This window comes from Prochlorococcus marinus str. SB (assembly GCF_000760115.1).
Classification (GTDB): Bacteria; Cyanobacteriota; Cyanobacteriia; order PCC-6307; family Cyanobiaceae; genus Prochlorococcus_A; species Prochlorococcus_A marinus_D.
This window is the reverse complement of the sequence record NZ_JNAS01000002.1, coordinates 286,129-516,814: the sequence shown is the minus strand read 5'-3', so window position 1 is coordinate 516,814 and position 230,686 is coordinate 286,129. Positions and strand designations below refer to the sequence as shown.

The window sequence follows — 230,686 nt, the reverse complement described above, 5'->3', positions numbered from 1 at the left end:
TTGATTTTTCAAGGAATTTTTTTAGAAAGTTCTTTTGCTCTAGTAGATTCTAACGTACGAGAGTTTTTGGAAAATCGTGTAAATCAATGGCCAGAATTATATTTGCCAAATTTTAAATTATCGGATACTTCTAAGGATTTAATTTATCCTGAATGGTTCGAGGGGAATTGGCTTGTTACTTCTCAAGATATAGTTAATGATTCAGAAGAGCCAATTATTTATAAAGTAAATTTCTTTAAGAATGATTCAGATTTGATTGTTGGTAATCGTGCAAAAAATTCTGAATCTATTGGAAAAGCAATATTTGGTGAAACCTTAATCAAGGTTGTAAATGATCCTCAATCTATTAATAATCAAATTACTTATTTAAAAGATGATTTTTATATTGATTCAAGAATTACAGGGAGAAATCAGATCCAAGACAATGATATTTTTTTCGCAGATGAGCTAGTTATACAAACAGGACATAAACCAGGTGCTTCAAGGATTAATCAGGTAGAGACCATTAGTAAATTTCAAAAATGTTCCGAAGAAATATTGGAAGTTGATAATTCAATCAAACCATCAATTTGTGGAGTGCAATATGTTGCTTCTTATGGTTCAAAAGTTGGTGATCCTTCTATTCATGCTATCAAAACAAATAAATATAAATTGAAGTTTGAATTTATTGAGAGTTAGCACTAAAAAGATATTCTTCTAAGTTGTTCCTCCAAATGAAAAGATTCTCTAAATAAGGGTTGTTTATGTATTCTTGGCTACCCTCTCCTGAAAGAATTGGTCCTGCAGACTTTGGAAATTTAATAAGGGATAATTGAGCAGCAATTGAAATATCTGCAATTGATAAACTATCTCCAACTAAATATTTCTTGTTGATCAAGGATTTTGATAAAGCTTCCAGTAATTTTTGGAGTTCTAAATTTTCTTTAGAAGAAAAAACTACATTAGAAATTTTACTAAGATTTTTAAAAGGTAATTTATCAACAATACTTTTAACTGAAGAAGGTATTTCATCTGGAAGTAATGCAGTTCTTAGCTGTGGATTTTCTATTGCAGATTTTATTAAAGCTCTTCTACAAGTTGTAGCCATTGTAGTATCTGCCCAGTCTTCAATTAGTTTGCATTGTGCAAATAATATTGGATCCTCAGGAAAAAGTGGATTGTTTTCATTTTTTTTATCTATATATTCGCAAATAGTTGAAGAGTCATTAATAACTTGATCATTACTATCGACTATTACAGGTACTTGTTTTTGACCTGATAATTTAAAGATTTCAAATTGGCCTATGCCAGGTGTTACTTCTTCAACTCGATATTGTAGTTTTTTTGCGTGAAGAGCCATTCTTGTTTTTAAACAAAAAGCACTATGCCTAAATTGATATAATGTAATCATGCTGTTTAATGTTTGTTAAAACTTAGCTAAAAAAGTAATCTATTTGTGGAGCTGATGGGCGAATTTTTCTCTAATGTTGCGAGATATCCAAAGTATTTGATATCTATCATTGTTGGGGGACTTGTTGCTTTGCTTGAACCTTTATTCAAAAATAGATCAAATCCACTCACAATAGTAGGTTTGATATCTTCTGTATTAAGTGCTTTCATAACTGTTTATTTTGTCTTGCAAGCGATGACAAACCCAATAAATTTACAACCATAATGCCAAATAATTACCGTCTTGCAAAAGTTTCTTCTCTTTTGAAGAAAGAAATAACTCTTATTTTGCAGAATGATTTAGAAAATGATCTTATTAGAGATAATTTCGTCAATATTTCTAAGATTGATTTATCAGGTGATTTGCAACACTGTAAAATTTATATAACTTCAACTGCTCAAGAGAAAGTGAGGAAAGAAATTGTATTAAACTTGAATACTGCTAAAAGCTCTATAAGGCATAGTTTAGGAAAAAGAATTGAGATGAGAAGAGTTCCAGAGATAATTTTTAAAGACGATGTTGTTCTTGATAAAGGATTATCAGTCTTGAAACTTCTCGATGAATTAAAAAATAAAAATAAAAATCATAATGTTGAGGACAAGGATGCCAAAAGTTGATCTACCCCTTGATCAAAGAAATATAATTATTACTCGATCAAAAGAAGGGATATTGGATATAAAAAAGATATTTATAAGCAAGGGCGCTAATGTATTTGATTTACCTGCAATAAGTATTGCTGATCCTGATGATTTGAATCCTCTTGATGAAGCATTAAATCAAATAAATGATTTTCATTGGATTATTTTTTCCAGTAGTAATGGGATCAAATTTGTAGATAAGCGACTTAGATATTTTAATAGTTCATTAAAAGAATGTTCTAAAAAAACAAAAATCGCCGTAGTCGGAGAAAAAACCTCAAAAACTCTTGATGATTTTGGGATTAAGGCTGATTTCATACCTCCAGAATTTGTTGCTGAAAGTTTAATTGATAATTTCCCAGTATCTGGTTATGGACTTCGAGTTTTTGTACCAAGAGTTCAAACTGGGGGTAGGGATTTAATTGCAGATCAATTTAGAAAGGCTGGTTCTCGTGTATTTGAGGTTGCTGCATATGAAACTAGATGTCCTGAATCAATTCCGGAAGAAACAATTGATATTATTTCTAATCGAAAAGTCGATGCGATTATTTTCTCAAGCGGTAAAACCGTAGTAAATGCTGCTTTTTTACTAGAAAAAAAACTTGGTAAACAATGGTTAGAATATTTTGATCAAATTAAGTTATTAACTATTGGACCTCAGACAACAAAAATATGTAACAAGATTTTTGGAAGAGTTGATAGTCAGGCACAAAAATATACTTTTGAAGGACTACTAGATGTAGCAATTAATATTTTTAATTAGAAAAATTTTTTGTATAGTTCTTTTCAACTAAATCTTTGAACCTATCAATATTGGTCTGTAATTCGTTTGTAACCATTTTGCCTAAAATATTTTCTTCCATAAAACGAGCAATCATTTTTGGTAGTTCATAAGTTATTGCTAAATTTACCGTTGTGATTTGATCAGTTTTACTTTCGAAAACTACTGATCCCTCAGTTGGCAAACCTCCTATTGATTTCCATTTAAGTTTGCTTTTTTCAACCCTTTCTGTAATTTGAGCTTTCCATTTAAACTTAAAGCCATTTGCAGCTAAAGTCCATTCTGTTAAGTCTGGTAACGTATTAGTTTCTTCGTCAACTGTTTTTACAGATTCAATCCAGCTCATCCAAAGTGACATTGATTCTAAATCGCTCCATGTGTCCCATACATTTTCAAGAGGCGCATTAACGACTGTTATTACGTTATGTTTTAGCCAAGTACCCATTAATTAACTTACTGCAAGATTTTTTGCTAATTCGGCTTTCTTCTCTAAAATTGCGGCGGCAGCTAAATGACCACTCATTGTAGCTCCCTCCATAGAGTCTATATAATCTTGTTTTGTGTAACTACCAGCCATGAAGAAATTAGATATAGATGTTTTTTGATCTGGTCTGAAAGGTTCCATACCGGGAGCTTCTCTATAGAGTGATTGTGGAATTTGTACCACATTACTCCAAAGCAATTTAAGGTTTTTTGAGGATGGGAATAGACGGCGAACCTCTTTATCAATTTCTTTTGTAATTCTTTCTGTGGATCTTCCCATCCATCTATCGCCAGGAGTTAAAACACATTGGAGAAGCGATCCCATATCTTTTTTTCTATAGTCTGCTGGACTTGCTAGTGCTAAATCAGCAAAACAACTGAAAGAGGCATCAGCAGAATAAAGAAGGTTATCTAGTCCAATTGGTTCGTTTCCAGTATTATCTTTTTGTAATTCAGTAACCCAACCGTCATATCTTAATTGGATTGTGGCAACAGCTACAGCTCTAAGTTTTTTTAAACCTTCAAATTCTTTAAATTGATACCATTCTTTTGGAATTATTTTTTTTATTCCAGGAACATCACAGGCAGCTAGGAATTTATCTGCAAATACTGCCTTAATTCCTTCAGGAGAAGATATTTTTAATTGATTTACTGAATAAGAGGAAGATTCCTTTTCATAAATGATTTCTTCTACCTTATGGTTCAGATGTATTTTTGCTCCTTTGTTTGTGATGTAGTCGACGATCGGTTGAGTTAACCACTTATGAGGGGAACCTTTTAAAAGATTAAGTTTTGAGGCTTCTGTTTTTGAAGCAAACATCATGAATATAGTTAGCATGCATCTTGCTGAAATATCTTTGCAATTAATAAAACCTAATGCATATGCGATGGGATCCCACATTCTTTCTAAACTTTTTTCACTTCCACCATGGTTTAAAAACCATTCTTTAAAACTAATTCTATCCAGATCTCTAATTATTTTCATTGCGCCTTCATAGTCTATCAATCCTCTAACGATTGGACTTGTCCCTAAAGCTAAGGCATTTCTGAACTTATCTATCCAAGTAAGTTGTTCGGTGGTAAAAAAAGCTTTAAGTCCGTTAAATGGAGCACCTAAAGGGAATCTGAAGTCTAAAGATTTTAAATTACCACCATTATTGATAAATAGATGAGTATGATCTTTCGGGAGTAAATTGTCTAGAGCTCCCACTTTTTTCATTAATTTAAAAAGATTTGCATAATTATAAAAAAATACATGTAAACCCATTTCTATGTGGTTGCCATCCTTATCTTCCCAACTCCCTACTTTACCTCCCCAAAATGACCTGCTCTCGTAAATTTCTACTTCGTGACCTTCATCAACTAAATTGACTGCAGCTGTAAGACCAGCTAATCCAGAACCAACTATTGCAATTTTCACTTTTTCTTAGAATTATAACAAATCAAGTTTGGATAACGTTTGTTCTATGCATCCTATCGATTAAGTTTTTATATTATATATAGTAGAAATCCCTTGTTTATGGAAAATGTAGAAGTTAAACAGGAAATTAAAAATTCTGATGATGGCAAAGGTATCTTAATTACGAACGATGCTATAGAACAAATATCAAATTTATTGAAGGGCCAAAGTGATAAAAAAGCACTAAGGGTAGGAGTGAGATCAGGCGGTTGTAGTGGGATGAGTTATACGATGGATTTTATAGGAACTGATGCAATAAATCCCGACGATAAAGTTTATGATTATTCGTTAAAAGCTGATCAAAGCATTCAAGTAGTTTGTGATCCTAAAAGTCTTTTATATATTTATGGAATGCAGTTAGATTTTAGTAAGGAATTAATTGGCGGTGGCTTTAATTTTGTAAATCCCAATGCCTCTCAAACTTGCGGTTGTGGAAGCTCCTTTGCAGTTTAATAAATAATGAATAACGAAATTAATCCCATTGAAGAGGATTTTAATGAAGCTTTATCAAGATATAAAGCAGGGCAAGATTTAATTCCAATCGTTCAAGATTTTCAAAAAATTATACAGCAAATTCCAAATCATTTTGCTGCTTGGACTTGTTTATCATGGCTTCAATTACTTTTGAAAAATAATGAAGAAGCTTTGTCAGCTGCCAGACAAGCTGTTCGATTAAATCAGCAAGATCCACAAGCAAGAATGAATTTGTCTTTAGCTCTTTTGGCTACCAATAATAAAGGTGTTAGGGATCATATTGAGTTAATAAAAAAAATGTCTATGATGATGCCAGATGTGAAAAGTGAGTTGAAAGAATCTGTTGAAGACGGATTAAATAGATATCCAGATTGGCCTGAATTAACCAAAGTAAAAAAATGGTTGGAATTTTAGATTGTTTAAAATTTTAATATTAAGTAATGGGCATGGAGAAGATCTATCTGGCAGTCTATTAGCTAAACAATTCGTAAAAAGTGGTTATTCTGTTCATGCTTTGCCAATTGTTGGTATGGGAAACCATTACGAAAAAGAAAAAATTAAAATTATTGGTAAAACTAAAGAATTTAGAACTGGAGGAATTGGCTATAATACTTTCAAGGGAAGACTTACTGAGATATTAGGAGGAGAGATATTTTATCTTCTAAAGAGATTATATTTAACTTTTAAATTAAGAAAAAAATATGATTATTTTTTTGTAGTTGGAGATATTGTGCCAGTTTTTTTTGCATGGGTTTGTAAGAAAGATTTTTTTACATATCTAGTTGCTTATTCCAGCCATTATGAAGGGAAGTTGAAATTACCATGGCCCTCTAAATTTTTCTTTCTCTCACAAAAAGCAAAAAAAATATATGTCAGAGATTCCCTTACAGCTAATGATTTAACATTGCAATTAAAAAAGAAAGTGTCTTTTTTAGGCAATCCATTTATGGATAAGTTTTTTCCTAGAAACAAAGAATTAAATAAAGCTGAATTTAGTATTGGATTATTTCCAGGAAGTAGATTCCCTGAGATTTTAGATAATTTTGTTTTTATTTTAGAGGTATTAGAGGCATTGTCAGATTTAAGATATTTTCAAAAAATTCAGTTTAATTTTGCAATAGTTAATGCTCTATCTTCATCAAAAATAAAGGAGATATTTCAAAAAAGAGGATGGTTAAATATAGAAAATATAAAAGATGATAATCTCTTGAAATTCCAATATAAATTTTTAGAAGTAAATATATATTGGAATAATTTTGACAAAATATTATTGAAAAGTAGATGCTGTATTAGCATGGCAGGAACAGCAGCAGAGCAAGCGATTGGATTAGGAAAACCGGTTATTCAGATTGAAGGAAAAGGTCCACAATTTACAAAAACTTTTGCAGAAGCGCAAAGACGTTTGCTTGGAAAATATGTTTTTTGTGCCAGTAATTATAAAGATAAAAATGATCAAATCAATCAGACAATTAAATTGATCATAAAAATAATATACCTTATACAGCTAAATAAGAAGTTTATGATTTCATGTAATGAAAATGCTAAAAAAAGACTGGGTGAAAACAAAGCTTGTCCTAAAATCGTTGATGATATGAATATTGTTATAAAAAATGACTAAGGAGAATAATCAAAATAAGTTAAAACAAATTATCGATAATTTGTTATTAATAAATTTATTTACAGTCATTTTTTTTGCAATATTTTTTATTTTTGCAATTATCATGCAATTTAATGGGATATTTATTTTTATTAATTTTATTCAGATAGTTTGGAATCCTCTTGTGGTTCCATTGATAACAATTCTAATTATTGGTGCTTTAGTAAACGGTATTAATTCTTGGTGGAGGCGTAAATTGCTTTCTCAAGAAGAGGATATTTAAAAATATAATTTTTGAGTTTACTGCTAATTACTTTTTGTCCCTCTAAAACAACTTTCGCTCCATCTCCTAACAATATTTTTAAAACCGTTCCAGGCACTGGAAGTAAATTAGGTCTATTCAGACATTTGCCTAAAGTCTGAGAAAATTCTCTCATTAATACTGGATTTGGTGCAACAGCATTAAATACTCCCGAATACTTTTTATCAACTAATGCTTGAGTAATTAATGCACATAAATCCGTTCTATGAATCCAACTCATCCATTGCTTACCATCTCCAATTGGTCCACCTAATCCAACTTTAAATATAGGGAGCATTTTTCCTAATGCTCCTCCGTCTTTCTCAAGAACAATTCCAATTCTAAAAATAACTAACCTTGAGAAAAACGGCTTTTCAGCGGCGACCGCTTCCCATTTTTTGCAAAGATTAGATAAAAAGTCTTGTCCTCCAGGACTATTTTCTGTGAATTCACTAGACAAACTTGTACCGTAATAACCTATAGCTGATCCATTTATAATGACTTTTGGGTTGATTTTTAAATTTTTAAGGGTCTTCATCATAAATTTAGTGGTGTTAATACGACTATTTTCGATCTCCTGTTTTTGTTCAGAAGTCCATTTTTTTTCTGCTATGGGTTCTCCCATCAAGTTAATAATTCCATCTGTCTCTCTTAAAATATTTAGAAGATTTTCGTTATTCCAGTTTTTTTCTTTTGATAAATCTATTTGAAAAAATTTAAATTTATTGAAATCTAAATCAAGATTTAATTTACTAATGGGTTTTCTACTTACAATGTATATTTCGTGATTTTTATTAAGTAGTGTTGGTACTAATTCTTTACCAACAAATCCAGTGCAGCCAAGTAGTAAAAGACGCATATCTCATAGATGTTTATCATTTAAGGCTATTAAATTTTTTAGAAGTTTGTAATTATTATTCCGGTATAAATTTTTTTCAATAGTTTTCAAACAAGTTTTTGTATAATAAATTTCAAATAACTTTCTTGAATTTATTATGACAGATTCTATTCCAAAGAAGCCTCTCAAGAAAGGAAGCTTAGTTTTTGTAGATAGAGAAAATTATATAAAAAGTATCGAAGCGCTAGCCAGTGATGATGATCTACCTAATTATGTCTTTAAAGGTCCTGGAGAGATACTTTCAGTCAAAGAGGAATATGCTCAGGTTCGATGGCGCAGACCTGTTCCAGATGTTTGGTTGAAATTAGATCAACTTAAAGAATATACTCAATAAAATTTTTATATCTAAAAGTTTTTATTTTTTTTCTCTATAGACATCTTTGATTGTATTCTTTTTGCTTCTTTGATCATTTCTTTGCCATCAAATAAGTAATTATCTACGTATCCTTGTGTATATCTATCAAATTCTGATAGCGCATCTTTAACTTGTGAAAAACAATGATAAAGATCGAGGCCTAAAGCGGAAATAGACTTTGGAACTATTTTTTTGTTATAAATTTTTTCAACTTTTTCTATTTTCTTTTGTGAAAGAATAATATAACTGCAAAAATTATCCATTAGTTCGTCATCATATGGATCCGCAGATAGTTCTTTTATTTGGTTATTCAAAGGTTTAATGATTTGACTAATTAATCTATTTATCGGACTATAAATTTCTTTAATCCATGTTTCAACTTCTTTGTCCTTAATTGAGGAATTATGTTTTTTTGAATTAAATTTCTCTTCCCAATTTTCATTATAATGAATCAAATGATGAGCTGGAAAAGGAAAAACTGCTATCGTATTGTTTCTTTTTAATAGGGTCATTTAGAGTTTCCCAGGCATTTTGTATCGCAAGAAATCGTTCTTTCTTGCCGCCTGCATCTGGATGATGTTGCTTAACTAAAGAGCGATATGAAGATTTAATTTCACTTATGGTTGCATTTTGTTTGAGACCTAATTCTTCATATAAATTTTTTTCCATCTTTATAAATTATGCATTAAAGATAACCATCTTTTCTGGCTTGAATTGAAGTATTAGATTCAAACATTGCTGTTGATAAATATCTTTCTCCAAAACTTGGAAGAATAACTATCAATCTTTTATTCATTAGTTCTTTTCTTTTGCCGATTTTTATAGTTGCTGCTAAAGCTGCACCGCTGCTGATGCCAGATAAAAGTCCTTCCAATCTAGCTAATAAACGCCCATAATAAAATGCTTCATCGTCATCTATTTTTATAATTTCATCAATTAATTTTGTATCAAGAACTTTTGGTACAAAACCCGCGCCAATTCCTTGAATCGAATGAGACCCTGCTTTTTCTCCGGAAATCACAGCACTTTTTTTGGGCTCTACGGCATAAATTTTGCAATTTGGATTAACTTTTTTCAAAAAACGTGCACAACCAGTAATTGTTCCTCCTGTGCCTACTCCTGTAACTAGTCCATCTAAATTGTTATTTGATTGGGACCATATTTCTTGAGCCGTCGTTCTTTCATGAATATCTGGATTAGCAAAGTTTTCAAACTGATTAAATTGATAGCTATTTGCAATGGTTGCAGACAACTCATTAGCTAAATCTAAAGCTCCTTTCATTCCGTCTTTCCCAGGTGTTAGCTGTAATTCAGCTCCATATGCTCTCAACATTGCCCTTCTCTCAATACTCATCGTATCTGGCATAGTTAATATCAATTGATAGCCTTTTGCTGCGGCAACCATTGCTAATGCGATGCCAGTATTTCCACTAGTTGCTTCAATTAACGTTGTTTTATCTGGAGTTATCAATCCTTCTTCTTCAGCTTTACATAACATTGAATAAGCGATCCGATCCTTAACAGATGCTGATGGATTGAAACTTTCTAGTTTGGCTATTATTTCTGGATAACAATCAAAATACTTTCTGATTCGATTTAATTTAACTAATGGGGTATTTCCAACTAGAGAAGTTATATCATTCGCTATTTCCATGAAATTATTTTTAAAATTCAAAATAAAATCTCCTTCATCCATAATAATTGTATTTAAAGATCTTTTATATAATTTTCTCAAAAGAATTTAATTTAAATAACTTCTTGCTGAAAAATATTTAGTAATATAAGAGGTAGTTTTTATTATGATTATGTATTCGTTGGAACTAAGTCTGAGATATTCACCTTTTCCACTTTCAATTCAGAAGAAAGAATTTGATGATGTTAAAGGAATTTATGACGAAATAAAAAGTTCTATGAATGAAACTTTAGAATCATCACACTTGATCGAATTAAGGTGTGACAAAGTGCAAGATAAATTAATTGCTGTAAGAGCTAAAGAAATAATTTCTGTTCAGATATATGAAAAATCTTCAGTAGCAGGAGGAGCTAAAAGACCAGGATTTTCTCTCAACATAGATTAATAGAATTAATGCTAGATTCCTTTGAAAATGAAATACCTCATATTAACTTCAAAGATGTTTCTTTTTCATATCCTGGAGAAAAAGAAAATTTAATTTTTAAATGTAATTTATCAATAAAAAAACATGGATTTTGGATGGTCGTGGGTAAAAACGGGAGCGGAAAAAGTACTCTTTTAAAATTAATTAATGGAATAATCAAACCCAAAAATGGTGTTATCTACTCTAATGCAAATATTGGCATGGTGTTTCAAAACCCTGATCATCAAATATTGATGCCAAATTGTAGGAGTGAACTTCTGATTAATATTAATCAGAATATAAGTCAAAATGAAATTAATAAAAAGATTGAATATGTACTTGATCAGGTAGGAATGACTGGTTTTGAAAAAAGGCCAGTTCATACTTTGAGCGGTGGACAAAAACAACGCTTAACTATTGCAAGCGCTCTGATAAGTGATAGAAATTTTATTCTTTTAGATGAGCCTACAGCGTTACTTGATCAAACTAGTCAATTAAAAGTTTTACAAACTATTAAAAATCTTACAAGTGACCATCAAAAACCTTTATCGGCTTTGTGGATTACTCATCGTTATGAAGAATTAACTTATGCTGATGCAGTAGCAGAGTTGAAAAATGGTTTTTTATCTAGTTGGCAAGAACCATCAAAATTTCAATATAATTGACCGTTGTACTTGTCATAAGGGACTTTAAAGAGCTAAATTCATTCTATATTCCTCGGTAGCTCAGCGGTAGAGCGATCGACTGTTAATCGATTGGTCGCAGGTTCGAATCCCGCCCGGGGAGTTCAATTTTAAGATTTAACTTTCAGGAGACTTCAATAATGGTCTTTTTTTATTGTTTTGAATCTGAGCGAAGTGGGAATGGTGGGGAAATGGTGGGGAAGATATATTCTCGTGGTGGGGAAGATTTGTATGACTACAAAATGTAAGAGTAGAGATATTAGATGCTTTAAGGTTCTTGGTATAAATTCTGACTATTCATAAAATCAGAAATTATTAAAATCGCAAGCACAATCATTTTGATGTAAGATGTTGAACAATTTATGAAAAATACCTAAAAATTCATAAAAAATTTTTGTTATGACTACGGAATATTTTTATGAATGGGTAAGACTTTTAGGCACATCCTCCAGAGAGGATGTAGGAGCATTAACAACTGGAAGTGATGGATCTATTTATATTGCTGGATCTACAGCGGGTAATCTCGATGATCAAATAAGTTATGGTTCAGATCAAGATGCTTTTATTAGCAAGTTCAATCCTGATGGAACAAGAGAATGGACAAGACTTTTGGGTTCACAAGTACATGATTATGGACAAGCATTAACAACAGGAAGTGATGGATCAATTTATATCGCTGGTACTACAAGTGGTGATTTGGATGGTCAAATAAATAGTGGGGATCAAGATACCTTTATTTGCAAATTCTCTCCAGATGGGACCAAGGAGTGGACCAAACTTTTAGGCACATCCTACAGAGAGGATTTAGGAGCATTAACAACAGGAAGTGATGGATCCATTTATGTTGCCGGCATGACGAATGGCGATCTTGATGGTCAAACAAATTATGGTGGGAATGCTTATGGAGGGAATGTTGCATCTGCTGGATTTATTAGTAAATATCATCCTGACGGCACAAAAGAATGGACCAGACTTTTCGGTTCTGTCGGTTGGAGTATAAATGACGTTGCTTCCGCATTAACAACAGGAAGTGATGGATCCATTTATGTTGCTGGTTATACCGCAGGAAGAGATGCCTTTATTAGCAAATTCTCTCCAGATGGCGAAAAGCAATGGAATAGATTGTTAGGTAGTTATGCCACAATTGATTATGGAAATGCATTAACAACAGGAAGTGATGGATCCATTTATGTTGCTGGCATGACGAGTGGCGATCTTGATGGTCAAATAAATTATTTAATTAATGATGCATTTATTAGTAAATTCTCTCCAGATGGGACAAAGGAGTGGACCAGACTTGTAGGTACATACTCCTTTAATACAGCAAATGCATTAACAACAGGATTGGATGGATCAATTTATATCGCTGGACGTACAGAAACAAATAATCAAGATGCATTTATTAGCAAGTTCAATCCTGATGGCAAAAGAGAATGGACAACGCTTATAGGAAGTTCTCTTTACGAAGATGGGAGTGCATTAACAACTGGAAGTGATGGATCAATTTATATCGCTGGTACTACAAATGGTGATTTGGATGGTCAAACAAATAATGGTGGTTTAGATGCTTTTATAAGTAGGATGAGTTTTGCTGCCGCTAGATTAACTTTTTCATATGCTCCCACTGATATTTTTTTATCTGAGACAAGTTTTAACGAGCATATAAACTCTGGCGTTGTTGTTGCCACACTCTCAACAACTGATCCAGAATTTATCGATTCGCATAATTATCAATTTATAAGTGGAACTGGTGATACAGATAATGCTTTTTTTACCATTGAAGGAAGTAATTTAAAGATAAATTCATCACCGGATTACGAAAATAAATCCTCTTATAGTGTTCGTTTAAAAACAACAGATCTTGGAGGATTATCTTATGAAGAACAAGTTACTCTTAATGTAAATGATATAAATGAAGTTCCAACAGATATATATACAGATTTCGATTCAGGGGGATATATAATTAGTGAGAATATAAGTTCTGAGTCAGTTTTCACAACTTTAAGAACTAGTGATATAGATGATTCTGACTTCCATACTTATTCATTAGTTAGTGGAGAAGGTGATGAAGATAATGAACTTTTTACGATTCAAGGTGATCAATTAAAGATTAATATATCTCCAGATTATGAAACGCAATCTTCTTATAATGTCCGTCTAAAAACAATCGATAGTGGTGAATTGTCTTATGAAGAAGCATTCACTTTTTATTTGAGGAATTTAAATGAAATAGCGACAGATATATCATTATCATCAACAAGTTTTAATGAAAATATAAGTTCTGGGTCAGTTGTTGCAACATTATCAACAACAGATGACGATTCTTCTGATTCCCATACTTACTCTTTAGTAAGTGGTGCGGGAGATACTAATAATTCCTTATTTACTATTGAAGGAAGTAGTTTAAAGATAAATTCTTCACCGGATTATGAAAATAACTCTTCTTATAGTATTCGCTTAAAAACAACTGATAGGGGAGGGTTATTTTATGAAGAAGCAGTCACCTTAAGAGTCAATGATTTAATTGATCAGACTCCCACAGATATATCTACATCATCAACAAGTTTTAATGAAAATATAAGTTCTGGGTCAGTTGTTGCAACATTATCAACAACAGATGAGGATGCTTCTGATAGTCATACTTATGAATTAGCGAGCGGAACAGGGGATACAGATAATGCCTTATTTACTATTGAAGGAAGTGAATTAAAGATAAATTCTTCTCCGGATTATGAGACAAAATCAAGTTATTCTGTCCGTCTAAAAACAACAGATAGTGGTGGATTGTCTTATGAAGAAGCATTTACTTTCAGTGTTAATGACGTTAATGAAGTAGCAACAGATATATCTTTATCATCAGGAAGTTTTAATGAAAATATAGATGCAGGAAGTACAGTTGCAACATTATCAACTACCGATGAGGATGCTTCTGATACTCATACTTATTCGTTAGTAAGTGGAATTGGTGATACCGATAATAATTCTTTTACCATTGAAGGAAGTGAATTAAAGATAAATTCGTCACCAGATTATGAAACCCAGTCTTCTTACATTATTCGTTTAAAAACAACAGATAGTGGAGGATTGTCTTATGAAGAAGCAGTCACATTAACTGTTAATGATTTAATTGATGAAACGCCAAAAGATATCTTTTTAAATGTACCTGAATTCGAATGGACAAAACTTTTAGAAACTTATAGTCCAAAAGATCTTATCGAAGCAGGAATAATAGGATCAGATGGTTCTGTTTACATTGCAGGAGAAACTGAAGGAAATCTTGATGGTCAACCTAATAATGGTGATGATGATGTTTTCATAAGTAAATTCTCTGCTGATGGAGAAAAGCAGTGGACACAACTAATTGGTTCAAGCAAAAATGAAGAGGTATGGTCGATAACAACAGGACCAGATGGTTCTGTTTACATTGCAGGAGGAACTCAAGGAAATCTAGATGGTCAAAATAATAGTAGTGGTGATGATGCCTTTATTAGTAAATTCTCTGCTGATGGAGAAAAGCAGTGGACAAAACTTTTTGGTACTTATGGAGAAGACAATGCCTGGGGAATAACAACTGGACCAGATGGTTCTGTCTACATAACAGGAGAAACAAGAAATGGTTATGACGATGCCTTTATTAATAAATTCTCTGCTGATGGAGAAAAGCAGTGGACACAACTAATTGGTTCTAACCAAGAGGATGAGGGGCGAGGGATAACAATAGGATCAGATGGTTACATTTATATAGTTGGTGCTACTAAGGGAGATATAGATGGAGAAACCAATCCTAGTAATAATGCTCAATATGACTGGGATCTATCCCAAAGTAGATTCTCTGCATTTATAAGTAAACTATCCGTTAATGGAGAAAAAATATGGACACAAATCTTTGGATCTCTCGGAGAAGATGATGCCTTTGAGATAACAACAGGATTAGATGGTTCTGTTTATATCGCAGGAGAAACAACAGGTGATCTTGATGGTCAAACCAATAGTGGTGATAATGATCCATTTATAACTAAATTCTCTGCTGATGGAGAAAAGCAGTGGACAAAACTTTTAGGTACATCTTACGAGGATGTGGGATATGCCTTAACAAAAGGATTAGATGGATCAATATACATTACTGGTTATACGTATGGTGATCTTGATGGTCAAACCAATAGTGGAATTACTGATGCCTTCATTAGTAAATTCTCTGCTGATGGAGAAAAGCAGTGGACAAAACTTTTTGGTTCTAGTGAAGGTGATAGTGCTGCAGTTTTAGCAACAGGATTAGACGGATCTATTAAGATTCTGCATGGGACTGGGAATTTTGATAATACTAAATTATATGTGAGTAAATTTATCGATAATGGTAATACCATAAATGAAAATATTGAAGCAGGATCTATTGTTGCAAACTTATCAACAAATGATGCCAATCTTGAAGATACACATAGTTATACATTAGTAAGCGGAGATGGTGATACTGATAATGCTTTATTTACTATTGATGGAAGCAATTTAAAGATTAACTCTTCTCCAGATTATGAAACCAAAGACTCTTATAACATCAGATTAAAAACAACAGATAGTGCTGGTTTTTCTTACGAAGAAGCATTCACTTTTAATGTGAATGAACTTGATGATCTTAATGAATCACCTATTCTTTCATCTTCCAACTGGATATTAAATATAAATGACCTACACTTAACTCTTACTGGTTCTTCCGATATTAATGGAACTGGCAATATTCACGCTAATACAATAAAAGGTAATAGTGGTAAAAATACCCTAGATGGAGGTATTGGTGATGATATTCTTTATGGTAATGGTGGTAAAGATATTTTATTTGGTGGTTTAGGTGAAGATACTTTGTATGGAGGAACAAGTTCTGACATACTTTATGGAGGAGATGATAATGACAAATTATATGGAGGTTCTAGTTCTGATACCCTTTACGGAGATAAGGGAGATGATTATCTAAAAGGACATTCCAGTTCTGATATTCTTTACGGCGGTGAAGGTAATGATCATTTAAGGGGCGGAACAAGTTCTGACAAACTTTATGGCGGTATAGGTAATGATTTATTAAAAGGAGAGTCTAGCAGTGATGAACTTTATGGAGAAGATGGCGATGATGAATTATATGGAGGAACAAGCGCCGATAAACTTTATGGCGGTATAGGTAATGACAAACTATATGGAGATTCCAGTGCCGATAAATTATACGGAAACGATGGTGATGATTATTTAGAAGGTGGCAGTAGTAAAGATAGACTTTCTGGAGGTAATGGCGATGATGAATTACATGGAGGAACAAGTGCCGATAAACTTTATGGTGGTGCTGGTGCAGATCAATTATATGGCGATACCGGAGATGATTATCTAAAGGGACATTCTGGTGATGATATTTTATATGGTGGAGAAGATGATGATTACCTTAGAGGAGGTGATGATGGAGATTATTTATATGGAGAAAGTGGTGATGACAAATTAAAAGGAGAAAATGGAAATGATATTTTAACTGGAGGTTTAGGTAAAGATGATTTATATGGTGGTAGTGGAAATGATGTATTTAAATTAACTGCCGGAAGTGGGTATGACAGAATTAGAGATTTTAAAAAAGGAGAAGATAAAGTTGATATTGATGGTTTTGATTTTAATTCAATAAGAATTGTAGATACTGGCAAACATTCTAAAATTTACAATGGCAGCAAAGATTTATTAGCAATTGTCTATAATGAAGACGACATTTCGTTATCTGAAAATTCTTATTTGATTTAATTTTTTAAAAAATAATTTTAAGAGTTTTTACTGCTTTTATTTAAGTTTTAAGATTTTTACCAATCACTTCTTCTGTTATCTATCCATTCTTGAATTTGATATTTCATAAAAACCATTCTTACTGGCGATATTTTTCTTTTAGGAGGAAATTCTCTTCTTTTAACAAGTCTATTAATTGTTGAAACCGAAATCCCAAGAAGTTCTGATACTTCTTTGATGGTCATAAAAGGACGATTTTCTGAGTTCATATGGTGGGGAAATATATCAAAATCGCAAATTTCTTATGTCATATTTATTCATAAACCTTCAGGAAACATCACCTCGACTACCGCCCCCGTGGAGTTTAAAAATTAAAAAGTTATCCAAATTCACCCTAAAATGGTGACTTTTTTTTATTTCTTTGGGACCTTTTTGTTAAATAATGGTTTGCCGAAGGTATAATCAAATATATTTGATACAATAATAAGAACAGTATATAGAACATTAAAAATAATCAAAACTATAATATAAAGGGAAAATAGAAAATTTAAAAATTGTTGTTTAAGAACAGTAATTAGAACATTTTTCAAATTCTTCACAAAAATGAACAAAATAAGCTCTTTGATTGATGTTCATTTTTTAAAATTTAAATAAATTTTTTATTTATATCCTTTGAATTACAAGATCATTCAGAAAATTCTAGTCATCCCACATATCCTTTTTCTCTTGATCTAAATTATTCCTTTCAAGTAATTCTATTCTTTGCTTCTGAGAATCTATTTCGGTTTCAATTACGTTTTTATCGTCAATATATTTTGTTTGTATTTCTAAGATATTTATTTCAAATTGTTCTCCAAAAAAATCTGACATTTCTCTCCATGCTTCCATTTCCTCTTCTTTGCCAATAGTATCGTTTATCTGATGAGAAATAATTTCTGATACATATTGTTTAAGTTCTTGATGACTCATCGATTCAACTTTTTTTTGAATATAAAGTTCTTTAAGAGTTTCTAGTTGTTTTTTTGATAAATCAGAATAAATAATAGATTTCTTTTTCATTGATACTTAAATTTTTTTCAATATAGACAAAATCATGAGTTTCAACATTTTGGAGAAATTAAAAATTTAAACTTAGTTTAATAACTATTTGAGGACTGAAAATCTCCATTTAATCCAATTTTTCTAAACTTTATAATCGCAATGTAAATTAGATATTCTCTAAATTCGAACCATTATTTGTTTCTAAAAATCCTTTGATTATTAAGAAAAAGTGAATAGAATCGAAAGAAATTCTAAAATTTCAACTTTTTTAAAACTTGCAATTTCTATCTAATCTATTGCTATCACTAAGTTATTTCATTAATCTAATTGATAAAATTGTTTACAGTAATTCAGCAATCTTTATAAATTCTTGAGAGAATCATAATAATAAAAATTAATTTTAATTTAATAGTTCATAAATATGAAAATTTCAATCCTTTTAATTGAAGACGATCGTGATATGCGTGATTTGGTGGCTAAGCATTTAGAACATTCTGGCTTCGATGTCCAAAAAGCTGAAGATGGAATTAAAGGACAAGCATTAGCTCTTCAATATTCACCAGATTTAATACTTTTAGATCTAATGTTACCAAGTGTTGATGGTTTAACTTTATGCCAGCGACTAAGAAGAGATGAAAGAACATCAAATATACCAATTTTGATGATAACTGCGTTAGGCGGCCTTAAAGATAAAGTTACTGGGTTTAATTCTGGAGCAGATGATTACATTACTAAACCATTCGATTTAGAAGAATTATATGTACGCATTAAAGCTTTATTAAGAAGAACAAGTAGAGCACAATTAAATTCAAGTAACCAGCAAGAAATATTAAATTATGGCCCTTTAACTCTTGTTCCGGAAAGATTTGAAGCTATATGGTTTGAATCTCCTGTTAGGTTAACGCATCTTGAATTTGAACTTCTTCATTGTCTTTTGCAGAGACATGGTCAAACTGTATCGCCATCGCTAATTCTTAAAGAAGTATGGGGATACGAACCTGATGATGATATTGAGACCATAAGAGTTCATATTAGACACTTACGTACTAAACTGGAACCCGATCCACGCAAACCTATTTATATAAAAACTGTATACGGTGCTGGATATTGTCTTGAGTTACCTATTGGTTCTCAAGTAGAAGCTGCTAGGCAAGAGTTCATTCAAGCAAGAAATCCTGACTTGATAAAGTCTGCACTAGATTAACCTTAAATATCTTCCATCGAAATTTTTAAAAAAGCTATTTCCCATGCCAACCTAGGTTGAATTTTTTTTCTTAAGAGGTATTTTAAATTTTCAAGTTTTTTAACTAAACCGATATTTTTTGTTTTTCTCCACCAAATTGTTTGCATCAGATTTACTAAACAAATCTGTTGAAAAATTTCTAATTTTTCAGATATTGATTTTGATATTTCTAATATTTCCAGACTATTATTAATTGGAGAATCCAATTTACTTATAATTTCATCTGAAAAATCATTCAACATTTCAATATTTTTCAATAATTGATATGGAGAACCATTTGCAGAGTTTATTAAGTCTTTAAATTTTAATTTTGTATTTATCTTTAATTTATAAGTATCTAAATGTTCTTTTAAAATTGACTTTATTTGTTTATTAGAAAAAGATCGAAATCTGACGATTTGACATCTTGAGATGATCGTATCTAAGAGAAGGGTTAATTTAGATGTTAGTAAAATAAAAATGCCGTTACTAGGTTCTTCTAAGGTTTTTAAAAGGCAATTTGAGGCTGCTTCGTTTAAGAGGTGTGCATTAATAATTAAAACGATTTTTTTTTCTGAGTTTATTGATTTTTGACTAAGAAAAGTTTTAATATTGCGTATTTGAGCGATTCTAATAATCTCAGATCCACTTTTACTTGTTTTTTCAAGATCGAAACTTCCTGAACTTTTTGTTGCTAAAAGAGAATCAGGTTCAATAATTAAAAAATCAGGATGGTTATTGTTGGTAACTCTTTCTTCAACATTATCGCTTGGTGAAGAATGTTTGAAAATCTCTTTTATAAATTGAAGAGCAGTTTGCTTTTTGCCTACTCCTTCAGGACCATAAAATATATAACCATTTGCCAATGATTTGTTTTTAATTATGTTCTTAAGAAAGATATTGACTTCTTCATTCAAGAAAAAATTAGTTTTTTTAACCTCAATCATTTGTTATTAGAAAAATTATTTAGCAAAGTCTCTTTAATTTGATTAGAAATATTTTTAATATTTTGTGAAGCAGATATTACTTTCCAGTTTTTTTGTTTGGCAATTACTTTGAACCCTTCATTTACTTTTTCTAAAAATCTAATACCTTCTGATTCTATTCTGTCTGGAATTTCATTTTTTCTTCGGAATATGCTTTCTTCTGGAGAAATTTCTAAGAAGAAAGTGAGATCTGGAGTTGTTCCTTGACACACAATAGATTCAATATTTTTAATTATTTCTAAATTTATATTTCTTCCATAACCTTGATAAGCCAGTGTGGAATCGGAAAATCTATCACTTATTACCCAATCATTGTTATTTAAAGCAGGTGAAATAATTTTGGAAACGTGTTCAGCTCTATCTGCTGAATAAAGCAATAATTCTGCAAGAGATGAAGGTTTGTTATTTTCATTATTATCAAGAATCAGTCCTCTAAGTTTTTTTCCTAAAAGACTGCCTCCAGGCTCTCTAGTTGTGATTAATTTTGAACCTTTCTTTATTAGACCACTATTAGGAAGCCATTTAGATATTTCATCTATTTGGGTAGTTTTACCACATCCATCAATACCCTCAATAACGATAAATTTTCCTTTCATTTAATCCAATGATAAAGCATTAATTACAACTGTAATAGAGCTAATAGCCATCAATAATGCTGCTATTGAGGGAGTAAGAAGAATACCGTATTTAGGGAATAAAATTCCTGCGGCTAAAGGTATAGCTAATAAGTTGTAACCAAAAGCCCATGTTAGATTTTGCTTTATTTTTCTTATGGTTTTTTTTGAAAGATTTAAGGCGTAGGGTAATCCATTTAGTTGATCTCCCATTAATACTACATCTGCATTTGCCTTCGCTATTTGAGTCCCTGATCCTACCGCAATTCCTAAGTCTGAGGAAGCTAAGGCTGGTACATCATTAATACCATCACCAATCATTGCCACTTTATTATTGATTTTTAAATTTTCTATAGTCTTTAGCTTCATTTCAGGAAGAAGATCCCATTTTACTTCTGTTTCTTTACAACCAATTTTTTTTGCTAAAGCTAGGACTGTTTGTTTCCTATCGCCACTCAAAATGTTAATTTTAAATTTGTTTTCTCTCAAATTTTGAACTGTTTTAATTGAATCCTCTCTGAGTAAATCTCCTAACAAAATAAAGCCTAATAACTTATCTTTTATACTTACTCCAATGATAGTGTTCGTTTTTGTTTCTTCATTTTCAATGACTTTTTTTGCATCATGATCAATAATTATTCCTTTGCTTAGTAGCCATTCAATATTTCCAATATTAATAACTCCATCAATTGACTCAAGTTCTCCAGAAATACCTCGTCCTGAATGAGTGAAAATTTTTTTTATTGGAAATAAACTTAAATTTTCTTTTTTTGCCTCTTGAATTAAGGCATCTGCTATTGGATGTCTGCTTTCCTTTTCTAAACTGGCAGCTATTTTTAATAAAAATGAATGATCAGCATTATTTTTGTAATCAACAATGAAAGGCTTACCTTTTGTTAAGGTACCTGTCTTGTCAAAAATTATGTTATTAATTTTTGAAGCTATCTCTATTTTGTCCCCGCCTTTAAATAAAACCCCCTTTTTTGCTGCTTTACCTGATGCGACAGTTATTACAGTTGGGGTGGCTAAACCTAATGCACAAGGACAAGCTATCACTAAAACAGCAATTGACAATTGAATTGCTAAACTCAGGAAATTCTCAGCATTACTACCAAGTGAACTATGAAGTGTATGGCTTGAGTGAGTGATTAATTCATGATTGTGACTTAATAAATCAGGCCATATAGTTTTTGCCCCCTTCCACCAAAAGAAGAAGGTTAAAGTAGCAAAAATAAGCACAAAGTAAGTAAACTTACCTGCAATTTCATCAGCAATGCTTTGAATGCGAGGTTTTCTAGCGTTTACAGACTCAATAAGATTTACAAGTTTTGCAAGAGAAGAATCTCCTCCGACCTTTTTTACTTTTAGTCTAAGAGTTGAATTAAGATTTAAAGAACCACTAGATAGATTTTCGCCTTCTTTTACTTCTATAGGTTTGGATTCTCCAGTAATATGTGAAACATCAACATATGAATTACCTCGGGTAACAATGCAGTCAGCAGGTACTCTGTCACCTGCTAAAACTTGAATCTCTTGATCAGGCCTTAAAGTGTTTACTCTTATTGACTTTATTTGATTTTCTTCTGTGTAGATATTTGCCATTTCGGGTTGAAGATCTAACAATTCTCCAATGGATGAACCAGTTTGATATCTCGCTCTTTCTTCTAAGTAACGCCCAATCAGTATAAAGCCTAATAGCATAACTGGCTCATTAAAAAAACAAGGAAAACCAGTGGCCGGAAATATTAGGGATAGAAGACTTGTTGTATATGCGCTAATTACTCCAAGAGCTACTAAAGAATCCATATCGGGATGGTTCTTAATGAATGATTTTAATCCATTAATAATTATTCCTCTACCAGGAAATAATAGAGCTAATGTTGCTAATGAAGCGTGAAAAAATATATTACCTAATATTGGAAAATTTAAATATCTTCCTTCTGCTAGATGACCTAATCCTGAAAATAATAAAAGTAATAGCGCGAAAGTTAGTTTTTTCCATTGATTATTCCATTTCTTTTTTTTTTCTAATTCTGCTTTATTTATTTTTTTTGAAAAATCATTTATGTAAATCTTTGATGGGAAACCATTCTCTTTTAGATTTTCGAGAACTGATTCTATTTCTATATGTTTCTGGGTAATTTCAAAATATGCACTTTCAGTAAGCAAATTAACAGAAACATTTTCAATACCATCAGAATTATTCAATATTTTTTCAACAGTACTAACGCAACCTCCGCACTTCATTCCTGTCACTCTTAATTGAATGCTCTCCATACTTTTCACGATAGAAGCAAATTAATGTTTTGCTTTATAATTAACTATAATAATAAATGTAATAGACTTTTTAAATAGTTATTTTTTAAATTACTATATTAAATTTATTAGATTTAGAGCAGTGCCTAGTAATCAAAACAGAGACAATTTTATTGATAAAGCATTTACTGTAATTGCTGAATCTATTGTAAAAATAATGCCTATCGCAGAGAAAGAAAAAAAGGCATATATTTATTATAGAGATGGTTTAGCTGCACAAAATAATGGGGATTATTCAGAAGCATTAGAGTATTACAAAGAGAGCTTACTGCTTGAAGAAAATAAAATTGATAGGGGTGAGACTTTAAAAAATATGGCAATTATATATATGAGTAACGGTGAAGAGGATTTGTCTATTGAAACTTATGAAAAAGCATTAGTAGAAAATCCCAAACAGCCATCATGTCTTAAAAATATAGGTTTAATTTATGAAAAAAGGGGAAGATATGCTGAGCAAAATGGTGATTTAGATCAGAGAGATATTTGGTTTGATAAAGCTGCTGAGGTCTGGTCTAAAGCAGTGAGGCTTTATCCAGGTGGGTATCTAGATATTGAGAATTGGTTAAAAAACTCAGGGAGAAGCTCAATTGATATGTATCTTTGATTTTTTTATTTTGATAAAGAATAATCAACTGCTTCTTTAATATTAGATACCTCTTTGATATTTATTAAATTTTGAAAATTATTATTTAGTTCCTCTTCTAGTTTTGGCACTACGATATTTTTGATCCCTAGTCTTGCAGCTTCTTCTATCTTTGTTCGAAGGTTATTAGATTTTCTAACTTGACCGCTCAAACCCAATTCTCCAATAAATGAGCTACTTGCCAAAGGAGGAATATTTTTCAAACTTGATAAAATTGATATTGCGATACTTAAGTCAGATGATGGATCATTAATCTCAAAACCACCACCAGTAGCTATATAACAATCAAATTCAGATAATTTTATCCCTACGTGTTTTTCAATAACAGCTAGAATTTGATGCAATCTATTTATGCTTATTCCAGTTGTAGTTCGTCTTGGGTTGCTGTAGAAAGTTTTATTTACCAGTGCTTGTATATCAACTGCTAATGGTCGAGTGCCCTCATTTGTAATTGTAGTTGTTACACCCGAAATGTTTTCTTTATTTGTAAAAATTGAACTTGGATTTTTTATCTCTCTTAAACCCTCCTCAAGCATTTCAAAAATTCCAATCTCGAAGGTCGATCCAAATCGATTTTTTATACTTCTTAGTAATCTATGTGAGGAAATATTATCTCCTTCAAAGTTTATTACTGTATCAACTAAATGCTCTAGAGTTTTAGGGCCAGCTAATGCACCATCTTTTGTTACATGACCAATAATAAGAAGAGCAATATTATTGTCTTTGGCAAGATTTTGCAATTCAGATGAACATTCTCTAACTTGAGAAACCGATCCTGGAGAACTTTGCATTTCATGATTATGGATGGCTTGAATACTATCAATAATTGCGAAACTTGGATTTACACGTTTGATTTCTTCAATAATTAGGGATAAATTGGTTTCTGCAAAAATTTGTAAATCAATACTATTTTGATTTAATCTTTCCCATCTAATTTTTACTTGTTCTAAAGATTCTTCTGCAGTTATATATAAAACTTTCTCATTAAGAGATATTTTTCCTGCTGATTGAAGAACTATTGTGCTTTTACCTATTCCTGGTTCTCCTCCTAGCAAAACAACTGATCCAGGTACTATTCCACCTCCAAGCACTCGATCAAATTCTCTAAAACCACTTGTAAATCTTGATATTTTTCTTGATGAAATCTCGCTAAAAGGTATAGATTTTTTATTATTTTTTAAAGTTTTTATTTCTTGATATTTAGATCTCTTACTTTTTATTTCTTCAACTATGGAATTCCATGAGTTGCAATTCAGGCATCTACCAAAGTATTGAGAAGTTTCAGATCCGCAATTCTGACAAATAAAAGTAGATAATTTGCTAGACATTGAGTCTCTGAATGAAGTAAGGGAACTAGAATGTTTGGGATATTGCCCCTCTACAAGTTAGATTAGGTTAATAATAAATTCTCTTACTGATTAGCTAATAGAAACAAATGGCTCTATCTAGTCAAACTAAAGAAACTATACTTGTAGCTGATGACGAGGCAAGTATTAGAAGAATTCTGGAGACACGTCTCTCCATGATTGGCTACAAAGTTGTAACTGCAAGTGATGGCAAAGAAGCACTAAAGTTGTTTAAAGATTATGAACCTGATTTAGTAGTGCTCGACGTCATGATGCCAAAGTTAGATGGTTATGGAGTTTGTCAAGAGTTAAGGAAAGATTCTGATGTTCCAATTGTGATGTTAACTGCATTAGGAGATGTTGCAGATAGGATAACAGGTTTAGAATTAGGTGCTGATGATTACGTAGTAAAACCATTTAGCCCAAAGGAATTAGAAGCTAGAATTAGATGCGTTCTTAGGAGAATCGACAAAGAGCAAATTCCTGGAATGCCTAATTCAGGATTAATTTTGGTTACGGATATAAAAATTGATACAAATCGAAGACAAGTTTTTAAAAGTGATGAGAGAATTAGATTAACTGGTATGGAATTTAGTCTTTTAGAGCTTTTGGTGAGTAGGTCAGGAGAGCCATTTAGTAGAGGAGAAATTTTGAAAGAAGTTTGGGGATATACTCCTGAGAGGCATGTAGATACAAGAGTTGTCGATGTTCATATATCAAGATTAAGATCCAAACTGGAGGCTGATCCAGCAAATCCAGAATTGATATTGACAGCAAGGGGTACAGGATATCTTTTCCAGCGGATTGTCGATATTGCTCCTTTTGATGGTAAATAAATGGGGAAAGAAACAGCGCAAAAAATTAATAAGTCCAGAGCTATTAGAAGATTAGTAATTTGGTACAAAAGAAATTCGGCTGTGACTTCTATAGTCGATACTGCTGCTAGTTCTGCAGCAACCGCTAGTAATGTTGCGGGTAATATGGTTTCTGGTGCAGGATCAGTAGTAACAACAGCTAGCAATGTTGCAGGTAATGTTGCAGGTAATGTAGTTTCAAGTGCTGAATCTGTTGTTAATACTGCTACTAGTGTGGTTTCCAATGCTAGTTCAATAGCTAAAAATACATTACAGCCATTAGTTTTTGATCCATTAAAAAGATTACAAAATAACGATAATATATTAGATAGGGTGGAGGAATCTCAATCTAAAAGAATTTGGATCGCAGTTGATGGGATGGGTGGAGATTATGCTCCTGGCCCAATTCTTGAGGGTTGCCTAGAAGCAATAAGTAGATTTCCAATAAACATAAAGTTTGTCGGCAAAATTGAAAAAGTTAAAAATGCAGCAGAAAAAACTGGTTTAGCAGAATTATTAGAAAATGAAATAAATAATAATCGTCTTGAATTAATTGATAGTGGAGAGCCTATTGGCATGAATGAAGAAGCTACCGCGGTAAGAAAAAGGAAAAATGCAAGCATAAACGTTGCAATGGATTTAGTGAGAAATAATAAAGCTGAAGCTGTCTACTCAGCGGGTAATTCAGGCGCCATGATGGCTTCTGCCATATTTAGAATTGGAAGATTGAAAGGGATTGAGAGACCTGCTATAGGAGCATTGTTTCCAACAAGGGATCAAACTCGCCCAGTATTAGTTTTAGATGTCGGTGCAAATACTGACTGTAAGCCATCTTATCTGCATCAATTTGCTCTTCTAGGTAATATTTATGCAAAAGATGTCCTACAAGTACAAAAACCAAGAATTGGTCTTTTAAATATTGGAGAAGAAGAATGTAAAGGTAATGATTTAACCCTAAAAACATTTGAATTATTATCTTCTGAAAAAAGTTTTGATTTTGGAGGTAATTGTGAAGGACGAGATGTTTTATCAGGTAGTTTCGACGTGGTAGTCTGTGATGGATTTACTGGAAATATATTATTGAAATTTCTTGAATCTGTGGGAGGAGTTTTATTAGATATTTTGCGATCTGAGCTGCCTCGTGGAAGGCGGGGGAAAGTTGGTTCAGCTTTTTTAAAAAGTAATCTACTCAGAATTAAGAAAAGGTTAGATCATGCCGAACATGGAGGAGCTTTATTACTTGGGGTGAATGGTATTTGCGTTATTGGTCATGGAAGTAGCAAATCTTTATCAGTAGTTAGTGCTCTTCGCTTGGCTCACTCTGCAGTGAATCATGGTGTAATGGACAATTTAAATCAACTGCAAAAGCTTCAAGTTTTAAATTCATAAAACATATTGAGTCAAATTTATGTTTGACTAATATAAGTAACTAAAAAAATTCTTTTGGAAGGAATAAATTTTAATCAGATTGGAGTGTCATTCAAGGGAAGCGGAAGTTATGTACCTGATCAAATTTTAACCAATCAAAAAATTAGTCAAAAGGTTGATACAAGCAATGAATGGATACAATCAAGAACTGGTATTTCTGAGAGAAGAATCTCTGGTGTAAAAGATAATGTTACTGAGATGGGTTATAAGGCTGCTCTAACTGCTGTAGAAATGGCTAATTGGGATATTAAAACGATTGATTTAATTGTTTTAGCTACTTCTACTCCGCATGATTTATTTGGATCAGCCCCATCAATTCAAGCTAAATTAGGGGCAGTTAATGCTGTAGCTTTCGATTTAACTGCAGCTTGTAGTGGTTTTTTATTTGCCCTAATAACAGCCTCACAATTTTTAAAAGGGGGTAGTTTTAAAAGGGCTATTGTTATTGGAGCAGATCAATTATCAAGTTTTGTTGATTGGAACGATAGAAGAAGTTGTATTCTCTTTGGAGATGGTGCCGGTGCATTAGCAATAGAAGCCACAAATGAATTTGATAATTTTATAGGTTTTGATATGAGAACTGATGGTGGAAGGGGTTCTTTTCTTAATCTTCCATCAAAAAAGAATAAGGATTCAATAGTTGATGAAATTGACTTTTTAAGTGGAGGTTTTTCTCCAATTCAGATGAATGGTCAGGAAGTTTATAAATTCGCAGTTAAAGAAGTTCCCCTAATTCTTGAAAAGTTGTTGAAAAAAATGAAATATAATTCTGATCAAGTTGATTGGCTCTTGCTGCATCAAGCTAATCAAAGAATATTAGATTCTGTAGGAGAAAGGTTAAAAATTCCCAGAGAAAAGATTCTTAGTAATTTACAAAAATATGGCAATACGTCAGCAGCAACAATTCCACTAATGATGGATGAGGCTATTAGGGATTATAGAATTAAACAAAATGATATTATTGCTACAAGTGGTTTCGGTGCTGGGTTAAGTTGGGGTGCAGCCCTAATTAAATGGGGTTAAAAACAAAATAGTAAAATTATGACAGTTGCATGGGTATTCCCTGGACAGGGTTCGCAAAAAATTGGAATGGCAAAACAAATTGAAAATTTGCCGAGCACAAAAAAGAGGTTTAGTTATGCTTCTGAGATATTTGAGAGAAATTTATTTGAAATTTGCGAGTTGAATTCTGATCCAACAAATCCTCTTAATGATTTAAACAATACAAGAAATACACAAATCTGTCTTTTTTTGGTTGAATCAATTTTATTAGATGCCTTAAAAGAAAATGGTTTTAAACCAAATTATGTTGCTGGGCATAGTCTGGGAGAAATAACAGCATTATATTCTGCCGATGTTTTTTCATTCGAAGATTGTGTATCACTAATTAAAGTAAGATCTCAATTAATGGTAAATGCCGGGAAAGGATCTATGGCAGCAGTAATTGGTTTTGATAGAAATGAACTTGATTTGTTAGTCAAAAAAAGTGAAAATGTTGTAATTGCTAATGATAATAGCTCTTCCCAAGTTGTCTTATCAGGATCTAATGAAGAGTTAGACAATTTATCGAAAGAAATTTCTTGTAAAAGATTCCTAAAATTAAATGTTTCAGGTGCATTCCATTCACCATTCATGGATGAGCCTGCAGTTAAATTTTCTGAGTATTTAAAACAGATTAAGTTTAAAAATCCTTCTTTCCCAGTAATTAGTAATTATGAACCTTCATTATGTGATGATCCTAATGAGCTTAAAACTAGATTGGAAAATCAAATGTGTAATGGCGTAAGGTGGCGAGAAACTATGGATTTAATGGCAAAAGATAATGATCTACATTTTGTTGAAATTGGCCCATCAAATGTGCTTAGCGGTTTAGCAAAAAGACACATTAAAGATTTAAAAATTTCTCAAGTTTCATCTTCCAGTCAAATAAATTATTAATAAAGCATGAAAAATGATGTTTTTCAAAAATTAATCTATCAATTAGTTAGCAAACTTTTTGTATTGCCAATTTATAAATTTGTATTTAGAGGTTATTTAATAGGTAGAGAAAATATTCCACAAAAAAATTCTTTTATAATGGTTTCTAATCATGGTTCTTTGCTTGACCCTCCTTTGTTAGGACATGCTCTTGGACGTAATATATCTTTCATGGCCAAGGCCGAGCTATTTAAAGTACCTTTACTTGGTTTTATTATCAAGGCTTGTGGAGCTTATCCTGTAAAAAGAGGAATTGTTGATAAGAATACCATTAAAACAGCATGTAAAAAATTATCAAATGATAATTGTATTGGAATATTTATTGATGGTACGCGTCAAAAAAATGGTCTAGTGAACAGGCCCAAACAAGGTGCAGCATTATTAGCTTATAAAAATCAAAAATTATTATTGCCTGTTGCAATAGTTAATTCTCATAGACTAATAAGATTTAAATTCTTTATTCCTTTGTTTTCAAAAATAGTGATTAAAGTAGGAAAACCTGTTCAACCTCCACATAGTTCATCAAGAGATGATCTAAATTCTGTAACAATATCCCTTCAAGATAAAATTAATAATTTGCTTGGATAAATATTTAGTTAATTGGAGAAATGGGGTAAAGAGGCAAAACTTTTCTCCAAGAATCTAAATTTGAATTTAAGAAATTTTTATTTGCTAAGTTTAATAGCTCTTTTAAATCTTCTTTATCATCATAACTAGCCTCAAAAGTAAGTTCTTTGCAATCAAGTTCTTTAATAACTTTTGGTAAAACTATTTCTCGAATAACAAGATCCGAGGAGTTTTTTTCTTTATGATAAATTTCATATTTACCTGCAATAAAACCCTTTCGTTTTAATTTTTTATAAATCCAAAATGATTTTTTGTTTGTAAAGATATTATTTTTTGATGCAATTCTTTTTGCCATTATTTCAAATGAACTAAAACTGTCTAGAGGACAATTTATTTGTTGTGAGATAGTTCTTGCTAAAACCACAATAAGTCGTGAAGCATTAAAATTTGCAGGCCCGATGCTGACAGACAACTTATTTATTTTTTGTAAATTTTCTTTTGAAATGAATTTGTTAAGATCATTAATTAAATTGTTGCAAAGGTCATTATCAAATTTTTTGATAAATAATTCATCAGATTCTAGGGTATTGTTTTTTCTATACCCAAAGCCAAATGAATTGTCTGTGCTATGGATTACTAATGTAGGGTAATTTTCTCTTTGTTTAAGTTTAATTGTCATTTATTACCTTTAAACAGGTAATTCCATACCTGGATTACACTTAGACCATTTACCAAATTCATTTTCAAAACTTTCACAAGATTGAACATCCCAATCAGTTTTATAATCACCATTATTATCTTTAACTATATTGACATGAATGAATGGTTTTTTTGCTTTAAAATCAGGTAGATCACAAATATGATCAACACCATGATTATTCTCAACATCATGATAAGTGATACATCTATCAACCCATTTACAGTTGATGCAAATGCACATAATAAATAAATAATATGAAAAATAGCTTTCACACAGATCATACACTAATAATTGATGAATTAGAAAAAAGTATAAAATTTCATAATTTAGATTTTATGTTAGGTTTTTTACCTAAAGGATCATATTTGGTTGGTGGATACATAAGAGATATTATTTTGGGAAGAAAAACTGAAAAGTTAGATGTTGATATTGTGGTACCTTTAAATGCAATTGAAATTGGTAAAAAGATTGCAGATAATATTGGATCAAAATTTATTATTTTAGATAAAAAAAGAGAAGTAGTAAGAATTATTCTTAACAATATTTATATTGATATTGCTAATCAAGTTTCATCTTCCATAGAAGGAGATTTATGTTCTAGAGACTTTTCGATCAATTCAATTGCTTTTTTATTTGATAAGAAGAGTTTGTTTGATCCATTAAATGGTCTTAAAGATCTTGAGATTTCTTTGCTTAGAACTCATTCTGAAAACAATTTATTAAATGATCCTTTACGAATTTTGAGATGTTTTCGATTTGTTTCAGAATTGAATTTTAAAATTGATTTGAGATTAGTTGATTTTATAAAAAAAAATAAAAGGAACTTATATCTTGTCGCAAAAGAGAGAATTACTTATGAAATACAGAAAATAGTAAATGGAGCAAATGCTCTTGATGCAGTATTGTTGATAAAAAAACTAAATATATTTGATACTGAAAATTTATTTGAAGATTCTTTTTTTTTGGATTTACAGAAAATTAATTATGGAGAACTTGATCAAGAAGAAAAAGATAAATATTTACCATCATTTTTTATTTCTCAAATCTTAAATGTTGTAACTTTAGAGAAACTGAAATTTAGTAAAGCTGATATTGCAAAAACTAAGTTATTGCGAAAATGGCATCTTTTCTTGAAAAACAAAAATATCGCTCAGTTAGATGAATTTGACAGATTTAAATTACATCAAGAATTAGAAATGTTTCTTCCATCTTTTATTTTTTATTTACCTCAAAACTTACAATTAGAATGGCTTAATAGATGGCGTGACAAAGATGATAAATTATTTCATCCCTCAAACTTAGTTAATGGTGATGTAATTAAAAAAAATTTGGAAATCAAGGATGGACCTATCTTGGGAGAGCTTTTACAGTATCTTTCTAAAGAACTTGCGTATAAGAGATTGAATAATTTTGATGAAGCTATTTATAAAGCAAAGCGATGGATTGAACAAAATGCGCCAAAATGTGATTAAATACACATAGCTTAGTTTTGTTTAGAAGTTCAGACTTCAAAATCATTTTTAAAAATTTATGAGTATTCGCATTTACATTGGCAATTTACCACAAGGATTTAATCCAAAAGAATTTGATACACTTTTAAAGTCAGTTTCTGACTCGATTAGATTTAAGGCAGTTTTAGATAAGGAAACTAAGGAATGCAGGGGATTTGGTTTTGCAACTTCAAATAATGAAGATAATGCTAATTTATTAATTCAAAAATTAAATGGTTTTGAATTTAATGGTTCTAAATTAAGAGTAGAGCTATCAGAAAAGAAAGATTCTGCTTCAAATAAAAGAAATAGTGGAAAATCAAATAAGAATAAGAAGAGGAAAGACTTTAAGAAAATTGTTCACAGTGATGCTCCTAATTTAGAAGCTCCTGATCCAAGATGGGCAGGAGAACTATCTAAATTAAAAGATTTGTTGGCTAACCAGAAGACTCCTGCTTAGTCATTTAATTCGAGAAATTAAAAAAGATATAGGAATTTCAAAAGCTTTTACTGAATTTTTTACAAAAGCTCTATTATTAAACACATCATAGTCTAGCCTTTCTATAGAATCTAATATTCCTCTGTAAAGACGTAAGGATGTCCAAACAGGCCATCTTGCGTCAGAAGATAACCATTTGATTCCATCTTCAGATTTCTGGAACCAATCGCGAGCCCTGGTTAATTGAAATTTCATTAGTGCTTTCCATTGTTTGTTTATTTCACCTTTTAAAAGTTTGTCTTCAGAATAATTAAATTTTTCAATATCTTCTTGAGGAAGATAAATTCTACCTCTTTGCCTATCTTCGCCGACATCTCTTAAAATATTTGTTAATTGATTAGCTATACCTAAAGCTATAGCGGCTTCTGAGGGGTCAGGTTTGGCACTCCATGGAGCGGATGTGTAAGCACTATCAATGCCCATGACGTTCTGAGTCATCAAACCAACTGTCCCTGCTACTCTATAACAATAGAGTTTTAATTCATCAAAATCTTTGTATCTAAATTTATTAAGATCCATTCTCTGGCCATCTATCATGTCTAGATATGGTTGAATACTTTGTGGATATTTTTCGATGGTGTCTAGTAGAACGGCATCTAATTCCGATTTAATGTTGCCTTTAAAAACATTCTTTGTATTTTCTTCCCATACATTTAAATTTTCTGCAAGTTCATCTTGCGATTTTGTTGAAGCTTCTAAGCTATCCATTATTTCATCTGTTCTTCTACACCAAACATAAATAGCCCAAATAGCTTTTCTTTTCTCTACAGGTAGCAGAAGGGTTCCCAAGTAAAAGGTTTTAGCCCATTTTTGGGTTTCTTTTCGGCATATCTCATATGCTTGATCTAGTTGAGAAATTGAATTTTTCAAAAAGTTTTAGATTAATTTTTAAATTACTGGAATGTAAATCTTATGAAGAAACATTTTGAGGAGTTTTGGAATATTCCTTATTGATTGATTCCGCGCATAATTTACCACTTAAAACAGCTCCTTCCATAGATGCTAAGTATTTTTGCATAGTATAATCACCTGCTAAAAAGAAGTTTTTTATAGGAGATTTTTGACTAGGTCTGAACTCTTGGCATCCAGGAACTGCTTTGTAAACAGATCTTGGAGTTTTGACTACTTTATATTTTCGTAAGTTTGTTTTATCGTCTCCCATGAAATGCGTTGGGAATAATTTTTTGAGTTCCTCCATAGTTGCATCAACAATATCCTGATCACTCCTATTTATCCAATCTTTTGCTGGTGCAAAAACTAATTCAAGCATTGATCTATTTGGATCTTCATATTCTTTGCAGGTGATACTCATATCTGCATAAACACTGAGGAGAGGTGATCTGCTGAATAATAAATGATCAATATCTGTTAATTTTTTGTCAAACCATAAATGGATATTAATGACTGGCACACCATTTAAACCATCTAATTTAGAAAATGCATCTAACCCTTTCCATTGTTTTGGGATCATTAATTTAAAGAGATCTACGGGCATTGCACTTACATAAGCATCAGCCGTTAGCTCTTTCTTTTCGTTTTCATCTAAAGAGGCGACAGTAAAACTTTTAACAGTGCTGTCCTCATTAAGATTGATTTCCCTTAATGGACTATTCATGTGAACTTCACCACCACGAGCAGTAATATAATCAACCATTGGCTGGCAAAGCCTTTCTGGAGGAGCTCCGTCGAGGAATGCCATTTTAGAACCATTTTTTTCTTGTAAAAATCTGTTTAATGCTGTTAATAAAACTGTAGATGATATTTCATCCGGTCCAATAAAATTAAGGGCTTTACTCATCGCTATAAATACTTCATCATTAACTCTTTCCGGTATATTGTGCTCTTTTAGCCAATCTGTCCATGATTTTGTATCACATTTATCTAAGTACTTTTGGCCTCTCAGCATTGCAGGCACTAAACCTAATCCAAATAGAATCTTTTCATTCCATGAAAGCATATCATTATTGCTTAGTATTGCTGATACGCCATTAACTGGAGCAGGTATATCGGGAAAGTCGAATCTACTGTAAGTTCCAGGCTCTGATGGCTGATTAAAAATCATTGAATGACTTTTCCATTGAAGTCTGTCTTCAATATCTAATTCCTTAAAAAGTTGCAACATATTTGGGTAGGCTCCAAAAAATATATGTAACCCAGTTTCATACCAATCTCCATCTTCGTCTTTCCATGCAGCAACTTTCCCTCCTAAAACGTCTCTGGCTTCAAGAACAATCGGAATGTGTCCATTATCGACTAAATATTTGGCGCAAGATAAACCTGCTAAACCAGCACCAGCAATTACAACACGCATTATTAAATCAAGAAATAAATTAACACTTACTAATAAGCTACATTAAAGTTAGAACATAATAGTTTTTTTCGTTGATTATTTCGTAAAATTATGGAAAAAATGCTTTTAAAATCGACTACTAGGCATGTAAGAATTTTTACTGCCGAAGTGGTAGATGAGGAATTAAAGTTTCATCCCAAAAAACTAACTCTTGATTTAGATCCTGATAACGAATTTATTTGGAATGAAGATTCTCTAAACAAAATAAATGAAAAATTCAAAGAATTAATAAAAGAGAGGGCAGGAAAGGATTTAGATGATTATGAACTTCGAAAAATAGGATCAGAAATTGAAGGTTTGATTAAGTTTTTGCTTCAAAACGGTCAGCTTAGCTATAACCCTGATTGTAGAGTAATGAATTATTCAATGGGTTTACCAAAGACAAATGAAGTGCTGTGAATAGATCATCCTCAAATAGAAGGCCAAGAAGAGGCACAAATAGAAGTTATTATCCACCAAATCCAAAGGACATTGATTCGTATGGTCAAAGAAGCAATAGATTGCCTGCTTCTTCTGAGCAAAAGATCAACTTTAGTACAGGAACCATTGCCGTACTTGCTGGAGTATTAATTTTAGGAGTTGGTATCGGGAGCGCTATCACCAGTACAACTGATGGCGGGCAGGGGAATATAGCAAGTCAACAACAATTAGATATGGCTGTCCCAGATCCTGAATTTTGCAGACAATGGGGAGCTAGTGCTTTTGTAATTGATGTTGAAATGTATACGACTCTGAATCCATCTACGAGTTTTGTAACGCAACCAGCTCTTCAGCCAGGGTGTGTTATTAGAAGAGAGAATTGGACAGTGCTACAAAAAGAGGGTGCAATTAGTAATGAAGATGTAAGAGAATGTAAGCAAAGGATGAATACTTTTGCTTATATTGGTTCTATAAGAGATAAGCCAATAGTTAAGTGTGTTTATCAGACTGATGTAAATGAAAATAAATTTATAATAAAAGGTGATGGACAAGCTGAAGACGGCGGGGTAGGTATTAACAGAGAAGCAATTCAGTTTTGATCGAAATTATATATGCCTCAAAGGGCTTTCTAAACTAGCAAATTGTGGAAGAATGTTTTTCTTAAATACTTCTGATGCTCTCGATGTATATCTTGACGGATTAGTAATTAATTTAAGTTCTCTTTTTACCTCTAAATCAGCAACGAATGCTTTGTGGATTGTTCCAGCAGATAATTCTCTTTCAATAGAAACAACAGGCAAAAAGGAAGCTCCTAAACCTGATTGAACTGCATTCTTGATTGCTTCAAGAGAGTTAAGTTCCATCTCAATTTTTAATCTTTGAATATCAAGCCCAGAATCCTGGAGAAGTTTGTCAACAACTTTTCTTGTTGTTGATTGTGAGTCTAATGTTACAAAATTTAATTTGTATAAGTCTTCTTTTAGAAGCTCTTTTTTGATCGAAAGTGGATGTTTAGATGGTAAAACTAATGCCAATTCATCAGTTGCATATGGAATTACTTGTAGCAAATTTTCCAAATCTCCAGGTAATTGTCCGCCAATAATGGCTAAGTCAATTTGCCCATTGGCCACACTCCAACCAGTTCTTCTCGTACTATGAACTTGAAGTTGAACGGATACGTCAGGGTATTTTTGTCTAAATAGTCCTATCATTCTCGGCATTAAATAGGTACCCGTTGTTTGGCTCGCTCCAATGACAAGAGTTCCACCTTTTAAGCTATTTAAATCTTCAATAGCTTTGCAAGCTTCGTCGCATTGATTCAAAATTCGTTCACAATATTCAAGTAATAATCTTCCTGCTTCAGTCAATAGAGCCTTCCTACCACCTCTGTCGAAAATTGTGATTTCAAGTTGTTTTTCTAAATTTTGTATTTGTAAACTTACGGCAGGTTGGGTTACATATAAGAGATCTGCAGCCTTTTTAAAACTTCCTTGAGCTGCTATAGCTTTTAATATTCTTAATTGGTCGAGTGTAAATGGTAATTCTGGCATCTATTATGCCTACAGTTTCTTATAATTCTAATGCTTAAGAGCATTCTTGTTAAGAACAAAATTATTTGAATAATTAAAATATATGGAGATTCATAAAACTTCGCTAATCATCTTAATTTTGATTTTGATTTTTGCGGTCATTCATAGTGGGGGAGCTGCTTTAAGAATCAAAGCAGAATCTATTATGGGTCCAAGATTATGGCGTTTGTGTTTTGTTTTTTTAAGTTTGCCATCTGCAATTATCTTGATTAGTTATTTTTTAGCTCATAGATATGACGGAATCAGATTATGGAATTTACAGGGTAATAATTTTGTTTTTATAGTCGTTTGGTTCTTAACTGCAATAAGTTTTTTATTTTTATATCCCGCTACTTACAATTTGCTAGAAATTCCTTCAGTTTTAAAACCTAAAGTACGAATCTATGGAACTGGGATAATGCGAATCACAAGACATCCACAAGCATTTGGTCAGATAATTTGGTGTTTTGCTCATACTTTATGGATTGGTACATCATTCACATTAGTAACTTCTATTGGCTTAGTTTTGCATCACCTTTTTGCAATCTGGCATGGCGATAAGAGATTAGCAAATAGATTTGGAGAAGAATTTGAAAATTTTAAAAAAAATACTTCAATAATCCCTTTCTTGGCGATACTTGAGGGGAGGCAAGAATTTAAGATTAAAGAATTTTTTAGGTTATCTCAAGTTGGCATATTAATTGCAATAGGCGTACTTTGGTGGTCTCATCAATATATAAATATTGCTGTTAAAACATTTAATTCATCATTTTTGTCTGAATTTTTCAATTGACAGTTTAAAATCAAAATATAAGTTTTTTAAAAAATGCCACAAGCTTCAGAAATTGCCTGGTTAATTCCCGTTTTCCCTCTTATTGGAGCAGTGCTTTCTGGCTTAGGACTAATAAGCATTAACAAGAAAATTAATAATTCAAGAGAAATTGTTTCTGTAGGTCTGATTTCTTTCGTTGGGATTTCTGCGGTAATTAGTTATAAAGCTTTAATTGAACAAGTTAATGGTTATCAATCAGTAGAAAAATTATTTGTATGGGCCAATGCAGGGGATTTCACAATTCCAATGGGATTTGTCCTTGATCCTTTGGGGAGTGTAATGCTTGCGTTAGTAACAACAATAACTTTGCTGGTAATGATTTACTCTCATGGTTACATGGCACATGACAAAGGTTATGTCAGATTTTTTACATATTTAGCATTATTTAGTAGTTCAATGATGGGATTAATAGTTAGTCCGAATTTATTAGAAATTTATGTTTTTTGGGAATTAGTTGGGATGTGTTCTTATTTATTAGTTGGTTTTTGGTATGACAGGGATGGCGCTGCACACGCTGCTCAAAAAGCATTTGTTGTTAATAGAGTGGGAGATTTTGGATTATTACTAGGAATTCTTGGCCTATTTTGGGCAACAAATAGTTTTGATTTTAATGAAATAGCTATTGGAATTTCTCAATCGATATCTGACCATTCGATACCCATTTGGGCTGCTTTATTACTTTGTTTTTTAGTTTTTCTAGGACCAATGGCTAAATCCGCTCAGTTTCCTCTTCATGTTTGGTTACCTGACGCAATGGAAGGTCCTACACCGATTTCTGCACTTATCCATGCTGCAACAATGGTTGCAGCAGGAATCTTTCTAGTAGCAAGACTACAACCTTTGTATTCAATATTCCCCTCTATTCAGTTCATTATTGCTTTAGTTGGTACCATTACTTGTTTTTTAGGAGCTTCTATAGCTTTGACACAAATGGATTTAAAAAAAGGTTTAGCATATAGCACAGTTTCTCAGCTTGGGTATATGATGCTCGCAATGGGTTGTGGAGCACCAGTTGCAGGAATTTTTCATTTAGTAACTCATGCTTGCTTTAAAGCAATGCTATTTTTGGGATCTGGTTCAGTTATACATGCTATGGAAGAAGTAGTTGGCCATCAGCCTGTATTAGCTCAAGATATGAGATTGATGGGCGGTTTAAGAAAAAAAATGCCATATACATCAACAACATTTTTAATAGGTTGTGTAGCAATTAGTGGAATTCCCCCATTGGCAGGATTTTGGAGTAAAGACGAGATACTAGGAAATGCTTTTATATCATTTCCAGCTTTTTGGTTTGTAGGACTTCTAACAGCAGGTATGACTGCTTTTTATATGTTTAGGCTTTATTTCTTGACATTTGAAGGAGATTTCAGAGGGGAGAATAAAGAATTGCAAAAACAGCTTCTAATAGCCTCCAAAACAAACCTAGATGATGAAAATGAAGAAGAGCATGAAGAACATGGCTCTATTCATGAGTCACCCTGGTCTATGACATTTCCCTTGGTATTTCTAGCTGTACCGTCTGTAATAATTGGTTTTATGGGATTTCCATGGGATAGCAAAATTGCAAATTTACTAGATCCTGAAGAAGCAGAGACTGCTGCAAAAGCCTTCGAATTAAAAGAATTTTTACCTTTAGCACTTGCTTCAATACTTATTGCATCAGCCGGAATCATTATTGCTTATCAGGCATATTTTGTGAAAAAAATTAATTTATCAGTTTTATTTGCCGAAAAGTTTCCTAGCATCAACCTATTTTTATCCAATAAATGGTACCTAGATGATATTAATGAGAAACTTTTTGTTAAGGGTAGTAGAAAACTTGCTAAAGAAGTTTTAGAGGTTGATTCAAAGGTTGTTGATGGCGTTGTAAATCTTACTGGACTTGTAACTTTAGGAAGTGGAGAAGGTTTAAAATATTTTGAGACTGGTAGGGCTCAATTTTATGCACTTATTGTTTTTGGAGGTGTAATTTTACTAGTTGCTATATTTGGTTTTCAATCTCCTCAGGTATCTTAATTACAATTGTGTGTCTTCACTGTCCATTGGGGTGAAAAAATGCAGAAAATTTCTAGACTTTATTTAAGATAAATTTCTTATTAAATTGAGTACTTATTTTTATACACATTTTGCGACACAAATGTTGGGAACTTTGGGAGCTGGATTGTCTCATTTCCCTTGGTTATCTGCTTCAATATTATTCCCAATTGGTAGTGCATTTGTGATACCTTTTTTCCCAGATAAAGGGGATGGCAAAGAGGTGAGATGGTTTGCATTGTCTATTGCATTAATAACTTTTTTAATAACTGTAGGTTCATATATAAATGGCTTTGATATTAGTAATGAAAATGTTCAACTTAAAGAAAATATTAGTTGGCTCCCTGATTTAGGTCTTACTTGGTCTGTTGGCGCTGATGGCATGTCTATGCCGTTAATATTATTGACTAGTTTTATAACTGCTTTAGCAGTTCTTGCTGCATGGCCAGTCAAGTTCAAACCAAAGTTATTTTTCTTTTTGATATTGGTTATGGATGGCGGGCAAATCGCTGTGTTTGCGGTACAAGATATGCTTTTATTTTTTCTAACTTGGGAACTTGAGTTAATTCCCGTTTATTTATTGCTGGCTATATGGGGTGGCAAAAATCGACAATATGCAGCAACAAAATTCATTATTTATACAGCTGGAAGTTCTATCTTCATTCTTCTAGCAGCGTTAGCAATGGGATTCTATGGTACAGAAATTCCTAACTTTGAGTTTTCTCACTTGGCGGCTCAAAATTTTAGTCAAAAATTCCAAATATTATGTTATGTAGGGCTTTTAATTGCATTTGGTGTGAAACTTCCAATAGTACCTCTTCACACTTGGCTTCCAGATGCTCATGGAGAGGCTACAGCTCCTGTTCATATGCTATTGGCAGGAATTTTATTAAAGATGGGAGGATATGCTCTTTTAAGATTTAATGCACAATTATTACCCGTTGCTCATGCTCAATTTGCCCCATTATTAATAGTTCTAGGGGTAGTCAACATTATTTATGCTGCATTAACTTCTTTTGCTCAAAGAAATCTTAAAAGAAAAATTGCATACAGTTCGATAAGTCATATGGGTTTTGTTCTTATTGGTATAGGTAGTTTTAGTAGCCTTGGAACGAGCGGAGCTATGCTGCAAATGGTTAGTCATGGATTAATAGGTGCAAGTTTATTTTTTCTTGTTGGTGCCACATATGACAGAACAAAGACTCTTAAACTTGATGAAATGAGTGGTGTAGGACAAAAAATGAGAATTATGTTTGCCCTATGGACTGCTTGCTCCCTTGCTTCCTTGGCTTTGCCTGGAATGAGTGGATTTGTTTCCGAATTGATGGTATTTACAGGATTTGTTACTGATGAAGTGTATACACTTCCTTTTAGGGTAGTAATGGCCTCTTTAGCTGCTATAGGTGTAATACTTACTCCTATTTATCTACTTTCAATGTTACGAGAAATTTTCTTTGGTAAAGAAAATCCTCAATTAATCCAAGAACGAAAACTTATAGATGCAGAGCCAAGGGAAGTTTATATTATTGCCTGTTTACTTTTACCGATTATTGGAATAGGTTTATACCCAAGATTAATTACTGAAAGTTACATTGCATCTATCAATAATTTGGTTGATCGAGATTTAACTGCAGTTAAAAGTGCTGTGAAAACAAATATTTTTTCAGGAACTAAAACAAATGATATTCTAAAAGCTCCAACAATATAATTTTTTAAATTAACGCAATATTGTTTGGCATTAAATAAATTAAAAGATATCTTGTGAGTAGATTTTATCTATTTCAAAATATCTTATTTCAATCCTATTGATAAGCAGCAATTAGGCCCTAGATTGTTGATCAAGTTTCTTCAAGACGCTGCAGGTAAAGGTGAGCTTGATCCATGGGATATTGATGTAATAAGTGTAATTGATAGTTTTTTAGAGCAATACACACATACTTTTAATCAATCTTCAAATAGTCAAATCTCATATCAGAAGGATTTAGCTGAGACTAGTGAAGCATTTTTTGCGGCTTCCGTATTAGTTAATCTTAAGGCTCAGGTTTTGGAATCTGATGTTTTCAAAGACAATTCTTCCGATTTTGAAGATGAATTTGATTTGGATGATCAAGATTGGATTGATAAAGAATTTGATATTCCAAAATATCCTGAAAAATATCTAAGGAGAAGATCAATCGCGCAACCGATTCTTAAACGTACAACAACTTTGGGAGAACTTGTAAGTCAGTTAGAGTCAATAGCAGAACTTATAGAAACCCAAGATCTTCTGCTCATGAAGAGAAAAAGAAATAAAAAATATTCTGATAAGGCTTTAGTTTCTCATGTAAAGTCATTAGCGCATCGCGAGAAACTTCCAGAAACCACTAAAGCATTAGGGAAATTTATTGAAGGATGGGAAAAAGCACTACAATGGACAGATTTTGAATATTTAGTCACGAAATGGCAAACAGTAGTAAAAAATGATTTAGATAAAGACCGTTTGGGAGTTTTTTGGGCTTTGTTATTTTTATCATCAGAAAATAAAATTGAAATTAAACAAATTAATTACTTATATGGCCCAATTCAAATTAAGAGAATTATACCTGATGGTGGTTTAGCTCAATTGCCTATAGAAAATCTTGAGGTAAGTAATGCCTCTTCCTCGGTTGCTTAGAAGCTTCATAGTAATAACGTATAATTTAAAAAATGGTTTTGAATTTATGAAGGCAATGATACTTGCGGCAGGTAAAGGCACACGTGTTCAGCCTATTACGCATGTTATTCCAAAACCGATGATTCCGATTTTGCAAAAACCTGTTATGGAGTTTCTCTTGGAACTTTTAAGAGAACATAATTTTAAGGAAATAATGGTAAACGTTTCTCATCTGGCTGAAGAAATTGAAAATTATTTTAGGGATGGGCAAAGATTTGGAGTAGAAATTGCTTATAGTTTTGAGGGAAGAATTGAAGATGGAGAATTAATAGGTGATGCTTTGGGATCCGCAGGTGGATTAAAAAAAATTCAGGATTTTCAAAATTTCTTTGATGAAACTTTTGTTGTTTTATGTGGTGATGCATTAGTTGATTTAGATTTAACTCAAGCTGTTAAAAAACATAAGCAGAAAGGAGCTATTGCAAGCTTAATAACAAAGAAGGTAACTAAAGATCAAGTATCAAGTTATGGTGTCGTAGTTTCTGATGAAAATGGGAGAATAAAGGCTTTTCAGGAAAAGCCAAAAGTTGATCAAGCATTAAGTGACTCTATAAATACAGGAATTTATCTTTTCGAACCCGAAATTTTTAATTACATACCTTCAGCAGAGAAATTTGATATTGGAGCTGATCTTTTCCCTAAACTTGTTGAACTGGATTTACCATTTTTTGCATTACCAATGGATTTTGAATGGGTAGATATTGGAAAAGTTCCTGATTATTGGAGTGCTATTAGAAATGTATTACAAGGTAAGGTAAGACAAGTGCAAATACCAGGTAAGGAAATAAAACCTGGAGTTTTTACCGGCTTGAATGTAGCGGCTAACTGGGAAAAGGTTAATATTACTGGGCCTGTCTATATAGGAGGTATGACTAGGATCGAGGATGGAGCAACTATTATTGGCCCTTCCATGATTGGACCAAGTTGTTGCATTTGCGAGGGCGCAACTATAGATAACTCAATTATCTTTGATTATTCTAAAATTGGTAAAGGTGTAAGACTTATGGATAAGTTAGTGTTTGGTAAATATTGTGTTGGGAAAAATGGAGATCATTTTGATTTGCAAGATGCATCTTTAGATTGGTTAATAGCAGATTCAAGAAGATCTGATTTGACTGAGCCATCACCTCAGCAGAAAGCTATGGCGGAATTATTAGGTACTGATTTGATTAATATTCCAGACTAAGATTAGCTTTTTCAATAATCTCAGGAATTAAATGCTCTGCTTTTACGGCCATTAGATGAACACCATTTGCGATATTCATAAAATCATGAGCTTGTTCAGCTGCAATTTTAATGCCTTCTTGTAATGGCTCTTTAGCATCTTTAAGACGATTTAAGATATTTTCAGGGATGTATGCACCTGGAACGTATTTGTTTATAAAGAGAGCGTTTTTGTAAGACTTTAATAGGAATACACCTGCAATTACAGGAATTTCAAGAGGCTTGCTAATCTTTTCACAAAACTCGATCAAATTTTCTTTTTCCATAACCATTTGAGTTTGTATAAATCCAGCTCCAGCCTCTTTTTTCTTTTTCATTCTATTTTCTAGACTTCTTTTATTTCTGCAATTTGGATCAGCTGCAGAACCTGCAAAAATAAATGTTTTTTTATCTGAAAGTTCTCCTAGAGTAGGGTCAATTCCTTTATTGAAAGCCTGAATTTGTTGAAGCAATCTAACTGACTCAAACTCATGTACGGCCTTGGCATCTTGTTGATCCCCAGCTTTTATTGAATCACCGGTAATACATAAGATGTTTCTAATTCCTAAAGCATTTGCTCCCAGAATGTCTGATTGTAAAGCAATTTTATTACGATCTCTGCAAGAAATTTGCATTACTGGTTCTATCCCATTTTCCAGTAGTAGTTTGGACATTGCCAAGCTGCACATTCTCATTACAGCTCTACTTCCATCGGTAATGTTAACAGCATGTACCTTATCTTTCAAAAGTTGTGCTATCTTAAGAGATCTTACGGGGCTTCCACCTCTTGGCGGCATTAACTCTGCCGTTATTACCTTAGATCTTTTTTCTAAAGTCTGCTGAAGTTTTGATTTCAATTGCTTTTGTTTCCTAATTGGTTAACAAGTGTACTGAGATTGCTAAACTTAATTAATATAAAAAAGGAACTGTTTAAATGCAAATGGTTGAAGAAGAAGTAAACAACATTGATATGATGGGTCTCTCAGCAAGGGAGATGGAAATCATTGATCTCGTAGCTGATGGGCTTACAAATCAAGAAATTGCGGTAAAACTAACTATTAGTAAAAGAACTGTTGATAATCATGTAAGTAATATGTTTACAAAAACTGGTTCTAAAAACAGAGTAGCGCTTTTGAATTGGGCAATGGACAATGGCAAGATTTGTAGAGATGGATTTAATTGTTGTACACTCCCAGACTCTGATCAAGATTAGTACTACCCTTTACTTTTTTTATCATTAGCCAAGTCAATTAGACAATAATTTGTAGATTCTAATTCGAAGAGTTCAGCGTATGCGATACAAGCATCCTTGTCTGAATCAACAAATCTCAATATACCTTCTTTGTCGTAAAGACCATACATCTGAAGAAAATAAAAAAATACTTTGTTTAAATATAAAGAAAATATAAAGGATGAGTGGTTCCTTTGACTAGATACTTTGAAAGTTGTTAATTAGTCCTCTTTCCACTTTGAAAAAGGATTGTTAGCGAGACTGAAATTGGAGTAATGGGTCAACCCAGTAATTTCTTTTGAAATGAAAGATGGAAGAAATAAATCTTCCTCTTCATTAGAAAGTTCAATTTCTGCAATTTCAAGTGGATAATTAGGTTCTTTAAAACAATCTATAATCCAAGATTTTTTTTCAATTTCTAAAAAGAATCTATCTTTTTTAATTATATTTGAAAGATTTGACATTATTGTTTCAGCATCGCTTCGTGGAATGGAGTATTCAAATTCAAAGTTGGTAAAACCCTTGATATGTTTTTTAAGTGTAATTTTAGAGTTTTTGCCTATAAGCCTTACCCTAATAATCCAACCATCTAAACTTTTGGAAAAATATCCTTGTTCAATATAAACTTTTTTATTTATGAATTCTTTCCAATTTTCATTTTTTATAAGAAATCTTCTTTCTATCTCAAAGGCCATTTAATTTTTGAAATTATTTGGAGACAAATCGCCTTTCCAATCTAGTTTTTTTATTAAGGTATTATAGTAACTTGTGCTTTTTTTAAACTTTATTATTTTGCAGGGTGATTTCCCTTTATTGATCTCACAATAATAATTTTCCTTAATGGTCATACATTTTGAACCGTCAGTCCATAATTTAATTTCCCCTTTACTTTTTTTTACTGGCTTAATGATTACCGTACTTGTATTAGGTATGACGATTGGTCTACTAGCCAAACTCATTGGGCATATAGGGTTAATAATCATTCCATCTATACTTGGATGGACTATTGGACCTCCTGCAGCCATTGAGTAGGCTGTTGAACCCGTAGTTGTAGCTACAATCAATCCATCACCTTTATACTCATTTACCTTCTCATTATCTATTTCAATTTGTATTTGGTTGGTCGGAGAAATATCTTCTTCAACTGATTTAAAATAAAAATCATTTAAGGCGTTATAGCTTTTTATGATTTTTTTCTCAGAACTTCTCCCCTCAATATAAACATTGCAATTTAATCTATTACGAAAGTCAATTAAATATTCTTCGTTTTCAAGGATTTCAATAAAAGATTTGTCAAATATAAATTCTTTCTCTTGAGTAAGAAACCCCAAATTACCTCCAATATTAATACTCAATAAAGGAATATCATAATCAGCTAATGCATTTGCACATTTCAGGAAGGTTCCATCTCCACCAAGAACTATGCCAATATTTGGTTGGAATTCTGAATTAGAAAAATATTTTTTAATTTCATCTTTATGAAAATCACTTTCAATCCTGTTTGATTTAATATTTTTTGCTTTGAGAACTTCTTCACAGAATTTTGAAGCCTCTTGAGCTATAGAACTATCTGAACGATATACAATAAGCACTAATGAAAGTTTCATTTAATGCTTTTACCATTTTAATAAATTAAAACTTTCCATATCGACAGTCACTCTATTCCTATAAAGAGATAACAATATAGCTAATCCAACGGCTGCTTCTGCGGCAGCAACAGTAATCACAAAAATTGTAAAAACTTGTCCCTGAATTAAATTATTATCAATATAGGAAGAAAACGCCATCAAGTTTATATTTACCGCATTGAGCATTAATTCAATGCTCATAAGAACTCTGACTGCATTTCTGCTATTTAATAATCCCCAAATACCAATGCAAAATAGTGCTGAAGAAACTATTAAAAAAGCTTGAAGAGGAATTGATTCTAAATTCATAATAAGAAATACAAAAGGTTAATTTTTATTTGTAAGTAATGGTTCTGATGATTTTTCAATTAACTCTTGATCAACAGGTAGTCCAGTCGAAATATCTTTACTCATTACATCTCTTCTAGCTAAAACAATAGCCCCAATCATTGCCATTAAAAGTAAGACTGAAGCTACTTCAAATGGGAGTAAATAATCACTAAAAAGATGTTCTCCAATCCTAATAGTTGATTCTTCTCCAATAGAGTTTTGAGGACTTGATAAGCTCCATACATTGGTCAAATCAACTCTTATTAAGAGGCTTAGAAGGGTTAAACATATCGATGTTGATATAACTCTTCTCGATTTAATGTCATTAATAGGCTTTAAATCTTCTTTTTTATTGACTAGCATTATTGCAAAAATTATTAATACATTCACTGCACCCACATAAACTAAAACTTGAGCTGCAGCAACAAAACTTGCATTTAATAGAAGATATAATCCTGCAACACTCATGAAAACTCCACCAAGCAGAAATGCTGAATAAACAATACTTTCGAGCAACACAACACCAAGTGCTCCAATAATGACAACTAAAGATAAAACTGTAAAACAAATAAATTGTGTTGTTATGGCAATGGACATAAATTAATCTGAATTAATTGTTTGGATTAGAAACTTTATCTTTATTTTCATTGGATTCAGGCCTCATCCAATCATAAACTTCTTCCGGTAATTTACCAACTCTTGCATCTGAAGCTGGGATTTCATGAGGGTCCATGACACCTTTAGGAAGATAGGCAAGTTCTCTTAGAGGTTTAACTGAAGGATCTGTTGTAACATTTGTGGGTAGTCTGCCAAGTGCGACATTATCGAAATTTAAATTGTGTCTGTCAAAAGTAGCTAGTTCATATTCTTCGGTCATTGACAGACAATTAGTTGGGCAATATTCAACACAATTTCCGCAAAAAATACAAACTCCAAAATCTATTGAATAATTTCTAAGTTCCTTTTTTTTGGTTTCTTTATTCATTACCCAATCAACTACTGGGAGATTTATGGGACATACTCTCACACAAACTTCACAAGCAATACATTTATCAAATTCATAATGTATCCTTCCTCTATATCTTTCAGAGGGTATTAATTTTTCATATGGATATTGAACAGTAACTGGTCTTCTTCGAAGATGATCAAAAGTTACTGATATACCATTGTATAAATATTTGCCAGCATTAAATGCTTCTTTGATATAGCTATTTATTTGTTGAAGGAAATTGTTCATTTCGAAGAATTTACTTAGTTATTTTATTTTAGTGGAATAATTTTGAATTTAAGTATTTTTACTTAAATTTAACCACCAAAGAATTGCGGAAAAGCAAGTTTTAATACTGCTGTTATCAAAAGATTAGCAAGAGAAATTGGCAGAAGAAACTTCCATCCTAGATCTAAGAGTTGATCAATTCTTACTCTAGGAGTTGTCCAACGTAATAATATTGCAATAAAAACTAAAAGATATGCTTTCAGTACAGTCATTACAATTCCTATTGATGCAGTGAAAACCTGAATAAAGGGTGCGTTAATAGGTAAATTAAGGAACTTAGCTATTAATTCAACTGGTATAGGAAAACCCCAACCTCCCAAATAAAGTATTGATACTAATAAAGCGGAAAGAATTAAATTAATGTAACTACCCAGGTAGAACAATGCGAATTTCATCCCTGCATATTCAGTTTGATATCCCGCAACTAATTCTTCTTCAGCTTCGGGTAAGTCAAACGGAAGTCTCTCACATTCTGCAAGAGCACAAATCCAAAAGACTATAAAACCAACTGGTTGTCTCCATATATTCCAACTTAGGATTCCAGCACCACTTTGTTGGTTGACAATGTCAACAGTACTTAGAGAATTTGTCATTAGTACGATAGCGAGTACAGATAAAGCTAAAGGTATTTCATAACTTATTGATTGAGCCGCTGCTCTTAAACCTCCTAATAAAGAATACTTATTATTTGATGCGTATCCGCTCATAAGAAGGCCAATTGGCTGAATACTGCTTAAAGCGATCCATAGGAAAATTCCAATGCCAACGTTACTTATTAAAAGGTTTTGTCCAAAAGGAACAATTAGCCAGGACAGAATCACTGGGACAAGAACTAATATAGGTCCTGCAGTGAAGAGTATCCCATCGGCTTTGGCAGGAATAATATCTTCTTTGACAAGTAACTTAAGACCATCTGCAATTGGTTGGAGGACGCCGAGCGCTCCAGCATATTCTGGACCTATTCTTTGTTGAGCAGCAGCAGATATTTTTCTTTCAAGCCAAACTGTTACTAAAACGCCAACAACTGCCGCTACCAAAACCAAAAGCATAGGAAGAGGGAGCCATATTATATGAGCGATTTCGCTGGAAAGGCCAAAACCTTTTAAGAATTCATTAAAACTATATTCGAGATCTAATCCGTATTCCAAAATTTTTATGTTATTTACTTAATAGATTAACTCTTCACAAACAATATGTGTGTTTTTTATGAAAAGCTGCAAATATTATTCTCTGTTTTCTAGGCTAATCCAATCTCTTGGTGCTGAACCTGTATAGATTTGTGATGGTCTGAAAATTCTATTTGCTCCAAGTTGCTCTCTCCAATGAGCTAACCAACCAGCCACTCTAGATATGGCAAAAATTGGAGTAAATAAATCACGAGGAATACCAAGTTTTCTATAAACAAGGCCAGAATAAAAATCTACGTTAGGGAATATACCCTTAGGTCCAAGTCTTGGTATTGCCTCTGCCTCAAGTGATTTAGCAACTTCATACATTTCATCTGCTCCAAATCTAATAAAAAGTTCTTCTGCAAGTTTTTGAAGAATTATTGCTCTGGGATCTTTGACTTTATATTCTCTGTGGCCAAAGCCCATTATCTTACTTTTATTTTTTATTGCATTATCTAAAAAAGACCCAGCATTTTCTGGGGTTTTAATCTCTTCTAACATCGCAATCACATCCTCGTTTGCTCCTCCATGTAATGGGCCAGCTAAGGTTCCTACTGCAGAGGCGATGACAGCATATGGATCTGTAAGAGTACTTGCAGTCACTCTAGCGCTAAATGTACTGGCGTTTAAACTATGTTCGGCATGTAGAATTAAGCATCTATCAAAAACTTTTGCGGCTATAGGATCTTGTTCTTTTTCAGTCAACATGTAAAGAAAATTTGATGAGTAAGTTAGATCATCTCTAGGTTGAATTGGGTCTTGTCCTTTTCTAATAAGTTGGAACGCTGCAATCATTGTGGGAATTTTTGCTATTAGTCTTATGACTGCGTTGTAGATGTAATTAGGATCATCTATTGCTCTACGCGAATAGAAGAGCCCCAAAGAAGCTGCACTAGATTGAAGAGCATCCATAGGATGACCAGTTGCAGGGAAACATTTCATCATATCTCTGACTCTAAAACTTAACCTTCGATGCATCTGAACTTCTTGTTCGAAATCTCTTAGTTGAATAGCTGTGGGCAATTCACCCCAAATCAATAGGTAAGCGGTTTCTAAAAAACTGCTTTTTTTGGATAGTTCCTCAATGGAATATCCTCTGTACAATAATTTACCTTTGTTGCCGTCAATATCACATATAGATGAATTAGTAACTGGGACACCCTCTAATCCTGGTTTTAAAATTAGTTTGTTACTATCCAATTGCTTAATTCAATATCAAATACTTATAGATTAAAGATAGTCAAATAATTTTTAATTAACCACAAGATATTAACTTCGCAAAAAATTAAAATGATTATTTTTGAAGCTTGTTTGAATAAATTTAATTTAAAGAATGTTTAATATTGTTTCTCTGTAAATAATTGGATTTTTTTCAGGAATAGATTGACTTATGATTTCTAGCGATTCTTCATTTGATATTTTTAAAATATTTTTAATGAGAAAATTAAGGTCCTGCAAATTAGAAAAATATTCAATTTTATTAGAATTACCATCTTTGATATTAACTTTTGAATAAAGAAAAGCAGATTGATCTTTATTACTTTTTAGGTTAAAAAATTTTTTTGATATTTTCTCAAATTCTTTACCATCAATTAAATTATTACTTATGATTTGTAAACCTTCTGATTCTATCGAATAGATATTTTCAAAAGATAATTGTTTTATAACATCGTCTTTTTCTTCAAGAATATCTTTGGAATATATCGAATAAATATCTTCATTTTGTTTCAAAGTATATTTGTTGAAATCTTTTAGCTTTTTCAAAGCACTTAAATCAAATTGATCTTCATTATTTTTTTCAAACGTAATAAGCCAATCTTTATTTGAATTGAGAATTAAAATGTTTTGATTATTATTTTGATTAAACTCTTCAAAAAAACTTAGTTGAAAATCATTTAGTAAGGGATAAAGGTGTTTGTCAAAATTTTTCATATCACAAAAAATTAAATTTTCAGGATTATCTTCATTACTATTCTCTTTATTCATTAACTTTTCGTAAGTAAGAATATCAATGTTTTTTTTATTATTTAGTAAATATGATTTTAAAATTAGTTGCTTATTTTTAAAGTCAAAAATTGTAGCAATTTTATCCCCATTATTCTCAGGAAAAATTTCTTTATTAAAAAATTTACTTTTCAAAAATTTATTTGTGAATAATATATTTTTTTCATTGTTCAGTCCAACAAGTTCTCCCTCATATTGAAATTTTTTTTTCTTAAAATTTTCACTAGAGATAATACTATTTTTGATTAATTTTTTATCTGATGAAGCAATTATATAATGATCGTCGGTTCGGTATATATAGTTAAGAAAATTTATTTTGTTTTCTCTATTAATTGAAATTATCTCATCAATCTGATCTATTTTATTAGGCAAATTTAATAAATCATCTATTGTTTTTTCTGGCTTAATTTTAAAAACAATCAAAATATCATCTTCAAGCTTTTTATTATTTTCAAAAGTTGAGATTATAAGTTCATTATTATAGATATCTTCTAATTTATTGTTGCCTAGATCTATTCCTAAGTAATCTAATATAGAGTCTTTTATTAAAAAAAAGTTATCTTTATTTGTTAGATTATTATCCTTTTCATTATTATTAACGATATTAAAACTATCTAAATTTGAAATAAATAATAATTTATTGTTTTCAGGTGCATATTTTAAGATATTTAGTTGCTCAATATTTGTACTTTGTTCCTTATTTTTATTAGTAGAAACTTTTTTAAAACCCAAAAAAAGTAATAAAGATAATAATAGGATTATTGCTACTACTCTAAGTTTCATTATCAATGTTTATTTTTATTTTTAACAATAAACTTCCTACTGCAACTTAATTTATTAAATTGTAAATAACACATAATTTATCCTATAAATTGGGAAGTTATCCAAAATCTATAAATGCTTCTAGTCTAAATGATTGGTTTAATTCTGAGAAAGAAGATCCAGTCTTAATTGATGTAAGAGAGCAGTCAGAGCTTGAACTGGCTCGTTTCTCAAAAGAATTTTTACATATACCAATTAGTAAGGTTACATTTGAATATGTTGAAGAAATATTTTCTGGTTTATTAGATAGAGAAATTGTAGTTACCTGTCATGCAGGAATAAGAAGTTATAATTTTTCTCAATGGTGCTTGGATAATAATATTGTGAGCGAAATATGGAATTTGGAGGAGGGTATTGATGGATGGAGTAGATATATTGACCCATCAATACCAAGGTATTGATTAAATATCTAATGAAGATGCAACAGTATTAACATCTTTGTCGCCTCTCCCAGAGCAATTGATAACTATATGAGTATCTTTTTCAAGAGTAGGGCATAATTTATCTAACCAAGCAAAGGCATGGGAAGTTTCAAGTGCAGGAATAATTCCTTCTAGTTCACTAACAAGTTTTAAAGCGTCTAAAGCTTCTTGATCTGTGACGGATCCATATTCTGCTCTACCTATATCTTTTAAATGGCTATGTTCAGGTCCTACTCCAGGGTAATCTAAACCTGCACTTATTGAGTGAGCTTCTTGTACTTGACCATTATCATCTTGCAAGAGAAGACTCATTGATCCATGCAAAATTCCAACTGAACCTTTAGTGATAGTGGCAGCATGTTTGTCAGTATCAACTCCGCTTCCGGCGGCTTCAACTCCAATAAGCCGCACAGAAGTTTCCTTAACAAATGGATGGAAAAGCCCCATTGCATTTGATCCCCCACCTACACAAGCAAGCAAAATATCGGGCAAAGATCCAAATGATTCCAAACATTGTTTTTTAGTTTCTTCACCTATAACTGCATGAAAATCCCGCACAATCTTTGGGAAAGGGTGTGGGCCTGCAACAGATCCTAAAATATAGTGTGTTGTTTCGACATTAGAAACCCAATCTCTAATGGCTTCACTAGTGGCATCCTTAAGTGTTGCAGTTCCAGAATTTACAACTTTAACTTCAGCTCCTAGAAGTTTCATTCTGAAAACGTTAAGGGATTGCCTTTTTATATCTTCAGCACCCATGTAGATAATACATTTCAAGCCAAATCTCGCACAAACAGTAGCAGTAGCAACTCCATGTTGACCTGCTCCAGTTTCTGCAATTATTCTTTTTTTTCCCATTCTTATTGCCAATAAAGCTTGTCCAAGAGCATTATTGATTTTGTGAGCCCCAGTATGATTTAAATCTTCTCTTTTAAGCCATATTCTGGGAGTTGCTTGATTATTTTTGTAATGTTCAGTAAGTCTTTTGGCTTCATAAAGTGGTGTTTCTCTTCCTACATAAGTCTTAAGTAGATGATTTAATTCTTCTACAAAAAGTTTATCTTTCCATGCATTAGATGCAGCGTCTTCAAGCTCAAAAAGAGCGGGCATTAGTGTTTCAGGAACATATTGACCACCATATTTTCCAAATCTTCCCTCTTTGGAGGGTTGATTTAAATCGTCATTTTTATAGTTTTGATCTTTGCGAGAAAATGTACTTACCACTTTTTCTATAGAATAAGTATTAACTAACTATAGATTATATTGAAAATAATGGGAAAAAAGAATTGGATCGAATTTGATAATCAAGAAAAGAAATCTGAAGAAACAGCTAAGGTAGATACTTTTAATAAAAGATCAAAAATAAATATTTCAAAGCAAAAAAAAGGTAAAAAGGGCAAGACAATAACTTTAATTAGAGGTTTAGGCACTGAGGATGAAATCTTATTAAAAGAATTACTAAAAAAAATTAAAGTTTTTTGTGGGACTGGAGGAACATTAATTGACAGAAATATCCAGTTACAGGGTGATATGGTATCGAAATCAATTGAGTTTCTTCGTAAAGAGGGATTTCATAATTTATGAAGCAAGAGTTAGGATAGGTTTTTAATTTTGATGAAGTAAAAAATGAAAGAACAAAATCAAACAAAGTCAACCAATATAAAGTGGCACAACCTAACTATAGATAGAGAAAAGTTAGAGAAAATGAGAGGTCATAAAGGTATGGTTATCTGGTTTACAGGTTTATCCGGTTCTGGCAAAAGTACTTTGGCCAACGCTTTAAATGAAGTTTTACATTTAGATGGTTTTTCGACTTATGTCTTGGATGGAGATAATATTAGACACGGTTTATGTAAAGATCTTGGTTTTTCGGATGAAGATAGAGAAGAAAATATAAGAAGAATTGGCGAAGTTGCGAATTTATTTATGAATGCTGGGATAATAACTATTACAGCATTCGTTTCGCCATTTATTAGCGATAGAGATAAGGTGAGAAAAATTATTGGATCTAAGGATTTTATTGAAGTTTATTGTTCTGCTGATATCACAGTTTGCGAAAATAGGGATACTAAAGGTCTTTATAAGAAAGCTCGTTTGGGTGAAATTAAGGAGTTTACAGGGATTTCTAGTCCATATGAAGCTCCTCATAAACCCGAAATTGTTGTTGATACAGGTTCGTTAGATTTAAATGAATCCGTTGAAAAAGTTATTAAATACCTTAAAAAAGAAAACTTTCTTAACAAGGCCTAATAGAAAATATTACTCTATTCATTTTGCAGATATTTGTCTGGTCCAATAGTTGATAACTTATTATTTTTTGTTCTTACCTGTGTATGTAGATTTTCTCTGAATTCTTTTAAATTTTTCTTTATGGATTCATCAAATAAACTGATCATCTCTATTGCCAATAATCCAGCATTCTGTCCTCCATTAATTGCAACTGTTGCAACTGGAATTCCAGCGGGCATTTGAACGATTGATAAAAGAGAGTCAATTCCCTTCAGTGTCTTACTCTCTACTGGTACTCCAATTACAGGAATGCAAGTTATGGATGCCAGCATTCCAGGAAGATGAGCAGCACCCCCAGCACCGGCAATTATTACTTTTATGTTTTCTGATTCTGCATTTTTTGCATATTCCATCATTTCAATAGGTGTTCGATGAGCAGAAAGTATACAAACTTCAGTTTTTATTTCAAATTCTCTTAAAATATCAATTGCTGGTTTCAATGTATTTAGATCTGAATCACTACCCATTACGACAGCAATTTTATAAATATCTTTAGAATTCAATTCTGACAAAATAACAAATCAATTCTTTCCTATAATGGCGTGCAATTAATTTGGCGCCAGTTAGTTAATATGAAAAGAATAAATTTTCATAGAATATTATGAATTCAAATAAGATTATCGAAAAAAGTGAAGTAAGGGAGTATTTTAATGGTACTGGATTTGAAAGATGGAATAAAATTTATAGCAAATCTGATGAAATTAATACAGTTCAGAAAAATATTAGGAAAGGACATCAAAAAACTGTAGATGATGTAGTCTCATACATCAAAAATTATCCTGAACTAACAAAAAAAAGTTATTGTGATGCAGGCTGTGGAGTAGGAAGTCTTTCCATACCTTTATTAAGACTCGGTATAAAAGAACTACAGGTGAGCGATATCTCATCTGAAATGATTAAAGAAACAAAAAAACGCATTAATGAGTTAGGTTTGAATCAAGGCAAAATCAAATATGAAGTCTGTGATCTGGAAAAATTAAAAGGATTATTTGATGTTGTAGTTTGTTTGGATGTATTTATTCATTATCCTCAACCGGTCGCAGAAGAAATGGTTCAACATCTATGCGATTTAAGTAAAGAAAAACTAATCGTTAGCTTTGCGCCTTATACTCCAGTGCTTGCTGTTCTAAAAAATATTGGAAAATTATTTCCTGGGCCAAGTAAAACTACAAGGGCTTATACATTGAAAGAAAAGGGTATTATTAATGCTGCTAAAGAAAGAGGATTTAAAGTTGTTAAAAAGAAATTAAATCAAGCTCCTTTTTATTTTTCAAAACTAATTGAATTCGAAAAAAATTAAATAATTTATTTTACTAAATGATTTTCAAGTGCATAACGAACTAATTCTGTTCGGCTAGATGTACCTGTCTTGATAAAAAGTCTACTTACATATTTCTCAACATTTCTAATAGATGTTTCAAGCTTTCTAGCAATCTCCTTGTTCATCAGTCCCTCTGCTACTAGTTGAAGCACACTTGCTTCTCTAGGAGTAAAACTTGGAAGATTTATTTTATTTTCTGGATTAGTCTGGTTTTGGTCTGTAAGCATAGATTTTATTTCAGTAATTTGTTTTGCCATTTTGCTTACGTCAATATCTGCGAATCGTGCCGCTTCTTTTAATAGTCGCTCTTGTCTGTTGATTACATTTTTAACTCTTGCAGCTAATTCATCGGGATCGAAAGGTTTGGAAATATAATCATCAACTCCTGCAAGATAACCTTCTGTTCTGTCTAGGGTCATTCCTTTTGCAGTTAGAAAAATAACTGGAGTTCCCCCTAATTTTTCATCCTCTCTAACTTTTTCTAATAAATCATAACCGTTGGCTCGTGGCATCATAACATCGCTAATTATCAAATCGGGGAAAATTGTTTGAGCTTTTTCCCAACCATCCTCGCCATCAACTGCAATAAATATTTCAAAGCCTTCATCTTCTAGAAATGTTTTAACAGCTGTTCTTAAACCAGGCTCATCATCAACTAATAAAATTCTTGATTTTCTTACCGGTTCATTATTTATTTGATTAATTTCATTCATTTTTTAAATTCTTAAATTTGATTTTCTAGTAATAAACAGAATTTTATATACTAAACATAATGCTATCAACTCCCATACTACTAGACTATCAATCTTCGACTCCTTGCTCTAAAGATGTTGTTGATTCTATGAAACCTTTTTGGAGTGAGATATTTTCTAACCCTGCAAGCAAATCCAATTTGGCGGGGATTAACGCAAGCGCTATATTGGAAGCCTCAAGAGAAAAAATAGAACAAAATTTATTTCTTAAGAATAAAAAAGTTATTTTTACAAGCGGAGCAACTGAATCTAATAACTTAGCCTTATTAGGATTTGCTAGAAGTTACTATAAAAAAACAGGAAATTATGGACATATTATTACCTTAAAAACAGAGCATAAAGCTGTTTTGGAGCCCTTAAACCAACTAAAAAAAGAGGGATTTATGGTTACAGAAATTCCTCCTGAGAAAGATGGCTTAATTTCAGAAGAAAAATTCAAAAAAAATATAAGAGAAGATACATTTCTGGTGAGTGTTATGTTGGCAAATAATGAAATAGGAGTTATTCAGCCCATAGAAAATATTTCAAAAATATGTAAATCGAGAGGAATAACATTCCACTCTGATTTTGCACAATGTTTAGGTTATATGGCTTTAGAAAATCTTTTAACAGATGTAAACATGATAACGATGAGTTCTCACAAAATATATGGTCCTAAAGGGATAGGACTTCTTTTGATTGATGAAGAAATGAATCTTGAGCCTTTAATTGTTGGAGGAGGTCAGGAATATGGTCTCAGGTCTGGAACATTACCTCTTCCTTTAGTAGTTGGCTTTGCTAAAGCAATAGAGATAGCAGTTTTTAATCAAACAAATAATGCTGAGAAATTACTTTTTCATAGAAATACCCTTTTAGAGGGTTTGTTAGAAAATAATTCTGGTTTATTAATTAATGGCTCCATAGAAAAAAGATTACCTCACAATTTAAATTTGACTGTATTGGATTTAAACGGAGCAAAGTTTCATAAACTTTTAAAATCTAAAATAATTTGTTCTAGTGGATCTGCATGTAGTAATGGTGAACCATCTCATGTTTTACTAGCCTTAGGTAGATCTTTTAAAGAAGCAGAATCTTCAATAAGGTTAAGTATTGGATTAAGCACTAATTCACAAGATATAAAAAAAGCAATTCATATTCTTACAAATACGATCAGATCATTACGCTAGAAATTATTGGCTTTTATTTTAATTGAGCAATTCTTAATTTTCCACTTCTAGCTCTTTTATTGAGTTCGACTTCTTGTTCGGAAGGAGTTATGGGCTTTTTTGTCAGGTTTTTAAGTCTTTGATCATTCTTAAAAGAATTTTTAACTAACCTATCCTCCAGGGAATGAAAACTAATAATAGAAATAATACCTCCTGGCAAAATCCATTCAGGGACAACTTGCAAAAATTTTTCTAATACTTCAATTTCTTTATTGACAGCAATTCTTAGTGCCTGAAATGTTCTTGTTGCTGGGTGTATTTTTTTATATCTTTGTTTTGGTGGAAAGCAGCCTGCAATAGAATAGGCTAATTCTTTTGTTCCAGAATATTTCCCATTTTCCTTCAAATCCATTTTTATTTTCCTAGCAATCTTTCTTGATAATCTCTCTTCTCCATATTTATAAATTAGATTAGCTAGATCTTTTTCATTTAAAGCCTCAATTAATTTCTCTGCATCAACCTCAAGAAAAGGATTCATGCGCATATCAAGCGGACCATCTTTTTGGAAACTAAATCCTCTGTTAGGGTCATCAATTTGGTTGCTATTTACTCCAAGATCTGCAATCACGAAAGAAACCTTTTCTTTTGGCATAAAATCCGCAAAATTTGTAGCTCTAATATCAAGCCTATTTTTAAATTCATCAAGTTTTTTTGATGCTGATTTTCTTGCGAATGGATCTTGATCAAGTCCAATTATATTTAAATTAGAATATTTTCTCAATAAATGATAAGAGTGCCCGCCTCCGCCTAAAGTTGCGTCTATTCCTTTAAGTTGTTTGTTATGGATTAATGGGTAATGCTCTAATGAAGCCATAATCTCATCTGTCATAACTGATTTATGATTGAAAAAAGATGAATCAGATAGGTCAGTTTGCATAACTTTCGACTAAGATTTATTTAGAAGTTAAATTTCGAATGGCTCAGCTAGAGACTAGAACAGAACCAATGGTGGTCAATTTTGGCCCTCACCATCCCTCAATGCATGGGGTTTTAAGGTTAGTTGTAACTCTTGATGGTGAGAATGTCATTGATTGTGAGCCAGTAATTGGATATTTACATAGAGGAATGGAAAAGATAGCTGAAAATAGGACAAATGTAATGTATGTCCCTTATGTAAGCAGAATGGATTATGCAGCAGGAATGTTTTATGAAGCTATTGTAGTAAATGCTCCTGAAAGATTAGCTAATATTCCAGTTCCTAAAAGAGCTAGTTACATCAGAGTTCTAATGCTAGAACTCAATCGTATTGCTAATCATCTTTTGTGGCTCGGCCCCTTTTTAGCAGACGTAGGAGCTCAAACTCCATTTTTCTATATTTTTAGAGAAAGAGAAATGATATATGATCTTTGGGAAGCTGCTACTGGACAGAGGTTGATAAATAATAATTTCTTTAGGATAGGTGGTGTCGCATGTGATCTTCCATACGGATGGTTAGAAAAATGTATAGACTTTTGTGACTGGTTTGGACCTAAGATTGATGAATACGAAAAATTAATCACTAATAACCCAATTTTTAGAAAAAGAATTGAAGGTCTGGGAACAATACAAAGAGACCAGGCAATTAATTGGTCTTTGTCTGGGCCAATGCTTAGAGCTTCTGGAGTTTCCTGGGATTTAAGGAAAGTCGATAGTTATGAATGTTATGACGATTTTGATTGGCAGATTGCTTCAGAAAAAGAAGGTGATTGTTATGCGAGATATCGAGTGAGAGTCGAAGAGATGAGACAATCGCTAAGTATCATTCGCCAAGCCTGTAAAATGATTCCAGGAGGTCCAACAGAAAATTTGGAAGCTCAAAGAATGGCGACTGAAGATAAGAAAAGTGAAATATTTGGTATGGACTATCAATATGTAGCTAAGAAGGTTGCTCCAACTTTTAAAATTCCTAACGGAGAATTGTATACAAGATTAGAGTCCGGTAAAGGAGAAATAGGTGTATTCATTCAAGGAAATAATGAAGTTACCCCATGGAGATTTAAAATCAGAGCAGCTGATTTAAATAATCTGCAAATATTGCCTCATATTCTTAAAGGTGCCAAAATCGCCGATATTATGGCAATTCTTGGCTCAATAGATGTCATTATGGGATCTGTTGATAGATAAGTTCTTTAAATGAAACCCGCTGACTGGTTGATATTGCAGAAGAAGGTAAGATTCGGTGATTGTGATTCTGCAGGTGTAATTCATTTTCATAACTTATTAAAATGGTCGCACGAAGCTTGGGAAGAGAGTATAGAAATTTATGGAATTCCATATCAAGATATTTTTCCAGATTTTTCTATTCGTAAAAGTCAAATTATTTTTCCCATAGTAAATTGCGAAGCCAACTTTTTTGCGCCTATAAAAATTGGAGATTTCTTAAAAGTAAAAATTGCTCCTTATAAAATTAATACACATTTGTTCCAGGTAAATAGCTTATTTATAAAAAATGGAAATAAAGCAGCAGAAGGGAAAATAATACATTGTTCTTTAGACGTTGATTCAAGAAATAAAATAGAACTTCCCGATCAGTTAGAAAGATGGATAGAGGCTTCAAATGTAAGCACAAATTTAAAAGAATGCTAATTATTATTTTTTAAATTTATAGTTTATTTTTTCTGGAGTGGTATTTTTTTTAACAATCCACTTTTCAGGTTTTTCATGTTTAGGCCAACTTTGAGAAAATTCTTTTAATAAATTTAATGAATTTTCAATATTTTTATGATTTGTATGTTCTTTATATTCCAAAATTATTTTAATTTTATTTCCCCATAATTTGTCGGACACTTTTGAAATATTGAATTTATTAATTGGGATATTTTCTTTCATAATGAAATCATTTAATCGAGATTCAATTACTTTTGGAAAAACGATTTCTCCTCCAGAATTAAAAGCGTTATCACTTCTACCAAGAAAGTCTAAATATAATGAATTATTTATTTGATTAATTTCACCTAAATCACCTGTTTGCCACCACCCATTTTTATTTTTGAAATTTTCAGTTTTTGAAGAGTCTTTTATTTCGATTCCAATTCTGGCTGAGTTTATTTCGATTAATCCTTGTGTATTAATTCTTATTTTTGTATCAGGTAGTATTTCTCCAACATTTTTAAAACCCATTAAGAATTCTTTTGGTTTTAAACTCGTAACCATTGCTGCTGTTTCAGTTGAGCCGTAACAAGGGGCTAATTTTATTTTTTCTTTTATACATTGTTCTGCAGTTTCGTCTGAAATTGAAGCTCCACCAACCCAAATTAGATCAAAAATTTTTAGCCAACTAATTCCATCTTTTTGAGCTAAAAGTCTTTGTAATTGGGTAGGTACTAATGACGTAATCAAGTGTTTTTTGTTTTTTTTAAATTTAATTGTGAAAAGTAAAAGTTCTCGTGTTTTTTTTATCAAATTCGGAGAAATATTAATACAATGACATCCCCAAGTTTGACTTCTAAAAATTGGCATTAATCCACTTATATGGTTCAGGGGTAAAGTATTTAAAATTAAGCAGTTTTGTAATTCAAATCCTTGCTCTATTAGCCATTGACCTGATGTAGTTGCAGATAATATAAGATTATTTAAATGGTGAAAACATTGTCTCGGTTTTCCAGAACTCCCACTACTTTTTAAGATAATTGCTGGCCCATTTTCAGTAATTGAATCTAATACATCTTCGTCTTCATAAAATTTGTTTTTTACATATATAATTTTATTCTCCCTAATTTTTTCAAGAATTTTTTCTACAGATTGAGTTTCGTTATTTTCAACTTCAATAGTATGAATTTTATTTTTCATAGGAGATCCCATATCTTTTTTGCTTCATTTAAAAATAGAAACGAATTAGGGAATTTATTCATAGCTAAACCAGGAACTTTTGGAGTTGGTCCTTGTAATTGTAGAGAAGATAAATGATGGAGCCATCTCTTTCCTATTCCAGTTTCAAATGAGGTACTTATAGATATTAAAGCTTTTTTATTTTCTAATTCTCTTAAAAGTTTAACTGGATTATTTTCTTGAGAAGGCCTTCTAATTTGCCAACCCTTCCACTCATCAATCAAAGTTGGAAATTTTAAAAGTGATTCGTCTAAGGCTATAGGGATTTTTTTGTTGAGTTCTGTTAGTCCATCAATATCATCAACACAGAGAGGTTGCTCTAACCAATCTATATTTTTATTATCTTTCAAAATATCAGCCCATCTATTAGCTATGTCTCTTCCCCAAGAACCATTAGCATCTATCCTTAACTTAATATTATTACCTATTTTGCTTAAAATTTCTTCTAATTTTGCTTCTTCCTCATGGTTATTTTTTAGTGCTACTTTCCATTTTAAGGTTAATGATTTTCCAATATCACAATGTCTTTTTTTAATATCATTTAGATCTGAAACTACATTTTCATGATTTAACAATATGGCTGTTTTGCCAATTTCATCAAAGTAGTAGTTTTCTTTAAAAATTATTTTTCCATTGATCTCAGCTAATGCAGAATTTATTGCAGATTGAATACATGGGTGAAAAATATTTATTTGCTCAGATAAATTAAATTCCTCTATATACTCAGGGATCATATCTAGTTGTTTCGCACACTTTTTTAAGTCTTTTTTATGTAGCGGTGAAACTTCTCCAAACCCTATTTTTTCATCATTACTTATTAATTTAATTATCCAACCCGATTTTGTGTGGTAATTGGTTTTAGAATTTTCTACTTTGGCCGATAACTTAAAGCTATAAGATTTTTTTTGAAATATTAAGTTCATTTATTTAGCAAGTAATTAAATATTAATCCTGTGATTAAACCAATTCCATTAAGAGTTTGAAATTTTATTGCGACGAATTTGCAATTTTTTATTGCAGAAGGTTTTGCATACGAAGATTTTAATAAATTTATAAGTCTTATTGCTTGAGGGAAACTAAGCAAATAAAGGATGCAAAACACTGGAATAAATCCATAAACTATTGTGAAAAGTTGAAAAATATATATTGTAAAAATTATCCAAGGCACAAATTGAGAACCTTTTTTTGCTCCTAAGCGAACTAAAGGTGAATTTTTCCCATGCTTTTTATCTTCAGAAATTTGATGAAAATGAGAGCAAAATAATACAAGAGTTGTTGCCAAGGAAGGTCCTGAACCAAGTAATAAAGAAACTTTCCATGGAATATCTTCGAAGTAAATATTAGACGGATTTAACGCAATTAAGACTGCAGAGTACGCAAAAGGTCCAAATGCAAGCCAGCATAATGGTTCTCCTAAACCTTGATAGCCCAATCTAAAAGGAGGACCTTGATATAAATATCCCAAGAAGCAGCAAGCTGCCACCAAAATAAAAATGTTTATACTTGTTGATACTGAAATAATTAAAATTATTAATAAACCAATAACTAAAGATGTATATGCAATAAATGAAATTATTTTTTTATTTTTTACAAGATTTACAATTGAATGGAATTTAAATTCATCGATTCCTGTTTCTGCGTCGTATAAATCATTAGTTAGATTTTCCCAAAGTAATATCAAAATTGCAGCTAAAGTAAATGAAATCAAATTATAAATTTTTACCTCTTCATATTGATTGAGCAAGTAAGCCCCTGTTATTAAAACTGGAAGTATAGCAACAGAATAAAGAGGCCATTTTATTGCTTTTTTCCATAATTTTTTTTTATCTTCGTCCATTTTTAATTAACACGCAAAATTAGATAATTATTGAATTTAGTTTATAAATTGAGTTACATTTTTTACTTTATTGCATCATTTTTAGTTATTTTCAATAAGTAATGAAAAATGATTTAAACTTAACAGATTTTTTAAAAGATGTATTTTCCTCTTTCGATAAGAAAGTTGAAAATTCTGGATTAGTAAGTATTTGTGTTGAGATTCCTTGTATTGATTTATTCCAAGTTTATGAATTGTTAATAAATAAATATCCGTTTTCTTCATTTTGGGAGGAATCTGATGGAATTTCATATATAGCTTTCGAGAAGTGTAAATATGTTACTCTGGATGGCCCAAAAAGATTTGAGGTAGCAAAAGAGTTTAATTCTGAGAATTTTAAAAATTTAATTAACTTAACTAATGAATCGCATAATTCTGCACTTTCAAAAATAATTTATTTATTTTCTTTCTCTGAAAATTTGAATAATAAGAATTTACCTTCAGATATCCCTAGTTTGGAAGCCATTTTGCCAAAAATATTAATTACTAAAAGTGGCAAGAATTGCTGGTTAAGAATCAATGGTCATGTTGAAGGTAAATCATCATTGAGAACATTAATTGAAGAAATATGGACAATTAGAAATCAAGTTATTAATTCTGGCTCAGAATTAATAAAATCATCTGGCTTAAAAACTAGTTCTGATTCCCCTTTTATTGATGATTTCTCACGCTCCTTAGAAACTTCTAAAACAAACATGAAAAAAGTAGTAAATAGAGGAATTCAATTAGTAGATAAAGATATCCTAGAAAAGATAGTTTTAGCGAATAGGATTAAAATAAAACTTAAAAATAAATTAGATTTAATAGAAATTTTAAAAAGATTTAAAAAGAATCAACCAAATACATGTAGATACGTTTGGAAAAGGAATAGTAAGGATATTTTGTTTGGAGCATCTCCAGAAAAATTATTTTCTTTCTCTAAACCTAATTTAACTTTAGAGGCTCTTGCTGGAACTATCTCTACTAATTCAAATTTTAAGAAACTCCTAAAAAGTACTAAAGACTTAAAGGAACATAATTATGTAATACAACATTTGATTAAATCTTTAGAAGTTTCAAAAATAACAAACTTTAAAAAAAGTGATATCAAGGTAAATTCATTTGGAGATATTTCTCATTTGCAAACACTCATTTTCTCTAAAGTTGAAAATATTTGTCCTTTTGAATTGCTTAAAAACTTACATCCATCTCCAGCTGTTTGTGGATACCCAAAAAATGCAGCATTGGATTGGATAAACACTCTTGAGTCTTTTCCTAGAGGAAATTATGCTTCTCCAATGGGTTGGGTTGATTCATCAGGCAATGCTTCATTTCTTTTGGCAATAAGAGGCGCTAGATGTATTGAAGAAAATATTGAATTTACTGCAGGTTCAGGTATAGTTTCTGGCTCCGTTTTAGAGAAAGAAATAGATGAGATTAAATTAAAATTTGAATCTATAGTAAAACAGATATTTTGCGCTAAAAACCCTAGATAATTTCTACTAATTTTTCAATAACTTCCTCTGAAACATTTTTATTGGATAAATTTTCTATTTCTCTTAAACCTGTTGGACTGGTTACATTAATCTCGCTAAGCATTCCATTTATTACATCAATACCTACAAAAAATAAACCCTCATCTTTGAAGTGTTGAGATAATTCTGAGCAGATACTTTTTTCTTTTTCTGTTAATAATGTGGGTTCAGCCTTACCTCCCATCGCTAAATTACTCCTAAAATCGCCTCCTTGAGGAATCCTATTTATTGATCCAATTGCTTCTCCGTTTACGATAATTATTCTTTTATCACCCTCTACGACTTCAGGAATAAATTTTTGCATCATAACGGGTAATTCTTCTTGAGAAGTGATTAATTCAATGATTGATTTAATTCCTGGAGAATTTTTATTTATCCTTATAACACCTTGACCACCTTTTCCTCCTAGAGGTTTTATGACTACTTCATTATTTATATTTGCAAAATTAATAAGATCTTTTACCTTACTCGCAACTATTGTAGGTGCCATTAAGTGGCTGTATCTTAAAGCACCTAGTTTTTCATTCCACGCTCGTAACGATGAGGGTTTGTTAATTACTGTTACTCCTTTTCTTTCGGCAACTTCTAAAAGATGGGTTGCATATAAATAAGCTTCATTTACAGGAGGATCTTTTCTCATCCAAATGCAATTAAATTCGGCGAGAGGTATGCAATCATTCTCTTTGAAAGAAATCCATGGAATTACTTCAACTTTTACGGAAGATGCCCATACTTCATCACCTCTAGCTTCCAGGTCTTGAGGAGTACAACTCCAGATTTCAATATTTTTTTTTGATGATGCTTGCATTAAAGCAGCAGTTGAATCTTTTAAGGGATTTATATTTTTAATTGGATCTATTACGAATAGAAATTTCATAAGATCTAGTTTAATAATGCTTCTAATTTATTTTCATTTTCTAATGCGTAGAGATCATCGCAGCCTCCGATACCCTCATTATCTATAAATATTTGTGGTAATGTTCTTCTACCATCAGCTCTTTCAATCATCAATGCTCTGGCATCTTCGTCGCCATCAATTTTATATTCTGTAAAATTTACATTTTTTTTCTTGAGTAGTGATTTTGCTCGAATACAGAATGGGCAATATTGCCAAGTATAAATTTCAACTTTGGACATTTTTTTAAAATAATACTTAGTTTATACTATTAAACAAAAGTGCTTGTTAGATTATAAATAACGATTAAATTCTATTTTGATAGATATTACAGATTTCAAAAAAGATCTTTCGGAACTAACAGAGCGCCTGGGTAATGCTCAGGATTGTCTTTGACGTTCCAAGATTAAAAGCGAAAAGGAAAGAGTTAGAGCAAATTTCTGCTCAGCCTGAATTTTGGGATAATCAAGAAGAAGCTAAAAAGCAAATGTTAATCCTTGATGATGTTAAAGCACAACTCGAATTGTTAGATAAATGGAAAACTTTTATTTCTGATGCTAATGCCTCTCTTGAGCTTTATTCTCTAGAGCCCGAAGAGGAAATGATTTTAGAATCGCAGCTGGGATTAAAGAAATTAAGAGAGAATTTGGATAAATGGGAATTTGAAAGATTGTTATGTGGTGAATACGATAAGGAAGGAGCAGTAGTTTCTATTAACGCAGGTGCGGGTGGAACAGATGCGCAGGATTGGGTAGAGATATTATTAAGAATGTACTCTAGATGGGCCGATAATAATCAAATGAGCCTTGTCATTAATGAATTATCTCAAGGAGAAGAAGCAGGTATTAAAAGTGTAACGTTCGAAATTGATGGAAAATATGCATATGGCTATCTGCAACATGAAAAAGGAACTCATAGATTAGTAAGAATTTCTCCTTTTAATGCCAATGGCAAAAGACAAACCAGCTTTGCGGGGGTTGAGGTTATGCCAAAATTAGATGACAATATTTCACTTGATATACCTGAAAAAGATTTAGAAATTACAACAAGTAGATCCGGTGGAGCTGGAGGACAAAATGTTAATAAAGTAGAAACAGCGGTGAGAATTGTTCATATGCCTTCAGGGATTTCAGTAAGATGTACCCAAGAAAGATCTCAATTACAAAATAAAGAAAAAGCTATGTTACTTCTTAAGTCTAAACTATTAGTGATTGCTAAAGAACAACGAGCTGCAGAAGTTGCTGATATTAAAGGTGATATTGTGGAAGCTGCATGGGGCAATCAAATAAGAAATTATGTTTTCCATCCCTATCAAATGGTAAAAGATCTTAGGACTATGCAGGAGACTAACGAGTTAGATAGTGTTTTAGATGGTGGACTTGAACCATTTATTCATGAATTATTACGTATGAATATTTCTTCTACCGAATCTATTGAATAACTAATGAAAAATATAAACGAAAATATAGAAAAAAAAGTTGCTCCTCCAAGCTTTATAAAGCTTGCTATGAGAAATATGGTAAGGAAGGGTTCAAAAAGTATTTCTCATTTTTCAATAACCTTTCTAGTTTTAATTGGGATATTAATACTTGTAGCCACAATAGGTAAGCCCAATATTCCTGTATAAGAATGTATGACAGAAAAAATTATTTCTGAAATAAATTTAGATTTGGTTTTTCAATGTAATGATTTCTCTCAATTTTCAAATAAGTTAAAAGATACTAAAACTCATCTTATTTTTGAATCTATTTTTTGGGAGAAAGTTTTTTTATCTTGGATAAATACTATATTAAAAAAAGAGGATTATGAATTACCAAATTATATTTTTGAAAAAAAATCTTTTTCATTAGGTTTACAGATAATATCTAATCAAGAAATTGCTTTTTTGAATAAGAAATGGATGCAAAAAAATGGTCCAACTGATGTTCTATCTTTTCCAATTATTTCTGATGAATCTCTAAATAATTTAGATCATATAGAGTTGGGAGATATTTTTATATCATTAGAGATGGCACTTCAGCAATCTTATGAATATAAACATTCAATCTATAGAGAGATGATCTGGTTGGCTAGTCATGGATTTTTACATCTTTTGGGATGGGATCATAATAATGAGCATGATTTAGAAAATATGTTAAATTTCCAAGAATATTTAATTACTCGTTTAGATTAAAAATTAATGGAAAAAAAAATAAACTACTTAGAAAATAGAAAAGAATCATATAAAACTTCTAGTAATGTATTTATAAGTTTTAAGTATGCTTTCAGTGGTATTAGTTATGTATTAAAAACTTCTAGAAATTTTAAAATTCAATTAATTTTTGCAGTTATAAGTTTAATAATTGGTTTTTTACTTAAAATTAGTCTAAGTAATTATGTTATTTTGATTGCAACAATAATGTCTGTTTTAATATTAGAAATATTGAACACATCTATTGAATCAATCGTTGATTTAGTAGTGAAAAAAGAATTTAGTATTTTGGCTAAAATTTCAAAAGATACTTCTGCAGGAGCAGTATTATTAGCTTCCATTAATTCTGTTATTATTGCTGTATATATCTTTGTTCCTAAAATAAAGTTGTTATTTTAAATCCATATAAATATGTTTCTTGTTATTGATAATTACGATAGTTTTACTTATAACCTTGTTCAATATTTAGGAGAACTTTCAGTTGAGCATGAAATAACTAAAGAATTAATAGTTAAAAGAAATGATGAAATTACTTTAGAAGAAATTATCAAACTAAATCCTGATGGAATTCTATTATCTCCAGGTCCAGGCAATCCAGATCAATCTGGAATTTGTCTGCCAATCTTAAAAAAATTATCTAAAAATATTCCGACATTGGGAGTTTGTTTAGGTCATCAAGCTTTGGCCCAAGCTTTTGGAGGTAAGGTTATAGTTGGGAAAGAACTTATGCATGGTAAGACATCCAAAATATTTCATAATCAAAAAGGATTGTTTAAAGATATCGAGACTCCATTTGTGGCCACTAGATACCATAGTCTTATAGTTGATTCAAGTTCTTTACCATCTTGTTTCGACATAACTGCGACTTTAGAAGACTCAACAATTATGGCTATCTCTCATAAAGAATATAAACATTTACATGGGGTACAGTTCCATCCTGAAAGTGTGTTGACACAATTTGGTCATAAATTAATTAGTAATTTTCTAAAAATGGCTGAACAAAAGTAAAATAAAAAAAATTAATATTATGATTTCTCAAATTAAAAACTTTTTATTTTTGATATTAGTTAGCTCTTTTTTGCCTACCTCATTATTGGCGAGGAATTTAGGAATAAAAAGTTTGGGACATAGTAGTTTTTTAATTACTAGTGCAGATAAATCTATTCTTATAAATCCCTTTAAAGCAATAGGTTGTGCGAGTAATTTAAAGGAGCCAAAAGAAATAAACGTAGATTTTATTTTGGCTAGTTCTAGGCTTCCAGATGAAGGATATAACCCTAATGATCAATTAATGTTCGTTGAGCCAGGAATCTATCAATTTGAGGATATTTTATTAAATGGAATTTCTGTACCACATGACAGAGTAGATGGAAGAAGATTTGGGATGGCAACTGTATGGAGTTGGGAGCAGAATGATCTTAAAATTGTTCATATGGGAGGAGCTGCTGGTGATATTGATATAAACAGTCAAATTATTTTGTCTAGTCCAGATATATTGTTTATTTCAATTGGAGGAGGAATAAAATCTTACAATGGTAAAGAAGCTTCAAAAATAGTTAAGCTTCTAAAACCTAATGTAGTTATTCCTGTTCACTTTGAACGCGGCAAAAAAATTAATAAAGAATGTGATTTCTCAAATGCTGATTTATTTATCGAAAATATGAATGATTTTAAAGTAAAATATGTTGGAAAAGATTTTCAAATAAAACCTAAAAGAATCGATCAAAATACAATTTATATTTTCAGTAATTAATTTTTTAAATCTAATATCTTGTAATTGTCCCAGAAAAAAATCATTTGTTCTTTAGTTCCAATACTAACCCTTATAGAATTACCGATATCTTTTTTGTTTTCCATACTTCTAATAAGAATTCCTTTTTCTCTCATCTGTTTTATTAAGATTTTAGGATCTTTTTTTGGCCAAATTAAGAAATAATTACCTCCACTAAAGTGAGTTCTGATTTTTGTTGATTTAAATTTATTTAAAATCCATTCCCTCGCCTTTTTTACTTCTAAAACATAATTATCAATATATGATTTGTCTTTAAGTGCTGCTAATGCAGCTGTTATAGCAAAGCTGTTTACATCATATGGTCCTGTAACTTTATTAATGTACTGAATTAAACTTTTATTGCCAAAAGTAAAACCTATTCTTAAACCAGCTAGACCTGCAGTTTTTGAAAGAGATTGGATTATTAGTATATTTTTATTCTTTTCAAAATCTATCGATTCAAGAAGACTATCTCCATTAAATTTTTCATATAGTTCATCAACAACTATTAATGAATCTTTATTGATATTGGCTAAATTAATTATTTCATGAGAGCTTAGAACAGTTCCTGTTGGATTATTTGGATTGCAAATAAATATTAACTTTGGATTATGCTTTATTATTTTTTCCCTAAATTCTTCGATGGGGAATAGAAAATTTTCTCCAATGTAAGAACAACTTATTTTTTTCATTCCTCTGATTTCTGCACAAGGAGAATAGTAACCAAAAGTTGGATTTGTGGTTAGAAATATCTGATCTTTTTCTCCAAAGCAATTAAAAATTGCATTTATTGCTGCATCTGCTCCATTGAAAATTCCGATTTCATCATTACTAAATTTTCTTGAATCAAGATATTTACCACATAAAAATTTTTTTAAAAAATTATATTCTGGATAAATTGAAATCTCATCTAATTTTATCGCTTGTAATGCCTCTAAAACCTTAGGACTTGGACCTAAAGTATTTTCATTAAAGTCTAAGCGGAGTAAATTTCTTCTATTTTCTAAAGGTGCAGAGTAAGACTGCATATTTATTATTTCTTCTCTTGGTTTTGGGAAAAGATTATTTAATGGATCAAAATCATTCATTACATTCTTTCTAAAGTTTCAATTCCTAAAAGCTCTAAGCTTAATTTTAGTGTTTTTGCAGTTAGGTCACATAAATTAAGCCTAGAGATTTTTATATTTTTTTCTTCTTTGAGGATTGGAACTTGATCATAGAATCTATTAAAAGTCTGACATAGCTCGAAAAGATAATTGCATAATCTATTTGGCATTAAGTCTTTTTCAATAGAAATTATGACTTCATCGAACCTAAGTAATTTTCTGATAAGTTTCCACTCAGATTTATGTTCATAATTTACGTACTGAAAATCTTTAGATTCATAAACAAAATCATTTTTTCTTTTAATTCCTAAAATTCTTACGAGTGTATATAACAAATAAGGAGCAGTATTACCATTAAGGGAAAGCATTTTATCAAAACTAAATTGATAATTAGTAATCCTATTTTGACTTAAATCTGCATACTTAACAGCTCCTAATCCAATAATTCTTGAAGTATTTGCTATAAAGTCCTCGGTCTCATTACGATCTTCATCTTCTAATCTTTTCAATAAATCTTCTTTTGCTCTTCTAACTGCTTCATTTAATAAATCTTTTAGGCGTATTGTTTCACCTTCTCTTGTCTTTAGTTTTTTGCCATCAATTCCTTGAACTAATCCAAAAGGGACATGGTCTACTTGACAATTTTCTGGAATCCATTTTGCTTTTTTTGCAACTTGAAAAACTCCAGCAAAATGATTTGCTTGCCCATGATCAGTTACATAAATAATTCTTGAAGCATCATCGCCATTAGGAGGTTTATTGAATCTGTATCTTATAGCAGCAAGATCTGTGGTGGCATAATTAAAACCTCCATCTTTTTTTTGAATAATTAGCGGTAAAGGTTTGCCTTCTTTATTAGTCATCCCATCTAAAAATACACATTTTGCTCCTTGATCTTCTACTAATATTTTTTCTAAATTCAAATCATCAATAACTGATTTTAAGAAGGGATTATAAAAAGATTCACCTCTTTCTTCTATTTTTATTTTTAAATTTTTATAGATTTCATCAAATTCTTTCCTTGATTGATCACATAATAATTTCCAAGCTTTAATCGATTTAATATCTCCACTTTGTAACTTAACTACTTCCTCTCTAGATCTTTTTTGGAATTCAGATTCGTTATCAAATCTTTTTTTTGATTCTTTATAAAATTCAACTAAATCACTTATCTTGATCTTTCCTATTTCTTCTAGATCATTTGAATATAAATCTTTGAGCTGAGTAATAAGCATGCCAAATTGTGTTCCCCAATCACCAACATGATTTAGTCTTAATACTTCATAACCTCTTAACTCGAAAATTCTAGATATTGAGTCACCTATTATTGTTGATCTTAAATGCCCTACATGCATTTCTTTAGCAATATTAGGGCTAGAAAAATCGACAATAACTTTATTGGACAAACTACTATCTAAATCTTTTCTAATTAGAGGTATGCCAGCCCTATTGCATTGAATATTTGATTTAATTTCATTTATTAGAACCTCATCTTTTAATTTTATATTTATAAATCCAGGTCCAGCTATTTCTAGACTCTTACATAATTTTGCTATGCTTTTATTCTTATTTAAAAGGTTAATAAAATCATTAGAAATATATCTTGGGTTCTTTTTATATATTTTAGATAAACTTAAACAAACATTACATTGATAATCACCAAATTCCTCTTTTGATGATTGTGTAATTAAATTCTTGCTAAGAATTGCGAATTCTCCTTTTTTATCATTTTTTTCAAGACTATCTAAAAGAGCTTGTTCAAATTGTTTTGTTAATTCTTTAAAAATGATTAGCATTAATTATTCAATTATTTATCTATATGATTAATTAATATAACGCATACTCAAATCAATCCAATTACTTTTGGTTATTGAAGAACTTGTTGAAATCAAATCAATACCTTTTATTAGATATTTACTAATTTCTTGAGGGTTTATTCCAGAAACTTCTATTATCAAATTTTTATTGACTTCTTTTTGTAGGCTATTAGTTGATAAATCTCTTAATTCTTGAACGTTTTTTCTGATTATTTCAGGACTAAGTTCATCTAATAAGACACTATCCGCTCCTGCTAATACTGCTTCTTTTGCCTGGTCGATATTCTCAGCTTCAATTATTATATGAGTTGTAAAAGGCGAATTTAGGCGAATATTTTGTACTGCATTCTTAAGATTATCTGTCCATGCAATATGATTTTCTTTGATCATAGCAGCATCGTATAATCCCATTCTATGATTCACCCCACCTCCGCATTTGAATGCATATTTTTCAAATATTCTTAAGCCAGGGGTCGTTTTCCTAGTATCTGCTAATTTTATATTTGTGCCTTCTAATTTATCTGTAAGATTCTTTGTATATGTTGATATTCCAGATAGATGCATTGCTATATTTAAGCTGATCCTTTCACTAGTAAGTAAACTTTTTGAAGGCCCATATATTTCTAAGAGTTTTTGATCTTTAACAAATTTATCTCCATCAGAGATATTAAATTTTGGACTGATTTTTAAATCAATTTTTCTAAAAATTTCTTTTATAATTTCAACCCCGCAGAATATACCCTCTTCTTTTGCAATCCAATATGCATTACCATTCTCTTCTTTAATAGAGGAACTTGTAAGATCTCCCCTACCTATATCTTCATCGATCCAATTATCAATGATTTTACTTATTATTGGAGTATTTAAATCCACTAAACTAAGAAATAATTAATTAATAAAATTAAACTGAAGTTAGAGAACCAACTATATATCACTATGTAATTTAACTCAAATTTATTTACCAATACAAAACTTAGAAAAAATATTATCTAGAAGTTCCTCTGTTAATTCTTGACCAGTTATTTTAGATAAGTTTTGAATTCCATCTCTAAGTTCAATTGATAACAAATCAAATGGCAATTTATTTTCAATTATTTTATCAGTATCATTTAAATTAGATAAGCAAGCAGACAAATTTGTTAGATGTCTTTGGTTTAAAAATATATTTATATTTTCTACTTGTTTTAATCCACATTTTTTTATGATTGTGTCGATTAATAATCTTTCACCATCATTATTCTTAATGCTCATAAGAATTGTATTTTTTAACTCATTTGAATTAATATTTTTGCAATCAATTAAATCTTTTTTATTGCCCAAAATAGTAATTAATTTTTCTTTGGGGATTTCTTCTATTATTTTTTTGTCTTCTTCATTAAGTCCTTCTTCAAGACTATAAATATAAATTATGAAATCTGACTCTTTTATTTTCCCAAAACTTTTTTTGATTCCAATACTTTCAATTTGTTCATGAGTTTCTCTTATGCCAGCAGTATCAATTATTTTCATTGGAATATCATTAATAGTTAAATTAACTTCAATAACATCTCTAGTTGTTCCAGGAATATTAGTTACGATTGCTTTCTCTTTTTTTGCAAGCAAATTTAATAAAGAGCTTTTACCAACATTTGTTTTACCTATAAGCGCAATGGATATTCCATTGTGAATATATGAATTTCTTTTTGCATTTTCTATTAGTAATTCTATTTTTTCTTTGACTTTTTTAATGTTTTTTAGATATTTGGTGTAATCAAAATCTGTAAAGTCTTCCTCAAAATCAACTCTTGCTTCTATTTCGCAAAGTTGATTTATAAGGTCATTTTTAATATCATCAATTTTTTTCTTTATTTCTCCTTGAACCCCGCTAAAGGCTAACTCTGCTGATTTGGTATTGCTTGCATTAATTAATTGATTAATCGACTCGGCTTGAGTAAGGTCTATTTTCCCATTAAGAAAAGCTCTTTGACTAAATTCTCCTGGGTTTGCAAGTCTAACTCTAGAATTACTAGATAATAATATCTTTAAAACTTTATTTACTATGATAATTCCGCCATGGCAATGAAGTTCAACTACATCCTCTCCTGTGAAGCTATTTGGGGATTTCATCACTAAAATTAAAACCTCATCTATAAATTTATTTTGTTTATTTTCCTGAATAAAACCACGAAAAACTCTATGTGATTCCCATGCATATTTAGATTTAGTTTGAACAATCTTTTTGCAAGAATTTATTGCGTCTTTCCCTGATACTCTTATTATCGCAACTCCTCCCTTCCCAATACTTATAGCTGAAGCAATTGCGGCTATCGTATCTTCTGTAGTAACTATCGAATCCATCTCTCGCTTTGTTATGGATAATTAAGTAAGATTATCAAGAATTTAATTTTGAAATTTTCTTTCTGAATGAGATTTAAAAGAGATATTACCTATAAGAAAATTCTATCATTATTTAGGAGTCAGAATGGAAGTCCTTTCTTTAATGCTAAAGGTTTAGCTATAGGGGTATTTAGTGGTTGCTTTCCATTTTTTGGTTTTCAGACTTTAATGGGAGTATTTTTTGCGAAAATAGCTAAGGGAAATATTGTTCTAGCTGCAATTGGTACCTGGATCAGCAACCCTTTTACTTATATTCCACTTTATTATTTTAACTATAAAGTTGGTTCGATTTTTTTAAATAATTCTTCTAATAAAATTCTTGAAAAAAGTTTAGTTATTGATGACTTATGGAAACAAGGTAGAATTTTTTCCTTAAAATTAATCTTAGGTTCATCTTGTGTAGGTATTTTATTAGCTTTGATTTGCGGCAGTATTGTTTTCTTTATCTACAAGGTAAAAAGTAAAAGATAGATTGATCTGATTTTAAAATTAACTTTGTCCAACTCTGGCAATATCTAAAACATCTGCCATTGATTTAATTTGTTCAATTGTTTTGTGAAGTTGATTATAACTTTCAAGACCTACACAAAGATTTATAATAGCTGGTTTACCAAAAGCAGTTTTAACATTGGCATCACTAACGTTTATACCTTTATCAGATAACCGCATAAGAATATCTTTAAGAACTCCAACTCGATCAATTACTTCTATTCTTAGCTGAATTGGAAACTTATTCTCGCCAGTTTTATTATCTTGATTCCAACCGACAGGTAATCTTCTCTCTATTGGAATTGGTATTACATTTTCACAATCTTCCCTATGTATAGTTATCCCATGGTTGCCGAGCGACACAGTTCCGATAATATCCTCGCCTGGGAGTGGGGAACAGCATTTACCTATTCTGTAATCAAGACCTTCTATCCCGGAAATTGGTGATTTAGCTGCTGTATTAGATTGATTAGTGGATAAATTATTATTACTTTTAAGAGATTTTGCTATTTCAGAGTCAGAATCATTTTTTACATCTTCTGTCTGTAATTTTATTTCTTCTCTTAGTCTGTTTAATACTTGATGCAAAGTTAAACCACCAAAACCAAGAGATGCAAGAAGGTCTTCAGTAGTTTTTAAATTGCATCGATTTGCAACTTTTTTCATGGCTTCACTAGAAAGTAATGCTTCAAAACCGTTTCTACCTACTTCTTTTTCCAGTAAATCTCTACCTCTTTTAATCGTTTCATCACGATGGCTTTTCTTATACCATTGGCGAATTCTATTTTTAGCAGTTGGCGTAACTACAAAGTTCAGCAAATCCAAGCTTGGAGTAGCATTATTACTTGTCAAAATTTCTATGAAGTCACCATTTTGAAGTGCTGTGGATAATGGAGAAAGTTTTTCATTAATTCTTATTCCATTACAGTGATTTCCAACTTCAGAATGGATTCTGTAGGCGAAATCTATCGCGGTAGATCCTTTCCTTAAACCAACAACATCTCCTTTTGGAGTGATTACAAATACTTCTTCATCAAATAAATCCTCTTTAATTGAAGCTAAATAATCATTATGATCCCTTTCATTACCTTCTTGTTGCCATTCTACTAATTGTCTTAGCCAATTAAATCTCTCGGCATTACTTTTAGCAGGAGAACCACCCTCTTTATATTGCCAATGAGCGGCAATACCATATTCAGCAATTTGATGCATCGAAGTAGTTCTAATTTGAACTTCAATAGGTCGATGTCTTCCAATCACAGAAGTGTGTAAGGACTGATATCCATTGGGTTTTGGTAATCCTATATAGTCTTTAAATCTACCTGGAATTGGTTTGAAAGTATCATGAACAACTGCTAAAGCTCTATAACAACTATCTGAATTGTCCACGATAATTCTTAGGGCAGCAACATCATAAATCTCGTGAAAATGCTTTTGTTGTCTTTCCATTTTGCTCCAGATGCCATAAAGATGTTTTGGCCTTCCTGTTATTTCAAAATTTTTCAAACCCGCTGAAATCAAGTTTTCCTTCATAAGATTCAAAGTTACTTTTAATCTTTTTTCTCTATCACTTCTTTTAACGGCGATTTGATCTTTAAGATCTAGATATTCTTTAGGCTCTAGGAATTTAAAAGCTAAATCTTCTAATTCCCATTTAAATCTGTTTATACCTAGTCGATTAGCTAAAGGTGCATAAATCTCTCTTGTTTCTCTCGCTATTCTTAGTTTTTTCTCATCATTTAGCCATTCAATTGTTCTCATGTTGTGAAGTCGATCTGCAAGTTTAACTAAGACAACTCTGATATCGCTGGCCATAGCCAAAAACATTTTCCTAAGATTTTCAGCTTGTGCTTCAGTCCTGTTGTTAAAGTGAATGCCGCCTAATTTTGTTACACCCTCTACAAGTATTTTTACTTCTAATCCAAAATTTGTTTCTATTTCGGATAAATCAATGCCAGTATCTTCAACTACATCATGTAAAAGGCCTGCAGCAATAACAGATGAACTAGCACCTATTTCTTTAAGGAGATTTGCAACAGCAACCGGGTGGATAATGTATGGCTCGCCGCTCGCACGGAATTGTCCATCATGAGCTTTATAAGCAAGTTTAAAAGCCTTTACTATAAGGTTTTGATTCTCATCATTTTCTTTATTTGATTTTTCAAAATTATGAATATCTTTAAGAAGCCAATCGGGAATGTTTATTTGATAATTCAAAGATTCACTTTCATATTTTTTATTTTCAGGCAAAATAGTTTTGGAAACTTCAATTTCGTTTTTTTCTTTTGAATTTGCAGCTGCCTCGGACATTTTATATTGCTTTAGATGTATTTTATTTATGTCTAGAAAAATTTGCTATAAATCATGGAAAAAAATAAAGAAAAAATTATTGTAGTTAAAAATCTTACTGTTAAATATGGTCTAAAACAGCAACCTATTATCAAAAATTTTAATTTGGAAATTGATAGTGGAGATCATTTGGCCATAATAGGACCTTCTGGATGTGGGAAAACCACTTTTGCAAAAACATTAGTAAATATATTGCCTGCAAAGGCCACTTCTAAAGGGTATCTATCTATTTCTAATGTAGATCCTAGGAAAATAAACAACAAAGATGCACAATTATTTAGAAGAAAGAATTTTGGATTTATTTATCAAGACTCTATAAAAAAACTTAATCCGCTAATGAGAGTTGGGGATCATTTATATGAATTATTTAAAATACATGATCAAACTAAATCATCTTTAGCTATTAAAAAATTAGTAAGAGGAGTTTTTCAAAAAGTCGGAATTGAAGAAAGTAGACTTGATTCTTTCCCACATCAATTTAGCGGGGGAATGAGACAGAGAGTTTCTATAGCAATGGCACTTGCTTTGAAACCTAAATTATTAATAGCTGATGAACCTACAACAAGCTTAGATACCAAAACAAGTTTTGAAATTATGCAAGAAATAATTCATCTATGTAATGAATTTGATACAACTTTAATTTTAATTAGTCATGATATTAATCTTGCAGCAAAGTGGTGTAAAAAAGTTGCAATAATTGAAAAGGGATCGATTGTTGAAAAAGGGAATATATTAGATATTTTTCAATCACCAAAATCAGATATCGGGAAAAAGTTAGTAAATGCTTCAAAAATAGTATTAGAACCAAATACTAAAAATAATGCTCGAGATCAGGTCGTTCTAGAGGTAAATAACCTAAGACATTGGTATAAATTAAATTCTTCAATTTTCATTAATAAATGGAATAAGGCTTTAAATGAAGTTAGTTTTAAGTTATATGAGAATGAGACTCTTGGAATAGTTGGTTCTTCAGGGAGTGGTAAAAGTACATTATGTAGGGCTTTAATTGGACTTCTTAAAGTAAGAGGTGGTGAAATCAAAATTTATGATAAAAATCATGCATCGAAAAAAAATAAATCTTTTAAAAAGAACAATAAAGTGCAAATTATTTTTCAAGATCCTTTTTCAAGTTTGAACCCTAAAATGACAATTAAAAGTATTTTGGAAGATATATTTTTTATTCAAAAAATTTCAGATAAAAGAAAAATCGAAAAAGAAATAAAATTAATGTTTAGAAATTTGAATCTTCCCTTAAATAATGATTTTTTTAATTCTTATCCTAGCCAATTATCGGGTGGTCAATTGCAAAGAATTTCATTAGCCAGAGCGCTATTGTTGAAACCAAAAATTTTGATTTGTGATGAGAGCGTTAATATGTTGGATGCTTCAGTAAAAATAGAGATTCTTGAATTACTTAGAGTCTTGCAAGAAAAAATGAATTTAACGATTATCTTTATTACTCACGATTTGGGCATTGCTAAAAGATTTTGCGATAGGTTGCTAGTTATGAATCACGGAAAGATAGTTGATGAAGGAGAAAGTTCTACAATATTCACTAAAACTCAAAACACGTATACAAAATCGCTTCTAAATTCCTCTTTGAATCTTATTTAACTTTAAGAACACTTAGTAATTTTTGAAAATCTAATGGTAATTCTGATTCAAATATCATTTCTTTCCCATTTATTGGATGTATAAGTCCAAGCTTAATGGCGTGTAAAGCTTGGCCATCTAATTTACATGGCAGTTTTTTACATCTTCCATATAACGGATCACCCACAATTGGATGATTAATGTGAGCGCAATGTACTCTTATTTGATGCGTTCGCCCCGTATCTAGTTTGAAACTCATTAATGAGTAATTGCCAAATCTTTCTTCTAATTTCCAATAGGTACAGGCATACCTTCCTGAGGTTTCTTCAACTACTTTATATTTCAATCTATTTAATTTATCTCTGCCAATGTTTCCCACTATTTGGCCTTCTTCAGAATTCGGTGCTCCATGAATTACTGCAATATATTCGCGTGATGCTATTTTTTCTTTAATTTGTTTCTGGAGATTTACTAATGCCTCTTGGCTTTTTGCAACAACCATACATCCGGAGGTATCTTTATCTAATCTGTGAACAATCCCAGGTCTTAGCTTCCCATTAATTCCAGGTAGATCTTTACAGTGAAAAAGTAATCCATTCACTAAAGTTCCAGATTTGTGTCCAGGGGCTGGATGAACAATTAGTCCTGATTGTTTATTAATTACTATGATGTGTTCGTCTTCAAAAAGGATATTTAAATCCATTTTTTCAGGTTTCAAATAAATAAGAGGTTCTGGAGGAGGCATCCATATTTGAATATTGTCGCCATTTTTTAATGGGGTCTTTGCTTTCGCAGTCTTATAGTTTACAAGTACTAAACCTGAATTTATAAAATGTTGAATTCTTGCTCTACTTTGTTCTGGTCTTTTACTTACCAGCCATCTGTCTAGCCTCATAGGAAGAGGTAGCTCATAAATAATTTCTATAAGCTCACCTTCTCCAATGCCGAAAGAATTTTGATTATTTAATTCCATAGTGGGACTTCTAAAGCAATTTTACCCAGCATTTGATTTCTATAATCTTCCAATAACTTATGAGACATTCTCCTTTTATCGCCTGAGGTATGTTTTGAAGCTGCTTCGTCGATCCAAGCAGAAGGACTCTTAAAGCCTTTAGTAATATCAACTCCATATCTATTAGATATTTGTTTAACTGAGATATTCGCATTCTTATCTTTGTTGAGAGTGGATATAATTTTGATAAATCCAATTGCGACACTCTCTATTTCATAAGCAGCTTCTCCAATATCGTCACACAGTGCAAGATTAAGTGCTGATTTTTGATCTTCTAAATTTGGAGGTATAACACCAGGAGCATCTAGAAGATCTATACCACTTTCTAATTTTATCCATCTTAAATTACGAGTCACGCCTGCTTTCCTAGCGCTATCTACAACTCTTTTTTTTGCGATTCTATTAATTAATGCCGACTTTCCTACGTTTGGAAAACCAAGTGTAAGGGCTCTAATTGGCCTAATTCGCATTCCTCTAGAGAGTCTTCTATCGTCGATTGACGACCTAGAATCTTTGGCTGACTTACAAATTTCTTTAATCCCTATTCCTCTTTTAGCATCACACCAAAGAGGATATTGATCTTTAGAATTAAACCATTTATTCCAACTATTGATTGTATTCGGGGAGATCATATCTGATCTGTTAATAACAAGAATATGTTTTTTATTATTTATCCATTTATTTAAGTGTGGATGTCCTGTTGACAAAGGAATTCGTGCATCTCTAACTTCTATAACTAAATCTACTTTATTGATAACTTCAGATAATTTCTTTTCTGCTTTTGCGATATGGCCTGGGTACCATTGGATTTTGGGTATGTCCACTTCAATAAATCAAATAAAATTTTGTATTCCTTTTAGTTTTTATAACTTTCAAAAGTATTTACTTCTAAATTTTAGTATAAATTTAATAACTAAAAATTTTTATAATCGTTAATTCTTAAAATTTATTAAGGCATAGGTAACAGTAACTACTTTTTAACCCAATAAGCCCAAATTAACGTTAGGGTCTTGAGATCATAAATATAGCTTGTTTAATGTCAAAATTATCTCTTTCCAGTCTTGATAAGACACATTTAGAAGGAAAAAAAGTTCTTGTTAGAGTAGATTTTAATGTTCCATTAAATGAAGACGGTCAAATAACCGACGATACGCGTATTCGTGCAGCGATTCCAACTATTGAATATCTTATTAATCATTCTGCAAAAGTCATTTTAGCTGCTCATTTTGGTAGACCGAAGGGTCAGGTAAATGAAAAAATGAGATTAACTCCAGTAGCAGCAAGATTAAGTGAATTGTTGGGCCAAAATGTTGCTCTTACCAACAGTTGTATTGGTGATGAAGCAGTTGCACAATCAAGTAGCTTATCTAATGGAGATGTTCTTTTACTTGAGAATGTTCGTTTTTTTGGTGAAGAGGAAAAGAACGACTTGGAGTTTGCCGAAAAATTAGCATCACATGCAGATATGTATGTAAATGATGCTTTCGGTGCTGCTCATAGAGCGCACGCTTCAACTCAGGGTGTTACAAATTATTTAAGTCCCTCAGTAGCTGGATTCCTTTTAGAAAAAGAATTGAAATACCTACAAGGAGCAGTAGATTCCCCAAATCGTCCATTGGCAGCAATAGTTGGGGGGTCAAAGGTTAGCAGCAAAATAGGAGTACTTGATTCTTTACTAGATAAGTGTGACAAAATCATGATTGGTGGAGGTATGATTTTCACTTTTTATAAAGCTAGAGGTTTAGATGTCGGAAAGAGCCTTGTAGAAGAAGATAAACTCGAGCTTGCTAAAGATTTAGAAGCAAAAGCAAAAGCAAAAGGAGTAGAGTTATTATTACCTACTGATGTTGTTTTGGCTGATGAATTTTCTCCTGACGCCAATAGTAAAATATCTCAAATTGATGCAATTAGTGGGAATTTGATGGGTCTAGATATTGGTCCAGATTCCATTAAAGTTTTTCAGAATGCTCTTGCAGAATGTAAGACAATTATTTGGAATGGTCCAATGGGAGTTTTTGAATTTGATAAATTTGCAGATGGTACAAATGCAATAGCTACGACTCTTGCAGACTTAAGTGCTTTTTCTGAAGTTTGTACAATAATTGGTGGTGGAGATTCAGTTGCAGCAGTTGAAAAAGCAGGATTAGCTGAGAAAATGTCTCATATATCTACCGGAGGTGGGGCTAGTTTGGAACTTTTAGAAGGTAAAACTTTACCAGGTGTGGCTGCTTTAAACAACGCTTAGGCTATATCTCATCAACAATATCAATGCTCTTTGTGAAAGTAATCATTCCCTCAGGATGAGCTATGATTCCTGACCAAATTTGCATACTTGGTTTTGAAGGGGCTCTTGTAATTTTAAAAATCCCTCCAGACGCCAATGGTTCCAATAATATTTCTTGTTCAAACATTGAATTAACTTGATGAGGTTTTATAGCTCCAGCAATAATCACTTCTTCAAGAGGATTATTTAGTATTATATCGATATCGTATTTTGAACCAGTAAGTACTTTATCAGGAATTTTAAAACTAATATCTATTTTTTTATTATCGTTTCTTATTGTGGTGAATAAATTTTTGATAATCCCTTCACTTATTTTTCCATTTACGATTGAAAATATATAATCAAATTTGGATTCGAGTATATATATTTCTCCGTTAACTATTTTTTCCCCAGAAACTTTTATTCGCAAAATATCTTCATCTGGAATATTAGATTTTAATCTTTTGATCTTCCATTTGCTGTTAGGGAAATCATTAATAATCTTTGAAAATTGTTTTGGAATATTTTGGTTTTCATCATTTCTAAAATTTTTTTTAAAAAACTCTAAGTCTCGCTTATTTAATGAGGTCTCTAAATTTCTTATAAAATCAACTTTTAAAGTTTGCGTTATTGCTGAATAGGGGAGAATGAGATAAATAAATAAGTAGAGAGGGAATCCTATATTTCTGAATAAGTTTAAATTCAACATATTTATCATTTATTATTTTCATTCTACTAATTTAAGTTTTTATGTCTAAAAAAAATAATTTATTAGTTGCAGCTAGTGGAACAGGAGGCCATATTTTTCCAGCTTTAGCAGTTTCTAAAGAGGTGGAGGATGAGTGGAATATTCATTGGTTGGGTATTAAGCAAAGACTTGATGCAAATTTGATTCCCCAAAAATATAATTTGAAGACTTTGAATTTAAAGACACCAAGAAAAAATATTTTTTTGTTTTATCAATATATAAAAATTTTAATGTCAACTTTCCAAATAATTAGGATCTTAAAAGAAAAAAAAATTAACTTGGTTTTTACGACTGGAGGTTATATATCTGCCCCTACTATTGTTGCTTCAAAACTACTCAGGATACCTGTCATTATTCATGAATCAAATTTAATTCCAGGAATGGTCACGAAATATTTTGGTTTTTTGTGTAACTATGTTTTTCTAGGATTTAAGAAAACAAATTCTTATTTAAGAAATTGTAAAACTATTTTCACTGGGACTCCTTTAAGAGATCAATTCTATAAATCCCATCCCTTGCCAGAATGGGTCCCAAAAGGAAAAGGACCTCTTTTGATTGTTATGGGAGGTAGCCAAGGAGCAAAAGCTATAAATCAAATTCTTAACGAATCTCTTGAATTTTTAATGAAAAAACAGTTTCGGATAGTTCATATTATTGGCGAATGTAATCAACAATCCTTTAATGTAAAAAATTACAATAATTATGTTCAAAAGAAATTTACTAATGAAATCGCAGCTTTGATTCAAAACTGTGATCTTGTAATATCGAGATCTGGTGCAGGAACAATAAATGAACTTATAGAAACTGAAAAACCTTCAATTTTAATTCCATTTCCTTATTCTAAAAATAATCACCAGGAAAAAAATGCAATGATTCTTGCTGAAATTGGAGGATCAGTTTTATTGAATCAAAGTAAAATTTCTAAAGAAGTTTTTGAAGAAACTATAGAAAGAATTTTTAAGAGAAAATCAAAAAACGGAAAATATTACTATGAAATTTTAGATATTATGAAGAAGAATATGGCTAATAATAATAAAATCAAATCTAAAATTGAGATTAGGAAATTTTTTAATTATTTTTTTAAGGAATTCTGAATTTCTTTACATAAAAGAGTGTTATTTTTCCTACTCTGCAAACTTATTCTTGCCCACTTTTCATCCAGAAATCTAAATGAAGTACATTCTCTAAGCAATATTCCCTTATTTTCTAAGTATTTTATATTAGGCGACAAGGATTTTTTACTTTCTATTAAAAAAAAGTTGGTTGAAGAGTTATGAACTTTAAGGTTCTCTATTTTTGATAATTTTTCAAATACTCTTTTTTTTTCAATATTTATCCAGCTGTGAATCTGTTTTGTCCACTGTTCATAGAATTTCTTATTACTTAGTAGATCAATTCCGGCTTTAATAGAAAATGAATTTAAAGGCCAAGGATCTCTATTTATTTCCCATTCTTTTAATATTTTCGATGAGCCAATAACGTAACCTAATCTAAGACCAGGAATATTGAAGATTTTGGTCAAGCTTCTCAAGACTAATAAATTATCAAATCTTTTGGTTAATGGTATTAAAGATTCTTTGTCTCCATTAGGTGTTATCGATAAGAAAGCTTCATCGCAGATAACTAATTTATATTTTTTCACAACTTCCTCCAATGAATTCTTTCCCCATAATTGGCCGGTAGGGTTATGTGGATTTGTTATCCAAATAACATCACCTTTTGGATGAAGCGGAAATGATTGAGGAAAAATATCATTCCAGTTTTTAGGTAATTCGCAATGTATAAAATTGCTATTCCAACAATTTAAAGATCTTTCATAATCAACAAATGATGGAGAAGGAATACAACTTATTCCGAATTTGGATGCTTCATAACCTGCCCAGGTTATTAATTCAGAAGCTCCATTTCCAGGCAATATATTGTCTGGATTTATCCCATGAAATTTGCCGATTATTTCTTTCAGATCACTCAAGTTTCTTTCTGGGTAATATCTAAAGCCAAGTTTCTTAATTTCCGCATTTATTGAATCTATTAGTATCTGAGGGGGATCAAAGGGTACTAATGATGCACTTGCATCAATGATTTCTGAGGGTAATAAATTTAATTTTTTCGCAGTTGCATATACATTTCCACCGTGCTTCAAGTTTGATCCTTGCATGGCTAACTTTGAGTAATCATGAGGTTCATTATTCATTCTCTAATCTTATTCAACCCATTTTAACTCTGATCCAATTGCATCTTTTATACTAGATAATTGATGGTTGTTGAGTTGCTTTATAATTCCTTCAAGTATATCTGGTACTAATTGTGGACCCTTATATATCCATCCTGTATAAAGTTGAATTAATGATGCTCCAGAACAAATTCTTTCCCAAGCTGACTCAGGACTATCTATTCCACCAACGCCAATTAAAATAATCTTTTTATCAATATTATGTATATGTTTTATTATTTGATTTGCTTTTTTTTGGAGAGGCCTTCCACTTAATCCTCCATTCTCTTGAGAGAGTAATAATCCAGTTTGCCTGATCTTTCTATTTTCAAGACCTAATCTATCAATGCTGGTGTTTGTAGCAATTATTCCATCGATGTTTTCTTCGATTATTAATTGACAAATATCTTCAATATCTTTAAGGCCTAAATCTGGCGCAATTTTTACAAATAATGGTGGACAATTAGGTAAGTTTTTAATTTCTCTAAGAAGTTCTTTTAGAAGAATTGGATCTTGTAATTTTCTTAGTCCTTCAGTATTTGGAGAACTAACGTTTATTGCTGCGTAATCACAATATGGAATTAATAATTTTAGAGAAGTTAAATAATCATCTTTTGCTTGTGATAAACCTGTAATTTTTGACTTCCCGAAATTTATCCCTAAACAAATATTCTCCCTGTTTTTTTTAAACTCAATACCTTGCTCGACAAAGTTTTTAACTAGATTTTCAGCGCCATTATTATTGAAACCCATTCTATTTAATGCTGCTTCTTCTTCTGCCAATCTAAATAACCTTGGTTTGGGATTTCCATTCTGAGCAAATTTAGTTACTGTACCAAGCTCAGCAAATCCAAAACCAAAATCTTTCCATATATTTGCGGCATTTCCATTTTTGTCAAAACCCGCAGCTAAACCAACTGGATTACAAAAATTTATTCCACATATTTTCTGAGTTAACCTTTTATCAACTACAGAAAATTCTTCATTTAGATTTTTTAAGATAGAAGATACTATAGGCCAATTATATTTTCTTGAACTGAATGATAGGAGACTAAGAGATAAATTTGTTAAGTATTCTGCATCAATTCCAGAGTCTTTTTTTAATACAGGGGTAATAAAGTTTTTATAAAGATTGTTAAATCCCCCCTTCTGTTCACTCATAAAAAATTAAGCTTCTTTTTTTCTATTATCCAATATTTTTTATCTTTAGGAATCAATCTCCAATTACGCCATTCAAAAAGTGAATATTGTTTTATCTTTAAGTGGTTTTCATCACCTAATAATGTTTCTAGTTCAGGTGAACTTAACAGGTACTTTTTTTCTGCAAATTTTTGAATTAATTCATTGCGGGAAAATAATTCCTGAATTTCTGCAGGTGCATTTTTTTCAAAAAAATCAACTGAGGATTCTACTTTTTTTAAGTTACTTTCTATAGATATACCTTTGCTGTAATTAGTTGCAATTTTATCAACCCTATCATTTTGTTTATCCCCGCTATGACCTTTAACATATTCCATTATTAGGCCATTAATTCTTAATTGATCAATTTTTTGCCATAGATCAAGATTTTGAACTGGTTTTCCTGAACTTGTTTTCCATCCATTTTTCTTCCAATTAATAATCCATTTTGTATAACCCTCTATGACATATTTACTATCAGTTCTTAGTTTAAAGTTCTCTTTTAATTTGTAGGTTTTTAATTTCTCAAGAGTTTTTATAGCCGCAGTGAGTTCCATTCTATTATTAGTAGTATTTTGCTCGGAACCACCTATTTCTAATTCGCTGTTATCCTCAAAAATTATTAAACCACCCCATCCACCTGGGCCTGGATTACCACTGCAGGCTCCATCTGTTGCGGCTTCAATCGCAATACTATCACTATTCATAATTTTTGAAGCCGATATTAAGGTTATCGGCTTGAAAAAATGTACTCTTACTTAAGTGTAACTTTACCGCCAGCTTCTTCAATCTCTTTCTTTAAAGATTCAGCATCTGCTTTGGCAATTCCTTCTTTTACTGTTTTTGGTGCAGATTCAACAAGTGCTTTTGCATCGCCAAGACCTAGACCAGTTGCATTTCTTACAACCTTAAGTACTTTGATTTTTGCAGCTGCATCAAAGCCTTCGAGAACTACATCAAATTCAGTTTTTTCTTCAGCAGCGCCACCATCTGAGTCACCGCCAGCTGCTCCAGGAGCTGCCATTACTACACCTGCAGAAGCTGCAGCAGATACACCAAAAGCCTCTTCAATTTGCTTTACAAGCTCAGATGCTTCTAAAAGTGATAAAGATTTTAATGATTCAAGAATTTCTTCAGTTTTTGCGGACATTTTCTTAAAAGTTAATTAGGGTTTTGATTTAAGATTCTGATTTTTCAGAATGTTGTTTAAGTGATCTAGCAAGTCCAGAAGGCACTTCATTGATAGAGATCGCAATTTTTGTTGCTACGCCATTTAGAGCGCCAGCAATTTTTGCTATCAATACTTCTTTAGATGGAAGACTTGCAATTTCTTTTATTTCAGAATCGCTAAGAAGTCTGCCTTCAAATAAAGCTCCTTTGGTCTCGGATTTTTTGGTGTCTTTTTGAAAAGATTGGATAGCTTTTACAGCACCACCAACATCTTCTTTAATTAACACAAAAGCATTCGTTCCGGTCAGTAAAGATTCAAGATCGTTCCAATTACTATCTCCATCAATAGCTTTGCGCATTAATGAATTTTTAGTAACTTTGCAGATACCGTTGGTTGTTTGCAATCTAGATCGCAAATCTGACATCTCTTTGATAGTTAAACCTTTATAGTCAAGAACCACAGCCATTTCCGAGTCGTCTAAAAGAGATTTAATCTCAGTAACGATTTTTTGCTTATTCTCTAGTGTTCGGCCCATTGATGTTTTTTGGATCGTAATTTAGGGAGAGCAGGAAATGCGGCAAAGTTCTTTTTAAGAGGCCGCTTTTATTAGATCCAAAAAGAAATAATTTAAGACGAGTCCTCGGTAGGAATTAAAAATTTAGAATAACTAAATCAACCTACTTTCTTTGGCCGTATTATTGCAATTTAAATTATACTACAAAGCGTTAACCTTCAGGTTGGTAATCTTGTACAGCATTTATGTCTAATTGAACTGAAGGCCCCATTGTTGAAGTTACATAAAAAGTTTTCCAATACTTTCCTTTAGCTCCACTTGGTTTATTTTTATCAATTGATTCTTGTAAGGTTTTTAAGTTGTCAAATAGGGCCTCTTTTGTGAAACTTGCTTTTCCAAAGCGGACATGAACGATTCCAGCCTTATCTGCTCTAAATTCGAGTTTACCGGCTTTGAATTCTTTTATTGCATTAGCAATGTCATTAGTTACTGTCCCAGCTTTAGGATTAGGCATTAAACCTCTAGGTCCTAAAACTCTTCCTAATTTTGCAACCTTTGGCATCATATCTGGAGTTGCAATAAGTAGATCAAACTCCATATTTCCTTTATTGATGCTTTCTACAAGATCTTCTTCGCCAAATAAATCTGCACCAGCAGCCTTAGCTTTCGATACATTTTCACCGCTTGTAATTACTGCAATTTTGATGCTTTGGCCAGTACCATGTGGTAATGCAACAGTGGTCCTTAATTGTTGATCAGTATATTTTGGATCAATACCTAGACGTATATGTGCTTCAATAGTTTCATCAAATTTTGCATTAGCATTTTCCTTGATAATACTAAGAGCTTCAAGTGGTGCGTAAATGCGATCTTCTATCTTTGTTGATAGAGCCGCCATTCTTTTAGATAGTTTTTTCATAATAATATTGGGTGCAAACGGTTATTAACTAACCTCCCCTAAATAGTGAGAAATTGTGTATTGAACTCAATCAGTGATAGAGACGCCCATATTACGAGCAGTACCCTCAATTACTTTCATTGCCGATTCAACACTAGAACAGTTTAGATCAGGAAGCTTAGTTTTGGCTATTTCTTCTAATTGAGATTTACTTATATTCCCAACAGAGCCTTTTGCGGATTCACCTGATCCTTTCTCTATACCAGCTGCTTTTGTTATTAAGACGGAAGCAGGAGGTGTTTTTGTGATAAAAGTAAAGCTTCTATCTTCAAAAACAGAAATCTCGACTGGAATTACAAAACCTGCTTTATCTTGTGTCCTTGCATTGTATTCTTTGCAAAATGCCATGATATTGACACCATGTTGTCCTAAAGCGGGCCCTACAGGAGGAGCAGGATTTGCTTTGCCTGCTTGTAGAGCAAGCTTGATAACTGCAACAATTTTTTTTGCCATTAGATTAGATAATTTAAGCTGAAGTAGAAAATCATTATTTTACTCGATAAACAAGAACAATTAGAAATTAATTTTGTTTATTGATTTGGGAGAATTCTAATTCTACAGGAGTCTCGCGCCCAAATATTGAAAGTAATGCTTTTAATTTATTTCTTTCGCCGGAAACTTCTATAACTTCCCCCTGGAAATCCTTGAATGGACCACTAGTTACAATTATTCTATCTTTTTCTTCAATATCTAACTTGATTACAGCTTTTTTCTCTGATGCGCGCTTAAAGATTCTATTAACTTCTTGTCTTGATAATGGTCGAGGTTTGATATGACCTCGTGATCTTCCGCTGCCTCTCCCGTCTTCAGCACCGACAAAGTTAATTACATTTGGTGTACTTTTAACAGCCATCATTGTATCTTCATCCAAAATCATTCTTACGAGGACATAACCAGGGAAAACTTTTTCTTCAGTAGTTTGTCTGCTTCCATCTTTTTTTAATTTAATTCCTGGAGTTTGGGGAATTTCAATTTCAATGATTCTATTATTAACACCTAAAGTCACTGATCTCTGCTCAAGAGTCGCTTTTACTTTTTTTTCACAGCTTGATGCTACTTGAATGGCATACCATCTTGCGATGCTTGTATTTGCTTTTGAAGAAGCAAGGTTTGTATTTAATTCATTACTCATTTTTCTGGAAGCTTAAATAAGATCTTTATTAATGGATATTCGGGAGATAATTCAACCAAAAATTTGCGAGGCTGCCCATCCATAGAATCTGCTAACAGAAGCAATTGCTGCAGCAGAAAAGGATACCATAATTATAACTGCTACTGATTCGCTAAAAAGTTGTTGTTTGTTAGGCCACACGACAAGTTTAAGCTCATCGTATGTAGATCTAAAAAAATTATTCTTTTTTTTAGGCTCTTCAACTTCAGGAGAATCCTTTTTAAGAAGGTCTTTATTAGTAGTAGGACTTGTCACAAAATTTTTTTTGAAATTGAGCTTTACGCTTTAATTTCTATTTTAGCTTATTGATTCTCTCCTCAGCTAGGTTTGAAAACGATCTCATCTTTTTTAGCAGGGTTAAGTTTAATTATTATATTTTTTTTGTTTTTGAAGTTATCCTCTAAAAGTTTTGCAGCCAAGGGATTTTCTATTTGTCTTCTAAGTTCCCTGCTAAGTGGCCTAGCACCATATTCAGGTTCGTAAGAATCGTTTGCAATTTTATTAATAACTTTTTTGTCTATGGCGATATTTATGTTCTGTTCAAGTAGTAGGTTTTTTAAATCTTCTGTTTGCAAAATTATTATTTTTTGAAGTTCATCAATAGATAATGGATTAAACCTTACTACTTCGTCAATTCTATTTAAAAATTCAGGTCTAAATATTGAAGACAATGTATTACTAATGGAATCATCTAAGGTTTGTTGGTTATTTTCTAACTTTCCCTCACTTTTAGAAATCTTTTGTGAATACTCCAGTATAGATTTACCAGCTAGGTTGCTTGTCATGATGATTACTGTATTTTTGAAGTCAACAGTCCTTCCTTGAGAGTCTGTTAATCTTCCTTCATCTAAGACTTGTAAAAGAATATTAAAAACTTCTGAATGTGCTTTTTCTATTTCATCAAGAAGAATTACTGAATAGGGTTTACGTCTTACAGCTTCAGTTAATTGACCTCCCTCTTCATAACCAACATAACCTGGCGGAGCTCCCAAAAGTCTTGCTACGGCATTTTTCTCCATATATTCACTCATGTCTAATCTTAAAAGTGCGTCTTCTTCATCAAATAAAGCTGTTGCAAGAGATTTTGCTAATTCTGTTTTGCCGACACCTGTAGGACCCATAAATAAAAAAGATCCGATAGGTCTTTTAGGACTTTTCATGCCGACGCGAGCTCTTCTAATTGCAGCAGACACAGCTTCTATAGCTTTTTCTTGTCCAATAACTTTTTCACTTAGTTCTGTTTCTAGATTGACTAATTTCTTACGTTCATTTGAAACTACTTTAGAAATTGGAATACCTGTAATTTTTGAGACAACATCAGCAATATCATCAGGTTCAACTTGATATTTAAAAGGGAAATTTCTATTTTTCTTTATTTTATTAAAGTTCTCTTCAACTTTTTGTATTTCATTCTCTATTTCATTTAACTCTTCTTCAAGCTTTTCTAAATAATCAAGATCATTTTCAATTTCGCGATTTGATTTATCTTTAATTTTTTTTGTTAGCTTATCTTCTTCTTTCATTAAAATAGATAATTGCTTCATTTCTTCACGCAAATTGTACCAATTGTCCAAAAGAACGTTCAATCTTGCCTCTGATTGTTGCCTCATATTCAACAGTTTTTCTTTAGCTTCGATATTTTCTTCTTGCAAATTATTCAATTTTTCATTAATGGTATGAAGTTTGTTTTCTTGTTGAAGAATTATTTGAGGCTTTTTATTAGACTCGATTTTTAACTCTGCAGCTGCTTCATCAATTAAATCTATTGCTTTATCAGGAAGACATTTATCGCTGATGTATCTGTCGGCCAATTTTGCAGAATAGTTTACAGCTTCTTCAGAAATTTTTATGCCATGATGTGATTCATATTTCTTTTTGATACCTTGCAGTATTTTTGCGCTTAATTCTACTGAAGGTTCATTAACAGCTATCTTTTGAAAACAATTATTTAATGCTTGATCTTTTTCAATAGTTTCACGAAATTTCTCAGGTGTTGTTGTACCGATACATCTAAGTTCTCCTTCAGCCAGTAAAGGTTTTAAGATATTGCTTATATCGGTAGAAGATCTGTCAGAACTCAATATTGAATGAATTTCATCAATAAATAGAATCATTCCTTGGCTTGGATTGTTTAGTTCCTGCATTATTAAGCTTAGCCTTTCTTCTAGTTGGCCTCTAAATTTTGTCCCAGAAACTAAAGCACCTATGTCAAGCGAAATAATTTTAAAGTCTTTTAAAGAATCAGGAACTTTTTTGTCCACAATTAATTGCGCAAGTAATTTTGCAATTGAGGTTTTACCAACTCCAGGATTACCGATAAGTATAGGATTATTTTTGTTTCTTCTGCAGAGTACCCTCATTAAATTATTTATCTCATTTTCTCTCCCTAAAACAGGATCCAGTAAGCCTTTTTTAGCTGATTCTGTTAAATCTTTTCCATAAATTGAAAGAGCATTTTCATCTTTCCCAACTTGTTTTTTGGTTTCAATTTGAAGTTTACTTTTGGGTAATGGAACGATAGCTTCTTTAAATTTTTCTTCTTTAACTAAAGTCTCTTTATTTGATTCAAAATTAGATTGATTATTTATTTCCAGTATGTTCTCATAATTAAAAGAATCTTTTGATTGATTAATATTTGGGAAAAACTTTAATTCCTCTTCTAATTTTTCCATCGAAAGGTTACCTTCCTGAAAAACATAATTTCCAATTCTTAAATCTCTTCCAAGAGCAATTAGTAAATGAGGGATTTCTATGAATCTCGATCCCCATTGGATTTTGATCTGATTTGCATTATCTAATAAAATCTCTAAATCTTCTCCGATAGTAAAAATATCTGACTCATTTGTTGGAGTCTCTTCTAAAAAATCTTCTGTTATATCTAAAACTGTATCTTGGTCGATTGATAATTTTTCAATGAAAGCAAAGAATTCACTTGATGAGAACAATGTATGAATTATGTGTTCAATATTAAATTCGCTATGATCCCATTTTTTTGCTGTTTCTTCCCCTAATAAAAGAAGATTCCAACTGATATCGCTAAATAGTTCAGGACTGGATGTAAGTGTTTCTCTCATAAACTATAAAAACTATAGTTGATTAATAATTAATATTCTAAATAGTATATGCATTAATAATCATTCATTAATTTTTAAATTATAAGATGAATTTCAAAAATATCACTATGAGAGGGGTTGATGGGACTTTGGAATTAATAAAATCGATAACTAAATATTTAAGTGGTTGTGAAATTAAATAATTATGATTGGTTAACATATTTATTTCAGATATTAGCCAAATAGTTCAGCTATTAATAGGATTTAAATAGTAATAATTAAATTGTGAAAGAAACTATTGATTTTCTTATTGATACTATTGAAGCAAGGCAAGTCCTTGATTCAAGAGGTAATCCAACTGTAGAGGCAGAAGTATTTTTGGAATGTGGTGCAAGTGGTAGAGCAATTGTTCCCAGCGGAGCTAGTACTGGTGCTCATGAAGCACATGAATTAAGAGATGGTGGTACAAAATACATGGGGAAGGGTGTTTTAAATGCTGTTAATAAAATTCATGAAACAATATCCCCGGCTTTATGTGGTTTGACGGCTTTAGATCAAACTGCAGTAGATAAATTAATGATTGAAATTGATGGAACTCCTAATAAATCTAACCTTGGAGCAAATTCAATCCTTGCAGTAAGTCTTGCAACTGCCAGAGCATCAGCAAATGCTTTAGACGTTCCACTATATAGGTATCTTGGAGATCCATTATCCAATCTCCTTCCAGTGCCACTGATGAATGTAATAAATGGCGGTGCTCATGCGCCAAATAGTCTTGATTTTCAGGAATTTATGCTTGTCCCACATGGAGTTAATAATTTCAGTGAATCATTAAGAATGGGTACTGAAATTTTTCACTCATTAAAATCATTACTTGATCAAAAAGGTCTATCTACTGCTGTAGGCGATGAGGGTGGATTTGCACCTAATCTGTCATCAAGTGAAGAGGCAGGGGACTTATTATTAGAAGCAATTCAAAAAGCCGGATTTAAGCCTGGTGAGCAGGTATCTTTAGCTTTAGATGCTGCTAGTACTGAATTTTATAGTGATGGTATTTATAAATATGAAGGGAAAAGTTTAAATAGTTCTGAAATGATTTCATATCTTTCAAGATTAGTTTCAAATTATCCAATAGTTTCGATAGAAGATGGTTTAGCAGAGGATGATTGGGAGGGTTGGTCAGAATTAAACAAAGAATTAGGAAATAAAGTTCAGCTTGTAGGTGATGATTTATTCGTTACTAATACAGAAAGGTTAAGGAAAGGGATTATAGAAAAATCTGCCAATTCAATCCTAATAAAGGTAAATCAAATTGGAACATTAACTGAAACTTTGGAAGCTATTGAGTTAGCTAAAATGTCCGGTTTCACAAGTGTTATTAGTCATAGAAGTGGTGAGACTGAAGATACCACAATTGCTGATTTATCTGTCGCAACACGATCGGGTCAGATCAAGACCGGTTCTTTGAGTAGAAGTGAAAGGATTGCAAAATACAATAGGCTTTTAAAAATTGAGGAGGAATTGGGAAATCAAGCAAGATTCGCAGGAGCTTTAGGTTTAGGTCCCAAAAATATATAGTTTTTTAGCGCTTAAGTTTTTCTAAACGTGAGCCTTTTCTCATACTTAATTGGCATTTTATCCAATCAACACTTATTGGTAGTGCAAAAAAAAGAGGCAACAATGCAAAATTATTTTGTTTATTGGTTACTAGTAAAGCAGAAGCAATTGATAAGCTTCCTATAAGAATTGAATGGCCTAAAGTTTTTTGAGCAGTAAACATTTTTTTGAATTGCCTGTCAGACTCTCCCATTCTTATTTGTAATTGTAAATCGCCCTGCTCTAATCTTTCTAAACTTTCATCTATTCTTTTGGGAATACCAACAGCTTTCGATCCTAGTTCACCTACTTGCCTTCCAAATTGGTTAATTAAATCGTTTGGAGTTTGATTATTTGAAGTCATAAGTTCTATTAAATAAGGCTTGGTAACTGATACAAGGTTAAACCCTGGGTCAAGCATTCTACCAACTCCTTCAAAAGTTGATAAAGCTCTCATCACAAAAATTAAATCTACTGGTAGTTGAAATGGTGTTTCATAAACAAGTTCGTATAAATCTCCAGATAATTTTTCAATAATATTTGGACTAAATGGTGGAGTTAAGGCTTCTTTAAGCATCAATCTGACTAATCTTCTGACTGGTCCTACATCAATATCTTTTGAAATTAGCCCAGCTTGTTGTAATTGACTGACAAGTGATGAGGCGTCTCTTAAAGCAGCAGCCTTAACCATCCCTCCTAATCTTGTTTGAAGATTATTTGAGATATTGCCCATCATTCCAAAATCATAAAAAATCAATTTACCTTCATTTGAAACTGCTAGATTCCCTGGATGAGGGTCTGCATGAAAAAAACCGTAATTTACTAATTGTTTTAAATAACTGATGGCGCCTATTTCTGCAATTTTAGGTAGATCAATTTCTTGTGATTGTAATTTTTCTAAATCGCTTATTTTTGTTCCTTCTAGATAACTTAAACAAAGGACTTTTTCACTGCTTAAATCCCAAATTACTTCAGGAACTTCAATATTTTCATCATCAAGAAATTGCTGTCTAAATCTTGCGGCATATTGTGCTTCACAATTAAAATCAAGCTCCTTCATGAGAACTTTCCTACACTCTTTAGCAATCTCAACCCAGTTTCTACCTCGACTCCAATTCTTATTTTTCTGCAATAAGCCCGCTATTTGCTGCATTATGCCCAAATCTATAATAAACAATTCTTTTAAATTAGGTCTTTGAACTTTAAATACTACTTTCTTACCATTTTTTAAAGTCGCCTTATGGACCTGAGCTAGTGATGCTGATCCAACCGGATCAGATATTATTTGATCTATTTCATTAAACTTAGATCCTAGTTCTACTTTTATAGTTTCTTCAACTTGCGCAAATGAAAAATTAGGAACTTGATCTTGCAATTTAGACAATTCCTGTATCCAGGTATTAGGAATTAAATCAGGTCTCGCTGATAATAATTGTCCAATTTTAATAAATGCTGATCCAAGTTTTATTAATTGATTAGTAAACCACCTAGCTCTTTTAATTTGGACCCTACTTTTTTTATTCTTCTTAGTTTGGAAAATTGTAAATCTAATATTATCTATCCATAAATTTATTAAAAGCGAAATCAGAGTTTTCCAAATAAGAAAGGCCCTCTTCAATTTTTTTAAACGATAATGAAGAATGTTGTAACTCATTTAATTTGATTATTTATATTTTTATTAAGGAGATCAATTTGCTTATTGATATTTTCAATTTCATTTAAAGCTTTTTTTATTTTGGAATCTTGGTAAGTATTTGTAATCTCATTTTCTTGAATATTTTCGGCTTTTTCCAGTCTTGATGCTTCTTCGATTATGGATTCTTTTAAACTATCAAATTCTTTTTTGAGAATTTCTGGAGCATCCTGAGCAATATTTGTTGCTTCTTCAATTTTTTCAACTAATATTTCGTTTAATTTTTCGGTTACTTTCTTAATAGCAGCTTTTAAAAGGTAATCAGAGTTGGTCATGTAAAATATAATGTTTCAACGGCAATTGATTTTTCGATATGACCTAATAATAGATCAATACAGAACATTTCACGTAATTGATCATTTTGATAATTAATTTTTTATGTTTTTCCTATGTAAGTTTGTTTCTATATTAAGCTTTTTTCTTTTTTTTCTTTTAACTTATATCTATATAAAGGTTCAGGTATTTACTTTGAAAATATCTTCTAACCAAGAACTCATCTAATTAACTACTAAAAAAGGAGTTTTTTAAAATTGGAAATCATTGAGTCAGATGTAGTTATTATCGGAGGAGGCCCGGCTGGATGTACTTGCGCACTTTATACATCTCGTTCAAACTTAAAGACTGTAATTTTAGATAAAAATCCATCTGTTGGCGCCTTAGCAATTACTCATCAAATAGCTAATTATCCAGGTGTTCCTGTTGATATAAGTGGAGAAAAATTACTTACCCTAATGAGAGAACAGGCTGTGCAATACGGCACAGACTATAGAAGAGCGCAAGTGTTTGGAATAGATGCTAGTGGAGAATGGAAAATGGTTTATACGCCCGAAGGCACTTTTAAAGCTAAAGCACTTGTACTTGCAAGTGGAGCCATGGGCAGGCCTGCATCATTTAAGGGCGAAGCGGATTTTCTTGGTAAAGGAGTAAGTTATTGTGCTACATGTGATGGGGCTTTTTATAAAAATAGAGAAGTTGCTGTTGTTGGAGTGAACAAGGAGGCAATTGAAGAGGCAACTGTTCTAACTAAATTTGCATCAACTGTGCATTGGATTACATCAAGTGATCCTAAATCAGATAATGAAGAGGCTATGGAATTGATGGATAATTCAAATATAAAACATTGGAGTAGAACAAGATTGTTGGAAATATTGGGAGATGATATGGGTGTGAATGGGGTTGTTGTTAAAAATAAACAAGAAGAAAATCCTATCAATTTAAATTTAGATGGAGTGTTTGTCTACATGAGTGGTTCAAAGCCTATTACTGATTTTTTAGGGGATCAAATTGCTTTAAAAGAAGACGGAGGAGTTATTGTTGATGACTTTATGTCTACAAACTCTGATGGAGTATGGGCTATTGGAGATATAAGAAATACACCATTTAAACAAGCCGTAGTTGCGGCTTCTGATGGATGTATTGCTGCGATGTCAATTGATAGATACTTAAATAGTCGAAAAAATATAAGAGTAGATTGGATTCATTCTTAAAAATAAATATTGCTTCTTAATTTAAAGGGGTGTTGCTTCAGAAATATAAGCAACTCCTCCGTAGTAGCTTAAATCGTCCCTGATGTTATCTCTCATTTTATCTATTAATTCTTGCTCACAAAAAACAATTACATGAGCATTGGCTCCTAATCCTGTAAATTCCATATCTTCAGTAACAACTCTTTCAGGCCCTCTGCCTGTGGCGTGTTTCATAACTGTATATCCGGGAACATTAGCTTTTTCTAATGTTTTAATGATTGCATCTAGTTCTCTTTCACTAAATATCAAGTCTAATCTTTTCATTTTTATAAGGGGGACAATGGGATAATGTTATTTACTAAACTCATATATATGGGAATGCCAAGAACTATATTGAATGGGAAAGTTAGACCTAGTGTAGTTGAAATATAATAACTAGATTTAGCTTCTGGAACTGTCATCCTCATCGCTGCAGGAACTGCTAAATAAGAGGCGCTTGCACATAAAACCACAAATAAAAGTGCGTTGCCATGTCCTAAAGATAAAAATCTTGCAACGAAAACACCAATAAATGAGTTAAACAAAGGCATAAAAATGGCAAATCCAATCAAGAACGAACCTGCATTCTTTAGTCTCGGCAATCTTTGAGCAGCGACTATTCCCATATCTAACAAGAAGAAGCATTCTGCTCCATAGAATAATTGTCCAGTAAAAGGCTCCATTTTTGCAATCCCTGAAGGATTACTGGAAGCAGTGAGAAATCCTACAATTAAGCTTGAGAGCAATAAATAAACTGATCCATTCAAAAGTGATTCGTGTAATATTGCGCTAAGATGCATTTTTCTTGATTTTGGTCTATTTTTGGGAGCTGCAAATTTCACAAGTAATAATCCAACAATGATTGCAGGAGATTCCATTAAAGCTAAGGCGCCAACCATAAACCCATCAAAGGCTATTTTTTGACTTTCCAAAAAACTTTCTGCGGAAATAAATGTAACAGCACTAATTGAACCGTATGCTGCTGCTATTGCGGCTGAATTAAACACATCAAACTTGAATCTTAAAATTAAAAAACCAATAAGCGGGATTACAAGTGACATCAGTATTGCAGCACTTAAAGTAGGCAATACTTGATCTGTAAAACCACTTTTCTGTATCTCTATACCTCCTTTAAACCCAATAGCTAGTAGCAAATAAAGGGAGAAGAGTTTAGGTAATGGAGCGGGTATTTCTAAATCAGATTTAAATAGTACTGAAATTGCTCCAATCAAAAAGAAAAGAACTGGCGGGGCTAATACATTTTGCAGAATTGGATTTATTTCCATAAATTACTAAGCTATTTCATTTAGAGCAGTTTCTAAAGCTTCTTTTCTTGTTTCAATAATGCCTTCAACTCCAAACTTAGCTAATCTATCTTTTACTTTTTCATTAGCACCAGCAACAAATGCTTTTCTGGAATTATTTTTTGCTTCTTGCATCATATCTTCTATTGCCAGAGTCGCAGTAACTCCAAGTCGCGGTACATCAGTGATATCTAATATCAAAACTTTGTAGTTTCTTACAAGCATCATTCTTTCAGATATGCCTTTAGCTGCTCCAAAACTAAGTGGTCCTTTAAGTCTAAACAGCATTACCTCGCCTGAACATCTATCTAGAAGAGCTTTTTCATCAGCAGGCAATGCATTTTTCCCTTGATCATCTTCTGATAAAGGATTATCCTCATCCATACCTTCTAGTTGAGTTTCGGTTATTGAATCAATAGTGAGCATATTTGCTATGAATACGCCTACTAAAACTGCCCAAATTAAATCCCAAAAAACAGTCATTAGGAGTACGCCGTACATAACAACTGAAGTTTTTAAAGATAATTTGTGAGCCCTCCTCAAGAACCCCCAATCAATAATATCTAGACCAACTTTTATAAGGATTCCTGCTAGTAAGGCAGTTGGTATTTGCTCAGCTAAAGGACCTGCGCCAACTAAAACTATCAACAAGACAACTGAGTGTACCATACCAGAAATGGGAGTGGATCCTCCAGATTTAACATTAATAACTGTTCTCATTGTTGCTCCGGCTCCAGGTAAGCCTGAAAACAGACCGGCAACAGCATTCCCTATTCCTTGACCAATAAGTTCTCTATCAGAATTATGTTTTGTTTGAGATATATTGTCTGCTACTAGAGATGTTAGTAAGGAGTCAATTGCGCCAAGTACTGCGAGGACTAATCCTGCCTTAAAAATGATTGGAAAATATTGATTAAAACTTGGGAAATTTAAAGATGGAACTCCCCTTGGAATTTCTCCAATTCTATCAATAGCACCATCTCCAAAAATTAATATTGAAATTGGAGTTACTATCAATAGGGCTAAGAGAGGAGAAGGAACCCATTGACTTATTTTTCTAGGTGTTAGAAATACTATACCCAGTGTCATTATTGCTACTCCAATAGCAGCACCGTTTGGCTGGAAATTTGAAAATACAGTGGATAAAGATTCAACTACTCCACCTCTAGTACTAATTCCTAGTAATGGCCCAATCTGAAGTGCAATTATTATGACTCCAATACCAGACATGAATCCTGACACAACAGAATATGGAACTAAAGTAATGTATTTACCTAGTTTGAGAATCCCAAATAATATTTGCAGTAAGCCACCAATTACTACTGCTGCCATCACTAAAGGTAAAATTTGTCCTGCAGAAAGATCTCTTGGAACCCCCACTGCTGCTAAGCCTGCTACTACTCCAGCAACAGTTACACTCATTGGACCGGTAGGCCCACTAACTTGAGCAGGCGTTCCGCCGAATAATGCTGCTAAAAAACCAACTACTACTGCCCCATATAGTCCATAAATTGCCCCGCCAGGTCCTAACGCAGCATTACCAAAAGCAAGAGCGAGGGGCAGAGCCACCACAGCGGCTGTGATCCCTCCAAGAATATCTCCTCTTACATTCTTTAGATGAAATCCATTAATTATTTTCAAAGATACTCTCCTTAAAATAAATACTTAACTAAAAGATATTATCTCTTTATGACGTAAATTTGTGAAAAATGAAGTTTGTGCAAAATATTTTTGTAACTTTTTTTGCTCTTATTAAATAAATTTTAGTTAATTTTCCTGAACAAAAGTAGTGTCTGATTAATTTATATGAGATGCAAGGGATTAATGTATTAGATAAATATTTTCAATTTAAATAATATTCAAATGAATTCTATTATGCGTCCTAGAAGATTAAGAAGAACTGAGGCAATTAGAGATATGGTTAGAGAAAACCATCTAAAGGCATCCGACTTTATATATCCATTATTTATTCATGAAAAAGACGGTAAAGAGGAAATTTCAGCAATGCCCGGAACTTATAGATGGGATATTAATGGCTTAATAAAAGAGGTTACTAGGGCATGGGAATTGGGAATAAGGTGTGTGGTTCTTTTCCCCAAAATCAATGATAGCTTAAAGACTGAAGATGGAGCAGAATGTTTTAATGAAGACGGTTTAATACCTAAAGCTATTCGAATATTAAAAAAAGAGATTCCTGAAATGGCAATAATGACTGATGTTGCCTTGGACCCATATTCTTGTGATGGTCATGACGGATTAGTTGATGAAACTGGAAAGATATTGAACGACGAAACAATCGAAATTTTAAAAAAACAAGCTTTAACACAAGCAAGAGCCGGAGCTGATTTTATTGGCCCTAGTGACATGATGGATGGGAGAGTTGGAGCAATTAGGACTGCTCTTGATAGTCAAGGATTTAGTGATGTAGGAATTATTAGTTATACAGCTAAATATTCATCTGCTTATTATGGTCCATTTAGAACTGCTTTAGATTCGGCTCCTAGAGAAAATAGTAAGAAGATAATTCCAGACAATAAGTCTACATATCAAATGGACCCTGCCAATTCAAAAGAGGCTTTAATTGAATCTGCATTGGATCAGTATGAAGGAGCTGATATTTTGATGGTAAAACCAGGAATTTCATATTTGGATATTGTTTATAAACTAAGTACATTTTCAAATAAGCCCATAGCTGCATACAACGTTAGTGGGGAGTACTCCATGGTAAAGTCTGCTGCTATGAAAAACTGGATTAATGAAAAAGATATTGTTTTAGAAACGTTGCTTAGTTTCAAAAGAGCAGGAGCAAAACTGATACTCACTTATCATGCTTGTGATGCATCTCAATGGTTGCAGGATAATTAAAAACTCATTATTAACAAAAATTTGGTTTATTCTTAGATTAATAATTAAATATTTTGTTTTGAAGTTATCACAAGAAGTAAATAGGATTGGTCACATCGCACTTAGAGTAGAGAATCTCGAAAGGGCCAAGTCTTTTTATATTAAGCTTGGTATGAATTTAGTTTGGGATGATAAAGATTGGTCTTATTTAGAAGCAGGTAAAGGGAAAGATGGACTTGCGTTGTTGGGCCCTAGCTACAAAGCTGCAGGACCACACTTTGCATTTCATTTTGAAAATAAAAAAGAAGTTGAAAATATTCAAAATGATTTAAAGAATTCTGGTTTAAAAGTTGGTCCTTTACATGAACATAGAGATGGAACAGCATCTTTTTATATGAAGGATACTGAAGGAAACTGGCTCGAGATGCTTTATGTTCCTCCTGAAGGGATTCAATCGAATGTTTGATTCTTTTTTTGTATGCCAGAGAAAAATTACTCTAAAAAATCATATTCAGGTAAAACATTAGAAGAAGAATCTATAAGTCTTTTAGAGTGGGATTCATTAAAAACGCATTTATCTTCATTCGCCTCAACGGAAATGGGTAAACGAGCAATTTTAAGTATTGGTATTCCCTCAGAATACGAAGACTCTAAAAGACTGTTGAATGAAACTGTTGAAATAAATGAGCTAGAAAATAATTTAGATAAATCAATTAGTTTTTCTGGTGTTTTTGATATTAGTAGAAATATTGAAATTTGTTCCAAGGGAGGTGTAATTTCATCTTCTGAATTGTTAGAAATAGCGAAAACAATTTCTGCTGCAAGCAATTTAAAAAAAATCTTATTCGATTTTGAAGAAAGGCCTTATATTTCATCATTTACAAAAAATTTAATTGACCATCAGAATATCGAAACAATTTTTAAAAAAGGTATTGAATCTAATGGAAGGATTTCAGACAATGCGAGTAATGAACTATCTATTCTTAGAAAAGAATTATTATCTAAGAAACTTGAAAGAAAAATATTAGTTGAAAAATTTATTCAAAAGAATTTAGCTTATTTGCAAGATACTACTATTGGAGATCGATATGGTAGGCCTGTTTTAGCAGTCAAAGTTAATTATGTAGATAAATTTAAAGGCATAATTCATGACTCTTCATCCTCAGGCAATACAATATATTTTGAGCCTGAAAATGTAGTTATTAAAGGTAATAAGATTGCTTCTTTAGAGGCTAGGATCACAGCAGAAGAATTTAAATTACTAAAGAAATGGTCCCAAGTTGTTAGTGATAATTCAGAAAGTCTTATTGAAATGGCATCAATTTTATTGAGATTAGAAAATGCTGTAACTCGTTCAAGATATTCGAAATGGATTGGAGGTAAAACTCCTACCTTTGATAAAAATCCTATTATTTCTTTAATTGGTTTTTCTCATCCATTATTGATTTGGGAACACAAGAAAAAAGGAGCCCCTCCCCCAGTGGCTGTCGATTTTCATATAAATAGAAATATTAGGGTTGTAGCTATTACAGGTCCAAATACTGGAGGTAAAACGGCAGCTTTAAAAGGTTTGGGTTTGTCTTTACTTATGGCTAGAGCAGGATTATTGATACCCTCAACGAATAACCCCATTATCCCTTTTTGTCCAAATATATATGTGGATATAGGAGATAATCAATCATTAGAAGAAAATTTATCTACTTTCAGTGGTCATATATCCCGCATAAAAGAGATATTGGATTCACTTGATAATAAGAAAGGATTATCTGTTGTTTTGTTAGATGAGATTGGATCTGGCACGGATCCTCTTGAAGGAAGTGCTCTTGCGATGGCTTTATTAAAAGAATTTGCAAATAAATCTGATATTACTTTAGCAACTACACATTATGGAGATATTAAGGCTTTAAAATATAATGACTCAAGATTTGAAAACGTATCAGTTGCCTTTGATGAGGATTCTTTGAAGCCAAAGTATATACTCAACTGGGGTATTCCTGGGAGAAGTAATGCTTTGTCAATTTCAAAGAGAATTGGTCTCGATGAAAGCATACTTAATGAAGCTGCAAATTATCTAAAGCCAAAAGAGGTTGATAATATTAACAGTATTATTAAAGGACTTGAGGAAGAGAGGATTAAGCAACAAAATTCTGCAGAAGAGGCTGCAGAACTGATTGCAAGGACTGAAATATTACATGATGAACTGAAGAAAAATTATGAATATCAAAAAATAAATGCTGAAAAAATTCAAGAAATTGAAAGGTCTAAATTATCAAAACATATTGTATCCGCTAAAAAAGAGGTGATAGATTTGATTAAAAAATTAAGAGATAAAAATGTTAATGGAGAGGATACGAGAATTATTGGAAAAAGATTAAAGGAAATTGAGACGGAACATTTAACCCCAAAAAAATTTGAAAAGTCAATATCATGGAATCCTCAGGTAGGCGATTTTGTAAAAATTAAAAGTCTAAATAGTACAGGAAAAATTGTAGATTTAGATAAAAAAGGTGGTTTTTACGAAGTTAAATGTGGTGCATTCAGAAGCACATTATCTGTAAATGACTTTGAAGGTATTAATGGTGAAAAGCCTAATTTCAAAATGTCAAAGATTGAGATCAACTCTACAAGAGAAGATTTTTCTTTTTCTGAAATTAGAACGAGTAAAAATACAATTGATGTAAGAGGGCTAAGAGTTCATGAAGCCGAAATAATTATTGAGGAGAAAATTAGAAAATTTCATGGACCGCTATGGATTGTCCATGGAATTGGTACAGGGAAATTAAAAAAAGGACTAAGAAATTGGTTATCAGGTTTAAATTATGTTGATAAGATTGAAGATGCAGCCAACGAAGAGGGTGGACCTGGTTGCAGTATTGCGTGGATAAAATAAAATTTTAAAAAACCTAGAAAACCATTTAATAAGCGTATTAAGTGCAATTTATTGATCAAGCAAACATTATTCTTAAAGCTGGAAAAGGCGGGAATGGAATAGTTTCATTTAGAAGAGAAAAATTCGTTCCTGCAGGAGGACCATCTGGGGGAAATGGTGGCAGAGGGGGTTCAGTTATTTTGATGGCTGATAATAATCTTCAAACATTATTAGATTTCAAATTCAAACGGGAAATAATTGCTGAAGATGGATGCAAAGGAGGTCCTAATAAGAGATCAGGTGCTTCAGGTGAGGATCGAATCCTTAAAGTTCCCTGCGGTACAGAAATAAGGGATATTAAAACCGGCATTATTTTAGGAGACTTAACTAAAGATAAACAGAGCTTAACTATTGCCATTGGAGGAAGAGGTGGACATGGTAATGCTTACTATTTAAGTAATCAAAATAGAGCTCCAGAATCATTCACTGAAGGAAAAGATGGTGAAATATGGGAGGTTCAATTAGAACTAAAACTTCTTGCAGAGGTTGGGATTATAGGCCTTCCAAATGCAGGGAAAAGTACTTTGATTTCCGTTGTATCATCTGCCCGTCCAAAAATCGCAAATTATCCTTTCACGACTCTTATACCTAACTTAGGTGTAGTAAGAAAAATTGATGGGAATGGTTGTCTTTTTGCGGATATTCCTGGGTTAATATCAGGTGCAGCTGATGGAGTAGGTTTAGGGCATGATTTTTTAAGGCATATCCAAAGAACGAAGATACTTGTTCACTTAATTGATGCAATTGCAGAAAATCCTTTACATGATTTTGAGATTATTGAGCAGGAATTAAACAAATATGGGAAAGGTCTTTTAGATAAAGAGAGGATAATAGTGATAAATAAAATGGAGCTGGTAGATGATGATTATTTGAAAATAATTACAAAAAAGTTAGAAGATTTATCAAAAAAGAAAGTTTTAGTTATTTCTTCATCTTTAAAAAAAGGTTTATCCTCACTGCTTTCTGAAGTTTGGAAAAGGATTTAACTTAAATTAAAAATTTTTTTGTAAATAAATACACTTGATTTAATAATGAAAATTAGCCATAAATAGGATAATTCTTTAAACATAATATGAATTTCTACAGTTGTTTTGATAAACAAGGAAAAATAATAGCTAGATGCCAAACCATTCAAGATATTGAGGTTCTTAAGAAAATGGGAAGACCTATTGTAGAAGTTAAGGAAATGAAAAATGAAGAGTCGGTGGTATGTTCTCTGACAGGTAGCCCATCAGATTTTAATATGGATTATTAAAAGAATTCAAGAACTAAAAAAAGGGCTCATAAAAGCCCTTTTTTTTATGAATTATCTAATAATTTTGAAACTTAATCATCATAGACAAGACATTCTGGTTCATCTGGGTTGGCGTCGCAAAATAATTCCAAAGCATTAGGGTCATGTTTATCTTCTGGATGATGATCCTTATATTCTTCGAGTTCTTTTAGCTCTTCAGTTAAATGTCTGACCTTTGGAAGATTGCCCTCTGCTTTTGCAGATTCGATTTCCGATTGATCTTTTAGGATGTGTTCGTCAATGGATTTCATTTTAAGCTTTTCGTACTTTAGTAGACATACATAACATAGTTAATTTCTAATGAAATTGCATTATCTATGAACTAAATAAGTGTTCATTACAACATCATTTTTTTTTTGGAAATTGATTTTTATATTTTTTCGGACTTTAATCTCATTATTTCATCTAGCGATGGTAAAACTGGGATTAGTTGATTTGGGTTTAAAGGGAATAAAGATTTATAGTAATCTTTTTTCCATTCATTGTCGAAGCATGTCCTTTTTACGTTAGATAATTTAAAGAATTTTAATCTCCATTCAATAATCTTTTCAAAACTTGATAGTTCTTGTTCAGTACATTTGAAAAGTTTGCTATATATCAATTCCCATCTTATAAGCGTTGGAAAAAGGTAAATATCTGCGTAAGTTAACTCTTCTCCAAATATCCAGTCCCCTTTATTTTTCTGTAGTAAATTTTCAATTTCATTTAAAGCTGCGAAAAGATTTTTACTTGCTTTTTCGTAAGCTGACTGGTTCCTTGCGAAACCACACTTATATACGCCATTATTAATGCTGTTATTAATTAAATCTAAAAATTTTTGATTACCATCTTTAATTATTAATGCCTGATATTTCGATTCACTTTTTATTGAATTTAGTAGTCCTATAATCTGTGAACTTTCATTAGACAGAATATTTACTTCATCTTTTACAAAGCTAATTAAAAGAGGTAATGTCGCCCTAAAAATAATCTCTTTATTAGCTTTTTTGTAAAGGTCTGAAAGTCTCATACATCCATTAACCTTTGTATTGAAAATCCATTCGCTATGCTCAATATCTGCCTTTAAAAAAATTACTTTAACTTTTTTAGATAAATTTTTTATTTCGTGTACGAGTAAAGTTCTTTGACACCATGGACAAGAATGACCTACTAATAAATAAATTTGTTCATTTTCATTATTAATTTCGTATTCAGTATTAATGTTTATACCTCTAGGCCTTATATAATTACCATGTAAATCTGATGGCGCGAAGCCATTCATTAATTGGGTCCAAAACCAAAACCAGAATTTTCTGGAAGCCTTTATAAGGTATTTATTTTGCATAAAATTTTATTTTTAAAGAAAAAATGACTGTTCAAAGAATACTTATTGTTTCAGGCACTCATGGGAATGAAATTAATTCTGTTTGGGCTGTTAAGCAATTTAATAGAAAGGAAAATAGTTTAAATAATGGTATTGAGTATGAGTACATCATAGGTAATCCTGCTGCCTATGAAAAAGGTTGCAGATATATAGATGTAGATTTAAATAGATCTTTTAAAGAAAATGAGAATTTTGATCAACACAAGAATAGCTTGTATGAAACTAATAGAGCCAAATTTTTAGTAGATGAATTTGGAATTGATGGAACTAAACCCTGTCAAATTGCAATCGATTTGCACACTACTACTGCAAATATGGGAACAAGCATTGTTATGTATGGGAGGAGATCCAAAGATTTTTGTTTAGCTGCATTACTGCAGAACAAATTTGGATTGCCTATTTATTTGCACGAAAAAGATAAAACCCAAACAGGCTTTCTTGTAGAAGCTTGGCCATGTGGTTTAGTTATTGAAATAGGAGCTGTCGCACAAAATTTTTATGATCAGAATATTATAAATAGATTCTCTCTAATAATTAGCTCCCTAAGGGTAGAGATAGATAAATTAAAAAATAAACTAATAGAACTGCCAAAGGAATTAGTGGTTCACGTTCATCAAGGTAGTATAGATTATCCAAGAGATGAAAAGGAAGATATTGATGGCATAATTCATCCTGAGAGAATAAATCAAGATTGGAAAATGATTAAAAAAGGAGATCCATTATTTCTGGATAGCCAAGGAATAATCCACAAATATGAACGGGACCAATTTATTTGGCCTGTTTTTATTGGAGAAGTTGCTTATAAGGAAAAAAAAATTGCCATGAGCTACACAAAAAAAGAAGTGATTTGTTCCAAAAAACAATGGGTTCAAGAGTTTGAAAGTTTGTAAATTAAGAAATCGGAACAATAAATCGTTGAAAAATAATAAGGATTTTTTATTTTATAGATAAGTTTATTTAATATTTAATACTTTTATTTTTTTTCTAATTTTTAATCCTAAAAATCCTAAATTCTTTCACTCCAATAAATAACAGCTCCAAAAGCCTCTAATTGCAGTCTTCTATGCTTAGCCTGTCTTAGGGAAACCACCTCTCTAGATCTTTTTCCGTTAAGAAGCCATTCGATTATTACCAAGTTGAATCCTCAATAACAAAGAAAATCTTAAGATATGGAAGTTCTTTTCTCCTGTTTTCCAAAAAATAACTTTACTTAAAGAAAAAATATTTACACATTTTTAGCGATTTTGGTCTAAAATCTTCGAAGCGGATTACATTTTCCGTTTTTATTTACACGTCTCACTTTCGAGACATACTTTACGAACTCATGACAACTATTCAGCAGCAGCGTTCTTCGCTGTTAAAAGGTTGGCCACAGTTTTGTGAGTGGGTAACATCAACTAACAACAGAATTTATGTTGGTTGGTTCGGCGTCTTAATGATTCCATGCCTTCTTACAGCAGCGGCTTGCTTCATCGTTGCATTCATCGCAGCACCACCAGTAGACATTGACGGAATTAGAGAGCCAGTTGCTGGTTCATTCCTATACGGAAACAACATCATCTCAGGTGCAGTTGTTCCTTCATCTAACGCTATTGGTCTACACTTCTACCCAATTTGGGAAGCAGCTACTGTAGATGAGTGGTTATACAACGGTGGTCCTTACCAGCTTGTAATTTTCCACTTCCTAATTGGTATCTCAGCATACATGGGAAGACAGTGGGAGCTTTCATACCGTTTAGGTATGCGTCCTTGGATCTGTGTTGCATACTCTGCACCAGTTTCAGCAGCTTTCGCAGTATTTCTTGTATACCCATTCGGTCAAGGTTCATTCTCTGACGGAATGCCTCTAGGTATCTCTGGAACATTTAACTTCATGTTTGTTTTCCAGGCAGAGCACAACATTCTAATGCACCCATTCCACATGGCTGGTGTTGCAGGTATGTTCGGAGGATCTTTATTCTCAGCTATGCATGGTTCACTTGTTACTTCATCTCTAATCAGAGAAACAACTGAGACAGAATCTCAGAACTATGGTTACAAGTTCGGACAAGAAGAGGAAACATACAACATCGTTGCAGCTCATGGCTACTTCGGTCGTTTGATCTTCCAATATGCAAGTTTCAACAACAGCAGAAGTCTACACTTCTTCTTAGCTGTATTCCCAGTTGTTTGTGTATGGTTAACTTCAATGGGTATCTGCACAATGGCATTCAACCTTAACGGTTTCAACTTCAACCAGTCAGTTGTTGATGCAAACGGTAAGATTGTTCCTACATGGGGTGACGTTCTTAACAGAGCAAACCTAGGTATGGAAGTAATGCACGAGCGTAATGCTCACAACTTCCCACTTGATCTAGCAGCAGCTGAGTCTACAACAGTAGCTCTTTCAGCTCCAGCTATCGGTTAAGCTTAAAGTTCTTAAAAATACAAGCCCCCTTTTAGGGGGCTTTTTTTTGTTTAATTTTCAATTGGTTTCATATAATGTTTATATATAGATAAAACATTTGATATTTTTATGAGTAGTAGTTTTGGAAAAATTTTTCGTGTTAGTACTTTTGGAGAATCACATGGTGGTGCAGTAGGAGTTATCCTTGATGGATGTCCACCTAAGTTAAAAATAGATATAAATCTGATACAAAATGAATTAGATAGGCGCAGACCTGGGCAAAGTGACATTACAACACCCAGAAATGAAGAAGATAAAATTGAAATATTAAGTGGGATAAAGGAAGGGTTAACACTTGGAACTCCAATAGCAATGTTGGTAAGAAATAAGGATCAAAGACCAGGAGATTATAATAATTTGGAGCAGGTATTTAGACCTTCTCATGCAGATGGTACATATCATCTGAAATATGGGATTCAGGCAAGTTCTGGCGGTGGAAGAGCCTCTGCTAGAGAAACAATTGGGAGAGTAGCTGCTGGTGCTATAGCAAAACAATTATTAAAAACCTTCTGTAACACCGAAATACTATCTTGGGTAAAGCGTATACATGATATTGATTCTGATATCAATAAAGAGAAGATTTCTCTTAAAAAAATAGATTCTAATATTGTTAGATGTCCTGATGAAAAGGTATCAACAGAAATGATCGAGAGAATTAAGGAATTAAAGCGTCAAGGAGACTCTTGCGGCGGTGTTATTGAATGTCTTGTAAGAAATGTCCCCTCTGGTCTTGGAATGCCTGTTTTTGATAAATTAGAAGCTGATTTAGCAAAGGCTTTGATGTCTTTGCCTGCCACGAAAGGCTTCGAAATAGGTTCAGGTTTCTCTGGAACTTATTTAAAAGGAAGCGAACATAATGATGCCTTTATCAAGTCTGATGATATTAGTAAGTTAAAAACAACATCAAACAATTCAGGAGGTATACAGGGCGGAATAAGTAATGGTGAAAATATCGAGATGAAGATAGCTTTTAAACCTACAGCAACCATCGGTAAAGAACAGAAAACAGTAAATGCTGAAGGTAAAGAAGTACTTATGAAAGCAAAAGGGAGACACGATCCATGCGTCCTACCAAGAGCAGTTCCCATGGTTGATGCTATGGTAGCTTTAGTACTTGCTGATCATTTGCTTCTAAATCATGCTCAATGTGACTTAATAAATAAGTAGTAGTTTTGTTGAATAAATTATATTTATCCTTAATTTAATTATTTTTGAGCCATTCATATATTTTTGGATCAAATTTTTTATTTTTGATAGCTTTATCTCCAATTACAACTGCTTTATACCCTAAAGATTTATAAGATTTTAAATCATTGATTGATAGTCCTCCTGCAGCAATGAAATCAACATTTTTATAGTTGAGTATATTTATCGAACTATCTTTATTTTTTATTGGGTAAATTTTGATAATGTTGCAATTTAAATCTATCGCTTCCTTAAGATCTTTTAAATTATTAATTCCAGGAATTAATAAATAATTTTTTGACTGCGCATAATTGAAAAGATCTTTATCCCAAAATTTCATCATAGAAAAATTTAATCCAATTTTTAAAGAATCTTCTATTGATTGTTTGTTAACTATGGAGGCAGAGCCTAAATTAATTCTTGGATATTTAATTTTGATATTGGATACAAAATCGAACCAATTTTCGTTGTTAGACCAACTTATTTCAATATTCTTTAATCCTAATTTTACTAAGTTTTCTAATTCTTCAAAAAATGAATTTCTTATAGAGGTATTTGAGTAAATATTATCTTCAGGTTTTATAAGTAAAAAAAAAGACTCAATTTTCAGGTGCTCCGAAAAAGAATCTTCTATATTATTCATTAAAAATTTAAATTCCGCGTTAAATATAGTTTGCGACTTTTACTTCTGAGCGGTTGAGCAAGTCTTGGATATCTTCAGTATCTATAGTTTCTCTTTCAATTAGCATTTGAGCCATTTCGTCAAGAACAGTTCTATTGTCTGTTAAAACTTTTGTAGCTCTCTTATAGGCAACATCAACAAGTTCTGAAACCTCTACGTCAATTGTTGCGGCTGTATCTTCAGAGAAGTCTCTTGTAGAACTCATATCTCTTCCGAGAAACATTCCACCTTGAGATTGACCTAGAGCGACCGGACCTATTTTGTCACTCATACCAAATTTAGTGATCATTTGTCTTGCTACATTGGCAACTTGTTGTAAATCGTTTGAAGCACCGGTTGTTACCTCTTCTTCGCCATAGACTATTTCTTCAGCAACTCTTCCACCAAGAGCTACAGCCATTTGATTTTGAAGGTAAGAACGAGAGTAAAGACCAGATTCCATTCTTTCTTCACTTGGGGTAAAGAAGGTTAGACCCCCAGCTTGACCTCTTGGAATGATTGAGACTTTCGCTACTGGATCATAATCAGGCATTAATGCTCCAACGAGTGCATGACCAGCTTCGTGATAAGCAACTAATTCTTTTTTCTTATCACTGATGACTCTATCTTTCTTTTCTGGGCCAGCCATAACTCTTTCAATGGCATCACCCACTTCGTCGTTACTTACTTTATCTAAATCTTTTCTAGCTGCTAGTATTGCTGCTTCATTTAAAAGATTAGCTAAATCTGCTCCAGTAAATCCTGGTGTTCTTCTGGCAACTTTATCTAAATCAACGTCTTTTGAAAGAGTTTTATCTTTCGCATGAACATTTAATATCTGCAATCTTCCAGCATAATCTGGACGATCTACTGTTACCTGTCTATCGAATCTTCCAGGACGCATTAAAGCTGAATCTAAGACATCTGGTCTGTTGGTTGCAGCAACTATTATTATTCCTGAATTACCTTCAAAACCATCCATTTCGGTTAAGAGTTGATTTAATGTTTGTTCTCTTTCATCATTTCCTCCGCCCATTCCAGCTCCTCTTTGTCTTCCAACTGCATCTATTTCGTCAATAAATACAATACAAGGAGCATTCTTTTTAGCTTGTTCAAAAAGATCTCTAACTCTACTAGCTCCAACCCCAACAAACATCTCTACAAATTCTGAACCAGATATTGAGAAAAAAGGTACACCTGCTTCTCCAGCTACTGCTTTTGCTAGTAATGTTTTTCCTGTACCAGGAGGGCCAACGAGAAGAACCCCTTTTGGAATTTTTGCTCCGACTGCGGTAAATCTATCTGGACTCTTTAGAAAATCTACAACTTCCGTAAGTTCTAATTTTGCACCTTCAACACCCGCAACATCTGAAAAAGTTACTTGTGTAGATGGTTCCATTTGAAGTCTAGCTTTGCTTTTGCCAAAACTCATGGCAGGGTTGTTACCCCCAGCATTACCACTTTGGGATCTTCTGAAAAGAAAAAATAGGCCTCCAATCAAAAGTACTGGGAAAATTAAGCTACTTACAGCCTGTTGCCATGGGTTGGCTAATTTTGTAGGAGTTACAGCTATATCTACGTTATTCTCTGTCAGTATTTTTAATAAATCTTTGTCAGGGGCTAAATTGACCTCAGACCTACTCCCATCATTTTCAACAACTTGAGCTGTGGCATTATCTGGAGATATTAGGACTCTACTGATTTCTTTATCTTGTACTGCCTCTATAAAATCACTATATCTCAAGGTCTTTGTAGAACTTTCAGTACTAGGTTTATCAAAAACTGAAGTACCAATGAAAATTACAGTAATAACGGCTAGGACATAAAGTCCTACGTTTCTCCAACGTTTGTTCACGATAAAAAATCTTTAATAAATCTATATTACTAATAATAAAACAATATTAGGAGCGTCTTAGAACATCTACTACACTTTTGAATGCAAACCATTCAGGAATTGGTTCACCATTCCTCAATTTCTTTCTAAATTCAGTACCACTAAGTTTCATAATTTCATAATTAAATTCTTTAGCTTCTTCAGCTGTTATGTATCCTTTTTCCTTCGTATAAACTAAATTTTTTGAAGGAACAGTTTGCATCATCAATTCATCTGCACACTTATTCGCAAAATTCTGGGCTTCATATGGACCATAAAAATCTTCACCAGTTGATGAAGACTTACAACCAGCCATATCTCTACCAATAATAAAGTGTGTGCAGCCATAATTTCTTCTGATTATCATATGTTGAAGAGCTTCTCTTGGCCCTGCCATATGCATTGAATAAGGTAAAAAAGCCCATTTTATTCTTTCATCAGATATTTCCTCTTCTAATTCTTTATAGGTCAAATATCTAACTTTTCCAGGGATATCATCTTGTTGAGTTGGTCCACAAGTTGGATGAACTAGAACAACTGAGTTAGAGGAGACATTATCTGAAAGTAAGGCATTAGTAAATAATTCATAATGTGCTCTATGAATTGGATTTCTGCATTGAAATGCAACTACATCATGATTTGATGGCAGTGTAGATCTAACTTCTTCTGGGGTTTTGCAGGGGAATTCTCTAATTGGAATTTCGAAACCATAAACTCTTCCTCCTATATAAAATCTCCCTCTCTCGTTAAAAATCATCTTAACAGCGGGATGATCTAGAGAATTAGTACCATAACAAAGTTCAGCTTCTAAGGATTTGTCAGGCTCCCATTTAGAGCTAACTTCTAAAACTGCTATTTTTTGTGTTTTATAAGTAAGCAATATTGTCTCTCCAGCTTTTACTTTTTCATTATTTGAATCAAATACTATAGGCAAGCCAAAAAGCAACCCATTGGTATTTCTATTATTTTTAATTACCGAATTGTAGTTATTTTCATCCATAAAACCTTCCAATGGAGAAAAAGCTCCAACCATCAAAAGTTCTACATCGCATGCATTTCTCTCGCTACATTCAAATTCATAAGTAGCTTTAGAGATAAGATCATTTTTAAGGTTTTTATCTTTGATAATTAAATTTTTTAGTTCCCCTCCATAAGGCGGTATTAGTCCATTAGTATCTGTTTTAGTTTTTTGTTGTAATTCCATTTTTTAAATTAATAAAGAAAAATTTTGAAAAAAAAAAAGGGGTTAACCCCCTTTTTCTCTTAACTAGGATTTATGCCTTTCTTCCGTAAAGCTCTCCAATTATTTTTACATCAAGTGGATCCTTTGAACCCATATCTGTATCTGAAGGTTGTATTGCCTCAAAAGTACCTGCAAATTCGTCTGTGTCAGAATCTACATTGTTGATTGAAAGAGTAATAACGCCAGTACCGTTTACATCAACTTTAATATTTTCTTTCGCAAGTTCTTCGTCATCGCCTCCTAATGCAACTAAACCTTGAGCATATTCTACACCAGTATTTTTAGCTCTTGCCTTAGGATCTAGAAAGTCACCAGTTCTGTAGTTAGGTGTAAATGTTGAACCACTAACCTCAGTGCCTGGCTCAATTGATGAAGGCAAATCAGCTGTAAGATCTTTTGCTGAGAATGCAAATGGTACCTCTAAACCACCAGGAGTTAATACAGTAATAAGTTGAAAATCAATACCACCCTTTTCAGTGAAAGTTCCTGAATCTATATCTCCATAAACTTCTGTCACTGTGGTGTTATTTCTAGGACTAATAATTTTTGTGGAAACAAATTCTGCAGCTTTTCGTTTTGTCCCTGGCACTTTTACATAAACTTCTGTTGGATGCATGCATATTCCTTTAAGGCTATCTCCATTCCCTAGAGATATTGATCCGACAAGAGATGAGTCTAATGTGGGGCAATCATTAGCTTTTCCTGTGTTAACAACATCTGTGAATTGTGCATTTCCTCTTTCAGAAAAAGCAAATGTTTTAACAGGTACGAAAGCAAAAGTTATACAAATTGAAATAACAAAAGCTAAGAAAGAACGAATTCTCATAATTAAAGTTGCAGTAAAGTTCTGTGACGATAGATTAAAGGTCATCTAATAAGTTCAGTACGGATATTACAAGGGAAAGGACCATAAAAGTTAGGACTATTAAATCCTCGAAACAACCCGTAGCTTTTTAGATTTTAAAAAACTGGAATTATTTTAAGCTATCACATTATTTTTAATGATTAAGATTACAAAAAAATACAAATTAAAAAATTTTTTTTTATTTTTTTAATGAAATAATTTGGGTTATTAATTTATTTGCTAAATCAATTTTTGATGTTTTGTTAATGTAGTGTTCCATATTATTAGTATCAAATAACCAACCTTCATTTTGTGCCAAAAAGCCAAATCCTTGGCCTTCAAGATCAATTGGATTTGCGAACAGATAATCACAACCCTTTTGGATAATCTTTTCTTTAATTTTCATTCGTGCTTCTTCGATAGATCCTGTAAAAGCACAAAAGCCTACAAAAACTTGGTTATCTTTTTTTGATTTACTAATTGTTTTTAAAATATCTGGGACTAACTCAAAGTTTTGATTCAAATGAGCATTAATTTGATTTTTTGGAATTTTAGCTGAAGTATCAGAGGTTATTTTGAAATCAGATACTGCTGCATTCATGAAAAAATAATCGCAATTAGATATTTCATTATTAAGTGCTCTAATTAAATCAACACTAGTTTCAATTTCATATCTTTTTATTCCATCAGTAAGATTCTTATCGATTTTCAGAGGACCATGAACATATTTTACTTGTGCTCCTCTGAACCTCGCTACTTGAGAAAGAAGTAGGCCCATAGTTCCAGAACTTTTGTTAGTAATTTGTCTTGCAGCATCAATTTTCTCTGAGGTACACCCTCCAGTTATTAAAATTTCTTTATTCAGTAAATCTTTGCGATATTCATTTTGTTTATATGAAGATATAAATTCAAGAGCTAGTTGGATTAAATCATTAGGAGGTATCTTACCGATACCAATAGCATTACATGCTAAGAGACCTTCACTTGGTTGCAAAGACAAAACATTTTCGTAATTCTGTAAATTCTTATAATTTGTTTGGACAGCTTTATTTAGCCACATTTGTGTATTCATTGCGGGTGCAACAATAATTGGCTTTATATTTGCTATTAAGATGCTTGGGATCAATCCCTCTGCATTTCCAGTTACCCATTTTGCTAATGTTGTCGCTGTTAAAGGGGCGATGATTAAAATATCAGCCCAATTACTTAGTTCTATGTGAAGAGGTGCTGATTGACCATCAGACCATTGATCATTTTCTAAAATGCACGGGTTTCTACTTAAAATAGAAAGAGAAAGAGGCTTTATTAATTTTTCTGCATTTTTTGATAAAACGCATCTTATTTCATAATTTTCTTTCGCTAATTGGCTAACTAATAATGGAATTCTTACAGCTGCAATACTTCCAGTTATTAATAAAAGAACCTTTATTTTGGAGTCCCTACTTTTAGTTTTCATCGAAAGGTTCCTGATCGAGGAGATGGGTATAATTTGTGGTTAATTCAGGCCTATTGATTGCAAGCGCCCTCAGTAAGTGCCAGTCTTTTAAACCATCAAATGGAGTATTATAATTATCCTCCTCTAGCCTTTTAGCGAGCTCAAAGGTCATTTCTTCATCAAAAGATTTTACTAGTTCCTCACTTATTTTATTTTCAGAAATGAATTTCATATTGAGTAAGGTCAATATACTCTAATAATAAAGCCTCAAGTAATTATTTAAAAATTGATATAAGAATTAAATATATATATTTTCAAGGATATGATAATTTTCAATTTTCATAATCTTTTCAAATTGTTATTAGGTTATTTATCTTCATTCTCAGTCATAAATATGCAAAATCTCCTTTTCAAAAATATTCTTTCTTAAAATATACCTAAAAATTTATATCATGTCGCAAACCAAAAGAGAGCAAGTCATTAGTCACATACGATATTTAAGGCAGGAGCTCAGAGAAATGCATTTAGGAATAAAAGAAGATGACCTTTTCCCAGAGCCAGGCGAATTAAGAGGGTTAATGGCACAGTTGGAAGCATTACTTGAATTAGTAGAAGGAAATACTAAAATTCAAGCAAACTCTGAAGCGGCTTAGTTTAATGCAAAATGGTTGTTAAACCTCAAAAGACAAAATTTCAGCTAAAAATTGTGGAAAATATTCAGACATTAAGTATTTGGGCTAATAATCCATGGCGAAGATATTCAATATCGTTGATTACACTTTTAATCGGATACTTTTTTGGAAGTTCTCTTGGGATGGTAAGTGCCGTTGTAGAACTCATGGATCCTGTAGCCGCTTTTTTATCAGTAGTTTTTATTGAGTTTTTAATAGTTTTGAGAAGAAATTTTAGATTTGAAAGGAAAAAGAAATTTTTAGTACTTTTATTAGATTCTTTAAGATTGGGATTATTTTATGGTTTCTTTACTGAAAGTCTTAAGTTGCTATAAATTTACTTGTTTTGTTTCTGTAATAGATAAAGCAAAGCCATTCTTATCGGGATACCATTTGCAACTTGATTATTAATTAAGCAATTAGGATATTGATCTACCACTTTGCTGCTAATTTCAATATCTCTGTTAATGGGACCGGGATGTAGAATTGGAATTTCTTTATTATTTAAAGATAATTTCTCTGGGGTTAAGCCATAATCCAAACTATATGAATCAATGCTACTCAGTAAATTTTCCATCATTCTCTCTTTCTGGAGTCTTAAAACAATGATTGCATCTGCATTTTTTATTGATTCTTCCAATGATCTAGAAATTGTTATAGAACCTCTTGATTTAACAGGATCTTCTGTTTGATTTGGAGCGGGGGTTTTTAAAAAATTAATAAATTCATCAGGAATTAATGTCTTAGGACCACATAAGATTATATCGGCGCCGAATGCACTCAAAGCCCAAAGGTTTGACCTGGCAACCCTTGAATGATTAACGTCTCCAATTATTAAAATTTTTTTGGAATTTAAAACCTCTGGATTCAGTATTTTTTGGGAAAAGAATTTTATCAATGTATAGATGTCAAGCAATCCTTGGCTGGGGTGACTATGTAATCCATCTCCCGCATTTAGAACCGAAGTCTTGGAATTTATTGCATCAAGTTTTTTTGCGATCTCAAAGGTTATGTAACTTGATGAATGTCTGACAACTAATGTATCCGCCCCCATAGCTGAATAAGTTATGGCTGTATCAATTATTGTTTCGCCTTTAGTTAAAGAGCTGGAGGCTGGCGCAAACGTTTGGACATCAGCAGAAAGTCTTTTTGCTGCAAGCTCAAAACTATTTTTTGTTCTTGTACTAGCTTCAAAAAATAAAGATGTTACTAAAGTTCCTTGTAAGGCCGGTATCTTTTTTGTTCCTGCATTCTTTAGAGCATCAAATCTATTAGCTAATTCAAATACTGACTCATAATCTTGAATTGAAAAATTAGCTAGTGTGTGGATATGTTTATGAGGCCAAATTTGCATTACGCTTAAAAAGATAAATGACTATTGAAATTTAGGTGTTCTATCACCTTTTAATCTTTTACTTACACTCCTACTATTTTTGAGATACCAACGCCATTTTATATTTTTTGCCTTTGATATGCCAATTCTCGTAGTTTGAATAAGATCTTTTTCTTCTAGAGTGGAGTCCCGTGGAGAAATACATAAAAATTTGTTATTAAGAACTTCAAGTGAGTTAAATGAAATGTCTACACTGAATGTTCTAGTTACGAGGCCAGGTCCAGAAGCTAATCTTTCATTCTTATTGGATACAAAAATTGATCTTATCAAAACACCACTCGCAAAATTTTCTTTATCAGTAACTATATTTAGACAATGATGAATCCCATAAGATTTGTAAATATAAAATGTGCCAGGTTTGCCAAATAATGATTTGTTTGATTCTGTCATTTTGCGAAAGCCATGACAGGCTTCTTCTTCCTGTGAATAAGCTTCAGTTTCAACAATTACTCCTTTAACTTGATCTATCTCATTATTTTTTTTTATGAGGTGACAGCCTATTAAATCAGGAGCAACAAGTTTAGAGTGCCGATAAAAAAAATTTTTTGGAAATAATTCTTCTTCTATTTTTCAATATCCATCTAATAACATATTTAGCTGAGAAAAATAATAAAGGCCATTAATTGATATTGATTTTTAAATAGATTTGACTATTTTTTAAATTATTTGAAATTCAAAGGATATATATATATGTTGTTCTTGATAAACTATTATTTAATAATAAAGATATTAAAAGTATGACAAAAATAACTAAAGAGGAAGTAAAAAAAGTTGCTCATTTAGCGAGATTAGAACTTAACGAGAATGAAATCAATAATCATGCAGAACAATTAGAAAATATATTGGATTATATAAGACAACTTGAAAAGATCGATACAGATGATGTCCCCTGTACAACGAGAGCAATAGAGGTTGTAAATGTATTTAGAAAAGACGAAAAGAAAAATTCTGATTGCAATGAAGAACTTTTAGAATTGGGTCCATCAAGAGAAAATAAATATTTTAAAGTACCAAAAATTATTAATGAATGAGTAAGTTAGTTGATCCCAATAAATGTTTTGTTGACTATCTTTAATAAAAATTTTTTTATTTTCAAGCTTGGATATAAATTTATAATTTTTCTTATTTTCCCCCTCTTTTTTCTATGACTCCTTACACCTATTAATAAGTCATAAATAAAGTTAAAAATGTCTTCTTTACTTTCAAATATTCCAACCCTTTGAGGGGAGCCTTTTTTATCCAATAAAGGCTTAGTTTTTTCATAAGCTACTTTGTATTCAAACCAAGGAATCGAAGGCCAAAGATGATGAATGAGATGGTAATTTTGTCCCATTATTAATAAATTCATAAATTTGCTTGGATAAACTCGAGAATTTATCCATTTATTTCTTGATCGAAATGGTCTGTGAGGTAAATAATCAAAAAATATTCCTAAAGTTACTCCTACCATTAATGCTGGGCCGAACCATAAATTATAAATTAAATTCATAAAGTCAAATTTCAAACCTGCCAAGATAATTGTTATGAATATGGATCTTTCAATTCCCCATTGTAGTAATTCATATCTTCGCCAAAGTTTTCTTTGAAAGAAAAATACCTCATGATAAAAAAATCTTGGAGCAATTAGCCAAATTGGACCAAAAGTACTGACAATATGATCTGGATCATTTTTGGGGTGATTTACGTGAATATGATGTTGTAAATGAACTCTCGTAAAAACTGGGAAGCTAAACCCTAAAAGAATTGCTGAGCCATGACCCATTGCTTGATTTATCCAAGGAACTGGATGAGCAGCTTTATGACACGCATCATGGATTACTGTACCTTCAATATGTAAAGCTAAAAAAGCAGTGGCTACAAGTAAAGGTAAAGGCCAAACACCCCTATACCATTGCCATATGCTAAGGAAAGCCAGAAAATAACCGCCAAAAAATAAACCTAATGTTGGATTCCAAAAACTTGGCGGATCTACATAGTTTTTAATCTCTTTTTGCCAATTAAGTGTTTTTGAAGGATTAGTATTTTTTGTTGTATTTTTACTGGTTAAGTTTGAAATCGTTTCTTGATATTCTTTAAATAATATAACTAATATTTTTAGATGATTGCACGTTAAAACATAAAAAATTTTTTTTTAAGAGATATTCAACTTAATTTAATATGTCAAATTAATCATCTTAAGAAAAAAAATTTTTAAAATAAACCTCTTTCAATTATTATTTTACTTGAGCGGTCGTGGCGGAATTGGTAGACGCGCGAGTTTTAGGTACTCGTATCTTCGGGTGTGGGAGTTCAAGTCTCCCCGACCGCACTTAAGGGAATTCTCATAATATAGATTGTCTATCTACGTCAACTTCTTATAATTTGATTAAGTTAATAATTTAATGAGTACTTTTATATTTTATTTGGGGACTTTTTATATTGTAATTGGGACCATTTTTCTTACTGTACCAATAATTTATCTTGAGCTCGGCAAACCAAAAGACTTAATAAGAGCTTTTTTTAATTTATTAATAGGTTTGATATTAATAATTAAAAATAAAACATTAGATGAATCATTTTTTGTAATTTTCCTTTTTTTAACAATACTAGTTATTTTTTATCTAGTAGAGCTTTTTTTATCTAGATGGTGCCAACTGACGGATAAGGAAAAGAAAAAATTAACTACTTTTTTAGAGTTTAAAAATAACTTTTCGAAAATATTAGAATCTATTAATCTGGTATTTGGTGATTTCGCGAAACCTTTAAAAATTTTTAATTTTGAAAGCAATAATAAAAATAAAACCCAAAAAAAATGGGTAAGAAATGATAAAAATGATAATATAAAAGTTTGAAATCAAATAAATTAGTTATTTGAAACATCTCAAAAACTACAGTTCAACTAAGAAAGAATATAATAAATTAGATTTATTTAAATAATTCTTTTGATCACCAATATTTCTTATATCGTCGTATGAAATCTCAAGATAGCAAAGAACAAAAATCAGACTTTTCTTACAAAGAGACTTTAAATTTATTAAAAACTGACTTCTCAATGCGTGCTAACTCAGTTTTAAGAGAACCCGAGATTCAGGATTTTTGGGCTAACAATGATATTGATTTCCAACTAGGTTCAAGCAATTCAGGCGAAATATTCACATTACATGATGGCCCTCCTTATGCAAATGGAGCGCTTCATATGGGTCATGCCCTCAATAAAGTTTTAAAAGACATAATAAATAAGTACAAAACCTTAAAAGGATTTAAGGTTCATTTCGTACCTGGTTGGGACTGTCATGGATTACCTATAGAATTAAAAGTTCTTCAAAATTTAAAATCTGATGAAAGAAAGAATCTTGACACTTTAAATTTAAGAAAAAAAGCAACTGATTATGCCCACATCCAAATTAATAATCAAAAGGAGGGTTTCAAAAGGTGGGGCATATGGGGAGATTGGAATAACCCTTACTTAACTCTTAAGAAAAGTTATGAATCCGCTCAGATTGGGGTATTCGGAAAAATGTTTTTAAATGGCTACATATATCGAGGTCTGAAACCTGTGCATTGGAGTCCAAGTTCAAGGACTGCACTCGCAGAAGCAGAATTAGAATACCCAGATGAGCATTATTCAAAAAGTATTTATGTTTCATTAAAAATCACTCAAGTTCCTGATAAGGTTCTGTTGAAATTCTGTCAAGACAATCCCAATATCAAAAAGGATTTTTTACTAGTTAATTCTTTTATAACTATTTGGACGACAACACCCTGGACTATACCTGCGAATGAAGCAGTCGCAGTAAATCCAAAAATAAGCTACGTTTTTGCTATCGATGAAGAGAAACGAATTTACCTTTTTGCAAAAGATTTATCTTCTGAACTAAGTAAGAAATTTAATAAAGATTTCAAGGTGCTTTTAGAGGTTAAGGGTTCCAAATTGGAAAATATTGAATATCAACATCCCTCTAAGAATAAAAATTGCAGAATTGTAATTGGAGGGGATTATATTACTACAGAATCAGGCACTGGAATTGTTCATACTGCGCCTGGTCATGGGATAGATGATTTTAATGTGGGTCAAAAATATGATTTACCAATAACATGTGTTGTTGATGAAAAAGGTAACTTAAATGAATATTCTGGTCAATTCAAAGGATCAAATGTCTTGAAAGATGCAAATAATTTAATTATTGAACATTTAAAAGGAAATAATTTGCTTCTATTACAAGAAAATTATAAACATAGATATCCTTATGATTGGAGAACCAAGAAACCAACTATTTTTAGGGCAACAGAACAATGGTTTGCATCTGTAAATGGCTTTAGATCATCGGCATTAAAGGCAATCGAAGAGGTTGAATGGATGCCAGCAACTGGAAAGAAAAGGATTTATTCTATGGTTGTTGGCAGAGGAGATTGGTGTATTTCTAGACAAAGGTCATGGGGAGTCCCAATTCCAGTTTTCTATAAAAAAAATGGTAATGATATTCTGCTTAACAAAGAGATTATTAATCATATTCAAGAACTTTTTAGTGAACATGGAGCAGATATTTGGTGGAATTGGGATGTTAAGAATCTATTGCCAGAAAATTATGCAAAAGAATCTGATCTTTGGAAAAAAGGAACAGATACGATGGATGTTTGGTTCGATTCAGGATCTAGCTGGGCCGCAGTATGTGAACTTAGAAGTGAATTAAAGTATCCAGCAGATCTTTATTTAGAGGGCTCAGATCAACATCGAGGTTGGTTTCAGTCTTCTTTGTTAACATCTGTTGCAGTCAATAATAAACCTCCATATAAGAAGGTTTTAACTCATGGTTTTGCACTTGATGAAAACGGAAGAAAAATGAGCAAATCTCTAGGAAATGTTGTTGATCCAAATATAATTATTAATGGGGGTAATAATAAAAAAATTGATCCCGCTTATGGCGCTGATGTTTTAAGGCTATGGGTAAGCTCTGTAGATTATTCAGTAGATGTTCCAATTGGTTCCAATATACTCAAGCAACTTTCAGACGTTTATAGAAAAGTTCGTAATACTGCAAGATATCTTCTAGGTAATATTCATGATTATGATCCTAAAATTGATAATTTTGAAATTGATCAATTGCCTCTCTTAGATCAATGGATGTTAGGTAGATTAGTTGAGGTTACTGATCAAATATCAAATGCTTATGAAAATTATGAATTTTCAAAATTTTTCCAAATTTTGCAAAGTTTTTGCGTTGTAGATCTATCAAATTTTTATTTGGATATTGCGAAAGATAGGTTGTATGTAAGTTCTAAATCACAATTTAGGAGAAGATCTTGTCAGTTCGTCATGTCAAAAGTTGTTGAAAATTTAGCGGTACTTATTTCTCCAGTGCTTTGTCATATGGCAGAAGATATTTGGCAAAATATTCCATATTCAACTGAAGAAAAATCAGTCTTTCAAAGAGGATGGCCAATATTTTCGCAGTCATGGAAAAATCAGATGCTTAATGAGCACATTGCAAATTTAAGAAATTTGAGAGTTGAAATTAATAAGGCTATAGAAGGATGTAGGAACAAGCAAATAATTGGAGCAGCTTTAGAAACTGAAGTTAATTATTTACCTGAAGATAAAGTTGTAGAGGATTCACTGACTTGGCTAAAAGAATTTGGCAATCAAGATGTAGATGTATTTAGGGATTGGCTTATAGTATCAAACTTCCAAGTGGTATCAGATTTGGTGGAGAATTCTCTGATTATTGATAACAATGTACTTGGTAAAATTCAAATAATGAAAGCTCAAGGTCAAAAATGTGATAGATGTTGGCATTATCAAAAAGAAACGTTTAATGGAATCCAAAATACAAAATTATGTAAAAGATGTTCAAATATTATTAATTTTGAATTTACCTAAATCCAGTTTTTTTTGATTCAAAAAGAAAACTGAGTTTTGATTTGCTCTTATAAAATTATCTTCGATTTCTGTTAAGGGTGTTTTATAAAGTTTAAAGTTTGTAAGTATTTACCTAAATCCTATAAATTTCTTTTCTTAATCTATTTCAATTGGATGAGTTGTTGAGCTACTGAAACCTTTGAAAATAATTATTTCTAATTGTTCTTTTTGATTTTCTTTTAGAATGGATTCCTCTAGTTAAAGCATCCTATCAGGTATCTCGGAACTGATTTTTTCAAGACTATTTATAAAATTAATTTTTGCCATTTTCTGAGAAGCAGGAGTTTCTTCCATTTTTAGGTAATTTGATTATTGACCATTGGATAAGGCCTAAAATATAGATTAATAATGAAAATAATCCTAAGAATTTTGATATCGGCAGGGTAAAGTTAGCTCCAAAGAAAAAATTAAATAAATTTTTTATAATAAAATATAGATTTGAAGAAGGCTGGAGCCATATTGCACACGCATCGGAATTAATAAAAGAAAAACAGTTGAAGTTTAGTAAAGTCTGAATAAAGAAATTGAGAGATATAAAAGTTATCGTCCATCTCCATATTTTTGTCGTTGTGGTAAGGGAGTGAGAAAAATCATATTCTCTTAATTCATCATTAATATCGTTCCAAAACCAAACTGAAACTGTTATTAATAATGTTGAAATGTTCGTTATCACAAGAGCATAATTATACTTTCCTATTAAAAGTAGAAGGCTTATAAAAAATAAAAGGGATACTTTCCAATAAATTGATAGAAGTTTAAAAACTGCTTTATTTCTTTTTTTAATTGACCAAAAGGATAGAGTAATAGGAATACCAATAAGGAAAATTACTGAAAGTTGAAAGGATAGCCAAATAGAAAGTTGATTAATAGCGTTCAAAACTTTTTCTTTTTAAATACATAATAATTAAACATCAAACTGTTACTTTTGAACTTACTATTGTCATAGTTATGAATATTATGCATCCTTATATTATTTCTTAGGAATATATTGATAATTTTATGAGACAGCATGTTAATCCTCTTAGTAGTAATTTCAATCAAATTGAGAGAATACCTTCTTTGAGTGAAATGTTTGGCGATTCTAAATCGAATCTTCATTTGGATATAGGTTGTGCTGCTGGTGAGTTTCTATTTGATTTGGCTTTAGTTAATACCAATTGGAATTATTTAGGAATTGAAATCCGTGAGAAATTAGTCAAAAATGCTAAATTAAAAGCGATTGAAAGAGAAATTAAAAATCTATATTTTATATTTGGTAATGCTAATAATATTTTGAATGATGTCCAAAGTAAATTTATTATTAAAAATCTAAAAAGTCTTTCTTTTAATTTTCCTGATCCATGGTTTAAAAAGAGACATTATAAAAGGCGTATAATTCAGCCAGAATTTATTAACATTCTCTCAAATTCATTGCAAAAAGGGACACTAATTTTTATAAAAACGGATGTAAAGGATTTATTTGATTATATGGATTACACTATATTAAGTAATTTTTATTTTAAAACAATAGATAAAAAAGATTTTAATTATTCCGAAAGTTTTAATCCAAATAAAGTTAAAACAAATCGGGAAAAATATGTAATTTTTAATCAACTTGATATTTTTGAAAGGATTTATATAAAAATTTAATTCATTATTAATTTGTTATTTTATTAATTTCTAAAAAGAGTTTGTTTGTTATTTCGTTTGATACAGAATGAACTTTCTTATGATTTTTGGCCTCAACTAGAACTCTCATAACGGGTTCTGTGCCGCTAGGCCTAATATAAACTCTGCAATTATCCGAATATATTTTCTGAAAAAACTCTATAGTTTGATCAATCAAGCTTTTAGTTTCTGGATTTAATTTATTAAAATTAAAATCTAGATTGATATTAGTTAGTTTTTGAGGATAAGGTTTGAAACTACTTTTAAGCCAATCATTTAGATTAATATTTTTCTTTTTACAAAATTTAGAAATTTGAAGTGCAGTCAATATCCCATCTCCAGAAAAGTTGTTAATTTTTGAAAGTATATGACCTGACTGCTCACCTCCTAAAACTGCTTCCTTTTCCTTAATTGCATCATGCACATTTTTATCTCCTACATCAGTTCTATATAAAATTCCTCCAATTTTCTCCCAAGCCTTTTCAAAACCTAAGTTTGCCATTTGCGTTGATATTAGTAAATTATTTGTGAGAATTTTTTGTTCCATAAGTTCTCTACCCCAAAGAAAAAGAATGTGATCTCCATCTAAAACATTTCCTTTTGAATCTATTCCAATTACTCTATCGGCATCCCCATCGAAGCTAAAACCAATATCTGCAGGACTCTCTCTTAATGCTTTTTTTAATGGTTCGAGGTTGGTAGAACCACAATTCATATTAATTTTCAACCCATTTTGAGAGTTATTGATAACTTTTACATCAGCACCAAGAGACTGAAAAATTTTTTTTGCGCAGGTTGCCGCTGATCCATGGCATGTGTCTAATATTATTTTCAACCCGCTTAGATTTTCTCCACCCATTGTTTGGATTAGGCTTTTGATATAAATATCGATAAGATCTTTATTTGTATTTCGGGGAATCACTTCTGAAGGGACTGAGATATTGTAATTTGACTCTTCAATTAATTTCTGAATTTTTTTTTCAAAATATTTAGAAATTTTTTGACCATTATGATCAAAAATTTTTATGCCATTATATTCTGGCGGATTATGACTTGCAGATATCATGATCCCACTACTCAGTTTTTCTTGTTTGATTAAAAAAGGTATAGCTGGGGTAGGGCAGATACCAAGATTTATAAATTTTTTGCCACTATCCTTTATACCTTGAACTATTGCCTGAAGAAGAATATTTCCACTAATTCTTGTATCTCTTCCAATTATTATTGGACTTTTATTCTCTAAGCTCGAACCTAGAGCATATGCTACTTTGTAGGCTAGTGAATAGGTTATCTCTACATTAAATCTACCTCTTATTCCATCAGTTCCGAAGATTGATTGCATAATTAGATTTCAGGAATTAAAGAAGTTTTGGTAATTATTTAGTCATTACTATTTTATCAGTTGATTAAAAACTTATAGATTTCAATTCTCTTTATTTATTTAACTTATTTAAGATGTTTTTAGTATGTAATTTCTTAATAGTGCAATCTGAGAGTCGAGAGCAAATTTTAAAGACAAATTTAAAAACAATACTTATTTTGATTTTATCAATTGTTATCATTTCACTGATTTTGTTTAGAAATATCTTGTTTAAATCAACTTACCTTCTAAAGAGTTTTGGGGAATTATCTGTTGACCCTGAAATAGCTTTTACAAACAATAAGCCTACATTTCTAGAATTTTATGCTGAGTGGTGTGAAGTTTGCAAAGAAATGGCTCCACAAGTTTCTGCTTTTAAAGATGAATACGGAAAAGATATTAATTTTGTTTTTTTAAATGTTGATAATCAAAAATGGGGTAATTACATCCAGAAGTTTGCTGTAAACGGAATTCCTCAAGTTAATCTTTTTGATAAAAATGGTAATCTAATATCTACTTTTATTGGTAAGCAAGATGAAATAAAAATAAGAAAATCTCTAAATAATATAAAAAAAGAAGGGGAACCCTATGAGGAAATTATTAATGGTGAATTTTCAACAATTAAAGAAAATACAAATAATGAGGTTAATCCTCGTAGTCATGGATAATTTTTACCATTCTAAAGATTTTGATACAATCGGAAAACTTTTTTTAAAAATAGACTTGCAATTTTCGGCGATAGACTTGTGTTCTTTTTGAGTACCGTGAGCTGATCTTAAATGAATGTAATGGATCCACGATCTGCATGATCCAGACATATAGATTCTTGTTGGAGTTGCTAATGGTAAAACAAATCTCGCACATTCTTTGGCTACGCCTTCAGCAAGTAAATCTTCATATAATTCTGAAGCAGCCTGAAAATGTAATCCAATTTTTTCATTAAATCTTTTTTTTAACTCATCAGGGAGATCAGGAATCGAATTTTGTCTGTTTTTAAAATCTTGACGCCTTAACTCTGGTAAGGGAATATTACCCAATTGAGAACTATCTGCATATCTCTGTGAAAATTCCTGGAAAGTAAAGGATCTATGTCTTAAAATTTGGGCAGCGATTCCTCTGTTAGTTTCTATTTGTAAAGTCATAAATGACTGTTCAAAAACACTCCAATGTTCATTTTTTATGCAATAACTCAATAATTTCGAATAGTCTTCATTTTCCTGATTTTTTGGATTGCTGACTCTTGCAATGTAAGCCATTGTTTTTTCTGCATCAGGAGTTAGCGAAATTAGTTCAACATTACACATTTTAGATCTTTGCAAGAGTTACTTTTTCTGGTTGGTTTTGATATTTACCTCTTCTATCTTCATAAGTTGTGGAGCATGGATCGCCTTCAAAAAAGAGTAATTGGCAAATACCCTCTTCAGCATATATTCTGCAATCTGCACCTGAACTATTACTAAACTCTAAAGTCAGATGACCTTCCCACCCTGCCTCTGCGGGAGTTGTATTAACAATAATCCCAAGCCGTGCGTAAGTACTTTTGCCTATACAGATTACAGTTATATTTTCTGGCACTTTCATCTTTTCTAGAGCAACTCCTAAACCATAGGAGTGAGCAGGAAGAATAAAAAAGTCTCCATCATTATCATGGTGAAGAACAGTTTTCTCTAGATTATTGGGATTAAAATTTTTGGGGTTCATTACAGTCCCAGGGATATGTCTGAAAATTAGGAATTCTTTTGATGAAAGTCTTAAATCATAGCCATAAGATGAACATCCGTAACTCAAAACTGGCTTTTGTTTATTGTCAGGCTCAAGATGTCTCACCAAATTTGATTGAAAGGGTTGTATCATACCTTCCGAAGCTTTTTGATTTATCCAGAGATCATTTTTTAACATTGTTTTATGAGCGAAGTTCGGTAATTTGGTTAGCCATTAATAATAAATTTTTGGGTATCTCTGTACCAGTAAGGATTACATCTCCCGATATAAATCGGTTTTCAAGTGTTGAAATCAAATCATCTTTATCGATAATTTTCATGTCAATAGCTAAAAAAATTTCATCAAGTATTATTTGGTCATTCTCTCCAGACTGTAGTTCTTTTTTACAAAAATTCCATAATTCAATAGTAGATTCATGAATAGATTTTTTTAAATTTTTATTATTTACAATTGCTTCAGAATTATACTGATCAAAGGAATGTGATGATCTTACCCAGGTTAAATTACCGCATAGCTTTACTGCATTATCAACTCCTTGTTTGACTCCTCCTTTCATAAATTGTATTAGTAGCACTTTCCTACCAAGAGCAGCATTTCTCAGAGAGTCTCTAATAATAGATGTGTAGCTTCCTCTATGAGAAGATTGATAGATTTGAATTTGTCCGTTTTGTGAAAATTTTTTTACGTTATTTTTGTTAGCAGTATTTGTTTTTACAACATCTAGATTATTTTTGGAATAAATATTGGATGAGCTAATTACCATTATTTAGATTCTTTCTACATGCAGTATAATTAGAATCTAATGACGCTGCATATAGTGTAATTTTACTTAAAAAAGAGTCAAGTAATTTGAAACTGACGGGAAAAAGCTTGTCGATATTCTGATAAGAATTGAAAATTGTTACTGTTGATACAAGATATTTCAAGGTGCCTCCTTAAATTTTTTAATAATTAAGATATTTATGATACCTGCTTCAAGAGGATTCAACCGCTTTAGTTCGCAACATTCCGGACAAAGTAAAATTAACTCTGTTGGAGAACGTTTTCCAATCAATAGAACTTTAATGGAAGTTATTAGAGGTCTAGATGGTGCAAGCACAGAAATGGTTGAGAGGTCTAAAACAATATTCTTTCCTGGAGACCCTGCTGAAAGGGTTTATCTTATAAGAAGAGGAGCAGTAAGACTTTCAAGAGTTTATGAGTCAGGTGAAGAAATAACTGTGGCTCTTTTAAGAGAAAATAGTCTCTTTGGTGTTTTATCTCTTCTAACAGGCCATAGATCCGATCGTTTTTACCATGCAATAGCATTTACAAGAGTTGAAATGATAACAGCACCTGCAAATTCTGTTTTAAGAGCTATAGAGGAAGATGCATCAGTAGGACTTTTACTTTTACAGGGGCTTTCAAGTAGGATCCTTCAAACTGAAACTATGATAGAAACTCTCACACATAGAGATATGTCTTCTCGTTTAGTAAGTTTTTTAATGGTCCTTTGTAGAGACTTTGGAGTTGCAAGTGAAAAAGGTATTACGATAGATTTAAGGCTTTCACATCAGGCAATTGCTGAAGCTATTGGTTCTACAAGAGTAACCATTACAAGATTATTGGGAGATTTAAAGGATTCAGGGCTTCTTAATATTGAAAGAAAAAAGATCACAGTGTTCGATCCAATTGCTCTTGCAAAAAGATTTAATTGATTCATCATAAATTATGATAAGTAGAGTATATGCAGAAGTGTGGCTTGGATTTTAATTGTTTTTTTAATATTACTAGGGGGATTAATTGCACCATTTGGGGACATTCTTGGAACAAAGATTGGTAAAGCAAGATTTAGTATCTTAAAATTAAGACCGAAAAAAACAGCAACTATAATAACTATTATTACTGGAGGGTTTATTAGTTCAATATCAATAGGGTTATTGATTTTAGTAAGTGAAGAATTCAGACAAAGGCTTTTTGTTGATATTCCTTTTTTGCAAAAAACTTTAGATGAGAGTAAAAAGGCTTTAATCCCTTTACAGGCAGAACAAAAGGAACTTGAAGGTAAAATTATTCAAAAAGAAAAACAGTTAAATCAATTAAAAAATAGTATTACCGAATTTAGGAGAGGAAATATTGTTATCAAAAGAGGACAAACTTTATTTGTTGCTGAAATAAATTCTAGCTCAAATGTAAGATTAGATTTTACAAAAATCTACAATGAAGCTGATAAATTTGTAAGAAAAATTGTTACTCCAAATAATAAAGAAGCAAAAAATATTCTTTTATGGAGACCTAGTGATATTACAAAAATTCAGACAACAGCTGCTAAGAGTGGTAACTGGATTTTACTAATCAAATCAGCAACAAATGTTTTAAAAGGTGATAATTATGTTTTTGTATCTCCTGATCTATTAGAGAATAAATTTATAGTCAAAAAAGGGGATGTTATTACAAGTTCAATTTTGGGAGAAGGTGATTTAAACCTTAAATCCATCAATTTAAAAATTAAATCATTGCTTAGAGAAACAAGGGATGAAATTAAGTCGAAAGGATCACAAGTTAGTGAAATTAAAACTAATGGAAATTTTGTAAAAAAAATTAGAGACTTTCTTCAAGAAAATCAAAATATCAAATTTAAGTTAGAAGTAGTATCTCTAAGAGATAGTAAAACTGTAGAACCCATTGTTGTTGAAATCAATATTTTAAAGATTTTATCTTAAATGTCTAGAGTTATAACTATTGATCCCGGGAAAAGTAAATGCGGTTTAATATTAGCTGAAATAAGTGAAAAAAAAGTTTACAAAGCGATTATTCTTAAAAGTGAATTGCTAGGTGATTATGTTAGAAATTTAATTGCCGCTGAGAACATATCAAAAATTATTATTGGCAATGGTACTACAAGTAGAGAAATTATAGAAAAACTATATTTTTTTAAAAAAGAAATAATAACTTTTGAGGAAAAAAATACCACCTACAGGGCTAAAGCAAGATATTTCGAACTTTTTCCAATTAATGGTCTGCAGTTTTTAATTCCTAGAGAGGTTTTTATCCTCAATAAAAACCTTGATGCGATATCAGCTTTGATAATTTTAGAAGATTATTGTAAAACGAAGTTTACTTTGAATCAAACTATTGATATTAAAACTTGGCTGAAATAGTGAACTTATATTCATGTCCTGTTTCTAGTTCATAATCTTTTTTCAATAAGAATCTCAATAAGGCATCCTCAATTAATGCTCTTCCCAGAGGTGGATTTACTTTTAATTGACCTTTATTAAAGGACCATGTAAAAGTCCATTTAAATTGACTAGCTTCCACAACCCCCTGAATTTGCTTTTTTGAGAAGCAATATTCCTTAACACTTACATTGGCAATGGTTTCAGGTTTTGAACGCATTTCTCAAAGTTGGTCTTTGTCAAAAGAATTTAATTCATTAATTATAAATTCTTCTTTTTTACTATCAATTTGTTCAAGGGAATCTATTACTTTCTTATATACTTTATCCAATATCGATTTTTCTTCTAGAGAAATATTTCCTAATACATGTGAAATTGTATTGAAATTATTTTTTCCTTTTATCAGAGGAGGTGACCCAATACCAATTCTTATTCTTTTAAAGTTTTGTGTCTGAAATTGTTCGATGATGCTTTTCAGACCGTTATGTCCACCTGAGCTTCCTTTCCTTCTAAATCTTATTTTTCCAAGGGGAAGATCTTTATCATCGACAATTATTAAAATCTGATCTAAATTTATTTTGTACCAATCAATTATTGCTCGGACAGCATCACCACTATTATTCATAAACGTATTTGGTAAAAATAACCTGAAGTTAGAATCATTGATTTGAAATTCTGAGCAGGAACTTTTTAGTTTATCCTTTAATAAAAAATTTGAGTTATATTTTTTCGAAAAATGTTTAAGCAGTAAAAAACCTATATTATGTCTATTGTTTAAATATTTTTTGCCTGGGTTTCCAAGACCAATTAAAAATATTTCTTTCATGGTTTATTTTCTAAATCTCATTATTATTGAGAATTATATATATATGTAAACTATAACTAATTAATAAAAACAAGAAATTTTAAAAAGCTATTCAGCAATATTCATACGAACCAAATAGCTTTTTGAGGAAATGTTAGAAAACTAGTTTCCGTTCCAATCTACTGAAAAACCTTGTAGTAGTAAGGATTGGTTATAAATTTGTAGAAGAATAACTAAAAAAACAAGTAGCAGTAGCCCTATGACAGTCATTATAGGAACTGCACCCCAACCAGGTACCACTTTACCTTGACCTGAATTGCCAATTGCTTTTAGAAGACTGCCTAAGGCTGTTTTTTGACCCATTTGAATTCACAAAATTGAAAATTATTTCGTTATTGTATAAGAACTTATATATAAATTGTTTACAAACATAGCAAAATTGATGCAAACTTTATCATCTGCTCCAGATCCTGCAGTTTCCATAGCAGTAACAATTCTGGCATTACTTCTAGCTTTAACGGGTTTTGGTCTTTGGACTGCATTTGGACCTAAAGCTGCAAAACTTACTGATCCTTGGGATGACCATGACGATTAATCTCTCTTAAAGTATTTCAAAATTTTCCAAAAATACAAAAAGTAAACAATTAACCATGGTTTAACTATAAATTTAATAGGATATAAATCTGTAAGCACTAGTAATTCCATGCTCGCCTTAAAAATCTCTGTATACACAATTGTTTTTTTCTTTGTTGGAATATTTCTTTTCGGATTTTTAGCAAGTGACCCAACAAGAACTCCAAACAGAAAAGACCTTGAAAGTCCTCAAGATTAATCTCTTAATTAAATTTTTAAATTGATTTCTGGAATTTCAAAAAAGATAATATTTTTCTCTTTTCTCTTTATTAATTTCCTACAACCATCAAAATCAGCTGATTTTGCAAAAATTAATAAAAATATCAAAAATCAAAATACCAAATTTTTTTGGCAAAATACTCTTAACAAAAAAATCTTATCAAGTACTTCAGAAAGTTTTAAACGTAAAATTTTCTCAGAAAATTTATTGAAGAAAAATTTTTATCCATTCTTAGTCGCTAAAGCCAAAAACCAACAAGAGTTAGTAATCCAATCCGATAAACAATCTGAAATAAATGACGTTATTTATGCAGAGGGTAATGTATCCGTTTCTTTTGGAGGCAAACTTCTTAGAGCTGATAATTTAATATATGATAAGTCAAATAAAAAAATTGATGCTACTGGAAATATAGTCTTTGTATTAGGTAATCAACTCTTTAAAGTTTCAAAATTAGAGTACAGTTTTATTAGTGAAAAAGGTTATCTATTAAATGTCAAAGGTGCTATTAATTCCAAAACCTTGATTGATGACTTATCTTCAAATTTCAGCGAATCAGATTCTAAAAAGTTAGAAAGTTTACTTGAATTGAATAAAAAGGAAGTATTTAATACTCCAAGTCAAGTTGAGAATTGGTTGTTTTTTACAGATAAAATGACTATAGATGGGAACAAATGGAAAAGTAAGAAGGCTTTATTTAGTAATGATTTACTTGAATCAAAACAAGTAAAATTAGCAATTAATTCCTTAGAAATTACTTCTTCTCCTGAAGAATTACGATTTAATTCATCAATAAATTACTTGATTCTTGAAGAAAAATTATCAATCCCTTTTTGGATAGGTGATAGAGCTTTGGATCTTAATGATTCTGAAATTGATAATAGATGGAACTTTGGATATGAGAATTTGGATAAGGATGGCTATTTTATAGGTAGAAAATTTAACTCCATAGATATATCTGATGATTTTGTACTTAATTTAGAGCCGCAATTTCTAATCCAACGCTCATTAAAAGGTTACACAAAAAGTTTTGTAAAGAAGGGCGATTCAATAACTTCAAATAAGGTTAAAAGAAATATCAGTTTTGAAGATTATTTTGCTCTAAATTCCCAGATAAAAGGAGGAATAAATAAATGGGATTTAAAAATAGATAAAAACTTAAATTCGTTTGATTTTAATAAATTTTCAGATGCATTTAGATTAAAAACTCAATTAAGTAGAGAAATTAATTTCTTTGATTCAACATGGGATAAAACCTATTATGGAATTTATAGAGAAAAGATTTGGAATGGTTCTTTAGGTCAAGCGGAAATTTACTCAGGTTATGGCTCACGATTAGAAAAAGAAAATACTTGGTTTGTTAATGAGATTAAAAAAACTGAAACTTTATCTTTAGGTTTGGCTAATTTAACTGCAGAAGCTTTAGATACAAATAAGTTACTAACTAATCTGAAAGGAAACTTGTTTTATTCTCTGGAGCAGAAATTTCCAATTAGCGTTCAATATCCTGAAAATAAATATATTGATATCTCATATAGGTATACTCCGGAACCAATCACTAGAGGCTTAAGTCTTAATACAAAATTAGAAGCATCATTTTCTTTCTATGAAAATGGTGCTCATCAAGAATATTTAGGTTTAGGTATAGGCCCAGAATTAACATTGGGTAATTTTAAAAATAAAACCTTTGACTATACTCTTATAAGTCTTTTTCCTTTTTATAAATTTGATAGTGGAGAGAGTGTTTTTAAATTTGACCATAATTATGAGAAATTCACCCTAAATATTGCTTTTGATCAACACCTATATGGTCCATTCATAATAAGAAGTATTGGGACTTTAGACTTTACAGATGGTTCAGATGATTATGGTGAATTTATAGATACTAAAATCTCCTTAAATTGGAAAAGAAGATCTTATGAATTTGGTATTTTTTATAAACCTCATAATCAATCAGGAGGAATTTCTTTCGAGTTATTTGGCTTTAGATAGTTATGTGAAATGAGAATTGAATTTTAAATATGGTAAATCTTTAAATTTATTTTCAATTAGATGTTCATTTTTTAGCAGTGTTGAAGTAGCATCCCATTCTCCTGATAAAAACATTTTCCTTGAGCTTTCTTTAATCTCAAGATTTAAATTTAAATCTTTTGATTTTGCTAAGGAGTTTTTCAGATCAATTTCTAAGAATAAAAATTTATTATCGTTATATTTTTGAATTTCTTGTATTGACTTTTTAGGCAGTGTAAAACAAGGAATTCCTATTGCAATACAATTACTATAAAAAATATCGGCGAAACTCTCACCTATGATTGCTTTTATGCCCCATCTTATAAGTGCTTGGGGGGCATGTTCTCTGCTAGAACCACATCCAAAATTGCTATTAACAATTAGTATGGTGGCATTTTTATTTTCCTCCAGATCGAACGGATGATTTCCCTTTAAAGTTTCTCTATCGTCCTCAAAAACAGATTTACCCAATGAATCAAAGTTAACACACTTCAAGAAACGCGCCGGAATTATTCGATCTGTATCAATATCGTTACCATGCAGGGAGATACATTGCCCGTTTATTTGTGTAATTTTTCCAATTGGTGGGGTAAAGTCGTATTTCATTAGTAGGTAAATTCTCTAACGTCACTGACTTTGCCATTAATCGCAGCAGCAGCAACCATTGCTGGACTCATGAGTAGAGTTCTTCCGCTTGGAGACCCTTGTCTGCCCTTAAAATTTCTATTACTAGAACTAGCACTAACTTGATTACCTATCAGCTTATCTGAATTCATTGCTAAACACATTGAGCAGCCTGGTTCTCTCCATTGAAATCCAGAGTCCTTAAATATCTGATCAAGACCTTCTTGTTTTGCTTCATTTGCCACTTTTTCTGAACCGGGCACTACAAACGCTTTTACATTCTTGGATATTTTTTTGTCTTTTAATACTTTAGCTGCAATTCTCAAGTCACTGATTCGTCCATTTGTACAACTGCCTATAAAACAAACATCTACCGGAACATCTTTTATTGATTGTCCTGGCTTGAAACTCATATATTCAAAAGCCTCTTCAGCAATTAATTTATCATTTGAAGACATTTCATCTAAAAGAGGAATTTGTTGATTAATGCCTATACTTTGGCCTGGAGTAATCCCCCAAGTAACGGTTGGTTCTATTTTAGAAGCATCTACTTTAATTACATCATCATAAATTGAATCTTCATCGCTGTTTAATGATTTCCACCATTTGAGCGCTTTTTCCCAATCATCTTTTTTTGGTGCATGTAATTTATTTTTTATGTAACTAAAGGTCTTTTCATCAGGGTTTATGTAGCCGCATCTTGCTCCTCCTTCAATAGACATATTGCATATCGTCATCCTTTCTTCCATTGATAATGCATGGATCGCAGGGCCTGCGAACTCATATGCATAACCCACCCCTGCCTTTACACCGAGTTTATTAATAATATGCAGTACTAAATCCTTAGCATAAACCCCTAGGGTTAATTTATTCTCACACCAAATCTGCCTTACTTTCAATTTGTTCATGGCTATGGTTTGGGTAGCAAGAACGTCTCTTACTTGGCTTGTCCCTATCCCAAAAGCAATTGACCCAAAAGCTCCATGAGTTGAAGTATGAGAATCTCCACAAGCAATTGTCATCCCTGGCTGTGTAAGCCCTAATTCTGGGGCTACTACATGAACTATTCCTTGATTACCACTACCAATATTAAACAATCTTATTTTATGCTCTAAGCAATTCTTCTCCAGTGTTTCAAGCATCTGTTCAGCGAGATTATCTTTGAAAGGCCTACTCTGATTGTCTGTTGGCACAATATGATCAACGGTAGCAACAGTTCTATCAGGGAATTTAACTTTTAAGTTTTTGTCTTTTAAAGCACCAAATGCTTGAGGACTTGTAACTTCATGAATAAGGTGAAGACCAATAAATATTTGATCAGATCCACCTGGAAGTCTTGAAACTTTGTGTAAATCCCAAACTTTATCAAATAAGGTATTTTGACTCAATTTGTAAAAATAGTTACTTACTATTCGATAATAGGATTAATCTGAGGCTGTTCAAACACACATTTACACTTAGTGTTTGAATTTCTACTCTATTCCGGGTTGAGTTAAATAGTTTTTTTATATTAGTTATATGATTATTCGGTCCAGAAATTGATATATAGACAAGTCCAACTGGTTTTTCTTCACTACCTCCTTTAGGACCAGCAATTCCACTAATTGCTATTGCCCAATCTGCTCCTAATTTCTCTCTTACATTAATTGCCATGGACTCACAAACTTCTTCAGAAACAGCTCCATATTTTGTAAGCTTCTCTTCAGAAATATTTAATAATGAATTTTTTAGCTCATTACTGTAAGAAACTATACTACCTTTAAAAACTTGAGATGAGCCTGATATTGATGTTAGTGATGAAGATAGAAGGCCTCCGGTACAGGATTCAGCAAAAACAATATTTTGGTTCCTCGCGGTTAATTCTTTTATTAAAACTCTAGGAAGAGTATCATTATCCTCTCCAAAAATAAATTTCGAAAAGTCTTTTTTTAATTTTTCTTTTACAGGTTTAATTATATTTTTTGCTTCTAGATGATTCTTTGCTCGCGCTGTGATTCTTAGTTTAACCTCTCCTAAGTTTGCATATGGAGCAACGGTAGGGTTTTTAAGATTTAATAGATCATTAATTTTTTCTGCAACACTAGATTCTCCAATACCTGCAAATTTAAGAGTATTTGAATAAAAGGAATAATTATCTGAGAATTTGGTTTTAATGAAATCAAACGCCGTCTCTTCCCACATAGTTTTCATTTCACTTGGTACTCCAGGGAAAGTAAGAATAGTAAATCCTATTATTGGCTCCCATATCATTCCTGGGGCAGTGCCCCTAGGGTTATTAATTATTTGAGCATTTTTTGGGAAGAGACATTGTTTCCTTAAGCTAGATGAATCGTCCTGGAGTTTCGAGTTGGACAGTTTTTGTTTAATTTCATCCCATAAGTGCGGTCTTTCAAAAAGAGTTACATTAAAAGATTTGGCTATTGCTTCAGTAGTTAAGTCATCTGGGGTGGGTCCTAAGCCTCCAGTAGTAATTAGAAGATTACTTCTTTTTGATATTTCTTGAATTATTTTTATAATTCGATCACAATTATCACCTATAGTTGATTGCCTAAAGTGATTTAAGCCTAATTGAGATAATTGTTCAGAAATCCATTGAGCATTTGTATTTATAATATTTCCTAAGAGTAGCTCTGTTCCAATAGAGAGAATTTCAACACCTTTGGAGTTAGGACTCATTTAATTGATGCTTCAAGTTTTCCTGCATATAGAGGAAAACGATTACATAAGGTTAATACTCTTTCTTTACATTGACTTTCAATTAGTGAATCGTCTGGGTTAAGTAATCTATCAGCAATAATTTCGCCAACTTCAGCAAAAGCATTCTCATTAAAGCCTCTAGTAGTTAAAGCAGCAGTTCCCAGCCTTAGTCCGCTGGTTACAAAAGGTGATTCAGGGTCAAATGGAACAGTATTTTTATTTGCAGTGATATTCACTTCACTTACAAGCAAGTCAGCAATTTTTCCTGTCATATTGATACTTCTTAAATCGAGTAAAACAATATGGTTATCAGTGCCTCCACTCACGATATTGATACCTCTATTTATTAATGTTGAAGCTAGAACTTTTGCATTTTTTATTACTTGTTGGGAATAATTAACGAAATCTGGCTGCAAGGCTTCTCCAAATGCAACTGCTTTAGCGGCAATTATATGTTCGAGGGGCCCACCCTGAGTTCCAGGGAAAACAGATTTATCAAATTTCTTTCCAAATTCTTCATCTTTACATAAGATAAGTCCCCCTCTAGGCCCTCTTAATGTTTTATGAGTAGTTGTAGTTACTACATCACAATAAGGTATTGGATTTGGGTGAAGTTTACTTGCTACAAGACCGGCAATATGTGCAATATCAGCCATTAAGAAAGCACCAACTTCATCTGCAATATTTCTAAATGATTCAAAATTGATTGTTCTTGGATAAGCAGAATATCCGCATATGATCAATTTTGGTTTTGTTTCAAGTGCTATTTTTCTTATTTCATCAAAATTTAATTCACTAGTCTTTTTATTTACTCCATAGTGAACTGCATTGAACCACTTACCACTCATATTTACTGGAGACCCATGAGTTAGGTGTCCACCATGAGATAAATCCATCCCCATGATTGTGTCGCCTGGTTTAAGTAGACTTAGGAAAACAGCAGCATTTGCCTGTGCTCCACTATGGGGTTGAACATTAGCCCAATTTGCATTAAATAATTTTTTCGCTCTCTGAATAGCTAATTCTTCGATTTCATCAACAAATTCACACCCCCCGTAATATCTTTTTTGAGGTAATCCTTCGGCGTATTTATTTGTAAGGACGGAACCTTGAGCCTGCATAACGGCAATTGATGCGAAATTTTCGCTTGCGATTAACTCGAGATGAGTTTCCTGCCTATTTTTTTCAGAGTTAATAAGATTAGATATTACTGGATCACTTTCTTTAAGATTTTGAAGGATATTCATTGAATTTGATAAGTAATACCCATAATATAGACGATATTTTTTAGAAAAATATAAAAAGAATATTTCAGAATTTTAAACGCGCCTGGAGAGATTCGAACTCCCGACACCCTGATCCGTAGTCAGGTGCTCTAATCCACTGAGCTACAGGCGCATAATTATGTAATATCTCTGTTTCAGGGTCTCTTAGTCAACTAGATTTCGGGTAAAATGTCTATTATTAACATTCTAATTATTAATATGCCTATTAAGTGGTACGGAAATGGTGATTTAGAAGATCCTATCTATAAACATTTTTCTCGAATAGTAAATTTTGTTATTCACTGCATGATATTTACTGCGATTGTAAGTGGCACTTGGCTTTTAAAAGAGATTAAATATGAAATCGGCTACTTTAATAACTTTGCAACTATCTGGTCAATTCTCTTGGCCTCCCATTTACTTTTCGTAATTATAAAAAAACCTAAAGATACTTCAAAACAATCAACTTAAATCAATTTATATTTTATGGACTCTCAGATACGTATAAGTGATCTAGAAAATGTTATTTCCGAAAAGGTTTTTATTAAAATAGAAAAGTGGAATTTGTATCTTGGAGACGCTGGCCTGGCTAGGCACCTTGCTATTGAATGTATCAGCAATAAAGATCAAGGCCCATTGGAGGCCGCAAAATTAAGTTTGAAAGCAATAAATGTAAAAGTAGGTGATGGTGTTAATAGTATTCCACTGATTAAATTAATAACTAACTCACAAATCTTAGAATTAGAGGAGATTTTGGAAAGTTTTTTTAAAAACTAAATCTCTTTTTTTGAAACTTTAAATTTATTTACTTTTAAGCATTTTGTAAGTAAAAAATAAATCACAAAAAAAGTTAGAGTTCCAAATATTAATAATAAAAATTCCGCGAGAATTGAATTGAATTTATTAGTAGTTTGGAGAATAGTAAAACAAAGTGTGCTGTCTATAAATGCTGCTAATGACATGAGGCTAATTTTCCTCAATAATTCCATGTTAGGCAAAATGATATTTTCATTACGCAGATTGAAAGAAAGAAAAATACAAACTATAAAGTTGACTATTACTGAAGATAAAATTATTCCCTCGACTCCGAAATTATAAGGAGAAAGATTTCCAAAATTCTTAATTGGGGCACCAATTAAAAACCAATCAAAAAAAATATTAAATATTATTCCTGCAAATGAAGACTTAAAAGGGAAGTTTGTTTTTTCTATTGAGTAGTAAGTTCTTACTAATAAATCTCTATAAACATAAAAGGGTATGCCAATTGCATAAGCAATTAATATATTCTTTACTTTTAAAGTTGCTGAATAATCAAAAGATCCTCTTTGAAAAACTAATTGTACGATTTGATTATTAAATGTTATGAAAAATCCGGTTAAAAAAATTGCTGTCAAGAAACAGAACTCTATCCCAGATATCAATCTTTTTTGGAGACCTCTTTCATTCTTTTCACTTCTTAATTTAGAGAATTTTGGAAGTAATGGCAGAATTAAGGAGTTAGATAATATGCCTAAAGGAGCTTGTATAAGAAAGTTTCCATAAGCTAGTCCAGATGCTGCGCCTTGAAAAGTTGAAGCGAAAAACATATCTATAAAAACATTAATTTGACTTAGGCCTGATGAGATAGATGCTGGAATAATTAGTTTGAAAATCCTCCTCTCTTCATCTTTAAATAAATTGAAGGTTGACTTTAATCTCAAGAGACCAATTCTATTTATTCCCCAAATTTGAACAACAAACTGAATTAAAGTTCCTGTCAAAGTTGCAAATGCCAGTAATCCCGTGTAAGTCAAGAAATTAGAAGATGTATTTTCTTGTTTGAAAATCCAACTAAATAAAATAAAAAAAATAATAGTTAAGCTAGTTATTGCAGGACTTATACTTGATAAAAAGAATTTTCTTTGGGAATTTAAGGCGCCAAAGCTTAAACCTATGAAGCCGGATAAAGGGATGCAAGGTGTAAGTATTTGTAATTGGGAAGTGGCAATAGATTTAGCTTCGTAACTTAAATTCGGGGCTAATAAATCAATTAATAAACTGGAATTCGAGTAAATGCATATGGCTAAAATTGATAATAATATTAAAAGTTTTATGCTTACTTGAGTTAAAACAGTCCCTCCATTTTTTTTGTTAAGCGGAGTTAAAACTGCAACAACTGCGTTATGCAATGGACCATTAATGCCCCCAATGATTATTATCAAAAAACCAGGAATTATATATGCATAATTAAACGCGTCGTATGTTACACCAACCCCAAAAGCAGCAGCTATTAATATTTGTCTTATACATCCAACTAATTTACTTAGACTAGTACCAAACGAAATTGAAAAAACATTATTTTTTAAAAATGAATGCATTTGGATTCGTTTAAATTGTTCAATAAGTTTAAGTTTCAATTATATTTGATTTCTAACTAACGACATATTTATGAATGATCGGATAATTGATTTTGATCCATTAATTGAAGGAGTTTTAATTAAGAGGTATAAAAGGTTTCTTGCAGATATTAAATTAGAGAGTGGAAAGGTAGTAACTGCTCATTGCGCTAACACTGGCCCAATGAAGGGACTTTTGAGTGAGGGAGCAAAAGTAAGAATAAGTGTTTCTACTTCTCCAAAAAGAAAATTACCTTTTACTTGGGAACAGATATGTGCTTTAAATGCAAAAAATGAGGAAGTCTGGGTAGGTATTAATACTCTATTTGCAAACAATTTAATCAAAAAAGTTATTGAGAAAAATCTGCTTATAGAAATATTAGGTGAAATAGAGACAATTAAATCTGAAGTACCTTATGGAAAAGATAAAAAAAGCAGAATTGACTTTTTTTTAACCCCAAAATCTTCAAATCCTGATAAACGTAACATTTACATAGAGGTTAAAAATACGACTTGGATTAAAGAAAATGTAGCTCTATTCCCAGATACAGTAACGAAAAGAGGTCAAAAACACCTCATGGAATTAAAAGAACTGATTCCTGAAAGTAAAAGTATTTTAGTGCCTTGTATTACGAGAAAAGACGCTTGTTTTTTTGCCCCTGGAGATGATGCGGATCCCTTATACGGCAGTCTTTTTAGAGAATCTTTAATTGCAGGAATGATAACTATTCCATGTTCCTTTGAATTTCATAAAGACCACGTATCATGGAAAGGAATTAAACCTTTGAAATAAAAAAAATCTTGATATTTTGAAACTCTTTAAAAAAAAATTTTTTAATTTAACAGATATAGTTTTGGGACGCAACTATAAAATTGGTAACAACAACTACTAGACACTAATAAGTTTTTTGAGCAAAATTGAATATGAAAGGAAACAGCACAAACTGTTTTTTTGCAGATCTAATTTTTTTTTATGACCACTGCTTTGCAAACGCCTCAAAGGCGCTCTAGGTCCAAATTACAAGATGCAAGTCTTGTTAATGGACCTATGCTCCTTTTGAGGAGTATTCGAGGATTTAGTTCAAACCGCTCTATGTTGTGGCTTGCAACTGTCCCTGTAGCTTTGTTTGGTTTAGGTATTTTTAATCTTTCTGCTCATGCAGGCGATCTACCTGAGTTGAATGCAGCTTTTCTTGCCAATAATTTATGGCTATTGGTCGCTACTATTCTAGTGATCTTCATGAACGCCGGCTTCGCTATGGTAGAAGCAGGTATGTGCCGTTCTAAGAACGCCGTCAACATTCTTGCTAAAAACCTTTTCGTATTCGCTCTAGCTGTGACCTCTTATTGGTTTATCGGCTATTCACTAATGTACGGAGACAGCGTTGCTGGAGGATGGCTATATTTTATGGGCCTATTTTTTGATCCAACAGTCACAGCAGAAACAGTTGCTGATGCTGGATTAGTCCCTACTGTTGATTTCTTGTTCCAGTCTGCATTCGCAGGTACTGCGGCAACTATCGTATCCGGTCTTGTTGCTGAAAGAGTTAAATTTGGAGAATTTGTTGTTTTTGCTGTTGTATTAACTGCATTTATATATCCAATTGCTGGTAGCTGGAAATGGAATGGAGGTTGGCTTGATTCTTTAGGGTTTGTAGACTTTGCTGGTTCTTCAATTGTTCACTCAGTTGGAGCATGGGCAGGTCTTGTAGGAGCTATGCTTCTTGGACCAAGAATTGGCAAATACTCTGACGGGAAGCCACAGGCTATGCCTGGACACAATATGGCTATAGCTACTCTAGGTGCATTAGTTCTATGGATAGGTTGGTACGGTTTTAACCCCGGTTCTCAACTTGCTATGGATCAATGGGTTCCATATGTTGCTGTAACAACTACTTTAGCAGCAGCAGCTGGCGCTATCGGTGCAACTATTGTTTCAACATTAACTTCTGGTAAGCCTGATCTTACAATGATAATTAACGGAATCCTTGCAGGTTTGGTTAGTATCACTGCTGGTTGTGGTGATATGACACTCGCTGGAGCCTGGTTCGCAGGACTAGTTGGTGGAATAATCGTTGTATTTTCTGTTGCAGCACTTGATGCCGCTGAGATCGATGATCCTGTAGGTGCATTCTCCGTTCACGGAGTTTGTGGTGTATGGGGTACTGTAGTTATCGGTCTTTGGGGAACAGCAGTACAAGGCGATGGAGCAGGTATGGGGTTGTTCAATGGTGGAGGTATTACCCTTCTTCTAGTTCAAGCTCTTGGTGCAGCAGCCTATGCTATTTGGACACTAGTTACTTGCTGGATTGCTTGGTCTGTAATTGGAGGATTATTCGGAGGAATCCGAGTATCTGAAGAGGAAGAGACTCAAGGTTTAGATATAGGAGAGCATGGAATGGAAGCATATCCAGACTTTGCATCTGCTAAATAATCTTACTAAAAATTGATTTAAGAAACCTGACTTATGTCAGGTTTCTTTTTTTTTACGAAAAATTATTTAAAACGTTGTAATATAAAAAGATGGATACTCAAGCTTTTAGAAGATCCCTTCATCATTCTGATAGATACAATAGAAGGGGTTTCGATTCTCCAACAAAAAGAGCTCAAGCGTTAGAAGAAGCTTACCAAAGTGATTTAATAAGTTCTATAAGGGATAATGGTTTTACTTACACTAAAGGCAGACTAAATATTAAGTTAGCCCAAGCCTTCGGTTTCTGTTGGGGAGTCGAAAGAGCTGTTGCCATGGCTTATGAAACTAGGAGACATTACCCAAATGAGAATATTTGGATAACAAACGAAATAATTCATAATCCCTCTGTGAATGATCATTTAAGAAAAATGAATGTAAAATTCATCTCAGCTAAAAATGGAATTAAAGATTTTTCTTTAGTTTCTAATGGGGATGTTGTTATACTTCCAGCTTTCGGAGCTACTGTTCAAGAAATGAAACTCTTGCATGAGAAAGGTTGTCATATAATTGATACAACTTGTCCATGGGTTTCTAAGGTTTGGCATACAGTTGAAAAACATAAAAAACATGTTTTCACATCTATTATTCACGGAAAATTTAAACATGAAGAGACTCTCGCTACAAGTTCATTCGCAGGTAAGTATTTAGTTGTACTTGATCTAGAAGAAGCGAACTACGTTTCTGAATATATTCTGGGAAGAGGTAATAGAAATGAATTTATGAACAAATTTGCTAAAGCTTTTTCTAATGGATTTGATCCTGATAAAGATTTAGATAGAGTAGGAGTTGCAAATCAGACAACTATGCTAAAAAGCGAGACTGAGGAAATTGGCAAGGTTTTTGAAAGGACGATGTTAAAGAAATTTGGACCAGAAAACTTAAATAGTCACTTTTTAGCTTTTAATACTATTTGCGATGCAACAGAAGAAAGGCAAGATGCAATGTTCTCTTTGGTTGATGAAGACCTTGATATTTTAGTAGTTATTGGAGGCTTTAATTCTTCTAATACCACTCATCTACAAGAAATAGCAATTAATAAAAATATATCTTCTTTTCACATTGATACGCCAGAGAGGATTTCAGTTAAAGAAAACTCAATATTTCATAAACCACTAGGATCAGAATTAGAACTTAAAAAAAATTTTCTACCTCATGGGGAAATTAATGTTGGGATTACCTCAGGTGCATCCACTCCTGATAAGGTTGTTGCAGATGTTATTGAAAAGTTAATTGAAATTGCTTCCTGAATTTGTTATTCATTTATAAATTTGCTTAGTTTTCTAAATTTATTAGTCAGATAATTCCAAAAGATCTACTTTATTAACTAGAATAATGAAAAAATATTGAAGTATGGAAGACAAAGCACAAACTAATCAGGTTCAAACTGCAAGTATGAATAGAACTAAGGCTCCTCAAAAAGTTGAAGTCGTAGTTGCCAATTCATCTTCAGGGTCAGAAGTAAATATCCTTGGAGAACTATCGATTTTTGTTTTAAGAATAGGTTTTTGTGCTTTGATGATTCATCATGGCCTAGAAAAACTTCAGGATCCGCAGGGTTTTGCTGAGTTTGTAGTTGGAAAGTATTTCCCATTTTTGCCTGGTGATCCTGTTATTTGGACTTTTGGAGCGGCAATTACTCAACTGGTATGCCCGATAGGATTGGCTTTAGGGATCTTTGCGAGGCTTTCTTCTCTTGGTCTATTCTCCACAATGGCATTTGCAGTTTATTTTCATCTCCTTGATACTGGACTAGAAGGTTTTCCTCTGGCTGTGGTTGAAAGTCATAATTATGCTTTCGAATTATCTTTTATATACGGGGCTATTTCCCTCTACTTTCTATGTGCAGGCCCAGGCAGGCTATCTTTATTCAGAAAAACTAACAAGATTACATATTATCCAAAATCAACATAATTCAATGTAAAAAGTGCCTTTTTTGGGTAAATACCATTGAAATTCCTTTTAAATTACACATATCAATACTTTCTTGGTCTCTTAGACTTCCTCCAGGTTGAATAATAGCTTTTATTCCATATTTATTTGCAAGTTCTACAGTATCTGCAAATGGGAAAAACCCATCGCTAGCCAAGACAGCATCAGAACATAATTTTCCAGCTGCTTCTAATGCGATTTTTGCTGCTCCAACTCTATTCATTTGTCCAGCTCCAATTCCAATAGTTTTTTGGTCTTTTGCAATAACAATGGCATTAGATTTCACGTGTTTACAAATTTTCCATGCAAAATTTAGATCTAAGTTAGTTTGATTACTAGGATTTTTATAAGTTACTGAAATCCAATTTTCAGTTTTTTCTTCACTATCATCAGTATCTTGAACTAGTAATCCTCCCATTATTGATTTAGTAGAATTTTGATTCTTTTTTGGAAGTTGATCTTTTGAAAACTTTAAAATTCTTAAATTCTTTTTAGCTTTTAAAATTTCTAAAGCTTCCTTATCAAAAGATGGAGCGACGACACACTCTAAGAAAATATCTTTGAGGTGAATTGCGGTCTCACTATCAACATTTGAATTAAAAGCAACTATTCCTCCAAATGCACTAACTGAGTCGCATTCCAAAGCATTCAAAAATGCTTTGGAAGCTGAATTACTTATAGAGGCACCACAAGGATTATTGTGTTTTAAAATAACAGAGGCAAAGATGTTGTTTGTAAGTTCATTTTTTTCTGTGTAGCCAAATTCTAAAACTGTTGAAAGTGCCGACTCTAGATCTAATAGATTGTTATAACTTAAGTCTTTTCCTTGTAATTGTTCTGCTGAGTTCCATCCAATGTTACTTAAGCCATACCAGAAAGCTTTTTGATGTGGATTCTCCCCATATCTTAAGGTTCTGATTAGTGGATAAGATTCAATATATTTGGAAGATTGTAAATCTCTTTCTTTTCTTATCCAATTAGAAATTGCAGTATCATAGTCTGCTGTATGTTGAAAAGCTTCAAGGGCTAATTTTGCTTTATATGAGTCTTTCAATTCACCTTTTTTACTTTCTTCAAGAAAATTTTGATACTGACTAGGATCTACTAAAACGGAGACATCTTTATGATTTTTAGCAGCAGAACGAATCATAGATGGCCCTCCTATATCGATATTTTCAATAGCATCTTCCCATTTAGCTCCCTGATCTATAGTTTTTTTAAAAGGATATAAATTTACAACTACTAAGTCTATTAATTCAAGATTGTTAGCTTCTATATCTTTTTTATGTTCCTCATCAGTTCTTTTAGCTAATATTCCCCCGTGTATTTTTGGATGTAAAGTTTTAACTCTTCCCCCAAGAATTTCTGGAGAATTAGTAAAATCAGCAACTTTAATAACTGGAATTTTAGCCTCTATAAGATGTTTGGCAGTGCCTCCGCTTGATAAAATTTTATAATTAAATTGCTCTACCAATTCCTTACAAAATGGGATTATATTTTTTTTATCAGAGACACTTACTAAAGCTAATGGAGACATTATGGGAAAGTTTACTTACTTAAGAATATAAACATGAAATATGCTATCAATCATGAATTTGTCTCGATTAGCTCTCAAACTGCAACTCATAGAATTATTTTGATGCATGGTTGGGGAGCTGATTCAGATGACCTTTTAACATTTGGAAAGGAGATGACTGAAAAAATAAATCTTGATTTTGAGGTAATTTCTTTGAGGGCTCCTGGATTACACCCAAGCGGTCAGGGAAGACAGTGGTATGGATTATATCCACATGATTGGAATGGAGCTGAGGTTGAAGTAAATAAACTTTTAGTTACATTAAAAAATTTTGATACTGATAAGATTCCACTAAGAAAAACAATTTTGTTGGGGTTCTCTCAGGGGGCGGCGATGGCAATTGATGCGGGATTTAAGTTAAATTTTGGATTAATTGTTGCTTGTAGTGGTTATCCTCACCCTAACTGGTCCCCAGGAGAAAAATTCTCGCCATTAATCATTAGTCATGGTTTATTTGATGACGTTGTGCCTATAGATGCCTCTAGGACTATTTATGAAAAGGTAAAAAGTAAGTCTTCTAAATTTTGTGAATTATTAGAATTTGATGGATTTCATCAAATTGATTCAAATTTAATTAATTTTATAAGTTCAAATATATGTAATATTTTTTAAACAAAAGCGTATTCATATTCTTCAATCTCTTCCCAATCATCTGCAGTCAATTCTAGACCCTCAAATATTTTTTCTTCACCAATTCCTTCAACTACAACTTTTAGTGATGGAAATAGAAAATGATTTTCTTCAGCATATTGGGCGCTAAATAATCCTTTTTCACCCCAAAAAAATCTATCGGTGGTGTGTTCATTTCTTCTTACATTAAAAACTGAAGGCGCAGAGAGACCATTTTCAGCTATGAATCTTCTTGCTGCTGTAACTGGTTTATGTTTGCCGGTTTCGATATGATAGATAGGTACATGTGCCATTACTCTTTGGCCAGCCAATCTTCTCCTGCTGATTCTTTTTCTTTTTTTTGACATTGATTGGTACTCCTGAAATTATTAATCAGATTAGTCTTATTTATTTTTACTAATCTTATATATGTGATTTTAAATTCACTTCAAATTACATAGAGGACCCATCAACCCCTGATGTAGCTTAAAATATGATTAAATATTCATATTTAAGGCTGGCTAAAGTCAGACCTCTTTATATATCTTAATACTTTTTTCATATTTTACAAGCCCTTTTTCAAGTTTTTTTTAAAAAAATTTCTCAATATTTCATTAATCATGAATCTTTCAAAAAAATTTGAAGAATTAATTTTAAAACAGCTAGAGAGTTTTGGTTGCTCAATGGGCGTGACTAATTTAGTTATGTATCTTGCTTCAGCTAAGCAAGGAACTAAAGCATCTTTTGAAATGATTGGTCAATGGCCGCAAATTGATCGGCTACTTACTTCAATAGAAGATGATCCTTCACTAAAGGTTTCATCGCCTAATAGAAGATGGTACCCGCTACAAGAAAACGATATTCTACTTGGTGTACTTCGGGTAGAAACTGATTTGAAAGGGGGGAATTGGCCAGTATCTCTCGACTCTAGATTAAAAGCTCTATCAATATCTTTAGCTAAATGTGTCTCAATCGAATTAGAACGTCAAAATAAAAATGAAGAAGTCAATTATTTAAAAAATCAGGTCAATGTCATAATTCATCAATTAAGGAATCCATTAGCTGCTATTAGAACATACGCAAAATTATTAATAAAAAGACTTGGTTCAGATGATGATTCTATTGAAATAGTCGAACGCATGATAATAGAGCAAAAACAAATTAATCAATATATGGATTCTTTTGCTCAATTAAATTCACCTATTCAACTTCCTCTGGAAATTGGAGAGGAAAGATTATTATTACCACCAAATTTAGATAATAAAAAGGTAATAACTGTTCAGAGTTTATTAAGGCCAATATTAGAAAGGGGTAAAGCTAATGCGGACTTAGAGAATAGAGATTGGACTGAACCTTCTCTTTGGCCAGATTGGACTATTTCGCCATTAAAGGCAAAATATGCTGTAATTGCTGAAATTGTGGCAAATCTATTAGAAAATGCGTTTAAATATGCCCAAAAAGATGCTGAAATTGGGCTCGCAATTACGAGTAATGGACTTTGTATATTTGATGATGGTAAAAAAATAACCAAAAATGAAAACGAGAAAATTTTTGAAAAAGGTTTTAGAGGATCTGCTGCGAAAAAGAAGGACGGCACTGGCGTGGGACTTTTCTTAGCGAGGAAATTAGCAAAACAAATTGGAGGAGATTTGAGATTGCTGGAAAATAACTCGGTAGTTAATACTGAGAAATCAAAAAGTCTTAAGAAGAAAAATATTTTTTATTTAGAACTACCTATAAAAGAATTGCATGCATAAATAACATTGCAGTTTCAACTAAAACAACACTTGCACCGCAGGCATCTCCGTTAAAGCCTCCAATTTTATTACCCAGTATGTTTGGGATACAATAACTTAGAAAAATACCAATCAAAATAAGAATTAAAAATTTAATTAATATTGCTTGGGATGTAATTGAAACAAATTGGTATGCAATGAAAATCAAAAGAAAAATAATGGAGATCAAAGATTCTTTTTTAAATCCATTCCAAAACTTTTTGTGACTAACAGATTTTTTCTTATAACTCATATATTTAAACTTTTCTATAAAAAATAAATTTGAAAATCTTCCCCAAAATAAGCATATAGGTAAAACAAAAATTACTAGGTTTTGAATTTTCAGTATGCAAGCAATTTGAATTAAAGTTATAAAAACTAAAGCTTGAACGCCAAAGGAACCAACTTTACTGTCTTTCATGGCTTTTAAACGTTTCTTTTTACCCGCAAAAATACCATCGAAAGTATCCATTAAACCATCAATATGTAGACCACCAGTAATTAAATATCCTGAAGCCAAACAAATTAATGCAGATGCATAAATTGACCAAGAGTTTGTTGTTAAAAAAAGAAAAATATAACTCTGTATTGTTCCAATCAAAAAACCTAAAGGCGGGGCAAATTGTGCAATATTTTTAAATTCGGGATTAATTAAAGGTATCTTTGGAAATGTTGTATAGAAAATCCAAGATCCTGCCAAATTTTTTATTAAATATTTTTTGATGAGATAAAAATAGATTCAATATTAAATAATAGGGTAAATTAATGAAAAAGGATCAAAAAATTTTATAAATTATCGTGTTTGAATTTGAAATTACATCGAATTGCAGTAATACAGCGGCAAGAACTGGTATATTTCATACACCAAATGGTCAGGTAAACACACCAAAATTTATGCCTGTGGGTACTTTGGCAACGGTTAAAGGAATTTCATCTAAGCAGTTAACCTCTACAGGATCAGAAATGATTCTTTCAAATACCTTTCATCTTCATTTACAACCTGGAGAAAAACTAGTTAAAGAATCTGGCGGAATACATAAGTTCATGAATTGGCCGAAGCCTATTCTTACTGATTCAGGAGGATATCAAGTTTTTAGTTTGGCCAAATTAAATAATATTTCTGATAAAGGCGTGGAATTTAAAAATCCAAGAGATGGTAGTCATGTTTTTTTATCACCTGAAAAAGTAATACAGATTCAAATGGATCTTGGATCGGATGTTGCGATGGCTTTTGATCATTGTCCTCCGCATACAGCTAACGAAAATGATATTGAGGACTCTTTACAAAGAACTCATTCATGGTTGCAAAAATGTGTTGAGACTCATCAGAAATCCAATCAAGCATTATTCGGTATAGTTCAAGGTGGAAAGTATCCTAGATTGAGAGAATACAGTGCAAAATATACAAGTTCTTTTGATCTTCCTGGAATAGCAGTGGGAGGTGTAAGTGTTGGCGAGGCAGTCGAAGAAATACATAGTGTAATTAATTACGTCCCGAAATTCTTACCAATAAATAAACCAAGATACTTAATGGGAATTGGCTCCTTAAAAGAAATTTCTCTAGCTGTTGCTAATGGATTCGATATATTTGACTGTGTTTTGCCTACAAGACTAGGGAGACATGGGACTGCATTTTTTAATGATGAAAGATTGAATTTGCGAAATGCTCGATTTAAAAATGACTTTTCTCCGATTGACAAAACTTGTAAATGCGAAACCTGTAAATCCTATTCTCGAGCATATTTGCATCATCTAATTAGAAATGACGAAATATTAGGCCTGACTCTAACAAGTTTGCATAATATTGCTCACTTAATAAGATTTACCAATGCAATTTCTACTGCAATTAGAGATAATTGTTTTACAAATGATTTCGCTCCTTGGAAAACATCCTCTATTGCTCACCATACGTGGTAACGTCTTATCATAATTAATTAAATTATTAAAAAGGTGCTCATTCTATTTAATACATTCGCTGAATTGCCTGAGGCTTATAAGGCCTTTGCTCCAACCGTTGATGTTCTTCCACTGATTCCTTTATTTTTCTTTTTATTAGTGTTTGTTTGGCAAGCTGCTGTTGGATTTAAATAAAATTCTTTTAGTTTAGATTGTTAGTATTAGACTGGATTTTCAAGTAAAATCGCATCTCCTGAATTTTCTACTGCATTCTCTATAAAATCAGCAATTTTTAATGCTCTTGAGGCTTGCTCACCATCCACCTCAGGTATTTCTTTGCCCTGAACGCACTTAAGAAAATGCTCCAATTCCGCATAAAGAGGCTCAATGGAGGTTGTGCTAACTTCTTCAACATATCCGTCATTTCTATAAACTAATTCTCCATGTTCTGCAGTGTATGATTCATGAGACTTTCTATGGATTTGAAGAGAGTGATTTAAAAAATCAGTTTCTACTAGTCCATTTTGGCAGTGAGCACTTAAACTCCTAATTTTTTTGTGACTCATTTTACTGGCAGTCAAACTTGCAATAACTTTATTTTTAAAAACCAAAGTAGCATTGACATAATCTATTAATCCTTCACTATTTCTGCCTCCAACTGCCGCTAATTTTTGTATTTTGGAGTTGACGAGTTCTAAAATTAGATCAATGTCATGGATCATTAAATCCATTACTACAGATACATCATTTGCTCTATCCGCATGAGGACTATGTCTTCTTGCTTCTAAAACAACAATTTCTTCATTATGAACTATTTTATTTAATTCTCTAAAAGCAGGATTAAATCTTTCAATATGCCCAACTTGTAATAGACAGTTACTTGCATTAGCAGCCTCTATTAAAGATTTTGCTTCTAACTCATTAGCTGCAATTGGTTTTTCAATGAGAACGTTAGTACCTCCATTAAGACAATCTAGTCCTACTTTTTGATGAAGTAGTGTTGGGACAGCGATACAGATAGCATCAACTTTTGGAATTAAGTCTTTATAGTCTTTGAACCATTCACATTGAAATTGGTCAATAGCTAATTTGCCTCTCTCTTCATTTGGATCTGCAACGCCAATGAGATTTGCATCTTTGAGCAAACTTAGTACTCGGGCATGATGCCAACCCATATTCCCTATACCTATGACTCCAACCTTTACTGGTGATGAGGTTGGCTGCATAATTTCAAATCCATATATTAATTATCATTATCCTCTATAGGAAGCCACATTTAGCTTTTGGGAAGAATAATTTTAACACGATCAATTTTTGGTCCTGACATAGAAATAACTTCAAATTTAATGTTACTAAAATCTAAAACATCGCCAATCTTTGGAACCATTTGAAATTTTTCTAGCAGAAATCCAGCAAGGGTATGATAGTCTGCACCTTCTGGAATAGAACATCCTAACTTTTTATTGATATCTATGATTTCTGATTTTCCAGCTATTGACCATTTTTTAGAGAAATTATCTAACATTCTCATATCTGAATAAATTCTATTATTGAGCATTTCCTCTCCAACTATTTCGCCATTTAGATCAGCTGCAGTTATAAGTCCCTCTGTCCCACCGTGTTCATCAACTACTAGTAAGAACGGATTGTAGTCTCTTACTATTGGAAATATTTCTGCTAGTGAACATGTTTCTATTATTTTTGTTACTGGTAAAAGGAATGGCTCTAGTAATGTATCGGCTTCCATTTCACCTTTTGATATTGGCTTAGCTAGATAACGCAAATCTATAACACCTAATACATCATCTAAAGACTCATCAATCACAAAGAAGCGAGCATGGCGAGTTTTATCGACTTGTTTCATAAGTTCTGAAAAGGTTATATTTTTTGGCAAAGTTACCATTTCAGATCTTGGAATCATCACTTCTTTAACCTGTGTATCTTTTAAAGCAAAAACTCCTTCAAGAATATTCTTCTCATCAGGTTTTAAACCTGTTACGTTATCTGTTTCTATAAGAGTTTCTAATTCTCCAGCAGATAAACCCGAGTTTAAAGAATCCCATTTGTTATTTAAATTGAACAAGCCTAAACAGGCACTAGCAAAGAATTCTATTGTTTTCACTATAGGATTCATGGCTTTTCTTACGGCGTCAAATATTGTGGTTAACCTTAGTGCAGCAGATTCTGGATTGTTAATTACTAAAGCTTTTGGGATTAGTCCAGAAACAAGAGTAACAACTAAAACAACAAATAAAAATAATAGAAGATCATAAAATCTATTTGATAAAATATTGCTTTTCCAATAATCATTAGCCAGGTTATTGCTGAGCCATCCAATTGCAATTAATGAAATTGTTACTCCAAATTGAGAAGCAATTAGTGAAGATCTAAAGCGTTTTTGAATTTTTAAAATTGAAAATGCTCCTTTCTTTTTTTCTTCTATTAACCTTAAAACCTTACTTGGCCTTATTAATAAAAAAGAGAGTTCACTCGCTGCGAAAAAAGCTGGTAAGAATAAAAGAAATAAAAGTAGAGTTATTTTCATTCAATGACAAATGAATAATGGGGGTGGCGAGGATCGAACTCGCCTTAGCCAAATTATGAGTTTGGTGCATTCACCAGATTGCTACACCCCCAAGGGAATTTATGTAATTTTAATTACATTGAATTTCAATATACAATATAAAAATAATATTTCAAAAAACACCTCATTAGGAAGTTTTTGTGAGATTTCTTTTTTTTCTTCTAATCTTTAAATATAAATTTAACTTTTACTAATGGGCAAATTTTCGGCTAAGTATGATTTAAATAAAGCAAAATTGTTAAAACAGTTAATTGAAAAATCTTACAAGAAAGGAAACTTCACTTTATCTTCAGGAAAAAAAAGCAGTCATTACTTGAATTGTAAACCAGTTTCATTAAATGGCGCAGGCTTAAACTTAATAAGTGATTTATTTTTAGAGTTAAAGGACTCAAGGTCAAAAGCTGTAGCAGGATTGACATTAGGCGCAGACCCTATAGTAAGTGGATTAATTGTTAAAGCAGCTTTGCATGGCCAAGACCTTGATGGTTTAATAATTCGGAAAGAAATCAAAAAATACGGTACCAAAGCTGGAATAGAGGGCCCTACATTAGAAGAAGGAACTTTGGTAACTGTCTTAGAGGATGTCGTTACAACTGCTGGTTCAGTTATAAAAGCTATAAAAAAGTTGCGCGAAAATAATTATGTTGTTGAGGAGGTTTTGTCTATTGTTGATAGGCAAGAAGGGGGATTAGAAGCCCTTGAAGATGAAAATGTTAAATTAAAGAGTCTTTTTACAATAAAAGACTTTTTATAATTATTTAAAAAATGCAAGAAAAAAAAAAGTTTTGGCTTGAAAAATTTGACTGTTTTTCTGTTTCCGGAAAAGATGCCAGAAAATTTTTGAATGGAATTACCACTGGTAATATTCTTAATTCAGAAAATAAAATTATCAAAACTTGTTGGTTAACTCCAAATGGAGTTCTAAGGTCATTAATTGAAATTATTTTTTTAGAAAGAAGCTTAGAAGTAATCATCTTGGCGGGTAATACTAATGAAATAATTGATTACTTTAATCAAATTATTTTCCCAGCGGACGATGTACTTCTTAGTAAACCTTTCTGGATAAATAGAATTCAGGAAATTGATGAATCTAATTCATGGAGAACTTATCAGCCAATTTTCTTCAAAACAGAAGATGAAGAATTTGAAATATATAAAAATAAACTAAATTTACTAAATCCCAATGATTTAAAACTTTGGAAGATTAATCAGGCAATACCCTCATTAGAAATGGAAATAAACGGAAAAAATAATCCTCTTGAGCTTGGATTCCAAGATCTTATAGATTTTAATAAAGGTTGTTATTTAGGACAAGAAACAATGTCAAAAATAAAAAATGTTTCTTCTTTAAAACAGGAAATAAGAATTTGGAAATCAATTGGATCTAATTTGAATTTAGATTTAGAAGATAAAAATTTATATTTAAATTCTGCCAAGGATATTTCTGTAGGCAAAATCACTAGTTTTTTTAAATCAGATTGTGCAATAAAAGGTTTAGCTATGATAAAAAGAAAATATTTAGAGGAAGAAAGTTATTTTTTTTCAGAAATTTTTGGAAAAATTATTATAAATAAATCTGTAGGATCAATTTTTCTTTAATCGATTTTTGATTAAATATTCTGCAATTTGTAGAGTAGCAAAACAATCATCTTTGTTATATTGGATAATTTTCTTTAAAAATATTTGGTTTTCTGTAATTTGATATTGAATCCACCAATAAAGTGCTTTCGAGCCACTTACATTTTTCTGCGCCCATTCAAATCCAAGCCAATTAGAAACAGTTTTTAAGCCATAGTTTTTTAGTGGTAATATACAAGACTTTCTTATTAAGGTATGTAAATCAATAAATCTCGAGGAAAGTGAATCAATTTCTTCAAAACTAAAATTTAGTTCTTTAGCAATATTAATTATTGATATTTTTTCAGTTTCTCCGTAATGCAAAACTGGCCATTCCTTGCGTGAAAAAAGTATTTCAATAATTTGCCCGTAAGATTCTCCTTTATTATTTTTAAGATTTAAGATTGGTTCATAAATAAGATTTTCTTTTTTAATAGACAAATTATCTACTTTTAAAAATCCATATAAAAAATCATGCTTTTCATCTGGATTTGACTCAATATCAAATATATAAAATCCCGAACATATTTTCTCTAATAGATCTTCCGTATTATTTTTATTAGAAATGAAATATGGTTCTCCTGAAATATATGCTTGTGCTTGCTTTACAAATATGGATGCTTTTTCATACTTCTGATCTTTAAATTTAGATAATTTCTCTCCAAGTTGTTTTTCGCTATACGAAGCTAATATTTGGGTATTAGTTATTCCGTTTGCTTTGAGTAACGAGGCCGTTTTGGACCCTATTCCATCTATATCTGTTAGATATCCTTTTTCTTTTGCTTCTTTGTCACAAAATTTTTGCCAGGAACAAATAGTACATTTTTTTCTATCTTGAGTTATTTCTGGTATGGATCCCTCCAAGCATTCATTCAAATTTAATAAAACATCTAAAACTTTTTTTCTTAATTTTTTATTTAAATAAATTTCTTCAACTTTAACTTTTTTATAAAAAGTTGAAATTACTAATCCTTTCTCAATTTTAGATTCTTGAAAAGATTCCAAAAGCATAGAACAAAAAGCTAAGTCAAATAAATGTTCTTTAGTTGTTTTGTGGCCTAACTTATAAACAGCAGGTAAATATTTATATTGTCCCCATTTACTCTTACCTTTAGTCTTTAAAAGAAATTGTGGAAGTATCTCTGCGTTAATATTTTGGAAAAGATTCCCTTTGATTTTTAATCCAATTACCCCTTGATAACCATTTTCACAGGCTTTTAATCCTGTATATATTTCACCATTACAAAATTCAAAGAAAATTTGGAACTGATTAATTTTATCTATAGCTTTATGGGGAGACCAAACTTCATAAGATTTTTTACCCTTAAAATCTAGCCATGCCTTTCTTTTGCATCTTGTAAAACTTTTTAAATGAAGAGAATTCAAATTATTTTTTAAGGGAGGTTTTAAAATTTACTCATATAAATTAGTATAGATAATTAAAAGAAATCAAGGAAATTTGAGAGCTGATCAATTAGATAAGATAAAATTTGGAACTGATGGTTGGAGAGGAATTATTGGTTTTGACTTTAACCTGTCAAATCTTTCAAGAGTTGTCGTCGCTGCATGTCAGGAGTTGAATTATCAATACTATAAAGAAGTTAATTCAAAGAAAATTATTATTGGATATGATCGTAGATTTATGGCTTGTGAATTCGCCAAGCAAATAGTGCCTTTTGTCAGAGGATGTGGTTTCGAACCGATCTTATCTGATAGCTTTGTTACAACACCCTCTTGTAGTTTCTTTGCCAAAGAAGTCGGTTGTCTTGGAGCGTTAGTAATTACAGCAAGTCATAATCCATATAATTGGCTAGGTCTGAAAATAAAGAGCTTTAATGGATGTTCTGTTGACGAATCTTTTACAAGTGAAGTTGAAAAAAGATTAATGCTTGGAAATTCAATTGAAAAAATAGATGGTATTAATCAATTAGTAGATATTAAGAAATTTCACTTAGATAGAATTAAATCCCTTTTTGATATTGATTATATTTCCAAGAGATTAAAAAAAATGAAATTGAGAATTTTTGTAGATTCTATGCATGGTTCAGCTGCAAATTGTATGGCTGAGATTTTTGCTTCTAATGATTTAGAAGTTATTTCAGAAATCAGGAAAGATGCTGATCCTTTTTTTGGAGGAAAACCTCCTGAACCTCTTTTGAATTATGCAGATGATCTAAAACAAACACTAGTGAAAAATTCAACAAATGAAGTGAAAACTTTAGGAATTATATTTGATGGTGATGGTGATAGAATTGCGGCAATTGATGAAAAAGGAAGATACTCTAGTACTCAAGATTTACTCCCATACTTTATTAGCTATTTAGGCGAAATTAAAAATAATTCTTATCCAGTTTTAAAGACTGTTAGTGGTTCAGATATTATTAAAAATATATCAGAGAGTCAAAATAGAGATGTTTTTGAACTTCCAGTTGGCTTTAAATATATTGCTGAAAAAATGATTAAAGAAAAAATATTTATTGGAGGAGAGGAATCTGGGGGAGTTGGTTTTGGTGACTTTATGCCTGAAAGAGATGCTCTATATGCAGCGATGGTTTTATTAAATGGAATTGCTGAAAAATCTCAATATTTATGTGAAACCTTAGATGAAATTCAAGAAGATTTTGGGCCAAGTTTTTATAAAAGAATTGATATTAAATTTCCAAATCAGTCAGAAAAAAATAATGTAAAAGAATTTATCCTAGATAATATTCCTGAGAATGTTAATAATCACAAGTTAAAAAGTATCTCAAAAATCGATGGAATAAAGTTGAGAATTGATAATAATTTTTGGCTTCTTTTTAGGTTTTCAGGAACGGAACCTCTTTTAAGGTTATATTGTGAAGCACCAAAAGAATCTTATCTAATTGAGGTATTAGAGTGGGGTCAAGAATTTATAAATTTGGCAGGAAAATAATGATGAAAAATTTATATTTAGCGAGTAAGAATAAAGGTAAAATTGAAGAATATAAGAAATTGCTTGCTGGAGTTAATTGTAAATTGTTACTCCAGCCAGAATCATTAGAAGTTGAAGAGGATGGACTGACATTTAGAGATAATGCAATTAAAAAAGCGAGTGAAGTTTCGAGAAAAACGAATAATTTTTCAATAGCAGATGATTCAGGAATTTGTATTGAAGCACTAGGTGGTAAGCCTGGCATTTACTCATCTAGATATGCAGAAAATGATCAGAAGAGAATTGAACGAGTTTTAAGAGAACTTGATGGTGTTCAAAATAGAAGTGCTTTCTTTATTGCTAATATTTGTGTTTGTTCCCCAAATGGTGAAGTGATTATTGAATCTGAGGCCAAATGTCATGGCAATATAATTTTGAACCCCAGAGGAAAAAGTGGTTTTGGGTATGACCCAATTTTTGAGGAGAGTTCTACCAGATTAACTTTCGCAGAAATGAATAATGATATTAAAGACTCTTGTAGTCATAGAGGTAAAGCATTAAAAAAAATTATTCCAGATTTAATTGAAATTTTTTCATAAATTCAATTAACCCAAGATCCATGAAGGCCATGAGGGATTGAAATGGGTAATTCATAAACAGCTAATTCTTTTAAGTCTTTTGCGTCTAATATCACTAAATCGCTTCCTCTTCTTTCTCCATTCCATATAAGTATAAATAAAAATCCCTCATCTTCTGTTGAAGAGTTTTCTGATGGAACCATAATTGGTTCACTAACAAATCCACTTGGCCCTGCTGACCAAGAAATCTCTTCCTTAGAAGTTAAATTTATTTTTTTTATCGCTTGAAGTGGAGCGTTCCCGAGCTTTTGAGATGTGCTTGCCATCCAACTAAAAGTTGCTTTTAATCCTAAGTTTTTAGGATTAACAACAGCAAATTCGCAACATTGTTCACTGAAAGTTTCAAGTTCACAAGTTTTTGTCTTTAGATCGATAATTGATCTTTTTAGTTTTCCTTCTGGATATTTTTCAAAGTCAATATCCCTAAAATTCTCGTCTGGACCAACTGATGGGAAATCATCATAAAAAATACTATCTAATACGATTTTGGAATCTTTTTCAAATGCATTTACATGATGAAAAACGAATCCTTCTGGAGCATCTATTGTTAAAGGAGGCTGTCCCCTAAATAATCCACTTTCTCTGGGGATGATAAAAAACTTTGCCTTTTTATTTGGGTTTGACTTTAAACATTGTGCTGCACCTCTTTGACCCATCACAAATGGAAGAGGATTGAAATCAATAGCATTCTGTAAAAATATTGCCCAATTAGTTGTGATTGCGAAATCATGAAGGAATGCAAAGCCATTAAAGGTATCTTTTCGATCAAAAATTAGCTCTCCAGAATTTGTACCAGTATTATCAAATTCCATTAATCTAATGGTACTTTTTGGCCCGGTTTGTACTCCAAAAGTAACTAAAAGTTCTGAAGATGCATTTGAGTTTAGGTCTGTTTTGGGATGAGCACTGAATGCTTCGTTAGGCTTGAGTACACCTTTTAATGTTGTTAAACCAATAGTGTCAAGACTATCAGGATCCATTGCATGTGGACCTGCTGCTTCCCATAATGCGAGAATTTCATCTCCTAATTTAATGACATGTGTATTAGCGATATTCTTGAATTTTAGATCTAATGCATTATTTAAAATTCCTCCCTTTTTTTGTGTTCCAAAAACACCTCTATAAATAAATTTATCTATTTTTTCTTCTTCCAAATAGCCTTTAGTTTTAACAAATCTATTTGTTAAGAACGGCTGACCATTTTCGAATTTTATGGATGTTATCATTCCATCACCATCAAATGGATGATGCACCCATTGTCCACCTCTCTCTAATATTCCTGGTCCATTTCTTAATAATGTTCCATTTAAATTTTTAATATTATTACCTTTGCTAATTGTTAGAGGTTCTTTAGTTAACTCCTTTTCTACATTTTGATAAGCACTTGACCAATCTTCTTTATTAAAAATTTTAAATTTGTCAATTTTTTTATCTTGTAAATTAGTCACAACAAAATAATCACTTCATCTATCTTCTCCAAAAATCAACTGAATTGTGGATGATTCGAAAAAATTCCTATTTTATTGATTTTCCAGCATTCCTTTACTGCTTGGAATTGAATCAGATCTTCTTTGATCTATTTCGGTAGCCATTCTCATTGCTCTTGAAAATGCTTTAAAGCACGCCTCAACTATATGATGTGAATTACTGCCACGTATTTGATTAATATGCAGAGTAATACCGCTGTTATTTACAAAGGCAATAAAAAACTCTCTTACTAGTTCAGTATCATAATTTCCTATTCTAGGGGCTTTTAATTGAAGATCATAAGATAGATGTGGTCTACCAGAGCAGTCTAAAGTGACTTGAACTAATGCTTCATCTAATGGAGCAAAGAAATGTCCAAATCTGCTTATTCCTTTTCTTTCCCCCAAGGCTTTTGAAAATGCTTTGCCTAATGCGATTCCTACATCTTCATTTGTATGATGATCATCAATATGGGTATCTCCAATTGCTTTTATTTTTAAATCGAACAAACCATGACTGGATATTTGATGAAGCATATGATCTAAGAATGGTATCCCGGTATCAATCTCAGAAATTCCATTTCCATCTAAGTTTATAAATACAGAAATATCTGTTTCATTCGTTTTTCTTTTTATTTCAAATTGCCTTAGAGATGACATTTTTATGCAAAAAACTTTGTTTACATTCCATTAATGCAGTAACCCGCATCAACATAAATTGTTTGGCCTGAAATGCCGCTAGAGAGATCACTTAATAAAAAAGCAGCTGTATTACCTACTTCTGTTTGAGTGACTGTTCTGCGTAAAGGAGCCTTTTCTTCAACATTGTGAATCATATCTAAAATGCCACCTATAGCAGAACTCGCAAGTGTTCTTATAGGCCCAGCACTTATTGCGTTAACTCTGACTTGTTTTTCGGGACCAAGTTCAGCAGAAAGATATCTTACTGAAGCTTCTAAAGCTGCTTTAGCAACTCCCATCACGTTATAGTTAGGAATCGCTCTTTCTGAACCTAAATAAGTTAATGAGACAACTCCTGCGCCATCACTAAAAAGTGGTTTTGCTGCTTTACATAAAGGTGCTAACGAATAAGCACTTATATTAAGAGCCCTATCAAAACCCTCTGAAGTGGTAGCACTATAATCTCCAATTAATTCATCGCGTCCTGCAAATGCTAGGCAGTGAACCAATCCGTCAATATGGCCCCAATTGTCTTTTATATTTTTAAAGATTTCTTCAATTTGAGCTGGATTTTGAACATCAAGAGGCAAAAATAACGATGGGTTTAAAGGTTCAGTTAGTTCTCTAACTTTAGACTCGAATCTTCCCTTATCATCAGGCAAATATGTGATTCCAAGTTCTGCGCCAGCTTTTGAAAGTTGTTGAGCGATACCCCATGCTATTGAACGATTGTTGGCAATTCCCGTAACAAGAATTTTTTTGCCAGTTAGATTTAGAAGCATTTTGTTTATTATTTCTATTATTCTCCTATATAAAAGTACCTATCTTTGCGGATTACTGCAAAATATACAATAATTTTCAAATATCAAAGAATTTTTAACTTGAACATGGTAAGAACAAATTCTATGGTTTTGGAATTAGGTTTTCAATTACCGAATTTCGAAATGTTAAATGCTAATTCTTCAAAAAATGAATATTTTAATTCACATAATCTAGATAATCGGCATTTACTTTTAATGTTTATTTGTGCCCATTGCCCATTTGTTAAATATATTGAGAATCAAATTTTCATCTTAAGTAAAGAAATTGAAAATACAGTTCAAACAGTTGCAATTTCTAGTAATGATATTGTCACTCATCCTTCAGATTCTCCTAAAAATTTGAGATTACAAGCACAAACACAGGGATGGAGTTTTCCTTATCTATATGATGAAAATCAAAATTTTGCTAAGAAATTAAAAGCGGCTTGTACTCCAGATTTTTATCTTTTTTCAAATGAAGGAGATGGTGATTTTTTATTGTATTATCATGGCCAATTAGACGATAGTAGACCAGGTAATAATATCCCTCTATCTGGAAAAGATTTGCGCTCTGCTGTAAAAGATTTGAATCAAGATAATTCTTATCCTTCAAATCAGATGCCTTCTTTAGGTTGCAATATAAAATGGACTCCTGGTAAAGAACCAAGTTGGTTTAAATGAATTAAAAATTTTTTTTACCCATAGAAATATGGTTTAGGGTTAATATATTTACTATGCAGATACCTCCATTTACTTTAAATAGGCAATACCACGAAATTGGCTCAGAAATTGAGAGTGAGGTTTCTAAAGTTTTAAAAGGGGGCCAGTATATTGGAGGACAAGAAATTGCCAAATTTGAGGAGAGTTTTTCAAATTTAATTGGTGTTGAAAATACTATTGGATGTAATAGCGGAACTGATGCTTTAGTATTAGCTTTGCGCGCATTAGATATTGGTGTGGGTGATGAAGTTATTACCTCATCTTTTAGCTTTTTTGCAACTGCAGAGGCTATTAGTGCAGTTGGTGCTAATCCTGTTTTGGTAGATATAGATCCAGAAACTTATCTCATTAATACTGAACTAATAGAACAAGAAATAAATTCTAATACCAAGGCAATTATGCCAGTGCATCTATTTGGTAATGCAGTGAATATGACCTTAATAAAATCTTTGGCCAAGAAATATGACTTAAAAGTAATCGAAGATTGTGCTCAGGCAACATGCACAATGTGGGAAAATTCCAAAGTTGGTAGTATTGGTGATATAGGCTGTTTTAGCTTTTTCCCTACTAAAAATTTAGGAGCTGCTGGAGATGGTGGAGCAGTAACGACTTCTGATCAGAAGATTGCAAAAAAAATTAGAGAACTGGCTGTTCATGGTAGCCCAATAAGATATCATCATACCCAAATTGGATATAACAGCAGACTTGATACCATTCAGGCTGCCATATTAAACATTAAAGTTAAATATATTTCTAAGTGGATTAATAATCGCCAAAAAATTGCTAATAATTACCTTGATTTATTAGAAAAAAATCCATTTATTAGTTTTCCAAAAATTAGCTCTGATTCAATTTCTCATTCTTGGAATCAATTTGTCATCAAATTAAGAAACGATAAATATTTTTTAAATCAAGATTTTTCAAATTTATTTGATACTGATTGCAAAAAATACTATTCCTTAAGGAATTTGGTAAAACAACAACTTTTTGAAAAAGGTATTAATTCAATAATTTATTATCCAATTCCAATACACGCGCAAATAGCTTACAAAAATAAAAAATTTTCTAGAACAAAACTCATTAACACCGAAAGAATTTGTACAGAAGTTCTTAGTCTTCCAATGTTTCCTGAAATTTCTTATGAAGAGCAAGTTTATGTAGCAGAAAATTTAAATAAAGTTTTAAAGAATTGTATAGAAGAAATTCAAATTTCAGCATAAAGTGATTTAAATAATCTTTGTTGTATGTTGTGATTGACGATAGGACTTGAATAATTATTTTTTTCTAAATTAGATATCTCCCCATTTAATAATTCTGCATTTGACACTTTAGATAATTCAGGAATCCAATATTTTATATATTCGCAAATAGGATCAAATTTTTTTGCTTGGGTATATGGATTAAAAATTCTAAGTGGTTTTGGATCCATACCGCTACTGGCGCTCCACTGCCATCCCCCATTATTTGCAGCTAAGTCTCCATCAACCAAAGTCTCCATAAATTTTTTCTCGCCCATTTGCCAATTGCATATAAGATCTTTTACCAGAAATGAAGCCACTATCATACGACATCTGTTATGCATCCAGCCAGTACTATTTAGTTGACGCATTGCAGCATCAACTATAGGTACTCCGGTCTCTCCGTTGCTCCAATGCTGAAACCATTCATTATTGTTTTGCCATGGAAAGTGATCCCATTTTTTTCTATATGGACCTTTCTCTAGTTCTGGGAAATGGAATAAGCAATGTTGATAAAATTCACGCCAAACAAGTTCTTTTTGCCAAGTTTCAATTGATAGGTAATTTCCTTGATTTGCAAAATCTGAGTTTAAATTTAATGTTGCGTTCCACACTTTTCTAATGCTGATGGTGCCGAATCTGAGAGATGCACTTAGAAATGATGTCCCATCATGGGAAGGAAAATCTCTTGCAGAATTATAAGAATATATTTTTTCGTTAATGAAGCTTTCTAATAATGTTTCTGCAGCATTCTCTCCAGGTCTACATGGACAAATATTCGAACCAGGAAATTTGATATTTTTGAGAAATTTATCTAGAACAGAATCAGATGAATTTATTGTCTTATTTTCCTTAAATTTATTATCTATATCTTTAAACTGGAAAACAACTTTATCTTGGTCATATAAACCTAATAAATTCATTTTTGATTTAAGGTTTTTATAAAAAGGTCCATAAACTGAATAAGGATTTTTATTCCCTGAAAATATTTTTAAAGGTTCTACTAATAAGTGATCCCAAGTTTCAATAACTTTAATATTTTGTTCTTTTAAATTTTTTTTTATTTGTAAATCGCGATTAATCTCATAAGGTTCAATTGATCTATTCCAAAAAACAAATTTAGCATCTATTTTCTTTGCTAATTGAGGAATTATTAATAACGGATCTCCTTCTTCCATAACTAATCTACTACCCATTTTTTTCCAATTATTTCCTAATTCTTGAAGCGAATTTGCTAGAAACCAAGCTCTTGAACTCGCATTGAAATCGTGTGAGTAATTTGTATCAAATATATAAGTTGAAGTAATAGCATTTGATAATGAAAATGCTTTGATTAAAGCTTGATTATCAAATATTCTTAAATCCTTTCTATGCCAAAAAAGTATTCTAGGTTTATTCATAATTTATCTAAAAATTGTTTAGCTCTAAACCAAGCCGTCACGGTTTTTGCGTCAAGAATTTCATCCCCACTAGAAATAAGATTATCTAGTTCTTCGGGATCTAAAATTAATACTTCTATATCTTCATCTAAATCTCCTTTAACCTCGGAAGTGAGTTTGTCTAAATCACGAGCTAAAAATAAATAAATTTCTTCATCTGCATAACCTGGAGCAGGGACAAGAGTTCCTAGTTCATCCCATTTGTTTGCACTGAATCCAGTCTCTTCTTGTATTTCCCTTTGAATTGAATTAATAGGTGTTTCACCTATTTCTAATGTACCTGCTGGAAATTCTAATAAATATCTTGAAACAGCAAATCTATATTGCCGAAGAATGATAACTTTATTGTCTGTTGTAATAGGTACGGCTAATGCTGCCCCAGGATGCTTAATGTATCCATATTCACCTTCATGTCCATTTGGAAGCTCAATTCTATTTATTTCGAAACTAAATTTTTTTGACTTTAACTCAGATATTTTTTCTTTAAATATGGATCTTTTTATAAGGTTTTTGTTGCCCATAATTTTTAAATAAAAATAGCCTAACAGTTATTTTTTGGTTTTGTAAATCATTTATATAGACCATTTTGGGACATCACACTTTGTGATTTTTTGGCTTTTACTTAAGATTTCAGATAGTGGTGTAATAACGAAATTCCGATTCATGAATCTAGGGTGAGGTAATGTTAATTCCTCGTCAACCGTATGAAAATCTTCCCACCACAGAATATCTAAATCAAGACATCTTGATAGCCATTTCTTACCCTTTGGCGTCTCTTCTCGTCCGAAAAAACTCTCTAACTTTTTTAACTTTTTTAAAAGTAATTTCGCGTTTTTAATTGATGGTTTAGGAAAAGAATTACTTTTTATAAGTAAGAGAGTATTTAAATAATTTGGCTGCTCATTTTCAACACCATGGGGTAATGTCTCATAAATTGAAGACCAAAAAAAGGTTGCCTGAAATTTGCTTTTCTCTTCTTTTTTTTTGTTGAAACTATCTCCCCACTCATTAATTATTTCTTCTATTTTTGGTTTGCAAATTAATAGTGACTCAAGAGGGCTTCCGAATTTACTATCAATATTTGCTCCGAGGGATATACATAGTCCATTTTTGATATTAAGATTTGATAATTCCACTACAAAAAACAAAGTTATTGGATAAATTCTATATCAGGCATTTTTAAAGTGATTTTGAACCCCGAGTTAAAAGAAAAAGGAGAAATAAAAGATTTAATGAACTCAAAGGATTCTTTTAGAGCTTTTCCTTTGGCGGCAATTACGGGTCATAGCTTATTGAAATTATCATTGCTTTTGGCAGCAGTTGACCCTAGTTTAGGAGGAGTGATTATCGCTGGCGGAAGAGGTACTGGAAAGTCAGTATTAGCAAGGGGTTTGCATACTTTACTCCCTCCTATAGAGGTATTAGATAATGAATCAATCCTGGAAACACTATCCAAGAGAAATAGTAATACTTCATTAAGACCTATTGGTAGGAACCTAGATCCAGATAAACCAGCGGAATGGGATATTAGTACTAATAAATTGTTAGAGGAGTTAATTGGAAGTGATTTTTTGAATCAAATTGAAGAAATTCCAAAAAAAGTAAGAGAGGCTCCATTTATTCAAGTCCCTATTGGCATAACTGAAGACAGACTTGTCGGATCAATTGATGTCGCTGCCTCATTAAGTACAGGGGAACAAGTTTTTCAGCCTGGAATTTTGGCAGAGGCTCATAGAGGTGTTCTTTATGTAGATGATATAAATTTATTGGATGATGGTATCGTAAATTTAATTCTTGAAGCTACAGGAAGAGAGAAAAATAATATTGAAAGAGATGGTTTAAGCCTTTCTCATCCTTGTAAGTCACTTTTAATAGCAACTTATAATCCTGAAGAAGGTGCTTTAAGAGATCATGTTTTAGATCGTTTTGCTATTGTGCTTTCCGCAGATCAATCTATTGATAATGCTCAAAGAGTTGAGATTACAAAATCTGTTTTATCACACGCAGAAAATAATATTAAATTTTCAGAAAAATGGTCGGAAGAATCTGATAATTTATCTACTCAATTAATTTTGGCAAGGCAATGGTTAAAGGATGTCAAGATAACAAAAGAGCAAATAATCTATTTAGTGAATGAAGCTCTCAGGGGAGGAGTAGAAGGACATAGGTCAGAATTGTTTGCAGTAAAAGTGGCAAAGGCTAATGCAGCTCTTCGAGGCGATGAAAATGTAAATTCTGAAGACTTAAAAGTCGCGGTAAGGTTAGTTATTCTTCCTCGAGCAATGCAATTACCTCCAGACGATGATGATATTCAACCACCCCCTCCAGAGGATCAGAGCCCCCCACCCCCACCTCAATCAAACAATGATGACACTGAACCTGAGGCTAATGAAAATGATGATAATCAAGAGCAAGACCAAGAAGAAGATAGTTCTGATGGGGAAGATGAATCTACTCCCGAAATACCTGAAGAATTTATATTAGACCCTGAGGCATGTATGGTTGATCCCGATTTATTGCTTTTTTCATCAGCTAAAGCTAAAGCAGGAAATAGCGGAAGTAGATCAGTCATATTTAGTGACAGTAGAGGAAGATATGTGAAACCAATTATTCCAAGGGGTAAAGTAAAAAGAATTGCTGTAGATGCTACCCTCAGAGCTGCTGCTCCTTATCAAAAATCGAGGAGATTAAGGAACCCTAACAAATCAATAGTTATTGAAGAAAATGATTTTAGGGCAAAGCTTCTTCAAAAAAAGGCGGGAGCTTTAGTAATTTTTCTGGTTGATGCTAGTGGCTCTATGGCTTTAAATAGGATGCAAAGTGCAAAAGGTGCAGTGATAAGACTTTTAACGGAGGCATATGAAAATAGAGATGAAGTAGCTCTTATCCCTTTTAGAGGTAATCAGGCCGAAGTGCTTTTACCTCCAACGAGATCAATAACTGCTGCAAAAAGAAGATTGGAAACAATGCCTTGTGGTGGAGGATCACCTTTGGCACATGGACTAACACAATCAGCCAAAGTAGCAAAAAATGCTCTTTCTACTGGAGATATAGGTCAAGTAATTGTTGTTGGGATTACAGATGGCAGAGGAAATGTTCCTTTAGGATTATCTCTAGGACAAAATGACGTTGAGGGAAAAGATAATGAAAATGAAAATGTCAATTTAAAACAGGAGGTTCTAGATATCGCTGCGAAATATCCCATGCTTGGGATAAAACTCTTAGTAATTGATACAGAGAGAAAATTTATAGCAAGCGGATTTGGTAAAGAATTAGCAGAGGCAGCTCAAGGGAAATATGTCCAACTGCCAAAAGCCACAGATAAAGCAATCGCAGCTATGGCTTTAAATGCTATAAACGAATTCTAAATATTTTTCAGGGATAAATTTCGTTAAGGAATTTTGAAAGTCCAATCGTTAAATCTCTTAAAGATTTAGTTAATTCTTCATCTTGTGTTAATTTTTCAAAATCATCACTCATATCATCTATTTTGGTTGAGATAGATCTAGCAGCATTAATTGTCGACTTAATGTCATTAAGGGTTTCTTTGTCATCGATAGTAGACAAAATGTTATTCAAATGATTGGCAGCAATTGTCATTTCTTTTATTAGAGGTTCAACTCTTTGTAGTTCTTGTTTTGATAATAAAATTAATTCATCAAGATTTTCTTGTGTTCTGTCAAATTGGTCCATTGAGTTAACGACGTTCTCAATTAAGTTTTCTTGATTTGTTTCTTTTAGAAGTTGGCTAATTCTATTAGTTATATTTGAGAGACTTGATAGTTGTTTACCTGTGATAGTATCTCCCTGACAAATAATTAACTTGGAATCGCATTTTTCGGCTATAGGTTTTGCAATGTTTGTAGGAATTGTCTTATCACTAGTTTCTAAAGCGATTTGAACATCTCCTCCAAGGAAAGAATTTGTAACTATCCTTGCAAATGCTGGTCTTGGAAGAATAATTTCAGGATTATTTAAAACTATTTTTGCTTTTATTGATTGATTCGTAAACAAGATATCTTCTATCGATCCTACTAAAATTCCTCTATAAGTGACTGGAGATTTTTTTGATAAACCACTTGCGTTATTGAATTCTGCAAAAAGGTACCAATTTTTTGAAGATAATCTTACTCCCCTTAGCCAAAAAGAAAAAAATGTGAAAATTAAAATTCCCCCTAAAAGGGAAAAACCAACTATTGAATCTCGTAAGCTTCTACGCATAATATCTAAATGTCTTTAGGTTGCATTGGACCATCGAGTTTTCCATGCCGAAATTGAAATACATAGGGATCATTACTCTCTTTAAATTCATCAATTGAACCTGCCCATCTAAATTTACCCCCATAAAGCATTAAAACTTTATCTGAAGTCCTTTCTATAGTACTAAGAACATGGCTAACCACAATAGATGATCCGCTAGCTTTATCATTTGTTTTATTAATTAAATCTTCAATTCTTGAAGAGGCAATTGGATCTAGGCCTGCAGTTGGTTCATCAAAAAGTAAAAGAGGTTTAGTTTTTGCATTAAGAGTTTTATCAGTAATTAAAGCTCTAGCAAAACTCACTCTTTTTTGCATGCCTCCACTTAATTCATTTGGAAGTTTATTCTCAACATTAAATAACCCAACCTCTCCTAAACAATCACATACGATTTCATGTATTGACTTTTTTGATAGTTTTTTGTTTCTCTTGAGGAGAAAACCTACATTTTCTTCAACAGTTAAAGATCCTAATAAAGCTGGGTTTTGAAAAACTAATCTAACATCAGGAGGATTATCTTGATCTATTCTCAAATATGTTTGTTTCTCGCCAAATATTCTTAATTCTCCTTTGGTGGGTAAAATTAATCCTGCTAATATTTTTAATATAGTTGATTTACCAGAACCTGAGGGACCAACAATAGCTAATTTCTCTCCATTATTAAGTTCAAAATTTATTTTATTAAGCACATTAACTTCCCCCCAGCTAATCGAGAGGTCTTTTGTTTCAACTGCATTATTAGATTTTTTCAAAACCTAGATAGAGAAAAATCCTTCTTCATTTATAATATTGCCTATTTTTAGAAATAAAAAAAGGATGTATGAATTTGACTTATAATCAATTTAATTGATTTTTTATTTGAAGATAATAATTTAAAGAGGTTTTTTATGAATAAGCGAAAAAAAAGAGTTAGAAGGTTGTACAAATACCATAAAAAATATAATTTTCATCTCTTAAATAAAATTTCAAGAATTTTGAGTTGGCTTTTGCCTGGACTAGTAATAAAAAGATGGATGCTTACATCTGCAATAGGATTTCTTACTTCATTATTAGGACTGTCAATTTGGACAAATTTAAGACCGCTTTATTGGCTTATTGAAATCTTTTTTTCGTTAATCAATGTTTTAACTAGTGTTTTGCCTGTTTCATTAATGGGCCCATTAATTTTTGTAATTGGGATATTATTAATAGGGATTGGACAAAATAGAAGTATTAATTCTATTCAAAAAGCGCTTGTACCAGAAAAAGATACATTTTTAGTTGATGCATTAAGAGTTAAAAGTAAATTAAACAGAGGCCCAAATATTGTTGCAATTGGGGGCGGTACAGGCTTATCTACTCTACTTAAAGGCTTAAAAAATTACAGTAGTAATATTACAGCAATCGTAAATGTATCTGATGATGGTGGAAGTAGTGGAATTCTCAGAAAACAATTAGGTGTGCAACCCCCAGGAGATATTAGAAATTGTTTGGCAGCTTTATCAAACGAAGAGCCTACTTTAACTAGATTGTTCCAGTACAGATTTTCAGGGGGTAGTGGCCTGGAAGGCCATAGTTTTGGAAATCTATTCTTGTCAGCTTTAACTACAATTACAGGCAGTTTAGAAAAAGCAGTTCAAGCCTCTAGTAAGGTTTTGGCGGTACAAGGTCAAGTTTTGCCGGCAACAAATATTGATGTTATGTTATGGGCCGAATTAGAAGATGGTGAAAAAATTTTTGGTGAAAGCAAGATCAGTAAATCTAAAAAATTAATTTCGAGGATTGGTTACCTACCAGAAAATCCTTCAGCTCTTCCAAGTGCTCTTGAATCTATAAAAGAAGCTGATTTAATTGTTCTTGGTCCAGGAAGTCTATATACCTCTTTATTGCCTAATCTATTAGTACCAGAGATTGTGGATGCCTTATTGCAAAGTAATGCTCCTAAAATTTATATAAGTAATTTGATGACTCAGCCTGGAGAAACAGATGGGCTTGATGTCTATGAACATATCAAAGCAATAGAAAAACAACTATCAAATTTTGGAGTTAATGCTCGAATTTTTAACTCAATCTTATCTCAGATTCAATTTGAAAAGTCTCCATTAGTAGATTATTACGAAAGTAGAGGGGCAGAGCCTGTCCAATGCAATAAAGAAAAATTATTATCTGAGGGTTATTATGTTTTGCAAGCACCATTATATTCAAAAAGAATAACTCCAACCCTTAGACATGATCCTAGAAGACTAGCAAGAGCAGTTATGTTTATTTACCGCAAATTAAAAAAATTAAATTAATAAGCATCTTGAAGTTCATAGAAATCTGGCTGAATATAATCTTTTCGTAATGGCCATCCTCTCCAATCTTCAGGCATTAATAGTCTTTTGGGGTTGGGATGATCAATGAAATTTATTCCATACATGTCAAAAGTTTCTCTTTCTTGCCAATCACTTCCTTTGAAAATTTTATACAAACTAGGGATTGATAAATCAGAATCTCGTTTTAAGAAAACTTTTAATCTGACTTCTTTAATTTTTTCGATTTTTTGTAAATCATCAACAGTTATAAAATGGTAAAAACTAACAAGATTTTTACCTGGCCCCTCATCATATCCTCCTTGACATTGGAGATAGTTGAAACCATAACTTCTCAAGGCAGATACTGCTTCATATAAATTGTTAGGTTCCACAGAAATGTTTTCAATTCCTATGTGATCATCAGATAAAGATTGATTTGGAATTCCATCTTTAGACAAAGATTGGCTTATAAACCCTTCTTTTTCTATTGAAGTATCTGCGGATGTGGCTAAACCGTCTTTTTCCATTAATCTTCTACAGAATTAATAATTTCAGTTTTTTCGGTATTTTCCGGTAATTCGGTTATTTTTTCTTCTTTGGAGGGGGGTATTACGTTAGCTGAAGTTTTGTTTAGATATTCACCTGTATTTTCTGAGAAAACTAGATTCATTTCGTGATCAGATGTTATGTATCTGTGCGTTTGTTCTGTTTTTGTGCGCTCTAAAATTGATTCATTACCAACTTTTTTTCTTAACTTAATTACAGCATCAAAAATTGCTTCTGGTCTCGGTGGACATCCTGGGAGGTATAAATCAACTGGAATCAATTTATCAACACCTCTTACAGCAGTTGTAGAATCTGCACTGAACATCCCTCCTGTGATTGTGCAAGCACCCATTGCAATAACGTATTTTGGTTCAGGCATTTGTTCATAAAGTCTAACTAGGGCTGGAGCCATCTTCATAGTTACTGTTCCTGCAACTATTATCAAATCTGCTTGCCGTGGCGAGCTTCTAGGTACTAATCCAAATCTATCAAAATCAAATCTTGATCCGATTAAGGCGGCAAATTCTATAAAACAACAAGCTGTTCCGTAAAGGAGGGGCCATAGACTGCTTAACCTAGCCCAATTATGAAGATCGTCTAAACTTGTCAATATAATATTTTCGCTTAAATCTGTAGTAACTTGGGGCGCACCAAGAGGATTACAAGTTCCTTCTCGGATTTCTCTTATTGCTTTTGGGGATAATTGTGGTTTCAATTTTTTAACTCCATTCTAAAGCACCTTTTCTCCATGCGTATGCTAGAGCAATAACAAGTATGGCAATGAAAATCAAAGCCTCAATAAAAGCTAGTAAGCCTAGTCTATTGAATGCAACAGCCCAAGGATAAAGGAATACTGTCTCAACATCAAATATAACGAAAACTAAAGCAAACATGTAATAACGAATATTAAATTGAATCCATGCTCCTCCTATAGGCTCCATTCCGGATTCATATGTAAGTTTTCTTTCCCCTGTTCTTCCTTTTGGGGCAACGATGAGATTAGTAACTAGAGCTAATATTGGTACTGCTGCGGCAATTAGAAGGAAACCTAAAAAATATTCATAGCCAGTTAATAAAAACATCTTGAAAATTAATTTTGAATAAAAGTCGCTTAATTAAGCAAAATCTTTTAAAGTTCTTAAAGAATAATAATAAACCGTGAGTGACAACATTCAACCCGCCTCTGAGGAAAACAAAATAGTTAAAGACTTTGAGAGAGAAAACCTTTCTGAAAACTCCATAGGAGTAAATGTTGAACAACCTATTCCTAATTTAGAACAAAATAGATTTGAATGTAGAAGTTGTGGATACATTTATGATCCGTCTGAAGGAAATAAAAAATTAAACATACCTAAAAATACGCCTTTTTCAGAGCTGGATGGGAATACTTTTGCCTGCCCTGTTTGTCGAGCTGGTAAAAATTTTTATAAGGATATTGGTTCTAGAGCAAAACCTAGTGGATTTGAAGAGAATTTAGTTTATGGATTTGGATTTAATAGTTTACCTCCTGGACAAAAAAATATATTGATTTTTGGAGGGTTGGCATTTGCTGCTGCAATGTTCCTTTCTTTGTACTCTTTGCATTAATATAATTAAATGAAAAATTTTTTTACCACTATTCCTAATCTTCTCTTATCTGTAGTTCTCTGTTTTGTTTTAAGCAGTTGTTCATCTACTGGTGTCAAGATGAGTGAAAGCAGCCCATGGACAACAATTCAGTTTGAAGACCAGGCTAATGCTTTAGATGTTGATTTTATAGATGATAAACGTGGGTTTCTAGTAGGCTCAAACAGATTGATTATGGAATCTACAGATGGTGGTGAAACATGGGAAAAAAGATCATTAGATATTTCTGCTGAAGAGAATTTTCGTCTCCTAGATATAGATTTTAAAGGGGAAGAGGGATGGTTAATAGGTCAGCCTTCATTAGTTATGCATACACTTGACGCAGGAAAGAATTGGACACGTTTATCTCTGGGTAACAAATTACCAGGCCAACCATTTCTAATCACAACTGTCGATGCTGGTATTGCAGAATTGGCTACCACTGCAGGTGCTATTTATGAAACATCAGATAGTGGTGAATCATGGAATGCAAAAGTTGTAGATGCATCTGGTTCTGGAGGTGTAAGAGATTTAAGAAGAACCAATAAAGGAGATTATGTCAGTGTAAGTAGTCTAGGTAATTTCTTTTCTACTTTGGAAAATGATAGTGATGCATGGATAGCTCATCAAAGAGCAAGTAGCAAAAGAGTTCAAAGTATTGGTTTTAATCCAGAAGGAAGCTTATGGATGCTTTCTAGAGGAGCAGAAATTAGATTTAATGAAGATTCTAATGATCTAGAAAATTGGTCAAAACCTATCATACCAATTCTTAATGGATACAATTATCTAGACATGGGATGGGATCCAAATGGCGATATATGGGCAGGCGGGGGTAATGGAACTTTAATAGTAAGTAAAGATCAAGGTAAAACTTGGAATAAAGATCCCATTGCTTCTGATTTGCCAACAAACTACATTAAAATAGTTTTTCTTGATAAGGATGCTTTAGACAATAAAAAAGGTTTTGTACTTGGTGAGCGTGGTTATATCCTTAAATGGAATAGCTAACTTTAAATAACTCGAATTAATAATAAAAAAAAATTAATTTTTAAAGATTTAGCAACTGTCTGTAACCAACCTGTTAATTTCTTCGCGATCTTATGATTTTACACTGTAAGATCATAGGGTAAACATTTGTGATTATGGCCGCAGGTTCAACGGGTGAACGCCCATTCTTTGAAATAATCACCAGTATTAGATACTGGATTATTCATGCAGTAACATTACCAGCTATCTTTATAGCAGGCTTCTTATTTGTATATACAGGCTTAGCCTACGATGCTTTCGGAACTCCTCGTCCAGATAGTTATTTCCAATCATCTGAATCTAAAGCACCTGTCGTAACACAAAGATATGAAGCTAAATCTCAACTAGATTTAAGAACAAAATAACAATGACTAATTCTCAAGCTCCAATGCAGGCTGCCGAAGTCCGCGTTTATCCTATATTTACTGTCCGTTGGCTAGCAGTTCATGCTCTAGCTATTCCATCAGTATTCTTTTTAGGTTCTATTGCTGCAATGCAATTCGTAGCCCGATAAATTTAACTATCATGCAAGTAAACGAAAATCCTAACAAAGTTCCAGTTGAACTTAATCGTACAAGCCTTTATTTAGGCTTGTTATCAGTCTTTGTATTGGGAATTTTATTTTCCAGTTATTTTTTCAATTAAATTAAAATCATGAGTAAATTAAAAGGACCTGATGGAAGAATTCCAGATAGACTTCCTGACGGTAGACCAGCAGTTGCATGGGAAAGAAGATGGACTGAAGGAACTCTTCCTCTATGGCTTGTTGCTACAGCAGGTGGAATTGCAGTTATCTTCGTTTTAGGAATATTCTTCTACGGTTCATACCAAGGCGTTGGAGCTGGAGGCTAACAAATCCTTACCTTGACCTGATAATCACTAGTATCAAATAAGCCTAATAAGAATCAGTAAATATCCTTAGTTTCTCTTTTGTGGAGCTTGGGATATTTTCTTTTTGGGTTATCAATCCTTCTTTTAACGAAGAATGAGACTTACTTTTTGGTCTTTCTTTTTCAATTAATTTAGCTACTTCAAATATTATTTTATTAGCAACTTCAGTATTTGATCTAAGATTATCCAAAACCATCTCAACAGAAACTTCTTGATGAGTTTGATGCCAGCAATCATAATCAGTAACCATAGATAAGGAGGAGTAAGCTATTTCAGCTTCTTTAGCTAATCTTGCTTCAGTGTGGTTTGTCATTCCAATTATTGAACATCCCCAACTCCTATATAAATTAGATTCTGCTCTAGTTGAGAACGCGGGACCTTCCATTGCTAGATAGGTACCCCCTCTATGCAATTGTCTACCGCCAGGAATATTTTTTTCTCCGATTTCACTTAATATACGTGATAAATTTGTGCAGAAGGGATCTCCCATAGTTACGTGAGCAACAGCTCCCTCGTTAAAGAAGGTTGCAGGTCTATTTTTTGTCCGGTCTATAAATTGATCTGGAACGACTATATCAAGTGGCCTTATCTGTTCTTGTAATGAACCAACTGCTGACGGAGCAATAATCCATCTTACTCCTATTGATCTTAGAGCCCAAATATTAGCTTTGTAAGGGATTTCAGAAGGATTTAAACTATGTGTTCTGCCATGTCTAGGAATGAATGCTATCTCTAGGTTTCCAAGATTATATACTTTAATTGAATCAGAAGGTTTACCATAGGGAGTGTTGATTTCTAGTTCTCTTAAGTACTCTATTTGATCCATTGAATAAAATCCACTTCCACCAAGCACTCCTAATCTTGATTTTTCAATTGGTAATAAATGTTCTTTATTCATTGTGTGTAAATGACTTTTAATCATCTGGTACTAATTGGAGGAGGACACTCAAATGTTTCTTTATTGAAGAAATGGTTAATGTTTCCGAAATTAATGCCAGAAATTCCTGTTTCAATTATATCTAGAGATTCTCATTTGGTTTATTCTGCAATGTACCCATCGGTGATTTCAAAATCAATCACTCTAGAAGAGAGTTTAATTGATATAAAATCTTTAGCAAAAAATGCAAAAGTCTCTTTTATAGAAGAAGAAGTAAAGGATATTGATTTCAATTTAAAGAAAATTGTTTTAAGTAATAGACCTTCAATTAATTATTCGAAGTTGGTGCTTAATTATGGAAGTCAAACAATAATTCCAAAAGAATTTGAATCACTCGTTAAAAATCGAAATGCTTTTTCAATTAAACCTTTTTTAAGTTCTTATGATTCAATACTAAAAGAGGACATTTTTGATTCATTTAATGAACTTCCATTTGTAATTGTTGGGAGTGGCCTTGCTGCAATTGAAGTATCATATGCTTTACGAAAAAGATGGGGAGATAGACCTTTAAAACTATTATGTGATTCAAGAAAAATTAATAATACAATTCTAAAAAGTTTACGGAATTCCAATATTGAATTAGTTGAAAAACTTAATTTTGATTATGGCAAGATTCTTTTATGCACTGGAAATACATCTCCGTTATGGGCACAAAAAAAATTATTAGATTCGGATTCTTATGGCAGAATAATTACAAATCAGAATTTACAGATAAAAAGTTTCTCTGGAATCTTTGCTGTCGGTGATTGCGCAGTTGTAGGTTCAGCAAAAAGACCGGCATCGGGAGTTTTTGCAGTAAAAGTTGTAAATATATTAGTACAAAATCTAAAAAAAGATATAGAAGGGAGATCATTAAATAAATGGTTTCCGCAAAAGATCGGATTGCAAATAGTAAATATATTTCCAAGCCATTATCCAAAGGCTTTTGCTATTTATCGCAATTTTGTTTTCGGCCCTTCTTTTATTTTTTGGATTTTAAAGCATAAAATTGATCTCAACTTTATTAAAAAGTTCAGAACAAAAAGGCTAATGATGAAGAGTAATGAAAAAAATATTTCATTGAATGATTGCAGAGGATGTGCAGCTAAAATTCCTCAGTTAGTTTTGAATAAATCATTAATAAATTCTAATTTAAATTCTTTTGCCTCATCACCTGAAGATTCAGTTGAGATATATCAAAATGGTCAAGACATTATCTTGCAAAGTGTAGATGGATTTCCTTCTTTGGTAAGTGATCCTTGGCTTAATGCAAAAATTACTACTTTGCATGCTTGCTCAGATTTGTGGGCATGCGGAGCAAAACTTTCATCCGCGCAGGCTTTAATTTCATTACCAAAAGTTGAAAGGGAATTTCAGAGTTACCTCTTTTCTCAATCACTACAAGGTATTAAATCAACAGTTGAGGATCATGGAGGTGAATTACTTGGAGGCCATACTTTCGAAGCAAGAAGTTTTGTAAATAAACCTTATTCATTAGGAATGGATATTTCTTTAACAGTTCAAGGTATTTTAAAAAATGGAGCAAAACCATGGCTTAAATCTGGAATGAATATTGGAGATATTCTCATGATGTCTAGACCTCTGGGCGTTGGGATTTACTTTGCCGGTCAAATGCAAAATATTAATATGCTAGGTAGTTCTTCTGAAGTAATTAATAATTTAGTAAAGAGTCAGCAATATTTGATTGATGAAATTTATCTTTTTCAAAATCAATTTAAAGAATCATTAGTCAATGCTGCGACTGACATTACTGGATATGGATTTATTGGACATCTTAAAGAAATGGTTGAATCATCTAATTTATATAGGCAAAGCAATAATCTTGAGCCACTAAAAGTTTTATTAGATTTATTTGCATTTAAAGCTTATCCTGGAGTATTTGATTTAATAAGAAAAGACGTTAAAAGTACTTTCTTTGAATCTAATAAAGAAATTTTTGACAAAATTTATAAAGTAAATAAGCAGAAAAGAATAATTAATTTTTTAAACGAAAATTCATTAGATCAAGAGACTTTTAACGAGAAAATATCATTACTATTAGATCCTCAAACATGTGGACCTTTGTTAATTAGTTGCAATCGTAAATATGAAAATGTTCTAAAGGATAAATGGTACAAGGTTGGAGAGGTTGTAAAAATGTAATTAATTTCTATTTAATTTGTCAATTTCCAAATATCTTAATCTTTTGATTTCCTTTCCCATCTCCTTCCCTGGATCCCATCCTTCTTTTTTTAATGTTTCTCCATCTTTTTTTGATTTTATGAATTTGTAAATAAATAACCACTTAAACAATTTACGCCAGTATGGTCCTCCATCACAAATTAATAATTTGACTGTCTCATCATTAAGGTTTCTGTCCTCAATAAATTCTGTCCAACTTGATGGAGAAAAATGATTGAAGTTTTTTGGGTTGGTATTAAATATCTTTTTGATATTTATATAATCTTCTAATATTTTTATCTCACTATTATTTACCAAAAATCTTTGACATGCTTTTTCTAAATCTTCTGAATCTTTTAATAAGTAAAGTATATGATTTCCCTTTAACTTCTTAATCCAATTTAGTCCTCTTAAAAATCTTTTATCGACTTTAATATTTTCATTTAGGATTGAGATAATTTCCCATTTATGAATTATCGAAATCACATTAGTCAAATTATCCTGTTTGCATATTTCAGCTAGTTCCATCCTTATTCGTATGCCTAGTGCAGGAGGGTAAATCATTTTCTGATGAGTTTCTGAACTTTTCCATGGCCATTTTCTAACTGTTTCTTGAGATTGTTTGAGGGAATTATTTGAAATATTGAAATCTAATCTTGAAGCATATTTTGCACATCGAATTAATCTACTTGGATCATCTGAAATGCTATTACTGTGAAGTAAGTTCAATCTTTTACTTTTTATATCAGAAATTCCTCCATAAAGATCATAGATTTTCCTTGTCGAGACCTCGAAGGCTATTGAATTTATAGTGAAATCTCTCCTCTTAAGATCCTCCTCAATAGTACTTTTATTTACTGTGGGATTTAAGCCTGGAGCAGAATAAATTTCTTTTCTTGCAGAAGCAATATCAATTTTGTAGTCATTAATATTTATTTCTACAGTGTTGTATAAATTAAATTCCTTGATTAAACATAAATCTACATTTACAATATTTTTTTTTATAAATTTTGCTAGAGAAATAGAGGATCCTTCAATAACAAGATCAATATCTACAGGTTTAGAAAACGATTTTTTGTGGAATTTACTTATTAATAAATCTCTTAAATAACCGCCAACAAAAGCTACTTTAGTATCGTTATTAGATTCTATGTATTTAACAATTAGGTTATATAGATTAAATGGAGTTTTGATTAATTCCCCTTGGATGTAATCAGAGATATCGTTCATGAGTTTTAACTTACATAACGAATTGGAGCTAATCTGGGATCTAGAATTTTACTTCCTTTATCACCAAATTTTACTGCTAAAGATATTTTTTCCCCACTCCCAAAAATATGTATGATTTCACCTTTCCCAAACTTTGAGTGAATCAGCATATCTCCAACTATCCAGCTTTTCCCTTTACTAGGACCTGAATATAATTTCCTTACTGCATTTATTGGTTTGTTAACAAATTCATTTGGATTGTTTCGATCAACTCTAGTTAAACGATCAAGATGCCAATCTCTTCTAATTGAAGCACCACCAGTTTGTGGTAATTCGCCATCCATTAAATCTTCAGGTATTTCCGAAAGAAATATTGAAGGAATTGTTGCTTCACGCATGCCACCCCATAATCTTCTTTCTCTGGCATGACTTAAGAAAACTCTTTCTTTAGCTCTAGTAATACCTACATAGCATAATCTTCTTTCCTCTTCAAGAAGTGAGGGAGTATCTATTGATCTATGGCTAGGGAAGAGACCTTGTTCTAGCCCAGTGATAAAAACATTTTGAAATTCTAAACCTTTACTATTATGTAGAGTCATGAGAGTTACAGAGTTAGGATTATTTTTCTTCGTATCATTATCAGTTGTTAAGGCTGCTGTAGAAAGAAATCCCTCTACATCTCCACTTTCTGTTTCTTCTTCATATTGAGTAGCTGCATTAATTAGTTCTTGTAAGTTATTTCTTCTATCTTCAGATTCTTCAGTCCCACTTGAGAGTAAGTCACTTAAATAACCACTTTTTTCTAATACAAGTTGTAGTAGTTGAGCGGGGCCTGAATTTTCTAGGTAACACAGTAGATCATTCATAATTTCAGTAAATTTATTAATTCCTTTTGATGATCGGCCTATTGTTTCTTCAAGACTTTGCTTATCATTAAGAACCTCCCATAATGGGATATTTAACCTATTAGATAGTTCATTCAGTTTTTGAATAGTAGTCTTACCAATCCCTCTTCTAGGAACATTTATGATGCGTAAAAGACTAACGTTATCTGAAGAATTAACCAGAACTTTCAAATATGCTATTGCATCTTTAATTTCTCTTCTATCATAAAAACGCAATCCTCCAAAAATTGTATAAGGAATGCGCCACCTTACAAGAGATTCTTCTATTACTCTCGACTGAGCCCTGGTTCTATATAAAATCGCAAAATTTTTCCAAATTGGGTTTTGATTATAATTATTGAGTGATTTTATTTTATTGGTAATTGCTTCTGCCTCGGAAATTTCATCATCACAGCTGAGTAAAGTTAAAAGTTCCCCTTTTTCTTTAGTAGCCTTTAAAACTTTGTCAATTCTTTCACAGTTATTTTCTATTAGTGAGTTTGCAGCATCAAGGATATTGGAAGATGACCTATAATTTTCTTCTAATTTAATTAAAGATGATTTTGTATCGTCGTTGATTGAGGTTTTAAAATCTTCTTGAAAACCAATTAAAATTCTGAAGTCAGCTGCTCTGAAACTATAAATACTTTGATCAGCATCCCCAACTACAAAAATAGACCGATCTTCCCAATTGAAGAATTTTTTTGGTTCAGTATTCCCAGCCGTAATTAATTTTATAAGTTCATATTGTGTTCTATTTGTATCTTGATATTCATCAACTAAAATATGTTTAAATCTTTTGTGCCAGTAATCTCTGACTATATCATTTTGCCTCAATAAGAAAACAGGCAAAAGCAGAAGATCATCAAAGTCTAAAGAATTATTTTTTGAGAGCGAAATCCTATATCTCTTGTAGGCTTCTGCAACTGTTTTATCAAAATTATTATCTGCTTTTTCTAAAAGATCAGTAGAAGTTAAGCATTGATTTTTAGCATTACTTATTAATCTTTTAATCTTTTTGGGATCAAATCTTTTTGGGTCAAGATTCATATCTTGACTGATAATTTCTTTTACTAATGTTTGAGAATCTGTTTCATCATAAATTGAAAATTGTCTTGTCCATCTTAGGCCTTCTGGATCAGCATATTTTTCAATATCGTATCTCAGAAGTCTTGAAAATAAGGAATGGAAAGTACCGATCCAAAGGTTTTGAAGCCTCTTTTGGTGAACGTTTGCTCTTAATTGATTTTGATCAATTTCTTTGAGAGTTGTCCAAGGCTGACCAAATTGATTAAAAGCTAATTCTTGGGCTAGAAGAACCTCTAATCTTGCTTTCATTTCTTTAGCAGCTTTGTTAGTGAAAGTGACAGCTAGAATGTTATGGGGATCTACAGAGTTACCCTCAATAAGGTTTGCAATTCTGTGAGTAAGAGCCTTAGTTTTTCCGCTACCTGCACCTGCTACAACTAAAAGTGGTCCATAAACATGTTTTACTGCTTGAAGTTGTTGATTGTTTAGGGACTTAAAAAGGAAATTGTTGGTTTGAGGCACTTTTGGAAGGGTTTTTCAAAAATCAGACTTTACTATGAGATTCAGATTCCGTTTCTAGATCTTCTAACGCTTTTTTTAAATTTATAAGTTCATTATTGTTATTAATTATTTCTTCAAATTTATTTTGAGGCATCTTTAATTTCATACTTCTGTCAAGAATTTCTTTTTCCAATCTCTTTTTATATGAGGAAATAAGTTTCTTTGATAATTTTAAATCCTGTTGATCCAAAACTTTATTGAAAATGTAAATTCATACTAGCGGAAAAAAATCTTTTATTTGAATTATTTTAACTATCACTTTGGAATGAAGTTATTAATTAAGAAGCGTTGCGTTAAGTTTGAAATTGTATTGTTTTTACTAGCTTTGTATTATTCTTAAGATCGGTCTTTAAATTTTTACTTCAGGAATGTCAGTTTCAGAGAATAATCAACTATTGTCAGCCGATAAGAAATTAAATGATTTAAGAAATATAAAAGAATTTATTAATAGTGCAAACTCAAGATTAGATGCAATAACCTCAATAACCAATAATTCACATGCAATCGCAGCAGACGCTGTAACAGCAATGATTTGCGAAAATCAAGATTCACTTAATTCAAAAATATCTTTAAATACAACTAATAAGATGTCCGTTTGTTTAAGAGATGGAGAAATAATCCTAAGGATTGTTGCTTATCTTTTAATTTCTAATGACGAATCAGTTTTAGAAAAAAGTTGTTTGAAGGATCTTAAAAATACTTATCTTGCTCTTGGGGTGCCTTTAAGAAATGCAAGAAGGGTTTTTCAATTAATGCGAGATGCAACTATCTCTGATTTGAATTCAACAGTTAATAATATGCCTGGAAACAAAGGCTTTCTTCCTAAATTAATATCTGAAACAGAGTTTCAATTTGAAAGGATAATTAATCTTTTAAACTAGCTAAATTCCTTATCTCTGAAGTATGTGAAGTCTGAATAACTGAGTTATTCTCCAGATTTCTAATAGTAGAAAATCTGGATCTTACATGAGTGGATAAAAAGGAAATTCTTTCTTCGGAAACTGTTGATTTATAAATGGTTTTAATTTGTAAATTATTTTGTTCATCAACAAAATAATTGGATGATGAAATAAAGGATTCTGTATAACCTTTATTTCTTAGAACAATTCCTGAATTTTCATCTTTGGGTAAAAAAATCAGAATAGTTTCATCTCCCTCACTCATATAATCATCTTCCCAATCACTAATAGCTTGCCAATTTATAGAAATGGCTATGCTCTCTAGGTTTAAACTGAATTTATAATTTTTAAAAATTTCAACGACTTTTTTATTTTTTTTGTTGATATGTTTTATATATATTTTACTAGTAGAGTTTTCAAATTCTTGAAAAGCTAAAGTGTGAGAACTTCTAATAGATTTCCACTCTCCTATACTTTTAGCAATGAATTGATTAATTATTGTTAGATTCTTCGTCAAGTTTATCTTCTACTGAATGATTTTCTGCTTTTTGTATCATTCTTACCATTGAATCCACCATTAACCTCTTTGCAGAAGTTACTTTTAATCCAGAAGGAGTAGTTGATATTTGTTCTCCAGGGCGATTATATGAAGTTGGTCTAAATGGAGTCATCTAATAACTATAAAATTAATCGATATCTATTCTTGCATGAATCATTATTTATATAGTTATTGTTTGCAAAAATGTCATATCTTTCATCTTTGATTACAGAATTATAAACTGTTTTGTTATTTAGGCATTTTATTTTTTGCCAATCCTGAAATAGTCGCTAAAGCAAACATTCCCAATAAAGCAATTCCTAGAAATAATCCTGCTCCTTGGCTTACTCCAGCTCCAACTGCTACTAGTATAGAGTCACTGATTAGAAGACTTATTAATAATGCAGGAGTAAATATTTTCCAGCGAGTTCCTCCAATACCAATTGCGTAGCTTAGAAAATCAAAAAGGCCAGTCATTAGTAGACCTGTCATAAGAAAGAAATTCTCTTCTAGCTGGTTTTGATTAAAACTTTCAATCTTTTGCATTGCTTTTGGGCCTACTAAATTACGAACAGGAACCCGACCATAATTTCTTGCGATAAAGAAAGCAGCTTGGCAAAAAACGATATCAGAAAAGATTATTGTCATGTAACCTTTTTGAAATCCTAGTAATGAACCTGCTAGCAGAGAATAAGCTGAACTTGGAAGGGCTGGTAAAATAATACTTACTCCTCTGAGTATGAATATTCCAAAAGGAGCCCAAATCCCCATACTTTCTATTTTGTTTCTTAGAGGTTCAATCCCATAATTTTGGATTAAATAAATCAATACTACAAATACTGCTATAAAAAAAACTACTGAGAGAAATTTCTGTATTTTATTCATTATTTTCTAATAAATTTATTGGAAGTAAATTCTTAATTTAATATTTGATTCTATCTATAATAGAAATACTAATCAATAAAAATTCTTACAAATTTTTAATCTTATATTTACTACTAATAAAAAATATTTGTATTCCAAAAGTAATCATGATTAATTCTAAAAATAAAGTTAATTCAATATTTTTTAGGAATATATTTAATTTAGTCCTTTCGTTTATTGTTTTCTTTTGTATTTCAATAAAAAAATCAGAAGCTTTGCCTCATGAATGGGTTGGAGTCCCTAAAAGTGAATACGGAGAGCAGTTATGGGATAGGAAAAGTATAAAAAGGAATGAGGATGGTTCTGTAAGAGTATTGAGTAAATTTATTCCCAAAACAAAAAGTGAAATTACTAAGGATATTCTTTATACAATGGATATAAATTGTTTTGAAAAATCATTTAGAGATGTTGATGTCTCAATAGATGAAGCAAATAGTAATTTCAATGATTTAGCTAATTGGCAAGATCCAAATGGAGATACCCTGATTTTGGGTGTTATTGGTCAAGTCTGCAGAGTCGAAAACTAAAAATTTTAAGTTATAAAAAATTTGAAAAAATAAAGAGTTCTCAATGATTTAAAAGTATAAAACCCTGTCAAGAGCAGGGTTTAAAGGTGCCAGGACCCAGATTTGAACTGGGGACACGGCGATTTTCAGTCGCCTGCTCTACCAACTGAGCTATCCCGGCTCTAACCTATATACTCTAAATTACGATGTGTAGTTTGTGAAACCCTTTTCATTAAAAATTTTATATCTTCATCAAATATTCCAAAAAACTATTATTTTGCATTAATCGCTAATAAGGCAGTGCCAAATGAAGTAGTTTTTTTACAGGAAACTATTGGTATATTGATAATTTTTTCTCTTATTTTTCTCCATTGTGGGTTTTTTGAACCTCCACCAATAGTAATAATTTTTTTTGGAAGAGAACCTGTTAGTTCGCCTAGTTTTTCCCATCCTTTCAATTCGATCTTGGCTAGCCCCTCGAATAATGCATGTAAATAGAGTGAGTCGCTTACTGGCCTTGGATAAAGTATCGGCTCTAAATTAGAATTATTAACAGGAAATCTCTCTCCTTTACTATTAAGAGGTAAAAGATTTAAAGAAGTATTTTTAGATGGATTAATTTGTCGACTGAGCTCCTTTATTTCTGAATCAGAGAATAACTGCGACAAGATACCGCATCCTGCGTTTGATGCTCCTCCGCATATCCAATGGCCATCTACCCTATGGTTTGTAACACCTTGTTTTTTTATAGGTTTATCAATAATTTTCTTAACTACAAGAGTTGTTCCTAAAACTGTGAGACCATCTTCTTTACCTAAACCTGCAGCTATTACACTTGCATTAGAGTCAGTGGTGCCTGAAATTAATATTAATTTCTTATTCAAGTTAAATCTTTCTGCTAAATCAAAATTCACTTTTCCAATAATTTTCCCACTTTTTATTATTTGAGGTAGACATTTTTGCCATGAAGTATTGAGATAACTTTTTGGCCATGATTCTTTTTCTAGATCCCAACCAAGTTTTAGATTATTGCCTTCTTCTCCATGAGTCCAATCTTTTAAAAACCAACCAGTGATCCAATCAGATTGGTGACGTAGAAGTATATTTGTCCCATATTTATTTATCAGTTTTAATGCTTTAGCAAGACTACTGTATGGCGTTTGCAGATGATCTTCTCCAGAAGCTAAGGATTCAAGAAGGATATTATGTTCAGTACATGCTTGGTCATAAGGTATTGCTTCTCCTATAGGTTCTCCTTGTAAATTGGATGGTAGTAAAGTCCCTGAGGTGCCTGAGATAGCCAATTTATTAAGATTAATTTTTACCTGGATAGGTAAGCTAACTAAAAGATTTTCACAAGAATTAATCCAAGAATTTGGATTTTTAAAGTGGCATGAATAAGGGACTGAATTTGAATATACTAATTTTTTTTGAAGATTAATTATTGATATTCTTACACCACTTGTTCCAAAATCTAATCCTCCATAAAAATTATCAGGCATAGAATAAATATTTTATAAAAATACTTTGGAAGCCTCCGCTAATTGGGCTGCTTTTTCTTCTACCTTTTCCCAAGGAAGATCAAGATCTCTTCTGCCAAAATGTCCATAGGATGCAGTCTTTCTGAAAAATTTACCACCCCTTTTTTTGGGTAGATTTCTTAGGTCAAATTCTTTTATAATTGCTGCAGGTCTTAAATCAAAGTACTTTTTAATAAGCTCCGTCAAATTAGCTTGTGAAATAACGCCGGTATCAAAAGTTTCAACAAGAATCGAAATCGGTTTTGCAACTCCAATCGCATAACTTAATTGTACTTCTGCCTTTTTTGCTAATTTTGCCTTAACTATACTTTTAGCTACATAACGTGCTGCATAAGCAGCTGATCTGTCCACTTTTGTTGGATCTTTGCCCGAAAATGCCCCTCCTCCATGTCTTGCGTAACCCCCATAAGTATCTACAATAATTTTTCTTCCAGTAAGTCCGGCATCTCCTTGAGGCCCCCCTACGACAAATTTGCCCGTGGGATTCACTAGAAATCTTGTTTTGATAATGTTTGGTTTGATTTCTAAATCTTGAGTAGCAGGAATTACAACATGCTTCCATAAATCTTCTTTTATTTTTTGACGAATTTCTTCTTCATTTGTTAGGCCATCTATCTCAGGATTATGTTGAGTTGAAATTAAGATTGTATTAATAGAGACTGGTAAACCTTTTTCGTAATCAATGCTTACTTGAGTTTTACCATCAGGGAGTAGATAATTAAGTACGTTTTCATGCCTTACCTTAGCAAGTTGAATGGCTAATCTATGAGCCAAGCTAATCGGTAAGGGCATTAATTCAGGTGTCTCATCGCATGCATAGCCGAACATTATGCCTTGGTCGCCAGCTCCGGTATTATCTTCCAAATCATCGTTAACATCATCTGCTTCGTTTACGCCTTGAGAAATATCTGGTGATTGCTCGTCAAGTGCTACTAAAACCGCACAACTATTTGCGTCAAACCCCCCTGCCCTATAGCCTTCATATCCAATTTCTTTAATTACATTTCTAACAAGTTTTATATAATCGACTTTTGCTTTTGAAGTTATTTCTCCAGTAAGTAAACAAAGACCTGTATTAACAACAGTTTCGCATGCAACTCTGCTTTCTGGATCTTCTGTTAATAAAGCATCTAAAACAGCGTCACTAATTTGATCACATATTTTGTCAGGATGACCTTCAGTTACTGATTCTGAAGTGAAAATGAAATCACTCATTAACAAATAATTTTGGAATTAGGCATAATCCTAAATTAAATTATTGTTATAAATCAATTATTGTAAATTAAAAAATACTTGTGTAGGGATTATTAGGCTTAAGTTCCTAGACTTCATGAACATAATAAATAAGTGAAATTATACTGTTTCAGTTGAAGCTGTTGGGATCTCTTCGTTTTCGTCAGTTTGTTCAAATAACATTTGTTTATATTTCGCAGCCATTTCTTCAGCTTTACTAAAAACTTTTTGAGGGTCAGTTAGCATATCTCCTGGTTCAGGTTCAAGTGCTTTAGTAGATAATGAAATTCGCCCTCTTTCTGAATCAAGGTCAATTATCATGACTTTCATTTGGTCACTCACATTTAAAACATTATGAGGAGTCTCAATATGTTCATGACTAATTTCAGAAATGTGCAGTAGACCACTTACACCACCAATATCAATAAAGGCTCCATAAGGTTTAATACCTTTTACAGAACCAACAACAACTTCACCTACCTCAAGTCTGTTCATTTTTTTCTCAACCAAAGCTCTTCTATGACTTAGTACTAATCTATTTCTCTCTTCATCAACTTCAAGAAATTTTAAAGGTAAATATTCACCTTCTAAGTCATCTTTAATTTTTCGAGCACTTATATGAGAGCCCGGGATAAAACCTCTCAAGCCTTCTACCCTAACAAGAGCTCCGCCTCTATTTGTTGCAAAAACTTCTGAATATATAGTTGCATCTTCTTTTTGAAGTTGTCTAACTCTTTCCCATGCTCTCTGATATTCAATTCTTCTAATGGAGAGTGCTAATTGGCCATCTTCATTTTCCTCACTCATTATGAAAAATTCTCTACTTTCTGAAGGTTGTAAAACATCATTAAGTCCTTCAACTCTATTTATTGAAACCTCCTGAACTGGCATAAAAGCAGCTGTTTTTGCCCCTATATCTATCATTGCCCCTTTGGGCTCTAGAGCAAAAACGGTACCTTTAACTAGATCGCCAGGTTTAAAATTATAGTCATACTTACCCAAAAGTGATGCGAATTCTTCTTGTGTGAATCCTGCGTTGTCAAAATCTGCATTTGTTCTGCTAGAGGAAGAATCTGCTGAAGGTATATCGTTCTTCTCAAATGATAAATCTTCCTCATTTTGAGATGCTGAATCATTATCTAACTCAGACGAATTTTTAATTTCTTGATCCTCAGAAAGTTCTTTAATGGTTTGGGAAGAATTTTCGTTCATTTGTTATATCGCAGACTACCTGAGGTAGTTAGAAAGGAATGCTACTAGCCTGCAAACCAATAGCAAAAACATTTGTGATATGTATTCTACACTTTAAGATGCTGAATTTTATGAAATTGATGCTAATTGGTTTTTTGAACTTCCTTTTAGAGATTCAAGAGTAGAAATAAAATCTTTTACTCCATTAAATTTTCTGTAAACCGAGGCGTACCTTATGTAAGCGACTTCGTTTTCTTTCCTTAGATTTTTAAGTATTAATTCTCCTATTTGTGAAGATTTAATATCTTTATTGGAGTCTTGTACTATTTGTGATTCAATTCCATCTACGAAATTAATAATTGCTTCACTACTGAAATTAGTCTTTTCACAAGCTCTTGAAATTCCAGTGAATAATTTTTGTTTATCAAAAAGTTCTCTACTACCGTCTTTCTTTACAACTGAAACTGGCATTGATTCCACTCTTTCATAAGTTGTAAATCTAAAGCTGCAATTTAAGCACTCTCTTCTTCTTCGAACACTTTTACCAGTATCAGCAGATCTTGATTCCAAAACTCTGCTATCTGTGTTTTGACAGGTTGGACACTGCATGTGGTGAAATAAGTTGCACTTTAACTCTAATAGTAGAGTAATACTTTAATTATGGAAAGTAAAAAAAAACCTCTTGTTAAAGAGGTTTTTTTCTGAGTTCATTTTCTATCGAATTTAGGTGGGTCTCTAAAGGCGACAGCAAAGAATAGGGTAACAACTGCGAGAGTTAGAATTAGAACGTAAGCAAAAGCTTCCATAAGATTAAGTAAATAAGTTTAGTTTAAACCCTTCCTGGGATTCTTCTTGTGGTTTCGTCACCAAGTTTCTTGAATAAACCAAATTCAACTTGGTCTCCAATCTCAGCATCAATACCAGCAAAGGAATTTCTGTAAAGAGTTCTTGAAGCATGCCACCAGTGGCCAAACAAGAATAGTAATCCGAAACATAAGTGTGCATATGTAAACCATGCTCTCGGTGAACTACGGAATACACCATCAGATTTATATGTTTCTCTGTCAAACTTGAACGCTTCGCCAAGTTGAGCCTTTCTAGCTAATCTTTTAACTACTGCAGGATCTGTAAATGTTTGACCATCGAGATCTCCACCATAGATAGTTGCTGTGATACCAGTCTGTTCAAATGAATACTTTGCTTCAGCTCTTCTAAATGGAATATCTGCCCTTACATTACCTTCTTTGTCTTCAAGGATGACAGGGAAGTTTTCAAAGAAATTAGGAATTCTTCTAACTTCTAATTCGTTACCTTCTTTGTCTTGGAATGCAATGTGACCTTGCCAACCAGTTGGTAATCCATCACCATTTACAAGAGCTCCAACTCTAAATAATCCTCCTTTAGCTGGACTATTTCCAACATAATCGTAGAAGGCTAGTTTTTCTGGGATTGATGCATAAGCCTCTGATTTAGTGGCACCATTATCAATAGCTGCTTGTACTCTTCTATTAATTTCAGTTTTGAAGTAGCCTGAGTCCCATTGATATCTGGTAGGACCAAAAAGCTCTACAGGGGTTGTTGCTGAACCGTACCACATTGTTCCGGATACAACGAAAGATACGAATAATACAGCAGCTAGAGCACTAGCTAAAACTCCTTCGAGACTTCCAAGTTTTAATGCTCTATAAAGTCTTTCTCCAGGTCTGTTGGTGATATGAAAAATACCTCCAATAATACCCATAAGTCCTGCCGCAATATGATTCGCTACAATACCTCCTGGGTTAAACGGATTAAATCCTTCTGCTCCCCAGGAAGGAGCCACAGGTTCTACATGACCAGTTAAGCCATAAGGGTCAGAAACCCAAATCCCAACATTTGCGCAATGAAAAGCTCCAAAACCAAAACAGGTTAGTCCTGCTAGAAGAAGGTGAATCCCGAAAATTCTTGGTAAATCAAGAGCAGGTTCACCAGTTCTTGAATCTTCCCATAAATCTAAGTCCCAGTAGGTCCAGTGCCATATAGAGGCCAACATTAATAGGCCACTAAAAACTATGTGAGCTGCTGCAACCCCTTCGAAACTCCAGAATCCAGGATCAACTCCAGTAGCACCCGTAATATCCCATCCATTCCAACTACTTGTGATACCTAGTCTTGCCATGAAAGGCATAACGTACATCCCCTGTCTCCACATTGGATTGAGAACAGCATCAGAAGGATCAAAAATGGCTAATTCATAAAGAGCCATTGAACCGGCCCAGCCGGCTAATAATGCAGTATGCATAAGATGCACAGCAAGTAGTCGACCTGGGTCATTAATAACTACTGTGTGAACTCGATACCAAGGCAATCCCATCGGTTAATTTCTAGTAACTATGCTGCATAAACAGCTAAACATCATGATAGTAAGGGTTTTTTAGTCTTTGAGGGATTTTTGTAAATAAATTTATTTTCTCGCAAAAATTAGGCAAATCAATAAGCAGGACTGAGTTTATAAGGAATTTTTAGCTAAAAACTGTTAATATTTTGGTCACAATTCTCAAAGTAAAACGCCAAAATAAGAAAAATAACTAAAAAAATGGCAACTATCAGATTTATTCGTGAGGATTTAGAGGTCCAATGCAATCCGGGCGAAAATTTAAGGGAACTTGTAATGAAAGAGAATTTACAGCTTTATGGGTTAAAAGGCATATTGGGTAATTGTGGAGGTGCGGGGCAATGCAGTACTTGTTTTATTTCAGTTGAAGGTGGAAATAAAAATTCTTTGAGCCCTCTTACATCTGTTGAAGAAGAAAAACTCAAAAATAGACCAGAAAATTGGCGCCTTGCATGTCAAACATTAATAAAATCATCTGCCGTAATTTTAACAAAACCCCAATCTCCTCCCTCAAATTTGGAAGAACTAAAAAAAATTAGTGAAAATAAAAAATTACCTCGATAAATTGTTTAAGACTGTTAATCAGTTTATAAAAATTGTTTATTTTTCCACTTTATTCCAATTTATACGTCTATAGTCTTAATACCACATATAGTAATTCTAACTAAATGGAAACAACTAACTTTGGATTCGTAGCTAGTCTTTTATTTGTAGGGGTGCCAACAATATTCCTAATAGGTTTATTTATTTCTACACAAGATGGAGAAAAGTCAAGTTTCTACTCTGATTCTAGTAAAGGTAGGCTTGGGCCAAAACGCTAATGCTTTAATAAATGCTTTGCATTTCTATAGAAGAATTTTTATTTTGGAAAAAAAAGCAACTTTCTAAAGGAGGCGATCAAGCATCTTTTGCTGTTTTACTTGATTGTATAGGCGGTATAACGACTAGTGATTTAAACTTAAAAAGTATAAATCCTAGAGGAAACATACATTTAAAAAAAAAATTAGAATTTTTAGAATCTGTTTGGGATAATCATTTACAAAGATCTTGCCCAATTCAATATCTTTGTGGAATAACTTTTTGGAGAGACTTAAAATTAAAAGTTACAAACAAAGTACTCATTCCAAGACCAGAAACAGAGCTCATAGTTGATATTGTCTTCAATATATTTCGAAAGAAGTCAGAAAAATTATTTTTTGCTGAACTGGGAACTGGATCAGGCGCTATAAGTATAGCTTTGGCATTGGCTTATCCATTTAGTCACGGAGTAGCAACTGATATAGATCAAGAAGCGTTAGAAATAGCTACTAAAAATTATATAAATTCTTCTAAACAATCAAATTTGAAATTTTATTGTGGAAATTGGTGGTCACCTCTTGAAAGTTTTAAAGGAAAATTAGACCTTGCTGTTTCAAACCCGCCATATATTCCTATTGATACTTATGAAAAATTACCCAAAGAAGTTAAAAATTTCGAACCTAAAGTCGCTTTACTAGGTGGAGAAGATGGTTTAAAACATATTAGGGAAATAATAAATAAAGCACCATTATTCTTAAAAGAAAATGGTTGGCTAATTTTAGAGAATCATTTTGATCAAAGTGAAAAAGTAAAACAACTACTTATTAAAAATAAATTTACATCAATAGAAATTGTGAAAGATCTTTCAGGTATTGGTAGGTTTACCATTGGAAGATATAAATAAATTATTATAGGTTTTAAATCTAAATGAATTTAATAGACTACAAAACTGCTTGGAAGACCCTTAAAAGTGGTTTGCCTATAATTTTCCCAACAGACACTTTACCTGCAATTGGATGCTTACCAAAATTCTCTAATATTATTTATGAGTTTAAAAAAAGAGATAAAAACAAACCCTTAATTCTTATGGGATCAGAATACAAACAATTAATCGATTATGTTCACGAATCAGCAAAAGAAGATTACGAAAATTTAGCCTCAAAATATTGGCCTGGAGCTCTGACAATTGTTATTCCTGCTTCAGCAAAGCAGACTGCACACCTTACCAGTAATGATCTGACTATTGGGTTGAGAATTCCAAATTCAAATATCGCACAATCTCTTTTGAGAGAAACAGGCCCATTGTTAACTTCAAGTGCAAATATTTCAGGTTTTAAAGGATCAATTACCGCTGAAGGTATTGCTCTAGACTTTCCTTCTATAAAAATTTTGGGTCCTATCCCCTGGGGGGAAAGTAGTGGAAAAGCTAGTACTATTATATTTTGGAAGAACAGTGGAAATTGGAAACTGATTAGAGAAGGAGAAGTAATAGTTAGGGAATTGTATTAATGTTTTTGTTATTATTTTTTGTTTTATTAATTCAATTTTTTACTTATTGGATATTTGAACCCTTTGCATCTTTTTTAGAGTATGTTCTGGAAATAAGAATTTTTCCTATTGTTGCCCTGATAGGTTTAGTCTTTTTATTTTCAGCAAACAATATTGAACAGAATTAAATAAATCAAAATGCCGGCTAACAGATTTGAACTGATGACCTTCGCTTTACAAAAGCGCTGCTCTACCGCTGAGCTAAGCCGGCGATTTCTTCATCTTACATTTTGGGGGGGAAATTATCAGTATTTTTTAGGCTTTTTTTAAATTTATTACTTTTTGATATCTTTGTTAGCTTTATCAGTATTATCGGTTTTTTTGAATTTTATTTCTCCTGAAATAGTTCTTTTGATTGGCAAATTGGCAACTAGTGCAGTCATTCTATCCTCAGTCTCCAAACTTACTGCCACCTCCTCAAAATCAATTTCAACATATTTAGCAACAACATCAAGTATCTCTTTCCTCATTTTATCTAAAAGATCAGTTGTTAAAGAACTCATATCAACTCTGTCATGAGCAAGTACAAGTTGTAATCTTTCTCTAGCTGTATTCGCACTAGACGTTTCTCTGCCTAGTAATTTATTTATAAGATCTCTGAGGGTCATCATTTTAAAAAACCTTTGTTTGCATTAATCTCATGAATTTATCTTTAAGACTTTTGCCTTCTTTTTTAAGATCGATAATTGGTACATCTTTATTTGTAAGTCTTTGAGAAACATTCAAATAACATTTCTTTGCAGGTGATCTACGATCTGAAAGAGTCAGTGGCTCTCCTCTATTTGTACTTATTATCACCTGTTCATCTTCTAAAACAATACCTAATAAGGGCAAAGAAAGGATTCCTTGAACATCTTCGATGGATAACATTTCTTGACTAGCCATCATGTTAGGGCGAACTCTGTTGATTACAAGTTGGATAGGCTCAATATCTGAAGTATTAAGAATCCCAATTACTCTATCAGCATCTCGCACTGCAGATAATTCTGGGTTGGTAACAACAATAGCTTCTTTACAGGCTGCAAGAGCATTTTTAAAACCATCTTCTACGCCAGCAGGACAATCTACTAAGACAAAATCAAATTTCTCACTAAGTAGCTCACTAATTTTTTTCATATCTTCAGGCTTCATCCAATCCAACATCCTTGGATCTCCAGCAGGTAGAAGAGCAAGATTAGGTTCCTTTTTATGTCTAACCAATGCTTGGTCAAGACGACAATTCTTATCTAAAACATCTTGAGCCGTATAAATGATGCGATTTTCTAATCCTAGAAGTAGATCTAAATTTCTTAAGCCAAAATCAGCGTCTAATACAGCAGTTGTTGCTCCGCTATTAGCAAGTGCTATGCCAAGGTTTGCAGTTAAAGTTGTTTTACCAACTCCTCCTTTGCCTGAACAAATTAATATTGTGCGAGTATTTTTCCCCACGTTTTTTAAGATTTTACAAATAATAAAGCCACTTGCAGAAAGTTAAATATTTTAAAGATTAAGTAATTCTTAAATTTGTCTAGTTTGAATTAATTTATTGCAAATTATTGATTAATTTTTATTTTCGATTAGGTGTGGTTTGATAATTATCGTTTGTTTATCTATTACCGCAATTTCTGGATAACAATTGTTGGGCTTATCCTTTGGTCCTATAGCTATCACATCTGCAATTCTTAACTGTAAAGGGTTTAGATAAAGTGATGCAATAGAGGCATTTTTATTTCCGCTTTTCCCTGCGAATGCGATCCCTAGTAATTTGCCCCAAACGTAAATGTTTTTCTTCGCGGATACTATTGCTCCTGGATTAACATCTCCAATAATGCAAAGGTTTCCGTTTGAAGATATTCTTTCACCCGATCGTACTGTAGCTTTGTGAAGAATATCGTCTTTCTTTTTTGAATTGAATAATAGTAACTGATTCTTAATCTCTTGTTCTCTTATATAATCTGAATCTATTTTTAAGGACTTTCCACTAATTATTGTATCTCTATTATTTGAGTAAATGCATAAGGAACAAATATTAATTTTGTTAAAATGATTTTTTAATTTTAATAATTGATGAGAATTTATTGACTCATTGACTGCAAAAATTTGTGCTTCTAAAGGTCCCTTGATTGATGAAAATCTCTTGAAAGTTTCATGGAGATTATCTAAATCTAACAAAGAAAAAATTTCTAAATATTTACTTTTACTGTTTTTTAAAACGATTTCCATTGAATTAAATCTAAGAATTGTTTTTTATTAATGAAATTTCTTTTTTAATTTCATTTTTGATCATATCTGGATAAATAATGAAAGAGCTTTCATCGGATCTCATTAAAGTTTTTATTAATGCGGAACTATTTTCTAATGCGCTTTGATAAGTGCCGTCCCATATTTTTAGAGCATTATTAGATTCAAAACCTTTGAAAGACCTTTCTTTAATCCCGCAAAATATTTCTGAATCATAACCATTCTTTTCACATAATTTTGTGGCAAACGCAAGGATTTTTAATCTATTAATCTTACTTAAAAAACTTATGTCTGATGCCTTTAATAAATCCCTGTCAATAAACATTTTGCATAGTGTAGAAAGTGGTTCAAAAGATTCATCTTTCCATCTAATCAAATGATAATAAAAGGTTATATCATCATTTCTTATGAAATCATCAAAATCAACTTTTGATGGTGAAAAAATCCATTTATGTAGAGAATTATCTAACCAAATATTCTTTTCATAATTATGTTTTATTGTGTATACAATTTTTCCAAGAATCCATGTTGATATTTCGTTTACCTTGTGATTGTAGATTGTTCTATACATCAAGTTTCTAAGTACAAGGAAATGCTCAATAGCGATCACTCCTTTTGGTTTGATTCCGATATTTCCATCAGGTAAAAAGGTAAGAGCTGAAATTATTCTCTCTAAGTCTACTAAGCCATAATTAGTCCCTGTGTTGTAACTATCTCGTAAAAGATAATCAAGACGATCGCAATCTATCTCACTACTTATCAGTGTTCTTAAAGGTTTTGAAAATAGTTGTTTTGATTGAAATAATTCACCAATTTTTCTGGGTAATTCGTTGTCATACTTTTTGAGGATTGAATTTATTGGAGAATAATTTGTAACTAAGTTTTCAGACCATTGTTCGTGATCATGCATGAATATTGTTTCACTGGTATGGCTTAAAGGTCCATGACCTAAATCATGTAGTAGAGCTGCTCCATAAAGAACAAATTTTTTTTCACTAAAAGAAGATTTACTTTCAATTAATCTCTTATAAATTTTTCTAGCTATACAAAAAACACCAATTGAGTGAGTAAATCTACTCGATTCTGCACCATGAAAAAGTAATGATGCTGCTCCAAGTTGTTTTATTCTTCTTAGTCTTTGAAAAGCGACTGTATCAATTAATTCCATAATCATTAATTCTTCTGGCTTTCCTGCATCAAATGCTATTTCTTTATGAATTGGGTCATGAAAAATTCTTTTAATACTCATATTTTTAAGATTTTTTATTTTCAATCTTTAGCCATTTAAAGATTTAATTTCTTCATTGTTTAATTCAATTGTTTGAACTGGAATTTCTTCTTTTTCTAGAAGCGACCCTAAAAATAATTCCGCATTCCTCACCCATTTATCGTCAGTACTTCCAAAATCACTTGCATCCGGTAGATCAAGTAATTTGTCAGGTGTTATACCTTGGCCTTGAATATTATTACCATCCGGTGTTAAGTAACTAGCCACTGTTATAGCAATACCACTATCTTCTCCCAAACTTTTTAGGGATTGAATTAAACCTTTACCATAAGTTTGTTCTCCCATAAGAATTGACCTCTCATTATCTTGTAAAGAACCAGAAAGTATTTCACTAGCACTTGCAGTTCCTTTATTTACTAAAGTCACCATTGGTCCATCAAAAGATGTATCTTTTTGAGAAATAATTGCATCTTTAATTCCATTTCTATCTTTTGTCTCGACTATGGGTTTCCTACTCAATAATGAGTCTGCAACTGCAATACCTGAGCTTACTAGTCCCCCTGAATTATTTCTAAGATCCAAGATTAAGCCCTCAACCTCTTTCTCTTTTAACTCTTGAAGAGCCTCTTCAACTTTTTTGGGTACGCTTTCGCTAAACTGAGTTATCCTTAAATATCCTATTGTGTGAGAATCGTCTCTCAATCTTTTTGTTCTAACTGGTCTGAGATCTACTGATCTCCTCTCTAAATCGACTTCCCTAATTTCTCCTGATTCGGTAGATAATTCAACTAAAACTTTTGTCCCTGATTCACCTCTTAACTTAGAGGCGGTACTTGCAAGCCCTAATTTTTCTGATGAGATTCCATCCACTGTCTCGATAATGTCCCCGCTTACTATTCCTGCCTCTTCAGCTGGCGACCCCCCAAGAGTAGAAATAACTTTAACTTTATTGTTATCATCTTCACCTAATTGAAGCCCAACACCATTAATTTCACTTCCAAAATTACTTGATTTCAGTAGCTCATAATCTTTGGGGCGTAAAACTCTCGTGTAGGGATCATCTAGAGGTCTTAACATTTCTTCAATTGCAGAATAAGCCTCTTCACTTGTTTCAATTTGTTTCTGTAACGTTTTTTGTCTAATTCTTTTCCATTGGATTTCATCAAACTTTTCTGGATCATAAAAACCTTCGTTTACCAAGGTCCAAGCGTCAAGTACTAATTGCCTGCTATCACTGAGAGCATCCACTCTTTCCATCAACAAAAGATTGATAGAAAAAACGATGATCATTGATGCAGTGATCAAAGTTTTGAATGTTAAAAGTTTGTTAAAAGATGAATTCATTGGGTTAAGTGTTAACACCAAGTATAAGAATTTTAAGTAAGCTCTTTATATCAAAGCTAATTTTTTTTTTTGGATGGCAAATTCTTCATCTGTTTATGACTGGTTTCAAGAAAGACTTGAAATCCAAGACATAACTGACGACGTAACTTCCAAGTACGTACCCCCTCACGTAAATATTTTTTATTGTTTAGGTGGCATAACTTTAGTATGCTTCTTAATTCAATTTGCAACAGGTTTTGCAATGACTTTTTACTATAAGCCAACAGTTACACAAGCTTATAGTTCTGTCAGTTATTTAATGACCGATGTAAGTTTTGGATGGTTAATAAGATCTGTGCATAGATGGAGTGCATCAATGATGGTATTAATGTTAATCCTTCATGTCTTTAGGGTTTATCTTACTGGAGGTTTTAAGAGGCCAAGAGAATTAACTTGGGTTACTGGTGTTGTAATGGCAGTTATAACTGTTGCTTTTGGAGTGACTGGATACTCACTACCTTGGGATCAGGTCGGTTATTGGGCAGTGAAGATTGTTTCAGGTGTTCCTGCTGCAATACCAGTAATAGGTGACTTTATGGTTGAACTACTTAGAGGTGGAGAAAGTGTTGGTCAATCTACTTTAACAAGATTTTATAGTCTGCACACTTTTGTATTGCCATGGTCATTAGCAGTCTTCATGTTGATGCACTTTTTAATGATTCGTAAACAGGGTATTTCAGGTCCTTTATAAACTCTTATACTTAAACCATCATTAGTTTCTATATGTCTACTTTAAAAAAACCAGATCTATCTGATCCAAAATTGAGAGCAAAGTTAGCTAAAGGTATGGGCCATAATTATTATGGTGAACCTGCGTGGCCAAATGATTTACTTTATATCTTCCCTGTAGTCATCTTGGGAACTATTGCGTGTGTAGTTGGATTAGCAGTTCTTGATCCTGCAATGTTGGGAGATAAAGCTAATCCCTTCGCAACACCCCTTGAAATTCTTCCTGAATGGTACCTTTACCCAGTTTTTCAAATACTTAGAGTTGTTCCTAATAAACTTTTGGGTATTGCACTACAGACATTAATCCCACTTGGATTAATGATTTTACCCTTTATCGAAAACGTTAATAAATTTTCTAATCCATTTAGAAGACCAATAGCAATGTCTGTTTTCTTATTCGGAACTTTTCTAACAATATACCTAGGTATTGGGGCATGCTTGCCAATTGATAAATCACTGACATTAGGACTATTTTAGACTTAAATTTTAAACATATCTAGATCGTTATACTCATTCCTTAAAAAATGATTCATTAACAAAAATCCAACAATTGTCCAAGTTTGATATGTTCTTGATTGTTGTCCAACCCAAGTACCTGTAGGACCATCAAAATATTCTGCCCATTCTTGCTTAGGTAATTGATTAAGTTGACACCAATATGATTCCTCTATTAAAGATTTCATTTCATCCATGAGGATCACATCGTCTGAACCATAATGTTTTTGATGTAATAGTACAGCTGTACCAAAAAACCAAAGTAAGCTTGGCCAATGACCGCCGTTATGGTAACTCCAAGGCCAATTCTTTGGATCCGATCCAGTTTTATTTTGCCATTCCTCGACATCCATATGAGGATGGCAAATTCTCATAGGCATTTGAGCCATCAAATGCTGTCTGTTATGTAAAACTAATCTAAATAAAGCTCTTTGTTCTTCAGGAGGCAGAACTCCGAACATACATGCTAAAGAATTGCCCAAACTGTAAAATCGAAAGTCAGGCCTTCCTGTTCTAATATTTCCTATTAAGTAACCACCTCTATTCTCTAACCAATCTTGTAGCCATGAGGGCACCACTTGAGGTTGAACGTTAAATTCATTGAAGTGTTGATCATCACCATACTGCTCAGTTGGCCTTCTTCTTAAAATTTGCATTGTTTGGCTGGTAACCCAATAATGCTTTAAAAGAAAACTTCCTAAATCTTTAACCCATTGATTTGTGAGAATAAGTCTTTGGTCTAAAAGTCTACTAACATGATCTGCTCTACTTAATTCCATTAAGTTAATGCAACTTTTTAAACATCCATGAAGTAAAACTTCAACTTCTAGTGGCGCTCCCCATACATCCATAGGTCTATCAATCATAAATGCGCAATCTGGAACAAAAAGTACTGGAGTACCCTCAAATGTCGGATGTAGAACTAGATCTAGTAGAAGTTGAATCCCTCTTTGAACGCTTTGACTTTTCCCAAAGGCATAATCACCGCTCTTATTGACATAATACCAACATAAAATGGGCCACCATAAACTTGCATCAGCTGAAGTAATCCTCCCTATTGATCTCTGACCATAGTCTCCAATGAGCTGTCCATTTTCTTCAACGAAACTAGTAGGGAATACACCACGCGTTTGGTAATTAGAGCTTTGTAACTCAAGGCATACATTTAGGAACTTTTTGACAATTTCGTAACGTTTTTGGGTAATGAGGTAAATCATTACAGGAACATTGTCTCTTAAAAATATTTCTCCATAATTTAATTTTTTATTTTTTGTTGGGTGTTCTAGTGCAGCGACGCTTCCCACTAACTCTCCTGATATCTCAACCAAAGTCTTCTCGAAGTGTTTTTTTGCATTTGTTACAATTTTCTGCTCATCAGAACTTGGTCTTACTCTTAAATTTTTTTGACTAAATCTTTCTGCCATTTCATTTATATCCCTTTATTTAAGCCTAGTTGTTTAATGAGACTTTGATCAAATAAAAAATTATTAAAAAATTTTTGTATAAAAGGTTGCACAATTACAGTCGGATGGTTTAGTATTTCCTTCTGGGCATAAATATACTTTTTGCACTATTCAGGAAATTATCTTAAATCTAATTTTTGGTAAAGGAATGAATTTTTTGGAGATTTGATTTCGATCATTTTTTTCAGCCAGAAGAAGGTTTTTACCTTCGAAATGAGTTAATCACTTCTTGTTTAACTCTGCACCTAGAAAATTTAAAAACTTAGGAACTGATGCTTTTATTGCGTCAAGAACAACTAAATTTTTTTTTAGTTATTTCAAGATGTACATGCAATAAAGGTGTGAGGTCCCGTCAAGAATATATAAAATGTCATCAATTGCTAACTTTTAGCTTTGATGTAAACGGATCTGAGATCTTGGAAAGTCACTTTAAAGATATTTTTAATGTGCACTCAATGTAATCCTTAAAATTTAAGGAGGCTGAAACTAAATTTAAAAACGAAGTTTTTATTTGGATAAAGCAATTCAATTTGAGTAGATTTATCTACAAAAGGATTTGAACACAACGGAGAGTTTGATCCTGGCTCAGGATGAACGCTGGCGGCGTGCTTAACACATGCAAGTCGAACGAACCTTCGGGTTAGTGGCGGACGGGTGAGTAACGCGTGAGAATCTGCCCTCAGGAGGGGGATAACGGTTGGAAACGACCGCTAATACCCCATATGCCTACTGGTGAAATGAATTTCGCCTGAGGATGAGCTCGCGTCTGATTAGCTAGTTGGTGAGGTAATGGCTCACCAAGGCTTCGATCAGTAGCTGGTCTGAGAGGATGATCAGCCACACTGGGACTGAGACACGGCCCAGACTCCTACGGGAGGCAGCAGTGGGGAATTTTCCGCAATGGGCGAAAGCCTGACGGAGCAACGCCGCGTGAGGGACGAAGGCCTCTGGGCTGTAAACCTCTTTTCTCAAGGAAGAAGATATGACGGTACTTGAGGAATAAGCCACGGCTAATTCCGTGCCAGCAGCCGCGGTAATACGGGAGTGGCAAGCGTTATCCGGAATTATTGGGCGTAAAGCGTCCGCAGGCGGCTTTTCAAGTCTGCTGTTAAAGCGTGGAGCTTAACTCCATTATGGCAGTGGAAACTGAAAGGCTTGAGTATGGTAGGGGCAGAGGGAATTCCCGGTGTAGCGGTGAAATGCGTAGATATCGGGAAGAACACCAGTGGCGAAGGCGCTCTGCTGGGCCATTACTGACGCTCATGGACGAAAGCCAGGGGAGCGAAAGGGATTAGATACCCCTGTAGTCCTGGCCGTAAACGATGAACACTAGGTGTCGGGGGAATCGACCCCTTCGGTGTCGTAGCTAACGCGTTAAGTGTTCCGCCTGGGGAGTACGCACGCAAGTGTGAAACTCAAAGGAATTGACGGGGGCCCGCACAAGCGGTGGAGTATGTGGTTTAATTCGATGCAACGCGAAGAACCTTACCAGGGTTTGACATCCTGCGAACCTCTTAGAAATTTGAGGGTGCCTTCGGGAATGCAGTGACAGGTGGTGCATGGCTGTCGTCAGCTCGTGTCGTGAGATGTTGGGTTAAGTCCCGCAACGAGCGCAACCCACGTTTTTAGTTGCCAGCATTTAGTTGGGCACTCTAGAAAGACCGCCGGTGATAAACCGGAGGAAGGTGTGGATGACGTCAAGTCATCATGCCCCTTACACCCTGGGCTACACACGTACTACAATGCTACGGACAAAGGGCAGCAAACTCGCGAGAGCTAGCAAATCCCATAAACCGTGGCTCAGTTCAGATCGTAGGCTGCAACTCGCCTACGTGAAGTAGGAATCGCTAGTAATCGCAGGTCAGCATACTGCGGTGAATACGTTCCCGGGCCTTGTACACACCGCCCGTCACACCATGGAAGTTGGCCATGCCCGAAGTCGTTACTCCAACCCTTGTGGAGGAGGACGCCGAAGGTGGGGCTAATGACTGGGGTGAAGTCGTAACAAGGTAGCCGTACCGGAAGGTGCGGCTGGATCACCTCCTAACAGGGAGACAACAAAATGTTTAATATTATTATTTTGTCACCTTAGGTCGATCGGTATCTCACGTTCTTAATTTATTAAGAATTTCATTTCCTAAGTTTTTCTAGGTCACACCCATTATTTTTCCTGGGCCATTAGCTCAGGTGGTTAGAGCGCACCCCTGATAAGGGTGAGGTCCCTGGTTCAAGTCCAGGATGGCCCATATCTCTATGTTGGGGGTATAGCTCAGTTGGTAGAGCGCCTGCTTTGCAAGCAGGATGTCAGCGGTTCGAGTCCGCTTACCTCCACTGATTACCACCTCTTCCATAACAGGTAGAAAGGAAATGTTTTGAGTTGTGATCATTATTCTGAACGAATCTAGCTTCCTAATGAAATCATTAAGATGCTGGACTCATTGAATTAATTTCATTGTTTTCAGAGAACCTTGACAACTGCATAGATTATTTTTAAAGACAATAAGCATCTTTAATGATGCAGATTTATTATTTGTGCGAATGCATTAATAACAATTCTATTAAGCTGATGCTTCAATTTTTGAAGTTATTGGTCAAGCTACAAAGGGCTCACGGAGGATACCTAGGCACACAGAGGCGATGAAGGACGTGGTTACCTGCGATAAGTCTCGGGGAGTTGGAAGCACACTTTGATCCGGGAATTTCCGAATGGGGCAACCCCATGTACGGCCAACTGAATATATAGGTTGGTGCGAGCTAACCCAGCGAACTGAAACATCTTAGTAGCTGGAGGAAGAGAAAGTAAATAACGACTCCCTCAGTAGCGGCGAGCGAACGGGGAATAGCCCAAACCGATAGTCTTGACTATCGGGGTTGTGGGACAGCAATATGGATCAACAAGTCTAGAAGAAACGTTTGAATGGCGTGCCACAGAGGGTGAAAGCCCCGTAATCGAAAGATAAGTTGACCTAGCTGTATCCCGAGTAGCACGGAGCACGTGGAATTCCGTGTGAATCTGCGAGGACCACCTCGTAAGGCTAAGTACTACTGTGTGACCGATAGTGAAACAGTACCGCGAGGGAAAGGTGAAAAGAACCCCGGGAGGGGAGTGAAATAGAACATGAAACCGTGAGCTTACAAGCAATGGGAGCCCGACTAATCGGGTGACCGTGTGCCTGTTGAAGAATGAGCCGGCGACTTATAGGCACTGGCTGGTTAAACCGGAAATGGTGGAGCCACAGCGAAAGCGAGTCTTAATAGGGCGTTTGTCAGTGTTTATAGACCCGAACCCTGGTGATCTAACCATGGCCAGGATGAAGCTTGGGTGATACCAAGTGGAGGTCCGAACCGACTGAAGTTGAAAATTCAGCGGATGAGCTGTGGTTAGGGGTGAAATGCCAATCGAACCAGGAGCTAGCTGGTTCTCCCCGAAATACGTTGAGGCGTAGCGTCTAGTGCTCCAGCAGGGGGGTAAAGCAACCATTTCGGTGCGGGCTGCGAAAGCGGTACCAAATCGATATGAACTCTGAATACCCTGTGTGTAACTAGGCAGTCAGACTGTGGGGGATAAGCTCCATAGTCAAGAGGGAAACAGCCCAGACCGCCAGCTAAGGTCCCAAAATTAACGCTAAGTGATAAAGGAGGTGGGATTGCCCAGACAACCAGGAGGTTTGCCTAGAAGCAGCCATCCTCAAAGGAGTGCGTAATAGCTCACTGGTCGAGCGATCCTGCGCCGAAAATGAACGGGGCTAAGCGTTATACCGAAGCTGCGGATAAATTTATTTATGGTAGGGGAGCGTTCTATGTAGGGTGAAGCGTTAGCGGAAGCGGGCGTGGACAGCATAGAAGTGAGAATGTCGGCTTGAGTAGCGAAAACATGGGTGAGAATCCCATGCCCCGAAACCCTAAGGGTTCCTCCGGCAGGCTCGTCCGCGGAGGGTTAGTCTGGACCTAAGGCGAGGCCGAAAGGCGTAGTCGATGGATAACAGGTCAATATTCCTGTACCAGATGTGTTTTGAGAAGGGGGACGGAGAAGGCTAACCAGGCCAGATGTTGGTTACTGGTTCAAGCGTTCGAGGCTTTGAGAGATGGAGAAAACATCTTGAGCTAAGGCGTGAGTACGAGCTGCTACGGCAGCGAAGTTGGTGATGTCATGCTTCCAAGAAAAGCCCTATACTCGTTAAGACACAAATGCCAGTACCCGAAACCGACACAGGTGGGGTGGTAGAGAATACCGAGGGGCGCGAGATAACTCTCTCTAAGGAACTCGGCAAAATGGCCCCGTAACTTCGGGAGAAGGGGTGCCAGCGAGAGCTGGTCGCAGTGAAGAGGCGCAAGCGACTGTTTACCAAAAACACAGGTCTCCGCTAAGTCGCAAGACGATGTATGGGGGCTGACACCTGCCCAGTGCCGGAAGGTTAAGGAAGCTGGTTAGCTTTTAGTGAAGCTGGCGACTGAAGCCCCGGTGAACGGCGGCCGTAACTATAACGGTCCTAAGGTAGCGAAATTCCTTGTCGGGTAAGTTCCGACCCGCACGAAAGGTGTAACGATTTGCGCGCTGTCTCGGAGAGAGGCTCGGCGAAATAGAATTGTCTGTGAAGATGCGGACTACATACACCCGGACAGAAAGACCCTATGAAGCTTTACTGTAGTTTGATATTGTGCTCGGGCTCTGAATGCGCAGAATAGGTGGGAGACGTTGAAATAGTGCTTGTGGGTACTATTGAGTCATCGGTGAGATACCACTCTTTTAGAGCTAGGGTTCTAACGCTTACCCGTTATCCGGGAAGCGGACAGTATCTGATGGGCAGTTTGACTGGGGCGGTCGCCTCCTAAAAGGTAACGGAGGCGCACAAAGGTTCCCTCAGGCTGGTTGGAAATCAGTCGTTGAGTGCAAAAGCAGAAGGGAGCTTGACTGTGAGACCTACAAGTCGAACAGGGACGAAAGTCGGTTTTAGTGATCCGACGGTTCTGCGTGGAAGGGCCGTCGCTCAACGGATAAAAGTTACTCTAGGGATAACAGGCTGATCTCCCCCAAGAGTTCACATCGACGGGGAGGTTTGGCACCTCGATGTCGGCTCATCGCAACCTGGGGCTGAAGTCGGTCCCAAGGGTTGGGCTGTTCGCCCATTAAAGCGGTACGCGAGCTGGGTTCAGAACGTCGTGAGACAGTTCGGTCCATATCCGGTGTATGCGCAGGAATATTGAGAGGATTTCTCCCTAGTACGAGAGGACCGGGAGGAACGCACCTCTGGTGTGCCAGTTATCGTGCCAACGGTATACGCTGGGTAGCCATGTGCGGAGTGGATAACCGCTGAAAGCATCTAAGTGGGAAGCCCACCTCAAGATGAGTATTGCCATGGCTTAAGCCAGTAAGGTCACGGGAAGAACACCCGTTGATAGGCTCTACGTGGAAGCTTGGTAACAAGTGCAGCGGAGGAGTACTAATAGACCGAGGGCTTGACCAAATAAACTTAATTTATTGTTTTTAATATATAATTTTCTATGCAGTTCTCAAGGTTCACACTATCCTGGTGTTCATGGCGATGTGGAACCACTCCGATCCATCTCGAACTCGGTTGTGAAACGCATCAGCGGCGAAAATATTTAGGGGGTAGCCCCTTGAGAAAATAGCTCAATGCCAGGTAAAAATATTTAAAAGGGTTTACTCTCCATGTGTAAGCCCTTTTTTATTTTTGGCATTTCGGACACCAATGGGTACTTCTTCCAGAAATTTTTTGTCTTTCAATTAAATTTCCACATTTACGACATTCTTTCCCAGTTCTCCTATAGACATTTGTCTGTAAACCAAAATTCCCATTTTCTCCTTCCAAGTCCCTAAAATCACTAAATGTAGTACCCCCAGAACCTATACTTTTTTTTAATACAGTTACAATTGATTCTTTGAGCTTTATTAACTCATTCTTTTTTACTGTTCGAGCTTCCCTAAAAGGGGAGATGCCAGCAGAGTATAAACTTTCATCAGCATAAATATTACCTATACCTGCCACTATTGTTTGATCTAATAAAATAGCTTTTATAGATTTTGTTCTTTTTGAGATAACTTTCTTAAGGTAATTTGCATCAAAGTCTTTAGAAAATGGTTCTGGTCCTAATGAACCTAATCCTTTTATTATTTTGTTAAGCGATAGTTCTTTATTAACCCACCACATTTGACCAAAACTTCTTACGTCAATGTACCTAAGCTCATTATTATTTTTATCGAAAAATCTTATTCTTGTATGTTTACAAGGATGACTTAAGTTTTCAATAAATTTAAAATATCCAGTCATTCTTAGATGAACTACAAGAAATCCATTATTTTTTGAATTTTCTAGAAGAAATTGGGCATTCTCATCTTGAACTTCTTTTAATTGAGCTATTAAATATTTTCCTCTTCTATCCCATTTATAAATAAGTGAGTTCAGAAGTCCTTTAATGAATTCTTCTTTTTTTATTGGGAATGCAACAGTTGAATCCCTACAGACTTCTACTTTTTTAATAATAAAGTTATTAAGTTTTTGCTCTAAACCTCTGCGTACTGTCTCTACTTCTGGTAATTCAGGCAATTATTTAAGCTTTCTCTAATTCACTTTCAGCGAAATTGTTTGTATTTGCTCCACCATCAGTTCCGCTTATCCCAGCGTAATTTACTTTATCGAATCTGACTACACAGTTATATTTAATGCCTGAGGTATCAACTGAAGCAACTTTACCAATTTCATTATACCAATATGATTCTGGTCTTTTTACTCTTACGAGATCTCCTCTTGAAATAGCCATTACTATTAATTTAACTTTTTGTAGAATAACTCATCATTAATATTCTTAGACAAATTATTCACACATATTAATTAAAGTTTTAACAAAAATCATTTATTAAATTATTTTCGAATTCTTCTTTAACAGGCTTACTTCCCATCCATTTCCTGCCAGGTATTCTTACATCTAATTCATTTTTATCACAATTGATTGAAATAATCAGTTTTTTATTTTCTTGGTTTAGAACGTTTAAAACTTTTCTACCTTTAATATCTTTATATGATTTACTTTGGATAATTATAGGACCATAAATTTTTTTATCTAACTCAATTAAGTCATTATTTTTTTTATTTTTAGTTGTTTCATATTTTTCTAAATTAATTGTGTTCTTTTTTCTTATTGTGAGCTTTTGACCAATTTTTATTGAATCAGGATTATTGATATTATTAATCTCTATCAGTTCTTTTACTTTTAAATTATATTTGTTCGATATGTCAGTAAGATTTTCACCAGTTTGAACAATATGATAATTATTAATTAAATCTGATTGTTTTGTGAGATTTTCAGAAGATTCGGAAATAATAAGATTTTGGCCAACAAAGATATAATTTTCATCTTTTAAGTTATTCAATTTAATAATTAAATCTTTATTTATTAAATAGGATTTTGAAATACTTGATATTGTATCTCCACTTTTTACAATATGAATTTTTTTCATTTCAGCTTTTTCCTCAGTAATTGATTCTTTTCTAGCAATATCCTCAATTTTATTTTTTGATGAAAATATCTTTTCTTCTGATTTTATAAATGAGTGATTAAAGAAATTAATAAATATGGCAATTACTAAAAATGTAAATTTCATAAAACTCACTATTTATTTAAAGATAATCTTTAAATTTAAAATCGCTAGGTTTTTGAAAACAATTTAAGTAATTTAAAACTGAAAAATAAACTTTAAAAATTTCTTTACTCTTGCGTAGGGAGGATAACGCAGATTTGAATCAAATAAAAAACCTTTAAAAGTAATGGATTTTTGATTTGAAAAATTTCGAAACCCTTCTTCTCCATGAAATTTGCCAATACCACTTTGCCCAACGCCTCCAAACGGTAAATTTGGAATAAGGACTGGTAACATTACATCATTTATACAAATTGTTCCTGAGCTAGTTACTTTTGAAATATGATTATGGATTTTTTTATTGCCTCCAAATAAGTAGATTGCTAGTGGTTTTGATGTTTGACTAATTTGTTTTAAGGCTGATTCCTTATCATTGATTCCAATAACTGGAAGTAGTGAACTGAATAGTTCTCTCTGCAAAATATCTGTTTCATTTAATTTACTTCTCAAAATGGTAGGAGATATTTTCAACTTTTTTTTACTAAAAGTCCCTCCAAATAAAATTCTTTTTTCTCTTTTAAATTGTTTTAGAATTTCTACAGTTGATGTAAATTGTTTTTTCTCTAATTTTGATAGGTTTTCAGAAATAATTGGATTATCTCCGTAAAAACTTACTATGCATTTCTTTAATTTTTCTATAAAAATATTCTCAATTTCTTTATCTACAAAGATATGATTCGGAGCCATACAGGATTGACCAGAATTAAAAAATTTGCCCCAAACAATTCTTTTAGCAGCCACTTCTAAATTTGCATTCTTAAAAATAATTACAGGATTTGTTCCGCTTAACTCAAGAGTTAATGGAGTTAAGTTTTTTGAAGCTAATTTCATAATAGATTTTCCAGTTTCAGTACTTCCCGTAAAAAATATATGGTCAAAATTTTGTTCAATTAATTTTATGGATTGTTTATAATCACCCTCTACTGTCATTAGGACATCTTTAGGGAAATATTTGGAAGTAAGCTTTTTAATAAGTTTTGAGGTGGTAGGACATTTCTCTGATGGTTTTATAACTGCAGTATTTCCTGCTGAGAAAATATTTACCAATGGCTTTAAAACATAAAGTAATGGATAATTATAAGGACCAAGGATTAAGACACACCCAAGAGGTTCATAAATAACTTTGGAGGATGATGGAAATAGATAAAAAGGTGTATCGATCTTTTTTGGTCGCATCCAAGAATTTAGTTTCCTTTTTATGAGTGAAATTTCTTCTTTCACTAAAAGGATTTCTGAAAGCCCTTCAATTTCAGATTTACCTAGATCAATAAAAAGTGATTTTATTATCTCTTTTTTATTTTCATCCAAAAGTTTAGAAACTATATTGATATGTTGGATCCGCCATTTTATATCTTCCGTTTTACCAGTGAAAACTGTATTTTTTAATTTATTAATGTCTACTAAATGAAATTTATCAGAAATTTTCATTTTTTTCCTATTAATAGTATTAAATATATCAGAGGATAAATTCTAAATAACTAAGGTTTTTAGGCACTTAAATCAAAGTGAATGATTTAAAAGAAATAATCTAATTAATTAATATTATCTTTAAAAATTTAAATTTTTCTTGGTTAGTATATTTTTATGAGGGAAAAATTTTCAATTAGATTGATATCTATAAATGAAATACTTGAAGTCACAAACTGGGCAAGGTTAGAAGGATTTTCTCCTGGAATGGATGACATCTCAATTTATAGAAATACAGATAAACAAGGGGTATGGGTAGCTTGTCTCGACAATAATCCTATAGGCTCTATTGCATGTATAAAATATAATTCCTCTTATGGTTTTATAGGTTTATTTATCGTTAAAAAAGAATATCGAAATAATGGATATGGAGTGAGATTATGGAAACATGCCCTTGAATATCTAAAAAATGTTGATTGTATTGGTCTTGAGGCTGCTCCAGATAGGTTGAATGATTACGCAAACTGGGGGTTTAGAAAATCTTCCATTACAAATCGATGGAAATTAAATGGGTCTCAATATTTACCATTGAGAAATTTCTATAAAGATCAATTTCATTCTTTTAAAGTTGTCCCGGGTAATAAAATTTCCTCTGAAGCGGTCTTAATTTATGATGATCAAAGAGAACCAAGTCCCAGACCACATTTCCTAAATGACTGGTTGAAAAATTCTCATGGTAATGTCAGTGCAATTGTCGATAATAATGGGATGTGCCATGGATTTGGCAGGATAAGACCTTGTGTATTGGAGAATAATGAGCAAGGTTGGAGAATCGGACCTCTTTTAGCGGATACTCCACCGCTTGCCGAACTATTAATAAGGGAGTTAATTGGTGATTTAAATGCCCAAATCTTATTGGATTGCTCTAATCTAAATCCTTATGCAAATTATCTTTTATCAAGTTTGGGATTTGAGGAAATATCAAAAACTTATAGAATGTATAAAGGCACTCAACCTCCCTGCCCAATGAATCAAGTATACGGACTTGCCTGCTTGGAACTGGGGTGATTCCCTTTATAGCGTTCATTTTTCCTTTTGTTTCTGTAATGCTGAAAGAAGTTTGTTTGATTAAGATTAACTTCCAGAAGGTTTTAAAATTTTTTCTACAATATCGGCGTTGATTATAGTGATCTCTCCATTGTCAATATTGGCAACTTGAAACAAGGTCCATGAATTTGGATTTCTAGCTCCTCCAATACAGTCGATAACTTGACCGACCCAATAATTTTCATTCTTTTCCTTAGTATCTTCGCAATTTTCTTTTTTAATTGCGACATAATCACCAGGCCTAACGAAAAGAAAATCAGGAGTTGCTGAACTCACAATAAATAACTAATAGTATATGCGTACTATAGTAAGTTATTAGTTTTGTTGCTGAACTTTGAATTATTAAGCAAACTAGGGGTAATTCAAAAATAAAATGGAATCAACTGAAATTGCTATATTTTCAACTTTATTGGGGTTAATTCTAGCTTTAACTGACGCTTATATAGAAAGAAATATTCCTGGATAATATTGCAAATTCATTTCTTAGATCAAATAAGATTTAAGCTGGTCTACTATGTCGGCACGGTTGGAAATTAATTTTGTAAAAACTAAATATATCAACCCTCCCATTGCGAGTCTTCCGTTAATTTTTTCTAACTGCTTTAGTTTTCTCAAAAATTACTCTTGCGGTTAAACAAAATTTAAAGGGTCTAGAAAATAAAAAAGTATTGATTACTTCAAAATTAAAAAAAATTTTAAAAATTTATAGAAATATTATTTCAAACACGAATTAAATTTAAAGCCAAGCTTCTTTCATCTCAAGATAAAGTCTCTCGCTCTCAGCAGAATTAATTTTGCTGTCTGAATAAGATTGCTGCTGTTGCTGTTGCTGCTGCTGAGTTGAGTTAGTATTTGGATTTTGGACTTCGCTCATTAGAGGAGGTAAATATTTGTGTTTATTCTCTCATATTTAGAGCTTTTTTTGTCAATTTAAATTCTTAAATTTTATTTAAATTTTCTGCGTTCTTAATTTTCCTGTTTTGTGTTAAGTTATTTCGCTACAGTAGTTTTGGTATATAGGAATTTAACCTCCCAATATACAATTCCTAGGAAGATAGCACTTGCAATAATAATTTCAGAAATGGCTAACATTTTATTTTTCAAGACTAATTTAATTTTGGTATCAATTTACACAGAATGCAATAGGTACTAATTACATTTAAGGCTTTTAAAAATCTTATTTAATAAAATAATGCGTCGAAATAATATAAAATTTAAAGTAAGATATATATTTATTTGGTGGGAAATTTCATAAATACAACAACTCTTATACCTTTAATACCTTTAGTAACCTCTTTATTAATTTTTATTTTATTGGTAAGTTTTAACAGAACACTTAACAGGTTAACAAAACCAGTTACAGCCCTAGTTGCATTATCTTTATTAAGTTCTGCTTTTATCAGTTTATTTGACTATTTTAAGAAAATAGAAGAAGAATTAGTTTTATCTGAATTTCTCAAATTTTTTGAAGAAAAAAATTTAGTTATACATCTAAATTTAGTAAATGAAAAAATTATAATTTTTTTCTCATTAATAACTTTATTAATTATTGGAATATCTTTTTATAAATTGCCTAGAAAAAAAGGTTATGTCTCATTGATGATTAGCCTAGGATTAATTTCTTCTTTGGTGATGCTATCAATATTGCTAATAGATTTCTCAGCACTAATCTAAACTTTAGTAAGCATTGACAAAGCTTCGTTAAGTTCTTGGACGTGATTTAATTCATCTTGAGCAATTTCTTTTATTTTTTGATCATTTGGATTATCTATTAAATATTTGGAATAAGTTTCAAATGCATGTTTTTCGATTTTTATGTTGACATCATAAGCATTAGCAGGAGAGAAGAAATAATAAAAAACCATGATCCAGTAATAGACAAGCACAAGGTGTCTCGCGAAAAATCTATCAATCCAGAACCTATCTCCTCCTCTTTTCTCCATTTCTTTAAGATGCTCAGTTTCGTTAATAGCTTGATAAAAATGTTCTTTCATTAAAATCATTGTTTTCTCATTTTTAATTCCTAGGGATTCTTTAAAATGAAGAACTGAAAGAAATGCAAAATAAGGTGATCTAGCTATGACTTCTAAAACCCAAAATCTTTGTAAAGATCTACCAGAGTATATGAAGTCTAAGAAGTTAACGGTACTATTCAAAATCAAAGAATTTAATTTCTTCATAAATATGGTTTTCTTTAAATATAATTACTCAGTCGCAAGAAGGCTATAATGTATTTAGTAATTAAACAAAAAATAATATTTATAGTCTAAAAATTGTTTCTTCCATTGAAATATTTTTTTTTCATGCATTAATTGGATAGATAAAAATTTTATATGACAAATACTGAAAAAATTGCAAATGCCAAAAAGAGGATTGATGAATTAGAAAGACTTATAAAATATTGGAATAATTCAGACCATGATGAGGCAAAAATAGTAAATTTTTCAAGGAATATTGAAAATAAAGTTGCGTAGATTGGGATGATTAAGGCTGATTAATATTATCTACTCAAAGTGATTTAACCTCTTTGAGGTTTCGAATATTGTTTAATTTATAAATAGAGCAATTAAACCTATTCTCAAAAACGGTAAGGAAGAAATAATCTAAAAGAAAAATTAATATGAAAACCTTTTCAAAAAAATATTTAGTGCCGATTAGATTTATACCATGGTTTTTTTGGGTATTTATATTTTTTATGAGTATATTTTTGTGTAAGATAGCTTGGGTAAATTGAATAATTAATGGATCTAGCTTCTCCTTAGCCAACTAGGAGCACCGCCAAACCAATCTGATATATCATCTTCATTTGGGTTGAAATGATTTTCTTTATCTAGTCCATCTATCCCAAATGATTGAATGAGGTTATCAATCCCCCCATCATTTTTTGTACCATTCCTTCTAAAACTGTTAGCTTTTTTCAGCCAAAGAGAAATTGTCGAATTATGGTGTGCAAATTTCTCAACATATATCCTTTCATCTAATGTAATTGATTTATCTTGAGCAATTCGTTTAATTATTCCTTGGATCTTTAGTCTTTTTTCATTACTCAGAAGCATTTTTAATTAATCTATTATTCTTTTTATAGGAAGGATTACTAAATATATCTTGTCAATGTTAATTTCAACAAATTAACTATTTTTAGAGGTTTTTAGGCAAGAAAAGTCTTAAGACACTAAAAAAAGGGATCAATAAGTAACGCATGATACGTTTATTCATTTATCAGACTTATAATTTTTACTAATTAGATAAAAAAAAATAATCTATTCTCAAAGACACTTTAAAATTAAGAAAAGTCGGCGAAGTTGTTGCGTAACAGTAAATATGTACTATTATTAGTACAGATGTATTAATAAGATATGAAAGTGATTTCATCTTCTCCTTATGCCCCTTTTGATTCAAAAGAGTGGAATTCTCTAATAAGCAAAAATGTAAAGTTTGAAAATACTCCAATAAAGATTCAAAAAAGAATTTATAGAACTTTTACTCTAAAAAAGATTGAAAAAGATAAACTTTTGCAAGAGAAGAATGAATTGCATCAACAAATGCAACTTGTATTCGGATAGAAAAATATTAACTAACAATTTTTTTATTGAATATTATTTTACGAGATCCAATTTTTTGTTAGATTAGTAGAAATACAAGAAGGATTTAATTTGGCTGTAGATCGAGAACTTTTAAAAGAAGTTACCCAAGAACTTTGGAATACTGTAAAAAAACTAAGACCTGAAATAGATCGTCAAACTCGACTTCAATTAGTTTTAAAGGCCTTATTAACTATTGGAGATTTACCGGATCAAATGCAAGCTGCCATGGTAGTAGGTATTTGCGCGGAAATGGATAAAAGTGATGTTGATAATGTTGAAACTAATTCAAAAAATAAAGATTCAAGCGGAGTTGATACTTCTACAGGCAGAAAAGTAGTTAGAAGAAGTTCAGCTAAATAAACCCTTAAACGATCATCCTTTAATTTTCTTTGATTCTTTTTTATTAAGTCTATTGAATAGGTAATATGAAATTACAAGTAAGAGAGGAACGAATATTGAATGTAAAGTCATCATTAATTCTGTTTGGCCCATTCCTATAAGATTTGACTCGTTTGGAAGTTGTTCTGACCACGTGCCAACTAAATGCCAGGCTTGAGGAATTGATAAGAAAAACATATAAGAGCTATAAGTTAAGTTTATGTTCAGATAAAGATTATCATTATTGAAAGTTTTTGCTTTCTTTATTCTTATTTCTTAACTAAGTATTAGTAGACTTATAAAAAGAATTTTATTCATAAATTTATTTTCTTAAGAAGAGTTTTAAATTCTTTTTTACCAATAATTTTTTCAGCTGCGTAAGCGCCACTTGCTGAAACAGCGGGAATTCCAATACCTGGAAATGTACTTGCACCGCAAGTAAATAAATTTTTCACTGGAGTTTTGCAGCCTGGGAAAAGACCCTTTGCTGCAGATAATGCAGGGCCGTAACTACCGCAATAGGTATTGGTGAATTTTTTATGAGTGATTGGGGTTCCTAGCATCTTTAAATCAATCCTTTCATCTATATCAGGGATGAATTTTCGCACTGCATTAAGGAATATTGAACATCTTTCTTCTTTCAAATTTCTATATTCTAATTCCTTTGGATTTAGGTTTTCCCAAATTTCCCAAGGTTCATTTGCGGGAGTATATCCATGAAGAACATGTTTTCCTTCAGGGGCCATATTTTTATCTAAAACAGATGGGATTGAAAATACAGCTATATTTCTTTCTGCGGTTATACCTTTTTCCCACTCTTCAACATGTATCGCATGTATTGGCAAATTTTCAAGACCATCAGCATCAAAACCTAGATGTATATGAAGAAAAGAATCACATTTATTAGGGTTCAAAACTTTTGTATTCCATTTTTTTGAAATTTCATTTGGAATTAACTTTTTTAAATTCCAAACATCAGTATTCGTGACGACAGATTCACAACTATAACTAGAGCCATTATTAAGAGTTATACCTGTGGCTAAATTTTTATTGAAGTTAATTGTCTTTACTCTCGAAGAAAGAATTAATTCTCCTCCATTTTTTTTAAATCCATTAATTAAGGCTTTTACGATAGAATCACTGCCTCCTTTGGGGTATTCAAGGTATGAATTTGGTTCAAACCATTCATTAAATAAAGTAGCCATCGCAGCTGTATTTGTATCATGCATTGACATACCACTTATCAAAAAGCTCAATAAATCAACCCAATTTCTGAGAAAAGGATCCGCTAGATGATTATTAACTAAATTCCCAAAGCCTTTATTAAATTTTGGTATTTGATTGATATTAGGTAAAAATCTTGAGGTTAAATTTATTAGATCTAAGAAATTTATTGATTCGGGAGAAAATGAGAGCAAAGGTATTTCATTTATTATTTGGCTAAGAGGTTTTATTGCTGAAATAAATGATTCCCATTCTTTAACAGATTTCTCACCTCTTAAAGTTTTAATAGTTTGTTTAAAAGGTTCTTCCCCCACATCAAGATTAAAATTGCCTTCTGGGACAATTACTTGCCAACCTTTGTATTGAAATAGTTCAACTTCTTCATCAAGTAATTTAAGAATTTGCCCTAGGGGATTAGTTGTCGGCCATCTACCTATTCCACTCCACAATGAAGGACCTGATTCGAAAGTATAACCTTTTCTTTGGAAACTGTGAGCAACACCTCCCGGCTGGGTATGTGCTTCACATATAAGTACTGTTTTACCTGATAAAGCTAGTATTGAACCACAGCATAATCCACCAATACCACTTCCTATTATTACAACATCGTATTTGTCCATTAAATATTTACTTTACTCTTCTCGTAAAACTAATGAGTTTTAGACAAATGTATTAGTTGAGGTTGTAATACTTAAAACTACAGCAAGGAAAAATATGTAGGGAACTGCTTTTAGAGGTATGTATCCTTGACTTTTAGAGATGAAATCCATTGATTTAGTAACTTTATGTAAATATATTAACGAGATCTTGTTCCTTATGTGTGCCAAAAAATTATTTTTTTGGAAATATATTGAAACAAAGAAATCTTTTTGGAGAGATTTTTTTTCTAAGAACATTTTTTATGAAGTTATCTTAGTATTTGATTCTTAGATTAAAATCTATTATGAAACACTTTCCTGATATTAATGAAATCAAACTATTAGAAAAAAATTCCCAAAAAAATGGTAGTGGCATATTATATGAGGAATTGTTAGGAATATGGAAGTTTAAGTATGTATGGGGAAAGGAGTCAGATGAAATCAAAAATATACCCAGTTCGATTCTCCAAGTTTTGTCGGCAAGACTCGAATTGAAAAGCATAAATAAAGAAGATCAAATAAATTATGAAATAAAAAATTCAATTAATTTCGGATTATTGAATATCACTTTTATAGGAAGCGCAGAATTAAAAGGGATTAGACCTTTATTGGCTTTCTATTTTGAAGAATTGAAAATTAGTATTAGTAGTTTACCTATATTTAATAAGGAATTAAAAAAACCAGAAGATAAAAAAATGCCTTTTTTCTCACTTGTAGGAATTAGTACTAAAGATAATTGGTTATGTGCTCGAGGCAGGGGCGGAGGGCTTGCAATATGGGTTAAGTCTTAATTTAGTGGTATTCTCCTGGATGATCTACCTTTCTTACGGTAACTTTTTCAACTTTTTGTCCATTAAATCTTAAGAGATCATCTCCTGAAAAGTCATAACCTAAGCGTTGACCTATTAGGGCTATATCATCTGCTGTAGAGGATGTCGTAACCTGCTTTTTTAATTCTTCATCAGATTGCATCTTAATTAAAAATTTTCTTATTTCAGAAAAACTCATTACTAGAATTTGATTGATTGATGTTAAAGAAATTTATAAAATCTTTCTCTTAGCAAGAACAAGATAAATAGATAATCATTATACTATTTTTATGACTTACTTATTCCTCTATATAGTTGGCATAATTTTAATATGGTGGATATATCGTGTCGGTTGGCTTGAGGCGCTCAAAACAGTAGTTAAAGTTATAGTTCCCTCAGCTCTTATTATTTTATTTAACATAAAAGCTGGTAGATTACTTTTTAAAAGTCCTGTAGTCGGTTTATTAAGCGCTTTGCCTACCTCTATTTTTATTTTTAGAGGTTCGTTGCCTTTAGTTAGTTATATAAATAACTGGATTGAAAAAAAAATAAATAATTTTGATGATTCGGAAGTTATAGATACAGATTCTGTGCCCTTAGATGATTAATTTAATCAAATCCAAGAAATAATTCTTTGTGTACAACAAGAACATCAAATAAAGTTGTTTCATGAATAGGACTTAATGGGATTTTGTCTATGTTCAATGCTTCTGCGCAAATTAAATGAGCATCCCATTTTGTATTGTGATCACTTATTTCAATTGACCACTCAATTACTTTTTTGAAATGATCTGGCATCTCCGAACCAATTTTTCTGCAAATTTGACATAGAACTGACAAAAGAGGAGGTTTTGATGGCCTTTTTAAATCTTTAATAAGACTAGGTTGTGTAAAAACACTTGTATAGCGGATGTAGTCTATCAATTCATATTCTTCTTTAGTAAGAGCTGCTTTATCTAATGCTCTTTCAAATTCGTCTATGGGGGTTATGGGCCTATCCAAGATATTATTTTTTGCTTTTTTCTGAATCTATTTTTTCTTGATTGATTTCATTGGTTTGATTACTTTCTATAGATTTAGGAGTTTCATTTTTATCTTCTTCGTTCATAACTTGGTCGATTGCATTGGTTTGATTGCTTTCTATAGATTTAGGAGTTTCATTTTTATCTTCTTCGTTCATAACTTGGTCGATTTCATTGGTTTGATTGCTTTCTATAGATTTAGGAGTTTCATTTTTATCTTCTTCGTTCATAACTTTGTCGATTTCATTTTGAAATTCATTCGACGCTTTTTTAAGACTTTTCAAAGTTTTACCAAGCTGTTTTCCTAATTCTGGAAGCTTTTTTGGACCAAAAATTAAAAGAGCTAAGATAAGTATTACAGTAACTTCAGGTAAACCTACGCCAAAAATATTCATAACTGATAACTATTTAACTAATTAGGAAATCTACTATTAAATATAGTCAAATCATATAAAAATTTCATTCACGGAATAGCTTTTTTAATATTAAAAAATTTTGAAAAATATTATTGTTATTAATACTCCTTTAAAGAAAACTAACCAAAGTAATTGATAATCACTTAATTTGAATTTTTTTTGGTACCAATTTATAAGATTTTTATGTTTGTCTATTAATTTTCTCATTTTCACCGAGCTTATTTATTCCTATCACTTATTTTATCTTAATTTCTTTTATTATTATTTTATAGAAATCCTAGATTCAACCCAAAATAGATCATTCTATTAAATTTTAATCTTTTTCTAAATTAATTTTTTTCTAAATTATTAAAACTATTCGCTTAATATTTACTATTTAAAAAAATGAAGTACTTATTTGTTGTTTTTTACTTTTTTTTTCTAATTTATCCAGCTGAAGCCGTTACTACGAAAATGTTTAAAGTATTGGACACGTGTGCAAGATATCGACTCGGTGAGATTAATGCTAATGTGGCTATAGAAAAGCTAAAATTAAAATTAACGAATTCTTCCACTAGTCAGCCTAAGGACCTAGTAAAAAAATATTGCTCAGTATTTACTCCAAATGAAAAAATTGAATTTTAATCTTAGCAATAGATATTTAATTATTCTTTTTTGAATAATCTTTAGCTCTGTTTCGTATTTCTTTAACTTTTTTAAAATTAGTTATTTTTAAGTTAAAAATAATTCCCAAAAAAAGAATAAGAAATAAAAAAATATAAATTATTAATTCCATATTATTGAATTAATAAACTTACCTTAGATAAATTAACCCTACTTTATTGCAATAATTTTTTAGTATCTTTTAAAACAAAAAAACTGACTTTAATAGCAGTTATTTAATTTACGGCCACAAAAAAAACATATCAACCTCTAATATGGAATTTTATAAGAATAATTGTGCAGATTGGAGATAAAATTCCAGAATTTTCTTTACTGGATCAAAATGGAGTTAAAAGATCAAATAAGGAATTAAAAAATCCCCTTGTTTTGTTTTTTTATCCAAAAGATGATACGCCGGGTTGTACTATAGAAGTCTGCGGATTTAGAGATAAATATGACTTATTTAAAGTATTAGGTGCACAAGTTTGGGGAGTAAGTAATGGAAGTACCTCAAGTCATTTGGCATTTGCTAATAAAAACAAATTACAATATCCATTACTTTGTGATACGAATGACGCTCTTAGGAAAACTTTTAAAGTTCCTAAAGTATTAGGCTTTATGGATGGTAGGGTAACTTATGTTATCGATCGCAAAGGGATAGTTAGGCACATTTTTAGAGATTTATTGAATGGTCCTGAACACATTAAAGAAGCTATTAGGGTACTTAAGGAAATTCAAAATCAATAAATTAATATTCAAAGAACTTTAGATTAATAAGTTTTGTTTTATTATAGTTTCAGCTTTTTTTTAATATATGAAGAAAATGGGAATGCAGGCTGTTGATCTTGCTATTCAAAATGGAGTGGATCTTGACGGTACTCCAATACCTCAAAAAATGCTAGATCTATATAACAGAATTATGGATGAGGAGAATAAAAGACAAAGGAGCGGTGTTAAAAAATCAATGAGAAATAGATGTGTAAAAACGGGTTCTAAGCATTTTGATAAAGAAACATTGAATAAATTATTAATAGACTCAGGATGGGAAGGTCTCAAAGAAAAGGAAATTTTATTTTTTTATGACTAAAAAAATTTTTAATTACCTTAAAAATTCTTGATGATAATTTTACTTAAATTAAAAAACTGAGAACTAATAAAATATTTTTTTGATCTAATTTTTTGAATTATTTAAACCATCCTTTTTTGTTAGAGGATATTGGTTCCTCTTTTTCAGCTTTTGTTTTATTACTTGCTTTTTTGAAGGCCAAGTTGGCTTCTATAATTGTAACTATTGATATGAAAAAAAGACCAGAAATTCCAATTATTTGTTCATTTTGAGAAGGTTCTGAATCACCTTGTAAAAAAATACCTAAAGCGAACCAAGCAGTACTAGCAGTGAGGGTAAAAAAATAGGGTTTCCATCTTCTTTGATATAAGTAACCCGATCCTAAACCAGGAAGAAAATTTAAAAAAGATGCTACCCACCCTTTTGAAGATGCAAGTATTTCGTCTCTTGAGGGATAAGACATTTATATTAGGTATTTATTAAATGCGAATTTATATAAGCAAAAGATATTGCTGCACAGATTACCCAACTAAAGGGTAAGAACATTCTTATTTTTTCTTTGTTATTATTCATTTTTTAATTATGGAAAATATTTTTAAAATCTGTGGATTTAATATATCCCTTAAAACTATAAGAATTAAAAAAGACGGTTTTTAACCGTCTTTGAAATAAGTAATTTCTCTAAAAAGAAATTATTTATCTTTTGAGGCTGAGAGTACTTTAAGTTCTTTTTTTACTTCTTTTTCTCTCTCTTCAAGATGTTTTAGTTGAGCTTTAAAAGCATCTTCAAGTCTTACTTTTTGTGTTGTAATTTCATCAAGCTCTTCTTGATGTTGGTTTTTCTTTAACTCCTTCATTTCACTATCGGAAATAACATATACAGGGCGATATGAAGGTGTTTCAAAAAGAAGATCAAACATTGAATACATAGGTGACCTTTGAATTAGTACAAATTAAATATCTGATAATTCTTTGAAATATGAAAGGATAAATACCGAAGATATTGATACGGCAAATACACCGAATTTCGGTTTACATAACATAACCGCCCAGTATTTACCGATCAAATTTTAAGGTATGTTTTAAAGTATTAAGGAGATGCTTCTAAAAATTTAAATCAAAAAAAACTAAAAATGGATTTAAAAATTACTAAAACATTAGTAATCCCATCCAACGAAATTAAATGGCGATTTTCCAGATCCTCCGGTCCTGGAGGGCAAAATGTAAATAAAATTGAAAGCAGAGTAGAGATTATTTTTGATTTAGAAGATTCCAAAGTATTAAATGATTATCAGAAAGAAATTCTTAAAAGAAACTTGAAAAACAAATTAGTAAATAATAGCTTGCGTTTAGCGGTTCAAGAACACAGAAATCAATTATTAAATAGGCAGCTAGCTTTAATGAAATTTAGTTCAATCATAAAAAATGCTTTAAATAAACCATTTAAATTGAGAAAATCTACACAACCTACTAAAGCATCACAAAAGAAAAGAGTTGAGGTTAAGAAAAAACGCGGCGAATTGAAAAAAAGTCGACAAAAAGAAAAAATATATCAAATATGAATAAACTAAATAAATTTTTTCCTCGCAGATTGCAATCAAAGCATGTGATAAATTTAATTTTATTTTGGTTTATTGAATTCAACTAATGATTTCTGGTTAATTGACTCTAATTTTGTAGGGGTGATGCATTTCTACAAAGATAGAGATTATTCTGATAAATCTATTGATTATATGTTTATTGAAGAAGGAATTATTATGGGAATTCATGGAGAAAATCCTCCATTAATGAAAACTAGAAAAAAAATTGTTATTGAAGAAGCGAGATTATTATGGCAAAAATTGTTAAATGAAGGTTGGCAAAAAACTAATAAAAAATGGTGAGCAAATTCTACAAAATTTTTTTTAATTTCAGAAAATAAATGAACCTTTAGGGTATAGCTTGGAAATTTTTTCCTGTTGCAAATATTTCTTTTTTTTGACGTCGTTTTCATATCTTCTCAACATCATTAGATAGTTTGTAACTCCAAAAATTATTAAAAACACAATAAATCTTATTCCTGCATCAAAGTTCATATGAATATTAAGCTTTATTTTAATCTGACAATTACTAATCAAAAATCAATCGGTATTTATATCTAATTAATACGTCTAGTAAAAATCTTTTTTGATTGTACGGTATAAAAAATACATAATATAAGTAATATTAAAATTGCACTAAAGCTTCCGATTGGGTTTGGAATATTTTGTGTAAAAGGCCCTGCTAAAAAAGAAGGTGTATTTTCTTTGAATTCTATTAATCCGTTATTTAATAAAAACCAAATACCCACTAGTCCTCCATGAATTCCTATGCAATTCCATAAAGAACCTTTATCTCTAATTTTTACTAATGATAGAAATATCCCAAGTAAAATAAATCCCAAACGTAATCCTACTATGTTCCAAAAGATCTCATTTGATAAATTATGAACAAAGCTAAAAATTATAGCTTGTAAAGCTATTGATATTTTTGTACCATATTCAAATTTTAATTCTTCTAGTAACCAGCCTCTAAAAATTATTTCCTCTGCGAATCCAACACCTAATCCCAGTAAAATAGAATTTAACAATATTATTGGAGAGAATTCACCTATCCAAGAAATATAATTATTTTGCAATAGTGGTACCAGAATTAGAATTATTAAAACTAAAGCAAATAAAATACCTTTAGAAAAATGGAAAAAGTTTTTTAAGAATTTGTCTTTTGTTATCCCAAGAAGTATCCAAGCACTTGATTTATTTCGTTTGATATGAAACCAATATGGGAGTAAAAAGATAAAAAGTAAGAAAGTAATAATAGTACCAATTAAGGATAAATTATCTTTTTCAAAATTAAACAATAAAAGTGGCTGAGATAACACCCAGCCAATTCCATAAAGAATAGGAATAAAAAATATAGTGGATAAAAATCTTGGTCTTAAAAGAAAAAAACTTCTAATTAGTATCATTAAATTTTTCATTTTAGTTTGAATATTAATTAAGCCCAGCCTTTGCCTTTTATTATTCTAACTACTTGTGCAAAAAGTTTTAGCTTTTTCTTTTTACTATAATTTATGTTTTTTGAAAGATTAGATAAATCTTTATAAAATTGCCGAGTTATTTTATCTTCTTTATCACTAGGCCATAGTAAGTCTGAGCCCTCTTCATATTCTTCTCTATATCTTTCTTTATTCAAATTTTTTTTATATCGTAATAATCTAAATTTTACTTATTGCAAATGCTTAAAAGTGATGTTTATTAAATTTGTGTATTTATTTAAAATTTATGCTGATTAATCTTTCAACTTTAGTTTTTACATTATTATCTCCATTTCTTATTTTTGCAGTAATAGTATCGGTTTACTTATTTCATTAGGAAGTATTTACAAATAAACTTAATTAATTTAAGGGTGTATTATGCCTACTTTTTCTAATGCAAATGATAAAACTGCAATTACAGCCATTAGTGTTAATATCTTGTTCTTTTTGATGAAATCCATAATGCATATAAATACTTTTTTTATTAAATTCTTATATAAAATAATAAATAATTAAAATTATTATAACAATTAAGATGGAACTCATATATATAGGAGATTTAGTTCCCTCAATAGCTTCTTATAAAAAGATAATTGAAAAATATGATAAAGGTATAAAAGAAGGGGAATTTTATGAAGAACCTATTGGAGGAGATTTTAATTACCCTGATTGGTAAATATGCTTACTACAAAAATAACTTTTGCCTTGGCAGATTGGATTAGAGAGTGGCGTAAGTTCCGGGATAAGAATCCTTCTATTGATGAGTGTGTAAAATTTGTTCAGAGGAAATTGGAAGATTATAAACTTTCTGATAGTGATAAAAAAATAATTGAATCTATTTTGCTCTATGAATCTGAATAAATAGGGGATAATAGACTTTAATTTTTATATTTATCTATAAAAAACAAAGCATCATTAAAATCCTCTTACAAATTAAGAAAAAAGTAAATCAGCATATTTACGGATTTACTGAAAATATAAAAAGGAGTAATTTATAAATGTTGAGTTCGGAGGCAATCTAAATGATTGATATTCCGCCTGAAATTTAGCAAATTCCAAAATATAGGAAGCGTATTCCTGAGAATGGGATTATTCGAAAATTAAAGTTCAATCAATTAGTCTGATAAGACTTCGCTTTATAATTACTAGCGACAATAGGGACTGAAATTATCGAGAGAAATCCCCGAATTCACGTATTCTAGGTTTATGAGTAAATAGACTTTAAAATATGTAATTTTATATCCTGTTAGAAGGAAATCAAATATCAAAAAGGACTGTGCCACCAGTCCTTTTTTTTTAACAAACTACTTCTAAACTAGACTTCTTTTTGGATAATATGGATTTATTAAGTGTTTAAAAATATTTCATAATGAAAGATCAAGACTTGTTTCCTAAAATTGAAGTTCGTGAAAAGGGATTTTTACAAGTAAGTGATATTCATACGATTTATTGGGAAAGATCTGGCAATCCAAATGGTAAAAAAATACTAGTTATTCATGGAGGGCCAGGAGGAGGAAGTCAACCAAGATATAGAAGATACTTTGATCCAGATAAATTTGATATTATACAATTCGATCAAAGGGGTTGCGGTTCTTCAACTCCTTTCTCCGAATTAAAAGAAAATACGACTAATCATTTAGTTGATGATATTGAGAAATTAAGGATTCTATTAAAAATAGATAGTTGGCATTTGTTTGGTGGATCTTGGGGCTCAACACTTTCACTTATATATGCAATTAAAAATCCCTCAAGAGTTATGAGCTTAACTTTGAGAGGAATATTTTTATGTAGAAAGTTTGAATTATTGTGGTTCTATCAATATGGTGCAAGTGAGATATTCCCTGATGAATTTGAAGAATATATTTCTGTAATACCAAAAGAAGAAAGAAATGATTTAATAAGTTCTTTTTACAAATATCTAACATCTTCAGATGTGAATCTTAGATCAAAAGCAGCAGCAGCTTGGACAAAAT

The 230,686-nt window shown here is 32.1% G+C and carries 253 protein-coding genes, 8 tRNA genes, 3 rRNA genes and 2 pseudogenes (2 of these 266 running past the window's edge); 125 read left to right on the top strand and 141 right to left on the bottom strand.

Translation table 11 applies throughout. The features are described 5' to 3' along the window. Positions 1–678 carry the 3' portion of a DUF6816 family protein gene (locus tag EV02_RS03495; RefSeq protein WP_080724851.1) on the top strand. 30 nt of this gene lie to the left of the window's left edge, so the window shows 678 of its 708 coding nt (coding positions 31–708); its start codon lies off the left edge, out of view; the stop codon is at positions 676–678. Here EV02_RS03495 and EV02_RS03500 read toward each other — a convergent pair. Continuing rightward, a complete protein-coding gene (locus EV02_RS03500; RefSeq protein WP_032519776.1) occupies positions 665–1,390 on the bottom strand; it encodes a glutathione S-transferase in 726 nt (241 codons plus the stop codon). The two genes, EV02_RS03495 and EV02_RS03500, sit on opposite strands and share 14 nt — an antisense overlap. Before the next feature lie 54 nt (positions 1,391–1,444). Between EV02_RS03500 and EV02_RS03505 the strand changes: the two genes are divergently transcribed. The 3 genes from EV02_RS03505 to EV02_RS03515 are packed head-to-tail and all read left to right on the top strand — an operon-like array spanning position 1,445 to position 2,830. Next, complete coding sequence (locus tag EV02_RS03505) at positions 1,445–1,654, top strand: DUF751 family protein (RefSeq protein ID WP_002806502.1); 210 nt, start codon at positions 1,445–1,447, stop codon at positions 1,652–1,654. Beyond that, positions 1,654–2,046 carry a 30S ribosome-binding factor RbfA gene (gene rbfA, locus EV02_RS03510; RefSeq protein WP_032519775.1) on the top strand — a complete coding sequence of 131 codons (393 nt, stop codon included), beginning with the start codon at positions 1,654–1,656 and terminating at the stop codon, positions 2,044–2,046. The genes EV02_RS03505 and rbfA overlap by 1 nt, the downstream gene beginning before the upstream one ends. Next, the gene (locus EV02_RS03515) at positions 2,033–2,830 is read left to right on the top strand and encodes a uroporphyrinogen-III synthase (protein ID WP_032519774.1); all 798 of its coding nucleotides are present in this window, start codon (positions 2,033–2,035) and stop codon (positions 2,828–2,830) included. The genes rbfA and EV02_RS03515 overlap by 14 nt, the downstream gene beginning before the upstream one ends. Here EV02_RS03515 and EV02_RS03520 read toward each other — a convergent pair. Both EV02_RS03520 and zds read right to left on the bottom strand, forming a co-directional pair. Continuing rightward, the gene (locus tag EV02_RS03520) at positions 2,823–3,293 is read right to left on the bottom strand and encodes an SRPBCC family protein (protein WP_032519773.1); all 471 of its coding nucleotides are present in this window, start codon (positions 3,291–3,293) and stop codon (positions 2,823–2,825) included. The two genes, EV02_RS03515 and EV02_RS03520, sit on opposite strands and share 8 nt — an antisense overlap. A 3-nt stretch (positions 3,294–3,296) precedes the next feature. Beyond that, complete coding sequence (gene zds, locus EV02_RS03525) at positions 3,297–4,751, bottom strand: 9,9'-di-cis-zeta-carotene desaturase (RefSeq protein WP_032519772.1); 1,455 nt, start codon at positions 4,749–4,751, stop codon at positions 3,297–3,299. A gap of 99 nt (positions 4,752–4,850) precedes the next feature. Between zds and EV02_RS03530 the strand changes: the two genes are divergently transcribed. Genes EV02_RS03530 through EV02_RS09755 form a run of 4 tightly spaced genes read left to right on the top strand, consistent with a single transcriptional unit; the run spans position 4,851 to position 7,144 of the window. Continuing rightward, positions 4,851–5,243, top strand: a complete 393-nt coding sequence (locus EV02_RS03530; protein ID WP_032519771.1) for a HesB/IscA family protein — start codon at positions 4,851–4,853, stop codon at positions 5,241–5,243. Positions 5,244–5,249: 6 nt separating this feature from the next. After that, the gene (locus tag EV02_RS03535; protein WP_032519769.1) at positions 5,250–5,678 is read left to right on the top strand and encodes a tetratricopeptide repeat protein; all 429 of its coding nucleotides are present in this window, start codon (positions 5,250–5,252) and stop codon (positions 5,676–5,678) included. A gap of 1 nt (position 5,679) precedes the next feature. Next, positions 5,680–6,882: a lipid-A-disaccharide synthase-related protein gene (locus EV02_RS03540; RefSeq protein WP_032519767.1), complete on the top strand. Its 1,203-nt coding sequence runs from the start codon at positions 5,680–5,682 to the stop codon at positions 6,880–6,882. Further along, positions 6,875–7,144, top strand: coding sequence for a hypothetical protein (locus EV02_RS09755; protein WP_025890277.1), 270 nt, complete (start codon positions 6,875–6,877; stop codon positions 7,142–7,144). Before EV02_RS03540 ends, EV02_RS09755 begins: the two co-directional genes overlap by 8 nt. On the opposite strand, the gene EV02_RS0108810 is transcribed toward EV02_RS09755, so the two are convergent. Continuing rightward, entirely contained in the window at positions 7,095–8,021 is a 927-nt protein-coding gene (locus EV02_RS0108810; RefSeq protein WP_032519766.1) for a TIGR01777 family oxidoreductase, read from the bottom strand. The genes EV02_RS09755 and EV02_RS0108810 overlap by 50 nt on opposite strands. A gap of 136 nt (positions 8,022–8,157) precedes the next feature. On the opposite strand from EV02_RS0108810, the gene EV02_RS03545 reads away from it, so the two are divergent. Continuing rightward, on the top strand, positions 8,158–8,394 hold the full coding sequence (locus tag EV02_RS03545; protein WP_032519765.1) for an NAD(P)H-quinone oxidoreductase subunit O: 237 nt from the start codon (positions 8,158–8,160) through the stop codon (positions 8,392–8,394). Between the two features lie 11 nt (positions 8,395–8,405). Here the strand turns inward: EV02_RS03545 and EV02_RS0108805 are convergent. After that, a pseudogene (locus EV02_RS0108805) lies at positions 8,406–9,084 on the bottom strand (J domain-containing protein). 16 nt (positions 9,085–9,100) lie between these two features. Further along, positions 9,101–10,069, bottom strand: coding sequence for a cysteine synthase A (gene cysK / locus EV02_RS03550; protein WP_032520472.1), 969 nt, complete (start codon positions 10,067–10,069; stop codon positions 9,101–9,103). A gap of 151 nt (positions 10,070–10,220) precedes the next feature. Between cysK and EV02_RS03555 the strand changes: the two genes are divergently transcribed. The 5 genes from EV02_RS03555 (at position 10,221) to EV02_RS09105 (ending at position 16,960) form a co-directional block, all read left to right on the top strand. Next, on the top strand, positions 10,221–10,493 hold the full coding sequence (locus EV02_RS03555; RefSeq protein ID WP_032519763.1) for a hypothetical protein: 273 nt from the start codon (positions 10,221–10,223) through the stop codon (positions 10,491–10,493). An 8-nt stretch (positions 10,494–10,501) separates the two neighbouring features. Beyond that, the gene (locus EV02_RS03560; RefSeq protein ID WP_032519761.1) at positions 10,502–11,176 is read left to right on the top strand and encodes an ABC transporter ATP-binding protein; all 675 of its coding nucleotides are present in this window, start codon (positions 10,502–10,504) and stop codon (positions 11,174–11,176) included. Positions 11,177–11,225: 49 nt separating this feature from the next. Further along, positions 11,226–11,297 (top strand) — tRNA-Asn (locus EV02_RS03565). Between the two features lie 56 nt (positions 11,298–11,353). Next, complete coding sequence (locus EV02_RS09525) at positions 11,354–11,497, top strand: hypothetical protein (RefSeq protein ID WP_193742627.1); 144 nt, start codon at positions 11,354–11,356, stop codon at positions 11,495–11,497. Positions 11,498–11,593: 96 nt separating this feature from the next. Continuing rightward, positions 11,594–16,960: an SBBP repeat-containing protein gene (locus EV02_RS09105; RefSeq protein WP_052043489.1), complete on the top strand. Its 5,367-nt coding sequence runs from the start codon at positions 11,594–11,596 to the stop codon at positions 16,958–16,960. A gap of 56 nt (positions 16,961–17,016) precedes the next feature. Here the strand turns inward: EV02_RS09105 and EV02_RS03570 are convergent, their stop codons facing one another. Together EV02_RS03570 and EV02_RS03575 are read right to left on the bottom strand one after the other, a co-directional pair. Continuing rightward, a complete protein-coding gene (locus EV02_RS03570; RefSeq protein ID WP_032519760.1) occupies positions 17,017–17,208 on the bottom strand; it encodes a helix-turn-helix transcriptional regulator in 192 nt (63 codons plus the stop codon). A 430-nt stretch (positions 17,209–17,638) separates the two neighbouring features. Then, positions 17,639–17,998, bottom strand: coding sequence for a DUF7326 family protein (locus EV02_RS03575; protein ID WP_032519759.1), 360 nt, complete (start codon positions 17,996–17,998; stop codon positions 17,639–17,641). A 403-nt stretch (positions 17,999–18,401) separates the two neighbouring features. Between EV02_RS03575 and EV02_RS03580 the strand changes: the two genes are divergently transcribed. Beyond that, complete coding sequence (locus EV02_RS03580) at positions 18,402–19,184, top strand: response regulator transcription factor (protein WP_032519758.1); 783 nt, start codon at positions 18,402–18,404, stop codon at positions 19,182–19,184. 2 nt (positions 19,185–19,186) lie between these two features. Here the strand turns inward: EV02_RS03580 and EV02_RS03585 are convergent, their stop codons facing one another. From EV02_RS03585 to EV02_RS03595, 3 genes are read right to left on the bottom strand one after another with little or no spacing between them, the layout of a single operon-like run. Further along, a complete protein-coding gene (locus tag EV02_RS03585; protein ID WP_032519757.1) occupies positions 19,187–20,149 on the bottom strand; it encodes a DNA polymerase III subunit delta' in 963 nt (320 codons plus the stop codon). Continuing rightward, the gene (gene tmk, locus EV02_RS03590; protein ID WP_032519756.1) at positions 20,146–20,784 is read right to left on the bottom strand and encodes a dTMP kinase; all 639 of its coding nucleotides are present in this window, start codon (positions 20,782–20,784) and stop codon (positions 20,146–20,148) included. The genes EV02_RS03585 and tmk overlap by 4 nt, the downstream gene beginning before the upstream one ends. Next, positions 20,785–23,079: a heavy metal translocating P-type ATPase gene (locus EV02_RS03595; RefSeq protein ID WP_032519755.1), complete on the bottom strand. Its 2,295-nt coding sequence runs from the start codon at positions 23,077–23,079 to the stop codon at positions 20,785–20,787. Between the two features lie 121 nt (positions 23,080–23,200). Between EV02_RS03595 and EV02_RS03600 the strand changes: the two genes are divergently transcribed. After that, on the top strand, positions 23,201–23,722 hold the full coding sequence (locus tag EV02_RS03600; protein ID WP_002805833.1) for a photosystem I assembly protein Ycf3: 522 nt from the start codon (positions 23,201–23,203) through the stop codon (positions 23,720–23,722). Positions 23,723–23,727: 5 nt separating this feature from the next. On the opposite strand, the gene radA is transcribed toward EV02_RS03600, so the two are convergent. After that, positions 23,728–25,089: a DNA repair protein RadA gene (radA, locus tag EV02_RS03605; protein ID WP_032519754.1), complete on the bottom strand. Its 1,362-nt coding sequence runs from the start codon at positions 25,087–25,089 to the stop codon at positions 23,728–23,730. Between the two features lie 107 nt (positions 25,090–25,196). On the opposite strand from radA, the gene rpaB reads away from it, so the two are divergent. The 5 genes from rpaB to EV02_RS03630 are packed head-to-tail and all read left to right on the top strand — an operon-like array spanning position 25,197 to position 29,954. Beyond that, positions 25,197–25,943 (top strand): response regulator transcription factor RpaB, encoded by a 747-nt coding sequence (gene rpaB / locus EV02_RS03610; protein ID WP_025892447.1) that lies wholly within the window; start codon positions 25,197–25,199, stop codon positions 25,941–25,943. Further along, positions 25,944–27,350, top strand: coding sequence for a phosphate acyltransferase PlsX (gene plsX / locus EV02_RS03615; RefSeq protein WP_032519753.1), 1,407 nt, complete (start codon positions 25,944–25,946; stop codon positions 27,348–27,350). 54 nt (positions 27,351–27,404) lie between these two features. Beyond that, the gene (locus EV02_RS03620) at positions 27,405–28,412 is read left to right on the top strand and encodes a beta-ketoacyl-ACP synthase III (RefSeq protein ID WP_032519752.1); all 1,008 of its coding nucleotides are present in this window, start codon (positions 27,405–27,407) and stop codon (positions 28,410–28,412) included. An 18-nt stretch (positions 28,413–28,430) separates the two neighbouring features. Next, entirely contained in the window at positions 28,431–29,327 is an 897-nt protein-coding gene (gene fabD / locus EV02_RS03625) for an ACP S-malonyltransferase (protein WP_032519750.1), read from the top strand. Positions 29,328–29,333: 6 nt separating this feature from the next. Next, positions 29,334–29,954: a lysophospholipid acyltransferase family protein gene (locus EV02_RS03630; protein WP_032519749.1), complete on the top strand. Its 621-nt coding sequence runs from the start codon at positions 29,334–29,336 to the stop codon at positions 29,952–29,954. A gap of 4 nt (positions 29,955–29,958) precedes the next feature. Here EV02_RS03630 and EV02_RS03635 read toward each other — a convergent pair whose 3' ends face one another. Then, positions 29,959–30,612: a molecular chaperone gene (locus EV02_RS03635; RefSeq protein ID WP_032519748.1), complete on the bottom strand. Its 654-nt coding sequence runs from the start codon at positions 30,610–30,612 to the stop codon at positions 29,959–29,961. A gap of 9 nt (positions 30,613–30,621) precedes the next feature. Then, a complete protein-coding gene (locus tag EV02_RS03640; RefSeq protein ID WP_011817632.1) occupies positions 30,622–30,873 on the bottom strand; it encodes a Ycf34 family protein in 252 nt (83 codons plus the stop codon). Between the two features lie 14 nt (positions 30,874–30,887). Here EV02_RS03640 and EV02_RS03645 point away from each other — a divergent pair, with 14 nt between their 5' ends. Continuing rightward, positions 30,888–32,105 (top strand): CCA tRNA nucleotidyltransferase, encoded by a 1,218-nt coding sequence (locus EV02_RS03645; protein WP_032519747.1) that lies wholly within the window; start codon positions 30,888–30,890, stop codon positions 32,103–32,105. 58 nt (positions 32,106–32,163) lie between these two features. Then, the gene (locus tag EV02_RS03650) at positions 32,164–32,583 is read left to right on the top strand and encodes an RNA recognition motif domain-containing protein (RefSeq protein ID WP_025880297.1); all 420 of its coding nucleotides are present in this window, start codon (positions 32,164–32,166) and stop codon (positions 32,581–32,583) included. Here EV02_RS03650 and EV02_RS03655 read toward each other — a convergent pair whose 3' ends face one another. Together EV02_RS03655 and pds are read right to left on the bottom strand one after the other, a co-directional pair. Next, positions 32,584–33,492 carry a phytoene synthase gene (locus tag EV02_RS03655; RefSeq protein ID WP_032519746.1) on the bottom strand — a complete coding sequence of 303 codons (909 nt, stop codon included), beginning with the start codon at positions 33,490–33,492 and terminating at the stop codon, positions 32,584–32,586. A 40-nt stretch (positions 33,493–33,532) separates the two neighbouring features. After that, a complete protein-coding gene (gene pds, locus EV02_RS03660; RefSeq protein ID WP_032519745.1) occupies positions 33,533–34,933 on the bottom strand; it encodes a 15-cis-phytoene desaturase in 1,401 nt (466 codons plus the stop codon). 90 nt (positions 34,934–35,023) lie between these two features. On the opposite strand from pds, the gene ndhM reads away from it, so the two are divergent. Next, positions 35,024–35,371 (top strand): NAD(P)H-quinone oxidoreductase subunit M, encoded by a 348-nt coding sequence (gene ndhM, locus EV02_RS03665; protein WP_032519743.1) that lies wholly within the window; start codon positions 35,024–35,026, stop codon positions 35,369–35,371. Then, a complete protein-coding gene (locus EV02_RS03670) occupies positions 35,368–35,991 on the top strand; it encodes a DUF3172 domain-containing protein (RefSeq protein ID WP_032519742.1) in 624 nt (207 codons plus the stop codon). The genes ndhM and EV02_RS03670 overlap by 4 nt, the downstream gene beginning before the upstream one ends. A 6-nt stretch (positions 35,992–35,997) precedes the next feature. Here EV02_RS03670 and EV02_RS03675 read toward each other — a convergent pair whose 3' ends face one another. Further along, positions 35,998–36,942: a LysR family transcriptional regulator gene (locus tag EV02_RS03675; RefSeq protein ID WP_032519741.1), complete on the bottom strand. Its 945-nt coding sequence runs from the start codon at positions 36,940–36,942 to the stop codon at positions 35,998–36,000. A gap of 82 nt (positions 36,943–37,024) precedes the next feature. Here EV02_RS03675 and EV02_RS03680 point away from each other — a divergent pair, with 82 nt between their 5' ends. The 5 genes from EV02_RS03680 (at position 37,025) to EV02_RS03700 (ending at position 43,704) form a co-directional block, all read left to right on the top strand. Then, positions 37,025–37,753 carry an NnrU family protein gene (locus EV02_RS03680; protein WP_032519740.1) on the top strand — a complete coding sequence of 243 codons (729 nt, stop codon included), beginning with the start codon at positions 37,025–37,027 and terminating at the stop codon, positions 37,751–37,753. A 33-nt stretch (positions 37,754–37,786) separates the two neighbouring features. Next, positions 37,787–39,808, top strand: a complete 2,022-nt coding sequence (locus tag EV02_RS03685) for an NAD(P)H-quinone oxidoreductase subunit 5 (protein ID WP_032519739.1) — start codon at positions 37,787–37,789, stop codon at positions 39,806–39,808. Between the two features lie 121 nt (positions 39,809–39,929). Further along, complete coding sequence (locus EV02_RS03690; protein ID WP_032519738.1) at positions 39,930–41,534, top strand: NAD(P)H-quinone oxidoreductase subunit 4; 1,605 nt, start codon at positions 39,930–39,932, stop codon at positions 41,532–41,534. Positions 41,535–41,657: 123 nt separating this feature from the next. Next, positions 41,658–42,479: a segregation/condensation protein A gene (locus EV02_RS03695; protein ID WP_032519737.1), complete on the top strand. Its 822-nt coding sequence runs from the start codon at positions 41,658–41,660 to the stop codon at positions 42,477–42,479. 46 nt (positions 42,480–42,525) lie between these two features. Next, positions 42,526–43,704 (top strand): nucleotidyltransferase family protein, encoded by a 1,179-nt coding sequence (locus EV02_RS03700; RefSeq protein WP_032519736.1) that lies wholly within the window; start codon positions 42,526–42,528, stop codon positions 43,702–43,704. On the opposite strand, the gene EV02_RS03705 is transcribed toward EV02_RS03700, so the two are convergent. Beyond that, complete coding sequence (locus tag EV02_RS03705; protein WP_032519735.1) at positions 43,688–44,578, bottom strand: methylenetetrahydrofolate reductase; 891 nt, start codon at positions 44,576–44,578, stop codon at positions 43,688–43,690. The genes EV02_RS03700 and EV02_RS03705 overlap by 17 nt on opposite strands. A gap of 77 nt (positions 44,579–44,655) precedes the next feature. On the opposite strand from EV02_RS03705, the gene EV02_RS03710 reads away from it, so the two are divergent. Next, the gene (locus EV02_RS03710) at positions 44,656–44,934 is read left to right on the top strand and encodes a helix-turn-helix domain-containing protein (RefSeq protein ID WP_011817646.1); all 279 of its coding nucleotides are present in this window, start codon (positions 44,656–44,658) and stop codon (positions 44,932–44,934) included. 2 nt (positions 44,935–44,936) lie between these two features. On the opposite strand, the gene EV02_RS09280 is transcribed toward EV02_RS03710, so the two are convergent. The 9 genes from EV02_RS09280 to EV02_RS03750 form a co-directional block, all read right to left on the bottom strand. Beyond that, the gene (locus tag EV02_RS09280) at positions 44,937–45,083 is read right to left on the bottom strand and encodes a hypothetical protein (RefSeq protein WP_241433710.1); all 147 of its coding nucleotides are present in this window, start codon (positions 45,081–45,083) and stop codon (positions 44,937–44,939) included. 90 nt (positions 45,084–45,173) lie between these two features. After that, a complete protein-coding gene (locus EV02_RS03715; protein ID WP_032519734.1) occupies positions 45,174–45,647 on the bottom strand; it encodes a CYTH domain-containing protein in 474 nt (157 codons plus the stop codon). Further along, a complete protein-coding gene (locus EV02_RS03720; protein ID WP_032519733.1) occupies positions 45,648–46,559 on the bottom strand; it encodes an NAD(+) kinase in 912 nt (303 codons plus the stop codon). It abuts the gene before it with no gap. Between the two features lie 9 nt (positions 46,560–46,568). Then, a complete protein-coding gene (gene nuoK / locus EV02_RS03725; protein ID WP_002807273.1) occupies positions 46,569–46,889 on the bottom strand; it encodes an NADH-quinone oxidoreductase subunit NuoK in 321 nt (106 codons plus the stop codon). A gap of 18 nt (positions 46,890–46,907) precedes the next feature. Next, the gene (locus EV02_RS03730; RefSeq protein WP_025931316.1) at positions 46,908–47,507 is read right to left on the bottom strand and encodes an NADH-quinone oxidoreductase subunit J; all 600 of its coding nucleotides are present in this window, start codon (positions 47,505–47,507) and stop codon (positions 46,908–46,910) included. Positions 47,508–47,520: 13 nt separating this feature from the next. Next, entirely contained in the window at positions 47,521–48,147 is a 627-nt protein-coding gene (gene ndhI / locus EV02_RS03735) for an NAD(P)H-quinone oxidoreductase subunit I (RefSeq protein ID WP_032519732.1), read from the bottom strand. 68 nt (positions 48,148–48,215) lie between these two features. After that, the gene (gene nuoH, locus EV02_RS03740; protein WP_025957531.1) at positions 48,216–49,334 is read right to left on the bottom strand and encodes an NADH-quinone oxidoreductase subunit NuoH; all 1,119 of its coding nucleotides are present in this window, start codon (positions 49,332–49,334) and stop codon (positions 48,216–48,218) included. 75 nt (positions 49,335–49,409) lie between these two features. Further along, on the bottom strand, positions 49,410–50,555 hold the full coding sequence (locus EV02_RS03745) for a citrate synthase (RefSeq protein ID WP_032519730.1): 1,146 nt from the start codon (positions 50,553–50,555) through the stop codon (positions 49,410–49,412). Positions 50,556–50,681: 126 nt separating this feature from the next. Then, the gene (locus EV02_RS03750) at positions 50,682–52,142 is read right to left on the bottom strand and encodes a hypothetical protein (protein ID WP_032519729.1); all 1,461 of its coding nucleotides are present in this window, start codon (positions 52,140–52,142) and stop codon (positions 50,682–50,684) included. 89 nt (positions 52,143–52,231) lie between these two features. On the opposite strand from EV02_RS03750, the gene EV02_RS03755 reads away from it, so the two are divergent. Beyond that, positions 52,232–52,582 carry a rhodanese-like domain-containing protein gene (locus EV02_RS03755; RefSeq protein WP_032519728.1) on the top strand — a complete coding sequence of 117 codons (351 nt, stop codon included), beginning with the start codon at positions 52,232–52,234 and terminating at the stop codon, positions 52,580–52,582. On the opposite strand, the gene trpB is transcribed toward EV02_RS03755, so the two are convergent. Then, positions 52,583–53,827, bottom strand: a complete 1,245-nt coding sequence (gene trpB, locus EV02_RS03760; RefSeq protein WP_032519727.1) for a tryptophan synthase subunit beta — start codon at positions 53,825–53,827, stop codon at positions 52,583–52,585. It lies immediately after the preceding gene. A 48-nt stretch (positions 53,828–53,875) separates the two neighbouring features. Between trpB and EV02_RS03765 the strand changes: the two genes are divergently transcribed. Continuing rightward, complete coding sequence (locus EV02_RS03765) at positions 53,876–54,187, top strand: translation initiation factor SUI1 (RefSeq protein WP_032519726.1); 312 nt, start codon at positions 53,876–53,878, stop codon at positions 54,185–54,187. 42 nt (positions 54,188–54,229) lie between these two features. After that, positions 54,230–54,853 (top strand): adenylyl-sulfate kinase, encoded by a 624-nt coding sequence (cysC, locus tag EV02_RS03770; RefSeq protein ID WP_032519725.1) that lies wholly within the window; start codon positions 54,230–54,232, stop codon positions 54,851–54,853. A gap of 14 nt (positions 54,854–54,867) precedes the next feature. On the opposite strand, the gene purE is transcribed toward cysC, so the two are convergent. Continuing rightward, positions 54,868–55,404 carry a 5-(carboxyamino)imidazole ribonucleotide mutase gene (purE, locus tag EV02_RS03775; RefSeq protein ID WP_032519724.1) on the bottom strand — a complete coding sequence of 179 codons (537 nt, stop codon included), beginning with the start codon at positions 55,402–55,404 and terminating at the stop codon, positions 54,868–54,870. Between the two features lie 89 nt (positions 55,405–55,493). Here purE and bchM point away from each other — a divergent pair, with 89 nt between their 5' ends. Further along, complete coding sequence (gene bchM, locus EV02_RS03780) at positions 55,494–56,192, top strand: magnesium protoporphyrin IX methyltransferase (protein ID WP_032519723.1); 699 nt, start codon at positions 55,494–55,496, stop codon at positions 56,190–56,192. A 5-nt stretch (positions 56,193–56,197) separates the two neighbouring features. Here bchM and EV02_RS03785 read toward each other — a convergent pair whose 3' ends face one another. Continuing rightward, on the bottom strand, positions 56,198–56,926 hold the full coding sequence (locus EV02_RS03785; protein WP_032519722.1) for a response regulator transcription factor: 729 nt from the start codon (positions 56,924–56,926) through the stop codon (positions 56,198–56,200). 59 nt (positions 56,927–56,985) lie between these two features. On the opposite strand from EV02_RS03785, the gene EV02_RS03790 reads away from it, so the two are divergent. Next, entirely contained in the window at positions 56,986–58,131 is a 1,146-nt protein-coding gene (locus tag EV02_RS03790; RefSeq protein ID WP_032519720.1) for a cysteine desulfurase family protein, read from the top strand. A 13-nt stretch (positions 58,132–58,144) separates the two neighbouring features. Here the strand turns inward: EV02_RS03790 and rsmH are convergent, their stop codons facing one another. After that, a complete protein-coding gene (rsmH, locus tag EV02_RS03795) occupies positions 58,145–59,047 on the bottom strand; it encodes a 16S rRNA (cytosine(1402)-N(4))-methyltransferase RsmH (RefSeq protein ID WP_032519719.1) in 903 nt (300 codons plus the stop codon). A 38-nt stretch (positions 59,048–59,085) separates the two neighbouring features. Here rsmH and EV02_RS03800 point away from each other — a divergent pair, with 38 nt between their 5' ends. Both EV02_RS03800 and EV02_RS03805 read left to right on the top strand, forming a co-directional pair. Then, positions 59,086–60,273, top strand: coding sequence for an NAD(P)H-quinone oxidoreductase subunit H (locus EV02_RS03800; protein WP_032519718.1), 1,188 nt, complete (start codon positions 59,086–59,088; stop codon positions 60,271–60,273). 9 nt (positions 60,274–60,282) lie between these two features. Then, positions 60,283–60,735, top strand: coding sequence for an acyl-CoA thioesterase (locus EV02_RS03805; RefSeq protein WP_032519717.1), 453 nt, complete (start codon positions 60,283–60,285; stop codon positions 60,733–60,735). A 3-nt stretch (positions 60,736–60,738) separates the two neighbouring features. Here EV02_RS03805 and EV02_RS03810 read toward each other — a convergent pair whose 3' ends face one another. Genes EV02_RS03810 through menA form a run of 3 tightly spaced genes read right to left on the bottom strand, consistent with a single transcriptional unit; the run spans position 60,739 to position 63,814 of the window. Next, on the bottom strand, positions 60,739–61,938 hold the full coding sequence (locus EV02_RS03810) for an AMP-binding protein (protein WP_032519716.1): 1,200 nt from the start codon (positions 61,936–61,938) through the stop codon (positions 60,739–60,741). Next, a complete protein-coding gene (locus tag EV02_RS03815) occupies positions 61,935–62,900 on the bottom strand; it encodes an o-succinylbenzoate synthase (protein ID WP_032519715.1) in 966 nt (321 codons plus the stop codon). The genes EV02_RS03810 and EV02_RS03815 overlap by 4 nt, the downstream gene beginning before the upstream one ends. After that, positions 62,897–63,814, bottom strand: coding sequence for a 2-carboxy-1,4-naphthoquinone phytyltransferase (gene menA, locus EV02_RS03820; RefSeq protein WP_032519713.1), 918 nt, complete (start codon positions 63,812–63,814; stop codon positions 62,897–62,899). Before menA ends, EV02_RS03815 begins: the two co-directional genes overlap by 4 nt. A 101-nt stretch (positions 63,815–63,915) precedes the next feature. Between menA and EV02_RS03825 the strand changes: the two genes are divergently transcribed. After that, on the top strand, positions 63,916–65,328 hold the full coding sequence (locus EV02_RS03825) for a chorismate-binding protein (protein WP_032519712.1): 1,413 nt from the start codon (positions 63,916–63,918) through the stop codon (positions 65,326–65,328). Here the strand turns inward: EV02_RS03825 and gshB are convergent. Both gshB and grxC read right to left on the bottom strand, forming a co-directional pair. Further along, positions 65,321–66,244 carry a glutathione synthase gene (gene gshB, locus EV02_RS03830; protein WP_032519711.1) on the bottom strand — a complete coding sequence of 308 codons (924 nt, stop codon included), beginning with the start codon at positions 66,242–66,244 and terminating at the stop codon, positions 65,321–65,323. The two genes, EV02_RS03825 and gshB, sit on opposite strands and share 8 nt — an antisense overlap. 5 nt (positions 66,245–66,249) lie before the next feature. Next, a complete protein-coding gene (gene grxC / locus EV02_RS03835; RefSeq protein ID WP_011817672.1) occupies positions 66,250–66,504 on the bottom strand; it encodes a glutaredoxin 3 in 255 nt (84 codons plus the stop codon). A 76-nt stretch (positions 66,505–66,580) separates the two neighbouring features. Between grxC and prfB the strand changes: the two genes are divergently transcribed. From prfB to EV02_RS03865, 6 genes are all read left to right on the top strand, one after another. Next, positions 66,581–67,703, top strand: a protein-coding gene (gene prfB, locus EV02_RS03840) for a peptide chain release factor 2 (RefSeq protein WP_152556883.1) whose coding sequence is annotated in 2 segments (ribosomal slippage) — positions 66,581–66,655 and positions 66,657–67,703 — 1,122 coding nt in all. Because the reading frame shifts where the segments join, the coding sequence is not laid out codon by codon here. 3 nt (positions 67,704–67,706) lie between these two features. Further along, positions 67,707–67,889 carry a DUF3285 domain-containing protein gene (locus EV02_RS03845; RefSeq protein WP_032519708.1) on the top strand — a complete coding sequence of 61 codons (183 nt, stop codon included), beginning with the start codon at positions 67,707–67,709 and terminating at the stop codon, positions 67,887–67,889. Between the two features lie 6 nt (positions 67,890–67,895). After that, positions 67,896–68,435 carry an rRNA maturation RNase YbeY gene (gene ybeY / locus EV02_RS03850; protein WP_032519707.1) on the top strand — a complete coding sequence of 180 codons (540 nt, stop codon included), beginning with the start codon at positions 67,896–67,898 and terminating at the stop codon, positions 68,433–68,435. A 6-nt stretch (positions 68,436–68,441) separates the two neighbouring features. Beyond that, positions 68,442–68,852, top strand: coding sequence for a diacylglycerol kinase family protein (locus EV02_RS03855; RefSeq protein WP_032519706.1), 411 nt, complete (start codon positions 68,442–68,444; stop codon positions 68,850–68,852). Between the two features lie 12 nt (positions 68,853–68,864). Further along, positions 68,865–69,461, top strand: coding sequence for an anthranilate synthase component II (locus EV02_RS03860; protein WP_032519705.1), 597 nt, complete (start codon positions 68,865–68,867; stop codon positions 69,459–69,461). Positions 69,462–69,480: 19 nt separating this feature from the next. Further along, a complete protein-coding gene (locus EV02_RS03865) occupies positions 69,481–70,206 on the top strand; it encodes an MBL fold metallo-hydrolase (RefSeq protein WP_032519704.1) in 726 nt (241 codons plus the stop codon). Here the strand turns inward: EV02_RS03865 and EV02_RS03870 are convergent. The 4 genes from EV02_RS03870 to mnmE all read right to left on the bottom strand — a co-directional run bounded on the left by EV02_RS03870 (position 70,203) and on the right by mnmE (position 75,484). Then, positions 70,203–71,312, bottom strand: coding sequence for a pyridoxal phosphate-dependent aminotransferase (locus EV02_RS03870; protein WP_032519703.1), 1,110 nt, complete (start codon positions 71,310–71,312; stop codon positions 70,203–70,205). The genes EV02_RS03865 and EV02_RS03870 overlap by 4 nt on opposite strands. Continuing rightward, on the bottom strand, positions 71,312–73,126 hold the full coding sequence (gene argS, locus EV02_RS03875) for an arginine--tRNA ligase (protein WP_032519702.1): 1,815 nt from the start codon (positions 73,124–73,126) through the stop codon (positions 71,312–71,314). The genes EV02_RS03870 and argS overlap by 1 nt, the downstream gene beginning before the upstream one ends. 27 nt (positions 73,127–73,153) lie before the next feature. Next, a complete protein-coding gene (nadC, locus tag EV02_RS03880; RefSeq protein WP_032519701.1) occupies positions 73,154–74,020 on the bottom strand; it encodes a carboxylating nicotinate-nucleotide diphosphorylase in 867 nt (288 codons plus the stop codon). 81 nt (positions 74,021–74,101) lie between these two features. Then, the gene (mnmE, locus tag EV02_RS03885) at positions 74,102–75,484 is read right to left on the bottom strand and encodes a tRNA uridine-5-carboxymethylaminomethyl(34) synthesis GTPase MnmE (protein ID WP_032519700.1); all 1,383 of its coding nucleotides are present in this window, start codon (positions 75,482–75,484) and stop codon (positions 74,102–74,104) included. Between the two features lie 66 nt (positions 75,485–75,550). On the opposite strand from mnmE, the gene EV02_RS03890 reads away from it, so the two are divergent. Beyond that, positions 75,551–75,994, top strand: a complete 444-nt coding sequence (locus EV02_RS03890) for a DUF2062 domain-containing protein (RefSeq protein ID WP_032519699.1) — start codon at positions 75,551–75,553, stop codon at positions 75,992–75,994. Between the two features lie 18 nt (positions 75,995–76,012). Here EV02_RS03890 and EV02_RS03895 read toward each other — a convergent pair whose 3' ends face one another. Then, the gene (locus tag EV02_RS03895; RefSeq protein WP_032519698.1) at positions 76,013–78,322 is read right to left on the bottom strand and encodes a RelA/SpoT family protein; all 2,310 of its coding nucleotides are present in this window, start codon (positions 78,320–78,322) and stop codon (positions 76,013–76,015) included. A gap of 54 nt (positions 78,323–78,376) precedes the next feature. Here EV02_RS03895 and EV02_RS03900 point away from each other — a divergent pair, with 54 nt between their 5' ends. Next, positions 78,377–79,975 (top strand): ABC transporter ATP-binding protein, encoded by a 1,599-nt coding sequence (locus EV02_RS03900; RefSeq protein ID WP_032519697.1) that lies wholly within the window; start codon positions 78,377–78,379, stop codon positions 79,973–79,975. On the opposite strand, the gene EV02_RS03905 is transcribed toward EV02_RS03900, so the two are convergent. Further along, positions 79,968–80,927 carry an RluA family pseudouridine synthase gene (locus EV02_RS03905; protein WP_012007000.1) on the bottom strand — a complete coding sequence of 320 codons (960 nt, stop codon included), beginning with the start codon at positions 80,925–80,927 and terminating at the stop codon, positions 79,968–79,970. The genes EV02_RS03900 and EV02_RS03905 overlap by 8 nt on opposite strands. After that, complete coding sequence (ylqF, locus tag EV02_RS03910; RefSeq protein WP_011817687.1) at positions 80,918–81,790, bottom strand: ribosome biogenesis GTPase YlqF; 873 nt, start codon at positions 81,788–81,790, stop codon at positions 80,918–80,920. Before ylqF ends, EV02_RS03905 begins: the two co-directional genes overlap by 10 nt. A gap of 212 nt (positions 81,791–82,002) precedes the next feature. Between ylqF and EV02_RS03915 the strand changes: the two genes are divergently transcribed. After that, on the top strand, positions 82,003–83,211 hold the full coding sequence (locus tag EV02_RS03915; RefSeq protein ID WP_032519696.1) for a phosphoglycerate kinase: 1,209 nt from the start codon (positions 82,003–82,005) through the stop codon (positions 83,209–83,211). Position 83,212: 1 nt separating this feature from the next. Here EV02_RS03915 and EV02_RS03920 read toward each other — a convergent pair whose 3' ends face one another. Continuing rightward, positions 83,213–83,938 (bottom strand): hypothetical protein, encoded by a 726-nt coding sequence (locus EV02_RS03920; RefSeq protein WP_032519695.1) that lies wholly within the window; start codon positions 83,936–83,938, stop codon positions 83,213–83,215. 41 nt (positions 83,939–83,979) lie between these two features. On the opposite strand from EV02_RS03920, the gene EV02_RS03925 reads away from it, so the two are divergent. Continuing rightward, positions 83,980–85,071: a UDP-N-acetylglucosamine--N-acetylmuramyl-(pentapeptide) pyrophosphoryl-undecaprenol N-acetylglucosamine transferase gene (locus tag EV02_RS03925; protein WP_032519693.1), complete on the top strand. Its 1,092-nt coding sequence runs from the start codon at positions 83,980–83,982 to the stop codon at positions 85,069–85,071. Here the strand turns inward: EV02_RS03925 and EV02_RS03930 are convergent. The 10 genes from EV02_RS03930 to EV02_RS03975 all read right to left on the bottom strand — a co-directional run bounded on the left by EV02_RS03930 (position 85,050) and on the right by EV02_RS03975 (position 94,256). Then, on the bottom strand, positions 85,050–86,135 hold the full coding sequence (locus EV02_RS03930; protein WP_413677148.1) for a pyridoxal phosphate-dependent aminotransferase: 1,086 nt from the start codon (positions 86,133–86,135) through the stop codon (positions 85,050–85,052). The genes EV02_RS03925 and EV02_RS03930 overlap by 22 nt on opposite strands. Before the next feature lie 45 nt (positions 86,136–86,180). Beyond that, positions 86,181–87,350, bottom strand: coding sequence for a quinone-dependent dihydroorotate dehydrogenase (locus EV02_RS03935; RefSeq protein WP_032519691.1), 1,170 nt, complete (start codon positions 87,348–87,350; stop codon positions 86,181–86,183). Further along, positions 87,347–88,075: a ribonuclease HI gene (gene rnhA, locus EV02_RS03940; RefSeq protein ID WP_032519690.1), complete on the bottom strand. Its 729-nt coding sequence runs from the start codon at positions 88,073–88,075 to the stop codon at positions 87,347–87,349. The genes EV02_RS03935 and rnhA overlap by 4 nt, the downstream gene beginning before the upstream one ends. Before the next feature lie 47 nt (positions 88,076–88,122). Beyond that, a complete protein-coding gene (rplL, locus tag EV02_RS03945) occupies positions 88,123–88,518 on the bottom strand; it encodes a 50S ribosomal protein L7/L12 (protein WP_032519688.1) in 396 nt (131 codons plus the stop codon). Positions 88,519–88,546: 28 nt separating this feature from the next. Then, the gene (gene rplJ / locus EV02_RS03950) at positions 88,547–89,074 is read right to left on the bottom strand and encodes a 50S ribosomal protein L10 (RefSeq protein ID WP_032519687.1); all 528 of its coding nucleotides are present in this window, start codon (positions 89,072–89,074) and stop codon (positions 88,547–88,549) included. A 190-nt stretch (positions 89,075–89,264) separates the two neighbouring features. Further along, positions 89,265–89,972, bottom strand: a complete 708-nt coding sequence (rplA, locus tag EV02_RS03955) for a 50S ribosomal protein L1 (protein ID WP_029968747.1) — start codon at positions 89,970–89,972, stop codon at positions 89,265–89,267. A 66-nt stretch (positions 89,973–90,038) separates the two neighbouring features. Further along, a complete protein-coding gene (rplK, locus tag EV02_RS03960) occupies positions 90,039–90,464 on the bottom strand; it encodes a 50S ribosomal protein L11 (RefSeq protein ID WP_025925886.1) in 426 nt (141 codons plus the stop codon). Positions 90,465–90,531: 67 nt separating this feature from the next. After that, on the bottom strand, positions 90,532–91,143 hold the full coding sequence (gene nusG / locus EV02_RS03965) for a transcription termination/antitermination protein NusG (protein ID WP_032519686.1): 612 nt from the start codon (positions 91,141–91,143) through the stop codon (positions 90,532–90,534). A 51-nt stretch (positions 91,144–91,194) separates the two neighbouring features. Next, complete coding sequence (gene secE, locus EV02_RS03970) at positions 91,195–91,437, bottom strand: preprotein translocase subunit SecE (RefSeq protein ID WP_032519685.1); 243 nt, start codon at positions 91,435–91,437, stop codon at positions 91,195–91,197. Between the two features lie 62 nt (positions 91,438–91,499). Next, a complete protein-coding gene (locus EV02_RS03975) occupies positions 91,500–94,256 on the bottom strand; it encodes an ATP-dependent Clp protease ATP-binding subunit (RefSeq protein WP_032519684.1) in 2,757 nt (918 codons plus the stop codon). A 264-nt stretch (positions 94,257–94,520) separates the two neighbouring features. Here EV02_RS03975 and eno point away from each other — a divergent pair, with 264 nt between their 5' ends. Beyond that, positions 94,521–95,813: a phosphopyruvate hydratase gene (gene eno / locus EV02_RS03980; RefSeq protein ID WP_032519683.1), complete on the top strand. Its 1,293-nt coding sequence runs from the start codon at positions 94,521–94,523 to the stop codon at positions 95,811–95,813. A 4-nt stretch (positions 95,814–95,817) separates the two neighbouring features. Here the strand turns inward: eno and EV02_RS03985 are convergent, their stop codons facing one another. Continuing rightward, complete coding sequence (locus EV02_RS03985; RefSeq protein WP_032519682.1) at positions 95,818–97,485, bottom strand: ABC1 kinase family protein; 1,668 nt, start codon at positions 97,483–97,485, stop codon at positions 95,818–95,820. Continuing rightward, positions 97,482–97,799 carry a hypothetical protein gene (locus EV02_RS03990; protein WP_032519681.1) on the bottom strand — a complete coding sequence of 106 codons (318 nt, stop codon included), beginning with the start codon at positions 97,797–97,799 and terminating at the stop codon, positions 97,482–97,484. The genes EV02_RS03985 and EV02_RS03990 overlap by 4 nt, the downstream gene beginning before the upstream one ends. Before the next feature lie 255 nt (positions 97,800–98,054). On the opposite strand from EV02_RS03990, the gene EV02_RS03995 reads away from it, so the two are divergent. Next, positions 98,055–99,011, top strand: coding sequence for an NAD(P)/FAD-dependent oxidoreductase (locus EV02_RS03995; RefSeq protein WP_025913212.1), 957 nt, complete (start codon positions 98,055–98,057; stop codon positions 99,009–99,011). A gap of 21 nt (positions 99,012–99,032) precedes the next feature. Here the strand turns inward: EV02_RS03995 and EV02_RS04000 are convergent, their stop codons facing one another. From EV02_RS04000 to EV02_RS04010, 3 genes are read right to left on the bottom strand one after another with little or no spacing between them, the layout of a single operon-like run. Beyond that, on the bottom strand, positions 99,033–99,314 hold the full coding sequence (locus tag EV02_RS04000) for a P-II family nitrogen regulator (RefSeq protein WP_002805886.1): 282 nt from the start codon (positions 99,312–99,314) through the stop codon (positions 99,033–99,035). Positions 99,315–99,316: 2 nt separating this feature from the next. Next, the gene (locus EV02_RS04005) at positions 99,317–100,315 is read right to left on the bottom strand and encodes a sodium-dependent bicarbonate transport family permease (protein ID WP_032519680.1); all 999 of its coding nucleotides are present in this window, start codon (positions 100,313–100,315) and stop codon (positions 99,317–99,319) included. Positions 100,316–100,321: 6 nt separating this feature from the next. Continuing rightward, entirely contained in the window at positions 100,322–101,974 is a 1,653-nt protein-coding gene (locus EV02_RS04010; RefSeq protein ID WP_032519679.1) for a SulP family inorganic anion transporter, read from the bottom strand. 222 nt (positions 101,975–102,196) lie between these two features. Between EV02_RS04010 and hemB the strand changes: the two genes are divergently transcribed. The 5 genes from hemB (at position 102,197) to EV02_RS04035 (ending at position 107,361) form a co-directional block, all read left to right on the top strand. After that, positions 102,197–103,198, top strand: a complete 1,002-nt coding sequence (hemB, locus tag EV02_RS04015; protein ID WP_032519678.1) for a porphobilinogen synthase — start codon at positions 102,197–102,199, stop codon at positions 103,196–103,198. 58 nt (positions 103,199–103,256) lie between these two features. Further along, entirely contained in the window at positions 103,257–103,643 is a 387-nt protein-coding gene (locus EV02_RS04020) for a VOC family protein (protein ID WP_032520470.1), read from the top strand. 12 nt (positions 103,644–103,655) lie between these two features. Continuing rightward, entirely contained in the window at positions 103,656–106,067 is a 2,412-nt protein-coding gene (locus EV02_RS04025) for an endonuclease MutS2 (protein WP_032519677.1), read from the top strand. Between the two features lie 41 nt (positions 106,068–106,108). Next, complete coding sequence (gene obgE, locus EV02_RS04030) at positions 106,109–107,092, top strand: GTPase ObgE (protein ID WP_032519676.1); 984 nt, start codon at positions 106,109–106,111, stop codon at positions 107,090–107,092. Between the two features lie 86 nt (positions 107,093–107,178). Beyond that, entirely contained in the window at positions 107,179–107,361 is a 183-nt protein-coding gene (locus EV02_RS04035) for a hypothetical protein (RefSeq protein WP_011862263.1), read from the top strand. Between the two features lie 71 nt (positions 107,362–107,432). Here the strand turns inward: EV02_RS04035 and EV02_RS04040 are convergent, their stop codons facing one another. Both EV02_RS04040 and EV02_RS04045 read right to left on the bottom strand, forming a co-directional pair. Further along, positions 107,433–107,651 (bottom strand): CP12 domain-containing protein, encoded by a 219-nt coding sequence (locus EV02_RS04040; protein WP_032519675.1) that lies wholly within the window; start codon positions 107,649–107,651, stop codon positions 107,433–107,435. A gap of 119 nt (positions 107,652–107,770) precedes the next feature. Beyond that, the gene (locus EV02_RS04045) at positions 107,771–108,724 is read right to left on the bottom strand and encodes a glutathione S-transferase family protein (RefSeq protein WP_032519674.1); all 954 of its coding nucleotides are present in this window, start codon (positions 108,722–108,724) and stop codon (positions 107,771–107,773) included. Positions 108,725–108,747: 23 nt separating this feature from the next. Between EV02_RS04045 and EV02_RS04050 the strand changes: the two genes are divergently transcribed. Then, a complete protein-coding gene (locus EV02_RS04050; RefSeq protein ID WP_032519673.1) occupies positions 108,748–109,653 on the top strand; it encodes an aspartoacylase in 906 nt (301 codons plus the stop codon). A gap of 116 nt (positions 109,654–109,769) precedes the next feature. Here the strand turns inward: EV02_RS04050 and EV02_RS09820 are convergent, their stop codons facing one another. Then, the gene (locus tag EV02_RS09820) at positions 109,770–109,898 is read right to left on the bottom strand and encodes a hypothetical protein (protein ID WP_275040697.1); all 129 of its coding nucleotides are present in this window, start codon (positions 109,896–109,898) and stop codon (positions 109,770–109,772) included. A gap of 189 nt (positions 109,899–110,087) precedes the next feature. Here EV02_RS09820 and psbA point away from each other — a divergent pair, with 189 nt between their 5' ends. Together psbA and aroC are read left to right on the top strand one after the other, a co-directional pair. Next, the gene (gene psbA, locus EV02_RS04055; protein ID WP_002805533.1) at positions 110,088–111,170 is read left to right on the top strand and encodes a photosystem II q(b) protein; all 1,083 of its coding nucleotides are present in this window, start codon (positions 110,088–110,090) and stop codon (positions 111,168–111,170) included. Between the two features lie 108 nt (positions 111,171–111,278). Continuing rightward, the gene (gene aroC / locus EV02_RS04060) at positions 111,279–112,376 is read left to right on the top strand and encodes a chorismate synthase (protein ID WP_032519672.1); all 1,098 of its coding nucleotides are present in this window, start codon (positions 111,279–111,281) and stop codon (positions 112,374–112,376) included. Positions 112,377–112,410: 34 nt separating this feature from the next. On the opposite strand, the gene EV02_RS04065 is transcribed toward aroC, so the two are convergent. From EV02_RS04065 to isiD, 6 genes are all read right to left on the bottom strand, one after another. Then, positions 112,411–113,037 carry a bifunctional 4-hydroxy-2-oxoglutarate aldolase/2-dehydro-3-deoxy-phosphogluconate aldolase gene (locus EV02_RS04065; protein ID WP_032519671.1) on the bottom strand — a complete coding sequence of 209 codons (627 nt, stop codon included), beginning with the start codon at positions 113,035–113,037 and terminating at the stop codon, positions 112,411–112,413. A gap of 19 nt (positions 113,038–113,056) precedes the next feature. Continuing rightward, complete coding sequence (gene ftsH, locus EV02_RS04070) at positions 113,057–114,910, bottom strand: ATP-dependent zinc metalloprotease FtsH (RefSeq protein ID WP_032519670.1); 1,854 nt, start codon at positions 114,908–114,910, stop codon at positions 113,057–113,059. A 46-nt stretch (positions 114,911–114,956) separates the two neighbouring features. Beyond that, positions 114,957–116,132, bottom strand: a complete 1,176-nt coding sequence (gene sat / locus EV02_RS04075) for a sulfate adenylyltransferase (RefSeq protein ID WP_032519669.1) — start codon at positions 116,130–116,132, stop codon at positions 114,957–114,959. A 70-nt stretch (positions 116,133–116,202) separates the two neighbouring features. Next, the gene (locus EV02_RS04080; protein WP_025890347.1) at positions 116,203–116,997 is read right to left on the bottom strand and encodes a photosystem II manganese-stabilizing polypeptide; all 795 of its coding nucleotides are present in this window, start codon (positions 116,995–116,997) and stop codon (positions 116,203–116,205) included. A gap of 217 nt (positions 116,998–117,214) precedes the next feature. After that, the gene (coaBC, locus tag EV02_RS04085; protein WP_032519668.1) at positions 117,215–118,471 is read right to left on the bottom strand and encodes a bifunctional phosphopantothenoylcysteine decarboxylase/phosphopantothenate--cysteine ligase CoaBC; all 1,257 of its coding nucleotides are present in this window, start codon (positions 118,469–118,471) and stop codon (positions 117,215–117,217) included. Next, the gene (isiD, locus tag EV02_RS04090) at positions 118,461–118,682 is read right to left on the bottom strand and encodes a protein IsiD (protein ID WP_032519667.1); all 222 of its coding nucleotides are present in this window, start codon (positions 118,680–118,682) and stop codon (positions 118,461–118,463) included. Before isiD ends, coaBC begins: the two co-directional genes overlap by 11 nt. A 220-nt stretch (positions 118,683–118,902) precedes the next feature. On the opposite strand from isiD, the gene EV02_RS0108790 reads away from it, so the two are divergent. Next, positions 118,903–119,103 carry a hypothetical protein gene (locus EV02_RS0108790; RefSeq protein WP_032519666.1) on the top strand — a complete coding sequence of 67 codons (201 nt, stop codon included), beginning with the start codon at positions 118,903–118,905 and terminating at the stop codon, positions 119,101–119,103. A gap of 11 nt (positions 119,104–119,114) precedes the next feature. Continuing rightward, positions 119,115–119,456, top strand: a complete 342-nt coding sequence (locus EV02_RS04095; RefSeq protein ID WP_025892528.1) for a DUF565 domain-containing protein — start codon at positions 119,115–119,117, stop codon at positions 119,454–119,456. 2 nt (positions 119,457–119,458) lie between these two features. Here the strand turns inward: EV02_RS04095 and EV02_RS04100 are convergent, their stop codons facing one another. Both EV02_RS04100 and EV02_RS04105 read right to left on the bottom strand, forming a co-directional pair. Beyond that, positions 119,459–120,475 (bottom strand): aspartate carbamoyltransferase catalytic subunit, encoded by a 1,017-nt coding sequence (locus tag EV02_RS04100; protein WP_032519665.1) that lies wholly within the window; start codon positions 120,473–120,475, stop codon positions 119,459–119,461. Between the two features lie 21 nt (positions 120,476–120,496). Further along, positions 120,497–121,081, bottom strand: a complete 585-nt coding sequence (locus EV02_RS04105) for a DNA-3-methyladenine glycosylase (protein WP_072014633.1) — start codon at positions 121,079–121,081, stop codon at positions 120,497–120,499. 170 nt (positions 121,082–121,251) lie between these two features. On the opposite strand from EV02_RS04105, the gene gatC reads away from it, so the two are divergent. Next, entirely contained in the window at positions 121,252–121,545 is a 294-nt protein-coding gene (gene gatC, locus EV02_RS04110) for an Asp-tRNA(Asn)/Glu-tRNA(Gln) amidotransferase subunit GatC (RefSeq protein WP_032519663.1), read from the top strand. Positions 121,546–121,550: 5 nt separating this feature from the next. Here gatC and EV02_RS04115 read toward each other — a convergent pair whose 3' ends face one another. Continuing rightward, a complete protein-coding gene (locus EV02_RS04115) occupies positions 121,551–122,498 on the bottom strand; it encodes a fatty acid desaturase (RefSeq protein WP_241433725.1) in 948 nt (315 codons plus the stop codon). 242 nt (positions 122,499–122,740) lie between these two features. Between EV02_RS04115 and EV02_RS04120 the strand changes: the two genes are divergently transcribed. The 3 genes from EV02_RS04120 (at position 122,741) to ileS (ending at position 126,371) form a co-directional block, all read left to right on the top strand. Continuing rightward, positions 122,741–122,822, top strand: a tRNA-Leu gene (locus EV02_RS04120). Between the two features lie 73 nt (positions 122,823–122,895). Then, positions 122,896–123,345, top strand: coding sequence for a hypothetical protein (locus tag EV02_RS0108785; protein WP_032519661.1), 450 nt, complete (start codon positions 122,896–122,898; stop codon positions 123,343–123,345). A 119-nt stretch (positions 123,346–123,464) separates the two neighbouring features. After that, positions 123,465–126,371, top strand: a complete 2,907-nt coding sequence (ileS, locus tag EV02_RS04125) for an isoleucine--tRNA ligase (protein WP_032519660.1) — start codon at positions 123,465–123,467, stop codon at positions 126,369–126,371. 292 nt (positions 126,372–126,663) lie between these two features. Here the strand turns inward: ileS and EV02_RS0108780 are convergent, their stop codons facing one another. Then, entirely contained in the window at positions 126,664–127,287 is a 624-nt protein-coding gene (locus tag EV02_RS0108780; protein WP_032519659.1) for a DUF3177 family protein, read from the bottom strand. A gap of 122 nt (positions 127,288–127,409) precedes the next feature. On the opposite strand from EV02_RS0108780, the gene trmB reads away from it, so the two are divergent. Next, the gene (trmB, locus tag EV02_RS04130; RefSeq protein ID WP_032519658.1) at positions 127,410–128,039 is read left to right on the top strand and encodes a tRNA (guanosine(46)-N7)-methyltransferase TrmB; all 630 of its coding nucleotides are present in this window, start codon (positions 127,410–127,412) and stop codon (positions 128,037–128,039) included. A gap of 7 nt (positions 128,040–128,046) precedes the next feature. On the opposite strand, the gene glmM is transcribed toward trmB, so the two are convergent. Continuing rightward, positions 128,047–129,399: a phosphoglucosamine mutase gene (gene glmM, locus EV02_RS04135; protein ID WP_032519657.1), complete on the bottom strand. Its 1,353-nt coding sequence runs from the start codon at positions 129,397–129,399 to the stop codon at positions 128,047–128,049. Positions 129,400–129,539: 140 nt separating this feature from the next. Here glmM and EV02_RS04140 point away from each other — a divergent pair, with 140 nt between their 5' ends. Further along, entirely contained in the window at positions 129,540–130,085 is a 546-nt protein-coding gene (locus EV02_RS04140) for a thioredoxin domain-containing protein (RefSeq protein ID WP_032520469.1), read from the top strand. A 3-nt stretch (positions 130,086–130,088) separates the two neighbouring features. Here EV02_RS04140 and thyX read toward each other — a convergent pair whose 3' ends face one another. The 3 genes from thyX to EV02_RS04155 are packed head-to-tail and all read right to left on the bottom strand — an operon-like array spanning position 130,089 to position 131,902. Then, positions 130,089–130,721 (bottom strand): FAD-dependent thymidylate synthase, encoded by a 633-nt coding sequence (thyX, locus tag EV02_RS04145; RefSeq protein ID WP_032519656.1) that lies wholly within the window; start codon positions 130,719–130,721, stop codon positions 130,089–130,091. Between the two features lies 1 nt (position 130,722). Further along, entirely contained in the window at positions 130,723–131,316 is a 594-nt protein-coding gene (gene dcd, locus EV02_RS04150; RefSeq protein ID WP_032519655.1) for a dCTP deaminase, read from the bottom strand. A 4-nt stretch (positions 131,317–131,320) separates the two neighbouring features. Continuing rightward, the gene (locus EV02_RS04155) at positions 131,321–131,902 is read right to left on the bottom strand and encodes a cob(I)yrinic acid a,c-diamide adenosyltransferase (RefSeq protein WP_032519654.1); all 582 of its coding nucleotides are present in this window, start codon (positions 131,900–131,902) and stop codon (positions 131,321–131,323) included. Positions 131,903–132,101: 199 nt separating this feature from the next. Here EV02_RS04155 and ntcA point away from each other — a divergent pair, with 199 nt between their 5' ends. The 3 genes from ntcA to EV02_RS04170 are packed head-to-tail and all read left to right on the top strand — an operon-like array spanning position 132,102 to position 134,279. After that, positions 132,102–132,836, top strand: coding sequence for a global nitrogen regulator NtcA (gene ntcA / locus EV02_RS04160; protein WP_032519653.1), 735 nt, complete (start codon positions 132,102–132,104; stop codon positions 132,834–132,836). A 39-nt stretch (positions 132,837–132,875) separates the two neighbouring features. Beyond that, positions 132,876–133,841 carry a DUF3084 domain-containing protein gene (locus tag EV02_RS04165; protein ID WP_032519651.1) on the top strand — a complete coding sequence of 322 codons (966 nt, stop codon included), beginning with the start codon at positions 132,876–132,878 and terminating at the stop codon, positions 133,839–133,841. Continuing rightward, positions 133,842–134,279, top strand: a complete 438-nt coding sequence (locus EV02_RS04170; RefSeq protein WP_032519650.1) for a hypothetical protein — start codon at positions 133,842–133,844, stop codon at positions 134,277–134,279. It begins immediately after the preceding gene. On the opposite strand, the gene EV02_RS0108775 is transcribed toward EV02_RS04170, so the two are convergent. The 3 genes from EV02_RS0108775 to psbH form a co-directional block, all read right to left on the bottom strand. Next, on the bottom strand, positions 134,260–134,517 hold the full coding sequence (locus EV02_RS0108775; protein WP_032519649.1) for a DUF3146 family protein: 258 nt from the start codon (positions 134,515–134,517) through the stop codon (positions 134,260–134,262). The genes EV02_RS04170 and EV02_RS0108775 overlap by 20 nt on opposite strands. Before the next feature lie 3 nt (positions 134,518–134,520). Continuing rightward, positions 134,521–135,123, bottom strand: coding sequence for an aminoacyl-tRNA hydrolase (pth, locus tag EV02_RS04175; RefSeq protein WP_032519648.1), 603 nt, complete (start codon positions 135,121–135,123; stop codon positions 134,521–134,523). Positions 135,124–135,264: 141 nt separating this feature from the next. Then, positions 135,265–135,465 (bottom strand): photosystem II reaction center phosphoprotein PsbH, encoded by a 201-nt coding sequence (psbH, locus tag EV02_RS04180; RefSeq protein ID WP_032519647.1) that lies wholly within the window; start codon positions 135,463–135,465, stop codon positions 135,265–135,267. Positions 135,466–135,544: 79 nt separating this feature from the next. On the opposite strand from psbH, the gene psbN reads away from it, so the two are divergent. The 3 genes from psbN to EV02_RS04195 all read left to right on the top strand — a co-directional run bounded on the left by psbN (position 135,545) and on the right by EV02_RS04195 (position 137,944). Further along, a complete protein-coding gene (gene psbN / locus EV02_RS04185; protein WP_011817745.1) occupies positions 135,545–135,697 on the top strand; it encodes a photosystem II reaction center protein PsbN in 153 nt (50 codons plus the stop codon). A 108-nt stretch (positions 135,698–135,805) separates the two neighbouring features. Further along, positions 135,806–135,934: a photosystem II reaction center protein I gene (locus tag EV02_RS04190; RefSeq protein ID WP_002805124.1), complete on the top strand. Its 129-nt coding sequence runs from the start codon at positions 135,806–135,808 to the stop codon at positions 135,932–135,934. Between the two features lie 228 nt (positions 135,935–136,162). Next, complete coding sequence (locus tag EV02_RS04195) at positions 136,163–137,944, top strand: DUF3769 domain-containing protein (protein ID WP_241433709.1); 1,782 nt, start codon at positions 136,163–136,165, stop codon at positions 137,942–137,944. Here EV02_RS04195 and leuD read toward each other — a convergent pair whose 3' ends face one another. The 5 genes from leuD to EV02_RS04215 form a co-directional block, all read right to left on the bottom strand. Then, positions 137,945–138,568, bottom strand: a complete 624-nt coding sequence (leuD, locus tag EV02_RS0108770; RefSeq protein WP_032519645.1) for a 3-isopropylmalate dehydratase small subunit — start codon at positions 138,566–138,568, stop codon at positions 137,945–137,947. Beyond that, positions 138,568–139,974 (bottom strand): 3-isopropylmalate dehydratase large subunit, encoded by a 1,407-nt coding sequence (leuC, locus tag EV02_RS04200; protein WP_032519644.1) that lies wholly within the window; start codon positions 139,972–139,974, stop codon positions 138,568–138,570. Before leuC ends, leuD begins: the two co-directional genes overlap by 1 nt. Positions 139,975–139,987: 13 nt before the next feature. Then, on the bottom strand, positions 139,988–141,262 hold the full coding sequence (locus EV02_RS04205) for a competence/damage-inducible protein A (RefSeq protein ID WP_032519643.1): 1,275 nt from the start codon (positions 141,260–141,262) through the stop codon (positions 139,988–139,990). Beyond that, positions 141,259–142,530, bottom strand: coding sequence for a serine hydroxymethyltransferase (glyA, locus tag EV02_RS04210; RefSeq protein WP_032519642.1), 1,272 nt, complete (start codon positions 142,528–142,530; stop codon positions 141,259–141,261). The genes EV02_RS04205 and glyA overlap by 4 nt, the downstream gene beginning before the upstream one ends. Before the next feature lie 77 nt (positions 142,531–142,607). Beyond that, positions 142,608–142,681 (bottom strand) — tRNA-Arg (locus tag EV02_RS04215). 86 nt (positions 142,682–142,767) lie between these two features. Between EV02_RS04215 and EV02_RS04220 the strand changes: the two genes are divergently transcribed. Both EV02_RS04220 and EV02_RS04225 read left to right on the top strand, forming a co-directional pair. Continuing rightward, entirely contained in the window at positions 142,768–143,019 is a 252-nt protein-coding gene (locus tag EV02_RS04220; protein WP_032519641.1) for a hypothetical protein, read from the top strand. A 15-nt stretch (positions 143,020–143,034) separates the two neighbouring features. Next, on the top strand, positions 143,035–143,325 hold the full coding sequence (locus EV02_RS04225) for a DUF3181 family protein (protein ID WP_032519640.1): 291 nt from the start codon (positions 143,035–143,037) through the stop codon (positions 143,323–143,325). On the opposite strand, the gene murJ is transcribed toward EV02_RS04225, so the two are convergent. Further along, on the bottom strand, positions 143,322–144,905 hold the full coding sequence (gene murJ / locus EV02_RS04230) for a murein biosynthesis integral membrane protein MurJ (RefSeq protein ID WP_032520468.1): 1,584 nt from the start codon (positions 144,903–144,905) through the stop codon (positions 143,322–143,324). The two genes, EV02_RS04225 and murJ, sit on opposite strands and share 4 nt — an antisense overlap. Before the next feature lie 70 nt (positions 144,906–144,975). On the opposite strand from murJ, the gene sfsA reads away from it, so the two are divergent. The 4 genes from sfsA to EV02_RS04250 all read left to right on the top strand — a co-directional run bounded on the left by sfsA (position 144,976) and on the right by EV02_RS04250 (position 149,307). Further along, positions 144,976–145,716 (top strand): DNA/RNA nuclease SfsA, encoded by a 741-nt coding sequence (sfsA, locus tag EV02_RS04235; protein WP_032519639.1) that lies wholly within the window; start codon positions 144,976–144,978, stop codon positions 145,714–145,716. A gap of 180 nt (positions 145,717–145,896) precedes the next feature. After that, positions 145,897–147,357 (top strand): ammonium transporter, encoded by a 1,461-nt coding sequence (locus tag EV02_RS04240; RefSeq protein ID WP_032519638.1) that lies wholly within the window; start codon positions 145,897–145,899, stop codon positions 147,355–147,357. An 89-nt stretch (positions 147,358–147,446) separates the two neighbouring features. Beyond that, positions 147,447–148,643: a 4-hydroxy-3-methylbut-2-enyl diphosphate reductase gene (locus tag EV02_RS04245; RefSeq protein ID WP_032519637.1), complete on the top strand. Its 1,197-nt coding sequence runs from the start codon at positions 147,447–147,449 to the stop codon at positions 148,641–148,643. A 103-nt stretch (positions 148,644–148,746) separates the two neighbouring features. Then, positions 148,747–149,307 carry a DoxX family protein gene (locus tag EV02_RS04250; protein ID WP_032519636.1) on the top strand — a complete coding sequence of 187 codons (561 nt, stop codon included), beginning with the start codon at positions 148,747–148,749 and terminating at the stop codon, positions 149,305–149,307. Between the two features lies 1 nt (position 149,308). On the opposite strand, the gene purH is transcribed toward EV02_RS04250, so the two are convergent. Then, positions 149,309–150,862 (bottom strand): bifunctional phosphoribosylaminoimidazolecarboxamide formyltransferase/IMP cyclohydrolase, encoded by a 1,554-nt coding sequence (gene purH, locus EV02_RS04255; RefSeq protein ID WP_032519635.1) that lies wholly within the window; start codon positions 150,860–150,862, stop codon positions 149,309–149,311. A 33-nt stretch (positions 150,863–150,895) separates the two neighbouring features. Between purH and EV02_RS04260 the strand changes: the two genes are divergently transcribed. Then, complete coding sequence (locus EV02_RS04260) at positions 150,896–151,513, top strand: alpha/beta hydrolase (RefSeq protein WP_032519634.1); 618 nt, start codon at positions 150,896–150,898, stop codon at positions 151,511–151,513. On the opposite strand, the gene EV02_RS04265 is transcribed toward EV02_RS04260, so the two are convergent. Beyond that, positions 151,510–151,878: a DUF3155 domain-containing protein gene (locus EV02_RS04265; protein ID WP_011817760.1), complete on the bottom strand. Its 369-nt coding sequence runs from the start codon at positions 151,876–151,878 to the stop codon at positions 151,510–151,512. The genes EV02_RS04260 and EV02_RS04265 overlap by 4 nt on opposite strands. 252 nt (positions 151,879–152,130) lie before the next feature. Here EV02_RS04265 and EV02_RS04270 point away from each other — a divergent pair, with 252 nt between their 5' ends. After that, positions 152,131–153,267 carry a sensor histidine kinase gene (locus EV02_RS04270; RefSeq protein ID WP_032519633.1) on the top strand — a complete coding sequence of 379 codons (1,137 nt, stop codon included), beginning with the start codon at positions 152,131–152,133 and terminating at the stop codon, positions 153,265–153,267. Here the strand turns inward: EV02_RS04270 and EV02_RS04275 are convergent. Next, positions 153,245–153,985 (bottom strand): adenosylcobinamide-GDP ribazoletransferase, encoded by a 741-nt coding sequence (locus EV02_RS04275; RefSeq protein ID WP_025890383.1) that lies wholly within the window; start codon positions 153,983–153,985, stop codon positions 153,245–153,247. The two genes, EV02_RS04270 and EV02_RS04275, sit on opposite strands and share 23 nt — an antisense overlap. A gap of 98 nt (positions 153,986–154,083) precedes the next feature. Between EV02_RS04275 and tgt the strand changes: the two genes are divergently transcribed. Together tgt and EV02_RS04285 are read left to right on the top strand one after the other, a co-directional pair. After that, positions 154,084–155,202: a tRNA guanosine(34) transglycosylase Tgt gene (gene tgt, locus EV02_RS04280; RefSeq protein ID WP_032519632.1), complete on the top strand. Its 1,119-nt coding sequence runs from the start codon at positions 154,084–154,086 to the stop codon at positions 155,200–155,202. 33 nt (positions 155,203–155,235) lie between these two features. Continuing rightward, a complete protein-coding gene (locus EV02_RS04285; RefSeq protein WP_011375837.1) occupies positions 155,236–155,376 on the top strand; it encodes a photosystem II reaction center protein K in 141 nt (46 codons plus the stop codon). Between the two features lie 26 nt (positions 155,377–155,402). Here EV02_RS04285 and EV02_RS04290 read toward each other — a convergent pair whose 3' ends face one another. From EV02_RS04290 to EV02_RS0108765, 3 genes are all read right to left on the bottom strand, one after another. Further along, positions 155,403–156,407, bottom strand: a complete 1,005-nt coding sequence (locus tag EV02_RS04290; RefSeq protein ID WP_032519631.1) for a Gfo/Idh/MocA family protein — start codon at positions 156,405–156,407, stop codon at positions 155,403–155,405. Between the two features lie 50 nt (positions 156,408–156,457). Then, positions 156,458–157,726 carry a hemolysin family protein gene (locus EV02_RS04295; RefSeq protein ID WP_032519630.1) on the bottom strand — a complete coding sequence of 423 codons (1,269 nt, stop codon included), beginning with the start codon at positions 157,724–157,726 and terminating at the stop codon, positions 156,458–156,460. 18 nt (positions 157,727–157,744) lie between these two features. Beyond that, positions 157,745–157,817 (bottom strand) — tRNA-Ile (locus tag EV02_RS0108765). 141 nt (positions 157,818–157,958) lie between these two features. On the opposite strand from EV02_RS0108765, the gene pyrE reads away from it, so the two are divergent. Both pyrE and EV02_RS04305 read left to right on the top strand, forming a co-directional pair. Continuing rightward, complete coding sequence (pyrE, locus tag EV02_RS04300; protein ID WP_032519629.1) at positions 157,959–158,519, top strand: orotate phosphoribosyltransferase; 561 nt, start codon at positions 157,959–157,961, stop codon at positions 158,517–158,519. A gap of 11 nt (positions 158,520–158,530) precedes the next feature. After that, positions 158,531–159,364, top strand: coding sequence for a folate-binding protein YgfZ (locus EV02_RS04305; protein ID WP_032519628.1), 834 nt, complete (start codon positions 158,531–158,533; stop codon positions 159,362–159,364). On the opposite strand, the gene EV02_RS04310 is transcribed toward EV02_RS04305, so the two are convergent. Next, a complete protein-coding gene (locus EV02_RS04310; RefSeq protein ID WP_032519627.1) occupies positions 159,350–160,768 on the bottom strand; it encodes a TM0106 family RecB-like putative nuclease in 1,419 nt (472 codons plus the stop codon). The genes EV02_RS04305 and EV02_RS04310 overlap by 15 nt on opposite strands. Before the next feature lie 73 nt (positions 160,769–160,841). On the opposite strand from EV02_RS04310, the gene EV02_RS04315 reads away from it, so the two are divergent. After that, a complete protein-coding gene (locus EV02_RS04315) occupies positions 160,842–162,296 on the top strand; it encodes a phosphoglucomutase/phosphomannomutase family protein (protein WP_032519626.1) in 1,455 nt (484 codons plus the stop codon). A 2-nt stretch (positions 162,297–162,298) separates the two neighbouring features. Further along, the gene (gene rdgB, locus EV02_RS04320; RefSeq protein ID WP_032520467.1) at positions 162,299–162,874 is read left to right on the top strand and encodes an RdgB/HAM1 family non-canonical purine NTP pyrophosphatase; all 576 of its coding nucleotides are present in this window, start codon (positions 162,299–162,301) and stop codon (positions 162,872–162,874) included. A gap of 2 nt (positions 162,875–162,876) precedes the next feature. Here the strand turns inward: rdgB and EV02_RS04325 are convergent, their stop codons facing one another. The 3 genes from EV02_RS04325 to fabI form a co-directional block, all read right to left on the bottom strand. Next, positions 162,877–164,361, bottom strand: a complete 1,485-nt coding sequence (locus EV02_RS04325; RefSeq protein WP_032519625.1) for a carotenoid oxygenase family protein — start codon at positions 164,359–164,361, stop codon at positions 162,877–162,879. Between the two features lie 72 nt (positions 164,362–164,433). Next, positions 164,434–165,039: an imidazoleglycerol-phosphate dehydratase HisB gene (gene hisB / locus EV02_RS04330; protein ID WP_032519624.1), complete on the bottom strand. Its 606-nt coding sequence runs from the start codon at positions 165,037–165,039 to the stop codon at positions 164,434–164,436. Positions 165,040–165,059: 20 nt separating this feature from the next. After that, complete coding sequence (gene fabI / locus EV02_RS04335) at positions 165,060–165,842, bottom strand: enoyl-ACP reductase FabI (RefSeq protein ID WP_032519623.1); 783 nt, start codon at positions 165,840–165,842, stop codon at positions 165,060–165,062. 105 nt (positions 165,843–165,947) lie between these two features. Between fabI and EV02_RS04340 the strand changes: the two genes are divergently transcribed. After that, positions 165,948–166,541: a thioredoxin family protein gene (locus EV02_RS04340; protein WP_032519622.1), complete on the top strand. Its 594-nt coding sequence runs from the start codon at positions 165,948–165,950 to the stop codon at positions 166,539–166,541. 53 nt (positions 166,542–166,594) lie between these two features. Beyond that, positions 166,595–167,800, top strand: a complete 1,206-nt coding sequence (locus EV02_RS04345; RefSeq protein WP_032519621.1) for a DegT/DnrJ/EryC1/StrS family aminotransferase — start codon at positions 166,595–166,597, stop codon at positions 167,798–167,800. On the opposite strand, the gene EV02_RS04350 is transcribed toward EV02_RS04345, so the two are convergent. Genes EV02_RS04350 through folK form a run of 3 tightly spaced genes read right to left on the bottom strand, consistent with a single transcriptional unit; the run spans position 167,785 to position 170,393 of the window. Then, a complete protein-coding gene (locus EV02_RS04350) occupies positions 167,785–169,218 on the bottom strand; it encodes a cryptochrome/photolyase family protein (protein WP_032519620.1) in 1,434 nt (477 codons plus the stop codon). The two genes, EV02_RS04345 and EV02_RS04350, sit on opposite strands and share 16 nt — an antisense overlap. After that, entirely contained in the window at positions 169,215–169,778 is a 564-nt protein-coding gene (locus EV02_RS04355; RefSeq protein ID WP_032519619.1) for an NUDIX hydrolase, read from the bottom strand. Before EV02_RS04355 ends, EV02_RS04350 begins: the two co-directional genes overlap by 4 nt. Positions 169,779–169,829: 51 nt before the next feature. Then, positions 169,830–170,393, bottom strand: a complete 564-nt coding sequence (gene folK, locus EV02_RS04360; protein WP_032519618.1) for a 2-amino-4-hydroxy-6-hydroxymethyldihydropteridine diphosphokinase — start codon at positions 170,391–170,393, stop codon at positions 169,830–169,832. 48 nt (positions 170,394–170,441) lie between these two features. On the opposite strand from folK, the gene bchD reads away from it, so the two are divergent. Further along, positions 170,442–172,625, top strand: coding sequence for a magnesium chelatase ATPase subunit D (gene bchD / locus EV02_RS04365; protein WP_032519617.1), 2,184 nt, complete (start codon positions 170,442–170,444; stop codon positions 172,623–172,625). Positions 172,626–172,632: 7 nt separating this feature from the next. On the opposite strand, the gene EV02_RS04370 is transcribed toward bchD, so the two are convergent. Together EV02_RS04370 and EV02_RS04375 are read right to left on the bottom strand one after the other, a co-directional pair. Next, on the bottom strand, positions 172,633–173,478 hold the full coding sequence (locus tag EV02_RS04370) for an MlaD family protein (RefSeq protein ID WP_032519616.1): 846 nt from the start codon (positions 173,476–173,478) through the stop codon (positions 172,633–172,635). Between the two features lie 5 nt (positions 173,479–173,483). Beyond that, entirely contained in the window at positions 173,484–174,269 is a 786-nt protein-coding gene (locus EV02_RS04375) for an ABC transporter ATP-binding protein (protein WP_193742625.1), read from the bottom strand. A gap of 135 nt (positions 174,270–174,404) precedes the next feature. Between EV02_RS04375 and EV02_RS04380 the strand changes: the two genes are divergently transcribed. Continuing rightward, entirely contained in the window at positions 174,405–175,790 is a 1,386-nt protein-coding gene (locus tag EV02_RS04380) for a gluconeogenesis factor YvcK family protein (protein ID WP_032519615.1), read from the top strand. On the opposite strand, the gene EV02_RS04385 is transcribed toward EV02_RS04380, so the two are convergent. From EV02_RS04385 to EV02_RS04395, 3 genes are read right to left on the bottom strand one after another with little or no spacing between them, the layout of a single operon-like run. Continuing rightward, positions 175,787–176,317 carry an NAD(P)H-quinone oxidoreductase subunit J gene (locus EV02_RS04385; protein WP_032519614.1) on the bottom strand — a complete coding sequence of 177 codons (531 nt, stop codon included), beginning with the start codon at positions 176,315–176,317 and terminating at the stop codon, positions 175,787–175,789. The two genes, EV02_RS04380 and EV02_RS04385, sit on opposite strands and share 4 nt — an antisense overlap. Then, positions 176,317–177,051 (bottom strand): NADH dehydrogenase subunit K, encoded by a 735-nt coding sequence (locus EV02_RS04390; RefSeq protein WP_032519613.1) that lies wholly within the window; start codon positions 177,049–177,051, stop codon positions 176,317–176,319. Before EV02_RS04390 ends, EV02_RS04385 begins: the two co-directional genes overlap by 1 nt. 4 nt (positions 177,052–177,055) lie before the next feature. After that, positions 177,056–177,418, bottom strand: coding sequence for an NAD(P)H-quinone oxidoreductase subunit 3 (locus tag EV02_RS04395; protein WP_011375859.1), 363 nt, complete (start codon positions 177,416–177,418; stop codon positions 177,056–177,058). A 76-nt stretch (positions 177,419–177,494) separates the two neighbouring features. On the opposite strand from EV02_RS04395, the gene EV02_RS04400 reads away from it, so the two are divergent. The 6 genes from EV02_RS04400 to EV02_RS04420 all read left to right on the top strand — a co-directional run bounded on the left by EV02_RS04400 (position 177,495) and on the right by EV02_RS04420 (position 179,819). Beyond that, complete coding sequence (locus tag EV02_RS04400; protein ID WP_032519612.1) at positions 177,495–177,923, top strand: rubredoxin; 429 nt, start codon at positions 177,495–177,497, stop codon at positions 177,921–177,923. 9 nt (positions 177,924–177,932) lie between these two features. Further along, complete coding sequence (locus EV02_RS04405; RefSeq protein WP_032519611.1) at positions 177,933–178,949, top strand: photosynthesis system II assembly factor Ycf48; 1,017 nt, start codon at positions 177,933–177,935, stop codon at positions 178,947–178,949. A 134-nt stretch (positions 178,950–179,083) separates the two neighbouring features. Continuing rightward, positions 179,084–179,332: a cytochrome b559 subunit alpha gene (gene psbE / locus EV02_RS04410; protein ID WP_002806020.1), complete on the top strand. Its 249-nt coding sequence runs from the start codon at positions 179,084–179,086 to the stop codon at positions 179,330–179,332. Positions 179,333–179,334: 2 nt separating this feature from the next. Beyond that, positions 179,335–179,481 carry a cytochrome b559 subunit beta gene (psbF, locus tag EV02_RS04415; RefSeq protein WP_011375863.1) on the top strand — a complete coding sequence of 49 codons (147 nt, stop codon included), beginning with the start codon at positions 179,335–179,337 and terminating at the stop codon, positions 179,479–179,481. Between the two features lie 11 nt (positions 179,482–179,492). Next, complete coding sequence (locus EV02_RS09195; protein ID WP_002806119.1) at positions 179,493–179,612, top strand: photosystem II reaction center protein L; 120 nt, start codon at positions 179,493–179,495, stop codon at positions 179,610–179,612. A 9-nt stretch (positions 179,613–179,621) separates the two neighbouring features. After that, on the top strand, positions 179,622–179,819 hold the full coding sequence (locus EV02_RS04420; RefSeq protein ID WP_011375864.1) for a photosystem II reaction center protein J: 198 nt from the start codon (positions 179,622–179,624) through the stop codon (positions 179,817–179,819). 43 nt (positions 179,820–179,862) lie between these two features. Here EV02_RS04420 and mtnP read toward each other — a convergent pair whose 3' ends face one another. Then, positions 179,863–180,756, bottom strand: coding sequence for an S-methyl-5'-thioadenosine phosphorylase (gene mtnP, locus EV02_RS04425; RefSeq protein WP_032519610.1), 894 nt, complete (start codon positions 180,754–180,756; stop codon positions 179,863–179,865). A 9-nt stretch (positions 180,757–180,765) separates the two neighbouring features. Here mtnP and selD point away from each other — a divergent pair, with 9 nt between their 5' ends. Next, positions 180,766–182,937, top strand: coding sequence for a selenide, water dikinase SelD (gene selD, locus EV02_RS04430; RefSeq protein ID WP_032519609.1), 2,172 nt, complete (start codon positions 180,766–180,768; stop codon positions 182,935–182,937). Here the strand turns inward: selD and EV02_RS04435 are convergent, their stop codons facing one another. From EV02_RS04435 to EV02_RS0108760, 3 genes are read right to left on the bottom strand one after another with little or no spacing between them, the layout of a single operon-like run. Continuing rightward, the gene (locus EV02_RS04435) at positions 182,938–184,185 is read right to left on the bottom strand and encodes a CCA tRNA nucleotidyltransferase (RefSeq protein WP_032519608.1); all 1,248 of its coding nucleotides are present in this window, start codon (positions 184,183–184,185) and stop codon (positions 182,938–182,940) included. Between the two features lie 5 nt (positions 184,186–184,190). Further along, positions 184,191–186,599 carry a UvrD-helicase domain-containing protein gene (locus EV02_RS04440; RefSeq protein ID WP_032519607.1) on the bottom strand — a complete coding sequence of 803 codons (2,409 nt, stop codon included), beginning with the start codon at positions 186,597–186,599 and terminating at the stop codon, positions 184,191–184,193. A gap of 22 nt (positions 186,600–186,621) precedes the next feature. Continuing rightward, the gene (locus EV02_RS0108760) at positions 186,622–186,828 is read right to left on the bottom strand and encodes a hypothetical protein (RefSeq protein WP_025955192.1); all 207 of its coding nucleotides are present in this window, start codon (positions 186,826–186,828) and stop codon (positions 186,622–186,624) included. Positions 186,829–187,006: 178 nt separating this feature from the next. Here EV02_RS0108760 and EV02_RS04445 point away from each other — a divergent pair, with 178 nt between their 5' ends. After that, positions 187,007–187,519, top strand: a complete 513-nt coding sequence (locus EV02_RS04445) for an R-phycoerythrin subunit beta (RefSeq protein WP_032519606.1) — start codon at positions 187,007–187,009, stop codon at positions 187,517–187,519. Here the strand turns inward: EV02_RS04445 and EV02_RS04450 are convergent. The 3 genes from EV02_RS04450 to EV02_RS04460 form a co-directional block, all read right to left on the bottom strand. After that, positions 187,503–188,054: a phycobiliprotein lyase gene (locus tag EV02_RS04450; protein ID WP_032519605.1), complete on the bottom strand. Its 552-nt coding sequence runs from the start codon at positions 188,052–188,054 to the stop codon at positions 187,503–187,505. The two genes, EV02_RS04445 and EV02_RS04450, sit on opposite strands and share 17 nt — an antisense overlap. After that, positions 188,029–188,208, bottom strand: a complete 180-nt coding sequence (locus EV02_RS04455) for a hypothetical protein (protein WP_012007103.1) — start codon at positions 188,206–188,208, stop codon at positions 188,029–188,031. Before EV02_RS04455 ends, EV02_RS04450 begins: the two co-directional genes overlap by 26 nt. Before the next feature lie 116 nt (positions 188,209–188,324). Continuing rightward, positions 188,325–188,960, bottom strand: coding sequence for a TVP38/TMEM64 family protein (locus tag EV02_RS04460; RefSeq protein WP_032519604.1), 636 nt, complete (start codon positions 188,958–188,960; stop codon positions 188,325–188,327). Positions 188,961–189,106: 146 nt separating this feature from the next. Here EV02_RS04460 and EV02_RS04465 point away from each other — a divergent pair, with 146 nt between their 5' ends. Then, positions 189,107–189,526, top strand: a complete 420-nt coding sequence (locus EV02_RS04465) for a hypothetical protein (RefSeq protein WP_032519603.1) — start codon at positions 189,107–189,109, stop codon at positions 189,524–189,526. Between the two features lie 87 nt (positions 189,527–189,613). Here the strand turns inward: EV02_RS04465 and EV02_RS04470 are convergent. The 7 genes from EV02_RS04470 to psbB form a co-directional block, all read right to left on the bottom strand. Next, positions 189,614–189,686, bottom strand: a tRNA-Phe gene (locus EV02_RS04470). A 91-nt stretch (positions 189,687–189,777) separates the two neighbouring features. Continuing rightward, positions 189,778–191,007 (bottom strand): FGGY-family carbohydrate kinase, encoded by a 1,230-nt coding sequence (locus EV02_RS04475; protein ID WP_032519602.1) that lies wholly within the window; start codon positions 191,005–191,007, stop codon positions 189,778–189,780. A 12-nt stretch (positions 191,008–191,019) separates the two neighbouring features. Continuing rightward, on the bottom strand, positions 191,020–192,261 hold the full coding sequence (gene metK / locus EV02_RS04480; RefSeq protein WP_032519601.1) for a methionine adenosyltransferase: 1,242 nt from the start codon (positions 192,259–192,261) through the stop codon (positions 191,020–191,022). Positions 192,262–192,399: 138 nt separating this feature from the next. After that, on the bottom strand, positions 192,400–193,491 hold the full coding sequence (locus tag EV02_RS04485; RefSeq protein WP_032519600.1) for a 30S ribosomal protein S1: 1,092 nt from the start codon (positions 193,489–193,491) through the stop codon (positions 192,400–192,402). Positions 193,492–193,599: 108 nt separating this feature from the next. Beyond that, positions 193,600–194,079: a transcriptional regulator NrdR gene (gene nrdR / locus EV02_RS04490; protein ID WP_032519599.1), complete on the bottom strand. Its 480-nt coding sequence runs from the start codon at positions 194,077–194,079 to the stop codon at positions 193,600–193,602. Positions 194,080–194,177: 98 nt separating this feature from the next. Further along, positions 194,178–194,276, bottom strand: a complete 99-nt coding sequence (locus EV02_RS09190) for a photosystem II reaction center protein T (protein WP_011131951.1) — start codon at positions 194,274–194,276, stop codon at positions 194,178–194,180. A 23-nt stretch (positions 194,277–194,299) separates the two neighbouring features. Continuing rightward, complete coding sequence (psbB, locus tag EV02_RS04495; RefSeq protein WP_032519598.1) at positions 194,300–195,823, bottom strand: photosystem II chlorophyll-binding protein CP47; 1,524 nt, start codon at positions 195,821–195,823, stop codon at positions 194,300–194,302. A gap of 222 nt (positions 195,824–196,045) precedes the next feature. Between psbB and EV02_RS04500 the strand changes: the two genes are divergently transcribed. The 4 genes from EV02_RS04500 (at position 196,046) to EV02_RS04515 (ending at position 198,151) form a co-directional block, all read left to right on the top strand. After that, entirely contained in the window at positions 196,046–196,408 is a 363-nt protein-coding gene (locus EV02_RS04500) for a 2Fe-2S iron-sulfur cluster-binding protein (protein ID WP_025893996.1), read from the top strand. Positions 196,409–196,512: 104 nt separating this feature from the next. Further along, positions 196,513–196,665, top strand: a complete 153-nt coding sequence (gene psbM, locus EV02_RS04505) for a photosystem II reaction center protein PsbM (protein ID WP_011817804.1) — start codon at positions 196,513–196,515, stop codon at positions 196,663–196,665. A gap of 11 nt (positions 196,666–196,676) precedes the next feature. Beyond that, positions 196,677–197,546, top strand: a complete 870-nt coding sequence (gene prmC / locus EV02_RS04510) for a peptide chain release factor N(5)-glutamine methyltransferase (RefSeq protein WP_032519597.1) — start codon at positions 196,677–196,679, stop codon at positions 197,544–197,546. A gap of 23 nt (positions 197,547–197,569) precedes the next feature. Beyond that, positions 197,570–198,151, top strand: coding sequence for an L-threonylcarbamoyladenylate synthase (locus EV02_RS04515; RefSeq protein ID WP_032519596.1), 582 nt, complete (start codon positions 197,570–197,572; stop codon positions 198,149–198,151). Positions 198,152–198,329: 178 nt separating this feature from the next. On the opposite strand, the gene EV02_RS04520 is transcribed toward EV02_RS04515, so the two are convergent. The 6 genes from EV02_RS04520 to ctpZ all read right to left on the bottom strand — a co-directional run bounded on the left by EV02_RS04520 (position 198,330) and on the right by ctpZ (position 202,982). Then, a tRNA-Thr gene (locus EV02_RS04520) sits at positions 198,330–198,401 on the bottom strand. A gap of 64 nt (positions 198,402–198,465) precedes the next feature. Beyond that, complete coding sequence (minE, locus tag EV02_RS04525; protein ID WP_032519595.1) at positions 198,466–198,801, bottom strand: cell division topological specificity factor MinE; 336 nt, start codon at positions 198,799–198,801, stop codon at positions 198,466–198,468. A gap of 1 nt (position 198,802) precedes the next feature. After that, positions 198,803–199,618 (bottom strand): septum site-determining protein MinD, encoded by an 816-nt coding sequence (minD, locus tag EV02_RS04530; RefSeq protein ID WP_032519594.1) that lies wholly within the window; start codon positions 199,616–199,618, stop codon positions 198,803–198,805. Between the two features lie 111 nt (positions 199,619–199,729). Then, positions 199,730–200,392, bottom strand: coding sequence for a septum site-determining protein MinC (locus EV02_RS04535; RefSeq protein WP_032519593.1), 663 nt, complete (start codon positions 200,390–200,392; stop codon positions 199,730–199,732). A gap of 10 nt (positions 200,393–200,402) precedes the next feature. Continuing rightward, positions 200,403–201,659 (bottom strand): HD domain-containing protein, encoded by a 1,257-nt coding sequence (locus tag EV02_RS04540; RefSeq protein ID WP_032520465.1) that lies wholly within the window; start codon positions 201,657–201,659, stop codon positions 200,403–200,405. Between the two features lie 27 nt (positions 201,660–201,686). Next, entirely contained in the window at positions 201,687–202,982 is a 1,296-nt protein-coding gene (gene ctpZ, locus EV02_RS04545) for a carboxyl-terminal processing protease CtpZ (protein ID WP_032519592.1), read from the bottom strand. 73 nt (positions 202,983–203,055) lie between these two features. Between ctpZ and petB the strand changes: the two genes are divergently transcribed. Beyond that, positions 203,056–203,712 carry a cytochrome b6 gene (petB, locus tag EV02_RS04550; RefSeq protein WP_011817812.1) on the top strand — a complete coding sequence of 219 codons (657 nt, stop codon included), beginning with the start codon at positions 203,056–203,058 and terminating at the stop codon, positions 203,710–203,712. 32 nt (positions 203,713–203,744) lie between these two features. Further along, positions 203,745–204,227 carry a cytochrome b6-f complex subunit IV gene (gene petD, locus EV02_RS04555; protein WP_002808353.1) on the top strand — a complete coding sequence of 161 codons (483 nt, stop codon included), beginning with the start codon at positions 203,745–203,747 and terminating at the stop codon, positions 204,225–204,227. Positions 204,228–204,229: 2 nt separating this feature from the next. On the opposite strand, the gene EV02_RS04560 is transcribed toward petD, so the two are convergent. Continuing rightward, entirely contained in the window at positions 204,230–205,669 is a 1,440-nt protein-coding gene (locus EV02_RS04560; RefSeq protein ID WP_032519591.1) for a glycoside hydrolase 100 family protein, read from the bottom strand. A 601-nt stretch (positions 205,670–206,270) separates the two neighbouring features. Between EV02_RS04560 and EV02_RS04565 the strand changes: the two genes are divergently transcribed. From EV02_RS04565 to rrf, 5 genes are all read left to right on the top strand, one after another. Next, positions 206,271–207,755 (top strand): 16S ribosomal RNA (locus EV02_RS04565). 125 nt (positions 207,756–207,880) lie between these two features. Further along, positions 207,881–207,954: transfer RNA gene (locus EV02_RS04570), tRNA-Ile, on the top strand. A gap of 12 nt (positions 207,955–207,966) precedes the next feature. Further along, positions 207,967–208,039: transfer RNA gene (locus tag EV02_RS04575), tRNA-Ala, on the top strand. A 258-nt stretch (positions 208,040–208,297) separates the two neighbouring features. After that, positions 208,298–211,173 (top strand): 23S ribosomal RNA (locus tag EV02_RS04580). A gap of 62 nt (positions 211,174–211,235) precedes the next feature. Then, positions 211,236–211,352 (top strand): 5S ribosomal RNA (gene rrf / locus EV02_RS04585). The 16S, 23S and 5S rRNA genes sit together here with 2 tRNA genes alongside, the layout of an rRNA operon. Positions 211,353–211,395: 43 nt before the next feature. Here rrf and EV02_RS04590 read toward each other — a convergent pair. The 4 genes from EV02_RS04590 to EV02_RS04605 form a co-directional block, all read right to left on the bottom strand. Then, positions 211,396–212,274 carry a DNA-formamidopyrimidine glycosylase gene (locus EV02_RS04590; protein WP_032519590.1) on the bottom strand — a complete coding sequence of 293 codons (879 nt, stop codon included), beginning with the start codon at positions 212,272–212,274 and terminating at the stop codon, positions 211,396–211,398. Positions 212,275–212,278: 4 nt separating this feature from the next. Next, the gene (locus tag EV02_RS04595) at positions 212,279–212,488 is read right to left on the bottom strand and encodes a photosystem I reaction center subunit IV (protein WP_011817817.1); all 210 of its coding nucleotides are present in this window, start codon (positions 212,486–212,488) and stop codon (positions 212,279–212,281) included. A gap of 79 nt (positions 212,489–212,567) precedes the next feature. Continuing rightward, on the bottom strand, positions 212,568–213,329 hold the full coding sequence (locus EV02_RS04600; protein WP_032519589.1) for a LysM peptidoglycan-binding domain-containing protein: 762 nt from the start codon (positions 213,327–213,329) through the stop codon (positions 212,568–212,570). Between the two features lie 72 nt (positions 213,330–213,401). Beyond that, a complete protein-coding gene (locus EV02_RS04605) occupies positions 213,402–214,793 on the bottom strand; it encodes an aldehyde dehydrogenase family protein (protein WP_032519588.1) in 1,392 nt (463 codons plus the stop codon). Positions 214,794–214,949: 156 nt separating this feature from the next. Here EV02_RS04605 and EV02_RS04610 point away from each other — a divergent pair, with 156 nt between their 5' ends. Next, entirely contained in the window at positions 214,950–215,840 is an 891-nt protein-coding gene (locus EV02_RS04610; RefSeq protein WP_032519587.1) for a GNAT family N-acetyltransferase, read from the top strand. 66 nt (positions 215,841–215,906) lie between these two features. Here the strand turns inward: EV02_RS04610 and EV02_RS04615 are convergent, their stop codons facing one another. Then, positions 215,907–216,155 (bottom strand): DUF3104 domain-containing protein, encoded by a 249-nt coding sequence (locus EV02_RS04615; protein WP_032519586.1) that lies wholly within the window; start codon positions 216,153–216,155, stop codon positions 215,907–215,909. 460 nt (positions 216,156–216,615) lie between these two features. Further along, on the bottom strand, positions 216,616–216,753 hold the full coding sequence (locus EV02_RS09520; RefSeq protein ID WP_002807298.1) for a hypothetical protein: 138 nt from the start codon (positions 216,751–216,753) through the stop codon (positions 216,616–216,618). Between the two features lie 365 nt (positions 216,754–217,118). Between EV02_RS09520 and EV02_RS04620 the strand changes: the two genes are divergently transcribed. Continuing rightward, positions 217,119–217,553, top strand: a complete 435-nt coding sequence (locus tag EV02_RS04620; protein WP_032519585.1) for a hypothetical protein — start codon at positions 217,119–217,121, stop codon at positions 217,551–217,553. On the opposite strand, the gene EV02_RS04625 is transcribed toward EV02_RS04620, so the two are convergent. Then, entirely contained in the window at positions 217,550–218,059 is a 510-nt protein-coding gene (locus EV02_RS04625) for an alternative oxidase (RefSeq protein WP_032519584.1), read from the bottom strand. The two genes, EV02_RS04620 and EV02_RS04625, sit on opposite strands and share 4 nt — an antisense overlap. A gap of 153 nt (positions 218,060–218,212) precedes the next feature. Here EV02_RS04625 and EV02_RS09515 point away from each other — a divergent pair, with 153 nt between their 5' ends. Then, positions 218,213–218,353: a hypothetical protein gene (locus EV02_RS09515; RefSeq protein ID WP_193742624.1), complete on the top strand. Its 141-nt coding sequence runs from the start codon at positions 218,213–218,215 to the stop codon at positions 218,351–218,353. Between the two features lie 273 nt (positions 218,354–218,626). On the opposite strand, the gene EV02_RS04630 is transcribed toward EV02_RS09515, so the two are convergent. Beyond that, positions 218,627–218,935, bottom strand: coding sequence for a hypothetical protein (locus tag EV02_RS04630; protein ID WP_032519583.1), 309 nt, complete (start codon positions 218,933–218,935; stop codon positions 218,627–218,629). Positions 218,936–219,235: 300 nt separating this feature from the next. Between EV02_RS04630 and EV02_RS04635 the strand changes: the two genes are divergently transcribed. Continuing rightward, positions 219,236–219,442 carry a hypothetical protein gene (locus EV02_RS04635; RefSeq protein WP_032519582.1) on the top strand — a complete coding sequence of 69 codons (207 nt, stop codon included), beginning with the start codon at positions 219,236–219,238 and terminating at the stop codon, positions 219,440–219,442. Between the two features lie 90 nt (positions 219,443–219,532). Then, complete coding sequence (locus tag EV02_RS04640) at positions 219,533–219,823, top strand: TIGR03894 family protein (protein WP_032519581.1); 291 nt, start codon at positions 219,533–219,535, stop codon at positions 219,821–219,823. A gap of 12 nt (positions 219,824–219,835) precedes the next feature. Here EV02_RS04640 and EV02_RS04645 read toward each other — a convergent pair whose 3' ends face one another. Both EV02_RS04645 and EV02_RS04650 read right to left on the bottom strand, forming a co-directional pair. Next, entirely contained in the window at positions 219,836–220,039 is a 204-nt protein-coding gene (locus EV02_RS04645; protein ID WP_032519580.1) for a hypothetical protein, read from the bottom strand. Between the two features lie 116 nt (positions 220,040–220,155). Next, positions 220,156–221,685 (bottom strand): phytoene desaturase family protein, encoded by a 1,530-nt coding sequence (locus EV02_RS04650; RefSeq protein ID WP_032519579.1) that lies wholly within the window; start codon positions 221,683–221,685, stop codon positions 220,156–220,158. Between the two features lie 323 nt (positions 221,686–222,008). Here EV02_RS04650 and EV02_RS04655 point away from each other — a divergent pair, with 323 nt between their 5' ends. After that, the gene (locus EV02_RS04655) at positions 222,009–222,494 is read left to right on the top strand and encodes a hypothetical protein (RefSeq protein WP_032520464.1); all 486 of its coding nucleotides are present in this window, start codon (positions 222,009–222,011) and stop codon (positions 222,492–222,494) included. Between the two features lies 1 nt (position 222,495). On the opposite strand, the gene EV02_RS04660 is transcribed toward EV02_RS04655, so the two are convergent. Beyond that, a complete protein-coding gene (locus EV02_RS04660; RefSeq protein ID WP_032519578.1) occupies positions 222,496–222,711 on the bottom strand; it encodes a Nif11-like leader peptide family natural product precursor in 216 nt (71 codons plus the stop codon). A 91-nt stretch (positions 222,712–222,802) separates the two neighbouring features. Between EV02_RS04660 and EV02_RS0108755 the strand changes: the two genes are divergently transcribed. After that, positions 222,803–223,120 (top strand): hypothetical protein, encoded by a 318-nt coding sequence (locus tag EV02_RS0108755; RefSeq protein ID WP_032519577.1) that lies wholly within the window; start codon positions 222,803–222,805, stop codon positions 223,118–223,120. A 1-nt stretch (position 223,121) separates the two neighbouring features. On the opposite strand, the gene EV02_RS04665 is transcribed toward EV02_RS0108755, so the two are convergent. Then, on the bottom strand, positions 223,122–223,514 hold the full coding sequence (locus EV02_RS04665) for a hypothetical protein (protein ID WP_032519576.1): 393 nt from the start codon (positions 223,512–223,514) through the stop codon (positions 223,122–223,124). A gap of 151 nt (positions 223,515–223,665) precedes the next feature. Then, positions 223,666–223,929 (bottom strand): annotated as a pseudogene (locus EV02_RS09880) (TatA/E family twin arginine-targeting protein translocase); the annotation flags it as partial. Positions 223,930–224,889: 960 nt separating this feature from the next. Here EV02_RS09880 and EV02_RS04670 point away from each other — a divergent pair. Together EV02_RS04670 and EV02_RS04675 are read left to right on the top strand one after the other, a co-directional pair. Next, complete coding sequence (locus EV02_RS04670) at positions 224,890–225,339, top strand: peroxiredoxin (protein ID WP_080724849.1); 450 nt, start codon at positions 224,890–224,892, stop codon at positions 225,337–225,339. Positions 225,340–225,406: 67 nt separating this feature from the next. Then, the gene (locus tag EV02_RS04675; protein WP_032519573.1) at positions 225,407–225,679 is read left to right on the top strand and encodes a small RNA NsiR4-regulated ssr1528 family protein; all 273 of its coding nucleotides are present in this window, start codon (positions 225,407–225,409) and stop codon (positions 225,677–225,679) included. Positions 225,680–225,776: 97 nt separating this feature from the next. On the opposite strand, the gene EV02_RS04680 is transcribed toward EV02_RS04675, so the two are convergent. Together EV02_RS04680 and EV02_RS04685 are read right to left on the bottom strand one after the other, a co-directional pair. Then, positions 225,777–226,121, bottom strand: a complete 345-nt coding sequence (locus EV02_RS04680; RefSeq protein WP_032519572.1) for a hypothetical protein — start codon at positions 226,119–226,121, stop codon at positions 225,777–225,779. A 229-nt stretch (positions 226,122–226,350) separates the two neighbouring features. Next, the gene (locus EV02_RS04685) at positions 226,351–226,587 is read right to left on the bottom strand and encodes a hypothetical protein (protein WP_012007144.1); all 237 of its coding nucleotides are present in this window, start codon (positions 226,585–226,587) and stop codon (positions 226,351–226,353) included. 204 nt (positions 226,588–226,791) lie between these two features. Here EV02_RS04685 and arfB point away from each other — a divergent pair, with 204 nt between their 5' ends. Together arfB and EV02_RS0108740 are read left to right on the top strand one after the other, a co-directional pair. Continuing rightward, positions 226,792–227,220 carry an alternative ribosome rescue aminoacyl-tRNA hydrolase ArfB gene (gene arfB / locus EV02_RS04690; RefSeq protein ID WP_032519571.1) on the top strand — a complete coding sequence of 143 codons (429 nt, stop codon included), beginning with the start codon at positions 226,792–226,794 and terminating at the stop codon, positions 227,218–227,220. A gap of 72 nt (positions 227,221–227,292) precedes the next feature. After that, on the top strand, positions 227,293–227,541 hold the full coding sequence (locus EV02_RS0108740; RefSeq protein ID WP_032519570.1) for a DUF1651 domain-containing protein: 249 nt from the start codon (positions 227,293–227,295) through the stop codon (positions 227,539–227,541). Between the two features lie 254 nt (positions 227,542–227,795). Here the strand turns inward: EV02_RS0108740 and EV02_RS04695 are convergent, their stop codons facing one another. Next, a complete protein-coding gene (locus EV02_RS04695; RefSeq protein ID WP_241433707.1) occupies positions 227,796–228,644 on the bottom strand; it encodes a CPBP family intramembrane glutamic endopeptidase in 849 nt (282 codons plus the stop codon). A 29-nt stretch (positions 228,645–228,673) separates the two neighbouring features. Further along, entirely contained in the window at positions 228,674–228,871 is a 198-nt protein-coding gene (locus tag EV02_RS04700; RefSeq protein WP_032519567.1) for a hypothetical protein, read from the bottom strand. Between the two features lie 377 nt (positions 228,872–229,248). Between EV02_RS04700 and EV02_RS09510 the strand changes: the two genes are divergently transcribed. The 3 genes from EV02_RS09510 to pip all read left to right on the top strand — a co-directional run. Beyond that, entirely contained in the window at positions 229,249–229,389 is a 141-nt protein-coding gene (locus EV02_RS09510; RefSeq protein WP_193742623.1) for a hypothetical protein, read from the top strand. Between the two features lie 2 nt (positions 229,390–229,391). Continuing rightward, on the top strand, positions 229,392–229,574 hold the full coding sequence (locus EV02_RS04705) for a hypothetical protein (protein WP_032519566.1): 183 nt from the start codon (positions 229,392–229,394) through the stop codon (positions 229,572–229,574). A 508-nt stretch (positions 229,575–230,082) separates the two neighbouring features. After that, a protein-coding gene (pip, locus tag EV02_RS04710) for a prolyl aminopeptidase (RefSeq protein WP_032519565.1) crosses the window boundary here: on the top strand, positions 230,083–230,686 show its 5' portion. Its footprint extends 347 nt past the window's final position; the window shows 604 of its 951 coding nt (coding positions 1–604); it begins with the start codon at positions 230,083–230,085; the stop codon falls past the right edge of the window.

Coding starts and splice junctions, on each gene's coding strand:
- EV02_RS04645 (WP_032519580.1), bottom strand. CDS start 220,039: ATGTTTTTCTTATCAATTCCTCAAGCCTGGCATTTAGTTGGCACGTGG.
- hisB (WP_032519624.1), bottom strand. CDS start 165,039: ATGTCATCTCTAAGGCAATTTGAAATAAAAAGAAAAACGAATGAAACA.
- EV02_RS03990 (WP_032519681.1), bottom strand. CDS start 97,799: ATGACCAACTCTGATTACCTTTTAAAAGCTGCTATTAAGAAAGTAACC.
- EV02_RS03855 (WP_032519706.1), top strand. CDS start 68,442: ATGGAAAAAAAAATAAACTACTTAGAAAATAGAAAAGAATCATATAAA.
- rplA (WP_029968747.1), bottom strand. CDS start 89,972: ATGAAAAAACTATCTAAAAGAATGGCGGCTCTATCAACAAAGATAGAA.
- EV02_RS04635 (WP_032519582.1), top strand. CDS start 219,236: ATGAAAGTGATTTCATCTTCTCCTTATGCCCCTTTTGATTCAAAAGAG.
- EV02_RS04650 (WP_032519579.1), bottom strand. CDS start 221,685: ATGGACAAATACGATGTTGTAATAATAGGAAGTGGTATTGGTGGATTA.
- EV02_RS03645 (WP_032519747.1), top strand. CDS start 30,888: ATGAAAAATAGCTTTCACACAGATCATACACTAATAATTGATGAATTA.
- EV02_RS04000 (WP_002805886.1), bottom strand. CDS start 99,314: ATGAAAAGATTAGACTTGATATTTAGTGAAAGAGAACTAGATGCAATC.
- EV02_RS03845 (WP_032519708.1), top strand. CDS start 67,707: ATGAAAAATATAAACGAAAATATAGAAAAAAAAGTTGCTCCTCCAAGC.
- EV02_RS04655 (WP_032520464.1), top strand. CDS start 222,009: ATGAAACACTTTCCTGATATTAATGAAATCAAACTATTAGAAAAAAAT.
- EV02_RS03640 (WP_011817632.1), bottom strand. CDS start 30,873: ATGTGCATTTGCATCAACTGTAAATGGGTTGATAGATGTATCACTTAT.
- pds (WP_032519745.1), bottom strand. CDS start 34,933: ATGCGTGTTGTAATTGCTGGTGCTGGTTTAGCAGGTTTATCTTGCGCC.
- trmB (WP_032519658.1), top strand. CDS start 127,410: ATGAGACAGCATGTTAATCCTCTTAGTAGTAATTTCAATCAAATTGAG.
- EV02_RS04170 (WP_032519650.1), top strand. CDS start 133,842: ATGTCTAGAGTTATAACTATTGATCCCGGGAAAAGTAAATGCGGTTTA.
- nuoK (WP_002807273.1), bottom strand. CDS start 46,889: ATGAATTTAGAATCAATTCCTCTTCAAGCTTTTTTAATAGTTTCTTCA.
- EV02_RS03900 (WP_032519697.1), top strand. CDS start 78,377: ATGGAAAAAAATAAAGAAAAAATTATTGTAGTTAAAAATCTTACTGTT.
- EV02_RS04605 (WP_032519588.1), bottom strand. CDS start 214,793: ATGAAAATTTCTGATAAATTTCATTTAGTAGACATTAATAAATTAAAA.
- menA (WP_032519713.1), bottom strand. CDS start 63,814: ATGGACGAAGATAAAAAAAAATTATGGAAAAAAGCAATAAAATGGCCT.
- EV02_RS03805 (WP_032519717.1), top strand. CDS start 60,283: ATGAAACCCGCTGACTGGTTGATATTGCAGAAGAAGGTAAGATTCGGT.
- EV02_RS03520 (WP_032519773.1), bottom strand. CDS start 3,293: ATGGGTACTTGGCTAAAACATAACGTAATAACAGTCGTTAATGCGCCT.
- rbfA (WP_032519775.1), top strand. CDS start 1,654: ATGCCAAATAATTACCGTCTTGCAAAAGTTTCTTCTCTTTTGAAGAAA.
- EV02_RS03785 (WP_032519722.1), bottom strand. CDS start 56,926: ATGAATGAAATTAATCAAATAAATAATGAACCGGTAAGAAAATCAAGA.
- EV02_RS03800 (WP_032519718.1), top strand. CDS start 59,086: ATGGCTCAGCTAGAGACTAGAACAGAACCAATGGTGGTCAATTTTGGC.
- EV02_RS04260 (WP_032519634.1), top strand. CDS start 150,896: ATGAAATATGCTATCAATCATGAATTTGTCTCGATTAGCTCTCAAACT.
- EV02_RS04595 (WP_011817817.1), bottom strand. CDS start 212,488: ATGGCTATTTCAAGAGGAGATCTCGTAAGAGTAAAAAGACCAGAATCA.
- EV02_RS03675 (WP_032519741.1), bottom strand. CDS start 36,942: ATGCCAGAATTACCATTTACACTCGACCAATTAAGAATATTAAAAGCT.
- EV02_RS04295 (WP_032519630.1), bottom strand. CDS start 157,726: ATGAAAATAACTCTACTTTTATTTCTTTTATTCTTACCAGCTTTTTTC.
- radA (WP_032519754.1), bottom strand. CDS start 25,089: ATGTCTAGCAAATTATCTACTTTTATTTGTCAGAATTGCGGATCTGAA.
- mtnP (WP_032519610.1), bottom strand. CDS start 180,756: ATGAATAAAGAACATTTATTACCAATTGAAAAATCAAGATTAGGAGTG.
- psbB (WP_032519598.1), bottom strand. CDS start 195,823: ATGGGATTGCCTTGGTATCGAGTTCACACAGTAGTTATTAATGACCCA.
- EV02_RS03935 (WP_032519691.1), bottom strand. CDS start 87,350: ATGAGTGAACAGAAGGGGGGATTTAACAATCTTTATAAAAACTTTATT.
- EV02_RS04660 (WP_032519578.1), bottom strand. CDS start 222,711: ATGAGTTTTTCTGAAATAAGAAAATTTTTAATTAAGATGCAATCTGAT.
- coaBC (WP_032519668.1), bottom strand. CDS start 118,471: ATGAAAACTAAAAGTAGGGACTCCAAAATAAAGGTTCTTTTATTAATA.
- EV02_RS04500 (WP_025893996.1), top strand. CDS start 196,046: ATGGCAACTATCAGATTTATTCGTGAGGATTTAGAGGTCCAATGCAAT.
- ndhM (WP_032519743.1), top strand. CDS start 35,024: ATGGAAAAAATGCTTTTAAAATCGACTACTAGGCATGTAAGAATTTTT.
- pth (WP_032519648.1), bottom strand. CDS start 135,123: ATGAAAGAAATATTTTTAATTGGTCTTGGAAACCCAGGCAAAAAATAT.
- bchM (WP_032519723.1), top strand. CDS start 55,494: ATGAATTCAAATAAGATTATCGAAAAAAGTGAAGTAAGGGAGTATTTT.
- EV02_RS04485 (WP_032519600.1), bottom strand. CDS start 193,491: ATGAACGAAAATTCTTCCCAAACCATTAAAGAACTTTCTGAGGATCAA.
- EV02_RS04395 (WP_011375859.1), bottom strand. CDS start 177,418: ATGTTTTTATTAACTGGCTATGAATATTTTTTAGGTTTCCTTCTAATT.
- selD (WP_032519609.1), top strand. CDS start 180,766: ATGACTTTTAATCATCTGGTACTAATTGGAGGAGGACACTCAAATGTT.
- EV02_RS03720 (WP_032519733.1), bottom strand. CDS start 46,559: ATGAAACTTTCATTAGTGCTTATTGTATATCGTTCAGATAGTTCTATA.
- EV02_RS03710 (WP_011817646.1), top strand. CDS start 44,656: ATGCAAATGGTTGAAGAAGAAGTAAACAACATTGATATGATGGGTCTC.
- EV02_RS03860 (WP_032519705.1), top strand. CDS start 68,865: ATGTTTCTTGTTATTGATAATTACGATAGTTTTACTTATAACCTTGTT.
- pyrE (WP_032519629.1), top strand. CDS start 157,959: ATGGGCAAATTTTCGGCTAAGTATGATTTAAATAAAGCAAAATTGTTA.
- EV02_RS03575 (WP_032519759.1), bottom strand. CDS start 17,998: ATGAAAAAGAAATCTATTATTTATTCTGATTTATCAAAAAAACAACTA.
- EV02_RS04535 (WP_032519593.1), bottom strand. CDS start 200,392: ATGGAAATCGTTTTAAAAAACAGTAAAAGTAAATATTTAGAAATTTTT.
- EV02_RS09280 (WP_241433710.1), bottom strand. CDS start 45,083: ATGTATGGTCTTTACGACAAAGAAGGTATATTGAGATTTGTTGATTCA.
- EV02_RS04340 (WP_032519622.1), top strand. CDS start 165,948: ATGGTAAGAACAAATTCTATGGTTTTGGAATTAGGTTTTCAATTACCG.
- murJ (WP_032520468.1), bottom strand. CDS start 144,905: ATGCATTCATTTTTAAAAAATAATGTTTTTTCAATTTCGTTTGGTACT.
- EV02_RS04445 (WP_032519606.1), top strand. CDS start 187,007: ATGTCAGTTTCAGAGAATAATCAACTATTGTCAGCCGATAAGAAATTA.
- EV02_RS0108790 (WP_032519666.1), top strand. CDS start 118,903: ATGTCGCAAACCAAAAGAGAGCAAGTCATTAGTCACATACGATATTTA.
- sfsA (WP_032519639.1), top strand. CDS start 144,976: ATGAATGATCGGATAATTGATTTTGATCCATTAATTGAAGGAGTTTTA.
- EV02_RS04675 (WP_032519573.1), top strand. CDS start 225,407: ATGAAGAAAATGGGAATGCAGGCTGTTGATCTTGCTATTCAAAATGGA.
- EV02_RS0108785 (WP_032519661.1), top strand. CDS start 122,896: ATGAGTACTTTTATATTTTATTTGGGGACTTTTTATATTGTAATTGGG.
- EV02_RS03905 (WP_012007000.1), bottom strand. CDS start 80,927: ATGGAATTAAATAATCAAAATTCTTTCGGCATTGGAGAAGGTGAGCTT.
- EV02_RS03870 (WP_032519703.1), bottom strand. CDS start 71,312: ATGAATGATTTTGATCCATTAAATAATCTTTTCCCAAAACCAAGAGAA.
- leuD (WP_032519645.1), bottom strand. CDS start 138,568: ATGAAATACGACTTTACCCCACCAATTGGAAAAATTACACAAATAAAC.
- EV02_RS03825 (WP_032519712.1), top strand. CDS start 63,916: ATGAAAAATGATTTAAACTTAACAGATTTTTTAAAAGATGTATTTTCC.
- EV02_RS04355 (WP_032519619.1), bottom strand. CDS start 169,778: ATGGGCAACAAAAACCTTATAAAAAGATCCATATTTAAAGAAAAAATA.
- EV02_RS03650 (WP_025880297.1), top strand. CDS start 32,164: ATGAGTATTCGCATTTACATTGGCAATTTACCACAAGGATTTAATCCA.
- EV02_RS04265 (WP_011817760.1), bottom strand. CDS start 151,878: ATGTCAAAAAAAAGAAAAAGAATCAGCAGGAGAAGATTGGCTGGCCAA.
- EV02_RS04065 (WP_032519671.1), bottom strand. CDS start 113,037: ATGAATAATATAGAAGATTCTTTTTCGGAGCACCTGAAAATTGAGTCT.
- EV02_RS09195 (WP_002806119.1), top strand. CDS start 179,493: ATGCAAGTAAACGAAAATCCTAACAAAGTTCCAGTTGAACTTAATCGT.
- EV02_RS03730 (WP_025931316.1), bottom strand. CDS start 47,507: ATGTCCATTGCCATAACAACACAATTTATTTGTTTTACAGTTTTATCT.
- EV02_RS04625 (WP_032519584.1), bottom strand. CDS start 218,059: ATGAAGAAATTAAATTCTTTGATTTTGAATAGTACCGTTAACTTCTTA.
- rplL (WP_032519688.1), bottom strand. CDS start 88,518: ATGTCCGCAAAAACTGAAGAAATTCTTGAATCATTAAAATCTTTATCA.
- EV02_RS03890 (WP_032519699.1), top strand. CDS start 75,551: ATGAGATTTAAAAGAGATATTACCTATAAGAAAATTCTATCATTATTT.
- EV02_RS04515 (WP_032519596.1), top strand. CDS start 197,570: ATGAATTTAATAGACTACAAAACTGCTTGGAAGACCCTTAAAAGTGGT.
- EV02_RS03595 (WP_032519755.1), bottom strand. CDS start 23,079: ATGGAGAGCATTCAATTAAGAGTGACAGGAATGAAGTGCGGAGGTTGC.
- hemB (WP_032519678.1), top strand. CDS start 102,197: ATGAATTCTATTATGCGTCCTAGAAGATTAAGAAGAACTGAGGCAATT.
- EV02_RS04155 (WP_032519654.1), bottom strand. CDS start 131,902: ATGGTAATTAGCTCATCCAATATTTATTCCAAAAATAATCTAGATGTT.
- EV02_RS04705 (WP_032519566.1), top strand. CDS start 229,392: ATGCTTACTACAAAAATAACTTTTGCCTTGGCAGATTGGATTAGAGAG.
- aroC (WP_032519672.1), top strand. CDS start 111,279: ATGAGTAGTAGTTTTGGAAAAATTTTTCGTGTTAGTACTTTTGGAGAA.
- fabD (WP_032519750.1), top strand. CDS start 28,431: ATGACAGTTGCATGGGTATTCCCTGGACAGGGTTCGCAAAAAATTGGA.
- EV02_RS04680 (WP_032519572.1), bottom strand. CDS start 226,121: ATGTCTTATCCCTCAAGAGACGAAATACTTGCATCTTCAAAAGGGTGG.
- EV02_RS03865 (WP_032519704.1), top strand. CDS start 69,481: ATGATTTCTCAAATTAAAAACTTTTTATTTTTGATATTAGTTAGCTCT.
- EV02_RS04610 (WP_032519587.1), top strand. CDS start 214,950: ATGAGGGAAAAATTTTCAATTAGATTGATATCTATAAATGAAATACTT.
- EV02_RS04045 (WP_032519674.1), bottom strand. CDS start 108,724: ATGCAAAATAAATACCTTATAAAGGCTTCCAGAAAATTCTGGTTTTGG.
- EV02_RS09105 (WP_052043489.1), top strand. CDS start 11,594: ATGACTACGGAATATTTTTATGAATGGGTAAGACTTTTAGGCACATCC.
- prmC (WP_032519597.1), top strand. CDS start 196,677: ATGCTTTGCATTTCTATAGAAGAATTTTTATTTTGGAAAAAAAAGCAA.
- EV02_RS04455 (WP_012007103.1), bottom strand. CDS start 188,208: ATGACTCCATTTAGACCAACTTCATATAATCGCCCTGGAGAACAAATA.
- EV02_RS04305 (WP_032519628.1), top strand. CDS start 158,531: ATGCAAGAAAAAAAAAAGTTTTGGCTTGAAAAATTTGACTGTTTTTCT.
- EV02_RS04380 (WP_032519615.1), top strand. CDS start 174,405: ATGAATAAGCGAAAAAAAAGAGTTAGAAGGTTGTACAAATACCATAAA.
- EV02_RS04290 (WP_032519631.1), bottom strand. CDS start 156,407: ATGCAGCCAACCTCATCACCAGTAAAGGTTGGAGTCATAGGTATAGGG.
- nusG (WP_032519686.1), bottom strand. CDS start 91,143: ATGAGTAATGAATTAAATACAAACCTTGCTTCTTCAAAAGCAAATACA.
- EV02_RS09520 (WP_002807298.1), bottom strand. CDS start 216,753: ATGAGCGAAGTCCAAAATCCAAATACTAACTCAACTCAGCAGCAGCAA.
- psbA (WP_002805533.1), top strand. CDS start 110,088: ATGACAACTATTCAGCAGCAGCGTTCTTCGCTGTTAAAAGGTTGGCCA.
- EV02_RS04420 (WP_011375864.1), top strand. CDS start 179,622: ATGAGTAAATTAAAAGGACCTGATGGAAGAATTCCAGATAGACTTCCT.
- psbH (WP_032519647.1), bottom strand. CDS start 135,465: ATGGGTCAAAAAACAGCCTTAGGCAGTCTTCTAAAAGCAATTGGCAAT.
- EV02_RS04100 (WP_032519665.1), bottom strand. CDS start 120,475: ATGCAAATTTGGCCTCATAAACATATCCACACACTAGCTAATTTTTCA.
- EV02_RS03515 (WP_032519774.1), top strand. CDS start 2,033: ATGCCAAAAGTTGATCTACCCCTTGATCAAAGAAATATAATTATTACT.
- EV02_RS03535 (WP_032519769.1), top strand. CDS start 5,250: ATGAATAACGAAATTAATCCCATTGAAGAGGATTTTAATGAAGCTTTA.
- ndhI (WP_032519732.1), bottom strand. CDS start 48,147: ATGAACAATTTCCTTCAACAAATAAATAGCTATATCAAAGAAGCATTT.
- mnmE (WP_032519700.1), bottom strand. CDS start 75,484: ATGGATTCGATAGTTACTACAGAAGATACGATAGCCGCAATTGCTTCA.
- plsX (WP_032519753.1), top strand. CDS start 25,944: ATGGGGAAAGAAACAGCGCAAAAAATTAATAAGTCCAGAGCTATTAGA.
- EV02_RS03500 (WP_032519776.1), bottom strand. CDS start 1,390: ATGATTACATTATATCAATTTAGGCATAGTGCTTTTTGTTTAAAAACA.
- thyX (WP_032519656.1), bottom strand. CDS start 130,721: ATGTGTAATGTTGAACTAATTTCGCTAACTCCTGATGCAGAAAAAACA.
- EV02_RS03925 (WP_032519693.1), top strand. CDS start 83,980: ATGTCTAAAAAAAATAATTTATTAGTTGCAGCTAGTGGAACAGGAGGC.
- EV02_RS04250 (WP_032519636.1), top strand. CDS start 148,747: ATGGAAGACAAAGCACAAACTAATCAGGTTCAAACTGCAAGTATGAAT.
- ybeY (WP_032519707.1), top strand. CDS start 67,896: ATGACAGAAAAAATTATTTCTGAAATAAATTTAGATTTGGTTTTTCAA.
- EV02_RS04245 (WP_032519637.1), top strand. CDS start 147,447: ATGGATACTCAAGCTTTTAGAAGATCCCTTCATCATTCTGATAGATAC.
- grxC (WP_011817672.1), bottom strand. CDS start 66,504: ATGTCCAAAGTTGAAATTTATACTTGGCAATATTGCCCATTCTGTATT.
- EV02_RS04460 (WP_032519604.1), bottom strand. CDS start 188,960: ATGAATAAAATACAGAAATTTCTCTCAGTAGTTTTTTTTATAGCAGTA.
- EV02_RS04465 (WP_032519603.1), top strand. CDS start 189,107: ATGATTAATTCTAAAAATAAAGTTAATTCAATATTTTTTAGGAATATA.
- EV02_RS03985 (WP_032519682.1), bottom strand. CDS start 97,485: ATGAGTTACAACATTCTTCATTATCGTTTAAAAAAATTGAAGAGGGCC.
- cysC (WP_032519725.1), top strand. CDS start 54,230: ATGAAAGAACAAAATCAAACAAAGTCAACCAATATAAAGTGGCACAAC.
- EV02_RS04205 (WP_032519643.1), bottom strand. CDS start 141,262: ATGAGTCCTAACTCCAAAGGTGTTGAAATTCTCTCTATTGGAACAGAG.
- EV02_RS0108810 (WP_032519766.1), bottom strand. CDS start 8,021: ATGCGTCTTTTACTACTTGGCTGCACTGGATTTGTTGGTAAAGAATTA.
- EV02_RS04025 (WP_032519677.1), top strand. CDS start 103,656: ATGCCAGAGAAAAATTACTCTAAAAAATCATATTCAGGTAAAACATTA.
- EV02_RS03585 (WP_032519757.1), bottom strand. CDS start 20,149: ATGATTGAGGTTAAAAAAACTAATTTTTTCTTGAATGAAGAAGTCAAT.
- EV02_RS04685 (WP_012007144.1), bottom strand. CDS start 226,587: ATGTATTCAATGTTTGATCTTCTTTTTGAAACACCTTCATATCGCCCT.
- EV02_RS03790 (WP_032519720.1), top strand. CDS start 56,986: ATGCTATCAACTCCCATACTACTAGACTATCAATCTTCGACTCCTTGC.
- rnhA (WP_032519690.1), bottom strand. CDS start 88,075: ATGAATAGTGATAGTATTGCGATTGAAGCCGCAACAGATGGAGCCTGC.
- EV02_RS04040 (WP_032519675.1), bottom strand. CDS start 107,651: ATGAAATCCATTGACGAACACATCCTAAAAGATCAATCGGAAATCGAA.
- EV02_RS04385 (WP_032519614.1), bottom strand. CDS start 176,317: ATGGAAAAAGACGGTTTAGCCACATCCGCAGATACTTCAATAGAAAAA.
- EV02_RS09755 (WP_025890277.1), top strand. CDS start 6,875: ATGACTAAGGAGAATAATCAAAATAAGTTAAAACAAATTATCGATAAT.
- rplJ (WP_032519687.1), bottom strand. CDS start 89,074: ATGGGCCGAACACTAGAGAATAAGCAAAAAATCGTTACTGAGATTAAA.
- dcd (WP_032519655.1), bottom strand. CDS start 131,316: ATGTTAAAAAATGATCTCTGGATAAATCAAAAAGCTTCGGAAGGTATG.
- EV02_RS04540 (WP_032520465.1), bottom strand. CDS start 201,659: ATGAGTATTAAAAGAATTTTTCATGACCCAATTCATAAAGAAATAGCA.
- EV02_RS04560 (WP_032519591.1), bottom strand. CDS start 205,669: ATGGCAGAAAGATTTAGTCAAAAAAATTTAAGAGTAAGACCAAGTTCT.
- EV02_RS03530 (WP_032519771.1), top strand. CDS start 4,851: ATGGAAAATGTAGAAGTTAAACAGGAAATTAAAAATTCTGATGATGGC.
- EV02_RS09510 (WP_193742623.1), top strand. CDS start 229,249: ATGGAACTCATATATATAGGAGATTTAGTTCCCTCAATAGCTTCTTAT.
- nrdR (WP_032519599.1), bottom strand. CDS start 194,079: ATGCAGTGTCCAACCTGTCAAAACACAGATAGCAGAGTTTTGGAATCA.
- psbF (WP_011375863.1), top strand. CDS start 179,335: ATGACTAATTCTCAAGCTCCAATGCAGGCTGCCGAAGTCCGCGTTTAT.
- metK (WP_032519601.1), bottom strand. CDS start 192,261: ATGAGTGATTTCATTTTCACTTCAGAATCAGTAACTGAAGGTCATCCT.
- EV02_RS09515 (WP_193742624.1), top strand. CDS start 218,213: ATGACAAATACTGAAAAAATTGCAAATGCCAAAAAGAGGATTGATGAA.
- isiD (WP_032519667.1), bottom strand. CDS start 118,682: ATGAAATTCATTTCTGAAAATAAAATAAGTGAGGAACTAGTAAAATCT.
- rplK (WP_025925886.1), bottom strand. CDS start 90,464: ATGGCAAAAAAAATTGTTGCAGTTATCAAGCTTGCTCTACAAGCAGGC.
- EV02_RS03920 (WP_032519695.1), bottom strand. CDS start 83,938: ATGTTGAATTTAAACTTATTCAGAAATATAGGATTCCCTCTCTACTTA.
- EV02_RS09190 (WP_011131951.1), bottom strand. CDS start 194,276: ATGGAAGCTTTTGCTTACGTTCTAATTCTAACTCTCGCAGTTGTTACC.
- EV02_RS04435 (WP_032519608.1), bottom strand. CDS start 184,185: ATGAACGATATCTCTGATTACATCCAAGGGGAATTAATCAAAACTCCA.
- rsmH (WP_032519719.1), bottom strand. CDS start 59,047: ATGCAAACTGACCTATCTGATTCATCTTTTTTCAATCATAAATCAGTT.
- petB (WP_011817812.1), top strand. CDS start 203,056: ATGGCAAATTCTTCATCTGTTTATGACTGGTTTCAAGAAAGACTTGAA.
- EV02_RS04630 (WP_032519583.1), bottom strand. CDS start 218,935: ATGCTTCTGAGTAATGAAAAAAGACTAAAGATCCAAGGAATAATTAAA.
- EV02_RS03810 (WP_032519716.1), bottom strand. CDS start 61,938: ATGAAAAATAAAATTCATACTATTGAAGTTGAAAATAACGAAACTCAA.
- EV02_RS03700 (WP_032519736.1), top strand. CDS start 42,526: ATGAAGGCAATGATACTTGCGGCAGGTAAAGGCACACGTGTTCAGCCT.
- purH (WP_032519635.1), bottom strand. CDS start 150,862: ATGTCTCCATTAGCTTTAGTAAGTGTCTCTGATAAAAAAAATATAATC.
- EV02_RS03895 (WP_032519698.1), bottom strand. CDS start 78,322: ATGTCCGAGGCAGCTGCAAATTCAAAAGAAAAAAACGAAATTGAAGTT.
- psbM (WP_011817804.1), top strand. CDS start 196,513: ATGGAAACAACTAACTTTGGATTCGTAGCTAGTCTTTTATTTGTAGGG.
- EV02_RS03750 (WP_032519729.1), bottom strand. CDS start 52,142: ATGAAACTTAGAGTAGTAGCAATAATCCTATTATTATCTTTATTACTT.
- EV02_RS03685 (WP_032519739.1), top strand. CDS start 37,787: ATGCCACAAGCTTCAGAAATTGCCTGGTTAATTCCCGTTTTCCCTCTT.
- EV02_RS03635 (WP_032519748.1), bottom strand. CDS start 30,612: ATGACAATTAAACTTAAACAAAGAGAAAATTACCCTACATTAGTAATC.
- EV02_RS03580 (WP_032519758.1), top strand. CDS start 18,402: ATGAAAATTTCAATCCTTTTAATTGAAGACGATCGTGATATGCGTGAT.
- EV02_RS04225 (WP_032519640.1), top strand. CDS start 143,035: ATGGACTCTCAGATACGTATAAGTGATCTAGAAAATGTTATTTCCGAA.
- psbN (WP_011817745.1), top strand. CDS start 135,545: ATGCAAACTTTATCATCTGCTCCAGATCCTGCAGTTTCCATAGCAGTA.
- EV02_RS03630 (WP_032519749.1), top strand. CDS start 29,334: ATGAAAAATGATGTTTTTCAAAAATTAATCTATCAATTAGTTAGCAAA.
- EV02_RS03930 (WP_413677148.1), bottom strand. CDS start 86,135: ATGCAAGGATCAAACTTGAAGCACGGTGGAAATGTATATGCAACTGCG.
- EV02_RS03680 (WP_032519740.1), top strand. CDS start 37,025: ATGGAGATTCATAAAACTTCGCTAATCATCTTAATTTTGATTTTGATT.
- tmk (WP_032519756.1), bottom strand. CDS start 20,784: ATGAAAGGAAAATTTATCGTTATTGAGGGTATTGATGGATGTGGTAAA.
- argS (WP_032519702.1), bottom strand. CDS start 73,126: ATGCTAATCATTTTTAAAGAATTAACAAAACAATTTGAACAAGCTCTT.
- glmM (WP_032519657.1), bottom strand. CDS start 129,399: ATGCAATCAATCTTCGGAACTGATGGAATAAGAGGTAGATTTAATGTA.
- EV02_RS04240 (WP_032519638.1), top strand. CDS start 145,897: ATGACCACTGCTTTGCAAACGCCTCAAAGGCGCTCTAGGTCCAAATTA.
- EV02_RS04005 (WP_032519680.1), bottom strand. CDS start 100,315: ATGGAAATAAATCCAATTCTGCAAAATGTATTAGCCCCGCCAGTTCTT.
- EV02_RS03715 (WP_032519734.1), bottom strand. CDS start 45,647: ATGGCCTTTGAGATAGAAAGAAGATTTCTTATAAAAAATGAAAATTGG.
- EV02_RS04370 (WP_032519616.1), bottom strand. CDS start 173,478: ATGCGTAGAAGCTTACGAGATTCAATAGTTGGTTTTTCCCTTTTAGGG.
- EV02_RS04350 (WP_032519620.1), bottom strand. CDS start 169,218: ATGAATAAACCTAGAATACTTTTTTGGCATAGAAAGGATTTAAGAATA.
- ileS (WP_032519660.1), top strand. CDS start 123,465: ATGAAATCTCAAGATAGCAAAGAACAAAAATCAGACTTTTCTTACAAA.
- cysK (WP_032520472.1), bottom strand. CDS start 10,069: ATGGAAATAGCGAATGATATAACTTCTCTAGTTGGAAATACCCCATTA.
- EV02_RS03505 (WP_002806502.1), top strand. CDS start 1,445: ATGGGCGAATTTTTCTCTAATGTTGCGAGATATCCAAAGTATTTGATA.
- psbE (WP_002806020.1), top strand. CDS start 179,084: ATGGCCGCAGGTTCAACGGGTGAACGCCCATTCTTTGAAATAATCACC.
- EV02_RS04600 (WP_032519589.1), bottom strand. CDS start 213,329: ATGAAATTTACATTTTTAGTAATTGCCATATTTATTAATTTCTTTAAT.
- fabI (WP_032519623.1), bottom strand. CDS start 165,842: ATGCTTCTAAATCTAACTGGCAAAAAAATTCTTGTTACGGGAATTGCC.
- EV02_RS03570 (WP_032519760.1), bottom strand. CDS start 17,208: ATGAACTCAGAAAATCGTCCTTTTATGACCATCAAAGAAGTATCAGAA.
- rpaB (WP_025892447.1), top strand. CDS start 25,197: ATGGCTCTATCTAGTCAAACTAAAGAAACTATACTTGTAGCTGATGAC.
- EV02_RS04220 (WP_032519641.1), top strand. CDS start 142,768: ATGCCTATTAAGTGGTACGGAAATGGTGATTTAGAAGATCCTATCTAT.
- EV02_RS04035 (WP_011862263.1), top strand. CDS start 107,179: ATGAATTTCTACAGTTGTTTTGATAAACAAGGAAAAATAATAGCTAGA.
- EV02_RS04270 (WP_032519633.1), top strand. CDS start 152,131: ATGAATCTTTCAAAAAAATTTGAAGAATTAATTTTAAAACAGCTAGAG.
- EV02_RS04475 (WP_032519602.1), bottom strand. CDS start 191,007: ATGCCTGATAATTTTTATGGAGGATTAGATTTTGGAACAAGTGGTGTA.
- EV02_RS03560 (WP_032519761.1), top strand. CDS start 10,502: ATGCTAGATTCCTTTGAAAATGAAATACCTCATATTAACTTCAAAGAT.
- petD (WP_002808353.1), top strand. CDS start 203,745: ATGTCTACTTTAAAAAAACCAGATCTATCTGATCCAAAATTGAGAGCA.
- EV02_RS04190 (WP_002805124.1), top strand. CDS start 135,806: ATGCTCGCCTTAAAAATCTCTGTATACACAATTGTTTTTTTCTTTGTT.
- EV02_RS0108775 (WP_032519649.1), bottom strand. CDS start 134,517: ATGCGTTCAAAACCTGAAACCATTGCCAATGTAAGTGTTAAGGAATAT.
- sat (WP_032519669.1), bottom strand. CDS start 116,132: ATGGAATTACAACAAAAAACTAAAACAGATACTAATGGACTAATACCG.
- rdgB (WP_032520467.1), top strand. CDS start 162,299: ATGAAAAATTTATATTTAGCGAGTAAGAATAAAGGTAAAATTGAAGAA.
- arfB (WP_032519571.1), top strand. CDS start 226,792: ATGGATTTAAAAATTACTAAAACATTAGTAATCCCATCCAACGAAATT.
- EV02_RS04345 (WP_032519621.1), top strand. CDS start 166,595: ATGCAGATACCTCCATTTACTTTAAATAGGCAATACCACGAAATTGGC.
- EV02_RS04080 (WP_025890347.1), bottom strand. CDS start 116,997: ATGAGAATTCGTTCTTTCTTAGCTTTTGTTATTTCAATTTGTATAACT.
- EV02_RS03555 (WP_032519763.1), top strand. CDS start 10,221: ATGTATTCGTTGGAACTAAGTCTGAGATATTCACCTTTTCCACTTTCA.
- minE (WP_032519595.1), bottom strand. CDS start 198,801: ATGATGACCCTCAGAGATCTTATAAATAAATTACTAGGCAGAGAAACG.
- EV02_RS04695 (WP_241433707.1), bottom strand. CDS start 228,644: ATGATACTAATTAGAAGTTTTTTTCTTTTAAGACCAAGATTTTTATCC.
- EV02_RS03765 (WP_032519726.1), top strand. CDS start 53,876: ATGGGAAAAAAGAATTGGATCGAATTTGATAATCAAGAAAAGAAATCT.
- EV02_RS03545 (WP_032519765.1), top strand. CDS start 8,158: ATGACAGATTCTATTCCAAAGAAGCCTCTCAAGAAAGGAAGCTTAGTT.
- EV02_RS03915 (WP_032519696.1), top strand. CDS start 82,003: ATGTCAAAATTATCTCTTTCCAGTCTTGATAAGACACATTTAGAAGGA.
- glyA (WP_032519642.1), bottom strand. CDS start 142,530: ATGAATATCCTTCAAAATCTTAAAGAAAGTGATCCAGTAATATCTAAT.
- EV02_RS04405 (WP_032519611.1), top strand. CDS start 177,933: ATGAAAAATTTTTTTACCACTATTCCTAATCTTCTCTTATCTGTAGTT.
- EV02_RS03690 (WP_032519738.1), top strand. CDS start 39,930: ATGTTGGGAACTTTGGGAGCTGGATTGTCTCATTTCCCTTGGTTATCT.
- EV02_RS0108755 (WP_032519577.1), top strand. CDS start 222,803: ATGACTTACTTATTCCTCTATATAGTTGGCATAATTTTAATATGGTGG.
- gshB (WP_032519711.1), bottom strand. CDS start 66,244: ATGAAATTTCTATTCGTAATAGATCCAATTAAAAATATAAATCCCTTA.
- EV02_RS04095 (WP_025892528.1), top strand. CDS start 119,115: ATGGTTGTTAAACCTCAAAAGACAAAATTTCAGCTAAAAATTGTGGAA.
- gatC (WP_032519663.1), top strand. CDS start 121,252: ATGACAAAAATAACTAAAGAGGAAGTAAAAAAAGTTGCTCATTTAGCG.
- EV02_RS03975 (WP_032519684.1), bottom strand. CDS start 94,256: ATGAGAGAAACACTTACATCCAGTCCTGAACTATTTAGCGATATCAGT.
- EV02_RS03815 (WP_032519715.1), bottom strand. CDS start 62,900: ATGAACTTAATATTTCAAAAAAAATCTTATAGCTTTAAGTTATCGGCC.
- ctpZ (WP_032519592.1), bottom strand. CDS start 202,982: ATGAATTCATCTTTTAACAAACTTTTAACATTCAAAACTTTGATCACT.
- ntcA (WP_032519653.1), top strand. CDS start 132,102: ATGATACCTGCTTCAAGAGGATTCAACCGCTTTAGTTCGCAACATTCC.
- EV02_RS04050 (WP_032519673.1), top strand. CDS start 108,748: ATGACTGTTCAAAGAATACTTATTGTTTCAGGCACTCATGGGAATGAA.